219 protein-coding genes and 1 tRNA gene (1 of these 220 cut by a window edge) are annotated in these 223,034 nt (G+C 68.0%); 112 read left to right on the top strand and 108 right to left on the bottom strand.

The window, feature by feature from the left end; all coding sequences use genetic code 11:
• Positions 1-293 precede the first annotated feature (293 nt).
• A complete protein-coding gene (locus tag RSD66_RS00510) occupies positions 294-1,934 on the top strand; it encodes a leucyl aminopeptidase family protein (protein ID WP_415288615.1) in 1,641 nt (546 codons plus the stop codon).
• 14 nt (positions 1,935-1,948) lie between these two features.
• Here RSD66_RS00510 and greA read toward each other — a convergent pair whose 3' ends face one another.
• Positions 1,949-2,431, bottom strand: coding sequence for a transcription elongation factor GreA (gene greA / locus RSD66_RS00515; RefSeq protein ID WP_415288616.1), 483 nt, complete (start codon positions 2,429-2,431; stop codon positions 1,949-1,951).
• A 47-nt stretch (positions 2,432-2,478) separates the two neighbouring features.
• On the opposite strand from greA, the gene RSD66_RS00520 reads away from it, so the two are divergent.
• The 3 genes from RSD66_RS00520 (at position 2,479) to RSD66_RS00530 (ending at position 6,610) form a co-directional block, all read left to right on the top strand.
• Positions 2,479-3,693, top strand: coding sequence for a TIGR03862 family flavoprotein (locus RSD66_RS00520; protein ID WP_415288617.1), 1,215 nt, complete (start codon positions 2,479-2,481; stop codon positions 3,691-3,693).
• 73 nt (positions 3,694-3,766) lie between these two features.
• Positions 3,767-5,419: a M28 family metallopeptidase gene (locus tag RSD66_RS00525; RefSeq protein WP_415288618.1), complete on the top strand. Its 1,653-nt coding sequence runs from the start codon at positions 3,767-3,769 to the stop codon at positions 5,417-5,419.
• Between the two features lie 45 nt (positions 5,420-5,464).
• The gene (locus RSD66_RS00530; RefSeq protein WP_415288619.1) at positions 5,465-6,610 is read left to right on the top strand and encodes a serine hydrolase domain-containing protein; all 1,146 of its coding nucleotides are present in this window, start codon (positions 5,465-5,467) and stop codon (positions 6,608-6,610) included.
• Here the strand turns inward: RSD66_RS00530 and RSD66_RS00535 are convergent.
• From RSD66_RS00535 to RSD66_RS00545, 3 genes are all read right to left on the bottom strand, one after another.
• On the bottom strand, positions 6,607-7,191 hold the full coding sequence (locus tag RSD66_RS00535) for a YybH family protein (RefSeq protein WP_415288620.1): 585 nt from the start codon (positions 7,189-7,191) through the stop codon (positions 6,607-6,609). The two genes, RSD66_RS00530 and RSD66_RS00535, sit on opposite strands and share 4 nt — an antisense overlap.
• A 33-nt stretch (positions 7,192-7,224) precedes the next feature.
• Complete coding sequence (rarD, locus tag RSD66_RS00540; protein WP_415288621.1) at positions 7,225-8,238, bottom strand: EamA family transporter RarD; 1,014 nt, start codon at positions 8,236-8,238, stop codon at positions 7,225-7,227.
• A gap of 113 nt (positions 8,239-8,351) precedes the next feature.
• Entirely contained in the window at positions 8,352-9,398 is a 1,047-nt protein-coding gene (locus RSD66_RS00545) for an aspartate-semialdehyde dehydrogenase (protein WP_119413120.1), read from the bottom strand.
• A gap of 149 nt (positions 9,399-9,547) precedes the next feature.
• On the opposite strand from RSD66_RS00545, the gene zapE reads away from it, so the two are divergent.
• On the top strand, positions 9,548-10,660 hold the full coding sequence (gene zapE / locus RSD66_RS00550) for a cell division protein ZapE (protein ID WP_134582001.1): 1,113 nt from the start codon (positions 9,548-9,550) through the stop codon (positions 10,658-10,660).
• Positions 10,661-10,785: 125 nt separating this feature from the next.
• Here zapE and mdh read toward each other — a convergent pair whose 3' ends face one another.
• Positions 10,786-11,748 (bottom strand): malate dehydrogenase, encoded by a 963-nt coding sequence (gene mdh, locus RSD66_RS00555; RefSeq protein WP_415288622.1) that lies wholly within the window; start codon positions 11,746-11,748, stop codon positions 10,786-10,788.
• Between the two features lie 141 nt (positions 11,749-11,889).
• On the opposite strand from mdh, the gene RSD66_RS00560 reads away from it, so the two are divergent.
• The 7 genes from RSD66_RS00560 to RSD66_RS00590 all read left to right on the top strand — a co-directional run bounded on the left by RSD66_RS00560 (position 11,890) and on the right by RSD66_RS00590 (position 17,139).
• On the top strand, positions 11,890-12,327 hold the full coding sequence (locus RSD66_RS00560) for an HIT domain-containing protein (RefSeq protein WP_415288623.1): 438 nt from the start codon (positions 11,890-11,892) through the stop codon (positions 12,325-12,327).
• A 128-nt stretch (positions 12,328-12,455) separates the two neighbouring features.
• Positions 12,456-12,917 carry a succinate dehydrogenase, cytochrome b556 subunit gene (gene sdhC / locus RSD66_RS00565; protein ID WP_346525242.1) on the top strand — a complete coding sequence of 154 codons (462 nt, stop codon included), beginning with the start codon at positions 12,456-12,458 and terminating at the stop codon, positions 12,915-12,917.
• Complete coding sequence (locus tag RSD66_RS00570; protein ID WP_415288624.1) at positions 12,914-13,309, top strand: succinate dehydrogenase, hydrophobic membrane anchor protein; 396 nt, start codon at positions 12,914-12,916, stop codon at positions 13,307-13,309. The genes sdhC and RSD66_RS00570 overlap by 4 nt, the downstream gene beginning before the upstream one ends.
• A 7-nt stretch (positions 13,310-13,316) precedes the next feature.
• A complete protein-coding gene (gene sdhA / locus RSD66_RS00575; protein WP_024354434.1) occupies positions 13,317-15,101 on the top strand; it encodes a succinate dehydrogenase flavoprotein subunit in 1,785 nt (594 codons plus the stop codon).
• Between the two features lie 12 nt (positions 15,102-15,113).
• Positions 15,114-15,911: a succinate dehydrogenase iron-sulfur subunit gene (locus RSD66_RS00580; RefSeq protein ID WP_024354433.1), complete on the top strand. Its 798-nt coding sequence runs from the start codon at positions 15,114-15,116 to the stop codon at positions 15,909-15,911.
• A gap of 114 nt (positions 15,912-16,025) precedes the next feature.
• Positions 16,026-16,346 (top strand): 2Fe-2S iron-sulfur cluster-binding protein, encoded by a 321-nt coding sequence (locus tag RSD66_RS00585; protein ID WP_119413124.1) that lies wholly within the window; start codon positions 16,026-16,028, stop codon positions 16,344-16,346.
• Position 16,347: 1 nt separating this feature from the next.
• Positions 16,348-17,139, top strand: coding sequence for a kinase (locus tag RSD66_RS00590; RefSeq protein WP_415288625.1), 792 nt, complete (start codon positions 16,348-16,350; stop codon positions 17,137-17,139).
• A gap of 17 nt (positions 17,140-17,156) precedes the next feature.
• Here the strand turns inward: RSD66_RS00590 and RSD66_RS00595 are convergent, their stop codons facing one another.
• A complete protein-coding gene (locus tag RSD66_RS00595; RefSeq protein WP_415288626.1) occupies positions 17,157-18,011 on the bottom strand; it encodes an HAD family hydrolase in 855 nt (284 codons plus the stop codon).
• Between the two features lie 53 nt (positions 18,012-18,064).
• Positions 18,065-20,389: an ATP-binding protein gene (locus RSD66_RS00600; RefSeq protein ID WP_415288627.1), complete on the bottom strand. Its 2,325-nt coding sequence runs from the start codon at positions 20,387-20,389 to the stop codon at positions 18,065-18,067.
• 145 nt (positions 20,390-20,534) lie between these two features.
• On the opposite strand from RSD66_RS00600, the gene RSD66_RS00605 reads away from it, so the two are divergent.
• Positions 20,535-20,945 carry a metallopeptidase family protein gene (locus RSD66_RS00605; protein WP_119413128.1) on the top strand — a complete coding sequence of 137 codons (411 nt, stop codon included), beginning with the start codon at positions 20,535-20,537 and terminating at the stop codon, positions 20,943-20,945.
• Positions 20,938-21,726, top strand: a complete 789-nt coding sequence (locus tag RSD66_RS00610) for an ABC transporter ATP-binding protein (protein WP_415288628.1) — start codon at positions 20,938-20,940, stop codon at positions 21,724-21,726. The genes RSD66_RS00605 and RSD66_RS00610 overlap by 8 nt, the downstream gene beginning before the upstream one ends.
• A gap of 10 nt (positions 21,727-21,736) precedes the next feature.
• On the opposite strand, the gene RSD66_RS00615 is transcribed toward RSD66_RS00610, so the two are convergent.
• The 7 genes from RSD66_RS00615 to RSD66_RS00645 form a co-directional block, all read right to left on the bottom strand.
• On the bottom strand, positions 21,737-22,492 hold the full coding sequence (locus RSD66_RS00615) for a class I SAM-dependent methyltransferase (protein WP_415288629.1): 756 nt from the start codon (positions 22,490-22,492) through the stop codon (positions 21,737-21,739).
• 18 nt (positions 22,493-22,510) lie between these two features.
• On the bottom strand, positions 22,511-23,908 hold the full coding sequence (locus RSD66_RS00620) for an RsmB/NOP family class I SAM-dependent RNA methyltransferase (protein ID WP_415288630.1): 1,398 nt from the start codon (positions 23,906-23,908) through the stop codon (positions 22,511-22,513).
• The gene (locus RSD66_RS00625; protein WP_346525253.1) at positions 23,905-25,869 is read right to left on the bottom strand and encodes a potassium transporter Kup; all 1,965 of its coding nucleotides are present in this window, start codon (positions 25,867-25,869) and stop codon (positions 23,905-23,907) included. Before RSD66_RS00625 ends, RSD66_RS00620 begins: the two co-directional genes overlap by 4 nt.
• Before the next feature lie 75 nt (positions 25,870-25,944).
• Positions 25,945-26,700 carry a DUF1223 domain-containing protein gene (locus RSD66_RS00630; RefSeq protein ID WP_415288631.1) on the bottom strand — a complete coding sequence of 252 codons (756 nt, stop codon included), beginning with the start codon at positions 26,698-26,700 and terminating at the stop codon, positions 25,945-25,947.
• A 122-nt stretch (positions 26,701-26,822) separates the two neighbouring features.
• The gene (locus RSD66_RS00635) at positions 26,823-29,024 is read right to left on the bottom strand and encodes a prolyl oligopeptidase family serine peptidase (RefSeq protein WP_415288632.1); all 2,202 of its coding nucleotides are present in this window, start codon (positions 29,022-29,024) and stop codon (positions 26,823-26,825) included.
• Between the two features lie 144 nt (positions 29,025-29,168).
• A complete protein-coding gene (locus RSD66_RS00640) occupies positions 29,169-31,352 on the bottom strand; it encodes a prolyl oligopeptidase family serine peptidase (RefSeq protein WP_415288633.1) in 2,184 nt (727 codons plus the stop codon).
• A 110-nt stretch (positions 31,353-31,462) separates the two neighbouring features.
• Positions 31,463-32,266, bottom strand: coding sequence for a potassium channel family protein (locus RSD66_RS00645; RefSeq protein ID WP_024354421.1), 804 nt, complete (start codon positions 32,264-32,266; stop codon positions 31,463-31,465).
• A 49-nt stretch (positions 32,267-32,315) separates the two neighbouring features.
• Between RSD66_RS00645 and dapF the strand changes: the two genes are divergently transcribed.
• On the top strand, positions 32,316-33,206 hold the full coding sequence (gene dapF, locus RSD66_RS00650; RefSeq protein ID WP_415288634.1) for a diaminopimelate epimerase: 891 nt from the start codon (positions 32,316-32,318) through the stop codon (positions 33,204-33,206).
• Between the two features lie 87 nt (positions 33,207-33,293).
• Entirely contained in the window at positions 33,294-35,573 is a 2,280-nt protein-coding gene (locus RSD66_RS00655; protein ID WP_024354419.1) for an NADP-dependent malic enzyme, read from the top strand.
• A gap of 53 nt (positions 35,574-35,626) precedes the next feature.
• Here RSD66_RS00655 and RSD66_RS00660 read toward each other — a convergent pair whose 3' ends face one another.
• From RSD66_RS00660 to rdgB, 10 genes are all read right to left on the bottom strand, one after another.
• On the bottom strand, positions 35,627-37,366 hold the full coding sequence (locus RSD66_RS00660; protein WP_415288635.1) for an AmpG family muropeptide MFS transporter: 1,740 nt from the start codon (positions 37,364-37,366) through the stop codon (positions 35,627-35,629).
• 53 nt (positions 37,367-37,419) lie between these two features.
• Positions 37,420-38,952, bottom strand: a complete 1,533-nt coding sequence (locus RSD66_RS00665) for a response regulator (protein WP_415288636.1) — start codon at positions 38,950-38,952, stop codon at positions 37,420-37,422.
• A gap of 72 nt (positions 38,953-39,024) precedes the next feature.
• The gene (locus RSD66_RS00670) at positions 39,025-40,635 is read right to left on the bottom strand and encodes a YifB family Mg chelatase-like AAA ATPase (protein WP_415288637.1); all 1,611 of its coding nucleotides are present in this window, start codon (positions 40,633-40,635) and stop codon (positions 39,025-39,027) included.
• A gap of 66 nt (positions 40,636-40,701) precedes the next feature.
• Positions 40,702-41,394 (bottom strand): hypothetical protein, encoded by a 693-nt coding sequence (locus RSD66_RS00675; protein ID WP_119413139.1) that lies wholly within the window; start codon positions 41,392-41,394, stop codon positions 40,702-40,704.
• Positions 41,395-41,423: 29 nt separating this feature from the next.
• The gene (gene gshB / locus RSD66_RS00680; protein WP_024354414.1) at positions 41,424-42,374 is read right to left on the bottom strand and encodes a glutathione synthase; all 951 of its coding nucleotides are present in this window, start codon (positions 42,372-42,374) and stop codon (positions 41,424-41,426) included.
• Between the two features lie 164 nt (positions 42,375-42,538).
• Positions 42,539-43,351, bottom strand: a complete 813-nt coding sequence (locus tag RSD66_RS00685; protein WP_415288638.1) for a SirB1 family protein — start codon at positions 43,349-43,351, stop codon at positions 42,539-42,541.
• Positions 43,348-43,776, bottom strand: a complete 429-nt coding sequence (locus RSD66_RS00690) for a YraN family protein (protein ID WP_415288639.1) — start codon at positions 43,774-43,776, stop codon at positions 43,348-43,350. The genes RSD66_RS00685 and RSD66_RS00690 overlap by 4 nt, the downstream gene beginning before the upstream one ends.
• The gene (gene rsmI / locus RSD66_RS00695; RefSeq protein WP_415288640.1) at positions 43,773-44,645 is read right to left on the bottom strand and encodes a 16S rRNA (cytidine(1402)-2'-O)-methyltransferase; all 873 of its coding nucleotides are present in this window, start codon (positions 44,643-44,645) and stop codon (positions 43,773-43,775) included. The genes RSD66_RS00690 and rsmI overlap by 4 nt, the downstream gene beginning before the upstream one ends.
• A 33-nt stretch (positions 44,646-44,678) precedes the next feature.
• Positions 44,679-45,797 (bottom strand): radical SAM family heme chaperone HemW, encoded by a 1,119-nt coding sequence (hemW, locus tag RSD66_RS00700; RefSeq protein WP_415288641.1) that lies wholly within the window; start codon positions 45,795-45,797, stop codon positions 44,679-44,681.
• Between the two features lie 170 nt (positions 45,798-45,967).
• Positions 45,968-46,570, bottom strand: coding sequence for an RdgB/HAM1 family non-canonical purine NTP pyrophosphatase (gene rdgB / locus RSD66_RS00705; RefSeq protein ID WP_119413142.1), 603 nt, complete (start codon positions 46,568-46,570; stop codon positions 45,968-45,970).
• A gap of 440 nt (positions 46,571-47,010) precedes the next feature.
• On the opposite strand from rdgB, the gene RSD66_RS00710 reads away from it, so the two are divergent.
• Genes RSD66_RS00710 through RSD66_RS00720 form a run of 3 tightly spaced genes read left to right on the top strand, consistent with a single transcriptional unit; the run spans position 47,011 to position 48,536 of the window.
• Positions 47,011-47,622 (top strand): DUF2975 domain-containing protein, encoded by a 612-nt coding sequence (locus RSD66_RS00710; RefSeq protein ID WP_024354408.1) that lies wholly within the window; start codon positions 47,011-47,013, stop codon positions 47,620-47,622.
• Positions 47,623-47,646: 24 nt separating this feature from the next.
• Positions 47,647-47,880 (top strand): helix-turn-helix domain-containing protein, encoded by a 234-nt coding sequence (locus tag RSD66_RS00715; RefSeq protein ID WP_024354407.1) that lies wholly within the window; start codon positions 47,647-47,649, stop codon positions 47,878-47,880.
• A 2-nt stretch (positions 47,881-47,882) separates the two neighbouring features.
• Complete coding sequence (locus tag RSD66_RS00720; protein ID WP_415288642.1) at positions 47,883-48,536, top strand: Smr/MutS family protein; 654 nt, start codon at positions 47,883-47,885, stop codon at positions 48,534-48,536.
• Here the strand turns inward: RSD66_RS00720 and ccmB are convergent.
• Both ccmB and ccmA read right to left on the bottom strand, forming a co-directional pair.
• On the bottom strand, positions 48,533-49,198 hold the full coding sequence (ccmB, locus tag RSD66_RS00725; RefSeq protein WP_346507714.1) for a heme exporter protein CcmB: 666 nt from the start codon (positions 49,196-49,198) through the stop codon (positions 48,533-48,535). The genes RSD66_RS00720 and ccmB overlap by 4 nt on opposite strands.
• Positions 49,195-49,815, bottom strand: coding sequence for a heme ABC exporter ATP-binding protein CcmA (gene ccmA, locus RSD66_RS00730; RefSeq protein ID WP_415288643.1), 621 nt, complete (start codon positions 49,813-49,815; stop codon positions 49,195-49,197). Before ccmA ends, ccmB begins: the two co-directional genes overlap by 4 nt.
• Positions 49,816-50,001: 186 nt before the next feature.
• Here ccmA and acnA point away from each other — a divergent pair, with 186 nt between their 5' ends.
• Positions 50,002-52,707: an aconitate hydratase AcnA gene (gene acnA / locus RSD66_RS00735; protein ID WP_415288644.1), complete on the top strand. Its 2,706-nt coding sequence runs from the start codon at positions 50,002-50,004 to the stop codon at positions 52,705-52,707.
• Between the two features lie 152 nt (positions 52,708-52,859).
• On the opposite strand, the gene RSD66_RS00740 is transcribed toward acnA, so the two are convergent.
• Positions 52,860-53,753: a hydrogen peroxide-inducible genes activator gene (locus RSD66_RS00740; protein WP_415288645.1), complete on the bottom strand. Its 894-nt coding sequence runs from the start codon at positions 53,751-53,753 to the stop codon at positions 52,860-52,862.
• A 128-nt stretch (positions 53,754-53,881) separates the two neighbouring features.
• On the opposite strand from RSD66_RS00740, the gene RSD66_RS00745 reads away from it, so the two are divergent.
• The 3 genes from RSD66_RS00745 (at position 53,882) to RSD66_RS00755 (ending at position 56,930) form a co-directional block, all read left to right on the top strand.
• Entirely contained in the window at positions 53,882-55,429 is a 1,548-nt protein-coding gene (locus tag RSD66_RS00745) for a catalase (RefSeq protein ID WP_415288646.1), read from the top strand.
• A gap of 162 nt (positions 55,430-55,591) precedes the next feature.
• Positions 55,592-56,146 carry a peroxiredoxin gene (locus tag RSD66_RS00750; RefSeq protein WP_024354400.1) on the top strand — a complete coding sequence of 185 codons (555 nt, stop codon included), beginning with the start codon at positions 55,592-55,594 and terminating at the stop codon, positions 56,144-56,146.
• A 250-nt stretch (positions 56,147-56,396) separates the two neighbouring features.
• Positions 56,397-56,930: a carboxymuconolactone decarboxylase family protein gene (locus tag RSD66_RS00755; protein ID WP_024354399.1), complete on the top strand. Its 534-nt coding sequence runs from the start codon at positions 56,397-56,399 to the stop codon at positions 56,928-56,930.
• A 79-nt stretch (positions 56,931-57,009) separates the two neighbouring features.
• Here RSD66_RS00755 and RSD66_RS00760 read toward each other — a convergent pair whose 3' ends face one another.
• From RSD66_RS00760 to RSD66_RS00810, 11 genes are all read right to left on the bottom strand, one after another.
• A complete protein-coding gene (locus tag RSD66_RS00760) occupies positions 57,010-57,426 on the bottom strand; it encodes a helix-turn-helix domain-containing protein (protein ID WP_024354398.1) in 417 nt (138 codons plus the stop codon).
• A 108-nt stretch (positions 57,427-57,534) separates the two neighbouring features.
• Entirely contained in the window at positions 57,535-59,124 is a 1,590-nt protein-coding gene (lnt, locus tag RSD66_RS00765; protein WP_415288647.1) for an apolipoprotein N-acyltransferase, read from the bottom strand.
• The gene (ybeY, locus tag RSD66_RS00770; RefSeq protein WP_415288648.1) at positions 59,121-59,591 is read right to left on the bottom strand and encodes an rRNA maturation RNase YbeY; all 471 of its coding nucleotides are present in this window, start codon (positions 59,589-59,591) and stop codon (positions 59,121-59,123) included. Before ybeY ends, lnt begins: the two co-directional genes overlap by 4 nt.
• A complete protein-coding gene (locus RSD66_RS00775) occupies positions 59,591-60,598 on the bottom strand; it encodes a PhoH family protein (RefSeq protein WP_024354395.1) in 1,008 nt (335 codons plus the stop codon). The genes ybeY and RSD66_RS00775 overlap by 1 nt, the downstream gene beginning before the upstream one ends.
• A gap of 110 nt (positions 60,599-60,708) precedes the next feature.
• Positions 60,709-62,112, bottom strand: a complete 1,404-nt coding sequence (miaB, locus tag RSD66_RS00780; protein WP_415288649.1) for a tRNA (N6-isopentenyl adenosine(37)-C2)-methylthiotransferase MiaB — start codon at positions 62,110-62,112, stop codon at positions 60,709-60,711.
• A 64-nt stretch (positions 62,113-62,176) separates the two neighbouring features.
• Positions 62,177-62,647: a Fur family transcriptional regulator gene (locus RSD66_RS00785; protein ID WP_003167517.1), complete on the bottom strand. Its 471-nt coding sequence runs from the start codon at positions 62,645-62,647 to the stop codon at positions 62,177-62,179.
• A 36-nt stretch (positions 62,648-62,683) separates the two neighbouring features.
• Positions 62,684-63,121, bottom strand: a complete 438-nt coding sequence (gene rimI, locus RSD66_RS00790) for a ribosomal protein S18-alanine N-acetyltransferase (RefSeq protein WP_346524457.1) — start codon at positions 63,119-63,121, stop codon at positions 62,684-62,686.
• A complete protein-coding gene (gene tsaB / locus RSD66_RS00795) occupies positions 63,118-63,831 on the bottom strand; it encodes a tRNA (adenosine(37)-N6)-threonylcarbamoyltransferase complex dimerization subunit type 1 TsaB (protein ID WP_415288650.1) in 714 nt (237 codons plus the stop codon). Before tsaB ends, rimI begins: the two co-directional genes overlap by 4 nt.
• Positions 63,832-63,888: 57 nt before the next feature.
• Positions 63,889-64,257: a helix-turn-helix domain-containing protein gene (locus RSD66_RS00800; RefSeq protein ID WP_024354391.1), complete on the bottom strand. Its 369-nt coding sequence runs from the start codon at positions 64,255-64,257 to the stop codon at positions 63,889-63,891.
• 60 nt (positions 64,258-64,317) lie between these two features.
• Positions 64,318-64,950 carry a helix-turn-helix domain-containing protein gene (locus RSD66_RS00805; RefSeq protein ID WP_415288651.1) on the bottom strand — a complete coding sequence of 211 codons (633 nt, stop codon included), beginning with the start codon at positions 64,948-64,950 and terminating at the stop codon, positions 64,318-64,320.
• Between the two features lie 66 nt (positions 64,951-65,016).
• A complete protein-coding gene (locus RSD66_RS00810; RefSeq protein WP_415288652.1) occupies positions 65,017-65,577 on the bottom strand; it encodes a NifU family protein in 561 nt (186 codons plus the stop codon).
• A gap of 208 nt (positions 65,578-65,785) precedes the next feature.
• Here RSD66_RS00810 and RSD66_RS00815 point away from each other — a divergent pair, with 208 nt between their 5' ends.
• From RSD66_RS00815 to RSD66_RS00830, 4 genes are all read left to right on the top strand, one after another.
• The gene (locus RSD66_RS00815) at positions 65,786-66,253 is read left to right on the top strand and encodes a hypothetical protein (protein WP_024354388.1); all 468 of its coding nucleotides are present in this window, start codon (positions 65,786-65,788) and stop codon (positions 66,251-66,253) included.
• A 104-nt stretch (positions 66,254-66,357) separates the two neighbouring features.
• Complete coding sequence (locus RSD66_RS00820; RefSeq protein WP_024354387.1) at positions 66,358-66,915, top strand: hypothetical protein; 558 nt, start codon at positions 66,358-66,360, stop codon at positions 66,913-66,915.
• A gap of 52 nt (positions 66,916-66,967) precedes the next feature.
• Complete coding sequence (locus tag RSD66_RS00825) at positions 66,968-67,600, top strand: LysE family translocator (protein ID WP_024354386.1); 633 nt, start codon at positions 66,968-66,970, stop codon at positions 67,598-67,600.
• Positions 67,601-67,677: 77 nt separating this feature from the next.
• The gene (locus RSD66_RS00830) at positions 67,678-68,232 is read left to right on the top strand and encodes a CC0125/CC1285 family lipoprotein (protein ID WP_119413155.1); all 555 of its coding nucleotides are present in this window, start codon (positions 67,678-67,680) and stop codon (positions 68,230-68,232) included.
• A gap of 155 nt (positions 68,233-68,387) precedes the next feature.
• Here the strand turns inward: RSD66_RS00830 and RSD66_RS00835 are convergent, their stop codons facing one another.
• Positions 68,388-69,128: a DUF6065 family protein gene (locus tag RSD66_RS00835; protein ID WP_119413156.1), complete on the bottom strand. Its 741-nt coding sequence runs from the start codon at positions 69,126-69,128 to the stop codon at positions 68,388-68,390.
• A gap of 179 nt (positions 69,129-69,307) precedes the next feature.
• Between RSD66_RS00835 and RSD66_RS00840 the strand changes: the two genes are divergently transcribed.
• From RSD66_RS00840 to RSD66_RS00870, 7 genes are all read left to right on the top strand, one after another.
• Entirely contained in the window at positions 69,308-69,775 is a 468-nt protein-coding gene (locus RSD66_RS00840) for a prolyl-tRNA synthetase associated domain-containing protein (protein ID WP_415289613.1), read from the top strand.
• Positions 69,776-69,827: 52 nt separating this feature from the next.
• Positions 69,828-70,046 (top strand): ParD-like family protein, encoded by a 219-nt coding sequence (locus RSD66_RS00845; RefSeq protein WP_415288653.1) that lies wholly within the window; start codon positions 69,828-69,830, stop codon positions 70,044-70,046.
• A complete protein-coding gene (gene map / locus RSD66_RS00850) occupies positions 70,043-70,813 on the top strand; it encodes a type I methionyl aminopeptidase (protein ID WP_415288654.1) in 771 nt (256 codons plus the stop codon). Before RSD66_RS00845 ends, map (RSD66_RS00850) begins: the two co-directional genes overlap by 4 nt.
• Positions 70,814-70,942: 129 nt before the next feature.
• Positions 70,943-72,709 (top strand): tetratricopeptide repeat protein, encoded by a 1,767-nt coding sequence (locus RSD66_RS00855; protein ID WP_415288655.1) that lies wholly within the window; start codon positions 70,943-70,945, stop codon positions 72,707-72,709.
• A 234-nt stretch (positions 72,710-72,943) separates the two neighbouring features.
• Positions 72,944-73,843 carry a thioredoxin gene (trxA, locus tag RSD66_RS00860; RefSeq protein ID WP_415288656.1) on the top strand — a complete coding sequence of 300 codons (900 nt, stop codon included), beginning with the start codon at positions 72,944-72,946 and terminating at the stop codon, positions 73,841-73,843.
• Between the two features lie 10 nt (positions 73,844-73,853).
• Entirely contained in the window at positions 73,854-74,513 is a 660-nt protein-coding gene (locus RSD66_RS00865) for an LON peptidase substrate-binding domain-containing protein (protein WP_024354378.1), read from the top strand.
• A 100-nt stretch (positions 74,514-74,613) separates the two neighbouring features.
• The gene (locus tag RSD66_RS00870; RefSeq protein ID WP_003166576.1) at positions 74,614-74,808 is read left to right on the top strand and encodes a Trm112 family protein; all 195 of its coding nucleotides are present in this window, start codon (positions 74,614-74,616) and stop codon (positions 74,806-74,808) included.
• Between the two features lie 77 nt (positions 74,809-74,885).
• On the opposite strand, the gene RSD66_RS00875 is transcribed toward RSD66_RS00870, so the two are convergent.
• A complete protein-coding gene (locus tag RSD66_RS00875) occupies positions 74,886-76,139 on the bottom strand; it encodes a UbiH/UbiF/VisC/COQ6 family ubiquinone biosynthesis hydroxylase (RefSeq protein ID WP_415288657.1) in 1,254 nt (417 codons plus the stop codon).
• A 174-nt stretch (positions 76,140-76,313) separates the two neighbouring features.
• Here RSD66_RS00875 and RSD66_RS00880 point away from each other — a divergent pair, with 174 nt between their 5' ends.
• The 3 genes from RSD66_RS00880 (at position 76,314) to xth (ending at position 80,780) form a co-directional block, all read left to right on the top strand.
• Positions 76,314-78,791, top strand: a complete 2,478-nt coding sequence (locus RSD66_RS00880) for a DNA translocase FtsK 4TM domain-containing protein (RefSeq protein WP_415288658.1) — start codon at positions 76,314-76,316, stop codon at positions 78,789-78,791.
• A gap of 297 nt (positions 78,792-79,088) precedes the next feature.
• Positions 79,089-79,730, top strand: a complete 642-nt coding sequence (locus RSD66_RS00885) for a LolA family protein (protein ID WP_415288659.1) — start codon at positions 79,089-79,091, stop codon at positions 79,728-79,730.
• A 252-nt stretch (positions 79,731-79,982) separates the two neighbouring features.
• Entirely contained in the window at positions 79,983-80,780 is a 798-nt protein-coding gene (xth, locus tag RSD66_RS00890; RefSeq protein ID WP_119413164.1) for an exodeoxyribonuclease III, read from the top strand.
• A 7-nt stretch (positions 80,781-80,787) separates the two neighbouring features.
• Here xth and RSD66_RS00895 read toward each other — a convergent pair whose 3' ends face one another.
• On the bottom strand, positions 80,788-82,179 hold the full coding sequence (locus RSD66_RS00895; protein ID WP_119413165.1) for an SLC13 family permease: 1,392 nt from the start codon (positions 82,177-82,179) through the stop codon (positions 80,788-80,790).
• 86 nt (positions 82,180-82,265) lie between these two features.
• On the opposite strand from RSD66_RS00895, the gene RSD66_RS00900 reads away from it, so the two are divergent.
• Positions 82,266-83,159, top strand: a complete 894-nt coding sequence (locus RSD66_RS00900; protein ID WP_415288660.1) for a hypothetical protein — start codon at positions 82,266-82,268, stop codon at positions 83,157-83,159.
• A 7-nt stretch (positions 83,160-83,166) separates the two neighbouring features.
• Here the strand turns inward: RSD66_RS00900 and RSD66_RS00905 are convergent, their stop codons facing one another.
• The 4 genes from RSD66_RS00905 to RSD66_RS00920 form a co-directional block, all read right to left on the bottom strand.
• Complete coding sequence (locus RSD66_RS00905; RefSeq protein ID WP_003168275.1) at positions 83,167-83,289, bottom strand: hypothetical protein; 123 nt, start codon at positions 83,287-83,289, stop codon at positions 83,167-83,169.
• Positions 83,290-83,384: 95 nt separating this feature from the next.
• Positions 83,385-84,326: a transcriptional regulator GcvA gene (gene gcvA / locus RSD66_RS00910; protein ID WP_415288661.1), complete on the bottom strand. Its 942-nt coding sequence runs from the start codon at positions 84,324-84,326 to the stop codon at positions 83,385-83,387.
• A 7-nt stretch (positions 84,327-84,333) separates the two neighbouring features.
• On the bottom strand, positions 84,334-85,020 hold the full coding sequence (locus tag RSD66_RS00915; RefSeq protein WP_003168277.1) for a response regulator transcription factor: 687 nt from the start codon (positions 85,018-85,020) through the stop codon (positions 84,334-84,336).
• 62 nt (positions 85,021-85,082) lie between these two features.
• Positions 85,083-85,793 (bottom strand): YggS family pyridoxal phosphate-dependent enzyme, encoded by a 711-nt coding sequence (locus RSD66_RS00920; protein WP_415288662.1) that lies wholly within the window; start codon positions 85,791-85,793, stop codon positions 85,083-85,085.
• Here RSD66_RS00920 and RSD66_RS00925 point away from each other — a divergent pair.
• Positions 85,792-86,439 carry a thiamine phosphate synthase gene (locus RSD66_RS00925; protein ID WP_415288663.1) on the top strand — a complete coding sequence of 216 codons (648 nt, stop codon included), beginning with the start codon at positions 85,792-85,794 and terminating at the stop codon, positions 86,437-86,439. The two genes, RSD66_RS00920 and RSD66_RS00925, sit on opposite strands and share 2 nt — an antisense overlap.
• A gap of 2 nt (positions 86,440-86,441) precedes the next feature.
• On the opposite strand, the gene RSD66_RS00930 is transcribed toward RSD66_RS00925, so the two are convergent.
• Positions 86,442-86,846: an NtrZ family periplasmic regulatory protein gene (locus RSD66_RS00930; protein ID WP_415288664.1), complete on the bottom strand. Its 405-nt coding sequence runs from the start codon at positions 86,844-86,846 to the stop codon at positions 86,442-86,444.
• A gap of 353 nt (positions 86,847-87,199) precedes the next feature.
• On the opposite strand from RSD66_RS00930, the gene RSD66_RS00935 reads away from it, so the two are divergent.
• From RSD66_RS00935 to holA, 4 genes are all read left to right on the top strand, one after another.
• Positions 87,200-87,655: a DUF3576 domain-containing protein gene (locus RSD66_RS00935; protein ID WP_024354367.1), complete on the top strand. Its 456-nt coding sequence runs from the start codon at positions 87,200-87,202 to the stop codon at positions 87,653-87,655.
• A gap of 87 nt (positions 87,656-87,742) precedes the next feature.
• Positions 87,743-90,322 (top strand): leucine--tRNA ligase, encoded by a 2,580-nt coding sequence (gene leuS / locus RSD66_RS00940; protein ID WP_415288665.1) that lies wholly within the window; start codon positions 87,743-87,745, stop codon positions 90,320-90,322.
• Positions 90,319-90,807 (top strand): LPS assembly lipoprotein LptE, encoded by a 489-nt coding sequence (gene lptE, locus RSD66_RS00945; RefSeq protein WP_415288666.1) that lies wholly within the window; start codon positions 90,319-90,321, stop codon positions 90,805-90,807. The genes leuS and lptE overlap by 4 nt, the downstream gene beginning before the upstream one ends.
• Before the next feature lie 10 nt (positions 90,808-90,817).
• Entirely contained in the window at positions 90,818-91,870 is a 1,053-nt protein-coding gene (gene holA / locus RSD66_RS00950; protein WP_415288667.1) for a DNA polymerase III subunit delta, read from the top strand.
• Positions 91,871-92,163: 293 nt separating this feature from the next.
• Here holA and RSD66_RS00955 read toward each other — a convergent pair whose 3' ends face one another.
• From RSD66_RS00955 to hemE, 10 genes are all read right to left on the bottom strand, one after another.
• Positions 92,164-93,051, bottom strand: a complete 888-nt coding sequence (locus RSD66_RS00955) for a ParB/RepB/Spo0J family partition protein (protein WP_415288668.1) — start codon at positions 93,049-93,051, stop codon at positions 92,164-92,166.
• Positions 93,052-93,081: 30 nt separating this feature from the next.
• Entirely contained in the window at positions 93,082-93,918 is an 837-nt protein-coding gene (locus tag RSD66_RS00960; RefSeq protein ID WP_119413173.1) for a ParA family protein, read from the bottom strand.
• On the bottom strand, positions 93,908-94,528 hold the full coding sequence (gene rsmG, locus RSD66_RS00965) for a 16S rRNA (guanine(527)-N(7))-methyltransferase RsmG (protein ID WP_119413174.1): 621 nt from the start codon (positions 94,526-94,528) through the stop codon (positions 93,908-93,910). Before rsmG ends, RSD66_RS00960 begins: the two co-directional genes overlap by 11 nt.
• Positions 94,528-96,441 (bottom strand): tRNA uridine-5-carboxymethylaminomethyl(34) synthesis enzyme MnmG, encoded by a 1,914-nt coding sequence (mnmG, locus tag RSD66_RS00970; RefSeq protein ID WP_415289614.1) that lies wholly within the window; start codon positions 96,439-96,441, stop codon positions 94,528-94,530. Before mnmG ends, rsmG begins: the two co-directional genes overlap by 1 nt.
• Positions 96,442-96,504: 63 nt before the next feature.
• The gene (mnmE, locus tag RSD66_RS00975; protein WP_415288669.1) at positions 96,505-97,818 is read right to left on the bottom strand and encodes a tRNA uridine-5-carboxymethylaminomethyl(34) synthesis GTPase MnmE; all 1,314 of its coding nucleotides are present in this window, start codon (positions 97,816-97,818) and stop codon (positions 96,505-96,507) included.
• Positions 97,819-97,842: 24 nt separating this feature from the next.
• Positions 97,843-98,082, bottom strand: coding sequence for a DUF6489 family protein (locus tag RSD66_RS00980; RefSeq protein ID WP_003166554.1), 240 nt, complete (start codon positions 98,080-98,082; stop codon positions 97,843-97,845).
• A 74-nt stretch (positions 98,083-98,156) separates the two neighbouring features.
• A complete protein-coding gene (gene rho / locus RSD66_RS00985) occupies positions 98,157-99,653 on the bottom strand; it encodes a transcription termination factor Rho (protein WP_346524493.1) in 1,497 nt (498 codons plus the stop codon).
• 274 nt (positions 99,654-99,927) lie between these two features.
• The gene (locus RSD66_RS00990; RefSeq protein WP_415288670.1) at positions 99,928-100,395 is read right to left on the bottom strand and encodes a CopD family protein; all 468 of its coding nucleotides are present in this window, start codon (positions 100,393-100,395) and stop codon (positions 99,928-99,930) included.
• Between the two features lie 10 nt (positions 100,396-100,405).
• Positions 100,406-101,485, bottom strand: coding sequence for a ferrochelatase (hemH, locus tag RSD66_RS00995; RefSeq protein ID WP_415288671.1), 1,080 nt, complete (start codon positions 101,483-101,485; stop codon positions 100,406-100,408).
• Entirely contained in the window at positions 101,482-102,516 is a 1,035-nt protein-coding gene (hemE, locus tag RSD66_RS01000; RefSeq protein ID WP_415288672.1) for a uroporphyrinogen decarboxylase, read from the bottom strand. Before hemE ends, hemH begins: the two co-directional genes overlap by 4 nt.
• Before the next feature lie 484 nt (positions 102,517-103,000).
• On the opposite strand from hemE, the gene RSD66_RS01005 reads away from it, so the two are divergent.
• The 5 genes from RSD66_RS01005 to dnaQ are packed head-to-tail and all read left to right on the top strand — an operon-like array spanning position 103,001 to position 106,704.
• Positions 103,001-103,870, top strand: coding sequence for a pyruvate, water dikinase regulatory protein (locus tag RSD66_RS01005; protein ID WP_024354353.1), 870 nt, complete (start codon positions 103,001-103,003; stop codon positions 103,868-103,870).
• On the top strand, positions 103,867-104,466 hold the full coding sequence (locus tag RSD66_RS01010; RefSeq protein WP_415288673.1) for a Maf family protein: 600 nt from the start codon (positions 103,867-103,869) through the stop codon (positions 104,464-104,466). Before RSD66_RS01005 ends, RSD66_RS01010 begins: the two co-directional genes overlap by 4 nt.
• Complete coding sequence (gene aroE / locus RSD66_RS01015; protein WP_415288674.1) at positions 104,463-105,335, top strand: shikimate dehydrogenase; 873 nt, start codon at positions 104,463-104,465, stop codon at positions 105,333-105,335. Before RSD66_RS01010 ends, aroE begins: the two co-directional genes overlap by 4 nt.
• The gene (gene coaE / locus RSD66_RS01020) at positions 105,332-105,973 is read left to right on the top strand and encodes a dephospho-CoA kinase (protein ID WP_415288675.1); all 642 of its coding nucleotides are present in this window, start codon (positions 105,332-105,334) and stop codon (positions 105,971-105,973) included. The genes aroE and coaE overlap by 4 nt, the downstream gene beginning before the upstream one ends.
• Positions 105,974-105,978: 5 nt before the next feature.
• Positions 105,979-106,704, top strand: a complete 726-nt coding sequence (gene dnaQ, locus RSD66_RS01025; protein WP_119413184.1) for a DNA polymerase III subunit epsilon — start codon at positions 105,979-105,981, stop codon at positions 106,702-106,704.
• Here the strand turns inward: dnaQ and RSD66_RS01030 are convergent.
• Positions 106,662-107,003 (bottom strand): putative quinol monooxygenase, encoded by a 342-nt coding sequence (locus RSD66_RS01030; protein ID WP_119413185.1) that lies wholly within the window; start codon positions 107,001-107,003, stop codon positions 106,662-106,664. The genes dnaQ and RSD66_RS01030 overlap by 43 nt on opposite strands.
• A gap of 105 nt (positions 107,004-107,108) precedes the next feature.
• Positions 107,109-107,636: a protein-export chaperone SecB gene (secB, locus tag RSD66_RS01035; RefSeq protein ID WP_119413186.1), complete on the bottom strand. Its 528-nt coding sequence runs from the start codon at positions 107,634-107,636 to the stop codon at positions 107,109-107,111.
• 254 nt (positions 107,637-107,890) lie between these two features.
• Between secB and timA the strand changes: the two genes are divergently transcribed.
• A complete protein-coding gene (gene timA, locus RSD66_RS01040; protein ID WP_415288676.1) occupies positions 107,891-108,508 on the top strand; it encodes a TIM44-related membrane protein TimA in 618 nt (205 codons plus the stop codon).
• The gene (locus tag RSD66_RS01045; protein WP_415288677.1) at positions 108,508-109,644 is read left to right on the top strand and encodes an MltA domain-containing protein; all 1,137 of its coding nucleotides are present in this window, start codon (positions 108,508-108,510) and stop codon (positions 109,642-109,644) included. The genes timA and RSD66_RS01045 overlap by 1 nt, the downstream gene beginning before the upstream one ends.
• A gap of 6 nt (positions 109,645-109,650) precedes the next feature.
• Here RSD66_RS01045 and RSD66_RS01050 read toward each other — a convergent pair whose 3' ends face one another.
• Complete coding sequence (locus tag RSD66_RS01050; protein WP_415288678.1) at positions 109,651-111,165, bottom strand: helicase HerA-like domain-containing protein; 1,515 nt, start codon at positions 111,163-111,165, stop codon at positions 109,651-109,653.
• 116 nt (positions 111,166-111,281) lie between these two features.
• Between RSD66_RS01050 and RSD66_RS01055 the strand changes: the two genes are divergently transcribed.
• The 4 genes from RSD66_RS01055 to RSD66_RS01070 all read left to right on the top strand — a co-directional run bounded on the left by RSD66_RS01055 (position 111,282) and on the right by RSD66_RS01070 (position 119,757).
• Positions 111,282-112,439 (top strand): AI-2E family transporter, encoded by a 1,158-nt coding sequence (locus RSD66_RS01055; RefSeq protein ID WP_024354343.1) that lies wholly within the window; start codon positions 111,282-111,284, stop codon positions 112,437-112,439.
• Positions 112,440-112,864: 425 nt separating this feature from the next.
• The gene (locus RSD66_RS01060) at positions 112,865-117,727 is read left to right on the top strand and encodes an NAD-glutamate dehydrogenase (protein ID WP_415288679.1); all 4,863 of its coding nucleotides are present in this window, start codon (positions 112,865-112,867) and stop codon (positions 117,725-117,727) included.
• Positions 117,728-117,982: 255 nt separating this feature from the next.
• Positions 117,983-118,450 (top strand): universal stress protein, encoded by a 468-nt coding sequence (locus RSD66_RS01065; RefSeq protein ID WP_024354341.1) that lies wholly within the window; start codon positions 117,983-117,985, stop codon positions 118,448-118,450.
• Positions 118,451-118,455: 5 nt separating this feature from the next.
• Complete coding sequence (locus RSD66_RS01070; protein ID WP_415288680.1) at positions 118,456-119,757, top strand: PQQ-dependent sugar dehydrogenase; 1,302 nt, start codon at positions 118,456-118,458, stop codon at positions 119,755-119,757.
• 22 nt (positions 119,758-119,779) lie between these two features.
• Here RSD66_RS01070 and RSD66_RS01075 read toward each other — a convergent pair whose 3' ends face one another.
• Positions 119,780-121,009, bottom strand: a complete 1,230-nt coding sequence (locus tag RSD66_RS01075; protein ID WP_415288681.1) for an argininosuccinate synthase — start codon at positions 121,007-121,009, stop codon at positions 119,780-119,782.
• A gap of 187 nt (positions 121,010-121,196) precedes the next feature.
• Positions 121,197-122,396 (bottom strand): methionine adenosyltransferase, encoded by a 1,200-nt coding sequence (gene metK, locus RSD66_RS01080; protein ID WP_415288682.1) that lies wholly within the window; start codon positions 122,394-122,396, stop codon positions 121,197-121,199.
• Positions 122,397-122,668: 272 nt separating this feature from the next.
• Here metK and RSD66_RS01085 point away from each other — a divergent pair, with 272 nt between their 5' ends.
• Together RSD66_RS01085 and RSD66_RS01090 are read left to right on the top strand one after the other, a co-directional pair.
• The gene (locus tag RSD66_RS01085) at positions 122,669-123,901 is read left to right on the top strand and encodes a Glu/Leu/Phe/Val family dehydrogenase (protein ID WP_415288683.1); all 1,233 of its coding nucleotides are present in this window, start codon (positions 122,669-122,671) and stop codon (positions 123,899-123,901) included.
• A gap of 105 nt (positions 123,902-124,006) precedes the next feature.
• Complete coding sequence (locus RSD66_RS01090) at positions 124,007-124,231, top strand: hypothetical protein (RefSeq protein WP_024354336.1); 225 nt, start codon at positions 124,007-124,009, stop codon at positions 124,229-124,231.
• A gap of 423 nt (positions 124,232-124,654) precedes the next feature.
• On the opposite strand, the gene RSD66_RS01095 is transcribed toward RSD66_RS01090, so the two are convergent.
• The 6 genes from RSD66_RS01095 to hemC form a co-directional block, all read right to left on the bottom strand.
• Positions 124,655-125,389 (bottom strand): NYN domain-containing protein, encoded by a 735-nt coding sequence (locus RSD66_RS01095; protein WP_119413195.1) that lies wholly within the window; start codon positions 125,387-125,389, stop codon positions 124,655-124,657.
• Positions 125,379-125,777 carry a hypothetical protein gene (locus tag RSD66_RS01100; protein WP_415288684.1) on the bottom strand — a complete coding sequence of 133 codons (399 nt, stop codon included), beginning with the start codon at positions 125,775-125,777 and terminating at the stop codon, positions 125,379-125,381. Before RSD66_RS01100 ends, RSD66_RS01095 begins: the two co-directional genes overlap by 11 nt.
• Before the next feature lie 514 nt (positions 125,778-126,291).
• Positions 126,292-126,504 carry a cold-shock protein gene (locus tag RSD66_RS01105; protein ID WP_024354331.1) on the bottom strand — a complete coding sequence of 71 codons (213 nt, stop codon included), beginning with the start codon at positions 126,502-126,504 and terminating at the stop codon, positions 126,292-126,294.
• A 584-nt stretch (positions 126,505-127,088) separates the two neighbouring features.
• Positions 127,089-127,164: transfer RNA gene (locus RSD66_RS01110), tRNA-Thr, on the bottom strand.
• A gap of 47 nt (positions 127,165-127,211) precedes the next feature.
• Entirely contained in the window at positions 127,212-127,919 is a 708-nt protein-coding gene (locus RSD66_RS01115) for a uroporphyrinogen-III synthase (protein WP_415288685.1), read from the bottom strand.
• A gap of 4 nt (positions 127,920-127,923) precedes the next feature.
• Entirely contained in the window at positions 127,924-128,868 is a 945-nt protein-coding gene (gene hemC, locus RSD66_RS01120) for a hydroxymethylbilane synthase (protein ID WP_415288686.1), read from the bottom strand.
• Positions 128,869-128,921: 53 nt separating this feature from the next.
• Here hemC and tsaD point away from each other — a divergent pair, with 53 nt between their 5' ends.
• From tsaD to RSD66_RS01135, 3 genes are read left to right on the top strand one after another with little or no spacing between them, the layout of a single operon-like run.
• Entirely contained in the window at positions 128,922-130,052 is a 1,131-nt protein-coding gene (tsaD, locus tag RSD66_RS01125) for a tRNA (adenosine(37)-N6)-threonylcarbamoyltransferase complex transferase subunit TsaD (protein ID WP_415288687.1), read from the top strand.
• 42 nt (positions 130,053-130,094) lie between these two features.
• On the top strand, positions 130,095-131,093 hold the full coding sequence (locus RSD66_RS01130; protein ID WP_415288688.1) for an NAD(P)H-dependent glycerol-3-phosphate dehydrogenase: 999 nt from the start codon (positions 130,095-130,097) through the stop codon (positions 131,091-131,093).
• Entirely contained in the window at positions 131,093-131,482 is a 390-nt protein-coding gene (locus tag RSD66_RS01135) for a Rieske (2Fe-2S) protein (RefSeq protein ID WP_415288689.1), read from the top strand. The genes RSD66_RS01130 and RSD66_RS01135 overlap by 1 nt, the downstream gene beginning before the upstream one ends.
• Before the next feature lie 7 nt (positions 131,483-131,489).
• On the opposite strand, the gene RSD66_RS01140 is transcribed toward RSD66_RS01135, so the two are convergent.
• The 7 genes from RSD66_RS01140 to RSD66_RS01170 all read right to left on the bottom strand — a co-directional run bounded on the left by RSD66_RS01140 (position 131,490) and on the right by RSD66_RS01170 (position 137,817).
• Positions 131,490-131,648, bottom strand: coding sequence for a hypothetical protein (locus RSD66_RS01140; protein ID WP_233552034.1), 159 nt, complete (start codon positions 131,646-131,648; stop codon positions 131,490-131,492).
• 82 nt (positions 131,649-131,730) lie between these two features.
• On the bottom strand, positions 131,731-132,195 hold the full coding sequence (locus tag RSD66_RS01145; protein WP_024354325.1) for a phasin family protein: 465 nt from the start codon (positions 132,193-132,195) through the stop codon (positions 131,731-131,733).
• Between the two features lie 29 nt (positions 132,196-132,224).
• Positions 132,225-133,004 (bottom strand): creatininase family protein, encoded by a 780-nt coding sequence (locus RSD66_RS01150; RefSeq protein ID WP_415288690.1) that lies wholly within the window; start codon positions 133,002-133,004, stop codon positions 132,225-132,227.
• Positions 133,005-133,089: 85 nt separating this feature from the next.
• The gene (locus tag RSD66_RS01155; protein WP_415288691.1) at positions 133,090-133,689 is read right to left on the bottom strand and encodes a TetR/AcrR family transcriptional regulator; all 600 of its coding nucleotides are present in this window, start codon (positions 133,687-133,689) and stop codon (positions 133,090-133,092) included.
• Positions 133,689-135,290, bottom strand: coding sequence for a DHA2 family efflux MFS transporter permease subunit (locus RSD66_RS01160; protein ID WP_024354322.1), 1,602 nt, complete (start codon positions 135,288-135,290; stop codon positions 133,689-133,691). The genes RSD66_RS01155 and RSD66_RS01160 overlap by 1 nt, the downstream gene beginning before the upstream one ends.
• Entirely contained in the window at positions 135,287-136,378 is a 1,092-nt protein-coding gene (locus RSD66_RS01165; protein ID WP_415288692.1) for an HlyD family secretion protein, read from the bottom strand. Before RSD66_RS01165 ends, RSD66_RS01160 begins: the two co-directional genes overlap by 4 nt.
• Before the next feature lie 95 nt (positions 136,379-136,473).
• On the bottom strand, positions 136,474-137,817 hold the full coding sequence (locus RSD66_RS01170; RefSeq protein WP_415288693.1) for an amidohydrolase family protein: 1,344 nt from the start codon (positions 137,815-137,817) through the stop codon (positions 136,474-136,476).
• A gap of 106 nt (positions 137,818-137,923) precedes the next feature.
• Between RSD66_RS01170 and nth the strand changes: the two genes are divergently transcribed.
• Positions 137,924-138,709 carry an endonuclease III gene (gene nth, locus RSD66_RS01175; protein WP_415288694.1) on the top strand — a complete coding sequence of 262 codons (786 nt, stop codon included), beginning with the start codon at positions 137,924-137,926 and terminating at the stop codon, positions 138,707-138,709.
• A gap of 178 nt (positions 138,710-138,887) precedes the next feature.
• Here the strand turns inward: nth and RSD66_RS01180 are convergent, their stop codons facing one another.
• On the bottom strand, positions 138,888-139,778 hold the full coding sequence (locus RSD66_RS01180) for an ATP-grasp domain-containing protein (RefSeq protein WP_415288695.1): 891 nt from the start codon (positions 139,776-139,778) through the stop codon (positions 138,888-138,890).
• Between the two features lie 124 nt (positions 139,779-139,902).
• Between RSD66_RS01180 and RSD66_RS01185 the strand changes: the two genes are divergently transcribed.
• From RSD66_RS01185 to RSD66_RS01205, 5 genes are all read left to right on the top strand, one after another.
• Entirely contained in the window at positions 139,903-140,937 is a 1,035-nt protein-coding gene (locus RSD66_RS01185; protein WP_415288696.1) for an adenosine kinase, read from the top strand.
• A 68-nt stretch (positions 140,938-141,005) separates the two neighbouring features.
• Positions 141,006-141,725, top strand: coding sequence for a heme ABC transporter permease CcmC (gene ccmC, locus RSD66_RS01190; protein ID WP_415288697.1), 720 nt, complete (start codon positions 141,006-141,008; stop codon positions 141,723-141,725).
• Between the two features lie 10 nt (positions 141,726-141,735).
• Positions 141,736-141,888 carry a heme exporter protein CcmD gene (gene ccmD / locus RSD66_RS01195; protein ID WP_346524539.1) on the top strand — a complete coding sequence of 51 codons (153 nt, stop codon included), beginning with the start codon at positions 141,736-141,738 and terminating at the stop codon, positions 141,886-141,888.
• Positions 141,885-142,448, top strand: coding sequence for a DsbE family thiol:disulfide interchange protein (locus tag RSD66_RS01200; RefSeq protein WP_415288698.1), 564 nt, complete (start codon positions 141,885-141,887; stop codon positions 142,446-142,448). Before ccmD ends, RSD66_RS01200 begins: the two co-directional genes overlap by 4 nt.
• Positions 142,449-142,517: 69 nt before the next feature.
• Positions 142,518-142,751, top strand: coding sequence for a hypothetical protein (locus RSD66_RS01205; protein WP_415288699.1), 234 nt, complete (start codon positions 142,518-142,520; stop codon positions 142,749-142,751).
• 154 nt (positions 142,752-142,905) lie between these two features.
• Here the strand turns inward: RSD66_RS01205 and RSD66_RS01210 are convergent, their stop codons facing one another.
• The 3 genes from RSD66_RS01210 to ftsY form a co-directional block, all read right to left on the bottom strand.
• Positions 142,906-143,568: a MarR family winged helix-turn-helix transcriptional regulator gene (locus RSD66_RS01210; protein WP_415289615.1), complete on the bottom strand. Its 663-nt coding sequence runs from the start codon at positions 143,566-143,568 to the stop codon at positions 142,906-142,908.
• 221 nt (positions 143,569-143,789) lie between these two features.
• Positions 143,790-144,434 (bottom strand): inner membrane-spanning protein YciB, encoded by a 645-nt coding sequence (locus RSD66_RS01215; RefSeq protein WP_415288700.1) that lies wholly within the window; start codon positions 144,432-144,434, stop codon positions 143,790-143,792.
• 3 nt (positions 144,435-144,437) lie between these two features.
• A complete protein-coding gene (gene ftsY, locus RSD66_RS01220) occupies positions 144,438-145,373 on the bottom strand; it encodes a signal recognition particle-docking protein FtsY (protein ID WP_119413217.1) in 936 nt (311 codons plus the stop codon).
• 154 nt (positions 145,374-145,527) lie between these two features.
• Here ftsY and RSD66_RS01225 point away from each other — a divergent pair, with 154 nt between their 5' ends.
• From RSD66_RS01225 to RSD66_RS01235, 3 genes are all read left to right on the top strand, one after another.
• The gene (locus tag RSD66_RS01225) at positions 145,528-147,579 is read left to right on the top strand and encodes an NAD(+) synthase (protein ID WP_415288701.1); all 2,052 of its coding nucleotides are present in this window, start codon (positions 145,528-145,530) and stop codon (positions 147,577-147,579) included.
• Positions 147,580-147,736: 157 nt separating this feature from the next.
• Positions 147,737-148,342 carry a DUF4168 domain-containing protein gene (locus tag RSD66_RS01230; RefSeq protein WP_415288702.1) on the top strand — a complete coding sequence of 202 codons (606 nt, stop codon included), beginning with the start codon at positions 147,737-147,739 and terminating at the stop codon, positions 148,340-148,342.
• Positions 148,343-148,404: 62 nt separating this feature from the next.
• Positions 148,405-148,629 (top strand): alkylphosphonate utilization protein, encoded by a 225-nt coding sequence (locus RSD66_RS01235; RefSeq protein WP_024354307.1) that lies wholly within the window; start codon positions 148,405-148,407, stop codon positions 148,627-148,629.
• A 179-nt stretch (positions 148,630-148,808) separates the two neighbouring features.
• Here RSD66_RS01235 and RSD66_RS01240 read toward each other — a convergent pair whose 3' ends face one another.
• From RSD66_RS01240 to RSD66_RS01250, 3 genes are all read right to left on the bottom strand, one after another.
• Complete coding sequence (locus RSD66_RS01240; protein ID WP_415288703.1) at positions 148,809-149,702, bottom strand: alpha/beta fold hydrolase; 894 nt, start codon at positions 149,700-149,702, stop codon at positions 148,809-148,811.
• 63 nt (positions 149,703-149,765) lie between these two features.
• Positions 149,766-150,272, bottom strand: coding sequence for a D-glycero-alpha-D-manno-heptose-1,7-bisphosphate 7-phosphatase (locus RSD66_RS01245; protein WP_415288704.1), 507 nt, complete (start codon positions 150,270-150,272; stop codon positions 149,766-149,768).
• Positions 150,273-150,280: 8 nt separating this feature from the next.
• The gene (locus RSD66_RS01250; RefSeq protein WP_415288705.1) at positions 150,281-151,390 is read right to left on the bottom strand and encodes an AGE family epimerase/isomerase; all 1,110 of its coding nucleotides are present in this window, start codon (positions 151,388-151,390) and stop codon (positions 150,281-150,283) included.
• Between the two features lie 200 nt (positions 151,391-151,590).
• On the opposite strand from RSD66_RS01250, the gene RSD66_RS01255 reads away from it, so the two are divergent.
• Positions 151,591-152,751: a DegT/DnrJ/EryC1/StrS family aminotransferase gene (locus RSD66_RS01255; RefSeq protein WP_415288706.1), complete on the top strand. Its 1,161-nt coding sequence runs from the start codon at positions 151,591-151,593 to the stop codon at positions 152,749-152,751.
• Positions 152,752-152,756: 5 nt separating this feature from the next.
• Positions 152,757-153,686 (top strand): Gfo/Idh/MocA family oxidoreductase, encoded by a 930-nt coding sequence (locus RSD66_RS01260; protein WP_415288707.1) that lies wholly within the window; start codon positions 152,757-152,759, stop codon positions 153,684-153,686.
• A gap of 114 nt (positions 153,687-153,800) precedes the next feature.
• Here the strand turns inward: RSD66_RS01260 and RSD66_RS01265 are convergent, their stop codons facing one another.
• Entirely contained in the window at positions 153,801-154,256 is a 456-nt protein-coding gene (locus RSD66_RS01265) for a MaoC family dehydratase (protein ID WP_415288708.1), read from the bottom strand.
• 66 nt (positions 154,257-154,322) lie between these two features.
• Entirely contained in the window at positions 154,323-155,297 is a 975-nt protein-coding gene (locus RSD66_RS01270; RefSeq protein ID WP_415288709.1) for a threonine ammonia-lyase, read from the bottom strand.
• Between the two features lie 57 nt (positions 155,298-155,354).
• Here RSD66_RS01270 and glpK point away from each other — a divergent pair, with 57 nt between their 5' ends.
• The 3 genes from glpK to RSD66_RS01285 all read left to right on the top strand — a co-directional run bounded on the left by glpK (position 155,355) and on the right by RSD66_RS01285 (position 158,234).
• Positions 155,355-156,866: a glycerol kinase GlpK gene (gene glpK / locus RSD66_RS01275; RefSeq protein WP_415288710.1), complete on the top strand. Its 1,512-nt coding sequence runs from the start codon at positions 155,355-155,357 to the stop codon at positions 156,864-156,866.
• Between the two features lie 74 nt (positions 156,867-156,940).
• The gene (locus tag RSD66_RS01280; protein ID WP_024354298.1) at positions 156,941-157,417 is read left to right on the top strand and encodes an Rrf2 family transcriptional regulator; all 477 of its coding nucleotides are present in this window, start codon (positions 156,941-156,943) and stop codon (positions 157,415-157,417) included.
• Positions 157,418-157,427: 10 nt separating this feature from the next.
• The gene (locus RSD66_RS01285; RefSeq protein WP_415288711.1) at positions 157,428-158,234 is read left to right on the top strand and encodes an SDR family NAD(P)-dependent oxidoreductase; all 807 of its coding nucleotides are present in this window, start codon (positions 157,428-157,430) and stop codon (positions 158,232-158,234) included.
• A gap of 3 nt (positions 158,235-158,237) precedes the next feature.
• On the opposite strand, the gene RSD66_RS01290 is transcribed toward RSD66_RS01285, so the two are convergent.
• Positions 158,238-158,936, bottom strand: coding sequence for a MarC family protein (locus RSD66_RS01290; protein ID WP_003167964.1), 699 nt, complete (start codon positions 158,934-158,936; stop codon positions 158,238-158,240).
• A gap of 97 nt (positions 158,937-159,033) precedes the next feature.
• Between RSD66_RS01290 and pyrF the strand changes: the two genes are divergently transcribed.
• Positions 159,034-159,765 carry an orotidine-5'-phosphate decarboxylase gene (gene pyrF / locus RSD66_RS01295; RefSeq protein ID WP_415288712.1) on the top strand — a complete coding sequence of 244 codons (732 nt, stop codon included), beginning with the start codon at positions 159,034-159,036 and terminating at the stop codon, positions 159,763-159,765.
• A gap of 84 nt (positions 159,766-159,849) precedes the next feature.
• Here the strand turns inward: pyrF and RSD66_RS01300 are convergent, their stop codons facing one another.
• Together RSD66_RS01300 and RSD66_RS01305 are read right to left on the bottom strand one after the other, a co-directional pair.
• Complete coding sequence (locus RSD66_RS01300; protein ID WP_415288713.1) at positions 159,850-160,680, bottom strand: hypothetical protein; 831 nt, start codon at positions 160,678-160,680, stop codon at positions 159,850-159,852.
• A gap of 118 nt (positions 160,681-160,798) precedes the next feature.
• A complete protein-coding gene (locus RSD66_RS01305; protein ID WP_119413230.1) occupies positions 160,799-161,041 on the bottom strand; it encodes a DUF1674 domain-containing protein in 243 nt (80 codons plus the stop codon).
• A 100-nt stretch (positions 161,042-161,141) separates the two neighbouring features.
• On the opposite strand from RSD66_RS01305, the gene htpX reads away from it, so the two are divergent.
• From htpX to infB, 6 genes are all read left to right on the top strand, one after another.
• Complete coding sequence (gene htpX / locus RSD66_RS01310) at positions 161,142-162,110, top strand: zinc metalloprotease HtpX (RefSeq protein ID WP_415288714.1); 969 nt, start codon at positions 161,142-161,144, stop codon at positions 162,108-162,110.
• A gap of 172 nt (positions 162,111-162,282) precedes the next feature.
• Positions 162,283-163,014 (top strand): tRNA (guanosine(46)-N7)-methyltransferase TrmB, encoded by a 732-nt coding sequence (gene trmB, locus RSD66_RS01315; RefSeq protein ID WP_415288715.1) that lies wholly within the window; start codon positions 162,283-162,285, stop codon positions 163,012-163,014.
• A gap of 150 nt (positions 163,015-163,164) precedes the next feature.
• Positions 163,165-163,779 (top strand): ribosome maturation factor RimP, encoded by a 615-nt coding sequence (rimP, locus tag RSD66_RS01320; protein WP_415288716.1) that lies wholly within the window; start codon positions 163,165-163,167, stop codon positions 163,777-163,779.
• Positions 163,779-165,527: a transcription termination factor NusA gene (nusA, locus tag RSD66_RS01325; RefSeq protein ID WP_024354290.1), complete on the top strand. Its 1,749-nt coding sequence runs from the start codon at positions 163,779-163,781 to the stop codon at positions 165,525-165,527. Before rimP ends, nusA begins: the two co-directional genes overlap by 1 nt.
• An 18-nt stretch (positions 165,528-165,545) precedes the next feature.
• The gene (locus RSD66_RS01330; protein ID WP_415288717.1) at positions 165,546-166,220 is read left to right on the top strand and encodes an RNA-binding protein; all 675 of its coding nucleotides are present in this window, start codon (positions 165,546-165,548) and stop codon (positions 166,218-166,220) included.
• A 112-nt stretch (positions 166,221-166,332) separates the two neighbouring features.
• A complete protein-coding gene (infB, locus tag RSD66_RS01335) occupies positions 166,333-169,314 on the top strand; it encodes a translation initiation factor IF-2 (protein ID WP_119413235.1) in 2,982 nt (993 codons plus the stop codon).
• A 142-nt stretch (positions 169,315-169,456) separates the two neighbouring features.
• Here infB and RSD66_RS01340 read toward each other — a convergent pair whose 3' ends face one another.
• Positions 169,457-170,200: a class I SAM-dependent methyltransferase gene (locus RSD66_RS01340; protein WP_415288718.1), complete on the bottom strand. Its 744-nt coding sequence runs from the start codon at positions 170,198-170,200 to the stop codon at positions 169,457-169,459.
• A gap of 188 nt (positions 170,201-170,388) precedes the next feature.
• Here RSD66_RS01340 and RSD66_RS01345 point away from each other — a divergent pair, with 188 nt between their 5' ends.
• From RSD66_RS01345 to pnp, 6 genes are all read left to right on the top strand, one after another.
• A complete protein-coding gene (locus RSD66_RS01345) occupies positions 170,389-170,919 on the top strand; it encodes a hypothetical protein (RefSeq protein ID WP_024354286.1) in 531 nt (176 codons plus the stop codon).
• Between the two features lie 13 nt (positions 170,920-170,932).
• On the top strand, positions 170,933-171,637 hold the full coding sequence (locus RSD66_RS01350; RefSeq protein WP_415288719.1) for a DUF2459 domain-containing protein: 705 nt from the start codon (positions 170,933-170,935) through the stop codon (positions 171,635-171,637).
• A gap of 65 nt (positions 171,638-171,702) precedes the next feature.
• The gene (gene rbfA / locus RSD66_RS01355) at positions 171,703-172,155 is read left to right on the top strand and encodes a 30S ribosome-binding factor RbfA (RefSeq protein WP_415288720.1); all 453 of its coding nucleotides are present in this window, start codon (positions 171,703-171,705) and stop codon (positions 172,153-172,155) included.
• Between the two features lie 4 nt (positions 172,156-172,159).
• Positions 172,160-173,092, top strand: a complete 933-nt coding sequence (gene truB / locus RSD66_RS01360; protein WP_119413237.1) for a tRNA pseudouridine(55) synthase TruB — start codon at positions 172,160-172,162, stop codon at positions 173,090-173,092.
• Positions 173,093-173,181: 89 nt separating this feature from the next.
• On the top strand, positions 173,182-173,451 hold the full coding sequence (gene rpsO, locus RSD66_RS01365) for a 30S ribosomal protein S15 (RefSeq protein WP_024354282.1): 270 nt from the start codon (positions 173,182-173,184) through the stop codon (positions 173,449-173,451).
• A 259-nt stretch (positions 173,452-173,710) separates the two neighbouring features.
• Positions 173,711-175,939, top strand: a complete 2,229-nt coding sequence (gene pnp, locus RSD66_RS01370) for a polyribonucleotide nucleotidyltransferase (RefSeq protein ID WP_415288721.1) — start codon at positions 173,711-173,713, stop codon at positions 175,937-175,939.
• Between the two features lie 258 nt (positions 175,940-176,197).
• On the opposite strand, the gene RSD66_RS01375 is transcribed toward pnp, so the two are convergent.
• Positions 176,198-176,587, bottom strand: coding sequence for a hypothetical protein (locus tag RSD66_RS01375; RefSeq protein WP_415288722.1), 390 nt, complete (start codon positions 176,585-176,587; stop codon positions 176,198-176,200).
• A gap of 66 nt (positions 176,588-176,653) precedes the next feature.
• The gene (gene rph / locus RSD66_RS01380; protein WP_087139716.1) at positions 176,654-177,379 is read right to left on the bottom strand and encodes a ribonuclease PH; all 726 of its coding nucleotides are present in this window, start codon (positions 177,377-177,379) and stop codon (positions 176,654-176,656) included.
• A gap of 115 nt (positions 177,380-177,494) precedes the next feature.
• On the opposite strand from rph, the gene hrcA reads away from it, so the two are divergent.
• Together hrcA and grpE are read left to right on the top strand one after the other, a co-directional pair.
• Entirely contained in the window at positions 177,495-178,589 is a 1,095-nt protein-coding gene (hrcA, locus tag RSD66_RS01385) for a heat-inducible transcriptional repressor HrcA (RefSeq protein ID WP_024354278.1), read from the top strand.
• Positions 178,586-179,200: a nucleotide exchange factor GrpE gene (gene grpE, locus RSD66_RS01390; RefSeq protein WP_119413240.1), complete on the top strand. Its 615-nt coding sequence runs from the start codon at positions 178,586-178,588 to the stop codon at positions 179,198-179,200. The genes hrcA and grpE overlap by 4 nt, the downstream gene beginning before the upstream one ends.
• 114 nt (positions 179,201-179,314) lie before the next feature.
• On the opposite strand, the gene RSD66_RS01395 is transcribed toward grpE, so the two are convergent.
• Positions 179,315-180,220, bottom strand: coding sequence for a dienelactone hydrolase family protein (locus RSD66_RS01395; protein WP_415288723.1), 906 nt, complete (start codon positions 180,218-180,220; stop codon positions 179,315-179,317).
• A 74-nt stretch (positions 180,221-180,294) separates the two neighbouring features.
• Positions 180,295-180,945, bottom strand: coding sequence for an alpha-ketoglutarate-dependent dioxygenase AlkB (locus RSD66_RS01400; RefSeq protein WP_415288724.1), 651 nt, complete (start codon positions 180,943-180,945; stop codon positions 180,295-180,297).
• 288 nt (positions 180,946-181,233) lie between these two features.
• On the opposite strand from RSD66_RS01400, the gene dnaK reads away from it, so the two are divergent.
• The 3 genes from dnaK (at position 181,234) to dapB (ending at position 185,266) form a co-directional block, all read left to right on the top strand.
• Positions 181,234-183,141 (top strand): molecular chaperone DnaK, encoded by a 1,908-nt coding sequence (gene dnaK / locus RSD66_RS01405; RefSeq protein ID WP_415288725.1) that lies wholly within the window; start codon positions 181,234-181,236, stop codon positions 183,139-183,141.
• Between the two features lie 182 nt (positions 183,142-183,323).
• The gene (gene dnaJ, locus RSD66_RS01410; RefSeq protein WP_415288726.1) at positions 183,324-184,520 is read left to right on the top strand and encodes a molecular chaperone DnaJ; all 1,197 of its coding nucleotides are present in this window, start codon (positions 183,324-183,326) and stop codon (positions 184,518-184,520) included.
• Positions 184,517-185,266: a 4-hydroxy-tetrahydrodipicolinate reductase gene (gene dapB / locus RSD66_RS01415; protein WP_024354272.1), complete on the top strand. Its 750-nt coding sequence runs from the start codon at positions 184,517-184,519 to the stop codon at positions 185,264-185,266. Before dnaJ ends, dapB begins: the two co-directional genes overlap by 4 nt.
• Before the next feature lie 140 nt (positions 185,267-185,406).
• Here dapB and RSD66_RS01420 read toward each other — a convergent pair whose 3' ends face one another.
• The 3 genes from RSD66_RS01420 to coaBC are packed head-to-tail and all read right to left on the bottom strand — an operon-like array spanning position 185,407 to position 187,557.
• Entirely contained in the window at positions 185,407-185,808 is a 402-nt protein-coding gene (locus RSD66_RS01420; RefSeq protein WP_415288727.1) for a BLUF domain-containing protein, read from the bottom strand.
• Between the two features lie 48 nt (positions 185,809-185,856).
• Positions 185,857-186,306, bottom strand: coding sequence for a dUTP diphosphatase (gene dut / locus RSD66_RS01425; RefSeq protein ID WP_024354270.1), 450 nt, complete (start codon positions 186,304-186,306; stop codon positions 185,857-185,859).
• 15 nt (positions 186,307-186,321) lie between these two features.
• Entirely contained in the window at positions 186,322-187,557 is a 1,236-nt protein-coding gene (gene coaBC / locus RSD66_RS01430; RefSeq protein ID WP_415288728.1) for a bifunctional phosphopantothenoylcysteine decarboxylase/phosphopantothenate--cysteine ligase CoaBC, read from the bottom strand.
• Between the two features lie 137 nt (positions 187,558-187,694).
• Between coaBC and RSD66_RS01435 the strand changes: the two genes are divergently transcribed.
• Positions 187,695-188,207 (top strand): S-type pyocin family protein, encoded by a 513-nt coding sequence (locus RSD66_RS01435; protein WP_415288729.1) that lies wholly within the window; start codon positions 187,695-187,697, stop codon positions 188,205-188,207.
• Between the two features lie 12 nt (positions 188,208-188,219).
• Here the strand turns inward: RSD66_RS01435 and RSD66_RS01440 are convergent, their stop codons facing one another.
• A complete protein-coding gene (locus RSD66_RS01440; protein WP_415288730.1) occupies positions 188,220-189,083 on the bottom strand; it encodes a glutamate racemase in 864 nt (287 codons plus the stop codon).
• A 121-nt stretch (positions 189,084-189,204) separates the two neighbouring features.
• Between RSD66_RS01440 and RSD66_RS01445 the strand changes: the two genes are divergently transcribed.
• A complete protein-coding gene (locus RSD66_RS01445; protein ID WP_415288731.1) occupies positions 189,205-191,388 on the top strand; it encodes a M3 family metallopeptidase in 2,184 nt (727 codons plus the stop codon).
• Positions 191,389-191,576: 188 nt separating this feature from the next.
• A complete protein-coding gene (locus RSD66_RS01450) occupies positions 191,577-192,542 on the top strand; it encodes a magnesium and cobalt transport protein CorA (protein ID WP_415288732.1) in 966 nt (321 codons plus the stop codon).
• Here the strand turns inward: RSD66_RS01450 and ppc are convergent, their stop codons facing one another.
• Positions 192,543-195,248, bottom strand: a complete 2,706-nt coding sequence (gene ppc / locus RSD66_RS01455) for a phosphoenolpyruvate carboxylase (RefSeq protein WP_415288733.1) — start codon at positions 195,246-195,248, stop codon at positions 192,543-192,545.
• 314 nt (positions 195,249-195,562) lie between these two features.
• Between ppc and ffh the strand changes: the two genes are divergently transcribed.
• The 4 genes from ffh to RSD66_RS01475 all read left to right on the top strand — a co-directional run bounded on the left by ffh (position 195,563) and on the right by RSD66_RS01475 (position 199,059).
• Positions 195,563-197,086 carry a signal recognition particle protein gene (gene ffh, locus RSD66_RS01460; protein WP_415288734.1) on the top strand — a complete coding sequence of 508 codons (1,524 nt, stop codon included), beginning with the start codon at positions 195,563-195,565 and terminating at the stop codon, positions 197,084-197,086.
• Between the two features lie 24 nt (positions 197,087-197,110).
• Positions 197,111-197,635 carry a 30S ribosomal protein S16 gene (gene rpsP / locus RSD66_RS01465; protein ID WP_415288735.1) on the top strand — a complete coding sequence of 175 codons (525 nt, stop codon included), beginning with the start codon at positions 197,111-197,113 and terminating at the stop codon, positions 197,633-197,635.
• A gap of 108 nt (positions 197,636-197,743) precedes the next feature.
• Positions 197,744-198,271: a ribosome maturation factor RimM gene (rimM, locus tag RSD66_RS01470; RefSeq protein ID WP_415288736.1), complete on the top strand. Its 528-nt coding sequence runs from the start codon at positions 197,744-197,746 to the stop codon at positions 198,269-198,271.
• Positions 198,272-198,354: 83 nt separating this feature from the next.
• Positions 198,355-199,059 (top strand): glutathione S-transferase N-terminal domain-containing protein, encoded by a 705-nt coding sequence (locus tag RSD66_RS01475; protein WP_415288737.1) that lies wholly within the window; start codon positions 198,355-198,357, stop codon positions 199,057-199,059.
• Between the two features lie 44 nt (positions 199,060-199,103).
• Here the strand turns inward: RSD66_RS01475 and RSD66_RS01480 are convergent, their stop codons facing one another.
• From RSD66_RS01480 to RSD66_RS01490, 3 genes are all read right to left on the bottom strand, one after another.
• Positions 199,104-199,277: a YegP family protein gene (locus RSD66_RS01480; protein WP_119413254.1), complete on the bottom strand. Its 174-nt coding sequence runs from the start codon at positions 199,275-199,277 to the stop codon at positions 199,104-199,106.
• Between the two features lie 100 nt (positions 199,278-199,377).
• Positions 199,378-200,550 (bottom strand): benzoate/H(+) symporter BenE family transporter, encoded by a 1,173-nt coding sequence (locus RSD66_RS01485; RefSeq protein ID WP_415288738.1) that lies wholly within the window; start codon positions 200,548-200,550, stop codon positions 199,378-199,380.
• A 153-nt stretch (positions 200,551-200,703) separates the two neighbouring features.
• Entirely contained in the window at positions 200,704-201,501 is a 798-nt protein-coding gene (locus RSD66_RS01490) for an enoyl-ACP reductase (protein ID WP_415289616.1), read from the bottom strand.
• Positions 201,502-201,633: 132 nt separating this feature from the next.
• Between RSD66_RS01490 and RSD66_RS01495 the strand changes: the two genes are divergently transcribed.
• Entirely contained in the window at positions 201,634-201,975 is a 342-nt protein-coding gene (locus RSD66_RS01495) for a DUF2794 domain-containing protein (protein WP_415288739.1), read from the top strand.
• Positions 201,976-202,108: 133 nt separating this feature from the next.
• Here the strand turns inward: RSD66_RS01495 and RSD66_RS01500 are convergent, their stop codons facing one another.
• The gene (locus RSD66_RS01500) at positions 202,109-202,858 is read right to left on the bottom strand and encodes a Bax inhibitor-1/YccA family protein (RefSeq protein ID WP_003168359.1); all 750 of its coding nucleotides are present in this window, start codon (positions 202,856-202,858) and stop codon (positions 202,109-202,111) included.
• Positions 202,859-202,984: 126 nt separating this feature from the next.
• On the opposite strand from RSD66_RS01500, the gene thpR reads away from it, so the two are divergent.
• From thpR to mmcB, 3 genes are read left to right on the top strand one after another with little or no spacing between them, the layout of a single operon-like run.
• Positions 202,985-203,524 (top strand): RNA 2',3'-cyclic phosphodiesterase, encoded by a 540-nt coding sequence (gene thpR / locus RSD66_RS01505; RefSeq protein ID WP_346524610.1) that lies wholly within the window; start codon positions 202,985-202,987, stop codon positions 203,522-203,524.
• Positions 203,521-204,087, top strand: a complete 567-nt coding sequence (locus RSD66_RS01510) for a GNAT family N-acetyltransferase (protein WP_415288740.1) — start codon at positions 203,521-203,523, stop codon at positions 204,085-204,087. Before thpR ends, RSD66_RS01510 begins: the two co-directional genes overlap by 4 nt.
• Before the next feature lie 25 nt (positions 204,088-204,112).
• Positions 204,113-204,559, top strand: coding sequence for a DNA repair putative endonuclease MmcB (gene mmcB / locus RSD66_RS01515; RefSeq protein ID WP_119413259.1), 447 nt, complete (start codon positions 204,113-204,115; stop codon positions 204,557-204,559).
• A 4-nt stretch (positions 204,560-204,563) separates the two neighbouring features.
• Here mmcB and RSD66_RS01520 read toward each other — a convergent pair whose 3' ends face one another.
• The 3 genes from RSD66_RS01520 to RSD66_RS01530 form a co-directional block, all read right to left on the bottom strand.
• Positions 204,564-205,277: a M48 family metallopeptidase gene (locus RSD66_RS01520; RefSeq protein ID WP_415288741.1), complete on the bottom strand. Its 714-nt coding sequence runs from the start codon at positions 205,275-205,277 to the stop codon at positions 204,564-204,566.
• Positions 205,243-206,523 carry a polyhydroxyalkanoate depolymerase gene (locus RSD66_RS01525; protein WP_415288742.1) on the bottom strand — a complete coding sequence of 427 codons (1,281 nt, stop codon included), beginning with the start codon at positions 206,521-206,523 and terminating at the stop codon, positions 205,243-205,245. Before RSD66_RS01525 ends, RSD66_RS01520 begins: the two co-directional genes overlap by 35 nt.
• 97 nt (positions 206,524-206,620) lie before the next feature.
• Positions 206,621-207,241 carry an SCO family protein gene (locus tag RSD66_RS01530; protein WP_415288743.1) on the bottom strand — a complete coding sequence of 207 codons (621 nt, stop codon included), beginning with the start codon at positions 207,239-207,241 and terminating at the stop codon, positions 206,621-206,623.
• A gap of 103 nt (positions 207,242-207,344) precedes the next feature.
• Here RSD66_RS01530 and RSD66_RS01535 point away from each other — a divergent pair, with 103 nt between their 5' ends.
• Positions 207,345-208,844 (top strand): ActS/PrrB/RegB family redox-sensitive histidine kinase, encoded by a 1,500-nt coding sequence (locus RSD66_RS01535; protein ID WP_119413263.1) that lies wholly within the window; start codon positions 207,345-207,347, stop codon positions 208,842-208,844.
• Between the two features lie 69 nt (positions 208,845-208,913).
• The gene (locus tag RSD66_RS01540) at positions 208,914-209,468 is read left to right on the top strand and encodes an ActR/PrrA/RegA family redox response regulator transcription factor (protein WP_119413264.1); all 555 of its coding nucleotides are present in this window, start codon (positions 208,914-208,916) and stop codon (positions 209,466-209,468) included.
• 98 nt (positions 209,469-209,566) lie between these two features.
• On the opposite strand, the gene RSD66_RS01545 is transcribed toward RSD66_RS01540, so the two are convergent.
• Both RSD66_RS01545 and RSD66_RS01550 read right to left on the bottom strand, forming a co-directional pair.
• On the bottom strand, positions 209,567-211,639 hold the full coding sequence (locus RSD66_RS01545; RefSeq protein ID WP_415288744.1) for a transglycosylase domain-containing protein: 2,073 nt from the start codon (positions 211,637-211,639) through the stop codon (positions 209,567-209,569).
• A gap of 104 nt (positions 211,640-211,743) precedes the next feature.
• Positions 211,744-212,691, bottom strand: coding sequence for an alpha/beta fold hydrolase (locus tag RSD66_RS01550; protein WP_415288745.1), 948 nt, complete (start codon positions 212,689-212,691; stop codon positions 211,744-211,746).
• Positions 212,692-212,790: 99 nt separating this feature from the next.
• Between RSD66_RS01550 and RSD66_RS01555 the strand changes: the two genes are divergently transcribed.
• From RSD66_RS01555 to RSD66_RS01565, 3 genes are all read left to right on the top strand, one after another.
• Positions 212,791-213,906 (top strand): Rieske 2Fe-2S domain-containing protein, encoded by a 1,116-nt coding sequence (locus tag RSD66_RS01555; protein WP_415288746.1) that lies wholly within the window; start codon positions 212,791-212,793, stop codon positions 213,904-213,906.
• A 61-nt stretch (positions 213,907-213,967) separates the two neighbouring features.
• Positions 213,968-214,630 carry a DUF1345 domain-containing protein gene (locus RSD66_RS01560; RefSeq protein WP_415288747.1) on the top strand — a complete coding sequence of 221 codons (663 nt, stop codon included), beginning with the start codon at positions 213,968-213,970 and terminating at the stop codon, positions 214,628-214,630.
• A gap of 268 nt (positions 214,631-214,898) precedes the next feature.
• Entirely contained in the window at positions 214,899-216,404 is a 1,506-nt protein-coding gene (locus tag RSD66_RS01565; RefSeq protein ID WP_029673485.1) for a DEAD/DEAH box helicase, read from the top strand.
• Between the two features lie 80 nt (positions 216,405-216,484).
• Here the strand turns inward: RSD66_RS01565 and RSD66_RS01570 are convergent, their stop codons facing one another.
• Complete coding sequence (locus RSD66_RS01570; protein WP_415288748.1) at positions 216,485-217,786, bottom strand: OmpP1/FadL family transporter; 1,302 nt, start codon at positions 217,784-217,786, stop codon at positions 216,485-216,487.
• Positions 217,787-217,970: 184 nt separating this feature from the next.
• On the bottom strand, positions 217,971-218,741 hold the full coding sequence (locus tag RSD66_RS01575) for a competence/damage-inducible protein A (protein WP_415288749.1): 771 nt from the start codon (positions 218,739-218,741) through the stop codon (positions 217,971-217,973).
• Positions 218,742-218,892: 151 nt separating this feature from the next.
• On the opposite strand from RSD66_RS01575, the gene map (RSD66_RS01580) reads away from it, so the two are divergent.
• From map (RSD66_RS01580) to RSD66_RS01600, 5 genes are read left to right on the top strand one after another with little or no spacing between them, the layout of a single operon-like run.
• Positions 218,893-219,714 (top strand): type I methionyl aminopeptidase, encoded by an 822-nt coding sequence (map, locus tag RSD66_RS01580; RefSeq protein WP_024354241.1) that lies wholly within the window; start codon positions 218,893-218,895, stop codon positions 219,712-219,714.
• Between the two features lie 26 nt (positions 219,715-219,740).
• Positions 219,741-220,484, top strand: coding sequence for a RadC family protein (gene radC, locus RSD66_RS01585; protein WP_415288750.1), 744 nt, complete (start codon positions 219,741-219,743; stop codon positions 220,482-220,484).
• Positions 220,481-221,047 (top strand): GNAT family N-acetyltransferase, encoded by a 567-nt coding sequence (locus tag RSD66_RS01590; protein WP_415288751.1) that lies wholly within the window; start codon positions 220,481-220,483, stop codon positions 221,045-221,047. Before radC ends, RSD66_RS01590 begins: the two co-directional genes overlap by 4 nt.
• Positions 221,048-221,102: 55 nt before the next feature.
• Positions 221,103-221,345: a BolA family protein gene (locus RSD66_RS01595; protein WP_024354238.1), complete on the top strand. Its 243-nt coding sequence runs from the start codon at positions 221,103-221,105 to the stop codon at positions 221,343-221,345.
• Positions 221,346-221,348: 3 nt separating this feature from the next.
• The gene (locus tag RSD66_RS01600) at positions 221,349-222,236 is read left to right on the top strand and encodes an aldo/keto reductase (protein WP_346524631.1); all 888 of its coding nucleotides are present in this window, start codon (positions 221,349-221,351) and stop codon (positions 222,234-222,236) included.
• Between the two features lie 6 nt (positions 222,237-222,242).
• Here RSD66_RS01600 and cysQ read toward each other — a convergent pair whose 3' ends face one another.
• A protein-coding gene (cysQ, locus tag RSD66_RS01605; protein WP_024354236.1) for a 3'(2'),5'-bisphosphate nucleotidase CysQ crosses the window boundary here: on the bottom strand, positions 222,243-223,034 show its 3' portion. 18 nt of this gene lie beyond the right edge of the window; the window shows 792 of its 810 coding nt (coding positions 19-810); its start codon lies off the right edge, out of view; the stop codon is at positions 222,243-222,245.

Raw genomic sequence — 223,034 nt, forward strand, 5'->3', positions numbered from 1 at the left:
CTCATAAGGAACCCGCGTGGGGATGGATCGGCGCCCTGTTCAGCGCACGCCCCCTTTCGCCTCCCCCGGCGACCGCCAAGTCAGGCGATGCCCGCATCAGGGCCCGACCCTGCCCGACGCCCCCGCGCCGGGCGGCCTGCTGACGGTCATTGCTGCGCCGGGCGCGACCCTAAACGCCCGCCGGGCGCGACAAGGCGTCGCGCCCGGCGGGCTTCCGTCAGCGGAGCAGTTGCCCCCGCGCAGGGCCCCCGCCCATAAAGGCGCCTTCATCGTCGCAGAGGGGGCCCTGATCGATGCGCCGCACCACCCGTATTCCGTCCTTCGCCGCAGCCGCGTTGATCGCCGCCGCCGGTCTGACCGTCGCCGTTCCGGCCGAGGCGCAATCGCGCCGCGCCGCGCCCGCGGCCGAGCGTTCGGATTGGCCCGCCCGCGCCGCCCCGGCCCAGGCCCGCGCCGTGATCTTCGCCGCCGCTGCTGCGCCGTCCGGCTCTCTGGTCCTGCCGCTGGGGTCGGAGGCTGAGCTCGACACGCGCGGCGCATCGCTGGACGCCGCCACGCGTCAGGCGATCGCTTCGGCCGTCACCGCCGCCCGTTTCGACTATAAGCCGCGCCAGACCCTGAACCTGCACGGCGTCGGCGGCTGGGACCGCATCCTGATCGTGGGTCTGGGCGAGGCGCCCAAGGCCGCCGACATCCAGACCGCCGGCATCGTCGCCGGCCGCGCCCTGAACAGCCAGCCGGGCGCCCTGACGGCCCTGACGTCCGGCCTGTCCGCCGACATGGCTTCGGAACTGGCGACGGGACTGGGTATCGGCCACTACCGCTCGGACCTCTATGTCACCACCGGCCGCGACCGTGCGGCGCCGGGCGCCCTGACCGTCGTGGCCGACGACGCCGCGAGCGCTCAGGCGCACTATCGTCGCGGCGCGGCCCTGGTTGAGGCGATGGCCTGGACTCGCGACGTGTCCAATGAACCGGCCAACGTCATCTATCCGGAGACCTTCGTCGAGCGCGCCCGCGCCGCCTTCGCCGGCGTGCCGGGGGTCGAGATCACCGTGCTGGACGTGCCGGCGATGGAGCGGCTGGGCATGGGCGCCATCCTCGGCTCGGGTCAGGGCTCGGCCCGTCCGCCGCGTATGCTGGCCGTGCATTATCGCGGTCAGGGCGCGCCCTCGGCGGGGCCGGTGGCCCTGCTGGGCAAGGGCATCACCTTTGATTCCGGCGGCATTTCGCTGAAGCCCGGCTCGAACATGGGCAATATGAAGATGGACATGTCCGGCGCCGCCAGCGTCGTCGGCGCCGTCCTGGCCCTGGCCAAGGGCGGGGCGCCGGTGGACGTGGTCGCCGTCGCCGCCCTGTCGGAAAACATGCCGGGCGGGAACGCCATCCGCCCCGCCGATGTCCTGACCGCCATGAACGGCAAGACCATCGAGATCGTCTCGACCGACGCCGAGGGTCGTCTGGTGCTGGCCGACGCCGTGGTCTGGGCCGACACGACGATGAACCCGGCCGCCATCGTCGATGTGGCCACCCTGACCGGCTCGGTCGGCGGGGCCCTGGGCGGCGACTATGCGGGCCTGTTCAGCCGTCACGACGCCCTGGCCGATCAGCTGAAGACGGCGGGCGACGCCACCGGCGAGACCCTGTGGCGCCTGCCGCTGCACCCCTCCTATGTGCGGGCCACCGCCTCGACCATCGCCGACATCAAGAACTCGGGCGACGGCGGGGCGGGCGCGGGCACCGGCGCCCACTTCATCGGCTATTTCGCGCGGCCCGAGACGCCCTGGGCGCATCTGGACATCGCCAACATGGCCTTCGGCGGCGCCAACGATGTGAAACCGGCGGGCTCGGCGGGCTACAGCGTGCGCCTGCTGGAGCGGTTCGTGCGCGACTTCCAGCCTGTGCCCAAGGAGAAAGGAACGGGCGGCTACTGAAGCCGCCTTCAGCCTCAGCCTTCCTTGATGGCGACGATCTCGACCGACTGGCCCGCGACCGTCGCCTCATCCCCCTCGCGCCTGCCCAGCAGGGCGCGGGCCAGGGGCGAGACGTGGCTGACGCTGCCCTGGGTCGGATCGGCCTCGTCCTCGCCGACGATGCGCCAGGTCTGGGTGCGGCCGTCCTCGCGCTCAATCGTCACCGTGTCGCCGAAGCGCACCTTGCCGTCCGGCGGCGCTTCGACCAGCTGGGCCGTGCTACGCCGCGCCGACCAGTAACGCAGGTCGCGCGTCGCCCGCGCCATGGCGGTGCGGTCGGCCTCGATGGAGCCCGCCGCCTGAGCCGCCGTATAGGCCGCCCGTGCGGCCGCCAGTTCGGCGTCGATCTGGGCCAGCCCCTGCGGCGTGACGAGGTTCGGATGGGGCGAGATCGGCCGGTCCGGCAGGTCCGCCGCCGTGGCTTCCAGATCTTCTTCTCGGGTAAAGGCGACGCTCATGACCATCAACATAGGCCCCGGCGCCCATTCCCGCTAGGAAGGCGGCGATGACGCCCTCCCCTTCCACAGTCGCCGTGATCGGCGCCGGTCCCGCCGGGCTGATGGCCGCCGAACGTCTGGCGCAGGCGGGCCTGCGCGTCGTGGTGCATGAGCGGATGCCCTCGGTCGCGCGCAAATTCCTGATGGCCGGGCGCGGCGGGCTGAACCTGACGCATTCGGAGCCGCCCGAGCCGTTCCTGAACCGCTATGACGCCGCCTCTCAGGCGCGCATCAAGGACTGGCTGGACACCTTTTCTCCCGCCGATCTGATTAAATGGGTCGAGGGGCTGGGCCAGCCGACCTTCGTCGGTTCGTCCGGCCGGGTGTTCCCGAAGGCGATGAAGGCCTCGCCCCTGCTGCGGGCCTGGTTGGCGCGGCTGGAAGGGCTGGGCGTCGAGGTCCGCACCCGCTCGCGCTGGACCGGCTGGCAGGGCGAAGCCCTGACCTTCGACACGCCCGAGGGCGAACGCATCGAGCGGCCGGACGCCGTGATCCTCGCGCTCGGCGGCGCCAGCTGGGCCAAGCTGGGGTCGGACGCCGCCTGGGTTCCGGCGCTGGAACAGGCAGGCGCCGAGGTGGCAGATTTCCGGCCCGCCAATGTCGGCTTTGACGTCGCGTGGTCGCCCCTGTTCCGCAACCGCTTCGCCGGAACGCCGCTGAAAGGCGTCGCCCTGACGGATGGCGGGCGCACCGTGCGCGGCGAGGCCATGATCGCCGCCTATGGGATCGAGGGCGGCGGGATCTACGCCTTGTCGGCTGCATTGCGCGAAGCGGTGGAGCGCGACGGATCGACCACGCTGACGCTCGACCTGCGGCCCGATCTGAGCATCGAGGCGCTGACGCAACGCCTGTCGAAACCGCGCGGTAAGGACAGCCTGTCGAACTGGCTGCGCAAGGCCGCCCGGCTGGACGCCACGGCCGTCGCCCTGTTGCGCGAAGGCGGCTCCTTGCCCGCCGACCCGGCCGAACTGGCCGCCCGGATCAAGGGCGTCGCCCTGACCCTGACCGGGGTGCAGGGCCTGGCCCGCGCCATCTCCTCGGCCGGGGGAGTCGCGCTGGACGCCGTGGACGAACGGCTGATGCTGAAGGCGCGGCCTGGAGTCTTTGTCGCCGGCGAGATGCTGGATTGGGAGGCGCCGACCGGCGGCTATCTGCTGCAGGCCTCCTTCGCCTCGGGCGTTGTTGCGACGGAGGGCGTGCGCGTCTGGCTGGACGGGCGCTGAAGCCTTTCGGGGGTCGACAGAGGCGGCCTCAGGGGGCAGCGTGGCGCAAATCGTTCAAGAGCCGAGCCTGCCCATGACCTTCGCCCGTTCCGCCGCCGTCGGCCTGATCGCCGCCTTGATGTGTTCGACCTCCGCGCTCGCCCAAACCGGGGCCCAGACCGGCCGCATCGACCCGGCCCGGCTGAACGAGGCGACCCGCGTTCTGGCCTCCGATGAGTTCGAAGGCCGCGCGCCGGTCACGCCCGGCGAGGACCGCACCATCGCCTGGCTGTCGCAGCAGTTTCAGGCGCTGGGTCTCGAACCCGGCGGCCCGAACGGCTCGTGGGTGCAGGTCGCCCAGGTCAGCCGCACCAGTCAGGATGGCCCCGCCGCCATCAGCGTCTCTTCCAAGGGCCGCACCACCGAACTGCAACGGGCCAAGGACGTCATCGTCTCGTCCGACCGGCCGGTGGAGCGCATCAGCCTGACCGATGCGCCTCTGGTCTTCGTCGGCTATGGCGTGGACGCGCCCGAACGCGGCTGGGACGACTACAAGGGCGTCGATCTGACCGGCAAGATCATGCTGGTGCTGGTCAACGATCCCGATTTCGGCGCGCCCGAAGGCCATCCGGTCAACGGCAGGTTCGACGGTCAGGCCATGACCTTCTATGGCCGCTGGACCTATAAGTTCCAGGTCGCCGCCGAACATGGAGCGGCGGGCGTTCTGGTCATTCACGACACGCCGGGCGCGGGCTATCCGTGGTCGACGCTGGAGAATTCCTCGACCGCGCCCAAGTTCGACATCGTCCGCGCCGATCCCAACAAGGAACGTGTGGCGGCGCAGGGCTGGATTCAGGGCGCGATCGCTGAACAGCTGTTCCGGGACGCCGGGCTGGACTTCGCCGCCCTGAAGGATCAGGCGCGCACGCCCGACTTCCGCCCCGTGGCGCTGGACGGCGTGACCATGTCCATCGATTTCGGCCAGAAAGCCGACCGGGTCGAGACGCGCAACGTCATCGGCCGCCTGCCCGGAACGAAATACCCGGACGAGACGGTCATGTTCGGCGCCCACTGGGACGCCTACGGCCGCGCCACGCCCAAGAACGGCGACGACATCTATAACGGCGCCGTCGACAATGCGACCGGCGTCGCGGGCGTCATGGAAATCGCCCGCCTGTTCGCCGAGGGGCCGCGCCCCGAACGCTCGACCGTCTTCATCAGCTGGGCGGCGGAAGAGACCGGTCTGCTGGGCGCCGAATACTATGCCGCCAATCCCGTCTGGCCGCTGGAGACGACGGTCGCCAACATCAATATGGACAGCCTGCTGCCGGGCACCGAGATCGACCCGAACATCGTCGTCATCGGCGCGGGCAAGAACGATCTGGACGACCGGCTGGCGGTACTGGCCGCGCGCGAGGGGCGTCGCCTGATCCCCGACCCGGCGCCGCACGCGGGGGCCTTCTATCGCTCGGACCACTTCCCGCTGGCGAGGAAGGGCGTGCCCGCCCTGTTCGCCGCCGCGGGCTTCACCGGCCACAACGAAGCCAGCCGCGATTACGTCGCCAACCGCTATCATCAGCCGACGGACGAATGGACGCCGGAGTGGAAGATGGACGCCGCCGCCGCCGATGTTCAGCTGCTGTATGAAGTCGGCCGCGACCTGGCCAATTCGCGCGACTGGCCCGCGTGGAAGCCGGGCGACGAGTTCGAAGGCGCCCGCAACGCCTCGGCGTCGGCGCGCCAGTAATCGGCCGCAAGTGACGTAAAGCCGCCAAGGCGCTAGACCGCACCCATGACCAGCCTCCCCGACCTCCACGGCGTCTGCCCGCCGCGCTTCAATGCGGTGAAGGACGCCTTCGCCGCCAACTTCACTGACGCGCCCGAAGGGCTGAACGAACTGGCCGCGCGCTTCAGCGTGACCATCGACGGCGAGGCGGTGGTGGACCTGTGGGCAGGGTCGGCCGATCTGGCGGGGACCAAGCCGTTCGCCGAGGACACGCTGGTCCCCGTCTTCTCGACCGGCAAGGCAGTGATGGCCCTGATGATCGCGCGCTGCGTGGACAAGGGGCTGCTGTCCTATGAGGACCGGGTCGCCGACCACTGGCCCGCCTTCGGCGCGGCGGGCAAGGACCAGCTGACCGTCGGCCAGCTGATGAGCCACCAGTCCGGTCTGCCCGGCTTCGATGGCGGCGCCGAGCCGGCCATCTGGTTCGACCGTCAGGCGGTGCTGGACAAGCTGGCGGCCCAGACGCCGATGTGGGCGCCGGGCACGGCGTCCGGCTATCACCCGATCACGATCGGTTATCTGGCGGGCGAGTTGTTCCGCATTGTCGACGGGCGGACCATGGGGACGGCTCTGCGCGAAGATTTCGCCCAGCCGTTCGATCTGGACCTGTGGATCGGCCTGCCCGAGGCCGAGCACGGCCGCGTCGCGCAACTTCGCAAGCCCGCCGCCGCGCCGGACCTCGGCCCCATCGACGCGATCAAGAAAGCCGCCTTCCTGGATCGCGGCTCGGCGCCGGGCGGACGCGGCTCGACCGAGTGGCGCATGGCGGAGATTCCGTCGGCCAACCTGCACGCCACGGCGCGCGATCTGGCGCGCATGATGTCCGTCGTCGCCACCGGCGGCGCGCTGGATCATCTGACCGTGCTGTCGGAGGAAACCCTGGTCCAGGCCACGCGCGAGCGCATCCACGGGCCCGACAAGGTGCTGCCCTTCGACATGAGCTGGGCGGCGGGCTTCACCCGCAATCAGGGCCTGAATATCTTCGGCCCCAACCCCGAAGCGGTCGGCCATTGCGGCTGGGGCGGCTCGATGGCGTTTGCAGATCAGGCGGCGGGCGTCTCGGCCGCCTATGTCATGACGCGCCAGTCGCCGCATCTGATCGGCGATCCGCGCGCGCTGAGGCTGATCGAAGCTCTTTACGCGGCCGTCTAGGCCTCCGGCCCCCAGGCCAGCTGGTCGTGAACGATCAGCCAGCCGTCGGCGGTGCGGCGCAGGATGCGGGTGAACAGGCCGCGATGAGTCTTGCCGCCCCGCGTCATCACCGCCCGGCCAGAGACCACCGCCGTATTGACGTCGAACTGCAGGGTCTCGAACCACTCATAGGACAGGGCGCCCAGCCCGCCGGGCTCGGCCGCACGGGCGTCCAGGGCCGCGCGCACGCTGTCAGGCCCCTTCAGCGGCGTGTCGCCCAGGAAAACCAGCAGAGGCTCGTCGTGGACATAGGTGGCCATGACCGCATCCACCTGGCCCGAGGTCCAGGCGGCGGCGGCGGCGTCCAGGGCGTCGCTGACGGCGTCGAAGGTCTCGGCCGTGGTCGGCGGCGCGGCGACGGCCGCCGGGGCGCCGGGCGCGATGGACGGCGCCGCCTCACGGCTGACCCCCACGCGGGCCGTGCGGATCACGTCGTCGGTCTGTCCACCTCCCTCAAGCGCGCCGTGGGCGCAGGCCGAGGTCCCCCCGGCGAGCAGGATGGACGCGGCGAGGGCGGAGAGCAGGCGGGAGGGGATCATCATCACCCCTTCTTTAGGACGGGACGGCGCCCGACCTCAACGCGCAGCAGGCGGATTCTCGCCGATGGCGTCCATCCGGTCCTCGGCCGGGTCGTCCAGCAGGCCCGGTTCAGGGGCGACGATGGTCTCGGCCGTGGCGGAGGCGCGGCGCACCTTCAGCACGGCGCCGACCGCGAAGACGGCCACGGCGATCCAGATGAAAACGAAGGAGGCGATGCGCAGCGGCCCCAGGGCCTCGCCCTGAAGCGCGCCGATGATGAAGACGATGGTCGGCGCCAGAAACTGCAGGAAGCCCATGCTGGACAGGGGCATCCGCCGCGCGGCCCAGGCGAACAGGGCCAGAGGAATGACCGTCGCCGGTCCGGCGAACAACAGCCAGAAGACTGAACCGGCGGACTGGGTGAAGTGGCCTGCGCCGCTGGTTTCGATATGGATCAGCCAGATCAGCCCCGGCAGGGCCAGCAGCAGGCATTCCAGGAACAGGCCCGTCTGGGCGTCGACCGAGACGCGTTTACGGATGATGCCATAGGCCGCGAACGTCAGCGCCAGGATGAGCGAAACCCACGGAGCATGACCCAGGGCGATGGTCTGCAACAGCACGCCTACAGCCGCCAGGGCCATGGCGATCTTTCCCGCCCAGTCGATCTTCTCGCGGAACAGCCAGGCGCCCGCCGCCATGTTCAGCAGTGGATTCAGATAATAGCCCAGCGAGGCGTCCAGCGTCCGCCCATCGTTCACGGCGACGATATAGGTGGTCCAGTTGCCGGCGATCAGGATGGCCGAAAGGGCCAGCCAGCCCAGCACCTTGGGCTGGCGCAGAACGGCCATGACCTGCGTCCACTGACGCGACAGCACCACCAGAAGAGCCGCCCACACCAGCCCCCAGACCGCGCGGTGCCCCATGATCTCCCAGGCGTCCGCCCCCTGCTGGCCCATCTGCTGGAAGACCAGAGGCACGAAACCCCAGATCAGATAGCAGATGATCCCCGCCGCCAGGGCGGTGCGGGCTTCGGGCGCCGAGGCGGCGGATGGAGCAGGAGACGCGCTCACGCTGGAACCTTTCGATCCCCGCCGCATCGCGCTGGCGACGCGGCGGGATCATGGAGTGCTCAACAGCCCCTAAAGCAGCCCCACACCGCGTGCGGGGCGTCAGGGGCCTCTTCTTAGACCGTCAAAGTACGATAACCGCTCTTGGGCGAGATCACGCCGGTCTCGTCCAGCAGCTGGGCGATCTGCACGGCGTTCAGGGCCGCGCCCTTACGCAGGTTGTCGGACACCACCCAGAAGCTCAGGCCATGCTCGACGGTCGGGTCCTTGCGGATACGCGACACATAGACCGCGTGTTCGCCCGCAGCGTCGACCGGGGTGATGTAGCCGTCGTGTTCCTGTTTATCGATGACCTGAACGCCCGGCGCCTCGCGCAGGATTTCGCGAGCTTCGTCCGGCGCGATCGGGCGGTCGAATTCCACCGTCACCGCTTCGGAGTGGCCGACAAAGACCGGCACGCGCACGCAGGTCACGGTCAACTTGATCGCGGGATCGAGCATCTTGTGCGTCTCCTCCCACATCTTGGCCTCTTCGTCGGTATAGCCGTCGTCGCGGAACGAGCCGATGTAGGGGATGACGTTGAAGGCGATCTGCTTGGGGAACTTCTTCGGCGTGGCGTCGCCCAGACCGTAGATGGCCTTGGTCTGGTTCCACAGCTCGTCCATGCCTTCCTTCCCGGCGCCCGAGACGGACTGATAGGTCGAGACGACGACGCGCTTGATCTTGGCCGCGTCATGCAGCGGCTTCAACGCCACCACCAGTTGGGCGGTCGAGCAGTTGGGGTTGGCGACGATGTTCTTCTTGCGCGCCAGCCTGGCGTCGTCCGGGTTCACTTCCGGCACGATCAAGGGCACGTCCGGGTCCTGGCGGAAGGCCGAGGAGTTGTCGATGACGATGGGACCGGCCTTGCCGATCTTTTCCGACCATTCGCGCGACACCCCGCCGCCGGCGCTCATCAGCACCAGGTCGACGCTCGAGAAGTCGAACTGCTCGATGTCCTCGCACTTGATGGTGCGGTCGCCGAAGGAGACCTCGACGCCTTTGGATTTTCGGGAGGCGATCGCGTGCATTTTCTCGACGGGGAAGTTCACTTCCTCGAGGATGGCCAGGATTTCCCGGCCGACATTGCCTGTGGCGCCTACGACGGCGACGCGATAGCCCATGATGAAATCATCCTTTGTTCGGGGGCGTTTGGGAGAAACGCTTCTGCATTTGGGTCCTTCGCAGCCGCGAAGCAACCAGAATCCTCCAATTCGGCGCCGGAATCCGCGAACGCCTTCCCCCGGCCTCATCGGGGAGCTATCTGCTGGCCATGACCTCCCGCATCCGCAACGCCTACGACATCCGCGTGGAAGAAGGCGTGATCACGCCCGAACCGGCCCAGGCCGCCCTGATCGGCGCGCTTGAACGACTCGAGATCGATCTGTCGAAAAAGGGCCTGTTCGGCGCCCAGCCCGTCGTGCGCGGCATCTACATCTGGGGTCCGCCCGGACGCGGCAAGTCCATGCTGATGGACCTGTTCTATTCCTCGACGCCCGAGCAGAAGAAGGTCCGCGCCCACTTCCACGCCTTCATGGCGCGCATCCACGATCTGGTGAAACAGTGGCGCGAAGGCACGTCGCGCAGCCGCAAGGAGGTCTTCGGCACGCACAAGGGCGACGACCCCATCCCGCCGATCGCCGCCCTGATCGCCTCTGAGGCGCGGCTGCTGTGCTTCGATGAGCTTCAGGTCACCGACATTGCCGACGCCATGATCCTGGGCCGCCTGTTCGAAGCCCTGTTCGAGAAGAAGGTGGTGCTGGCCGTCACCTCGAACCGCGCGCCCGAAGACCTCTACAAGAACGGCATCAACCGCCAGCTCTTCCTGCCCTTCATCGATATTCTGCGCCAACGCTGCGACGTGGTCGAAACGTCGGGCGCCCGCGACTTCCGTCTGGACCGCATGAGCGGGGCCAAGGTGTGGTTCTCGCCGCTGGACGCCGAGGCGCGGCAGGGATTCGAGACCCTGTGGGCCGACCTGAAGGGCGGCGAGCCGGAAAGCCCCATCGTCCTGCCCGTGCTGGGCCGCGAGGTGAAGCTGGAGCGCACGGTCGGCGGCATGGCGCGCGCGACCTTTGACGAACTGTGCGGCCGCCCGCTGGGACCGCAGGACTATCTGGCCATCGCCCGGCGCTTCCACACCCTGTTCCTGGCCGATGTGCCGCTGCTCAGCCCGGCCAATCACCACGAAGCGCGCCGCCTGGTGACGCTGGTGGACGCCCTCTATGAAGCCAAGACCCGTCTGGTTGTCCTGGCCGAAGCCGCGCCGGAGGCCCTCTACACCGAGGGCGTCGGCGCCTTCGAGTTCGAGCGGACGGTGTCGCGCTTCAACGAGATGCAGAGCGAGGACTGGCTGGAGCAGCGCGAGGTAGCCGAGGCGGCGTAAACTCCTTTCCGCTCATCCTACGTATGGCGCACGAAAAAGGGCCGCGCCTTCCAGCACGACCCCTTTCCAACTCGGACGCCTAGGCGCTCAAGCAGCGAGCCGCCGCGCGGCTCGCGTTAGCGCCCTTAAGCCAAGAAAGGCTCAATATCCTTACAGGCCTGGATCAGGCCCTGGACCGAGGCGACCGACTTGGCGAACATCGCCTTTTCGTCATCGTTGGTGGTGAACTCGATGACCTTCTCGACGCCGTTCGCGCCGATCAGGGCCGGGACGCCGACGTAGAGGTCCGACAGGCCGTATTCGCCCGACAGCCACACGGCGCACGGCAGGACGCGCTTCTGGTCCAGCAGGTAGGACTTGGCCATGGCGATGGCCGATTCAGCCGGTGCGTAGAAGGCCGAGCCGGTCTTCAGCAGGGCCACGATCTCGCCGCCGCCCTTGCGGGTACGCTCGACGATGGCGTCCAGGTCGGCCTGCGACAGGAAACCTGCAGCGACCGCGTCCGGCAGCGGCAGACCGCCGACCGTCGAGTGGCGCACCATCGGCACCATGTCGTCGCCGTGACCGCCCAGGGTCCAGGCGTGGATGTCCTGCACCGACACGCCGGTCTTTTCAGCCAGGAAGTAGGCGAAGCGCGCCGAGTCCAGCACGCCGGCCATGCCGATGACCTTCTCCTTGGGGAGCCCCGAGAATTTCTGCAGCGCCCAGACCATGGCGTCGAGCGGGTTGGTGATGCAGATGACGAAGGCGTTGGGGGCGTGGGCCTTGATGCCTTCGCCGACGGCCTTCATGACTTTGAGATTGATGCCGATCAGGTCGTCGCGGCTCATGCCCGGCTTGCGCGGCACGCCGGCGGTGACGATGCAGACGTCGGCGCCCGCGATGTCGGCATAGTCGTTGGCGCCCTTCAGGGCCACGTCCTGACCGAAGACGGCCGAGGCTTCGGCGATGTCCAGAGCCTTGCCCTGGGGGGTGCCTTCGGCGATGTCGAACAGGATGACGTCGCCCAGCGCTTCGCGCGCGGCCACGTGGGCCAGGGTTCCGCCGATCATTCCGGCGCCGATGAGGGCGATCTTCGCGCGAGCCATTCAAGTCTCTCCAGTCGATATTGCGTGTGCGAAACGGTAGTCGCTGGAACGGCGGTCTAGACCTGTCGGCGGGTCGCGGCAAGCGTTCCGCGATACGGCTTTCGTCGTTGCGCCCCCCGCTGGCGGCTGTCACGGTTCGCCATGACCTCGCACCCGGACCTACAGGCTGACTTCCGCGCCGATCCCGCCTTTGAGGCGGCCTCCGTCTTCGCCGCCGACTGGCCCCTGTGCCAGATCCGCTTTCAGGACGACGCCCGTTTCCCTTGGCTGATCCTGCTGCCCCGCGTGGCCGGGGCGGTCGAACTGGAGGACCTGTCGCCCGCCCAGCGCGCCCTGCTCACCGAAGAAATCGTGCGGGCCGGGGCCTTGGTGCGCGAACTGGGCGCTCTGCGCGATCAACCGGCGGACAAGCTGAACGTCGCCGCTCTGGGCAATGTCACCGCCCAGCTTCACATTCATGTGGTCGGGCGTCGGCGCGACGATCCGCTGTGGCCTGACCCGGTCTGGGGGCGGCCGGGGGCGGTTCCGTGCACGACGACGACGCGCCAAACGGCGCTGTCGCATATCGCAGCCTTTTGATTGGCGTTCGCAGGTAGAACTTGACGCGAATCGGCCCGCTTCGTTGACACCCCCCCGTCTGCGTCACTAAAGCCTGTTGCACTGCAATCCGGCCCTGAAATTCCTCGGGTTTTTTGAGAATCATTCGCATGTCGAACACTCCCCCGGCTGCGGGCGAAACTGGCGACCGGACGGGCCGCTACGTCCGTCACCCCAACGGGCACGTCGCTCCGATGTCGCCCTTCACCGATATCTGGCGCTGGCACATGACCATGGTCGCGTCGATCCTGTTCCGCGTCACCATCGGCGCGGCCAGCGTGGGCGCCGTCCTGCTGCTGGGCTGGGTCGCGATCGTCGCCTGCGGTCCGGACGCCTTCGCCTCGGTCGCCGCCTTCTCGGGCTCGCCGTTCGGCCTGTTCATCTGGTTCGGCCTGACCTGGGTGCTGCTCTCCTTCCTGCTGAACGGCGCGCGCCACCTGATCAACGACGCCGGCAAGGGGCTGGACCTGAAGTCCGCCAACCTGATGGCCCAGATCGCCGTCTGGGGCCCGATCGTCCTGGCCGTCCTGTTTTGGGTCGTGCTGTTCGCTGCTGGAAAGGTTTCGCTGTGAGCGCCGCGCCCAAGTTCAAGAACAATGTGAAAATTTCCGAGCGTCACGGCGCCGGAGAGTGGAAACTCGAAAAGCTGGCGCTGCTGGCCCTGATGCCGCTGGGCCTGTGGGTCCTGTCGACCGGCTTCACCCTGGCCGGCGCCGACTACGGCGCGGTCGTCGCCTGGTTCGGCGGCACGCTGAACGCCGGCCTGCTGGCCGTGACGGCGGTGGTCTTCTGCCTGTTCGCCAGCCTGGCCTGGAAGGTGATCATCGAGGACTACGTCCCCGCCTCGTCCCGCTCTGGCCTGGTCCTGGTGTCGAACCTGGTCTTCCTCGTGCTGGCGGCCGCCAGCGTCTTCTTCATCGTACGTCTGGCGCTGGGTTCGGCCCCGCTGCCGGCCGGAGTCTGATCCCGCCATGGCTGCATACGAGCTTATCGATCACGAATACGACGTCGTCGTCGTCGGCGCCGGCGGTTCGGGCCTGCGCGCCGCCCTCGGCGCCGCCCAGCAGGGCCTGAAGGTCGCCTGCGTCACCAAGGTCTTCCCGACCCGCTCGCACACCGTGGCGGCGCAAGGCGGCATCTCCGCTTCGCTGGGCAACATGGGCGAAGACTCCTGGCAGTGGCACATGTACGACACCGTCAAGGGGTCGGACTGGCTGGGCGACCAGGACGCCATCGAATACCTGGTCCGCAACGCGCCCCAGGCCGTCTATGAGCTGGAGCACTGGGGCGTGCCCTTCAGCCGCACCGACGAAGGCAAGATCTACCAGCGCGCCTTCGGCGGCATGACCCGCAATTTCGGCGAAGGCCCGGTGCAGCGCACCTGCGCCGCCGCCGACCGCACCGGTCACGCCATCCTGCACACCCTGTACGGCCAGTCGGTCCGTCGCGAGGTGAAGTTCTTCGTCGAATATTTCGCGCTCGACCTGATCATGCAGGACGGCGCCTGCACGGGCGTCACCGCGCTTCAGCTCGACACCGGCCAACTGCACCAGTTCCGCGCCAAGATGGTGGTGCTGGCCACCGGCGGTTACGGCCGCGCCTATTTCTCGGCCACCTCGGCCCACACCTGCACCGGCGACGGCAACGCCATGGTGCTGCGCGCCGGCCTGCCGCTGCAGGACATGGAGTTCGTGCAGTTCCACCCGACCGGCATCTACGGCGCCGGCTGCCTGATCACCGAGGGCGCACGCGGTGAAGGCGGCTACCTGACCAACTCGGAGGGCGAGCGCTTCATGGAGCGCTATGCGCCGACCGTGAAGGACCTGGCCCCGCGCGACATGGTTTCGCGCTCCATGACCATCGAAATCCGCGAAGGCCGCGGCGTGGGCCCGAACAAGGACCACATCTTCCTGCACCTGGATCACCTTGATCCGGCCGTGCTGCACGCGCGCCTGCCGGGCATCTCGGAATCGGCCAAGATCTTCGCCGGCGTGGATGTGACCAAGGAGCCGATCCCGGTCATTCCGACCGTCCACTACAACATGGGCGGCATCCCGACGAACTATCACGGCGAGGTGCTGACGCTGCGCGACGGAAACCCCGACAGCGTGGTGCCGGGCCTGATGGCCGTGGGCGAGGCGGGCTGCGTCTCGGTGCACGGAGCCAACCGTCTGGGCTCCAACTCCCTGACCGACCTGGTGGTGTTCGGCCGCGCCGTCGGCCTGCGCTGCGGCGAGGTCGTGGACAAGAACTCGGCCGTGCCGTCGGCCTCCAAGGCCCAGACCGACCAGCACATCGCGCGCTTGGACCGCTTCCGCAACGCCTCGGGCTCGACCCCGACGTCGCACCTGCGTCTGGACATGCAGCGCGCCATGCAGGCCGACGCAGCCGTGTTCCGCACCGGCAAGACCCTTGAAGAAGGCGTGGCCAAGCTGCGTTCGATCGAGGCCGCCGGCGCCGACATCAAGACCACGGATCGCGGTCTGATCTGGAATACCGACCTGGTCGAGACGCTGGAATACGACAACCTGATCTCGCAGGCCCTGGTGACCATCGAAGGCGCGCTGAACCGCACGGAATCGCGCGGCGCCCACGCCCGCGAAGACTTCCCCGACCGCGACGACGAAAACTGGATGAAGCACACCCTGGCGTGGAAGCGTCCGGGCGAAGGCGTCCAGATCGACTACCGCCCGGTGCACAAATACACGATGACCGACGAGGTCTCCTACATCGAGCCCCGGGCTCGGGTGTACTAAGGAGGATTGCAGATGGTTCAGCTCAACCTCCCGCGGGGCTCCAAGCCCACGACCGGCAAGGTCCACAAGGCCCCGGCCGGCGCGAAGAACGTCAAGACCTACAAGGTCTATCGCTACGACCCGGAAACGGACGCCGATCCGCGCTGGGACGTCTATGAGGTCTCGGCCGACGATCACGGCCCCATGCTTCTGGACGCCCTGATCCACATCAAGAACGAGATCGACCCGACGCTGTCATTCCGCCGCTCGTGCCGCGAAGGCATCTGCGGCTCGTGCTCGATGAACGTCGACGGCCGCAACGCCCTGGCCTGCACCAAGGGCTGGGCCGAGTGCTCGTCGCACAACATCACCATCGCCCCCCTGCCCCACCAGCCGGTGGTGAAGGACCTGGTGACGGACCTGTCGCTCTTCTACGCCCAGTACGACTCCATCCAGCCCTACCTCCAGTCCGACCTGCCGGACCCGGAGAAGGAACGCCTGCAATCGCCGGAAGACCGGGAGAAGCTGGACGGCCTTTACGAGTGCATCCTGTGCGCCTGCTGCTCGACCTCGTGCCCGAGCTACTGGTGGAACCAGGAAGAGTACCTCGGCCCGGCGGCCCTGCTGCAGTCCTATCGCTGGATCGCCGACAGTCGCGACGACGCCACCCAGAAGCGCCTCGACGACCTCGAGGACCCCTTCAAGCTGTATCGCTGCCACACGATCATGAACTGCGCCCAGGTCTGCCCCAAGGGGCTGAACCCGGCCAAGGCGATCGCCGAGACCAAGAAGCTGATGGTCTCGCCGTCGCGCAAGAAGACCGCCGCCTGACCCAGCCGATCCGGCCGCAACTGAAAGCCCCCGGCGCCGCTGACGCCGGGGGTTTTTGCTGACCGCCTCGTCCCGAGGCTTGCCAAGCCCATTTGCAGGGTTAAGACCGCTTCCATGCCCAAGATCACCTACATTGAACACGACGGGACCGAGCATACGGTCGAGGTCAAGAAGGGCCTGTCCGTCATGGAAGGCGCGATCCGCAACAATGTGCCGGGCATCGACGCCGACTGCGGCGGCGCCTGCGCCTGCGCCACCTGCCACGTCTATGTCGACCCCGACTTCGCCGCCGAGACGGGGCGCGCCTCGGCGATGGAGGAGTCCATGCTCGACTTCGCCGAGAACGTGGAACCGAACAGCCGCCTGTCCTGCCAGATCCGCGTCACCGACGATCTGGACGGCCTGATCGTCCGCCTGCCGCAAAGCCAGCACTGAGATGATCGACGCCCGGCTGCTGGACGCGGTCGGGTCTCTGGTCGCGGCCCATGCGCGGCCGGACCACATCCCCCTCCTCGGGATCGCCGGGGCGCAGGGCTCCGGCAAGACCACCTTGGCGCGCGCTGCGGCGGAACGCTTCAGCGCAGCGCATCTGTCGCTGGACGACGTCTATCTTACCAAGCGCCAACGCCAGAGCCTCGCTCGCGAGGTCCATCCCCTGTTCGCCGTGCGCGGCCCGCCAGGAACGCACGATCTGGCCTTGCTGGAAGCCACGGTCTCCGCCCTGCGCGCCGCCGGGCCTGACAGCCGCACACCCCTGCCCGCCTTCGACAAGCTGACGGACGACCGGGCGCCGGAAGCATCGTGGCCTGTGTTTGCGGGCCGCCCGTCGGCGGTGCTGATCGACGGCTGGTGTCTGGGCGCAACGCCGCAGGCTGAGGCGGAGCTGGGCCTGCCGATCAACGCTCTGGAAATCGAACGCGATGGCGACGGGACATGGCGGCGCGACGTCAACGCCGCTCTGACCGGCCCCTACGCCGAAACCTTCGCCCGCTTCGACGCCATCCTGTTCCTGAAGGCGCCGTCGTTCGACGCGGTGCTGGACTGGCGCTGCGAACAGGAGGCCGGTCTGATGGGTCTGTCTCCGGCCGACCTGCCCTCCGCCAGACGCGCCGAACTGGCCGTCTTCATTCAGCATTTCGAGCGCATCACCCGCCACATGCTGACAGGCGGAGTGCGGACGGATGTGACGGTGGCGCTGGATAAGCAACGTCGTCCCTTCTCCTCTTGAGAGAGAGAAGGAAAGAGTCAGTCCGCCGGCATGCGGCCGTAGTTGACCGCCATGCGGCCGATCAGACCCTTGACGATCAGGTCAACCGGCGAGCCTTCGCGATAGTCGCCCGCCGCGACGAAATTGACCCGATCCTCCGAGATCAGACGATGGATTTTGTCGTGGTCGCGCGGGGTGCTGTCGGGGTCGTAGACGGCGATGGAGAAGCCGCCCTTGGTGTGCATCATCTTCATGGTCGGCACATCGGTGTCGCCGTCGCCCAGGAAGATCATCCGGTCGAAGGGGATGGGGCGCTCCTCGTCCGGGATGAAGCGGTTGATGCGCTCGTCCTCCCAGTGGTTGTGCACCCCCTTGTTGATGCGGAACAGATACTGGGTCTTGGTGGTGTAGTTGACGCCCACGGCGGGCCACACCGCCACATCGTCCGCGTCATAGGCGTATTTCGAAGCGAAGACGTGGGTGAAGGCGCCGGCGATGGGGCAGCCCTCGATCATCTCGGTGAGCCCCGCCGAGATGATGTAGTGCTCGATCTCCAGACCATATTGGGCGCCGAAATCGTTCATGCGATCGAACCAGCTGCCGTCGCGCAGGCCCTCAAACAGGGCCACGTCGCGGCCGTGGTCGCGCAGCGTCTGGCGCGTCACCGGCGTGCCCTGCTCGCGCGCGGCCAGCAGCATCATCTGCATATACATCAGGATGCCGTCGCCATCGGCGGCGATGGTCCGGGGACGGACGGTCTCGTTCCAGAACTGGGCCGGCGTCATTCCGATCGAGGGGATGAAGCTGACCTCCTGCATGTTTCCCCGGGCCAGCGTCCCGTCGAAATCATAGATGATGGCGGTCTTGAGCAGGGGGCGGGGCGTGTCGGCCATGAAAGCGTCCTGGAAGGCTTGGACACGCCCTCTAGCACGGCTGAGCGGCCATATCAGCCCAGCAGCAGCTCCGGCGGCGCCGTCGGCGCCTCGGCCTCAATCGGCAGGTGCAGGATGAAGGCCGCGCCCTTGCCCGGTTCGGACTGGACCTCGGCCCAGCCGCCGTGCAGTTCGATCAAGGCTTTCACCAGAGCCAGGGCCACGCCCGGCCCGCCGCGCTCGCGCCGCACGAAGCGGTCGAAGACGTGGGCCTGCAGGTGATAGGGGATGCCCCGGCCGGTGTCCTCGACGCGGATGCGGATTTCATTCGGCCCGGCCTCGGCGCTCAGGCTGACGGCGCCGCCTTCGGACACCGCCCGGCAGGCGTGCTCCAGCAGGTGATCGACCGCCTGGGCAATGCGGCGGGCGTCGGCGCGGATCGGCTGCAGCCCTGCCGGGCAGGCCAGATTCAGCGTCGCCCCGCGTCCCTCCACCTTGGGCCTGATCCGCTCGGCTGCCTCGTCCAGCAGGTCGCAGACGCGCACATCGCCCAGCGTCAGCTCCATCTCGCCCGCATCGATCTGGGCCATGTCCAGCACGTCGTCGATGGACCGGGCCAGATGGCTGGCCGCTACGCGGATGGCCCCGGCGTGCTGGCGGCTACGCTCGGGCAGGTCGCCCATCGCCTCCAGCAGTTCGGAATAGCCGACGATGGTCGTCAGCGGGGTGCGCAGCTCATAGGAGACGCTACCCACGAACTCGCGCTTCAGCGCCTGGCTCTCGGCCAAAGCGGCTTCCTTGGCCGCCAGCGCCTGCTCCAGCCCGCGGCGGGCCGTCACGTCCGAGAAGGCGACCAGGGTGGCCCCGTCCGGCAGGGGACGGGTCTGCCAGGCGGCGCTGCGGCCGTCCTCCGTGCGCCCCTCGCCGGCGATCGGCACCCGGCTTTCCGGGTCGGGGTCGGCCACCCGCGCCTTCAGCCCCAGCCACAGGGCTGCGTCGGGCAGGACCGGGCGGCACAGGGCGGCCACGGCGTCGAAGTCGCCCGCCTCGTTCAGCCGTTCGCCCGCCACGCCCCAGAAGGTCTCAAACGCTTCGTTGTGCAGCCGCAGCCGCCCGTCCGAGCCGAACACGGCCACGGCGTCGTTCAGCTTGTCCAGCGTCGCGCGCTGGACCTGAATCTGGGCGTTGTAGCGGCTGCGCAGCTGCAGTTCGCCGGTGATGTCCGAAAAGATCAGCAGGATGCCGCCTAGCGGGTGCGGCTGGCGCACCACCCGCAGCGTCCGCCCGTCGGGCAGGGACCAGCTGTCGTCCGGCGAGGCCTGGGCGGCGCCGTAGAAATCCAGTTCATCCGCCTTCCAACGGGCGTAGTCGACGACCTCGGGCAGCAGTCGTTTCTGGCGCAGCCGGTCCAGCAGTTCGGCGTGTGTCGGGCGCTCGTCCAGCCAGGCCGGATCGACCCCGAACAGCGACTGGAAGGCGGTGTTGTGGAAGGCCAGCCGCTTGGACGGGCCGAAGATGGCGACAGCGTCGGCCAGGTGATTCAGCGTCTCGTCATGGGCCTCGACGTGGCGGCGCAGGGTGTCGCGCGTCTCCTCGGCCTCGGTCATCTCGATGGCGAAGGCGATCACGGCGCCGCGTCCGCCCGCCAGCGGTTCGGCCAGGATCTTCCACGCCCGGCGCCGTCCGCCCGCCGTGGTCCAGCGGAAGCCGTCCTGGCGCGCGTTCAGGCGCAGCGCCTCCGCCACCACCCCGTCGGCGCCGCGATCGAAACTGAGCCCCCGTTCGCGCGCCTCGGCCAGGGTTTCGGCCCCCGTCTCGACCAGCCAGGCGCTATTGGCCCAGACCAGCCGCCCGGCTCCGTCCACGACCCAGGTCGGCGCCGGAGACTGTTCGGCCAGAACCCCCGCGCCCGCGCCGCCGTCCAGTCCGCCCTCACCGCCGACCCCGGCCAGACGCGACAGCCGCAGCCAGGCCGATCCCCCATGCGGCCGCCCCTCGACCGCCCAGGCGCCCTGCGGCGTCTCCATCAGGGTCTCGAAGGCCTCCCCGGCCTGAACCAGCGCCTCCATGCGTCCGGTGTGCAGACCGGTCAGCACCGCGACCACGCCTTGCGCCGCCGCCAGCCCCTCGAGCCCGGGCGCCAGCGCCGACAGGGCCTCGGCCGAGCCGAACGCCGCCTGCGCCTCGCCCTGCGGGCTCAGAGCCACCCGCACGTCGTCGAACGCCGTCAGGGCGCCCTCGCTGGCGGCCGCCGAGGCCTGGGCGCCGGCCAGCCAGCGCTCGATCTCGACCTCGCGCGCACCCAGCCGCGCGCGTAGCCGCCAGGTCCAGGCGCTGATCGCCAGCGCCAGACCGGCCGCCCCTGCGGTGGCTGCATAAGCGATGTCGGCCTCGGCCATAGGTCCCCGGATGATGCGTCGCTGCGGCGGCCGTCGAGCGTCAGCCCGCCGACCGATTCGCGTTTACCATAACCTGATTGCGCGATTTGCGATGCGGCGTCGCCGCCGATTGCGGGACCGGCCGCGCCGGGCGATATCCTTAGCCATGAGCCAGACCTGGACCGATCAGACCGCCCCCTCCCTCGACGACTTCGCTCGCCTGGCCGAAGAGGCCTTCGCCGCCCTGCCCGATCTGTTCCGTCAGGCGGCTGGGGACGTCGTCATCCGCATCGACGACTTCGCCGACGAAGAAATCCTGCGCGACCTTGAGATCGAGGATCCGTTCGAGCTGACCGGCCTGTATTCCGGCGTCCACATCGGCGAGCGAGACGCCATGGGTCCGGCGCCGGAGCCTTCGCGCGTCTTCCTGTATCGCCGCCCGATCCTCGATGAATGGTGCGAGCGCGGCGACGTCGGCCTGTCCGAGATCATCGCCCATGTGCTGATCCACGAGATCGGCCACCACCTGGGCCTCGACGATGATCAGATCCACGCCATCGAAGACGATGATGACTGAGCCGCTGCTGCGCATCGAAAACGCCAGCGTGGTGCGCGGCGAGCGACGCATTCTGGATGATGTCAGCCTGACCATTGCGGCGGGCGACCACACGGCGATCCTGGGGCGCAACGGCTCGGGCAAGTCGACGCTCGTCAAGCTGATCCTGCACCAGCTCTATCCCTTGCACGGCGCGCGGGTCGAGGTGTTCGGCCAGAGTCCGTGGGACGTCTTCTCCCTGCGCCGCCGTCTCGGCTTCGTCTCGCCCGCCGCGAAGTCGGACCTGACCGGCGAGGATGCGCTGGAGGTGATGGACGCCGTCGTCTCGGGCTTCTTCGCCTCGCGCGGGGTCTGGCGGCGCGAAACGATCACGCCCGCCATGCGCGACGCCGCCGTCGAGGCCCTGCACCGCATGGGGGTCGAGCATCTGATCGGCCGTTCAATGGCCACCCTGTCCTCCGGCGAGGCGCGGCGGGTGCTGATCGCCCGCGCCCTGGCTCATCGGCCCGACGCCATCCTGCTGGACGAGCCATGCGGCGGGCTGGACCCGGCGACGCGCCGCCTGTTCCTCGACAGCCTCAGGCCGCTGGCGCAGGGCGGCGCCACCCTGATCCTGGTGACCCACCACATCGAGGAAATCCTGCCCGAGATCGGCCGCGTCATCATGATGAAGGACGGCCGCGTCGCCCGCGACGGCGCCAAGCGCGACATGCTGACCGACGCCGCCCTGACCGATCTGTTCGGCCTGCCCATCCGCGTGGACGTGGGGCGCGACGGCTGGCGCAGCGCGCGGCTGGATTAGAGACGCCGGATCAGGGCCGCGTGGCCTCAAAGGTGATGACCTCGTCATCGCGGCGCGGCGGGCGTCCATGTTCGTAACCGCCCGAGACGATGATGTCGGTAAAGCCCGCCGCCGACAGGGCCAGCCGCATCTCCTCGGCGCCCCACCAGCGCAGGGCGAACAGCTCCAGCTCTGACCCCGTCAGGCGACCGTCCGTCCACAGGTCATAGCGCAGATGCGAGACGACGCTCTGGTTCAGCAGGTCGGAATCGACCCGTTCCTCAGTCAGGGTCAGCACTTCGCCAGCGGCGTCGACCCAGCGGCGCGTCGGCCCGGGCGGCGCGAGAACGGCGCTGACCGGATCAAGGTCGAGGATCAGGCGGCCGCCCGGCGCCAGATGGTCGTGAAAACGCTTCAAAGCGTTCAGCCCTTCTTGCGCAGTGGCGATCAGCTGAAACGATCCGGCGGGCAGGATGACGGCGGCGAACCGGGTCGGGCAGTCGAAATCGTCGAAGCGGGCGACGGACAAGTCCGCCGTCAGGCCCCGCGCTGCACACGCCCTGCGGCACAGCTCCAGCATGGCCGGTGAGGCGTCGAAGCCGACGACCTCAAGCCCGGCCTCCAGCACGGGAACCATCACGCGCCCGGACCCGACCGCCGGTTCCAGCACGGGGCCGCCACAGTCCTTCAGACGAGCGACGTAGAACTCCACATCGCCGAAAGAGCGGCCAATCGGCTTGTCCAGTTCATAGACCCGCGCGGCCAGACCAGCGTAGCGATTGCTCAAGGCGTCCGTCATCGGCCTTCAGTCCGCAATCCGCTCCAGCTTCGCCGCGAAGAAGCCGTCCAGACCGCCCTTTTCCGCCCATTGCGACGGCAGGATGCGCAGCCAGCCTTCGGGAGTCAGGGCGTCTTCCGGCGCGCCGACGTCAGCGGGAACGGCGGCGATGGTGCGGAAGGCCGGGTTGCGGCGCAGGAAGGCGATCACCTGCGTCTCGCCCTCTTCGCGCTCCAGCGAGCAGACGCAATAGACCAGACGGCCGCCCGGTTTCACCTTCTCGGCGGCGGCGTCCAGCAGGCGGTGCTGCACATCGGCCAGCTTGGCGACATCGGCGGGGCGGGTGGCGCGCAGAACCTCCGGGTTGCGGCGATAGGTGCCGGTCGCCGTGCACGGCGCGTCCAGCAGGACGGCGTCGAAGGTGCGGTCGTCGTCCCAGTCCTCGGCCGGGACGGCGACCACCTCAGCCCTGAGGTTCATGCGCTCGAAGTTCTGGCGCAGGCGTTTCAGGCGCGCCTCGGACCGGTCCAGGGCTGTCACCTCGGCCCCGGCGGCGGCCAGCTGCAGCGTCTTGCCGCCCGGCGCGGCGCACAGGTCCAGCGCCGTCTCGCCCGCCTTGACCGCCAGCAGGCGCGCCGGGACGGCGGCGGCGGCGTCCTGCACCCACCAGTCGCCGGCCTCAAAGCCGGGCCACGAGGCGACATCGCCGCGCTTGCCGGTGCGGACCGTGCCGCCGGGCAAGGCCTCGCCGTCGACTGAGGCCGCCAATTCGGCGGGATCGACGCCCGGTTTGGCCGTGAGGTCGGTGGCGGGTTCCTCGCGCGTCGCCAGGGCCAGACCGATCAGGGCCGCCTCGCCATAGGTGGCCTTCCAGCGCTGGGCCAGCCAGTCGGGCAGGTTGGCTTCCGCCGTCGTCAGGCCGGGACCGTCGCGGCCGACGCCGCGCAGCACCGCGTTGACCAGATTCTTGTAAGGCCGCGTCTTGGGGTCGCGCTCGGCCAGCTTCACCGCCGTCGACACCGCGGCGAAGGCGGGCGTCTCCAGCACCAGGGTCTGGGCCAGGGCGATCCGCAATATGGTCATCACCGCCAGCGGCGGCGCCTTCTGCAGGCGACGCTCGAGGATCTGGTCGATCTCGCCCAGACGGCGCAGGGCCGCCATCGCCACGGCGCGGGCGAAGGCTCGATCCTGTGGCGGCAGATCACGCGCGGGCGACTGCGACAGGGCCTCGTCCAGGCCGGTGCGCTTTTCCAGCGCCGCGTTCAGCAGCAGGCCGGCGACCAGGCGCGCCTCGACGCCGATGTCGGCGTGGGGGTCGTCGGCGACCGGACGCGGCGCGGGTTCACGACGCGGACCGCGCGCCTTTTCGGCGATGCGGCGACCGCGCGCGGCGGAGCTTTTGCCCTTGGGCGTCCCCCCGCTCACACCGACACCTGGGTGCCAAGCTCGACCACGCGGCCGGGCGGAATGCGGAAGAAGTCGGTCGGATTGGCGGCGTTACGCATCAGGAAGATAAACAGCTTGTCCTGCCAAAGAGGCATGCCCTGCCGGGCGGTGGGAACGACGGAGCGGCGCCCCAGGAAGAAGCTGGTCGACATGATGTCGAACTTCAGCCCCTGCTTGCGACACAGGCCAAGCGCGCGCGGCACGTTCGGCGTCTCCATATAACCGAAGGTCAGCGTCAGGCGCTTGAAATCGTCGCTGATCGGCTCGACCGCCACCCGCTGGAGGTCCGGTACGCGCGGCCGGTCGGACGTATGCACCGTCAGGATGATGTTCTTCTCGTGCAGCACCTTGTTGTGCTTGAGGTTGTGCATCAGGGCCACCGGCGCGACATCGGCGTCCGAGGTCAGGAAGATGGCCGTGCCCGGCGCGCGGTGCGGCGGACGGGCGCGCAACATCTCGATCAGATCGGTCAGCGGCAGGCTGTCCTTGCGCGTCTTGTCGGTCAGGATCTGGGTGCCGCGCACCCAGGTCCACATCAGCATGACCAGACCGCCGCCCAGCACCAGCGGCATCCACGCCCCTGCCGGGATCTTGAGCAGGTTGGAGGTCAGGAAGACCGCGTCGATGAATCCGAACGGCACCAGGGTCAGCAGCACCGCCCACATCGGCCACTTCCACTTGTGCCGCACGACGGTGAAGGACATCAGGGTGTTGACCATCATGGTGCCGGTCACGGCCACCCCATAGGCCGCCGTCAGATTGTGCGACGACTGGAAGGTCACCAGCACGAACAGCACCCCGACCATCAGCAGGCTGTTGATCGCAGGCACATAGATCTGGCCCGCCTGCGTCTCGGAGGTGTTGCGGATATCCAGTCGCGGCAGCAGGCCCAGCTGGACCGCCTGTTGGGTCACCGAGAAGGCGCCGGTGATGACCGCCTGGCTGGCGATCACCGTGGCCGCCGTCGCCAGCAGCAGCATGGGCCAGTAGACCAGCTGCGGCACCATGTTCCAGAAGGGATTGTTGGCCGCGCCGGGGTGCGACAGCAGGAAGGCGCCCTGCCCCAGATAGTTCAGCGTCAGGCAGGGCAGGACGATGAACAGCCAGCCCCGACGGATCGGCGACTTGCCGAAATGGCCCATGTCCGCATACAGCGCCTCGGCTCCGGTGACCGCCAGAAAGACGCTGCCCAGGATGACGAAGCCCAGGAAGCCGTCGGCGATCAGCAGCTTGATCCCGTAATAGGGCGACAGGGCCTTCAGGATCGAAAGGTCGTCGAAGATGTGCGCCACGCCCATCACGCCCAGCGACAGGAACCAGACCAGGGTGATGGGGCCAAAGAATTTGGCCAGTCCGGCCGTGCCTCGGGACTGGACCATGAACAGCGCGATCAGTATGCCCGCCGCCAACGGCACGATGAAGGGATCGAGGCGGCCGTTCAGGCCCGGCGCCTCCTGCAGACCCTCGATGGCCGACAGGACGGAAATGGCCGGGGTGATGACGCCGTCGCTGTAGAACAGGGCTGCGCCGCAGACCCCCAGAATGAACAGCCAGGCGCTGCGTCGACCGATGGCGTGCTGGGCCAGGGCCATCAGCGACAGGGTGCCGCCCTCGCCCTTGTTGTCAGCCCGCATCAGGAACATGACGTATTTGAACGTCACCACCACCATAAGCGCCCAGAAGGCCAGCGACACCACGCCGATGACGGCCAGGTCGCCTTCGACGCCCTTCTGGGCGTGGCCGATGGCCTCGCGCAGGGCGTAGATGGGGCTGGTGCCGATGTCGCCGAAAACCACGCCGATGGCGCCTAGGATCAGGGCGCGGCGGCCGGTCTTGCCGCCAGTCCCCGGCGAGCCCCCCGAGGCGGGAGGCTGGGCGTTGGCGGCGGAAGAGGCGTTGGCGGTTGGCGCGGCGTCGCCGCGGGGCGTGTCCCCGACCATGCAATGTTCTCCGGGTCGCGCGAGGAGGCGTGCCCATCAAGAGCCGCGGGCCTTTAGACCTTTTCCGTCAGCGGTTCAATCGCGCCCCGGTTCCGGCCGCGCGGCCGATGACAGGATGCTGCGGTCGTCCTTGGCCTGAAGCAGGATCACCACGCCTTCATCAGCGCCCGCCTCGACAGGCAGGGGAAACAGCACCGGTCGTCCATTCCAGTCGCCCAGCCGCCGCACCTCGCGCACGACATTGACGTGGGTCACCGCGCGGCCCCGGTTGTCGCCGCCCTTGACCTCGACCGTCTGCTGACCGGGCCGATAGACCACGGCGACGACCTCCGCCCCGCCCTGCGGCGCCCGGCCCGAGCCGACGCCGACGCGGTCGCCGGTCTCGCGGAACTCGATCTCGGGCGGCCAGCCGCGACCCCGCGCCTCGGCCTCGACGGCGGCCTTCAGCTCAGGCGAACGGGCGCCCGAGACATGACGGCGCCCGTCGATCACCACCTGCGGCGTCGAGACGTTCCGCAGCCTCAAAGCTTGGCGATAGGCGCGCTGGCGCTCGGCGAACTCGGGCCGGGCGAAGGTGTCGGGCCAGCCCAGATAGTCCCAATAGTCGACGCCGTAGGTCAGGACGATCACGCCCGGCTCAGTCGCCACGGTCTCGACCGTGCGGTTGGCGTCGGGACAGCCCGAGCAGCCCTGGGCGGTGAACAGTTCGACCACCACCGGCTGGACCGGAGCGTCACGCTCGCGCGACGGCGCAGCGGCGACGGCCAGCAGGCCTGCGCCCGCGATCGCCGTCGCCGCTATCCCGTATCTGAACAGGCCCCGTGCCATCATGGCGGCGATCCTATCCCTTCGCCGCAAAGGCGTCGCTCATAAATGCGTGAGCGGCGTCACACGCCTTCGACCCGCCTTCGCGCTCAAGCAGGCCGAAGGCCGTTAGCGCACTAAAAAGCCCTTTAATCCATCAGCTGTTGGGCCAGATAGACATAGTGGCGCGCCCAGCGGCGAGCGTTGGCGACCGGATCGGCGTCGTTGGAGTGTCCGCCCGCCGTATCCTCGAAATAGAGGTGGTCGTGGCCCTGATCGCCCAGACGCGCCGCGAACTTGCGGGCGTGGCCGGGGTGGACCCGGTCGTCGCGCGTGTTGGTCGTGATGTAGACGCGCGGGTATTTCACCTCGGGCCGCAGCTGCTGATAGGCCGAATAGCGGGCGATGAATTCGGCGTCGCCCGGAATGCGCGGATCGCCGTACTCGCCCATCCACGACGCGCCCGCCGGCAGCTCCTGATAGCGCAGCATGTCGATCAACGGGCTTTCGATCACCGCCGCATTGAACAGCTCCGGGTGCTGGGTGATGGACACGCTGGTCAGCACCCCGCCGTTGGACCGCCCATAGATGCCCAGGTGGCGCGGACTGGTGATCTTGCGCTGTTCCAGATCGCGAGCCACGGCGGCGAAGTCGTCAAAGGCGCGCTGGCGGTTTTCGCGCAGGGCCGCCTGGTGCCAGGCCGGTCCGAACTCGCCGCCGCCGCGGATGTTGGCCTGAACGAAGACGCCGCCGTTCTCCAGCCACAGCTTGCCCATCTCGGGCTTGTAGGCGGGCGGGAAGCTGGCCTGGAAACCGCCGTAACCGAACAGGATGGTCGGGCCGGTTCCGTCCATCGCCAGTGTCTTCGGCCGGGTGACGAAATAGGGAATCTTGACGCCATCGGTCGAGGTCGCCTCGAACTGCTCGACCACATGGGTTGAGGCGTCGAACTTGGCCGGCGCCGACTTGAGCTCAGTCAGGGCGCCGGTCGAGACGTCGGCCAGGCTGAGCGTCGGCGGCGTCAGGAAGCCCTGCGTCGAGACGAAGACCTGACCCTTGGCCTTGGAGCTGTCGCCCAGACCCACGGCGCTGTTGGCGGGCACCGTCATCTCAGCAGACCTATAGGGTCGTTCCCCATGGGGCCTTAGGGTGAGCAAGCGGCCGCGTACGTTGTCATTCAACACAACCACCAGGCGATCATCGAGAACCGCCACATCTGCGACGGATTGGCGCTCATCCGGCTCGAACACCTCCACCTGCATGTTGCCGAAAACGAGATGCGGGTTCTCCGTGTCCAGACCCTCAAGCGGCGGCGCGACCAGCGTTCCCGCCTTGAAAGATTGAATGGACCCGTTCCAGTCCTCGTCCAGCCCGAAAACCAGAGTTCCCGCGAGCATCCCATGGAGGTTTACACGGCTGGGAATTTGCAGACGAACCGGACGTCCGTCTTTCAGCCACCAGGTTTCCGAGCGGAAAGTGTCCAGCGGCCGGCTGAACAGCACCGCCTCGACCGCGCCCGTCTTGTCGCGGAAGACACGGGGGCTGACGCCATAGCCGCCGTCCCCCTGCTGGCCGCGATAGACCTCGGTCGCGTGTTCCAGCAGATGACCGCGCTTCAGCGACTTGATGATGAAGGGATAGCCCGACTCCGTCAGGCTGCCGGGGCCGAAGTCGGTGGCGATCAGCAGGGTGTCGCGGTCCAGCCAGCTGATGCGGTGCTTGCCTTCGGGGATGACGAAGCCGCCGTCCACGAAGGTCTTGGTCGTCAGGTCGAACTCGCGCACCGTCACGGCGTCCATGCCGCCGTTCGACAGATTGACCAGGCAGCGGGTCTCGTCCGGCGCCAGGCAGTTGGCGCCCTTGAACACCCAATCCTTGCCTTCCGCCTTGGCCAGGGCGTCGATGTCCAGCAGGGTCTCCCACTGCGGCTGGGCGGTGCGATAGGAGTCCAGCGTCGTGCGGCGCCAGACGCCCTTGGGATTGGCCGCGTCCTGCCAGAAATTGCCGAGGCCCTCGCCCAGGAAGCTGACGCCGGGGATGCGGTCGGTGGCGGTCAGAATGGCCTCGGCCTGCTGGCGGAAAGGCTCATAGCGACGGTCGCCGGTCAGGGCGGCCAGCGACTTTTCATTCTCGGCGGCGACAAAGGCGCGGGCCTCGGCCCCGTCCACCTCTTCCAGCGCCAGATGGTCGTCGGCGGCCTTAACCCCCTCGGGCGACAGGTCGCGCGGGAAATGCGGCGGCGGGGTCGCAGCCGAGGCGGCCGTCGGATCGACAGGGGCGCCCTGCGCCAGGGCGGGTGCGGCGGCGAGAATGAGAGCTGGCAGGGCCGCTGACAGGAACAGGGTTTTCACAATCTTCTCCGTTCATCCCCGCGGAGGCGGGGACCCAGTGCTTTGGCTCAATCAGCCGCCTTCAGAATTATCGCTCATATTTTCAGGTCGAGCGCGAGGCTCAAACCTGGGTCCCCGCCTCCGCGGGAATGAGCGGGCATGGTTTTACCGCTGCGCCGGCTGATCCATCAGCCTGCGGGTCAGATAGGTGTATTCCAGCGCGATGCGGCGGGCCGTCTCGCGCAGATTGGCGCCCGCCGCGTGGCCGCCGTCGGTGTTTTCATAGAAGAGCACCGGATAGCCCAGCTCTTCCATCCGCGCCGCCGCCTTGCGGGCGTGGCCGGGGTGGACGCGGTCGTCCTTGGTCGAGGTGTGGATGAAGACTTCCGGATAGGGCTGACCCGCCGCCAGCTTCTGATAGGGTGAGTACCGTTCGATCCAGGCGCGCTGCTCGGGGATGTCCGGGTCGCCGTATTCGCCGATCCAGGAGGCGCCCGCCAGCAGCTTGTGGAAACGCAGCATGTCGAACAGAGGCACCTGGATGACCGCCGCATTGATCAGGTCCGGGCGCTGGGTCAGCATGGCGCCCATGAACAGCCCGCCCTGCGAGCCGCCCATGACGCCCAGGTGCGGCTGGCTGGTGATCCCCCGCGTGATCAGGTCCTGAGCCACCGCCTGGAAGTCCTCATGCGCGCGCTGGCGATTTTCCTGCTGGGCCGCCTGGTGCCATTTGGGACCGAACTCGCCGCCGCCGCGCGTATTGGCGATGACGTAGACGCCGCCCCGCTCCAGCCACAGCTTGCCCACCGTCGGCGAATAGCCGGGCAGCAGCGACGACTGGAAACCGCCATAGCCGTACAGCAGCGTCGGGTTCGACCCGTCCATCGCCATCGCATCCCTATGGACGACGAAATAGGGGATCATCGTCCCGTCGGTCGAACGGGCCTCGAACTGATCCACGCGCATGCCGCTGGCGTCGAACTTGTCCGGCAGGGCCTTGGTCAGATCGACGGCCCCGGTCGCCGCGTCGGCCAGATAAAGGCTGGACGGGTTCAGATAGCCGGTGACGCTGACGAAGATCTTGTCGTCCTGCTCCGAAGCCGAGCCGACCCCGACCGAGACGTTCTGCGGCAGGTCCAGACGGGTGCGGCTCCAGTCGGCCGGGTCGTAGACATAGACCGAGCCGCGCACGTTTTCATAAAGGGCCACGACCAGCTTGTTGCGGGTGGCGTTGATCCCCTCGACCGCCTCGCGCTCGCCGGGGCGGATGACGAGACGGGCGGGCGCCTTCGGATCGGCCAGCCACGCCTGCAGGTCCCAGGCGATGACGTCGCCGGTCTTGAACGACTGGCCCGACGGCGCGGTCCAGTCCTGGTCCGTCGTCACCACCAGCTGGCCTGCGACCAGGGCGTTGATGTTGGACTTGAGCGGCAGCTCCAGCTTGGTGGTCGAACCGTCGGCGTTCAGGCGCCAGGTCTCGCTCTCATAAAAGTTGATGCCCCGGTTCAACAGCACCGCCTGCACCACGCCGTCGGCGTCGCGCAGGGTGTAGCCGGACACCGAGACGTCGGTCTTCTGACCGGCGAAGACCTCGACCGCCTGGTCGATCGTCTGGCCGCGCTTCAGCAGCCGCACGGTGCGCGGATAGCCCGAGTCCGTCAGCGAGCCTTCGCCGAAGTCGCGCGCGATCAGCAGGGTGTCCTTGTCGATCCAGCTGGCGCCGCCCTTGGATTCCGGCAGGCTGAAGCCGCCCCCCTCGCCTGGAGCGACGAAGGTGCGGGTCACGCTGTCGAACTCGCGCAGGGTGACCGCATCCTTGCCGCCGTTGGACAGGTTTATCAGGCAGTAGCGTTCCTCGGGGGCCAGGCAGGTCGCGCCCTTATAGACCCAGTTGGCGCCCTCGGCCGCCGACAGGGCGTCGAAGTCCAGGATGGTCTCCCACTGCGGCGTGTCGGAGCGATAGCTGTCCAGCGTCGTGCGGCGCCAGACGCCGCGCACATGCTCAGCGTCCTGCCAGAAGTTGTCGATGTGGCCATCGTGGGTGAAGCCGGGCGAAGGGATGCGGTCGCGCGACTGCACCAGCTCCAGCGCCTGCTGATGCAGCGCTTCATAGCGCGGATCGCCCTGCAGCACGCCCAGCGAGGTCTCATTGTGCGCCTTGACCCAATCCATGGCGCGCTCGCCCTCGACCTCCTCCAGCCACAGATAGGGATCGGTCGCGTCGCTGGTCGCGAAGCCCGGCGCGGCAGAGGCGACGCTGGTGGAAACGGAAGCTTGGGCCATGGCGACGGGTGCGGCTCCGGCAGCAAGGGAAAGGACGGCGACGGACGCCAGGGTGCGGATGATCATGGGTGTCCCCCAACGGACGAATGTTTCGACCGGCACCTTGGCGACGGCGGCGACGGGGAGCAAGCGTCAGTCGTCCTATCGACCCGTAATCTTTGGCCGCAGGGCCGAACTCAGTCGCCGTCGTCCGGGATGCACAGGATCTGGCCGCAGGCCTTGCAGTGGACGGCGTCCGGATCATGCTTCTGCAGGCCGCAGGTCGGACAGGGAAACTTCACCTTGTGCGGCCGCAGCAGGGTCTGGGCCAGGCGGATGAACAGGGTGATGCCCACCAGCATGACGACGATGGAGATGACCCGGCCCCAGTTGCCCGGCAGGGTGATGTCGCCGAACCCCGTCGTCGTCAGGGTGGCGACGGTGAAATAAAGCGCGTCCAGATAGCCGTTGATGTGCTCGGCCTTGCCGCGGAAATAGGCATAGACGAAGCCGGTCACGACAAAGACGAAGGTGATCAGGGCGGCCAGGGCGCGGGTGATTTCCTCGACGCGGGTGTCGTCGAACCGGCGGCCGATGGTGCGCCAGAACAGGTCGCTGTTCAGCAGACTCCAGAACCGCAGCAGGCGCAGGAAGCCGAAGTTGGCGAGCCAGGCCGGAAACAGCAGGGTCGCCAGCACGAACAGATCGACCCAGACGATCGGCTTCTTCAGCCAGTCGCGGATATCGGAATAGGCATAGGCGCGCGCCGCCAGGTCCAGTCCCAGGATGGCGGCGATGAAATAGTCGGCGACATAGAAGACCCAGCCCGCCTCCTTCAGGATCGGCGCGGCCAGAAAGAAGCCGATGATGATCAGATCGACCAGAATGACCATCAGGCGGAACTTCACCGCCGCCGGCTGGGCGCCGTGATAGAGGTAACGCAGGCGCGCCCTCAGCCTCAGGCCGTCGGGTCTGGCGGTTTGGCTCTGATCGGAAGTCATCGCCGTCAGCGATACATGAACCGGCGCAAAATCCTATATGAAGAGCATCATGAGTGAACCCGCCCGCCCCTACATCCGCATGAACGGCGCCGGAAACGCCTTCATTGTCGTTCAGGCCTTCGAGCAACCCTTCCACCCGACGGCGGATCAGGTGCGCGCCCTGGCCTATCCGGCGGCGGGCCTGGGCGGCTTCGACCAACTGATCGGCATCGAACCGTCCGAGACGGCCGACGCCTTCATGCGGGTGTGGAACGCCGACGGCTCGATGGTCGAAACCTGCGGCAACGCCCTGCGCTGCGTCGGCTGGCTGATGCTGGAGGCGACCGACAAGGAAGAGGTGGTCATCGACACCCTGAGCGGGCCGACCACCGCCCGTCGCGCGCCAGGCCGCGTCGGGTCGGGAGATCCCGCAGGGTCGACGACCGCGGCCCAGCATCAAGTCGCGGTGGATATGGGCGCCCCCCGTCTGGATTGGGATCAGGTGCCCCTGTCCGAAGAGATGGACACGCGCGGGATCGAGCTTCAGGTCGGACCGATCGACGCACCCGTGCTGCACACGCCCGGCGCCGTTTCAATGGGCAATCCCCACGTCGTCTTCTTCACCGATCGTCAGGACGACGCCTTCGTGCGCAGCTCGGGCTCGCTGGTCGAGCGCCACCCATTGTTCCCTGAAGGAGTCAATGTCGGCTTCGCCCATGTCCTGTCGCCCGATCACATTAGGTTGCGGGTCTGGGAGCGCGGCGCGGGCCTGACCCTGGCCTGCGGCACCGGCGCCTGCGCCGCCCTGGTGGCGGCCGCGCGTCGCGGCCTGACCGGGCGAAAGGCCGCCGTGACGGTCGATGGCGGCGAACTGACCATCGCCTGGGACGAGGCGACGAACCACGTCTTCATGACCGGCCCGGTGCAGATCGAAGGCACGGGAACCTTCCCGGCGGCCTGACCAGGGCCGCCTGACCCAGCGTCAACGGTTGTCGGCGAAGGTTCCAGGTTCTAGGAACGAAATGCGCCTGCCCTTCCCGAGATAGAAATGCCCGAATTGACCGACAAACAGACCTTCTCTGACGACGACGCTCTGGAGTTCCACAGCGATCCGATCCCGGGCAAGATCTCCATGGCCCCGACCAAGCCGATGGCGACCCAGCGCGACCTGTCGCTGGCCTATTCGCCGGGCGTCGCCGTGCCGGTCCTGGCCATCGCCGAGGATGCGGACAAGGCTTACGACTACACCGCCAAGGGCAATCTGGTCGCCGTCATCTCGAACGGCACCGCCATCCTGGGCCTGGGCAATCTGGGCCATATGGCCTCCAAGCCGGTGATGGAAGGCAAGTCGGTCCTGTTCAAACGCTTCGCTGATGTCGACAGCTTCGACGTCGAGGTGAAGACCACCGACCCGGACGAGTTCGTCACCGTGGTCAAGAACATCGGCGACACCTGGGGCGGCATCAATCTGGAGGACATCAAGTCCCCCGAATGCTTCGAGATCGAAGCCCAGCTGCAGGACCTGCTGGACATCCCCGTCTTCCACGACGACCAGCACGGCACCGCCATCATCTCGACCGCCGGCCTGATCAACGCCTGCCACATCGTCGGCAAGAAGCTGGAGGACATCAAGGTCGTCCTGTCCGGCGCCGGGGCCGCGGGCCTGTCGTCGATCGCCCTGATGAAGGCCGCCGGCGTAAAGGCCGAGAACACCACCATCTGCGACCGTCAGGGCGTCATCTACAAGGGCCGCGACAACGTCTCCCAATGGCAGGCGGCGCACGCCACCGACACCCCGCACCGCACCCTGGCCGACGCCATGGTCGGCGCCGACGTCGTGCTGGGCCTGTCGGCCAAGGGCGCGATCACCAAGGAGATGGTCGCCTCCATGGCGCCAAATCCGATCATCTTCGCCATGGCCAATCCGGACCCCGAAATCACGCCCGAAGACGTCAAATCCGTGCGTTCGGACGCCATCATGGCGACGGGCCGTTCGGACTACGTCAACCAGATCAACAACGTCCTGGCCTTCCCCTATCTGTTCCGGGGCGCGCTGGACGTGCGTGCGCGCCAGATCAACCACGAGATGAAGATCGCCTGCGCTCACGCCCTGGCGGCGCTGGCGCGCGAGGACGTGCCGGACGAGGTCGCCGCCGCCTATCGCGGCCGCAAGCTGAAGTTCGGCCCGGAATACATCATCCCGACGCCATTCGATCCGCGCCTGATCTGGTACATCCCGCCCTTCATCGCCCAGACGGCGATGGACTCCGGCGTGGCGCGCAAGCCGATCAAGGACATGGACGCCTATCGCATCAGCCTGCGCCAGCGCGTCGATCCGTCCGCCGCCCTGATGCAGAAGATCCAGGCCAGCGTGCGCTCAGGTCCGAAGCAGCGCGTCGTCTTCGCCGAGGGCGAGGAGCAGTCGGTCATCCGCGCCGCCTGGGCCTTCAAACAGGCCGAACTGGGCACGCCCATCCTGGTCGGCCGCGAAGAGCTGATCCGTCAGAACGCCGCCGAGGCCGGTCTGAGCTTCGATGAACTGGGCATTCAGATCATGAACGCCCGGATTTCCGAGCGGAACACCGACTACGTCGACTGGCTCTACGCGCGCCTGCAACGTCGCGGCTATCTGCGTCGCGACGTTCAGCGCATGATCAATCAGGACCGCAACTACTTCGCCGCCGCCATGGTCGCGCGCGGCGAGGCGGACTGCATGGTCACCGGCGTGACCCGCAACTTCAACATGGCCCTGAAGGAGGTCCGCCGCGTCCTGGACGTCAAGGACCGGATGATCGGCCTGTCGATCCTTCTGGCCAAGGGGCGCACCCTGTTCGTGGCCGACACCTCGATCCACGAACTGCCTGACGCGGCCGAACTGGCCGAGATCGCGGTCAAGGCCGCCGCCACGGTCAAGACCCTCGGCCGCAAGCCGCGCGTCGCCTTCCTCAGCTACTCCACCTTCGGCGATCCGCCGGGCAACCGCGGCGAGAAGGTGCGCGAGGCCATCCGCATCCTGGACGGCATGGATGTCGATTTCGAATATGAAGGCGAAATGCCGCCGGCCCTGGCGCTGAACTCCGAGGCGCGGGCCAACTATCCCTTCATGCGCCTGACCGGCGACGCCAACGTCCTGGTCATGCCGGCCATCCACTCGGCCGCCATCTCGACCCGCCTGGTTCAGGCGCTGGGCGGCGCCACGGTGATCGGCCCGCTGCTGGTCGGTCTGGAGAAGTCGGTGCAGATCGTGCCCCTGGGCGCCTCGGTCGGCGAGATCATGACCGCCGCCACCTTCGCCGCCTACGCCGAAGGGGTGGAAATCGAGGACTGACCCCTCGCCATCGCGACGTCATTCAGAGGCGGCCTTCGGGCCGCCTCTTTGCGTTAGGCGCCTGAAGGCTCGTCTTGCGACGCCGCCTTCTTCTGTTCAGCGATCAGGCGCGCATGGCGCGGCGCGACGTAGAAGGCCAGTACGATGGCGAACACGCCGATGACCGTCGAATACAGGAAGAAGGTGACATAGCCTGCCCCCAGGCCAGCCGGGGACACTCCGCTCTTGGCCGCGCCTGCGACGAGGGATTCCGGCGGCAGGGCGTGAAACAGACCCTTCAGCGCCCCCAGCGGCCCCCCGGCGTCGGCCGCCCGCGCCGAGGCCTCGACGATCTTGCCGGATTGGGACGCGATCAGCTTGCCCGGCAGTGCGTACAGCGAGCTGAACAGGGCGTACTGGGTCGCGGTGAAGCCGATCGACGTGAGGCTGGACATGTAGGCGATCAGCGCCGTCCCGGCGTAGCCGGTAGCTAGATTGTCCACGCCGATAGAGACGAACAGGGCGGTCAGGTCATGCCCCTGGGTCGCCAGCCAGGCGAAGACCAGATTCGACACCGGGCTCATGAAGGCGCCGACCACCATGGTCCGGATCAAGCCGAAACGAGCGACGGACCAGCCGCCGATGAAGACGCCCAGCGACATTGCGACGACGCCGAACAGCTTCCGCACTTCGCCGATCTCGATCAGGCTGAACCCCAGGTCGATGTAGAAGGGGTTCATGATATTCAGCACGAAGTCCGCCAGGCGATAGAGGCAGATCAGCGCCAGGATAGGCCCGGCCAGCTTGCCGAACCGGACGAAGAAATCCTTCAGCGGCGCGCCGAACGACCCCGCCAGATAGGCGCCTGGACGACTACGCCATCCCGGCACCGGGGCGCAGGCGAGGAACAGCAGGCCGAAGCCCAGCACGATCCATGCGAACTGGATCAATACGCCGCCTCCCCCGCTTTCGGCCAAACCTGCGCTCAAGGCGCCAAGCGCGGCTTCCGGCAGGACCGCGCCGAAGGCCCAGGCGAAGGCGTCGATCTTGTCGGTCAGGCCCGTGCCGATCAGCACCGCGGCTACGAAGATCAGGCCGATACGCAGCACCCATTCAATCTTCTCCGCCACAGGGCGCGAGGGGATATCGGACACGGGAATGGCGCGCACGACGTGTTGCTTCTCGCGCGGGGCCAGCAGGACGCCCATCACCCCCACCCCCATCAGGGCGGCCATGATCGCGTAGGACAGGTTCCAGTTGTAGAACTGCGCCAGGGCCAGGGGCACGAAGCCGGCGACGATCTGGGCCACGCGATAGCCCAGCTGATAGGCGGCCGCCATTGCGCCCTGACGGCTGTCATCCACCGCCTCGATACGCCAGGCGTCGATGGCGATGTCCTGGGTCGCGCCAAAGAAGCCCACCATGACAGCAAAGGCCGCTACGGCGCCCAAGGACGTCTGCGGATTGGAGCCGGAGATCAGCCACAGCCCGGCGATGATCACCATCTGCGTCGCCAGCATCCAGGACCGCCGATGCCCCAGCCAGCGCGTCAGGCCGGGAATGTTGGTGCGATCCAGCAGCGGCGCCCAGACGAATTTCAAGGCATAGGTCAGGGTGGCAAGAGCGAAGAAGCCGATCATCTCCAGCGTCACGCCCGCGTCGCGCAGCCAGGCCGACAGGGTGTCATAGATCAGCAGGTTCGGCAGTCCCGCCGCGAACCCCAGCAGCAGCATCGCCATCGGCCGCCGCTCGCCATAGACAGCCAGCCCCCCGAAACGTCGGGAAGGAGCAGCGGGCGTCTGGGAATCGGTCATGCGTGGCTCCGGCGGGCGCCGCCGGGCGATACGGACGACGGACTACTGGCAGATCAGAAAGCCGCGACCTTGGCGCGGTTGGCGGCGTTCGTCCAGCGGGCCAGGGCGACACGCAGGGCGTCCGCCTCCAGCGGCTTGGACAGGTGGTCGTCCATGCCCGCCGCCAGGCAGGCGACGCGATCTTCGGCGAAGGCGTTGGCGGTCAGGGCGATGATCGGCGTCTGATCCCCTCGCGCGCGTAGAACGCGCGCAGCGCCGGGCCCATCCAGGCGCGGCATCCGCATGTCCATAAAGACCAGGTCGAAGCGCGCCGCCTTCATCGCCTCCAGCGCTTCCTGGCCGTCGGCGGCCGTCTGGACCACGCAACCCTCGCGGCGCAACAGGGTCTTGGCCAACAGGGCGCCCACCGGATTGTCCTCGACCAGCAAGACCCGCACCCCCTTGAAAGCGACATGGGCCACGCGATCGTCATCCCCGGATCGAACGGGCGGAGCCGTGACGCCCCGGCGCGGCGCAAGCGCTCCCAGCACCTGCTCGGCGAGAGAAGTCCGGCGCAACGGCTTGATCAGATAGCCGCAGAAACCCGCCGTGCGATAACGGCTGATCAGATCGCGCTCGCTCGGACGCAGCAGGATGATGGACTGGCCCTGAGCAGATCTGGTCGCCAGCGCGCCGTCGTCGGCGCCCGCATGATCGACCAGAGTCACCGCGGCCTGACGCGCCACCCGACCGCCGGAGGCCTCGATCTGATCGGCTGCGGCGCGGCGCACGAAGGGATCCGGCGTGCGGATGGCCACCGCCAGCCGGTCCAGCGGACGAGCGCACGGCGAAACGTCAGGCGCGATGGGGAAGGCGGCCTCAAAACGGAAACGGGCCCCGGCGCCTTCTGGCCGGTCCTCGACCACGACGGTTCCTTCCATGGCGCAGGCCAGGCGCCGCACCACCGCCAGGCCCAGACCGGCGCCGTCGAAGCGCGCGGCGTCAGAGGCGTCGGCGTGGCCGAACTCGTCGAAGATGCGGCTGCGCGCCGCTTCGGGCACGCCCGGCCCGGTGTCGTCGACGATGAAGGCCAGACGCACAGGCGCGCCGTCCCGCTGTTCTCCTACCGCCTCGACCGCCAGACGCACCCCGCCCCGATCGGTGAACTTCACGGCGTTTCCAGCCAGGTTGAACAGGATCTGGCGCAGGCGCCCCTCGTCGGCGACGATGTCGGCAGCGTCGGCGGCCACCGACCAGACGATCTCCAGTCCCTTGTCGTGGGCGCGCGGGCTGAGCAGTTCGGCCACGCCCCGAACCAGGCCTTCCAGATCGACGGGCGCCGGATCGAACTCCAGCGCTTCGGCCTCAAGCCGGGCGTAATCCAACAGGTCGTTGACAAGGCCCAACAGATGTTCGGCCGACTTCTGCGCCGCCTCGGCATAGGCGCGCTGCGCCCCATCCAGACGCGTGCGCGACAACAGGCCCAGCATGCCGATCACCCCGTTCAGGGGCGTGCGCATCTCATGGCTCATCAGCCGCAGGAACTGCTGCTCGGGCGAAGCGCCGTCGGCAGGCGCCCCGGATGACGGTTCGGGTCCGCCGGACATGGCGGGAAGAAGCGCGTTCTGCGACGGTTTGCGGCGGGTTTGTCCCATAAGGCCACGCTAGGCCTCCTGGGGTTAATTCAACACGAACGGCCGCGGCCCGTCTGCGCCTTCCTTCACGGGAAACAGGCCGCGTCGGCTGACCTGACGGTCGAAATCCTCATGAGCGCCGACGGTGCTGCGTCGGTACATCAGGGCCTCGGCCACATGGCGGCGCAGCACCCCGTCCGCGCCGTCCAGATCGGCGATGGTGCGGGCCAGACGCAGGGTGCGGGTCCAGCCTCGCGCCGTCAGCCCGCCAGCCTCCCCCGCCTTCATCAGCAGGGCGCGACCGGCCTGATCCGGCGCAGCGAAACGCTCCAGAGCCTCGCCCGACGCCCGGGCGTTGAGCGCTTGCATCCCCGTCAGCCCGACCTCGGCCTGGCGGGCCTCCTGCATCTGCATGGCGGCGAAGACCCGGGCGGCGGCTTCGGCCGTACCCTCGGCCGGAGGCGGCAGGATCATATCGGCGGCCGTGACCGGCGGCGTCTCGACCGTCAGGTCGATGCGGTCGAACATCGGTCCGGAGATGCGGTTCTGATAGTCCCTTTGACAGCGCGGAGCCTTGCCGCAGGCGCCTCTGCCCGGTCCGCCCACGCCGCAGCGGCAAGGGTTCATCGCCGCCACCAGCTGAAAGCGCGCCGGATAGCGCACATGGGCGTTGGCCCGCGCCACCACGATTTCGCCGGTCTCCAGCGGCTGACGCAGGCTGTCGAGCGCCTGGGCCGAATATTCCGGCAGTTCGTCAAGGAACAGGACGCCGTTGTGCGCCAGCGACGCCTCGCCCGGCTTGGCCTTATGGCCGCCCCCCGTCAGGGCGGCCATCGACGCCGAATGATGCGGCGCCCGGAACGGCCGCTCGCGCGTCAGGGCGCCGCGCTCGATCAGCCCCGCCACCGACCAGACCATCGAGGTCTCCAGCCGCTCCAGCGGCGTCAGCGGCGGCAACAGGCCCGGCAGGCGCGCCGCCATCATCGACTTGCCCGAACCCGGCGGGCCGACGAACAGCAGATTGTGGCCCCCGGCGGCGGCGATCTCCAGCGCCCGCTTGGCGCCCTCCTGTCCCTTGACCTCGCGCAGGTCGGGCACGACGCCCCCCTCCACCACAGGCCCCGGCTGGGGCGGGCGCAGCACCTGAGTCCCGCGAAAATGATTGATCAGGCCGATGAGGGAACGCGGCGCCAGCAGCCGCACCTCCCCCGCCCAGGCCGCCTCCGGCCCGTTCGCCTCGGGACAGATCAGACCCAGCCCCATGGCGTTCACCGCCATCGCGGCGGGCAGGGTTCCGCCGACGCCTGCGATCCGACCATCCAGACCTAATTCTCCGACCGCCGCCCAGCCGTCCAGCGCGTCCGGCCCGATCACCCCCATCGAAGCCAGCACGGCCAGGGCGATGGGCAGGTCGAAATGGCTGCCCTCCTTGGGCAGGTCGGCAGGAGCCAGATTGGCGATCACCTTCTTGGCGGGCAGAGCCAGGCCGATGCCGGCGAAAGCGCCGCGCACCCGTTCGCGGCTTTCGGCCACCGCCTTGTCCGGCAGGCCGACGATGGCGAAAGCCCCGGCGGGCGAGCCGACCTGCTGCACCTCGACATCGACCCGGCGCGCCTCGACGCCGTCGAACGCCACCGTCACCACCCGCGCGACCATCGTGTTCTCTCCCTCAGCAAAGAGAACAAATCACGAACCCATGAAGACTGCAAGAGCGTCGTTCGATCAGGGTTGCAGGTCGGCCTCGGGCGCCAGTGTATGGATGACCTGGCCCTGGGCGTTCAGGAACTGGATGGCGCCGAAGCCCTCTTCGGTCACCGTCAGGCGCAGGCGCGGCTGATCGTTCCGGTCCGACAACTCCACCGCCGGCGCGCCGTCGGCGGCCAGCGACAGACGCATCCGCGTAGGCGTCTCAACGCCGGGAACCAGCGCCCCGCCCAGTCCTGGCTCGCGCACCAGCGGCGGCGCCTGGTTGAAGACGAAGCTGATCGAGCCGTCCGGCGACACCCGCCAGCCGACCGCATCCATCGCCGGATGATCCAGCGCCAGAACGGCCATGCCCCCCTCGATGTCGGCGGTGCCGAAGCCGCCGCGCTCGCTGCCCTTGTCGTCGTAAAGGATCAGACCCGCGACATTGAAGGCGCGCTTGTACTGGACGCCGTCGATGATCGGCGGCGGGGTCTCCCCCGACAGGGTCATGCGGATGGTCCCGTCGGCGTCGACGATGTCGATGCGCCGTGCGGTGATGCGGTCGTGATCGGGCGTTTCGACCCGCGTCTGCGGCGTGCGGGTCTCGATGATCCGCTCCAGCACCTCCAGCGACGGACGTTTCGGCGCGGCGATTTCCTGCGCCGTCGCCGGGCCGGCGATCACCAGCGCCAAGGCGGCGAAGCCGACAGTCTTGATGAGTGCGGTCATAGGCTCTCCTCCCCTAAGGCTCAGCAGCGTCAGGCGGCCGCCGCCTTCCTCTGCTCGATAACCGCCCACATCCGCTCGGTGGCGTCGATCCCGGCGAAGTTGAGCAGTTGCTGGGCGCCGGTGGGCGAGGTCACGTTGATCTCGGTCAGATAGTCGCCGATCACGTCGATGCCGACGAAGATCAGACCCCGCTCCTTCAGATAGGGGCCGATGGCGGCGCAGATCTCCAGGTCGCGCGGCGTCAGTTCGACCGGCGCCGCTGTGCCGCCGACACGCAGATTGGAGCGCACCTGATCCTTGGCCGGAATGCGGTTGATGGCGCCGACGGGCTCGCCGTCGACCAGGATGATGCGCTTGTCGCCCGCCGAGACGGCCGGGATGAATTTCTGGATCACCAGCGGATCGCGCGACCCGGCGGCGTGGATTTCGATCAGGGCTTCAAGGTTGGGGTCATCCGCCTTCAGCCGCACCACGCCCGAGCCGGCCGCGCCATGCAGGGGCTTCAGCACCACATCGCCATGACGGCGGTGGAAGTCGACCAGAGCCTCGGGATCGGACGACACCAGGGTCGGCGGCTGCAGGCCGGGAAACAGGGTGGCGATCAACTTCTCGGGCGCCGAGCGCACCTCGGCCGGATCATTGACCACCAGGGTCCTGGGATGAACCCGCTCCAGCAGATAGGTGGCGGTGACATAGGCCATGTCGAAAGGCGGGTCCTGGCGCATCAGGATGACATCCACGTCCTCAGCCAGATCCAGCCGCTGCTCGGGGCCGAAATCGGCATGATCGCCCTGCTTGCGCTGCACCGTCACCGGACGTGCGCGGCAGAACAGGCGGCCGTCCTCCAAGGCCAGGGTGCGGAAGTCATAGACCCACAGCTTGTGGCCGCGCGCCTGCCCGGTCAGGGCCATCAGGAAGGTGGTGTCCGACTCGACATTGACCGCCTCGAGCGGGTCCATCTGGATGGCGACCTTGAGCATGGGGAGTCCTTCTTGGTGGGCGCTACCGCTCGCGCCGCGGGCGCTCGCTGCTTGAGCTGATTTTAGTGGCGCTAACGTTCGCCCCGCAGGCGCGCACTGCTTGAGCGCCGAAGCGCCGTCAGTGCCTACTTGAGGCGCGAAGCTGCGCGCCGCAAGGCCGCGCTTCAGTTCAGTTGCAACCGCATCCGGTCCAGCCGGACGTCGCAGGCGGCGAGAGGCTCGCCAAGGATGCGGGCGCGGGACAGGGCGTGCATGGCGCCGGTCAGGGCGCCCTGTTTCTCGCGGGCGGCGGCGACGTCCAGCCAGGGGCGGTGATCCTCCGGGTCCAGCAGGGCGCGGCGCAGTGCGGAGCGCTCGGCGCCTTCGTAATCTCGGGCCTGAAGCGCGCGGTTGAAAAGGATATTCTGCAGCCGGATCAGGGCCTGACGCTCGCCGACCGGCGCCATCAGCAGGTCCAGTCGATCGGCCACATGGGGCGTCAGCCCCGCCAGAAGGGCGCGTCGCGTCAGCTCCGACGGCAGCACCAGCCGTCCCTGGCTGAACGGGTCCAGCGCTACCGGCCCCTCGGGCGTCTCGACCCGTAACAGGACGTGGCCGGGAAAGTCGACCGGCGCCGCGCTCAGTCCGGCCCGGCGCGCGGCGTCCAGATAGAAGATGACCAGCACCGCCGACAGGCCGCGCCGCCGCTCGGCCACGTCGATCACGTCCGTATTGGCCGGATGGTCGTAGTTCAAAAGGTCGCCGTTCAGCCGCAGGTCGCCGGCCAAGGCCTCGGTCAGGGCCTCATCGGGGCTTTCATTGGCCGCCCGCTCCTTCAGCCGCTGGGCGGCGTGGTCGGCCAGGATGCGCACCCCGTCGGCGTCGCGGAACGGATAGTCATGAATGGCGCAGGCGATGGCGCAATCCAGCAGGGGAAAGGCCTCGTCCGGCCCCTCGCCCGCCTGCGCCAGCACCGCCTCTGCTTCCTCGCGCGTCAAGGCCGATCCGCTCCCCTGGAGATCACGCCGCGAAGATGACGCGGAAAGCGTCCGGGGGCCAGCGTCACCATGTCGATTCTCAGGTCCAGCCCCGCCAGAGCCGGCCGCCCGCGCGCCGCCGCCTCGGCCGCGCGGATCAGACGCTGGTGCTGATCCGGCCCCAGAGCCAAGGCCGCCGCCTCCAGCGTGGCGCGGCGCTTGACCTCGACAGCGGCCAGAACCCGCCCGCGCCGGGCCAGGATGTCGATCTCTCCGCCCCGGCCCTTCAGCCGGAAAGCCAGCACCTGATAGCCCTTGAGCATCAGCCACAGGGCGGCGATCCATTCGGCGTCATGCCCCTGACGATGCGACCGTCCGCCGAGCGCCCTGCGCCAGCCCGCCTTGGGCTTCTTCGGCGGCGAAGGCGACCGCAGGGCCGGGCTCACCGCGCCTTCAGCTCCAGCGCCCGCTTGTAGAGCGGCTTGCGCGGCAGGTTCAGGGCCTTGGACACCTCGGCCGCCGCCTCGCCGGGCGGCAGGCGGGTCAGGGCCTCGACCAGAGCGGCGTCGGCGTCGGCGGCGCTGGCGACCTCGGCCTCGCCGGGGCCGACCACCACCACGATCTCGCCCTTGGGCGCGTCCAGACGCGGATCGGCGGCCAGTTCGACCAGATCGCCGCGCACGCATTCCTCATAAAGCTTGGTCAGTTCGCGGGCCACGGCGGCGGGGCGCGGCCCCAGCACCTGCGCCATATCGGTCAGGCTGTCCCTCAGACGCGGCCCGCTTTCAAAGAAGACCAGCGTCTGACGACCCGTCCGCAGTTCCTCCAGCGCCGTGCGGCGCGCGCCCGACTTGGGCGGCAGGAAGCCCGCGAACAGGATCCGGTCGGCAGGCAGGCCGGCGATGCACAGGGCCGCCAGCAGGCTGGACGGTCCCGGCACGGGATGCACCGGCAGGCCCTCGGCCACCGCCGCCCGCGCCACAACATAGCCGGGGTCCGACACCAGAGGCGTGCCTGCGTCCGACACCAGAGCCACCACCTCGCCCGCCTTCAACCGCTCGACGGCGATCTCGGCGGCGCGGGCCGAGGCGTGGTCGTCGCAGCGCTCCAGCTTCGCCTTCAGCCCATAGGCGGTCAGCAGCTTGGCCGTCACCCGCGTGTCCTCGGCCAGCACCAGATCGGCCGCCGCCAGCACGTCCAGCGCCCTCAACGTCATGTCGCGCAGGTTGCCGATCGGCGTCGCCACCAGATAAAGGCCCGGCGAAACGGGGCGCGCGGGCGGGGCGGTCGGCGGGAAAAGCGGGGCGTCGGACATCGGCCGGACCCTGCCAGTCCGGCGCGGCGCGGTCTAGGTCAGCAACGCCTTCAGCACGGCGTCGAGCAGCGGCCGTCCTGTCGCCGTGGCGGCGACGCGCCCGTCCCTCAGAGCGACAAAGCCGTCGGCCAACAGGTCGGCTAGCCTGCCCTCGTCCACCGATAGGCCCAGCCGCTGCAGCAGGGACAAGGGCACGCCCTCGACCGTGCGCAGGCCCAGCAACACCCGTTCCTCGTCGGCGTCGCAAGGGTCCAGCACCTCGCGCTCGGCCCAGGGGTCTGCGTCGGCGACGCCCTGCACATAGTCGCCGATGCGCCGGTGCCCGACGGTGGCGACCCGGCCCTCCGCCAGCGTCATCCGCCCATGCGCGCCCGGCCCCAGGCCCAGATAGTCCCCGCCGCGCCAGACATGCAGGTTATGGCTGGAACGGGCGGCGACGTCGCGGGCGTGGTTGGACACCTCATAGGCCTCGAACCCCGCCGCTTCGAGCGTCGCTTGCGTGGCCTCATAGAGTTCGGCGGCCAGATCCTCGTCCGGCGGCGCCCAGGCCCCGCGCGCAACGGCCCGCCCGAACGCCGTCGTCCCCTCGATGGTCAGTTGATAAGGCGAGACGTGCTCGAACCCCAGATCGAGCGCGGTGGACAGTTCCGCTTTCCAGTCGGCGACGCTCTGTCCCGGCCGGGCGTAGATGAGGTCGATCGACAGGCGCGAGAACGCCCGCCCCGCCAGACCGATCGCCCGGCGCGCCTCCTCGGCCGAATGATCGCGGCCCAGAAACTTCAGCGCCGCGTCGTCAAACGACTGCACTCCCATCGATAGCCGGTTGACGCCTGCCTGCGCCAGGGCGGCGTAACGCCCGGCCTCGGCGTCGGTCGGATTGGCCTCAAGGCTGACCTCTATGGCGTCGGTCGGCGGGAACAGGGCCTGGGCGCGCTCAACCACCGCCGCCACCGCGTCCGGCGGCATCAGCGACGGCGTGCCTCCGCCGAAGAAGATCGAGGCCAACGCGCGCGGGCCGACCCGCGTCGCCTGCGCCTCCAGGTCGTCAAGAATGGCCTGCGCGAGCCCCGCCTGCTCCTCGGTCCGCCCCCGGTCGCGCACGACGTTGAAGTCGCAATAGGGGCAGATGCGCGCGCAATAGGGCCAATGCACATAAATCGCGATGGAACCCTTCTCCCCTCGGGGGAGAAGGTGGGCGGCGGAGCCGCTCGGATGAGGGGGCGGGTTGAGCATGACAGGCTTTCGTAGTGTCAGGAGCCGACGGCCCCTCATCCGTCGTGCTGCGCACGCCACCTTCTCCCCCTGGGGGAGAAGGATCACGGTCAATCAATCAGCGCCGCCTTGAGTTTGTCGAAGGCCCGGCCGCGATGGCTGACGGCGTCCTTTTCGGCGGCGTCCATCTCGGCGAAGGTCTTGTCCGAGCCTTCCGGCTGGAACACGGGGTCGTAGCCGTGGCCGCCGTCGCCGCGCGGCGGGAAGACCAGCTGGCCGTCGACCCGGCCCTCGACCACGACGCAGGGCCCGTCCGGCCAGGCCACCGCCAGGGCCGAGGTGAACCAGGCCGAGCGATCGCGCGAACCTGTCTCCTCCAGCCGCTGCTCGACCTTTTGCATGGCGAGGGCGAAGTCCTTGTCCGGTCCGGCCCAGCGCGCCGAATAGATGCCCGGCGCCCCGTCCAGCGCCGCGACCGACAGGCCGGAATCATCGGCCAGGGCGACCTCGCCCGAGGCCTGGGCCGCATGGCGCGCCTTCAGCATGGCGTTGCCGGCGAAGGTGCTCTCCGTCTCGTCCGGCTCGGGCAGATTCAGCTCTCCCGCCGTGACGATCCGGTAATGTCCGTCCAGCAGCGCTTCGATCTCGCGCGCCTTGCCGGGATTGTGGGTGGCGGCGACGAGCCGCATCCCCTTGATGAGCTTGAGGTTCATGGCCCGACCTTACTCCCGTCGAATCCATTGCGAAATGGTAACATCGTTAAACGATATGTAAGTTGGCTTTCGTCAGGGCATGGCCTATCTTCATTATCAAGAACGAAGGCCGCGCCGTTCAAATGCGAGAAACAAATCGCAACAATAATCCAGCGGCACAACATAAACGCACAAAAAATGTGCTTTGACGGAGAGACCGATATGCAAGCCATGCGAAAAACCAACATGATGGACCGTCTGGCCCACAGCCTGGGCAACGCCTTCCTGCTGGCCGCCCTGCCGGCCGCAGCGATCGCCCTGATCGTTCAGAGCTTCTGATCGCGCTGAACGGGAGGGGACTTTGACGATCGTGATGAACGCCGCGAAGAATAACGCCGCGCGCGGGTCGGCCGGACCCGCCGCGGCGACCGCGCCTCGTCCCCCGGCCTGAGACGCCGCCCATGCGCTTCCCGAATCTGAATCCCGCCGGGAAGTCCAAGCCGCGCCATCGGCGCAACCCCAATCTGCTCACGCCCAATCTTCGGACCTTAGGCCCCGGTTCGGTCGCCAGCGTGCTGAAGATCGCCCTGGACGTCGCCTATGTGGTGATGATCCTCGTCACCGGCCTGCTGCTGCTGCTTTGGGTCGCCTCCATCTTCATTCCGCTCGACAATCTCAACGTGACGGTTTCGGACGGAGCCGACGGCCGCGAGATGCCGCTGTCGCGCCCGCTGCTGTTGTTCGGCCTGGGCGCCCTGACCGCCTATTTCAGCGGCTTCCTGCTGATCCTGCGTTATCTGCGCAAGATTTTCCGCACCCTGACCCTTGGCGATCCGTTCCAGCCGGACAATGTCCGCCGCCTGCGCCAGATCGGCCTGATCCTGGCCGTCGTCACCGGCGGCGTCTGGATCGTGCAGGGCCTGGTCGCCGCGCGTCTGGCGCCCGGCGTGATGGAGCCGCAGGGGATCAGCGACCTGCTCACCCCCGTCTTCTCAGTCCTGGTCGTCTTCGTCCTGGCCGAGGTGTTCCGCGAGGGCGCGCGCCTTCGTCGCGAATCCGAACTGACGATCTGACCGGGACAGGCTAAAGCTCACCTCATGGCCATTCGCGTCCAACTTGACCGCATCCTCGCCCAGCGCCGCATGTCGCTGACCGAGCTCGCCGACCGCGTCGGCGTGACCGTCGCCAACCTGTCCATCCTCAAGACGGGCAAGGCGCGCGCCGTGCGCTTCACCACCCTGGACGCCCTGTGTCGCGAGCTGGACTGCCAGCCCGGCGACCTGCTGGCCCATGAGCCCGGTCCGCCGGACGCCGTCGACGACGAGGACTGAGCGTGGCCCGCCCCCCTTCGGGCAAGGGAGCGCCTAAAGCAGGCTCCGCGACCAGCGAAGACGACAAGCGCATCTGGGGCCGGGTGACCGCCACGGTGACACAGCCCGCCCAGCGCAAGGCCGCTCGCGTGACGCCCGGCGCAGTCCTGCCCAGCGCCGTCCTGCCCGCCGCCGAGACTGAGCCGGTCGCGCCTCCCCTGGCGCGCGGCGTCGCGGGCAAGAAGCGCACCGCCGCCCTGACCCCTGCCTCCGCCGGGCGCTCGACGACCCCGGCGTCGTTGCCGCGCGCGCCCGAGGCCGCGCGGCCGCCCATCGCCCCGCGCGCCCAACCCGCGCCGGAAGAGCTTGAGCCCGGCCGCAAACGCCGCCTGACCCGCGAGCGCGATCCGATCGAGGCGCGCATCGACCTGCACGGCTTCGGTCGCTTCGAAGCCGAAGACCAGCTGCGGGGCTTCCTGATCGGCTGCCAGATGCGCGGCCTGCGCTCGGTTCTGGTGATCACCGGGCAGGGCCGGCGCGGCGGCGGGATCATCCGCGCCTCGGTCCACGAGTGGCTGACCGGACCGCACCTGCGCGGCGTCGTCTCCGGCTTCGCCCCCGCCCACCGCCGCCACGGCGGCGACGGGGCGCTGTATGTGACGCTGAAGGGGCGCTAACCCTGCGCGTTCCGAACCGCCGCCGCCCCTGCGACGGGCGCGATCACAAGGGCGAACAGGACATAGGCGCCCAGCAGGGCCAGCGCCGAGGCCGGGCTCTGGCCACTGGCGGCGCGGGTCAGGGCGCCCGCCCCGAAAACCACCGGCGGAATGAACAGCGGCAGCACCACCACGGCGATCAGCAGGCCGCCGCGCCGCGCGCCCAGCGCCAGCGCCGCGCCTAACGCGCCGGTAAAGGCGAAGCCCAGCCCGCCCAGCGCCGCCGAGGCTCCTGTCAGACCGATCAATTCAGGCGGCTGGCCCAGCGCCAGAGCCGCCACCGGCGCCGCGACCGCCAGCGGCAGACCCGTGGCCAGCCACTGCGCCAGCGCCTTGATCCCGACCACCGCCTCCAGCGGCAGAGGGCCGGTCGCCAGGAGGTCCAGCGCCCCGTCTTCCAGATCGCGCTCGAACATCCGCTCCAGCGACAGCAACGACGCCAGCGCCAGCGCCATCCAGCTGGCCCCCGAGGCGGCGGGCGCCAGAACACGCGGATCACCCCCCGCCGCCAGCGGCAGGATGGCGGTCAGGCACAACAGGAAGCCGCAGGCCAGCAACGGTCCGCCGCCGCCGCCCCAGGCCAGCGACAGCTCGCGCGCGAACAGGGCGCGGGCGGCCTTCATCGCACGCTCCCCAAATCCAAGGACCGCGCCGCAACCGGCAGCGGATCATGCACGGCGGCCAGGACCATGCCCCCGCCCGCCAGATGCTCGGCCATCAGCTCGGCGGCCACGCTGCGCCAGACCTCGTCCAGCGGCGCCAAGGGCTCGTCCAGCAGCCATAGGGCGCGCGGGGCGGCGATCAGACGGGCCAGCGACAGCCGCCGCCTCTGCCCCGCCGACAGCTTGCGCGTCTCCAGATCCAGCAGGGGCGCAAGTTTCAATCGAGCGACGGCCGCGTCCATCGCTTCGGCCGACCCGCCCAGCCATTCAACCTGAAAGCCCAGCTCCTGCCGCGCCGTGCGCTGAGGCTTCAGGCCCTCGTGGTGGCCCAGCAGATGCAGCGCCGAACGCCGCGCCGTCTCTGCCTCCATCACGCCCTCGGGCCCATGAAAAACGATCGTCCCCGCATCGGGCCGGATGAAGCCCGCCACCGCGCGCAACAGGCTGGTTTTGCCTGCCCCATTGGCCCCCGTCAGAGCCGCCGCCTCGCCCGCCGACAGGCAAAAGCTCAGGCCGTTGAACAGCCGCCGCTCGCCGCGCGACAGGCTCAGGGCCTTGATGTCGAGCCGGGTCAGCACTTGCGAGTCTCTCTCAATGTCCACGTCAGGGGTGTGGATACATGGACGACCCACGCGCGCGGGACTATATGCGCAAGCGCCGCAGCAGGCCTTCGCCGCGCGCGCCGGGGACCTGTGCGCCCCGACGTCCAGCGCGCGAAGGCGCAACCGAATTGTCGGGCGGCGTTTGTCAGAGGACTCATCTCCATGCCGTCGATCGACAGCCTCAAAACCCGCCAGGACCTCGCGGTCGGGCGCAAGAAATACGCCTATTACAGCCTTCCCGCCGCCGAGGAAGCCGGTCTAGCCGGGATTTCCCGCCTGCCGCGCTCGATGAAGGTGCTGCTGGAGAACCTGCTGCGCAACGAAGATGGCGTCTCCGTCACCGAGGACGACCTGAAGGCCGTCGCCGCCTGGATCGAGAACAAGGGCGCCGTCGAGCACGAGATCGCCTTCCGTCCGGCCCGCGTGCTGATGCAGGACTTCACAGGGGTTCCGGCCGTCGTCGACCTGGCCGCCATGCGCGACGCGATGGACAAACTCGGCGCCGACGCCAAGAAGATCAACCCGCTGGTCCCGGTCGATCTGGTCATCGACCACTCGGTCATGGTCGACCACTTCGGCGACTCCAAGGCTTTCGGCCAGAACGTCGAGCGCGAGTATGAGCGCAACATCGAGCGCTACAACTTCCTGCGCTGGGGCTCGTCGGCCTTCAACAACTTCCGCGTCGTGCCGCCCGGCACCGGCATCTGCCACCAGGTCAACCTTGAGCACCTGGCCCAGACCGTCTGGACCGCCGAGGAAGGCCGCAAGACCGTCGCCTATCCCGACACCGTGGTCGGCACCGACAGCCACACCACCATGATCAACGGACTGGCCGTCCTGGGCTGGGGCGTCGGCGGCATCGAGGCCGAGGCCGCCATGCTGGGCCAGCCGATCCCGATGCTGATCCCCGAAGTCGTCGGCTTCAAGCTGACCGGCAAGCTGCCGGAAGGCGCGACGGCCACCGACCTGGTGCTGACCGTCACCCAGATGCTGCGCAAGAAGGGCGTGGTCGGCAAGTTCGTGGAATTCTTCGGTCCCGCCATCGCCGGCATGACCATCGAAGACCAGGCCACCATCGCCAACATGGCCCCGGAGTACGGCGCCACCTGCGGCTTCTTCCCCGTGTCGCAGGCCACCATCGACTATCTGACGGCCACCGGCCGCGAGAAGGCGCGCGTCGCCCTGGTCGAAGCCTACGCCAAGGCTCAAGGGTTGTGGATCGACGAGACCTCGGAAGACCCGATCTTCACCGACGTGCTGGAGCTGGACATCTCGACGGTCGTGCCGTCGCTGGCCGGTCCCAAGCGTCCGCAGGACCGCGTCGAGCTGACCACCGCCGCCCCGGCCTTCGAGACCGCCCTGGGCGAGGTCTTCTCGCGCCCGACCGACGCCAGCCGCGTCGCCGTCGAGGGTGAAAAGTTCGACCTGGGCGACGGCGACGTCGTCATCGCCGCCATCACCTCCTGCACCAACACCTCCAACCCGTCGGTGCTGATCGCCGCCGGTCTGGTGGCGCGCAAGGCCCACGCCCTGGGCCTGAAGGCCAAGCCGTGGGTCAAGACCTCGCTGGCCCCCGGTTCGCAGGTCGTCACCGACTATCTGACCGACGCCGGTCTGCAGAAGGATCTGGACGCCCTGGGCTTCAACCTGGTCGGCTACGGCTGCACCACCTGCATCGGCAACTCGGGCCCGCTGGACCCGGCCGTGTCCAAGGCGATCAACGACAACGCCCTGGTCGCCACCTCGGTGCTGTCGGGCAACCGCAACTTCGAAGGCCGCGTGAACCCGGACGTTCAGGCCAACTACCTGGCCTCGCCGCCGCTGGTCGTGGCCTACGCCATCGCCGGCTCGATGCGCATCGACATCACCAAGGAGCCGATCGGTCAGGACAAGAAGGGCAATGACGTCTTCCTGAAGGACGTGTGGCCGACCGCGCAGGAAGTCGCCGACATCCAGCGCAAGTCCGTCACGCCCAAGATGTTCGCCAAGCGCTACGCCGACGTCTTCAAGGGCGACGAGCACTGGCAGGCCATCCAGGTCACCGGCGGCCAGACCTATGAGTGGCAGGACACCTCAACCTACGTCCAGAACCCGCCCTACTTCGAAGGTCTGACCATGGAGCCCGCTCCGGTCACGGACATCGTCGAGGCGCGCATCCTGGGCATCTTCGGCGACTCCATCACCACCGACCACATCTCTCCGGCCGGTTCGATCAAGAAGGCCTCGCCCGCCGGTCAGTACCTGACCAACCACGGCGTCGACGCCCTGGACTTCAACAGCTACGGCGCCCGCCGCGGCAACCACGAAGTCATGATGCGCGGCACCTTCGCCAACATCCGCATCCGTAACCGCATCACCCCCGACATCGAGGGCGGCGTCACCAAGCACTTCCCCTCGGAAGACACGATGTCGATCTACGACGCGGCCATGCGCTATCAGTCGGAAGGTCGTCCGCTGGTCGTCTTCGCCGGCAAGGAATACGGCACCGGCTCGTCGCGCGACTGGGCGGCCAAGGGCACCCGCCTGCTGGGCGTCCGCGCCGTCATCGCCGAAAGCTATGAGCGCATCCACCGCTCGAACCTGGTCGGCATGGGCGTCGTCCCGCTGCAGTTCAAGGAAGACGGCTGGCAGAAGCTGGGCCTGACGGGCGAAGAGATCGTCACCATCCGCGGCCTGACCGATGCCAACGTCGGCAAGCTGAAGCCGCGTCAGGACCTGTGGGTCGAGCTGTTCCGCCCGTCGGACGGCAAGATGGCCCGCTTCCCGGTGCGCTGCCGCATCGATAACCAGACCGAGCTGGACTACTTCAAGGCCGGCGGCGTCATGCCCTACGTCCTGCGCAACCTGGCGCGCGGCGAAGAGAAGTAAGGTCTCAAGCAGCGCGTAAGCGCGTTAGACCACTAAAAATGAAGGCCGGCGGATCGCTCCGCCGGCCTTTTTCTTTGCCTCCGCACCCTACCTGCCCGGCGAGGGAGAAGCAGCGCAGAGAAAGGCTTGGCGGCCCAAGGGGCCGCGGCGCCTCAATCCAGCTTGAGCGCCTCGGCCAGCAGACGCGCCTCGGCTGCGCGGCTGGAGCCTGCGCGCCAGGCGACCACGATCTCGCGGCGCGGAGCGTCTTCGGAGATCGGGCGCACCACCACGCCCGGACTGTCGGCCAGCCCCGCCTTCACCGCCATCTGCGGCAGGAAGCTGACGCCCAGTCCCGAGGACACCATCTGCACCAGCGTGTGCAGGGAGGTGGCGGCGAAGACGTCCTCGCCGCGTGGAGCCTCGATATTAACCGCCGCCAGGGCCTGATCGCGCAGGCAGTGTCCGTCTTCCAGCAGGATCAGGTCGTCGGCCTTCAGCATCCCCTCAGGGATCGGGCCCAGACCGTCCAGCGGGTGGCCAACCGGGGCCGCGGCCAGAATCTCGTCGTCGGCGATATGGGCGTGGTCGATCCCCGGCGCGTCGTAAGGCAGGGCGATGACGGCGGCGTCCAGTTGGCCCGCCTTCAGCCCGGCGATCAGGCGCGGCGTCAGGTCTTCGCGGATGAACAGGCGCAGGCCCGGATACAGGGCCTTCAGCCCCGGCAGGGTGCGCGGCAGCAGGAAGGGCGCCACTGTCGGGATGATCCCCAGCCGGAAACGGCCCGACAGGGGCTTGCCGGCGTTCTGGGCGGCCTCGACCAGATCCTCGGTGCGGGCCAGCACGTCCTCGGCCCGGCGCACGGCCTCGGCGCCGACGGCGGTCAGGATCACGGCCCCGCGCGTACGCTCGACCACGGGGGCGCCCAGCACGCGCTCCAGCTCCTGCACCCCCGAAGACAGGGCGGGCTGGCTGACGTGGGCGGCCTCGGCCGCGCGACTGAACGAACCGTGCTCGGCCAGGAGTTTCAGATACTGTAGCTGACGCAGCGTAGGCAGGACGGACATGGGCGCCGTTGGAAAGCGGGAAGACAGCCCTATATATAGAACACTTTTATGAACTCGCCAAAAACAATCGATTGGCTTTATATCAAAGCGTCGAGCCTAATCCTGTCGAACGCTACGGAGGAGAGCCCATGACCACGGATCCCAAGTCCCCTGCCCTGACCCCGACTCAGGCCCCGACCCTCACCACGACGGCCGGTGCCCCGATCGCCGACAACCAGAACAGCCTGACGGCGGGCCCGCGCGGCCCTGTCCTGATGCAGGACTATCAGCTGATCGAAAAACTGGCGCACCAGAACCGCGAGCGCATTCCCGAGCGCGCCGTTCACGCCAAGGGCTGGGGCGCCTTCGGGACCCTGACCATCACCGGCGACATCTCGAAATACACCCGCGCCAGGGCGCTGCGGCCGGGCGCCGTAACGCCGATGCTGGCCCGCTTCTCGACCGTGGCGGGCGAGGCCGGGGCCGCCGACCATGAACGCGACGTGCGCGGCTTCTCGCTGAAATTCTATACCGAGGAAGGCAATTGGGACCTGGTCGGCAACAACACCCCGGTCTTCTTCGTGCGCGACCCGCTGAAGTTCCCTGACTTCATCCACACACAGAAACGCCACCCGCGCACCAATCTGCGCAGCCCCACGGCCATGTGGGACTTCTGGTCGCAGAGCCCGGAGAGTCTGCACCAGGTCACCACCCTGTTCTCGGATCGCGGTCTGCCGATCACGCCGATGCACATGAACGGCTATGGCTCGCACACCTATTCCCTGTGGAACGAGGCGGGCGAACGGTTCTGGGTGAAATTCCACTTCAAGACCCAGCAGGGCCACGCCCACTACACCAACGCCCAGGCCGAGACCGTCGTGGGCCAGAGCCGCGAAGGCTATCAGGAGGCCCTGTTCGGCACGATCGAGAACGGCCGATTCCCGCGCTGGACCGTCCAGGTCCAGATCATGCCCGAGCTGGACGCCGAGAAGACGCCCTACAACCCCTTCGACCTGACCAAGGTCTGGCCGCACGGCGACTATCCGCCGATCGAGATCGGGGTGATGGAGCTGAACCGCAACGCCGACAACTATTTCAACGAGATCGAACAGGCCGCCTTCAGCCCGTCCAACATCGTGCCCGGCATCGGCTTCTCGCCCGACAAGATGCTGCAGGCGCGGGTCTTCTCCTACGCCGACGCCCATCGCCACCGTCTGGGCACCCACTATGAAAGCCTGCCGGTGAACCGGCCGCGCAGTCCGGTGCACACCTACCACAAGGACGGGGCCATGCATTTCATGCCCAATAACCCCAACCCGGACGCCTATTACGAGCCCAACTCCTTCTCGGGCCCCAAGGAGGCGCCGCAGTACCGGGAGCCGCCGCTGCGCATCTCGGGCGACGCCGACCGCTGGGATCACCGCGAGGGCAACGACGACTACAGCCAGCCGCGCGCCCTGTTCGAACTGTTCGACGCCGATCAAAAGGCCCGGCTGTTCGCCAACCTGGCCGCCGCCATGCAGGGCGTGCCGGACTTCATCCTGGAGCGTCAGTTCGCCCACTTCGATCGCGTCCACCCGGACTATGGCGCGGGCGTCCGCGCTGCGGTCGAAAAGGATCGCCGTCAGGCGGGCGAAGAACCCTCCGCCCTGCCCATGCACCTGAAGGTCGCCGCTCGTCTGCAGGGGGCCGACTGAGCCCCCGCGGGCTTCGACCACTGACATAAATCAAATCTATTCAACTTAGCAAAATGATCGATTTGACTTTACGTCTGGCAGAGCCCATCTGAGACCTACGGCGGGTCGCTCACCCCGATCCGCCGACCCCTTTCTTGAACCAAGCCTTTTAGGAGAAGCGCGATGCTCGGCGTCGGTCAAAAACTGCCTGATTTCAAAATTATCGGTGTGAAGCCGGGCTTCAACAGCCACGAAGAAAACGGCGCCTCGGCCTTCGAGCCGATCACCCAGGACAGCTTCGAGGGCAAGTGGAAGGTCATCTTCTTCTACCCGAAGGACTTCACCTTCGTCTGCCCGACGGAAATCGCCGCCTTCGCCAAGCTGGGCAAGGACTTCGAGGACCGCGACACCGTGGTTCTGGGCGGTTCGACCGACAATGAGTTCACCAAGCTGGCCTGGCGCCGCGACCATGCCGACCTGAACAAGCTGCCGATCTGGCAGTTCGCCGACAACGGCGGCAAGCTGGCTCGCGCCCTGGGCGTGCTGGACGAAGAAGAAGGCGTGGCCCTGCGCGCGACCTTCGTCGTCGACCCGCACAACATCGTCCAGCACGTCTACGTCACCAACCTGAACGTCGGCCGTTCGCCGGAAGACACCCTGCGTGTCGTCGACGCCCTGCAGACCGACGAACTGTGCGCCTGCAACCGTCCGGTCGGCGGCGACACCCTGGCCGCCTAAAGACTGGCCCAAAGGTCGAAAACGACCAGGCCCGGACCGCGTGAGTAGGGTCCGGGCCGCCCCTCGACAGAGGCGGCGGCGGGCGACTGTCGCCGCCTTTGTTAGTTTTTGGGCGCTATCGTCCTTCGGACTGCTTGAGCGCATTTGGAGCGCTATCGTCCGGACTGCTTGAGCGCCCTTCACGCCATTGCGGCTCAAGCAGCAAGCGACCGCGTCGCGCGCGATAGCCGCTTCCTGAAAGGAACCAAAAATGTCCATCGACGCCCTTCGCGATCTGATCCCGGCCTATGGCAAGGACATCTCGCTGAACCTGTCCTCGCTCGCCAATGAGACGGTGTTGAACGACCAGCAGAAGTGGGGCTGCTTCCTGGCCTCGGCTCACGCCATCGGCGTCGGCCCCGTGGTCAAGCTGATCGAGGCCCAGGCCGAGACGGTCCTGTCGCCCGAAGCGATGAACGCCGCCAAGGCCGCCGCCGCCATCATGGGCATGAACAACATCTACTACCGCTCGCTGCACCTGATGAAGAATCAGGAATACACCACCCTGCCGGCCAAGCTGCGGATGAACGTCATCGGCAATCCCGGCGTCGACAAGCTGGACTTCGAGCTATGGTCCACCGCCGTGTCGGCCATCAACGGCTGCGGCGCCTGCATGGACGCCCACGAAGGCGAACTGCGCAAGCACGCCGTGCCGAACGTCCAGATTCAGGCCGCCCTGCGCATCGGCGCCGTGGTCCACGCCGCCAGCCGGATCGTCGCCTCGGAGACGGCCCTGCGCGCCTGATCGCCAGTCCCCACCCCGATAAGGAAAAGGCGCGGATCGCTTCCCGCGCCTTTTTTCTTGTCCGCCTCCCGCGAAACGCTCAGTCGGCCTCGGAGCCCTCTTCGACCAGCTCGCGCATCAGATCCACCACCAGCTTCTGCTGACGCGACGACAGGCGCGGCGCCAGACGCCCGATCTCGATCGTCTGACGCGTAGCGGGAAAGTCATGCACGAAGGGCTCGGCCTCGCCCTCGGCCATGCCCGGCTGGGCCGAGGCGGTCAGCCCTTCGAAGAAATAACCGATGTCCACGCGGAAGAAGCGGGCGATGTCCCACAGCTTGGACGCCGAGATGCGGTTGGCGCCCTTTTCATACTTCTGCACCTGCTGGAAGGTGACGCCCAGCGCCTGGCCCAGATCGGTCTGATTATAGCCCAGGGCGATGCGCTTCTCGCACACGCGCCGCCCGACATGCCGGTCCACCAGATGAGGACCTTCCGTCCCCGAACCCCTGATCATCTCCAGCCCCTTCCCGGTTGCACTGGTATCCACATGCCGCGCGCCCCCTCCCCTGTCATGCGTTTTCGCGTCACAGGGGCGCCGTCGGGATCGCGCATCTTATCATGCTTAACGATCCGCTCCCGTATTTCCGGCGCGGCGACGGCCCGCCGTCAGCATGATCACCATCAGGATCGCAAACCCCAGATCGCCCCAGCGACCATAGAGGGTGGGCGGCGCGGGCTGCGGCAGACGCACGTCGATGATCCCCGCCTGACCAGGATCCAGCCGCCTGCCCTCGACGATCCGCCCCCACGGATCGATCATGGCCGACACGCCCGTCGGCGTCGCCCGCGCCACCGGCAGGCCTGTCTCCAGCGCCCGATAGGAGGCCAGGTTCAGGTGCTGGCGCGGACCCGAAGTCTTACCGAACCAGGCGTCGTTGGAGACGTTGACGATCCACGCCGGGCGCGTCGCCGCCGTCGCCGGGGTGAAGCCGGGATAGAGGGCCTCGTAACAGATCAACGGCTGCACGCTCGGCGCGTTGGCCAGGCTGATCGGCGCGGGCGCCGGCCCGGCGCTGAAGTCGGCCGGCACATGCACCAGGCTGCGCACGCCGATCCGACCCATCAGGTCGCCCAGCGGCAGGTATTCGCCGAACGGCACCAGTCGGTGCTTGTCGTAGATCGGGCCGATGCGCAGGCTCGCCGCCCCTTCGTCATGCAGGGCGAACAGGCTGTTGTAATAGCGGGCGCCGGTTTCAGCGCTCGGGTCCGGCTCGCCCCGGCTCAGCCCCGCCAGCAGGGTCTGGCCCGTCTGAAGCGCCGCCGCCACCGCCTGGGCATCGGGCGAAGAGAATAGGTCGTTGGCCGTGGTCGGCAGGGCGCCCTCGGGCCAGATCACCACGTCCGGCAGAGCCTCGCCGGGGCGCGACGTCAGTTCCAGATAACGCCCCAGAATGGCCTGATAGGCCTCCGGGCTCCACTTATAGTCCTGCGGAATATCGGCCTGAACCAGCCGCACCAGGGTCGGCGTCTCGACCGCCTGCGCCGAGGACAGGCGCACGGCCCCGAAGGCGAACAGACCGCCCAGCGTCAGCACGCCCAGCCCCGCCGCGATCAGTCGCGGACGACGCGGACCGGCCTCGGCCAAGGGCGCAAAAGCGCTGACCGCCGCCACTGTGATCAGACCCAGCCCATAAACCCCGGCGACCGAGGCGAACTGCGACATGGCCGACCCAGCCGCCCAGCCCGCGCCCGCCGGGTTCCACGGAAAGCCGGTCAGCACATGACCGCGCGTCCACTCCAGTAGGGCGAACAGGGCGGCGAACAGCAGGACGCGCCGCGCCCCGGCCGGACGGAGCCAGCGATAGGCCAGCGTCGCCAGCCCCCAGAACAACCCCATGCCCGCCGGCAGCAGACTGGCCGCAAACGGCGCCATCCACGCCTGAGCCGGATTGACCAGAAAGGCCTCGGCTACCCACCAGCAGCCGATGAAGAAATAGGCGAAACCCGCCAGCCAGCCGACCCAGAAGCCGCCCTTCATCCCGCTGGCCCGATCCGCCAGCAGCAACAGCAGCGGATAACCCAGCAGCCCCGGCAGGAAACCGAACGGCGGATGGACCAGGGCGGCGCCCGCCCCGGCCAGAAGCGCCAGACCGATCCGGCCCCAGCGGTTGTTCAGCAGGCCCGAGAACCGGGCGGCCAGCGCCCCGCTCACGCGGTGCCCTCATGCTCGGCCGCGCCATTCTCCGCAGCATAGGGGTCGGCGACGCCCAGTTCGGCCAGAATCTCGCGTTCCTCGGCCTCCATCTCCTCGGCCTCGGCGTCGTCCTCGTGGTCGCGGCCCAGCAGATGCAGCACGCCGTGGACGACCAGATGGCTCAGATGATCCGACAGGGATTTGCCCTGCGCCGTCGCCTCCGCCGCGCAATAGGCGTAGCCCAGCACCACGTCGCCCAGATGCGGAAAGGCGCTCTCGGCGGCCGGAAAGGACAGCACGTTCGTCGGCCGGTCCTTGTCGCGGAAACGCGCGTTCAGATCCTGCACCGCCGCGTCGTCGGCCAGCAGCACCACGACATCGCCCTCGACCGTTCCGAGGGCCGCCGCTGCGGCGCTTTCCACGATCGCCGCCGCCTCGGGCAAAGCCTGCGTCCAGCCCTCGCTGTCGATCTCGACCTCGATCATCAGGCGTCGTCCTCAAGGTCGGGGAAGGGACGGCTGCGTGCGGCGTCGCTGTCATAGGCGCGCACGATGCGCTCGACCATGGCGTGGCGGACCACGTCCTCGGACTTGAACTGCTGGACGCCCACGCCCTCCACGTCCTTCAGGATGCGCAGGGCGTGGGCCAGGCCGGAATCGCGCGGGTTCAGCAGGTCGACCTGCGACGGGTCGCCCGTCACCACCATGCGCGCGCCCTCGCCCAGACGGGTCAGCACCATCTTCATCTGCATGCGCGAGGTGTTCTGCGCCTCATCGACGATGATGAAGGCGTGGCTGAGAGTCCGGCCGCGCATGAAGGCGATGGGGGCGGCCTCGATCTCGCCCTTCTCACGGCGGCGGCGCACGTCGTCGACGCCCAGGATATCGTTCAGCGACTCCCAGATCGGCGCCAGATAGGGATCGACCTTCTCGTTCAGGTCGCCAGGCAGGAAGCCCAGCTTCTCGCCCGCCTCGACCGCCGGGCGGGTGATGACCAGCCGATCCACCTGCCCCCGCTTGAGCAGGGAGGCGCCGTAGGCCGCCGCCAGAAAGGTCTTGCCCGTGCCCGCCGGGCCGACCCCGAAGGTCAGTTCGCACCGGCCCAGCATCTCAAGATAACGCGCCTGAGACGCTGTCTTGGGCGCGATGGCGCCGCGCCGCCCCACCGGCAGGGCGGCGCCTTCCGGCACGCTGCGCCCGACACTGCGGCTGGCCGGTTCGGCGCGCGGCTGGGTGACGGCGGCGCCGAGCGCGGTGCGCACGTCCGCCTCGGTGATCTCGGCCCCCGCTTCGGCCCGGTTGGACAGGGCCTCGATCACCCGGCGCGCCTGCGCCCGGTCCCGCGTAGAGCCGTTGATCGACACCCCGCCGCCCGGCGTCTCGACCAGAACCTTGAAGGCGTCCTCGATCAGGGCCAGGTGGCGGCTCTGCGGCCCGATGACGGCGCGCAACGCCGCATCGCTGAGGGACAGGAACTCGGACTCTCGCGCCATGAGGTCTCCTTGTTGGGTCCCCTATCGCCTCGCACGCGTTGCGAGGCTGCTTGAGGGGAATGGTGAGCATCCCTAACGCCGCTCGCGCCGCATGCGTTGAGAGATATCCGTCAGTTCGTCTGGATCAGGCGGCCGGTCAGGCTGTTCTGCTGGCCGCTGATGATCTCGACCGGAACGCTCCGGCCGATCAGGTGATCCGCATCCTCGACGTGGACCGATTGCAGATAGGGCGAGCGGCCGATGGCCTGGGCGCCGTGACGGCCCTTCTTCTCGAACAGCACCGGCAGGACGCGCCCGGCCAGCGACTGGTTGAAGGCCACCTGCTGCTCGGTCAGCAGGGCCTGAAGGGCGTGCAGACGCGTTTTGGCGACGTCGTCGGGCACCTGGACCGCCATCGTCGCGGCGGGGGTGCCGGGGCGCGGCGAATACATGAAGGAGAAGGCGCTGGCGTAGTTCACCCGCCGCACCAGATCCATGGTGTCCTCGAAGTCGCGGTCTGTCTCGCCGGGGAAGCCGGCGATGAAGTCGCCCGACAGCGCCATGTCCGGCCGGGCCTCGCGAATGCGGTCGATCAGGTCGAAGTACTTCTGACGCCCGTGCTTGCGGTTCATCAGACGCAGGATGCGATCCGAGCCCGACTGCACCGGCAGGTGCAGATAGGGCATCAGGGCGTCCAGATCGCCATGCGCCGCGATCAGATCGTCCGACATGTCGTTAGGATGGCTGGTGGTATAGCGGATGCGCTCGATGCCGGGGATGTCGGCCAGGGCGTAGGCCAGCTTCGCCAGCGTAAAGGGCTTCCCGTCCGGCCCCTCGCCGTCATAGGCGTTGACGTTCTGGCCCAGCAGGGTGACTTCGCGCACGCCCCGGTCGGCCAGGGCGCGGGCCTCGTCCAGCACCGCCGCGACCGGCCGCGACCATTCGGCGCCGCGCGTATAGGGCACCACGCAGAAGGTGCAGAACTTGTCGCAGCCCTCCTGCACCGTCAGGAAGGCCGTCACCCCCTCGGTTCCGCGCGTCGCCGGAAGGGCGTCGAACTTCTCATTAGGGGCGAAGTCGGCGCCGATGCGCTCGCCGCGCGCCCGCGCCGTGCGGGTCAGCAGCTCCGGCAACTGGTGATAGGCCTGCGGCCCGACGACCAGATCGACCGCCGGCTGGCGCTTCATGATCTCCTCGCCCTCGGCCTGGGCGACGCAGCCGGCCACGGCGATGGTCATGCCGCCCTGCCCCGCCGCCGCCTTCTCATCCTTCATCTGTCGCAGCTTGCCGAGTTCGGAATAGACCTTCTCGGCCGCCTTCTCGCGGATGTGGCAGGTGTTCAGGATGACGAAGTCGGCGCCTTCCGGCGTGTCTGTCGGCGCATAGCCCAGCGGCCGCAGGACATCGGCCATGCGTTCAGAGTCATAGACGTTCATCTGGCACCCGTAGGTCTTGATGAACAGGCGCTTGGGCGCGGCCCCGCCTTCCGGCGCGCCGCCATCCTCCAGGACGGGCGTTTCGAGCGTATCGGTCATGCTCGGCTTATGATCGCCGAAACCGGCGACGGCAAGCGGGGACCCCGGTCAGGATCAGGCGGGATCAGTCTTCGACCTCGTCGCGCGGGCGGCGCTTGTAGATCAGGCCCTCGCGCTCGACCGGTTCGGCGCCGGGGATGACGTGACCGTACAGCTCCAGCTTGTGACCGACCAGCTCATAGCCCAGCTTGCGCGCGATCTCGGTCTTCAGGCGCTCGATCTCGGCGTCGAAGAATTCGATGACCTCGCCCGTCTTGGTGTCGATCAGGTGGTCGTGGTGATCCTCGCCGGCCTCTTCATAACGGCTGCGGCCGTCGCCGAAGTCGTGCTTCTCGACCACGCCCGCCTCTTCGAACAGGCGCACGGTGCGATAGACGGTGGCGATGGAGATGTGCGGGTCGATCGCCGAAGCTCGGCGATACAGTTCTTCCACATCGGGGTGGTCTTCGGCGTTCGACAGGACGCGGGCGATCACCCGACGTTGCTCAGTCATGCGCATGCCGCGCTCGGCGCAGAGTTTTTCGATCCGGTCCATGCGGCGAAGATAGGATGGACCGTCGCCTTATGGAAGCTACCCAGAGAAGTTCAGGACAAGCGTCAGGGCGTCCTCGCGACGGCCGTCCGTATGCGAATAATAGCCGCGCCTGCGGCCCATCTCGACGAAACCGCTTCGGGCGTACAGGGCGCGGGCGGCGACGTTGCCTTCAGCCACCTCCAGGAACATGCGCTCAGCCCCCAGAGCAGCGGCGCGCACCACCGCCGCCTCGACCAGACGCGCCCCCAGTCCGGCCCGCCGCGCCGTCGGGCGAACCGCTAGGGTCAGGATCTCCGCCTCATCGACCACGACGCGGACGAGGATGAAACCTTCGGCCTCAGCCACTGCAAAAACGCCCGGCGAGGCCAGAAGCTCGGCCAGCGCCGCAGAGTCCCACGGCGTCTCAAACGCCTCAGCGTGGATGATCGCCAGATGGACGGGATCGACCGGCGGAAAAATCGGAGCCTCGCTCACGCGGCGGGTTGGCGTGGCTGGCCCGGCAAGCGGCTGGGCGGCGTAGCGTCGGGCGCGCGCAGATACAGGGGCGCCGGCAGTGAGGTCGCCGGATCGGCGGCCATCGTCAGGCGCGCCAGCGCTTCGGGATTTGGCGCGGCCAGCGGTTCAAGCCCGGCGTCCGCCAGCTCGGGAAAGGTCTCGGCCAGAAGCGTCGCCCCGCTGCCGACCAAAAGGACGCCGCCCAGAACGGCGCTCCCCTGACCGGCCTCGGCCAGAATGCGGTCGCGCGCCGTCTCCAGCGGCCAGGCTTCAGCCTCGCCCAGAGCCGCCCCGTCGCGGAACAGCCGCCCATAGACCTGGCCCCGGCGGGCGTCGATCACGGCGGCGACCAGGCCCGGCGCCGCAACCGAAGCGGCCAGGCCGTCCAGCGTCGAGATCCCGACCACCGGCCGACCCAGCGCCGCGCCCAACCCGAGGGCGAAAGCCAGTCCGACCCTCAGGCCCGTGAAGGAGCCCGGCCCCACCGTCACGCCGATCCGGTCCACGCCGTCGAAACCGCCCGCCTCGGCCGCCGCATCGCGCGCCAATCCGCCCAGCCGCTCCTGATGGCCCTTGGTCATCAGCTCCCGGCGCAGGCCCAGACCGCGCACCGCGCCGCTCGCTGCATCGTCCGCGAACACCCCGGCGACGCAGGCGCCCAGCGCCGTATCAATGACCATGACCTTCATGATCCTGTCCCTAACGCCAAACCGGCGCCGATGCGACCGCTCAGCGTCTTGCGTCCGTCAGGCCGCCGCCATCGCCTGGGCTACACGGGTCAAGGCCCGTCGCGCGGCGACATCGGGAATACGGGCGAAAGCCTCGGCCAGGCCTCGCCCCTCTGCGCTGATCAGCACCGGATGCAGCACGGCGCCCTCCCCCTCGACGCTCGAACGCGCGGGAAAGAAATCGGCCACCGAACACCCCATGGCGACGGCCGCCTGATGCAGGCGGGAAGCGGAGACGCGATTGGCCCCGGTTTCATATTTCTGGACCTGTTGGAAACTGACGCCCAGTTCCCGCCCGAGAACCGATTGCGACCAGCCCAGGGCCGACCGGCGCGCGGCGATCCGCAGGCCGACGGCCTGGTCGATATGATGACTGCGACGCGACATGACCCCTCCGATTTCAACCAGAGAGTTTCACGATCAAGCCCTCATTACAACTATTTTGTTTCATTCATCATCAAGACGGCTGGTGACCGCGGACATTGACTGGATGCGCGAGCGCGCGATCCGTTCCGACTGATCCAGCGCGCCAGCGCCGAGGACTACCACCTCCGCATCATCGGCCCGGTCATAGAGGCGAACCTTCCGCACCCCGTCTTCCATCTGGATGACGCAGCCCTGCCCCCGACGCGGCCAGCGCCCCAGCACATATTCCAACACCGTGCCTGCCGAGGCCCAGGGCGTCAGTTCATCGGTCTCAAGCCGCAAGCGCCGGGCCTGAGCGGGTGCGTCCTCGAAGGCGCGGCCGCGCGCCGAAAGCCCTTGCGGCGCGGCGACTTCAGGAGAGGATTCTGGGCGGCGCGGCTGCCTGGACACGGCTGGATCGTCCTGCGATTGCAGCACCAGCGCCTCGGGCGTCGCGTCCAGGGCGCCGGTCAGACGTCGCTGAACATCGGGACGAAACAGACCGGGACGCTTGCCCGCCTCATAGAGGCCCCAGCCCTGGCCGGTCATGCCGATCCGGGCGCCGGCTTCGGCCTGGCTCAGCCCGCAGTCGCGCCGCAGCGCCGCCAGCGCCTCGCCCAGAATCCGCGCCTCGCCCAGAGCCCGCGCCTCGGATGTCTCGCCTGAACCTGCCATCGCGCCATCATGCCCCGCCGACCCGCCGGGCGCGAGCGTTTCATGTGAAACAGATCGGCGAAGGCGTCAGATGACCTGTTCGACGCTGGTCACTTCGGGAACATAGTGGCGCATCATCTGCTCGACCCCGGCCTTCAGCGTCGCCGAGGAGGACGGGCAGCCGGCGCAGGCGCCGCGCATCCGCAGGCGCAACACCCCGGTCTCTTCGTCAAAGTGGTCGAACAGGATGTCGCCGCCGTCCTGGGCCACGGCCGGGCGGATGCGGGTATCCAGCAACCCCTTGATCTCGGCCACGATCTCGCTGTCGGGCGCTCCATTTTCCGGCGCCGCTTCCGCCCCCGCCCGCATCAGCGGCGCGCCCGAGACGAAGTGATCCATCACCACCGACAGGATCGGCGCCTTCATCGCCGTCCAATCCGGCCCGTCCGCCGCGCGCGTGACCGAAACATAGTCGGCGCCGAAGAAGACGCCCTCGACGCCTTCCAGCTCGAACAAAGCCTCGGCCAGGGGCGAGGCCGCCGCCTCGTCGATGCTGCGGTATTCCAGCGTCTGTTCGCCCGCGACATCGCGGCCGGGCAGAAACTTCAGGGCGTTCGGATTAGGGGTGGCTTCGGTCTGGATGAACATGACCCGCAGATGCGCCCTGTCGCGCACGGGTTCAAGAGGCCCGCCGGGCCGTGCTCGTGCACTTTCATGCCCAAATGCGCTTTCATACAAGGTCACGCTTGCGCTTCGTCGACGGCGCCCTCACCGTGGCGGCCATCTCCGGTCGCTCCCGGCCGGCGAGTTCTTAGTCTGACGGGCGCCGCGCCCGTCGCCTGCCGGAGCCCCCGACATGTCCCGCCTGACCCTCGCCGCCGCCGCTGCGGCCCTGGCCGTCTGCGCCGCCCCCGCCGTCGTCGCTGCGCAGGACGCCGCTCCCGCCGCGCCCGCCGCCCAGCCCGCCCCCTCGCCCGAGGAAGCCGCCTTCGAGGCCAAGGGCGAAGCTTTCAACGCTGAGGCTGAGCGCATGAAGGCCGAACTGGACGCCGTGATCGAAGACCCGGCTCTGGATCCCGCCGCCAAGCAGACGCGCGCCGACGCCATCATCACGCGCTATGAGCCGACCTTCAACGCCTTCGCCGACGAACTGGCCGCCTTCTTCCGCACCTTCGCCGAGAAGCCCGAGAACGCCGAGAACAAGGACCAGATCCTGGCCGCCGCCGAGGCCGCCCCGGCCCAGATCCGCGCCGTTCCGGCCCAGATCCGTCAGGCCGTGGCCCAGGCCGTGACCGCCCCGGCCGCCCCCGACGCCCAGGACTGATCAAACGGGAGAGAGGGCGCCCTTCCCGGCGCCTTACCGCGATTTCACTTGAGAGTGCGCGCCCTTCGGCGGACCCTGCCGACATCCGCTGAAGGAGCCTCGTCATGGTCCGCGCCCTCTCTCTTGTTCCCCTGTCTCTGGCCCCCCTGTCCTTGGCCGCCGCCCTGGCCCTGCTGCCGGTCTCGACCGCCGTGGCCGAGACGCAGAAGACCTCCGCCGAACTGCGCCTTGAATCCGCCGCCGCCGTCTTCGAACAGAAGATGGAGGAGTTCGGCGCAAGGGCGGAACGCATCCAGGCCGACGACAGCCTGAGCGAAACCCAGAAGGGCCTGCGCATCGCCGCCCTCTGGTCGGACTATCAGCCGCACGTGGCCGACTTCACCGCCGAGACGACGCGCCAGGCCGGACAGATCGCCCAGGCCGCCCTGGCCGAAATCGACATCGAAGCCATCGTACGCGAGGCGACCGCCGGGATCGCGCCGATGGTCGAGAGCGTGTCGACCAACGGCGCCTGGGCTCAGGCCGACCCCGACCACATGGTCACCTATGGTCTGATCGCCCAGTACGGCATGGACCAGGCCCTGGATGCGATGGACGAGGTCGAAGCCGCCCTGGCTGTCCCGCCCTCGCCGCCCGTCCCGCCGATTCCCTCTGAAACCTGATCCGATGACCGCGACGGCTTGACGCAGCGCCCGGCACGCTCGAAAGGGCCTCATGGCCGCGCTTCCTGTCGATCCGCATCTGTATCTGGCTTTTGTCGGCGTCATGGCCGTGATGGCGGTGACGCCCGGCCCCGCCAACATCTTCGCCGTCGCCACGGGCATGGAGAAGGGCAAGGCCGCCGCCCTGACCGCTGTCGTGGGCATGAACTCGGCCACCCTGGTCTGGTTCGGCGCCGCCGCCCTGGGCCTGGGCGCCTTGGTGATGGCCTTCCCCCAGGTCTTCCGCGTCATCGCCGTCCTGGGCGCCCTCTATGTCGCCTGGCTGGGCGTAAAGGCCCTGCGCGGCGCCTTCGCCACCGCCGCCGAGCCTTCGCACATCGAGGTCAAGCGCGGGCGTAGCGCCCTGATCGACGGCTTCATGGTTCAGATCGCCAATCCCAAGGCCATCCTCTTCTTCACCGCTGTGCTGCCGCCCTTCCTGGACATCAACCGCCCGCTGGCGCCCCAGTTGGCCCTGTTCGCCGTCACCACCATCGGCATGGACGGCCTGTCGATGTGCGGCTACGGCCTGGGCGGGGCGGCGCTGGCGCGACAGATGACCGCGCCGCGTTTCCGCAAAGGCTTCGGCATAGTCGTCGGATGTCTTCTGCTGCTGGCCGCCGTCCTGATCGTCTCACGTCTGTGAAGCGCGATTTGGAACTTGGCCGTTCACCCGTCGTTCAGACCGAAGAGCGTTCACTGAACGCTCAAGGAGAGTTTTCCATGATCAAGCTTCGCAAGACCCCGGTGCTGATCGCCCTGGCGGGCGCGCTCGCCCTCAGCGCATGCGCCACGGCCACCCCTTATCAGCCCGCCGGCGTGAACGGCCAGCGCGGCGGCTACGCCGAGCAGCGCCTGGAGGCCAACCGCTACGCCGTCAGCTTCTCGGGCAATTCCGTCACCTCGCGTGATCAGGTCGAGATGTCCCTACTGCTGCGCTCGGCCGAACTAACGGTTGAAAACGGCTATGACTGGTTCGCCACCGTCACCCGCGCTACCGACCGCGACACGCGCTTCTACACGACGCCGGACCCCTTCTACTACGACCGCTACGGCCCCTACTGGGGTCCGTCCTGGCGCTTCTACCAGCGCGGCTACTGGAGCACCTGGGACCCCTACTGGGGCCGGGACCGCGACATCCGCCAGGTCGACCGCTATGAGGCCACGGCCGAAATCGTCATGGGGCGTGGTCCCAAGCCCGCCGGCGACATGAACGCCTTCGACGCCCGCGAGGTCATCAACAACCTCGGCCCGCGCGTGATGCGGCCTGGGTCTTAAGGGGGCGCCGCTAACGCTCGCGACGCGGTCGCTCGCTGCTTGAGCGACATGAAAGACAGCTAGCAGCGGCTCGCTGCTTGAGCGGCGAGAGGCCCTGAAACGACAACGCCCGCTTCCGGCGACGGAGGCGGGCGTTTCTGCGCCAGGCGCTGGCGTCAGCCGACGCGGGGGTTTTTCAAACGGCGCTTGTTCGAGTGGGTGGCGGGCGCTGTACCCAGGGCCTCCGGTACCTCGCCCTTGAAGTAGAAGCGCTGCCACGCCTCCTTGGCCGCGTCGGGATCGCCCGAAGCCAGACGAGTGTTGAAATCCGTCCGCGACCGGTTCCAGGCGTCGAACTGCCCCTTCATGCCAGGGTTGGACTCCAGCGAGCGGATCACCGGCTCGAACTGCTCCACCTTGCGGTGTTCGACCGGCAGGATGAAGCAGAAGGGCTCGCCCTTCTCGAACTTCACCCGTCCCGGCCGCGTGAAGATCCAGTTCATGGTGAAGGGAAACGGCAGCCAGTCCGTCTCGATCAGGCCGCTCAGCGGCTGGATGCCGTCCTTGACGTGGTTGGGGGACCCTTGCGCGATCAGGCCCCAGCCCGGCGGCGTGCGGAACAGATACTGCGGGTGCATCGTCAGCACCCCGCGCGAAAAGTGCGAGCTGACGAAGTGGTCCATCTCCGGCTGATGCCGGTCGGGCGTGATGGTGATGTCGTTCTGCGACGGCCCGCCGTTCCACTCGGCGGTGAAGCCGAACGGGCACAGGATCTCCCAACCCGTGGTGTTGGCCATCGTCAGCGGCAGACAGCGATAGGGGTGTCGACTGGCGAAGGCGTCCATCCAGTTGCGCGACTGGCGGCCCGGCACCAGGTCGCACGGACGCGCATTCATCGGATAGCATTCCAGTTCCAAGACGCGGCTCCCCAAGCTTGACGAATGAAGTGACGACCCTGAGGGTCGCCCCACTCCCCTATCGCCCTCGCCGCCCGCCCGACAAGACCGAGATGACCGCCAACACCGACCTCGCCGCGCAAACCCCGACTTCGCCCGCCCCCGAACCCACCTACGATCGCGCCCGCCTGCTGGCCTGGATGGCCGAGCACGGGATCGCGCAGACCACCCACGACCACCCCGCCGTCTTCCGCGTCGAGGAAGGACTGGAGCTGAAGGCCGCCCTGCCCGGCGTCCACACCAAGAACCTGTTCCTCAAGGACAAAAAGGGCCGCCTGTGGCTGATCTCGGCCGCTCAGGACACGGTCATCGACCTGAAGCGGGCGCACCGCGCGATGGGCTCGGACCGCCTGTCTTTCGGCAATGAGACCCTGTTGTGGGAGACGCTGGGCGTGCGCCCCGGGTCGGTCACGGCGCTGGGTCTGATCAACGACCTGGACCGCCGCGTGACCTTCGTGCTGGACCAGCGCCTGTGGGAGGCCGACGTGGTCAACTTCCACCCCCTGGCCAACACCGCCACCACCGCCCTGAGCCAGAACGACTTCCGCAAGGTGCTGGCGCTGCTGGAGCGGCAGCCGATTGTCGTGGACTTCGACACACTGGACTGAAACCAGCGTCTTCTATATGAACCATATACATATCGTATATGGAGAAGCCCCCATGGGCATCGTCAACATCGAGGACGAACTGCACGAACAGCTGCGCCGCGCCAGCCGCATCTCGTGCCGCTCGATCAACGCCCAGGCCGCCTTCTGGATCAGGATCGGCATGTTGGGCGAACTGAACCCCGGCCTGTCCTTTCAGGAACTGGCCGCGCGCGAGCTGAAGGCGGCGGGCGTCGCCGCCCCCGACCAGACGACGGATCAGGCCGCCGCATGACCAAGACCCCGGCCGAGATCGAACTGATGGCCGAGTCCGGGCGCCTGCTGGCCTCGGTCTTCACCTGGCTGGACGGCCTGCCGCTGGCGGGCATGAACACGCTGGAGATCAATGACCGGGTCGAGGCCTTCATCACCCACGACCTGGCCGCCCGTCCCGCCAGCAAGGGTCAGTACGGCTATGGCTTCGTGCTGAATGTCTCGCCCAATCAGGTCGTCTGCCACGGCGTGCCGTCGCGCGACGACGTGCTGAAGGACGGCGACATCGTCAATCTGGACATCACCCTGGAAAAGAACGGCTTCATCGCCGACTCCAGCAAGACCTATCTGATCGGTCAGGTCGCCGGTCCCGCCCGACGTCTGGTCGAGACGACCTATCAGGCCATGTGGAAGGGCATCCGCGCCGTGCGTCCCGGCGCCACCCTGGGCGACGTCGGCCACGCCATCGAGCGCCACGCGACGCGGCGCGGCTATTCCATCGTGCGCGACTTCTGCGGCCACGGCATCGGCCGCGAGATGCACGAGGCGCCTCAGGTGCTGCACTTCGGCCGCCCCGGCGCCGGCCTGACCCTGCGCGAAGGCATGGTCTTCACCATAGAGCCCATGCTGAACCAGGGGCGCCGCACCATCCGCACCGAGGATGACGGCTGGACCGTGGTCACAGCCGACGGCAAGCTGTCGGCCCAGTTCGAGCACACCGTCGCCGTCACCCGCGACGGCGTCCGCGTCCTGACTCTTCGCCCCGACGAGCGACGTCTGAACGCCTAGCCAGCGCTCGACACGGAAAGCTCTGTTTCCGCACTATTTCTCGGGAGCGGCGAAGCGTAAGATCAACGTTCGATCACACGCCGCATGCAAGGCGGTTCCATCGCGTCAGGCCCTGGAAGGGGACGGTGCATGAGACTGTTCTGGAAAGCCTTCGCCGTGGGCGGCGCCGGTCTGGTGTTGGCCGGGCCGATGACCGCCCTTCCATCGTCGGACGCCGCAATGATGCTACGCCCCAAAGGCCTTTTCGGCGGCGTCTGCGGGGCAGGCCGGGGCGGCGGCGGTCTGACCCGCAGCCTGCTGGTCGCCTCGGCCGTAGCGGCGCCCGCCAGCCAGATGCAGCCCATCCCCCTTTATCCCGACCTGACCGCCTCGCCGTTCAGGGCGACCACCGACGACGCCGAGGCGCAACGCTATTTCAGCCAGGGGCTGACCCTGGCCTACGGCTTCAATCACGCCGGGGCCGTGCGCTCCTTCCGCGAGGCGCAAGGCCGCGATCCCGACTGCGCGGTCTGCTGGTGGGGCGAGGCCATGGCGCTAGGTCCCAATATCAACGCCCCGATGGATGAGCGCGACCGAGCGGCGGCGCTCAGGGCCTTGAACCGCGCCCTGGTCCTGCGCGACCGGGCCTCGCCGCGCGAACAGGCGCTGATCGAGGCGCTGGCGCTGCGCTATTCGAACGATCCGGCGGCCGATCGCGCCTCGCTCGACGCCGCATACGCGGACGCCATGCTGGCGGTCGCCGCCCGCTTCGCCGCCGATGACGACATCGCCGTCCTGGCCGCCGAGGCGGCGATGGACACCACGCCGTGGAATTATTGGGCGGCGGACCAGCGCACCCCCGTCGGCCGCATCGGCGAGGCGATCCGCCTGATCGAGACGGTGCTGGCGCGCGCCCCCGATCACCCGCAGGCGGCCCACCTCTACATCCACCTGATGGAGGCGGCCGATCCCGCGCGCGCCGAGGCGGCGGCCGACCGCATGGCCGTTTCCCGCCCCGCCAGCGCCGGTCACCTGGTGCATATGCCGGGCCACATCTACGTCCGGCGCGGCCGTTACGCCGACTCCATCCGCCTGAACGTCGCGGCGGCGCGGGCGGACGAGGCCTTCATCCGCGATACGGGCGACGAGAGCCTGGTCCGCTACGGCTATTATCCGCACAACATCCACTTCATCGTCGCCTCGGCCCAGATGGCCGGCGACATGGACACGGCCCTGAGCGAGGCGCGGCGCCTGCGCACCGTGCTGGACCCTGACACTTCGGCCCGCATCGCCTGGGTGCAGTTGATCGACGCCGCCCCCTATCAGGCCCTGGCCCAGTTCGCCGAACCGCGCGCCATCCTGGCCGCGCCTGAAGCCGACGCCCGCCTGCCCTACGCCGTCGCCATGCGCCACTATGCCCGCGCCGTCGCCTATGCCCGGCTAAGGGACCAGCGTGGCTTCGACCGCGAACTGTCGCAGTTGGCCGCCCTGCGATCCTCCGACGCCTTCGCCGACATGGTGGAACAGGGCGTCCCGGCGCCCGAACTGCTGACCCTGGCCGAGGCCGTGGCGCGAGGCCGCATGGCGATGGCGCGCGGCCGTCCGGCCGAGGCGGCCGGCCACTATCGCCGCGCCGCCGATCTGGAAGCCGCCCTGCCCTATACAGAACCGGCCTACTGGTATTATCCGGTGCTTCAGTCGCTGGGCGCCGCCCTGTATCAGGCCGGTCGTCCGGATCAGGCCGCCGAGGCCTTCCGCCTCGCCCTGGCCCAGACCCCGAACAACGGCTGGGCCCTCTACGGCCTGGCCCGCGCCGAAGCCGCCCAGGGCCGCGCCGCCGAAGCCGCCGCCGCCGATCAGGCGCTGAAGACCGCCTGGCTGGGCGACGCCCGCTGGCTGCGAATGGATCGGCTATAGATCCTCTTCCTTCTCCCCTTGTGGGAGAAGGATGCGTGATCAGCCATCCCCCCTGCGCCCCTGTGCTAGACTGTCTCTCTCACAGAAAGATTTCAGACGATTCAGACGAATTGGACTCTCTTTTTCCGCTTCCGGCGCCTTCCCATGCGGCAAGGCGCGCTTGCGGCTTGATGCGCACGCATCCCGACGCCATCTGATCCGTTATCTCCCTTCGACCCCTATGCGGACCCGACCATGACCTTCGCCGACCCGTCCCTGACCACCCCGCCCGACCTGATCAAGGACGGCACGGACGCCTCCTTCATGCAGGACGTGGTCGAGGCCTCCAAACATCAGCCGGTCATCGTCGATTTCTGGGCCACGTGGTGCGGCCCGTGCCGCACGCTGGGCCCCGCGCTGGAGAAGGCCGTGCGCGCCGCCAAGGGGGCGGTGAAGATGGTCAAGATCGACGTCGACGCCAACCCGGCCTATGCGGGCCAGCTGCGCGTGCAGTCGATCCCCACCGTCTACGCCTTCGTCAACGGCCAGCCGGTCGACGGCTTTCAGGGCGCCGTGCCCGACAGCCAGATCAAGGCCTTCATCGACAAGCTGACCGGCGGCGAAGGCGTCAACACCGACGTCGAGCAACTGCTGTCGCTGGGCGAGGAGTCGCTGACCCTCAATGATCTGGGCGGCGCCGCCCAGGCCTTCGCCCACGTGCTGACGATGGAGCCGGACAATCAGAAGGCCATCGCCGGCATGGCCCGCGTCTATCTGGCCGAGGGCGACGCCGAACAGGCGGCCCAGACCATCGCCATGGCCCCGGCCGACTCGACCGAGCCGACGGTTCAGGCCGTGCGCGCCCAGCTGTCGCTCGCCTCGGCCGCTCCGTCCGGCGCGAGCGCCGAGCTCGAAGCTCGGCTGGCCGCCGACAAGAACGACCATGAGGCCCGCTTCGACCTGGCCCAGGCCCTGGCCTCGTCGGGCGACCTGAAGGGGGCGATGGATCACCTGCTGACCATCGTCCAGGCCGACCGCGACTGGAACGAACAGGCCGCCCGCAAGCAGTTGCTGACCGTGTTCGAGGCCGCCGGCCCCAACAGCGAAGTCGCCCGCGACGGACGACGGCGCCTATCCTCCATCCTGTTCTCGTAACGGCGCGATCATGGCTCAGGGCTACGTCAAGGCCAGCGAACTTCCGCAGGTGATCCCGGTCTTTCCCTTGCCGGGGTCCATCCTTCTGGCGCGAGGCCAGCTGCCGCTGAACGTGTTCGAGCCGCGCTATCTGAACATGGTGGATGATGCGATGGCGGGCGACCGGATGATCGGCCTGATCCAGCCGGTCGGCCCCGCCGGGGTCAATCCGCCCCTGACCCGCGTCGGCTGCGCCGGGCGGATCACCAGCTTCGCCGAGACCTCGGACGGGCGCTATCTGATCACCCTGACCGGGGTGTGCCGTTTCGTCGTGGCGACCGAGATGCAGGTACGCACCCCTTATCGGCAGGTGCGCGCCGACTTCCTGCCTTATGAAGCCGACCTGCGCGCGCCCGATCCCGACGAGGCCTTCGACCGCGAGCCCTTCCTGTCGGCCCTGGCGCCCTATCTGTCCGGGCGCGGTCTGGACATCGACTGGGACACCGCCCGCGCCGCGCCGCAGGAGGCGCTGGTCAACAGCCTGGCGATGGGCCTGCCCTTCGAAGCGCCCGAGAAACAGGCCCTGCTGGAGGCCCTGACCCTGATCGACCGCGAAGCCGCCCTGACCGCCCTTCTCCGCATCGAAGCCATCGCCCCCGACGACGACGAACCCGGACCGGCGATGCAGTAGCGTCCAACCGCATCCAAAGATAAAAGCGCAACCCAGACACGGGCGCACGGCGCCCTCAAGCAGCAAGCGCCCGTGGCGCGAGCGATAGGGCACCTAAATCATGAGCGACGCCTTCAACACCCCCGTCTCGGTCGATCCCCGCCTGCTGGAGGTGCTGGTCTGCCCGGTCACGCGCGGCCGCCTGACCTATGACCGCGAGCGCAACGAGCTGGTCTCGGCGGGCGCCAAACTGGCCTTCCCCATCCGCGACGGCGTGCCGATCATGCTGGCCGAAGACGCCCGCCCGCTGGACTGACACGCTCTACGCGCGGGCAAAAGAACGTCAGCGGCCCTCAAGCAGCGAGCCGCCGCGCGGCGAGCGATCGGGCCTCTTTAAAGCGCTTCTCCTCGGAGAAGCCGAGGCAGATCCCCCGTCGCTCCGCCCGCCTCGTGCATGAAGGCGCGGCGCAGGGGGGCGATGCGGTTGACCGCCGCCATGCCCAGATCGCGGGCCAGCCGCACCGGGGCCACGTCGTTGGAGAACAGGCGCACGAAGCCGTCGAAGCCCGCCGCCAGCGCCGCCGTGTCGAACCGGCGCCAGCGGGCGTAACGCTCCAGCACCAGTTCCGAGCCGATGTCCTCGCCGATGCGGGCGGCCTCGGCCAGTACCTCGGACAGGGCGGCGACGTCCTTCAGCCCCATATTCAGCCCCTGCCCCGCCACCGGGTGCACCCCGTGGGCGGCGTCGCCGATGATGGCCATGCGCGGCGCCGTCAGGCGCTCGGCCAGCTGCAGGGACAGGGGATAGACGAAGCGCGGCCCCTCGATCGTCAGCCCGCCCAGAAAGTCGCCGAACCGGCGCGTCAAATGGGCGTGGAAGGCCTCGTCCGAGGCCGAGCGCAGCGCCTCCCCCCGGCGAGTGCTCTCGGTCCAGACCAGATTGGCCCGGTTCTCCGTCAGCGGCAGGATGGCGAAGGGGCCGTCCGGGAGGAAATACTCATGGGCGACGTTGCCGTGCGGCTTCTCCATGCGGACGGTGCAGACTACGCCGCTCTGCTGATAGGTCCAGCCGAAGACGTCGATGCCCGCCGCGCGGCGCACGGTCGAGTTGCGGCCCTCGGCCCCTATCACCAGCGGCGCCGACAGGGTCGAACCGTCCTTCAGCGTCACCGTCGCCCGACCGGGCCCGACGGCCACATCGGCCACGGCGGCGGGAGCGCGGACCTCCAGCCCCTGAGCGTTCACCAACTCGGCCAGGGCGGCGCGCAGGCGGCGGTTCTCGACCATATAGCCCAGCGGCTCTCCGCCATTGCGGTCGCCGATCTCGTCCGCATCGAAACGGATATAGGCGGCCGAAGGCTTGCGACTGGCGGCGCCGGGGCGGCGGCCGTCCGTCACCAGAATGCGGTCCATGCGGCAGGCGTGCGGCTCCAGCGCCTCGCCCAGACCCAGAGCCTTCAGCATGCGGAAGTTCGCGTAGGAGATGGCCGTCGCCCGCCCGTCGAAGGTCGGCGCCATCTGGGCGTCAAAGGGCTGAGGGTCCACCATGACGGGGCGCAGCCCCCCCTGCGCCGCCGCCAGCGCAAAGGTCGCCCCGACCAGCCCGGCGCCGGCGATGATGATGTCGTAGTCGTCCGATCCGCTCATGCTCTCGTTCTAGGCCCCTATCGCGCGTCACGCCACCTCAAGCCCGCCCGCCGAATGGGACATAAGGGCTCATCCCGCCCGCAAAGACCGGGCTGGTAAATGCCGCTTTAACCTTATGCGAGGCATTAGGGATCGGAGTCCCGCTGTCAGTCCCATTTCTGGGGGTCCGCCTTCATGTCCGCCGCCCTCGCGCTCGGTCAACGTGTCTGGAGCACCGCCCGCATCGTCTGGGCGGCGCCTTTCGCCGTGCGGTTCAGGGGAGTGCTGCAGGCCATGCTGGCCGCCCTGCTGCTGGTGGCCCTGATCTCGTGGAACCCGGCCGACCCCAGCTGGAACGCCGCATCCGCCCAGGCGCCGACCAACTGGCTGGGCGGCGCGGGCGCGACCTTCGCCGATCTGATCATGCAGTCGCTGGGACTGGCCGCATGGCCCGCCGTCCTGCTGCTGATCGCCTTCGGGCTGGCGGTGGCGATCGGCGACGCCCTGCAGCACCGGCTGCAGCCGACGCCGTTCAAGATTTTCTGCGCCGTCGCGGGCGTGCTGCTGCTGTCGGCCGCCCTGTCGGCCCCGGCGGCGCCCGCGAAATGGCCGCTGGCGGCGGGTATGGGCGGGCTGTGGGGCGACGCCGTCACCGGCCTGGCCGCCAACGGTCTGGGCGCGCTGAAGGTACCGGCCGCGCGCATTATTCTGGGCCTGCTGTTCCTGGCGCTGGCGCTGTGGAGCCTGGCCTATACCGTGGGCCTGCGCCTGCGCGACTTCACCGACACCGCAGGCTGGGCCGCCCAGAAGGGCGCCGAGGCCCGCGCCGCCCGTCCTGCCAAGGCCGCCAAACCGGGCAAGACCCCGCGCGCTGCCGCCGAGGCCGCCGCCCCGGCCCGCAAGCCGCGCCATCGCCTGCCGGACGCCGACGAGATGGAAGCCGACGGTCCTCTGTCTGCACCCGCCCCGGCTGCTTCGCCTTCGGTTGCAGCCGCCTATGATGAGACCGACGAAGCCGACGCCTATACTCCGCCGTGGGAGGACGCGGCGCCCGCCCCCATCGCCCCGCCCTCGGCCCGCGCGAACCGACCGGCCGAACCCAAGGTGGCGGCGGTCAAGGCGCCCAAGCCCGTCCGCAGCGACGCGGACCAGCAGGCCTTCGACTTCGCCAATGAGGGCGGCTTCGAACTGCCGCCGCTGGGCATTCTGGCCAAGCCCGGCCAGCGCGGCGGCGCCGTCGACGAGGAATCGCTGAAGGCCAACGCCAAGATGCTGGAGGGCGTGCTTCAGGAGTTCGGCGTGCGCGGCCAGATCGACCAGATCCGCCCCGGCCCCGTCGTCACCCTGTATGAACTGGTGCCTGCGCCCGGCGTGAAGCACGGCCGCGTCGTGGCCCTGGCGGACGACATCGCCCGCTCCATGTCCGCCCGCGCCTGCCGCATCAGCGTGGTTCAAGGCCGCAACGCCATCGGCATCGAACTGCCCAACGCCAAGCGGGAGACCGTCTTCCTGCGCGACCTGCTGGCGTCGGGCGAATACGACAAGAAGAGTCATCTGCTGCCGCTGGCGCTGGGCGAGACCATCGGCGGCGAGCCCTATGTGGCGGATCTGGCGCGAATGCCCCACCTGCTGATCGCGGGCACCACCGGCTCGGGCAAGTCGGTCGGGGTCAACGCCATGATCCTGTCGATCCTGTATCGCCACTCGCCCGCCGAGTGCCGCTTCATCATGATCGACCCCAAGATGCTGGAGCTGTCGGTCTATGACGGCATCCCGCACCTGCTGGCGCCGGTCGTGACCGATCCCAAGAAGGCGGTCGTGGCCCTGAAGTGGACCGTGCGCGAGATGGAGGACCGCTATCGCCGCATGTCCAAGCTCGGCGTCCGCAACGTCGCCAGCTACAACGACCGCGCCCGCGAGGCGCAGGAAAAGGGCGAGCATTTCGAGCGCACCGTCCAGACCGGCTTCGACGAACAGGGCCGCCCGGTCTATGAATCCGAGAAGATCCGCCCCGAGCCCATGCCCTATCTGGTCGTGGTCATGGACGAGATGGCCGACCTGATGCTGGTCGCGGGCAAGGATGTGGAAGGCGCCGTCCAGCGTCTGGCCCAGATGGCGCGCGCTGCGGGCATCCACCTGATCATGGCGACGCAGCGCCCGTCGGTGGACGTCATCACCGGCACCATCAAGGCCAACTTCCCGACCCGGATTTCTTTCCAGGTCACCTCCAAGATCGACAGCCGCACCATCCTAGGCGAACAGGGCGGCGAGCAGCTGCTGGGTCAGGGCGATATGCTCTATATGGCGGGCGGCGGACGCATCACCCGCCTGCACGGCCCCTTCGTCGGCGACCAGGAGGTCGAGGACGTCTGCAAACACCTGAAGGCTCAGGCCGAGCCGGAATACCTCGACCTGATCACCGACGAACCGGACGGCGACGGCGACGGCGCCATGGGCGATGAAGGCGGCGGCACCGGGGACGACCTGTATGACCGCGCCGTGGCTGTGGTCACGCGCGACCGCAAGGCCTCAACTTCTTACGTCCAGCGCCGCCTTCAGATCGGCTACAACCGCGCCGCCACCCTGATCGAACGCATGGAGCAGGAAGGCGTCGTCAGCCCGGCCAACCACGCCGGCAAGCGCGAGGTGCTGGCCGGGCCGCCTCCTATGTAGCCTCGGCTACGCCGAGGGCGCAGCTGCGCTGCCGGGCGCTATCGCTCGCGACGCGGTCACTCGCTGCTTCAGCGCCCAGTCGCGCACGCAAGCCGGGAACTCCGCGCTCCACTCGACGCTTAAACGCCTCACGTCCTCAAGCAGCGAGCGACCGCGTCGCGAGCGCTAGGACACTAAATCCATGAACGCCGCTTCATCCCAGCGCCGGAATATGGTCAGGCTGGCGTCATCAGCCTGCCGGATGAAGTCCTCATCCTCATTGGGTCGAAAACCGTTCAGAACGGGAGAAGAAAAGACATGAGCATTTCCCGCCGCGCCTTCGGCCTCGGCTCCGCCGCCCTGGTCGCGCTCGCCGCCGCCCCCGCCGCCGTCCTGGCTCAGGCCGGGCTGTCGGCCGACGATCAGGCCGTGCTGCGTCAGGCCCAGACCTATCTGACCAGCATGACGACGGCGCAGGGAACCTTCGTCGAAACCGGGCCGAACAATCAGCGCCGCACCGGCCGCTATTATCTGCAACGCCCCGGCAAGATGCGGTTCGAGTACACCGACCCAGAGGGCCTGCTGGTCGTGGCCGACGGCAACAACGTCAGCCGCTGGGACCCGCGCCTGAATGTCTTCCGTCAGGCGCCGCTGGGCCAGACGCCGCTGTCGACCTTCCTGGCGCGCGAGGTCCGGCTGGATCAGGGCGTGACCATCGACCGGGTGACACGCATGGATTCGGGCGCCTTCGCCATTACCGCCCGCGACGCCAAACGGCCGAACGAGGGCTCTGTGATCCTGGCCTTCGCCGGGTCGCCTGTCCGCCTTCAGGAGTGGACCATCACCGATGCCCAAGGCTCGCGCACGCGGGTGCAGCTGACCACGCTGGAGCCTGCGCCCGGCCTAGCCGCCAGCCTGTTCCAGCTGCGCGATCCGACCCGTCGCAACCGCCGCAACTGACGTCACAAACGTGACGTGATCGGCACACATAAATTACAACGATGACAGTTTGACCTTTTTTATTGCCCGTGACACTTTGGGCACAGGACGGCGGCGGCCGTCCCGCCCGCCACGGATTCATCCCCGCCTGGCGGCGAGAGAGACGAACTTCAAGCGCCCGGAGCCTTGCTCCGGGCGTCTTTTTAATCCGACGACGGCCCCGCCCCGTCGTCGGCTTAGACCCTGCTCCGCCAAGCTGCTAAGGCCCGTGGCATGAGCCTTCGCATCGTCACCTGGAACATCAACTCGGTCCGCCTGCGCATCGATCAGGTCGCCCGTTTCGTCGCCGAGAACGCCCCGGACGTCCTGTGCCTGCAGGAGATCAAATGCACCGAGGATCAGTTCCCGCGTCAGGCCTTCATCGACATGGGCCTGCCCTACCTGCGGATCGGCGGCCAGAAGGGGTGGCACGGAGTAGCCATCGCCAGCCGTCTGCCCATCCTTGACAGCCCTAGGCTGGACGTCTGCCGCGAGGGTCACGCCCGCTGCGTCTCGGCCGTGGTCGAAGGCGTGGAGGTGCAGAACTTCTACATTCCAGCGGGCGGGGATCTGCCGGATCGGGCGCTGAACCCCAAGTTCGATCACAAGATGGACTTCTATGAACGGCTGACCGCCGAGATGAAGACCCGCGACCGCCAGCGGCCTCTGGTCCTGGCTGGCGACTTCAACATCGCGCCCGGCGAGAACGACGTCTGGAACCACCGCTTCATGTCCAAGGTGGTCAGCCACACCCCCGGCGAGGTCGAGACCCTCTACCGGCTTCAGGACGCCGGAGGCTTCGCCGATGTGGTGCGCGACCAGATTCCCGATCCGGTCAAACTGGCCAGTTGGTGGAGCTATCGCGCCAAGGATTTCCGCAAGTCGAACCGGGGCCTGCGCCTCGATCACCTGTGGACCTCGCCCGGCCTGACCCCCGCCGTGGTAAAGGGCAGCGCCCGCATCCTCGACACGGTGCGCGAATGGGAGCGGCCCAGCGACCACGCCCCGGTCGTGATGGATCTGGACGTCTGAACCCGCCTCAGAACGGGAAGAAGATCGGGATCGCCGCCATGCCGGTGGCCCAGGTGATCAGGTTCAGCGGCAGGCCGACCTTCACGAAGTCCATGTAGCTGTAATTGCCCATCTGATAGACGAGCACGTTCGTCTGATAGCTGAAGGGCGTGGCGAAGGCGGCCGACGCCGCCATCATCACCGCCACCAGAAACGGTCGCGCATCCACCCCCAGCGCCGCCGCTATGGCCACGGCTATCGGCGAAAACAGCACCGCCACCGTGGCGTTCGACAGGATGTCCGTCGCGAACAACGTCACGCCGTAAAACACGAACAGCGCCGCCCACGGCCCATAGGGGCGGATCACGTCGATCAGGGCGTCGGCGCCGGCCTGCGCCAGCCCCGTCACCTCCAGCGACGAGCCGATGACCACCATGCCCGCCACCAGCAGCAGGATTTCAGGCCTCAGCCCGGCGTAGGCTTCCTCGGCGGTGATCACCCGCATCAATATAAGAGCCACCGCCCCGGCGAAGGCCGAGGCCGCAATGGGCGCCAGGCCGAAGGCCGAAGCGACGACCACGGCGACGAAAACGGCCAGAGACGCCAGGGCGCGTTTCAGCTCCAGCGGCCGCTCGGCGCCTTTTTCATACAGATCGACATTGCCCAGCACCGCATCGCCCGACCCGCCAGGGCTGGCGCGCTGTTCCATCAGCCACGGCAGGCGGAAGGACGACAGCAGGCTGCGCTTGCCCTTACCGGCCTCCTCGGCTTCCCGGCGCGCCGCCATTTCGGCTTCATCGCGCGCGGCGGTCTTCTCCAGCACCCGCGAGCCGATGAAATACAGATAAAGGCCGCCGACCGTGGCGATGCACAGACCCACGCCCGTGATTTCAAACAGAGAGAAGACCGGCTGACCCGTATTGCGGGCCATGTCGCTGACCAGCAGATTGGTCGAGGTGCCTATCAGGGTCAGCAGACCGCCCATGATGACCGCATAGCTGAGCGGCATCAGGAACCGCTTGGGCGACAGGCCCAGGGACAGGGCCATGTCGCGGACCACCGGCGCCGCCAGCACCACCACCGGCGTGTTGTTCAGAAAGCCGCCGACCGCGCCGCACAGGCCGATCACGATCCACACGGCGTGTCGCCCGAACACCCGAGTCATGCCCTTGGCCTTGCGGATCAACCAGGCCAGCAGGCCCGACAGCTCCATCGCGTAGGCGATGACGAACAGCCCCGCCAGGGCCATGATGGCCGGGCTGGCGAAGGCGCCCTGAACCTCCACCGGGCGCACCACGCCGAACAGCAGCAGGGCCGCCGCGCCGCTGAGCGCCACCACATCGGACCGCAGACGTCCATGGATCATCACCCCGACCACGACGATCAGGACGACGAGAGCGATAATCTGGTCCAGCGTCACCCGCGCAAGAGCCCCTGTTCCGCCAGACGCCGGACCCGTTCACGGGCCGGGGCGCCAATCCGTCATTCCCGTGTTAGGCTGCTTCCATGTCGATCACAACGACCCGTCTCGCCGCGCCGATCGCCCTGGCGGCCGTCCTGCCCCTTCTGGCGTCGTGCCAGAAGCCGTCCGAGCCCGCCGCGCCCGAGGCTCCGGCGCCCGCCCCGCCGACGGTCGTGCTGGACTCCACCCTGAACCGCGCCGCCCTGCTGGCCGCCCTGACCGAAGCGAGAACCGCCACGGCCGACGGCCGCCCGCGCGACGCGGCTCTGAGCGGACGGACCGTATCGGTGCGTCTGCCTTTCGGTTGCGAAGGCGCAGGATCAACCGAGCAGGCGCAGCCGGGCCTGCCGACGCTGGCGCGCGGCGACGACGGCAGCCTGATGCTGAGAGTTCTGCCTGAAGATCTCGCCGCGTCCGGCCTCGTGATCACGGCGGGCGCTGACGACGCCGCGACTTCCAGTCCCTGGGAGGCGGTCGAAGGATTCTGGATCGCCCGTCCCTGGAGCGGGCTGGAAACCTGTCGCCCAAGCGAGGCCGCGCAGACGGCTCTCCAGCCAGCGCAAGAAGCTGAAGTAGAAAGCAAATCCGAGGCCGAGGGTGTCGTTTCGCCTGCGCCTCAGCCGTCCGTTCAGACGGAGCGCACCTCAGGACTGGCGGCCGTGTTCGAGACGGGCGGCTCGCGCCTGGGCCGCCGTCAGGGCCAGGCCTATGTCCATGTCATTCGAGGAGACAGGGGCGTCGATCCGACGCCGGCGCCGGGAGGCTATGCGCTGCGTCTGGAGGGGCGGTTGACCGCCTTTGCGGACGGAAAAGCCGTCCACTGCGTCCAGAAGGACGCCGAAAGCCGTCCGGTCTGCGTCGCCGCCCTGCGGCTGGACCGGCTGGCCTTCGAGGATGGAGCCACGGGCGCCCTTCTCAGCGAATGGCGCCCGCGTTGAGCTGATGTCAGGCAGCGCCCAGCAGGGCGGCGCCGGCCAGGACGCCCAGCAGGATCAGGGTGACGCTGCCGGTGAAGACGACGACGCCTTCGAACGAGAAGCCCGAAGCGCGGGGATGCACGAGTTTCATGATTGAGTTCCTTTCGGCGAGGGAGTTCCGAACAGCCTCAAGATAGGAAGCGCGACCGTGAAGGACAAACCACGGTTCGGCCGCATCAAGTGAGCTTAAGTCACCTGATCCGTTTCTGCGTCCCGATCCGGCCGCGATTCCGCCACGATCCAGTTGAGGAAGCGGCGCAGCTTGGGTTCGTCCGCCCGTTCGGGCAGGACCACGGCCCAATAGGCCAGATCATTGGTCAGGGCGTGGTCGACCGGCTGGATCAGCCGCCCCTCGCGAAGCTCCTCCGCCGCCAGGGGCGCCGAGGTCAGGGCCACGCCCCGCCCCGACAAGGCGGCTTCCAGCGCCAGATGGCTGTGGCTGAAGTGAGGGCCGCGCAGATGGTTCACGCGCGGATCCTCGACTCCGGCGCTTTCGAACCAGGCCTTCCAGCCCAGTCGGTTCGCATAGGGCATGTCATGCCAGGTCTCGTGGATCAGCACCACGTCCAGCAGATCGGAAGGCTGGTTCAACCGCCGCGCAGCGGCGAAGGACGGGGCGCAGACCGGGATCAGCCGCTCAGTGACCAGCCGCCGCGCCACCTGGCCCGGATAAGGGCCTTCGCCATAGCGCAGCGCCACGTCCGCCTCGCCGTTCGACAGGTCGGCGATGCGGTCCTCGGCGAAGACGATCAGGTCGAGGTCGGGATTGTCCTCGCTGAACCGATGCAGACGCGGGGACAGCCATTTGCTGGCCAGGGACGGCAGGGCGCTGATCCGCAACTGACGCGAGCGGCCGGGCCGCACGGCGTCCAGAGCGCTTTCCAGCCGCTCAAAGGCGTCGGCGACGCCCTGGGCCAGGCGGACGCCATCGGCGGTCAGCCGCACCGAGCGGTTGAAGCGGTCGAATAGGCGCAGGCCCAGCCGCATCTCCAGCGCCTTCACATGGCGACTGACGGCGCCGGGGGTGACGCCCAGTTCCTCGGCCGCCTCGCGGAAGCTGCCGTGGCGGGCCGCCGCGTCGAACGCCCGAAGAGCCACCAGCGGCGGGGTCGGGCGGCGTTCGCTCATCGGCAGATCAAGGCTGGAGGCGGTAGCCGCCGGCATCGGTCAGCAGCAGCCGCGCCTGACCCGGCTCGGCCTCGATCTTCTGACGCAGGCGGTAGATGTGGGTTTCCAGCGTGTGGGTGGTGACCCCGGCGTTGTAGCCCCACACCTCGGTCAGCAGCTCTTCGCGCGACACCGGCTTGGCCCCGGCGCGATAGAGATACTTCAGGATGTTGGTTTCCTTTTCCGTCAGCCGGACCTTCTTGCCCTTGTCGTCGACCATCAGCTTGGAGGCCGGGCGGAACTCATAGGGGCCGACCTGGAAGACGGCGTCCTCGGACTGTTCATGGCTGCGCAGGTGGGCGCGGATGCGCGCCAGCAGGACGGCGAACCGGAACGGCTTGGTGACATAGTCATTGGCCCCGGAGTCGAGGCCCAGAATGGCGTCGGAGTCCGACGACTGCGCCGTCAGCATGATGACCGGGGTCGAAATCCCGGCCTTGCGGATCAGGCGACAGGCCTCGCGGCCGTCCATATCTGGAAGGTCGACGTCCAGCAGGATGAGGTCGGCGCGCGCCTCCTTGGCCTGACGCACTCCATCGGTCGCCGTCGCAGCCTGAGCCGGGCGGAATTCCTCGTGAAGCGCCAGCTGCTCGGCCAGGGCCTCGCGCAGGTCGTCGTCGTCGTCGATGATCAGAATGGTCTTGGGCGTGCGCATGGTCTCTTTAGAATGGCGAGGCTTGGGCCGAACGCCAAGGGCGCCGGACAGGATATTGCGTCCTAAGAGGTCGCAGGCGCCGTATTTCGTTCCCCGAACAGGGCCGAACCGACCCGAACATGGGTCGCCCCCGCCGCAATCGCCGTCTGATAATCCCCACTCATGCCCATCGACAGCACGCCCAGGCCGTTACGCGCGGCGATGGCGGCCAGCAGGGCGAAATGCGGCGCCGGGTCTTCATCGGCGGGCGGAATGCACATCAGGCCCTCGACCTTCAGGCCGTATCGGTCGCGGGCGGCGGCGATCAGGGCGTCGGCGTCGCCGGGCCGGACCCCCGCCTTCTGCGGCTCGGCGCCGGTGTTGACCTGAACCAGCACGCTGGGGCGCCGTCCCGCCCGCGTCATGGCGGCCGCCAGAGCGGCGGCGAGCCGTTCACGGTCCAGCGTCTCGATGACGTCGAACAGTTCGACCGCTTCCAGCGCCTTATTGGTCTGCAAAGGGCCAATCAAGCGCAGTTCCAGATTCGACAGGGCGGCGCGACGGGCCGCCCAGTGGCCTTGCGCCTCCTGCACCCGGTTCTCGCCGAACACGCGCTGGCCGGCGTCCAGCGCCGCCTGCAGCGCCTGTGCCCCTTGCGTCTTGGACACGGCGGTCAGCACCACTGAGGCCGGGTCGCGGCCCGCCGCCTTTGTCGCCTCGGCGATGCGGCCCCGCACCTGGGCGAAGCGGTCAGCGATGGACGAAACGGCGGCGGCGGGATTAGGGACGGTCATGATGCCCCTGTCTGACACCCTGTCCGAAGAAGCGCAAAGTCTGTGGGACGCCGCCCGCGCCCTGGCGCTCACGGCGCTGCATGGCGGTCGCACCCTGCCTCCCCTGCTTTTCTTCACCGACCCGGCGCGTACGCCCCGACCGTGGGAGACGGCCGCCCGACTGCCTGCCGGAGCAGGCGTGGTCTTCCGTCACTTCGGCGCCGCGGATCGAGTGGAGACCGGACAGCGCCTGCGCGAGGCGACGCACAGGGCCGGGGTTCGGCTGCTGGTGGGGCTGGACGCCGAATTGGCCGAGCGGATCGGGGCGGACGGCGTGCACCTGCCCGAACGGGCGCTGTCGGCCGCCTATGCCTTGTCAGGACGACGGCCGGACTGGCTGCTGACCGGGGCGGCCCATTCCCCGGAAGCAGTGCGGACGGCGCGGGATCTGCACGCCCTTGTGCTGTCGCCGGTCTTCCCGGCGGGCGGCGCTTCTGCGGTCAAGCCAGCGTTGGGGGTAGAAGGATTTTCGGCTCTGGCGGCCCTGGCCCCCTGCCCGGTCTACGCTCTAGGCGGGATCACGGCGGTCAATGCGTCGCTGCTGGCGGTGTCGAGCGCGTGCGGTCTTGCGGGTGTGGAGGCGATCCAGACGGCCTTCGCCGGCTAGGCTCAGAACTTGAAGATGGTCTCGAGCCGGACGCGCGGGGCGGCGCGGCGGTCGGCGGCGCTTTCGGGCGCGCGGGCCGGGTCGACTTCAGGCGAGGCCAAGTTGGCGGCGGCGCCGACGCGCAGGCGCGGGCTGAGGCGGTAATAGGCCCCGGCCTCGACATCGCCCCAGTCGGCTTCGCGGCCGACCGGCTGGTTCAGGTTGAAGTTCAGACCCCAGCGGCCGTTCTCGTTCCAGCGCAGGCCGCGACGCTGGGTCGGGGTTGCAGGCGTGGTCGAGGACTGGGCGGCGATATCGCTGAGATTGACGGAGGGGGTGCGGGCGCGCGTCTGAGCCGAGGCGTCGTTCGTCATCCCGGCCAAGGCCAGGGCGCCCACGCATCCAGCGATGACGGCGACGAAACGCATTCCACCTACCCAAAAGACCGACTTGAGCCGCCGATCCGTTATTGACGAGCCGGAACCATCCGACCTGGGGATAAGATATGGACTCGAGCCTCGCGGTCAACGCATGGAAGCCAAGCGATCACGGTTAGAGGCGACTCCGGCGGCCCCTGTGGCGCCTGCGTCACGCCGTTCCGACCTTTTGCCGTCGATATTGGCGGCGAGGAACGCCGGTTCGCCTTGTCATAGCCCCTTTTCAGCGTGTTATAGAGCGTCGCTGCGGCGCGTGCGCGCGCGGTCTCTTTCGATGATCGCCCCTCGGGGGGCCCTCGGAAGCGCCCGGCGTACGTCGTCCACCCCTTTACGGAGACTATGGAATGGCTCTTGTTCGCGGCGCTGCGGTCGCCCTGATCGCCTCGGGACTGCTGCTCGGCGGCTGCTCCAGCCTGCCCTTCGTCGGCGGCGGCTCCAAGGCCAAGGCGCCCAGCATGGAAGCCCAGCTGGGCATCGGCGTGAACGCCTATCTGTGGCGCGCCACCCTGGACACCCTGTCCTTCATGCCTCTGGCCAGCGCCGACCCCTGGGGCGGCGTGGTGAACTATGACTGGTACGTCAATCCGCAGACGCCGAACGAGCGTTTCAAGGCGACCGTCTTCATCCTGGATCGCCGCCTGCGCGCCGACGCCCTCAACGTCGCCGTGACCAAGGAAGTCAAGGACGCCTCGGGCGCCTGGGTCTCGGCTCCGGTCGCGGCCCAGACCGAAACCGATCTGGAGAACGCCATCCTGACCAAGGCGCGCCAGCTCAACCTCGCCAACGCGGCCCGTCGCTAAGGACCGGCCGCGCCTCACCTTTCGTCTCAAATGCGTCCTCAGGCCCGCCTCAAGCTTTGCGCCTGAGGCGCCGCCTCAGGATACACCGTGGCCCGTTACGAGCCTAAGACCGCCGAACCCCGCCAACAGGCCCGATGGGCCGAGGCCGACGCCTTTTCGGTGTCCAACGCCGACACCGGCCGCCCGAAATACTACGTCCTGGAGATGTTCCCCTATCCGTCGGGCAACATCCACATGGGCCACGCCCGCAACTATGTGATGGGCGATGTGGTGGCGCGCTGGAAGCGGGCCAGCGGCTATGACGTGCTGCACCCGATGGGCTGGGACGCCTTCGGCATGCCGGCCGAGAACGCGGCGATGGAGCGCGGCGTCCACCCCGGCGACTGGACCTGGTCCAACATCGCGACGATGCGCGACCAGCTGAAGCTGCTGGGCCTGTCGCTGGACTGGAGCCGCGAGTTCGCTACCTGCGACCCCGAATACTATGGCAAGCAGCAGGAATGGTTCCTGGAGCTGTTCAAGCGGGGCCTGGTCTATCGCAAGGACGGCGTGGTCAACTGGGACCCGGTCGACAACACCGTCCTGGCCAATGAGCAGGTCATCGACGGGCGCGGCTGGCGCTCGGGCGCCGTGGTCGAGAAACGCAAGCTGAACCAGTGGTTCCTGCGCATTACTCAGTATGCGGACGATCTGATCGACGGCCTGGCCGAGCTTGAAGGCCGCTGGCCCGAGAAGGTCCGCCTGATGCAGGAAAACTGGATCGGCCGGTCCAAGGGCCTGCAGATGAAATGGGCCTGGGCGGGCGCCGCCCCGGCTGGTTTCGATGACGGACTGGAGATCTACACCACCCGCCCGGACACATTGTTCGGCGCCAGCTTCATGGGTCTGGCCCCCGATCATCCGATCTCGAAGCAACTGGCCGAGGCCGACCCCAAGGTCGCCGTCTTCGTCGCCGAATGCCGCAAGGGCGGCGCCAGCCAGGCCGACATCGAACAGGCCGAGAAGATCGGCTGGGATACGGGGCTGAAGGTCATCCACCCCTTCACCGGCGCCGAGGTTTCGGTCTGGATCGCCAACTTCATTCTGTCCGACTACGGAACAGGCGCCATCTTCGCCTGCCCGGCGCATGACCAGCGCGATCTGGACTTCGCCCGCAAATACGATCTGCCGGTGATCCCGGTCGTCCGCCCCGAAGGCGCGGGCGACGACTTCGCCGTGGCCGACGAGGCCTATACCGGCCCCGGCTCCATCTTCCATTCCGACTTCCTGAACGGTCTGGACATCGAGACCGCCAAGGCCGAGGCCATCCGCCGCATCGAGGCCGCCGGAACGGGCCAGGGCGCGACCATCTATCGCCTGCGCGACTGGGGCGTCAGCCGCCAGCGCTACTGGGGCTGCCCCATCCCGATCATCCACTGCGAGGCCTGCGGCGTCGTGCCGGTTCCGGCCGACCAGTTGCCGGTCGAACTGCCCAAGGACGTCACCTTCGACGTACCGGGCAACCCGCTGGACCGTCACCCGACGTGGAAACACGTCAACTGTCCGTCGTGCGGCGGCGGCGCCCGACGCGAGACGGACACGCTCGACACCTTCGTCGATTCCAGCTGGTATTTCGCCCGCTTCGCCGATCCCAAGGCGGCCGAGCCGATCAACAAGGCCGCCGCCGCCAAATGGCTGCCCGTCGATCAGTACATCGGCGGCGTCGAGCACGCCGTCCTGCACCTGCTCTACGCCCGCTTCATCACCCGCGCCCTGTCGGACGCCGGCCTGATGGACGTGAAGGAGCCGTTCGCTGGCCTCTTCACCCAAGGGATGGTGGTCCACGAGACCTATTTCGACGGCCATGAAGACAGCGGCAAGCCGCGCTGGGTCGAGCCGTCGGACGTGCGCATCGAAACCGTGGACGGCAAACGCGTCGCCACCCGCCTGTCCACCGGCGCCGCAGTTTCCATCGGCGACATCGAAAAGATGTCCAAGTCCAAGAAGAACGTGGTCGCGCCGCAGGACATCATCGCCGCCTATGGCGTCGACGCCGGCCGCCTGTTCATCCTGTCGGACAGCCCGCCCGAGCGTGATATCCAATGGTCGACGGGGGGCGTCGAGGGCGCCGCCCGCTTCGTCCAGCGCGTCTGGGGCGAATACGCCTCGTTCGACGCCGCCGCGCCCGCCAACGCCGATGTGGACGCCGCCCTGATCCGCGAGACGCACAAGGCCATCAAGGCCGTCAGCGAAGGCGTCGAACACTTCCGCTTCAACTCGGCCGTGGCCAAGCTCTACGCCTTCCTGGCGATCGTCCGACAACACGACAAGGCGGGCGCCGAGGCGAAGAAGACCGCCCTGTCCGCCCTGGCGCGGCTGATGGCCCCCTTCACCCCGCACCTAGCCGAGGAATGCTGGACCCAACTGGGCGAGGCCGGAATGGTTCTGGACGCGCCCTGGCCCGTCTATGACCCGGCCCTGGCCGCGGACGATCAAGTCACCCTGCCCGTCCAGATCGGCGGCAAGCGTCGCGGCGAGGTCGTCCTGCCGCGCGGTTCGGATAATGCGACGGTCGAGGCCGCCGCTCTCGCCAATCCGACGGTTCAGGCCTACCTTGCCGCCAACAACCTCAGCATCCGCAAGGTGGTCGTCGTGCCCGATCGTATCGTCAATCTGGTGGCCGGATGATGCCCGGCGGGCGTCGTCTCCTGCTGGCGCTGGTTGGCGCGGCTCTGCTATCCGGCTGCGGCTTCACGCCCCTGTATGGCGATGCAGGGGTCAGCAGCGCCCTGTCGCGCATCGCCGTAACGACGCCCGACGACCGGCTGGGCTATCGTCTGCGCGAACAACTGGAGGACGCCTTCGGGCGCGACGGCGCCCAGGCGCCGCTGTACCGTCTGGCGACCGAGGTCGAGCACAAACGCCGCCCGCTGGGCCGCCGCATCGACGACACGGCCAGCCGCTATGAACTGACGGTCAGGGCCGCCTGGTCCCTGACCCCCGTGGCGGGCGGCGAAACCCTCAAGGGCGTGCAGACCACCACCATCACCTACGCCGCCGCCGACCAGCCTTACGCCGCCATCGCCGCCCAGCAGGACGGCGAGGACCGCGCCGCCGCCGATCTGGCGCGCCTGATCCGCCTGGACATGATGCGCGTCCTGGCGGGGCGTTGAAGGCCGCCGCATGATCCTGTCCCGGCGGCCCGACGTCGACCGCTTCCTCAAGGCCCCGGACGCCGGCGTCCGCGCCGCCGTCATCCACGGCAAGGACCGCTCGGGCGTGACCGAACGCGCCCTGACGCTGTGCAGGACGATCACGCCGGATCTGAACGACCCCTTCAACGTCACCCTGCTGACCGAAGCCGACATCGACAGCGATCCTGTCCGGCTGGAAGAGGCCCTGACGGCGCTGAGCATGATCGGCGGGCGGCGTCTGGTGCGGGTGCGCATGGGCGACGCCAAGGGCGGCGTCGACAAGGCCGTGGCCGCCGCCCTGAGCGCCCACGCCGAGGGCGCCTACAACCCCGACGCCATGCTGGTGATCGAGGCCGGGGCGCTGGGTCGCGAATCCGCCCTGCGCAAGGCCGCCGAAAAGGCCCAGGGCGCGGTGGCCATCGCCTGTTATGAGGATGAGGTCGGCGACGTCGCCCGCATGACGCGCGAGGCCCTCGGCGCCGATAAGGTGGGCCTGACCTCGGACGCCCTGGACCGCTTCGTCGCCCGCCTGCCTCGCGAGCGCGGCCTGATGCGCCAGGAGATCGAACGGCTGATCCTCTACATCGGCCCCGGCTCGGGCCGAACCATCGACGTGGAGGAGCTGGACGCCCACCTCGGGGTCGAACCCGACGCCTCCCTGTCCGACGCCGCCTTACAGGCCTTCGGCGGCCGTCCCGCCCCCGCCCAGGCGGGACTACGCCGCGCCCTGGCCGAGGGCGAAAGCGCCGTCATGGCTGTGCGCATGACCTCGCTTCATCTCGGAAAGCTGCGCCGGATCAATATTCTGCAGGCCAACGGCGCCGGCGCCAAGGAAGCCGCCAAGGCCGCAGGCGTCTTCTGGAAACAGGAGGCGGAAATGCTGCGCCAGGCGCGCGGCTGGCGGCTCGAACTGCTCGACGAGGTGCAGGGCAGCGTCAACACCGCCGACGTCATGACCAAGACCACAGGCATGCCCGAGGCCCTGATCGCCGAACGCCTGCTGCTGGAGATCGCCGCCCGCGCCAAACGCATGGGGCTGTAACGCGCTCGCTCTCTCACATTTATGGGTCATGAGCGTCCCCCTATCATGAGGCCAGAAAGAGGCCTCAGTCCATGCATCAGCCGGTCCTCCCTAGGGCCCTTAGGGGCTACCGATCACGTCAGACACGCAGTATTGACAGAAACGTATATAAGCGTTTCCTATAGGGAGGATCGGTCCTCGATCATTGATCGGATCATCCGGCGCGCTCCCACCTGCTGGCGTGTCGGCCCCGCTCTCATCCCCGACTTGCCCGTCCCGGCTCAGCCCTGGACGGGCTTTTTTCGCTCAGTTGCTCAACCGCGCATCAGACGCCGGCACAGGTCGTCGAGTTGCTCCAGAGTGCCGTATTTGACGGTGATCTCGCCCTTGCCGTCCTTGTCGGCCAGCGACACCTTCAGACCCAGAGCGTCAGACAGATCCTGCTCCAGGGCGGCGATGTCGGCCGCGCCCTCCCCGTTCGGCATGGGCCGGGCCTTGGGCGTTTTCGGTCCCTCAGCCGAACGACGGGCCAGCGCCTCGGTCTGGCGAACGTTCAGGCCCTTGGCGATGACCTCAGCCGCCAGTTGTTCGGCGTTCGGCGCCGTGATCAGGGCACGCGCGTGGCCCGCCGACAACTCGCCGCGCACCACATGGTCGCGCACCGCCTCGGGCAGTTGCAGCAGGCGCAGGGTGTTGGCCACGTGGCTGCGACTCTTGCCCACGACCCCAGCCAAGGCGTCCTGGGTACGGCCGAAACGCTCCATCAGGACGGCGTAGGCGTTGGCCTCTTCCATCGGGTTCAGATCGGCGCGCTGGACGTTCTCGATGACGCCGACTTCCAGCACCTCGATGTCGTCCATCTCGCGCACGACGATCGGCACCTGAGTAAGGCGGGCGGCCTGGGCGGCGCGCCAGCGGCGTTCTCCGGCGATGATCTGCCACACGCCCGCTTCCCCCGGCTGCGACCGCACGAGGATGGGTTGCAGGACGCCCTTGTCGCGGATCGACGCCGTCAGCTCGTCCAGATCGGTCTTGGCGAAGATCTTGCGCGGTTGATCCGGGTTGGGTTTCAGCGCCTCGATCGGGGCGCGTTGCACGCCCGCGGGGGCCGGACCGGCCGCATCGACGGCGACCGCTTCCTGCGCGTTTTCACCCAAAAGCGCCGAGAGACCCCGGCCCAGACCACGCTGACGTTCGGACAAGATGCTGTTTCCGTTTACTTATCAGGTTAATCAGGCCGCGACAGCCTGACGACGTTGGCGCTCGCGCGCCACCAGTTCGCGCGCCAGCTTCAGATAGGCCTGACTGCCTGCGCACTTCAGATCATAGATCAGAGCCGGCTTGCCGAACGACGGCGCCTCGGACACCCGCACATTCCGGGGAATGACGCTGTCATAGACCTTGTCGCCGAAGTGGGCGCGTACATCGGCCGCCACCTGGCCCGACAGGGCGTTGCGGCGGTCATACATGGTCAGGACCAGACCCTGAATCTCCAACGCCGGGTTCAGGCTCTGACGCACCATGTCGATGGTCCGCATCAGCTGAGTCAGGCCTTCCAAAGCGAAGAATTCGCACTGCAGCGGCACCAGAACGGCGTCTGCCGCCGCCATGGCGTTCAACGTCAACAAGTTCAGCGACGGCGGGCAGTCGATCAGGACATAGTCATACCGGGAATGACCATTGCCCCCCTGCTTCGCCAGGGCGTCGCGCAGACGATAGGAGCGCCGATCCGCCTGGCTCAACTCGATTTCGACCCCCGACATGTCCGGGTCAGCGGCGACGATAAACAGCCCCGGCACGGCGGTCTCGATCGCCGCCTCATCGACCGGCCGTCCGTCGACGATGACGTCGTAGATGGTCACCCGTCGTGTTTCACGTGGAACACCCAGTCCGGTGGAGGCATTGCCCTGTGGGTCCATGTCCACGATCAGCACTTTCTCACCGATCGCAGCCAGAGCCGTGCCGAGGTTGATGGCGGTCGTGGTCTTGCCCACTCCGCCCTTCTGGTTTGAGACCGCCAGAACTCGGGTGTCACGAGAAGCAGACGACTTTACGGACTCAACGGACACGGCGAAGGCCCCCCAGTGAAACGATGCGGCCGCGCGGATCGCTGCGCGAGACGGTAAGCTCAGCTTCAAACTGCCAGACCCGACGGGCCTCTTTCAACTCAGCCTCGGCCTTCTCTCCCTTGAGGAACAGGCCTTTTGCACCGCGCTGGAAGTAGGGCTGTGCATAACCCAGTAGTTTCTCCATCGCCGCCACCGCTCGTGCTGTGACGACGTCGACCGTGATCGACTGTTCCTCCGCCCGCCCGTTGACCACGGTCGCGGGCAGGTCGAGCGCATCGACAATCGTCTGAAGGAAGCGGCAGCGCTTGCCAAGGCTGTCCACCAGCCAAACATGGGCCCCGGGCCGTCCCTTCAAAAGGATGGCCAGAACAACGCCGGGAAAACCGGCCCCCGCGCCCAGGTCGGCCCAGGTCTTCGCCTCCGGCGCCAGGTCCAGAAGCTGGGCGCTGTCCCAGGCGTGGCGGTTCCAGAAATCGGGAATGGTGTCCGGCCCGACTAGGTTCATCACCTCATTGGCCTCGGTCAGCATGGCCAGAAAGGTCGTCAGGTCGGCGATGTTGGCGTCACTGGCCCCAGTCTGGGCGCGAAAGGCGTCGATGGCGTCCGACATCAGGCGACGACCGCCGCGAGATCTGCTTCCACGCCCTTCACCTTCTTCACATGAGCCAAAAGCGCGGTCAGGGCGCCCGGCGTCATGCCTTCAATACGGCCAGCCTGCCCCAGCGTCAGGGGACGGATCATGGACAGCTTCTCGCGCACTTCGTTCGACAGAGCCCCGATGGCCGCGTAGTCGAGGTCAGCGGGCAAGGTCAGCCCCTCCTCCCGTCGCAACGCCTCGGCGTCCTGGGCCTGACGGTCCAGATAGCCGGCGTAGACGGCGTCGATCTCGACCTGTTCGCTCACCGCAGCGGACCAGTCTGCGATTTCGGGGCGGATCGCAATGAACTGATCCAGCGTCACGTTCGGGAAGGCCAGCAGGTCGCGGATCGAGCGACGCTGACCATCGGCGTTGACCGTGATGCCCAGCGCCCCCGCCTCCTTGGGCGTGAACAGCGTTTCACGTGAAACACGATTGGCTGCGTCCAGAAGATCCGCCTTCTCCAGCCAGACCTTCGCCCGCTCTGCGCCGACGATACCCGCTTCAATTCCGATCGGCGTCAGCCGCTGATCAGCGTTGTCGGCGCGCAGGGTCAGACGATACTCGGCACGGCTGGTGAACATGCGATAGGGTTCGGTAACGCCGCGCGTCACCAGGTCGTCGATCATCACGCCGATATAGGCCTGATCGCGGCCGAGGATCAGCGGATCAGAACCGGCGGCTGTGCGGGCGGCGTTCAGGCCGGCGATCAGCCCTTGCGCGCCCGCCTCCTCATAGCCGGTCGTACCGTTGATCTGGCCCGCCAGATACAGGCCGGGTCGCTTCTTGACCTCCAGCGCCGGTGTCAGCTCACGCGGATCGACATAGTCGTATTCGATGGCGTAGCCGAAACGGAAAACCTCGACCTTCTCCAGACCCGGCATGGTGTGAAGGAAGGCCAGCTGCGTCACATCGGACACCGAGGTCGAAATCCCGTTCGGATAGACGCTGGGATCATCCAGACCTTCCGGCTCCAGGAAGACCTGATGGCTGGTCTTGTCGGCGAACCGCACAACCTTGTCCTCGATCGAGGGGCAGTAGCGCGGGCCACGACCCGAAAGCCGCCCGCCATATACGGCGCTTTCGCCGAGGTTGTCGGCGATGATGCGATGCGTCTCTTCGGTCGTATGGGTGACGCCGCAGGCGATCTGCGGCACCTCGATACGGTCCGTCATGAAGCTGAAGGGCACGGGCTGGTCGTCTGCCGCCTGCATCTCCAGTCGGTCCCAGGCGATGGTGCGACCGTCCAGGCGCGCGGGCGTGCCGGTTTTCAGCCGACCCATCATTAGCTCCGCGGCATGCAGGTCGCCGGCCAGGCCCGTCGATGGATCCTCTCCATAGCGCCCGGCCGGGATGCGCAGATCGCCACGATGGATGACGCCGTTGAGGAAGGTGCCGGTCGTCAACACGACTGCCCCGGCACGGATCGCTTCCCCTGCCCCGGTCTTCACGCCGACGACGCGATCGCCGTTCAGTATCAGGCCCTCAGCCGTGCCCGCCATCAGGGTCAGGTTTGAATAGTCCGCCAATTCGGTCTGCATGGCCTCGCGATACAGACGGCGGTCAATCTGGCTGCGCGGGCCGCGCACTGCGGCGCCCTTGGAGCGGTTCAGCATGCGGAACTGGATGCCCGAGACATCGGCCAGACGGCCCATGACGCCGTCCAGGGCGTCGATCTCGCGCACCAGATGGCCTTTGCCTAGGCCGCCGATGGCCGGGTTGCAGCTCATCTCGCCGATGGTCTCCAGCTTCTGGGTCAGAAGCAGGGTGCGGGCGCCCGCGCGCGCGGCGGCCGTCGCGGCCTCGCAACCGGCGTGGCCGCCGCCGATGACGACGACATCAAAGGTATGATCGGGGATCGAACTCATGGCGTCCACATAGTCCATCCGGGCCGGAATCGCCACCGGCTCGAGAACGGTTGTTTCACGTGAAACAGGTGAAAGCCCGGCCTATTTGCCGATGCAGAAGGAGGAAAAGACCTCGCCCAGGATATCCTCGACACCGATGGCGCCGGTGACACGAGCCAGGGAGTCGGCGGCTCGGCGTAGATCATCGCCCGCCATCTCCGGCGCCAGATCTAGCGCACGGCGACCGGCCTCGACGGCGGCCAAGGCCTCGGCCAGACGGCGACGGTGGCGCTCACGTGTCACTGCCGGGAAGTCGGCGCCGGACAGGTCTCGCGCCAGGCGAGCGGCGATCCAGTCATGCAGTTCAGACAGCCCCTGCCCCGTCATCGTGCTGACGCTCAAGGCTTCGAGATCCGGCGCCGACTCCACCGCGCCCCGGTCAGCCTTGTTCAGCACCTGAAGATCGGCCGGACGCACGAAGGCTGCGGCGGGGTCCTCGGCCCCGTCGATGGAGGGCGAGCGGACCCACAGACGTAGGTCGGCGCCCTCGGCGCGGACACGGGCGCGGCGGATGCCCTCGGCCTCGACCGGATCCTCGCTGTCGCGCAAACCGGCCGTGTCTGACAGGGTGACGGCGTAACCGCCGATCATGATGTCTGCATCCAGCACGTCGCGCGTCGTTCCAGCGATCGGCGTGACGATGGCCGCCTCGCGCGCGACAAGAGCGTTGAACAGCGACGACTTGCCGGCGTTTGTCTCGCCGATCAGGACGATGCGATAGCCCTCGCGCACCCGCCGCCCGCGATCAGAATCGGCCAGCGCCGCGCAAAGATCGGCTGCCAAGGCGTCCAGCACCGGCCCCGCGGTGCGCGCCAGATTGTCAGGCACTTCCTCGTCGGGAAAGTCGATCTCGGCCTCGACCAGGGACAGGGCCTTCAACAGGTCGCGGCGAAATCCGGCGTAGGCCGCGGACAGGGCGCCGTCGAGTTGGCCCAGGGCCTGAGATTTCTGGGCTTCGGTTTCAGCGTCGATGAGGTCGGCGACGGCCTCGGCCTGGGCCAGGTCCATGCGCCCGTTCTGGAAGGCTCGGCGGGTAAATTCGCCCGGGTCCGCCGGACGCAAGCCGAGGGCGATCAGGGCGGTGCTGGCCGCCTCGACCACGGCGCGGCCGCCGTGCAGGTGCAGTTCGGCCGAGTCCTCGCCCGTGTAGGAACGCGGGGCGATGAAGCGCAACACCAGGGCTTCGTCAATCAAGCGGCCGTCGTGGCGCAGGCTGCGCACCGAGGCCAGACGCGGGGCAAGCCCCCCTGCCCCCAGCGCCGTCAAAGCCGTCTCCGTGGCCGGTCCTGACAGTCGAAGCACCGCGATGGCGCCCCGCCCCGGCGGGGTGGCTAGGGCAAAAATAGTGTCGCTCACGTCGTCAGGCCCACGTCGTCAGAGTCAGGGCTTGGCCGCGCCCGTGACGGCGGCTTCCATCAGGCGGCGGAACTGGTCCTGGGCCTGAACGCCGAAGCTGGTCCAGGTCTTCATCAGTTCGTCGGGCTGCATGGCGGCCATGTTGGCGTCCATGCGCTTCTGCATCTCGGCCACCAGATGATCGTTGAGCGGCGTCACGTCCGGCAGACCCAGAAAGGCGCGGGCCTCCGCCGGGGTGCAGTCGATTTCGATGTTCAGCTTCATAACGCCCTCACTTGTTTCACGTGAAACACGCCCTCAAGCAGCCGCCCGCCGCGCGGGCGGCGCTAGGGCAGGAATTATGTGTTCATCGACTGGAAGAAGTCGCCGTTGTTCTTGGACTGGCGCAGTTTGTCGAGCAGGAACTCGATCGCGTCCTGCGGGCCCATCGGGTTGAGGATGCGGCGCAGGACATAGGTCTTGGCCAGCTGGTCCTTCGGCGTGATGAGGTCTTCCTTGCGGGTGCCGGACTTGAGCACGTCGATGGCCGGGAAGATGCGCTTGTCGGCAACCTTGCGGTCCAGGACGATTTCCGAGTTGCCGGTACCCTTGAACTCTTCGAAGATCACCTCGTCCATGCGGCTGCCCGTGTCGATCAGGGCCGTGGCGATGATGGTTAGCGAGCCGCCCTGCTCCACGTTGCGCGCGGCGCCGAAGAAGCGCTTGGGCCGCTGCAGGGCGTTGGCGTCGACGCCGCCGGTCAGCACCTTGCCCGACGACGGGACCGTGGCGTTGTAGGCGCGGCCCAGACGGGTGATGGAGTCCAGCAGGATCACCACATCCTTCTTGTGCTCGACCAGGCGTTTGGCCTTTTCGATCACCATTTCGGCCACGGCGACGTGGCGCGAGGCGGGCTCGTCGAAGGTCGATGCGACGACCTCGCCCTTCACCGTGCGTTGCATGTCGGTGACTTCTTCGGGGCGTTCGTCGATCAGCAGGACGATCAGGAAGACTTCCGGGTGATTGCGCTCGATCGACTTGGCGATGTTCTGCAGCATCACCGTCTTGCCGACGCGCGGCGGGGCGACGATCAGGCAGCGCTGGCCCTTGCCGAGCGGGGCGACGATGTCGATGACCCGGCCCGAGCGGTCTTTCAGCGTCGGGTCCTGGATTTCCATATGCAGGCGCTCTTCGGGATAGAGCGGCGTCAGGTTGTCGAACAGGACCTTGGTCTTGACCATCTCCGGATCTTCGAAGTTGATCGTGTCGACCTTCAGCAGGGCGAAGTAGCGCTCGCCCTCGCGCGGGCCGCGCACCGCGCCGTGCACCGTGTCGCCCGAACGCAGGCCGAAGCGGCGAATCTGCGACGGCGAGACATAGACGTCGTCCGGACCCGGCAAGTAGTTGGCGTCGGGGCTACGCAGGAAGCCGAAGCCGTCTGGCAGGATCTCCAGCACGCCCGAGGCGATGATCTCGACCTCTTCGTCGGCCAGGGTCTTCAGGATGGCGAACAGCAGGTCCTGCTTGCGCAGATTGCCGGCGTTCTCAATGTCCAGACCCTCGGCGAAGGCGACCAGATCTTCCGGCGTCTTCTCGTTCAGTTCCTGAAGCGTGATGCGGCCGTTGGGAACGATGGGCTCGCCGTCGTCGTCCTCATCGTCATCTTCCGCCGTGGTGTCGACGCCGTGATCGTCATCGTCGGAGGCGGGGTGAACGGCGACTTCAGGCTCGGCCTCCTCGACCGGCGCCGCCGTGCGGCTGCCGCCCAGGCTCAGAGTGCGACGCGGCCGCTCAACAGGCGTTTCCACTGCGTTTTCAGCGACTTCGGTTTCCGGCGTGTCAGGCGTATCGGTCATGATGGCGTGCTCGTTCGCGCGCCCGGACGCGGCAAGGCGGCCAGGGGCAGAAAGGTCGTAATGGCTTCAGCCGCAGGGGCTGGGAGGGAGGGCGACGGGCTCCCGCAGGTTCAAACCGGCAGGCATCGCAAAAAGAGAGGGACCGCGCTGCACGGATCGGCCGCACGGTTCACCGAAGCGGAACCACGAAAGACCCGCACGGGTCAAGCGAAAGAAGAAGGCGCCCCCTATCGCCCTCAAACAGCGAGCGACCGCGTCGCTCGCGTTAGGGCCTCTAGAACGTCCACTCCATCGTCACCGACAGCACCATGATGATGGCCAGAACGAAAGGAATCTCATTGGTCATGCGCCAGAAACGACCGGAGTATTTCGACGTGCCCGCCGCGATCTTCTTGCGCTGCCCCGCCAGAAAGCCGTGCCAACCGGCCAGCAGGAAGACGCCGATCAGCTTGGTCATCATCCACGGCTGATGGGCGAAGGACCAGTCGGCGCCGTCGCCGCTGCGCAGCCACAGCAGCCAGCCGCCGAAAACGAAGGCCAGGATCATGGCCGGGTTGATGATGATGCGCAGCAGCCGCGTTTGCCAAACGCGCAACAGCGCCTGCATCTCGCTGCGCAGGGGTTCAGGCTTGGCGTTCTGCTCGGCGTCATAGGCGAACAGACGCGGCAGGAAGAGCATTCCGGCCATCCAGGCGATCACCGCGAGAATGTGAAGCCCGCGGGCCAGGTTATAATAGTCCATGTCGATCCCCTCAGGCCGCCCTGGAGCCCTTTGAACAGCCGGACGGGCAGGCTTTCAAGTGGGCGCATGGTCCATCTAGAGAAGCGCCCTGCGGCGCCGTCCCCGACGTCTCCAGCGCCCGCCCGACCGCATCGGCCAGGGCGGTGATGAAAACCGGGTCGGCGCTGACCGTCGGCGCGCGCAGATAAGGGGCGCAACCGACCTTATGGGCCAGTTCGCCGTATTCCATGTCCAGTTCGACCAGGGTCTCGATGTGTTCTGAGACGAAGGCGATCGGCACCACCAGCGCGCCCACGCCATCTCTGGCCGCCTGTTCGATGGCGTCAGGGGTGGCGGGGCCCAGCCATTTCAGCGGACCGACCCGGCTCTGGTAGCAGATGGCCCAATCGGTCAGGCCCATGCGCTCGACCACGGCGGCCACGGTCGCCTCGACCTGGGCCTGATAGGGATCGCCGGCCGCGACCAGTTTCTCGGGGATGCCGTGGGCCGAAAACAGCACCCGAACCGGCTTGCCTTGCGCCTTGTCCAACGTCTGCTGGATCAGGCGGACCTGGGCCTCGATCAGTCCCTTCGCGTCGGGATAGCAGCAGACGACATGGGTTTCGCCGGGGCCGTCGTAGCACTCGGTCCACTTTTTCAGCGACGAGGCCGTCGTAGTGGTCGAGAACTGCGGATAGAGGGGCAGAAGGATGATCTGGTCGGGCTGGAAGGCCTTGACCGCCGCCGCCGTCTCTTCCGTCAGGGGATGCCAGTATCGCATGGCGATGAAGACCCGGCTGTCGTCGCCCGGCGAAGCGTTCGCCAGGGCGCGCGACAGGGCCTCGGCCTGTTTCTGCGTCTCGGGCAACAAGGGCGAGCCGCCGCCCATCAGGGCGTAGTTGGCCTGGGCTGAAGTCTCGCGACGGCTGGAGATCAGCTTGGCCAGCGGCGTGCGGAAAATCCCCGGCAGGCCGATGATGGCCGGATCGTTGAAGAGGTTGAACAGGAAGGGTTTGACCGCTTCCGGACGATCAGGACCGCCCAGATTTGTCAGGACGACCGCCACGCGCCGGTTGGGTCGTCCCTCGTCGTTCGTGGCGGTCCCGGTCATTGGGCGCCGATCCGCTTCAGAACCTGCTCGACATGGGCGATCGGCACGTCCGGCAGGATGCCGTGGCCCAGGTTGAAGATCCACGGCCCCTGGCCCCAGGCCTCCATCAGCTGATCGACGCGGCGGTCCAGCGCCTCGCCGCCTGCGCGCAGCAGCAGAGGGTCCAGCGCGCCCTGGATGGGTTTGATCTTCTGCACGCGCTGGCCGACTTCCAGCGGACAGGCGGTGTCCAGCGCCACGCCCTGCACCTCGCATTCGCGCGCATAGCGTTCAGCCAGGGCCGCCGAGCCTCTCGGGAAGCCGATCAGGGGCACGGTGACGCCCAGTTCGCGGGCGCGGGCCACCAGCTTCTGATGCGGCTTCAGCACCAGACTTTCGAACAGATCGTCGGGAAGGCCCTCGGCCCAGCTCTCGAAGATCTTCAGCACCTGGGCGCCGGCGTCCTGCTGCATCTTCAGATAGTGGGCGGTGGCTTCCACCAGCACGTCCAGCAGGCCATACACGATCTCGGGCTGGGTATAAGCGTAGGTCCGCGCCAGACCGCGCTCGCCCTTGCCCATCGTCCGGTGCTCGCCGTCCAGCATATAGGTGGCCACGGTCCACGGCGCGCCCGCAAAGCCGATCAGGGCGCGTTCAGGCTCCAGTTCCACACGCACCAGGCTGAGCGTCTGGCCGACGGCCTTGAGGGCTTCACCAGCCTGCTGAGCCTTGTCGGCCATCGACTGCACCGACGGCAGGGCGCCCAGACGCGGCCCCTCCCCCGCTTCGAACCACACCTTCTGTCCCAGGGCGCCGGGGATCAGCAGGATGTCGGCGAAGACGATGGCGGCGTCGAAGCCGAACCGGCGCATCGGCTGCAGGGTCGCCTCGGCCGCCATCTCAGGGTTCAGGCAGAAGGCGATGAAGTTCGGCGCCTGGGCCCGCAAGGCCCGGTACTCCGGCAGGTAGCGCCCAGCTTGACGCATGAACCACACGGGCGGGCGGGAAAGGGTTTGGCCCTGGAGAGCCTGGATCAGAAGGGGCGTGCTCATGTCTTGGGCTTTAGGATGCACACCCCCAAGCCTCAATCCCTATTCAGATTTAAGAATTGAAAGAATTAGAGGTTGGAAGCAGGGCCGGGGAGCGCGGGGATAACCCTGGCCCGTCCCGGTCGGACTCCCTCTTGTCCCCGTTTCGCGGCGAACGAATCCGCGCACTCGCCAGCGGGGGTGTGAGTCATGGGGATAAGCCGTGAAACACCCGCGGGACTCGGGTTTGCCTCTGGGCGCCGTTGTGGGTGAATCCACGGGCGCCGAATTTGGACAGGCGCTCCTGCCCACAGCATGGGATGAAACCTCGGCGCCCAGGCGGACGACTCCGGCGCCGATCATGGCAACGGCGCCCGCGATCCCCGCTCGCGACCGACGACGGGGCTTGCTACAGGATTCGGCGCCCGGTCTTTCACGAACGGCGCCCCGGCTTTTCAACAGGGCGCGGGGATGATCCGACCGTCGCCCAGAAGGAGACGCCGTCCTCATGAGCCCTGCCCGTCCTCCCGGCGCTTCGCGTCTGGCCACCTATTTTCATGTTCATCTCGTCTCGGATTCGACAGGCGAGACCTTGAACGCGATGGCCAAGGCTGTGATCGCCCGGTTCGACGGCGTCATTCCCATCGAGCACATCTACGCCCTGGTGCGGTCCAACAAGCAGATGGAGCGGGTGCTGGAAGAAATTGCCGCGGCGCCTGGCGTGGTTCTGCATACGCTGGTCGATCGGGAGCTGCGCGAGCAACTGGAGGAAGGCTGCCGTCAGCTGCAGATGCCGCAGATTGGGGCGCTGGACCCGCTGGTCGGCGCCCTATCGCGCTATCTGGGGGCGGATGTTTCGGCGCGGGTGGGCGCCCAGCACGCCCTGGATACCGGCTATTTCAACCGGATGAGTGCGCTGGACTACGCCATCGCCCACGATGACGGGCAAGGAACGCTGGAGCAGCTGGAACAGGCCGATGTCGTCCTGTGCGGCGTCAGCCGGACGTCCAAGACGCCGACCTGCATCTATCTGGCTCACCGGGGCATCAGGGCGGCCAATGTGCCGCTGGTTCCGGGTCAGGAAGACGGCGAGCGGCTGACGGCGCTGAAGAATCCTCTGGTGGTCGGCCTGACCGTCTCGCCGGACCGTCTCGTGCAGATCCGCCGCAATCGCCTGGATGGGCTGAACGCAGGCCACGCCTCGGCCTATGTCGACCATGACTCCGTTCGCGAAGAGACCATCAAGGCGCGTCGCGCCTTCGAACGGCGCGGCTGGCCGACCATCGACGTGACCCGTCGCTCGGTTGAGGAGACGGCCGCCGCCATCATCAACCTGTTGAGCGAGCGGCGCAGCCGCAGGCTGGGAGCGCCGATGTGACCGAGGCCCCTAACGAACGGTTGATCCTGGCCTCCAAGAGCGCCGCCCGACGCGCCATGCTGGAAAACGCTGGCGTGCCCTTCGTCGTCCAGGTCGCTGATGTGGACGAAGACGCGCTGAAGACGCCGGGCGTCGATCCGGCTGAGCTGGCGGTGGAACTGGCCCGGGCCAAGGCGCTGGCGGTGTCGCGTCATGATCCTGAGGCCTGGGTGCTGGGGGCGGACCAGACTTTGGCTTTTGACGGCGGGCTGGTGTCCAAGGCGCCGACCTTGGGTGCGGCGCGCGCGCGCCTGGCGGCCATGCGGGGCCGCTCGCATCAGTTGCATTCAGGCGCGGCGCTCGCGCACAAGGGCCAGGTGGTGTGGAGCGGGCTGGATACAGCCGAAATGAAGGTCCGCGCCTTCTCCGACGCCTTTCTGGACGCCTATCTGGTGGTGGAAGGCGAAGGCCTGCTGGCCTGCGTCGGCTCCTACCGGCTTGAGGGGATGGGGGCGCAACTTTTCGACGCCGTGCACGGCGACTATTTCACTGTTCTCGGATTGCCGTTATGGCCCGTCCTCACAGAGTTGAGGCGTGCGGGGGTTATTGCGTCATGAAGATAGAAACGGAACCGGCGATCTGTCAGGCGCGCATCACGGGGCGGGTCCGTCTGGGCGGGGTCGCCGGCAATCCGATCGGCCATTCTCTGAGCCCGATCCTGCATAACGCCTGGCTTGAGGCGGGGGCGGTCGACGGCTCCTATGTCGCTTTTCAGCCGAAGGACCCCAATGGTTTCCGCACCCTGGTCGCCGCTGGGCGGGCGGGCCTGATCCACGGACTCAACGTCACGGCGCCGTTCAAGGAGCAGGCCTTCGCCCTGGCTGACGACATCGCCCCGGCGGCCAAGGCGACCGGTTCAGCCAATATCCTGGTGTTTGATAACGGCCGGGTCCGGGCCGACAGCGCCGATGGGGCCGGCGTGCTTTACGCCCTGGCGGAACAGGCGCCGTCGTTTGATCTGAAGGGGGCCCATGTCGTCATGCTGGGCGCGGGCGGCGCCGCCCGCGCGGTCGCGGGCGCCCTGGTCGAGGCCGGGGCGAGCCTGTCGATCCTGAATCGCACGCGCAGCCGCGCCGAGGCTCTGGCCGCCGACCTGGGCGCCGGGGTGGCTGTGGCTGAGGACGAGGGCGCGCTGGCCGACGCCGATCTGGTCATCAACGCCCTGAGCGCGCCGCCGAGCATAGACCTCGGTGTCTTGAAGGCCGACGCGGTCGTCATGGATATGACCTATAAGCCGGTGCTCACGCCCTTTTTGGCTGCGGCTCAGGCGCGAGGGCTGATCGCCGTCGATGGCCTGGCCATGCTGATCGGTCAGGCGGGACCGTCGTTTGAGGCTATTTTCGGCGTCCCGCCCCCGCCGCTGGATCTGCGCGCCGTGGCTATGGCCCATTTGGCGAGCGCGACGGACATGGACGCCGCCGCATGATCATTCTGGGGCTGACCGGCTCCATAGGCATGGGAAAGTCCACGACGGCGAAGATGTTCGCCGAGGAAGGCGCGGTGGTCTGGGACGCCGACGCCGCCGTTCATCGGCTCTATGGAACGGGCGGAGCAGCCGTGGCGCCGCTGGAACAGAGCTTTCCCGGCGTGATCGTGGACGGCGTCGTAGATCGAGGTCGCCTGGCTGAGGTTCTGGGGCGCGACGAGACCGCTTTTCAGCGACTGGAAGCCATCGTCCATCCCCTGGTCGCGATGGATCGCGCACAGGCGCTGAAGGCGGCGGAGGCTCAGGGCTCGTCGTTTGCGGTCGTGGACATTCCCTTGCTGTTCGAGACGGGCGGCGACGCCGCTGTCGACGCCGTGGTGGTGGTCACCGCCGAACCCGAGGTGCAGGCCCGGCGCGTCCTGGCCCGCCCCGGCATGACGCGCGAGCGCTTCGACGGCATTCTGTCGCGCCAGACGCCGGACGCCGAAAAACGCGCGCGCGCCGACTTTCTCATCGACACGGGGCAAGGGCTGGAAGCGGCGCGCGATCAGGTGCGCCGGATCGTGGGGACAGTGCTGTCGCCGTCGTGGACGCCGCCGCGCGGCGCTCTTTCGTTCAGGAGCGAACCCCGGCATTAAGGGACATGGCCCGCGAAATCGTCCTTGATACTGAAACCACCGGCTTTGATCCCAAGACCGGCGACCGGCTGATCGAGGTGGGCTGTATCGAGATCGAGGATCTGCTGCCGACGGGCCGGACCTTTCACCGCTTCATCAACCCCGAACGGTTGATCCCGCCGGACGCCATCAAGGTGCACGGCATCACCGACGACAAGGTGAAGGACGCGCCCAAATTTCATGAGGTCGTCGATGACCTGATGGAGTTCCTGGGCGATGCGCCCCTGATCGCGCACAACGCCAACTTCGACCGCAACTTCATCGACTTCGAGATCGGCCGCATCGGCCGCAAGCCGCCGCCGCAGGACCGTTGGATCGACACCCTGGCCCTGGCCCAGAAGCGGTTCCCGGGCATGGCCAACTCGCTGGACGCCCTGTGCAAGCGCTACAAGATCAGCCTAGTCGAGCGCACCCTGCACGGCGCCCTGATCGACGCCCGCCTGCTGGCCGAGGTCTATCTGGAGCTGCGCGGCGGCAAGGAGCGGGCGCTGGACCTGACCTCGACGCGCGGCGGTCCTGCGGAGACCGCGGTGCGCGCCGCCTATGGCGCCCGGCCGCGCCCCCTGCCCTCCTTCGTCACGGCCGAGGAAGAGGCGGCCCACCTGGCCTTCCTCAAGTCGACGATCAAGGATTTCAGCCTGTGGGCGGCCTATGGCGTGACGGTCGAGGCTGAGGCTGAAGAAGCCGCTTGATCAGCGGATTCCGCCAGGACGGGCTTCATCAGAATATAGGTTCCGGGCCTGGTCCGGCGGGCGTCGATCTGGGGAACCAGGCGGCGGAAATGTTCGCTGGCGCAATGGGCGTCGAGCGCGGCCTGATCGGGCCATTCCTCGATGAAGATGAAGTGTCCCGGCTGGTTGTGATCCTCGAACAGATCATAGGCCAGGCACAGCGGCTCCCGCCGCGTCAGCCGCACCAGCTCGGCGTAGAGAGGCCGCACCGTCTCGATAAGTTCAGGCTTGATGAAATCCTCGGCGATGACCTTGAGCATCAACCCATCCCTGAAAAGAAAGGGGCGCCCCTTAGGACGCCCCTTCCACATAAAATGTCGCTCAAGCAGCAAGACGCCGTGCGTCCTGCGTTAGCGACCCAAGCGTCAAGCCTGGCCGGTTTCGGCCGGGGCGCCGGCGATCTGTTGCTGGCGGGCGATGTAGATGGCGGCGAAGTCGATCGGGTCGACCATGAAGGGCGGGTAGAAGCCCCCGTCGGCCGTCGCCTGAGCGATGATCTGGCGCGCGAAGGGGAAGAGGTAGCGCGGGCATTCGATCAGCAGCAGGGGCTCGATGTCCTGGGGCTGGACGCCCTGCAGGGCGAACAGGCCGCCATAGAGCAGTTCCACGTGAAACACCGGCGACTTGTCGTCGGCCGTGGCCTTGATCGACAGCTTCAGGTCGACTTCGAACAGGCCGTCGGGGCGGCCCTGGGCGTTCATCTCGACGCCCATGTCGATGGCGGGCTTGCCGTCGATGCGCAGGCTGTCCGGCGCCTTGGGGTTCTCGAACGACAGGTCGCGGACGTACTGGGCCAGGATGCGGAAGCCGGGGCCTTGCGGCTGGCCGTCCTGCGGCTGGGCTTGGTCGGGCGTCTGGCCGTTGGCGTCGGCGGGCGGCGTGGCGTCGGTCATGGGTATGGAAACCGTCTTGCAGAAATGAGGCGTCCCGCTCGTTCGTCGAGCAGGCATGAGGGGCGGCGGTAGCATGGCGAGACCCTGTGTCGCAACGTCGAGACCGGCGTTCGCCCCCTGCTTCGCCTTGCGCCCGCCCGGATCGACCCCTAATCACATTGTACGCCCAGCCTTTTCGCTTGGGGGAGAGCCCGCCGGGCGTCTTCTGACGTGCGACAGGCGGCCTGACTAAAATCGAGGAACCCACCGTGCCGGTGACCTTTCAGATCGTGATTTTCGCCGTTATCGCGGCGGTTCTGTTGTTCCAGCTCTATAATGTGCTGGGCAAGAAGGTCGGCCGTCAGCCCGAGGACAATCCGAAACCGATTGCGGTTCCGGCGGCGCTGGGCGGCGCGGCCGAGGCGCCCAAGGGGCCTGTCGCCGATCCGGCTTTGACGGCGGCGATCGCGGGGCTGAAGGCGCGTGATCCGAACTTCGACCCCCACCGCTTTCTGGAGGGCGCGCGTCAGGCCTATGAGACCATTGTAGGCGCCTACGCCAAGGGCGACCGCGAGGCTCTGCGTCCCCTGTTGACCGACAAGGTCATGGGCTCGTTCGAGGCGGGCATCGCTGCTCGTGAGGCGCGCGGCGAAGCCGAGAGCGCCGAACTGGTCCACGCCCCGCGCGCCGATCTGGAGCTGGCCACGGCCGAGGGCGACCGCGCCCTGGCCAAGGTGCGCTTCCTGGCCGAGGTGCGCGGCTCCCTGACCCCGTCTGGCGGCGAGACCGTGACTGAAGAGCGCCGCACCGCCGAAATCTGGACCTTTGAGCGGCGACTGGGAACGTCCGACCCCAACTGGGCCCTGGCTCGCGTCGAGCCGGCGACCGCCTGATGATCGCCCGGTCCGCGTCCCTCGATCAGACGGGCGCGGCCCGTCTCCTTACGGCTCCGCTTTCCTGGATGGGCGTCGCAGCTCTGACCCTGCTGGCGGCGGCCTGCGCCTCCACGCCCCGTCCGATCCCGACCCCCGGCCCTACGCCCCCCGGCCCTACGCCGCCCGTCGACAGGCCGACGCCCCCGCCGGTTGCGGGCGAGCTCAACCTGGCGGCCCTGCCCGGCTGGGCCGAGGAAGACCATCTGGCGGCCCTGCGCGCCTATGCCGCCGGTTGCGGTCCGTCGCGCATCGCGATCCAGACCTGTCGCGACGCCAACGCCCTTGTCTCGCGCGCCAATCCCAGCGACGCCCGCGCCTTCCTGGAAAGCCGTTTCGCCGCGACAGAGGTCCAGACCGATGATGGCGATCGGGGGTTGCTGACGGCCTATTTCGCGCCTGAATATCCGGCTCGCCGCACGCCCGACGCCGAGTTCGACGCGCCTGTGCTCAGCCGCCCGGCCAATCTGTCCAGCGTCGGCGATCGCGCCGCCATCGAGGCCGGATCCGCTCAGTCGTCGGTTCTGGCCTGGATGAAGGCGGAAGATCTGTTCTTCCTGCAGATTCAGGGCTCGGGAACCCTGACCTTCCCCGACGGCGCCCGCCTGCGCGCCGCCTACGCCGCCGACAACGGGGCGAAGTTCGTGGGCATCGCCCGCCCCATGGCCGACGAAGGCCTGCTGCCGCGCGACGGCACGTCGGGCGAGGCCATCCGCGCCTGGCTGGCCGCGCATCGCGGGGCCGAGGCGCGCCGCGTGATGGCGCTGAACCCGCGCTATATCTTCTTCACCACCAGGCCCGATGACGGCGATGAGGCGACGGGCGCCGCGGGCGTGCCCCTGCCTGCCCGACGCTCGGTCGCGGTGGACCCCTCGCGCTGGACCTATGGCGAGGCGGCCTGGATCGAGGCGGACGGCGGCAATCTGCGCGGCGCCCGCGCCAGCTATCGCGGCCTGGTCATGACGCTGGACACCGGCTCGGCCATTCGCGGCCCGGTGCGCGCGGACCTCTATATCGGGCGGGGCGACGCGGCGGGGCATGAGGCGGGCGCGGTGCGCCACCCCTTGCGGATGTGGCGCCTTATCCCGCGCGGCTGAGGACGCCTATCGCTTCTTCAGACTGCCCAGTACGCCGCGCAGCAGTTCGCGGGTGATGGTCGATCCGGCGGTGCGCAGCACGGACTTGGTGAGGGCTTCGACCGGGGTCTGCCGGTTGGACGGCGCGCGGGGGCGGGGCGTGGCCGGAGCGCGCGGAGCCGGCGCCGAACGCGCGGCCTTTTCGGCCGCCTTGGCCTCTGCCGCGGCGGTGGCCGTTTCGGCTTCGAGGCGGTCGGCCTGGGCGCGGCGCGCCTTCAGCACCTCTTCGGCGGACTCGCGGTTGACGGCGGTGTCATAGACCCCGCGCACCGGGCTGGCGGCCATGGTCGCGGCGCGCTCGGCTTCGGTCGCCGGGCCGAGGCGCGAGTCGGGCGGACGGATCTTGGTCTGGGCCACCACGGTGGGGGCGCCCTTCTCATCCAGAGTTGAAACGAGCGCTTCGCCCACGCCCAGCGCCTGAATGGCCTCAGCCGTGTCGAAGGCGGGATTGGCGCGGAAACTCTGGGCGGCGGCGCGCAGACCCTTCTGTTCGGCGGGGGTATAGGCGCGCAGGGCGTGCTGCACCCGGTTGCCCAGCTGGGCCAGGACGCTGTCGGGAATGTCGGCCGGGTTCTGGGTGACGAAATAGACGCCGACGCCCTTGGAGCGGATCAGGCGGACGACCTGCTCGACCTTCTCCAGCAGGCCCTTGGGCGCGTCGTTGAACAACAGGTGCGCCTCGTCGAAGAAGAAGACCAGGCGCGGCTTCTCCGGGTCGCCGATCTCGGGCAGCTGCTCGAACAGCTCGCTCAGCAGCCACAGCAGGAAGGCGGCGTACAGGCGCGGGCTGTTCATCAGCCGCGTGGCGTCCAGCACGTTCACCTGGCCCCGGCCGTCCAGGGCGGTGCGCATCATGTCCTCAAGCCGCAGGGCCGGTTCGCCGAAGAAGGCCTTGCCTCCCTGCTGCTCAAGCTGAAGCAGGGCCCGCTGGATGGCGGCGATGGAGGTTGGCGAGACGTTGCCGACCTCACGGCCGATGGTCTGGGCGTTCTCGCCGACATAGGCCAGCAGGGCGCGCAGGTCCTCCAGGTCCAGCAGCAGCAGACCTTCCTTGTCGGCGACGTGGAAGGCGACAGTCAGCACCCCCTCCTGCACGTCGTTCAGCTCCAGCATCCGGGCCAGCAGGGTCGGGCCGACGTCGGAAATGGTGGCGCGGATCGGGTGGCCCTTCTGGCCGTACAGGTCCCAGAAGACGACGGGCGCCGCCTTGCCGTTCAGCGTCAGCCCCATCTTGCCGGCCCGTTCGGCGAACTTCTCAAGCCCGCCGTCCTGGCTGATGCCGGACAGGTCGCCCTTCACATCGGCGCAGAAGACCGGCACGCCCGCCTCGGAAAAGCCCTGGGCCATGATCTGCAGGGTTACGGTCTTGCCGGTGCCGGTGGCGCCCGCCACGACGCCGTGGCGATTGGCCCGGTTCAGCAGCAGCCGTTCAGGCGCGCCTTCAAAGGACTGGCCGAGAAACAGGGCGGGGGCGTCGGTCATGAAGCGGGTCTCCTGCGTGACAAGCCATGCTTAATCGACCGCGCCGCGGCTGCAAGGCGGAACCTCGGCGGTTTACAGCGATTGACGCGAGTTCAAGCCACGACGACAGTCCCGACATGAAGCTTCCGATCACCGTCAATCATTCTTCGCCAGCCTCCAATGCGGTGGTGTTGATCGCTGTCGTGGCGGCAGGAGCGGCCCTTTATTGGCTCAGGGACATCCTGACCCCCCTGGCCATGGCCATGTTCCTGATGATCATGATCGACGGGGTGAAGCGGGCCATCGAGCGCCGCACGCCTATCCCGCCGCGTTTCGCCGGCGCCGCGGCCCTGATCGTCGTGGTGCTGGGCTTCCTGCTGTCGATCTGGATCATCGTCGACGGGGCGGCGGGCTTCTTCACCGACGCCTCGGGCGTGGCGGGCAGCATCGGCCCGCGCATCGACCAGATCAGCCGCGACGTGTCGGGTCTGGTCGGGGTCAGCGATCCGCCGACCTTTCACGACATGATCGCCGGCATCGACGTGCGCGGCTGGCTGACCAGCGCCGCCTTCCAGGTGCAGGGAGCGGCGACCGGCGCCTTCTTCGTCATGATCTACCTGGGCTTCCTGCTGGCGTCTCAGGCGGGCTTCCGCAAGAAGATGGTCGGCATGTTCCCCGAGCGCGGCCCGCGTCAGGAGGCGCTGGAGGTGTTTGAGCGCGTGCGCGGCGGGGTCGAGGGCTATCTGTGGGTCCAGGCTGTGACCGGGGCGATGATCTGCGCCGTAGCCTGGGTGCTGATGCGGGCTGTGGGGCTCCAGAACGCCGAGTTCTGGACCTTCGTCATCTTCATCGTCGGCTTTATTCCGGTGCTCGGCGGGGCGGTCGCAGGCTGCGCCCCGCCCCTGTTCGCCCTGGTGCAGTTCGAGAGCTACTGGCCGGCGGCGGTCCTGTTCGTCGGGCTTCAGGTGCTGCTGTTCCTGGTCGGCAATCTGGTGCAGCCGCGGATGCAGGGCGATAATCAGAACATCGACCCCATCGTCGTGCTGCTGGCCCTGGCCTTCTGGGGCAAGCTGTGGGGCGTGGCGGGGATGTTCCTGTCGACGCCTCTGGCCGTGATGGCCATGGCGATCCTGGCCGAGTTCAAGGGCTCGCGGTGGATCGCCGTCCTGCTGTCGGGCGATGGCGAGCCCTATGCCCGCAAGCCGGACAAGGCGCCGAAACCAAAGGGCGGTTCTTCCTGGCTCGGACGGATTTTGGGCCGCGACGTCCCGCCGCAGGATGGAAGCCTGAAATAATCCTTCAATTGTCCTTGAAAGGCCGCAATCGACGCCTATCTCATCCTCACACGACGCGGCCCTCCCCTCCCCCTCCCGGGCCGCGGCGTCTGAGGCCGGCGCTTCCCCTCCCCCCTCCTGAGCGCCGGACCGAGCAGGCCGTCGGACATCGTTCGACGGCCTTGTTCGTTTTTGGGGCCAGTCTGACAGTTTGTCGCCGGACCGGTTTCTGTCAGAAGGCGGCGGAAATGGGGCTTTTGCTGCTGCGATGCACGGGGCTGACGCGGAAAACCGTCCACAACTGGGCCTCTAGCGCCACATGGTGCGCTGCACACTGAAAATCCATGCATTTCGGCGCTCAAGCGGCCTAGCCGTTCTCGCCGGGCGCGCTAAGGTGCCGCAGTTTTCCCCAGCGGTTTTCCACCGCGCCGTTTGAGACTGTCGTCATGTCCGCTGCTTCGCGCATCGTTCCCGCCGTTCCCGCTGACCTGGGAGCGCTGGAAGCGGCCTATGCGCGGATTGCAGCGCCGCCGGGAGCGCCCGAAAAGGCGCTGCTGGCCCAGGCCTTCGACGACTACGCCGCCGATGAGACGCCTGAACTGGGCGGCGACGATCTGGCGATCCTGCTGGCCGGCGCCTGGCGCGGCGCCCAGGCCCGCAAGGCGGGCGAGCCTGCCCGCATCACCGTCGGTCCTCTGGTCGACGAGCACGGCGTCAACACGGGCTATGATCAGGTCCTGATCCTGCAGGACGACGGTCCCTTCCTGGTCGACAGCGTGCTGGGCGAACTGGCTGAGGCGGGCGTCACCGTGCGCGCCCTGTTCCACCCGATCGTCGAGGTCGAGGCCGGACGCCGCGACTCCTTGATCATCGCCGTCATCGACCCCCTGCCGCAGGAGCGCCGCGACGCCCTGGGCGAAGGGCTGGCGGCCGCCCTGGCTGATGTCCGCGTCGCCGTGCGCGACCACGCCTCCATGCTGGAGGCGATGGGCGCCGAGATCGCTCGCCTGGAAGCCCATCCGCCGGTCGGCGTGGCGAGCGAGGTCCTGGCCGAAAACCTGGCCTTCCTGCGCTGGGTCAAGGACGATCATTTCGTCTTCCTGGGCGCGCGTCAGTACGACTATCCGCGCCGCGCCGACGGCGCCTATGAGGCCGAGGCGCCTCTGAGCCAGTCGACCGACGGCCTGGGCGTCCTCAGCGACCCCGAACGCCGCGTCCTGCGCCGCGCCAATGAGCCGGCCGTGCTGACCCCCGCCATGCAGGCCCAGTTGAACGAGAGCGAGCCGGTCACGGTGGCCAAGGGCAATATGCGCTCTCGCGTGCACCGCCGCGCCTATATGGACTACATCGGCGTCAAGCGTTTCGACGATCAGGGCCGGGCCGTGGGCGAGACCCGCTTCGTCGGCCTGTTCACCCATGAAGCCTATGACGTCATGGCGCATGAGGTGCCGCTGCTGCGCCGTAAGGTCGAGAACGCCCTGGCGCGCGCCGACAAGGCGCCGGGCAGCCACAACCACAAGCGCCTGCGCACCATCCTGGAAAACTATCCGCGCGACGAGCTGTTCCAGATCGGCGAGGACGAGCTGCTGGATACGGCGCTGGGCATCCTGCACCTGTATGACCGCCCGCGCATCCGCCTGTTCACGCGCCGTGATCCGTTCGACCGGTTCGTCTCGGTGCTGTGCTTCGTGCCGCGCGAACGCTACGACGCCGGTCTGCGCCAGCGTATCGGCGCCATTCTGGCCCAGGCCTGGGGCGGCCGGGTGTCGGCCGCCTATCCGCAGATGTCGGACCAGCCGCTGACCCGCGTCCACTACATCATCGGCGTGACGCCGGGCGAGCATCCGGTTCCCGACCTCAAGGCGTTGGAGGCCGAGGTGGCCGAGGCCGGCCGCAGCTGGATCGACCGCTTCGAGCGCGCCCTGCGCCAGGCCGGGGTGGACGAAGCCGCCGTCGGCCCGACCAGCGCCCGCTGGGCCGAGGGCTTCGGCGTCGCCTTCCGCGACCGCTATGACGCGGCCGAGGCCGTGGCCGATCTGGAGCAGTTCGACCGTCTGAACGACGGCTCGGCGGCCGATGGCGTCCATGCCGAGCCGGTGGCGGTGCGCGCCTTCCGCACGGCGGACGAGACCAAGCTGCAGTTCCGTTTCAAACTGTATCGTCGCGGCTCGGCCGTGCCGCTGTCGGACGTCCTGCCGATCCTGGCCGACATGGGCCTGAAGACGCTGGAGGAATCCGACCACGTGGTGCGCGCGATCGGCCAGGAGCCGATCTATATCCACGACTTCCTGCTGGAAGACCCGCACGGCGCCGACCTGGTCTTCGCCGATCTCAAGACCCCGTTCGAAGAGGCCTTTAAGGCTGTGTGGAACGGCCGCACCGAGAGCGACGGCTTCAACCGTCTGGTGCTGGAACTGGGCGTCGACTGGCGCGAGGCGGCCCTGATCCGCACCCTGGCCCGCTATCGTCAGCAGACCGGTCTGGACCCGTCGCAGGCGGTGCAGGAAGCGGCCCTGCGCGAATATCCCGACGTGGCGCGCGCCATCCTGTCGCTGTTCAAGGCCAAGTTCGATCCGGCCCACGGCGGCTCGGTCGCCGAGCGTGAAGCGGCCGTGGCCGAGCTGGACGCCAAGATCGAGACCCTGCTTCAGGAAGTGAAGAGCCTGGATCACGACCGCGCCCTGCGCCGGATCGCCGGGCTGATCGACGGGATCAAGCGCACCAACTTCTATCAGGTCGACGCCGAGGGTCACCCGAAGGCGCACATCTCGATCAAGATCGCCGGTCAGGAACTGGCCGACCTGCCCCTGCCCAAGCCGTTCCGCGAAATCTTCGTCTGGGCGCCGCACATCGAGGGTTCGCACCTGCGCTTCGGCCCGGTGGCGCGCGGCGGCCTGCGCTGGTCGGATCGTCGCGACGATTTCCGCACCGAGGTCCTGGGTCTGGTGAAGGCCCAGCAGGTCAAGAATTCGGTCATCGTGCCGGTCGGCTCCAAGGGCGGCTTCTATCCCAAGCAGCTGCCGGTCGGCGGCACGCGCGAGGAAATGCAGGCCGAGGCCATTCGCGCCTATAAGACCTTCCTGTCGGGCATGCTGGATATCACCGACAACATCGTCGGCGACGCCGCCCCGGTGCGCCCGGCTGACGTCGTGGCCTGGGAAGGCGACGACCCCTATCTGGTCGTGGCCGCCGACAAGGGCACGGCGACCTTCTCGGACATCGCCAACAGCGTGAGCCAGTCCTATGGCTTCTGGCTGGACGACGCCTTCGCCTCGGGCGGCTCGGCCGGTTACGACCACAAGGAGATGGGCATCACGGCGCGCGGCGCCTGGGAGGCGGTCAAGCGCCACTTCCGCGAAGTCGGCAAGGACATCCAGACCGAGCCCTTCACGGTGGTCGGCGTCGGCGACATGTCCGGCGACGTCTTCGGCAACGGCATGCTGCTGTCCAAGGCGACCAAGGTCGTGGCGGCTTTCGATCACCGCGACATCTTCATCGACCCGAACCCGGATCCGGCCAGGTCGTGGGAAGAGCGCATGCGTCTGTTCGAGACCCCGCGCACCAGCTGGCAGGACTATGACAAGAGCCTGATCTCGGAGGGCGGCGGCGTCTTCTCGCGCTCGGCCAAGTCGATCACCCTGACCCCGCAGATCAAGGACCTGCTGGACATCGAGGCCGACACGGTGGACCCGGTCACCCTGATGCAGGCCATCCTCAAGGCCCGCGCCGAGCTGCTCTACTTCGGCGGCATCGGCACCTACATCAAGGGTTCGGGCGAGACCAACCTGCAGGTCGGCGACAAGGCCAATGACGCCATCCGCGTCAACGGCGGCGATATCCGCGCCCAGATCATCGGCGAAGGCGCCAACCTGGGCATGACCCAACTGGGCCGCATCGAGGCGGCGCGCGCAGGCGTGCGGCTGAACACCGACGCCATCGACAACTCGGCCGGCGTGGACTCCTCCGACCAGGAGGTGAACATCAAGATCCTGTTGGGCGGCGCCATCGCCTCGGGCCACTTGAAGGCCGAAGACCGCAACGCCCTGCTGAAGTCGATGACCGACGAGGTGGCGCACAACGTCCTGCGCCACAACTACGACCAGACCCTGGCCCTGACCCTGCAACAGGCCGAAGGCGCCGCAGCGCTGGACGCCCAGCAGGCCTTCATGCAGCACCTGGTTTCGATCGGTAAGCTGAACCGGGCGGTGGAATACCTGCCCGACGACGCCCGCATGGCCGAGATGAAGCTGCAGGGCCAGGCCCTGTCGCGGCCGGAGCTGGCGGTCCTGACCGCCTATTCCAAGCTGGAGCTGTTCGATGAGATCGTCGGCTCGGCGGCGCCGGACGACGCCTTCTTCGAGCGGATGCTGGTCGACTACTTCCCCACCCCGCTGGCCCAGTTCGAAGAGGACATGAAGGGCCACCGCCTGCGTCGCGACATCATCGCCACCGTGCTGTCGAACGAGATCGTCAACATGGCCGGGCCGACCTTCCCCGACCGCCTGCGCGCGGCGGCGGAATGCGACACCGCCGCCATGGTCACGGCCTTCGAGACCGCGCGCCACGTCTTCCGCCTCGATGAGGCCTGGAAGGCGGTCGAGGCCCTGGACCTGAAGATCCCGGCGGAGGCCCAGACGGCTCTGTATCAGGAGATCGCCCTGGTCCTGCGTCGCCAGACCTTCTGGCTGGCGCGCCGCGCGGCCCGCACCGAGACGACGGTGGGCGGCATGATCGCCGCCTATCAGCCCGCCGCCGACGCCCTGCGCGCCGCCGGTCCGGACGTGCTGTCGCGCTATGAGCACGCCCGCTACGAGAGCCGGGTCCAGACCTTCATCGGCCTGGGCGCGCCCGAAGAGCTGGCCCGCGACATCGCCATGCTGCGTCCGATGGTGGCCACGGCCGACATCGGCGACCTGGCCGGCGAACTGGGTTGGGACGCTCCGGCGATGGCCCGCGTCTACCACCAGGTCGGCGCCGCCTTCGACTTCGACCGCCTGCGCGTGGCGGCCGGGTCCGTGCCGTCGGGCGATCACTTCGATCGCCTGGCCGTGCGTCGCCTGATCCAGGACCTGATGACCGAGCAGCAGCAGCTGGCCCGCGCCGTGGCCACCGCCTCGGCCCAGGCAGCCGGCGCCGGCGAGGACAGCGCGGAACAGGCGGTCGACGCCTGGATCGGCGCTCGCATGGATCAGGTGGAGGCCCTGCGCGGCTCGGTCGACGAGATCGAGACCTCGGGCTCCGGCTGGACCTTCGCCAAGCTGACCATCGCCAACGGGGCCATCCGCGAAGTGCTGGCTTCGGCTTCTTAAGCAAGGTGACGCCGGGCGAGAGCCCGGCGTCACGCGCTACGCTCGCGACGCGGTCGCTCGCTGCTTGAGCGCTTTTTGAGGCGCTATCGCTCGCCGCGCGGCGGCTTGCTGCTTGAGCGCTTCTTGGAGTGCTATTGGCGGCTTCGGTAAAATCAGGGCCCGTCCGTTTCGTCGTCTGGCGAGGCGGGCGGGCCTTGGCGTTTGGGGCGGGGTCGGTTTAGGTGGCGCCTTGCTGTTCAGTGAACCGGAGGGCCCATGCCCAGGAAGTTCCTCGTCGTCGTAGACGACAGTCCCGAGCTGGGCGCCGCCCTGGCCTACGCCTCGCGGCGGGCGCGCTCGACCGGGGGCCATGTGGTGCTGCTGCGCGCCCTGCCCGGCGGATCGGACGAGCACTGGTCCGGCGTCCGTGATGAAATCCGCCGTCAGCAGCGCGAAGAGGCGGAAAGCCTGCTGACCCGGCTTGGCGAGAAGGTGGCCGAAACCTCGGGCGCCCCGCCCGTCTATCTGATCGAGGAGGGCGATCCCCAGGCCGCCATCCGCAAGGCCGTCGGCGACGACCCCGACATCAAGATTCTGATCCTGGCGGCCGGGGCCAACGGTCGCGGTCCCGGCCCGCTGATCTCGGCGGTGCTGAAACAGGGCGCGGCCTTCACCGGCCGCAAACTGCCCGTCACCATCGTGCCCGGCGAACTGACCGACGAAGAGATTCAGGACCTGGCCTGACCGTCATGAAAATCCGTCTGATCGCCGCCGCCGTCCTGTTGTCACTGGCGGCGTTCGCGCCCGACGCCCGGGCGCAGTCGGGGGCGCGAAGCTATGCGGTCCAGGGCGACTGCGACGGCCGCCCGGCGACGCAGGTGCGCATGGCGCCGGGCTATTGTCTCGGATTGGTATGGCAGGGGGGCGGGCAGGACGGCCCGCGTATGCCGCGCGGCCTGATGCCTCTGGACGGCGGCGACTGGCTGGTCACCGATCTGGGCGCGTGGGAGGCGGGCAAGGGGGCGGTGTGGCGCCTGTCGTTTGCGGCTGACGGCGCGGCGCGCTGGCGACGACTGGCGGGCGGGCTGTCCATGCCGCACACGGCCAAGCGCGGGCCGGACGGACGCATCTATGTGTCCGAGATGAACCGTATCCTGACGCTGGACCCTGACGCGGCCGATGCAGCGGCCAGCGTCCGCACCGTCATCGGCGACCTGCCGGACAACCGGCTGCACGACAATCGCCACCCCCTGTCCAGCTTCGTCTTCGACGGGAACGGCGACCTGTTGGTCAATGTCGGGGCGCCCAGTGACCGCTGTCTGGACGCGGCGGGCAAGCCGAAGGTCGATGCGCGCGGGGCCTGCGTCGAGGACGCCGCGACAGCGCAGGTGCGGCGTCACGCCTATCTGGGGAACGGTCGCTGGGCCGAAGACAGCACCGTCTTCGCCTCAGGCTTGAGGAACTCCATCGCCCTGGTGAGGCACCCGTCGGGGACGGTGCTTCAGGCCGAGAACTCGGTCGATCTGGAGACGCCGGATCATCCCTATGACGAGATCAACGTCCTGACGCAGGGGCGCCATTACGGCTGGCCCTATTGCGTCGATCTGGTCACGCCCCTGCCGGGCTGGCCTGCGCGTCAGGCGCGCTGCAATGAGCGCGAGAAGCCGATCGCCCTGTTGCCCCCGCACGCGGCGCCGCTGGACCTGATCTACTATGAGGGGGCGATGTTCCCCGAACTTCAGGGGCGGCTGCTGATGACCTGGCACGGTTTTCGCCGGACAGCGGGCCGTATCGTGGCGGTCGAGACGGACGAGGCGGGACGGCCCCTGACCGATATCGGCGGACGGTACGCCATCTATCCGCGCGGCGCCCTGCCCTACCCCGCTGGCGCGCCCAGCGTGAACGGCAAGGTGCTGACGCCGGGCTGGGACAGGATCGCCGGCCGCCACCCGCGCGGCTCTCCCGTGACGATGGCGACGGCGCCGGACGGCTCCATCTGGGTCACGGATGACAGAAGCCGGGCGATCCTGAGAATCGCCCGGCCCCGGTAGGCTTGGGTTTTAAGAGGGCGGCTTAGCCCTTCTGGCCGTCCCGCTTGGCCAGGACGCGCAGGCGCAGGGCGTTCAGCTTGATGAAGCCTTCCGCGTCCTTGTGGTCATAGGCCTGGACGCCTTCTTCGAAGGTCACCAGATCCTGATCGTACAGGCTGTTGGGGCTCTCGCGGCCGATGATGGTGACGTTGCCCTTGTAGAGCTTGACGCGAACCGTGCCCGAGACCTTCTGCTGGCTGTGGTCGATGGCGGCCTGCAGCATCTCGCGCTCCGGGCTGAACCAGAAGCCGTTGTAAATGAGCGAGGCGTATTTCGGCATCAGCTCGTCCTTCAGGTGCATGGCGCCGCGATCCAGCGTGATCGATTCCATGCCGCGGTGGGCGGCCAGCATGATCGTGCCGCCGGGGGTCTCATAGACGCCGCGCGACTTCATGCCGATGAAGCGGTTCTCGACCATGTCCAGACGGCCGACGCCGTTGTCGTGGCCCAGCTGGTTCAGCTTCGTCAGCAGGGCGGCGGGCGACAGGGCCTCGCCGTCGATGGCGACCGGATCGCCCTTTTCATAGGCGATGGTGATGATGGTCGGGGCATCCGGCGCGTCTTCCGGCGCGATGGTGCGCTGGTGCACGAACTCGGGCGCCTCGACGGCCGGGTCTTCCAGCACCTTGCCCTCGGACGAGGAGTGCAGAAGGTTGGCGTCCACCGAGAAGGGGGCCTCGCCGCGCTTGTCCTTGGAGATCGGGATCTGGTGCTTCTCGGCGAAGTCCAGCAGGGCCTCGCGGGACTTGAAGTCCCATTCGCGCCACGGGGCGACGACGCGGATGTCGGGCTCCAGCGCATAATAGCCCAGCTCGAAGCGGACCTGATCGTTGCCCTTGCCGGTGGCCCCGTGACAGACGGCGTCGGCGCCGACCATGCGGGCGATCTCGATCTGGCGCTTGGAGATCAGCGGGCGGGCGATCGAGGTGCCCAGCAGATACTGGCCTTCATAGACGGTGTTGGCGCGGAACATCGGGAAGACGAAGTCGCGCACGAACTCTTCGCGCAGGTCGTCGATGAAGATGTTCTCGGGCTTGATGCCCAGCTTCAGCGCCTTTTCCTTGGCGGGGGCGAGCTCCTCGCCCTGCCCCAGATCGGCGGTAAAGGTCACCACCTCGGCATTATATTCCGTCTGCAGCCACTTCAGGATGATCGACGTGTCCAGCCCGCCCGAATAGGCGAGGACGACTTTCTTGGGGGCGGGCTTGCTCATCGGTCGGGAATTCCTTTCAACAGGATGCGTATCGGCGCATTCGGCGCGCTTAAAGGACCAGACGCGCCGCGATGCAAGGGCATGATTGCGGCGCCGCGCCTCGAACCGCCGCTCTAAGCAGAAAGGGCGCCGCGAGCCAGCCCGCAACGCCCTTATTTCAGGCTGTTTTTTCAGCCGTTTAGCAAGTTCAGGCGGCCAGGGCTTTGAGCGCGTCCACCAGGTCGGTCTTTTCCCACGAGAAGCCGCCGTCGGCGTCCGGCGTCCGGCCAAAGTGGCCATAGGCGGCGCTGCGGCGATAGATGGGCTTGTTTAGACTCAGATGCTCGCGGATGGCGCGCGGCGAGGCGCCGCCGATCAGCTTGGGCAGTTCGCGCTCCAGCACCGCCTCGTCGATCCTGCCCGTGCCGTGCAGGTCGACGTGGACCGACAGGGGCTTGGACACGCCGATGGCGTAGCTGATCTGGATGGTGCAGCGGTCGGCCAGACCCGCCGCGACGACGTTCTTGGCCAGGTAGCGGCAGGCATAGGCGGCCGAGCGGTCCACCTTGGTCGGGTCCTTGCCGGAGAAGGCGCCGCCGCCGTGCGGGGCCGCCCCGCCGTAGGTGTCGACGATGATCTTGCGCCCGGTCAGGCCCGCGTCGCCGTCCGGCCCGCCGATGACGAAGGTGCCGGTCGGGTTGATGTGCCATTCGGTCTCGGCGGTGATGAAGCCTTGCGGCAACACCTGTTCGACATAGGGCTTCACGATGGCCGCGATCTGGGCCTGGCTCAGGTTCGCCTTGTGCTGGGTCGAGACGACGATGGAGGTCGCGCGCACGGGACGGCCGTCTTCATAATGCAGGGTCACCTGGCTTTTGGCGTCGGGCTCCAGGCCCGGCTCCTTGCCCGAGTGGCGGGCTTCGGCCAGGGCTTTCAGGATGCTGTGGCTGTAGGCCAGGGTGGCCGGCATCAGTTCAGGCGTCTCGTTCGAGGCGTAGCCGAACATGATGCCCTGATCGCCTGCGCCCTCGTCCTTGTCTTCGCCGGCGTCGACGCCCTGGGCGATGTGGGCCGATTGCGGGTGCAGGTGGTTCTGGAATTCTAGCGTCCGCCAGTGGAAGCCGTCCTGCTCATAGCCGATGTCGCGCACGACGCCGCGCACCGTATCTTCGATTTCCTGTTCGACGCCGGGGGCCCAATTGCCCTCCGTGTCCATGATGCCTTCGCCGCGGATCTCGCCGGCCAGCACCACCAGATTGGTCGTCGTCAGGGTTTCACAGGCCACCCGCGCCTCGGGGTCCTTGGACAGAAACAGGTCGACGATGGCGTCCGAAATCTGATCGGCGACCTTGTCAGGGTGGCCTTCCGAAACGCTCTCGGAGGTGAAGAGGAACGACGAACGGGCCAAGGCAGGCTCCTGGGGTGAGGGCAGGTCCGCTAGACATATAAAGATATGCTTATACCTGCAAGGCGACTTTAGCCTGTCGGATCGGCCTGTTCCAATCATCCTGAGGCTGATCTGGGATTTCGCAAGCGCACGCTTGCTATTGCGCTGCAGCATTTCATGTGGCAGCAAAATCCGCTCTTCCTTAAGAAGTAGACCTGTTCCGCCTTTGTGGTCGGGTTTATGCCTATACATTTGGAATAATCATGCCGAATCCAAACATCCTAGACGCGGCCTTGACCCGTCTCGACGAGGCCGCCCGCCACGTGCAGATCGATAGCGATGTGCTGGAGAAGCTGAAATATCCGCGCGAGACCATGAAGGTCCGATTGCTGATCCGTATGGACGACGGGTCGCGCAAATCCTTCCTGGCGTGGCGTTGCCGCTATGACGACACGCGCGGTCCGACCAAGGGCGGCATTCGTTTTCATCCCGACTCAACGGTTGAGGAGGTCGAGACCCTGGCCTTCTGGATGACGGTGAAGTGCGCCGTGACCAATCTGCCCTACGGCGGCGGCAAGGGGGCGGTGCAGGTCGACCCCAAGAGTCTGTCCAAGGCCGAGCTGGAACGGCTGTCGCGCGCCTATGTCCAGGCTTTCGCGGGCATCATCGGCCCGGATCGCGATATTCCGGCCCCCGACGTCTACACCAACGCCATGATCATGGGCTGGATGGCCGATGAGTACGCCTCCATCCAAGGGCAGGCGGCGCCCGCCGTCATCACGGGCAAGCCGATCGCCCTGGGCGGCTCGGTCGGACGTGAGGACGCCACGGCGCGCGGCGGCTTTTACCTGACCTGTCATCTGACCGAGCGGCTGGGCCTGCCGACCGAAGGCCTGCGCGTGGCGGTTCAGGGCTTCGGCAATGCGGGCCAGCACGTGGCGCGCCTGTTCCGCAGCATCGGCGCCAAGATCGTCGCCGTGTCTGACTCGGGCGGCGCCGTTCATGCGGCCTCCGGCCTCGACGTGGACGCCCTGCTGGCGGCCAAGGCGGCTGGTCATTCGGTGGTTCAGGCTGAACACGGCGGCAAGGTCATTTCGCCGGATGAACTGATCGCTGTCGAATGCGATGTCCTGGCGCCCTCGGCGATGGAGGACATGGTCCACGACGGCAACGCGGGCTCGGTCCGGGCCAAGGTCGTGCTGGAACTGGCCAACGGCCCGATCACGCCCGAGGGCGACCGCATTCTGGCCGAAAAGGGCGTGATCGTCCTGCCGGACATCCTGGCTAACGCCGGCGGCGTGACGGTGTCCTATTTCGAATGGGTTCAGAACCGCCAGGGCTATTACTGGACGCTGGACGAGGTGCAGTCGCGGCTCAAGTCCATCATCGAGACTGAGGGCGATGCGGTATGGTCCATCGCGGAGGACAAGGGCGTCACCTTGCGAACAGCGGCCTATATCCACGCGCTTGGCCGTCTGGCGGGCGCGATTGAGGCGCACGGCACCCAGCAGTTCTTCACCAGCTAGATAGTATCGTCGACCCTTAGACTTCGCCAAAGCGTCGCATTTCCAACGGCTTCTCCGTCATCTTCCTTCGGCAAGAGGGCGGCGAGCCATGGTTGGGGCCACGCGATGGATGTCTTCTACTGCCTGATCCACACGCCGGAGGCGATCACGCCCGAGCTGTGCGTGCTGCCCGGCGCCACCGAGGTCGAGGCCGTGCGCGGCCTGACCGAGGTTGCGCGCGACTGGCCCCGCCTCGAACGCATCGACCTCTATCGCGGCAATCACGAGGTTCGCAGCTTCGCGCCCAGCGACCTCGCCCCGGCCTGCCTCGTCCGCACCCTCGCAGCGTGATGTGCAGGCATGCGCCTGCGCTGTTCATCTAGCGTACGTTTCGACCTGAAACGCCGCCAGCAGCGTCGTTCACGTCTTTCTAGAATGGATGAACGGTCCAGGCGGCGCCTGCGAAGCAAGACACGCTCAGAAAGATGAGGAAGATCTCAAAGGGCGACAGCCTCCAGATAGAGGGCGCGTGACGGGCTTTTGCGGACATGGCGGCCTCATGGTTTCCAGAATAATCCTGAGTCCCGCCCCGGTTGAGCCCCTGACGGATAGCGGTTGGCCCTAGAGGCCGCCCAAAGCGCATCTCGCAGCTGGTCTTCTGTTCCTAAGGGCTCCATCCGCGACGCTTGTACGGATGTCGGCCCCAGTCCCAGCCCCCCTCAACCGGCGCGCGGACATTGATCGGAACCTGTCGCCGCGTCTCCGTCGCTCCGATCAGGCCAGATCGCGTATGCGCATGACGCCGCTGCTGCTGGTCTGGACCTCAAACCGTCCGGTTCCGCGAATGAGATCGGACAGTTTGGGGTATCCGTATGTTCGCTGGTCGAAATCCGGGTAGGCGTTGCGGAGACGGTTGCCGAGACCGCCCACGGCGACCCACCCGTCTCCATCCTCGTCCATATCGGCGATCACGGTCGCGATCAGCCGCGCAGCTTCCGCCGGCCTCCGCTTGCTGTCGCTGGAGCGGCGCACGGTTTTCGATGGATCGACATCCCCGTCGCCGGGAAGGCTCAGATTTTCAGTATAGATGAAGCGAGTGCAGGCCTGACGGAAGCTCTCGGGAGTCTTCTGCTCTCCGAATCCATAGACGTCGACGCCCTCTTCGCGAATGCGCGATGCAAGGCGGGTGAAATCAGCGTCCGACGAGACCAGGCAAAAACCGTCGAACCGGCCGGAATGCAGGAGATCCATGGCGTCGATGACCAGCGCGATGTCGCCCGAGTTCTTGCCCTTGGTGTTGGCGAAATTCTGCTGGGGCTGGATGGCGAACCGCGCGAGCACCTTCGTCCAGCCAGCAATCTGAGGACTGGCGAAATCGCCGTAGATGCGTCGCGCCGATGCTTCGCCTAAAGCGGCGATCTCGGTGAATAAGGCTTCGGCGATTTTCGGAGAGGCGTTTTCAGCGTCGATCAGCACAGCCAGCCGGGGAGCCCGGCCTTCAATCGCCATGGGGGGTATCCGCCTTCGCCTTGGAGCGCGGCTTCGCGTCGTCTGCCGCCCGTCGGGCGGAGAGGCGATCTGGCGAACGCGACGGCGGAGGCGCGTTCAAAGCCTCGGCGACGCCTGAGAGGAAACGGAGCCGCCGTTGGGCCGCCAGCGCTGGATCGTCCCCATAACGCATCGCGCGGCCGTCGACACGGCCCGCCTCGTCTCGAACCCGACGGACCAGGGCGGCGAGATGCCCCTTGCTTTTGCGGTCATCCATGACGACTGCATGGATCCGGGCCTCGGTCAGTCGTCGTTGCAAAGCAGCGTCAACATCCTGGCCCAGACCCGATCTCACGGCCATCTGGACAAAGTCCTGCGCGTACAGGCGCACGAAACTCTCTTCGATCATCCAGGGTCTTTCGAAAACGACGGCAAGGCCGTCTGGTGTCCTGACACAGGCGAGGTCGCCTTTCTTCTGGGCGCGCGGGCTGTCTTCACCGCAGCCGGTTTGGGACCAGCGGCGCGCCTGGCGGCCTCGGCGTCAATAAGCGGAAGAATGTCGGATGCAGCCGCGATCTGAGGCGGCAGACCATGCAGAACCAACCGTTGCGCATTGACGCGCAGAGCCGACAGATCCGCATCGCTCATTAAGGGAAGTTTCTCAGCCAGAGGCGACACAGGCGCCTCCTTCCGCCAGAGGCTCGGGGCGACGCGTCAAGCGCCACCCCTTCAACTGGTTGAAGCCGATCTCGACTCTGACTTCATCCCCCAGGACACTGGTCTTTAGCGGTCGATTAAGGCTGGGAAGAACGGTGATGGTATGGCCGTTTTCCAACCGGACCCGACGCGCTCCCAGCGGAAGCAGGCCAGTCACGACCCCGTCGAAGGCGATCCGGCCATCACGAAAAGTGACGATGTCGCCTCTAGGCCGCCACCACAAGGCGGGCTGCGGATTCCTTACCGCTGCGGGAGTCCAGTTCGACCTCGAAGTCGAGCTTCTGCCCCTCATTGAGAGAGGAAAACTCGGAGGCTTCTACCGCGGAAGCGTGCACGAAGACGTCCTTGCCTCCATCGTCAGGCGCGATAAAGCCGTAACCCTTGGTTGAATTATACCATTTTACTGTGCCGGTAGCCATTTTCAGACCTCCTATAGCGTTGGCGGCAGAGAAAGCCTCTGAAGCCTGTCGGGTCTGGATGGGATCGGCTTTTGAACCTCTATGCGTCGTGCAGAAAAGGGCAGCAGCGTTACGCAAGAAGATCGACATGTTTGATGTGGGGACGGATCACCATCAACGCAAGGTCGGGACGATAATAATCGAAACAGGCTCACGATGAGGGCCCGCCGTTGACCAGCGGGCCTCGAATTATTTCGACTGCTTTGATCCGACGGCTGCCTTGTCGACCAAGTTCTTCACGCTTGGATTGGAAACATTGGTCTTAGGTTTGACCTTCTTCGGCTTTCCTTTGGATTCTTTCATCGTTCTTGGCCTCTCATGTGCCCGGAGACCCTAACAGGCCAAGCCCCGGCAAATGAGGCCGCAACCCGCTATCCGCGGAATATGACCGTCCTGCCCTAGACGCGCTCCAGATACCGAAACGACCACAGGACAGCAGCATCGACGCCTGCATGATGGCGTGAGGATATCCACGCAGCTCCCAAGCGGAAGCGCCTTCCGGCTTATCCTGGCCGGGCGTCAAAGCTAGCGGTGCTCTGGAAAGGTGGTGCCGCTTAGGTGACTCGAACACCTGACCCCCTCATTACGAATGAGGTGCTCTACCAGCTGAGCTAAAGCGGCCCCGGCGTCGTCCGCGTATGGAGGCGCGGGCGAGCGAGGAGGGCTCTTTATACGGGAGCGGCAGGCTTGCCAAGAGCCGATAGCATCGCCGGCTCATCCGGGGCGGCGGCGATGCGGATTTCCGTGAAATTGAAGGCGCGCAGGGGCGTGGCGGCGGCTTCGGAAATGCAGATGGCGACGCGGCCGGAAGAGGCGGCGCGCGGCAGATTGGCCGCCAGGATTGTAGCAAGCGCGCGGGCGGCGCGGGGGGAGTGGAGCATCACAGCGTCGAAGGTTGCGGGCGCCGGGGCGTGGGTCTCGAAGGCGGCGTAGACGGGCAGGCGCTGGACCGGGCGGTCGGGCAGCAGGGTGGGCAGGTCGCCCGCTGGTTCGCGCGCGCCGGGGGCCAGCAGGGGACCGGGCGGGGCTTCGGCCGCGATCAGGCGGGCGAGGGCGTGGATATCGCCGGAGGCTGAGCGGACGTCGGCGAAGCCTGCGGCGCGGGCCGCTTCGGCGGTGGCGTCGCCGACCGCGAAGACGGGATGGCGGCTAAAGCGCGGGGCCAACGGGGCGAAGGCCTCGACGCCGTTGGGGCTGGTCAGGGCGAGAACGGCGACGGCGGCCGGGTCAGGCGCGGCGTCGAGGGCGCCGGGCAGGGGCGCCAAGGTCAGCAGGGGGACGACGAGCGGGGTGAAGCCGAGGGCTGTCAGACGGTCCGCTGTGCGGGCGGCGCCCGGTTCGGCGCGCGTGACCCAGACGCGACGGATCGGCGTCATCGCTCTAAAGCGCGATCTTCTGGTCGCCGGCGACGGCCTGAATCTGGCCGCCGAGGTCGAGGCCGAAGGCGCGGGCGGCGGCGTGATCGGCGTCGGCGGCGATGTCGCCCGAGCGGGTCCAGCGGCCCGCGCCGTTGGGGCTGAGCATTTCGGTGCTGAGGTGCAGGCGGTCGTCCGCGATGTGGGCGTAGGCGCCGATGGCGGTGCGGCACGAGCCTTCCAGCGCGGCCATGGCGCCGCGCTCGGCGGCGACAGCGAGGGCGGTGGGGGAGTGGTTGAGGGCGCGGGTCCAGGCGGCGTTCACGTCGCCCTCGCGCGTCTGCAGGGCCAGGGCGCCCTGACCCGGCGCGGGCAGGAAGGCGTCCAGCGGCAGGCGCTGGCGGATGACGTCGTCGAGGCCCAGGCGGTTGAGGCCCGAACAGGCCAGCAGGATGGCGTCGAAGTCGCCGTCGCGCAGGCGCTTCAGCCGGGTGTCGACGTTGCCGCGCAGCATCTCGATGTTCAGGTCGGGGCGCAGGGCCAGGGCCTGCGCCTGACGACGCAGTGAAGCGGTGCCGAAACGGGCGCCCTGCGGCAGGTCGGCGAAGGTCGCGTAATGGTCGCTGATGAAGGCGTCGCGGGGGTCTTCGCGCTCTGGCACGGCGGCGATGGCCAGACCGGGAGGCTGTTCGGCAGGGACATCCTTCATCGAGTGGACGGCGACGTCGACGCGGCCGTCCAGCAGGGCCTCTTCGATCTCCTTGGTGAACAGGGCCTTGCCGCCGACTTCCAGCAGGCGGCGATCCTGGATGCGGTCGCCGGTGGTGACGATCTCGACCAGGGGAACCAGGGTTTCGATCTCGGCTTCGGGCACGCCCAGGGCGCGGCCAATGGCGCGCTGCATCATGCCCGACTGGGCCAGAGCCAGGCGCGAACGTCGGGTGCCGATGCGCAGGAGAGGTTGAGTCACGTCGAGACGCCGTTGCGAAAGGGGGGGCGGGTCGCTAACTCCGCCCGATGACAATGGACGCGGACTATAGCAGGGCGGCGGACGGGGCAACCGAACGCGGGTCGGACGGTTTGACCGTGCTGGGCCTTGAGACCAGTTGCGACGAGACCGCCGCCTCGGTGGTGCGACTGTCGGCGGCGGGCGCCGAGGTGCTGTCCAGCGTCATCCACAGCCAGATCGACGACCACGCGGCCTATGGCGGGGTGGTGCCGGAAATCGCCGCCCGCAGCCATGTGGAGATGATCGACGGCGTGACGCGCCGGGCCATGGCCGAGGCCGGGCTGGACTGGAGCGCGCTGGACGGCGTGGCGGCGACGGCGGGGCCGGGCCTGGTCGGCGGGGTCATGGTCGGCCTGTCCTACGGCAAGGCGGCGGCGCTGGCGCGGGGGTTGCCGCTGATCGCAGTCAACCATCTGGAGGGCCATGCGGTGTCGGCGCGGCTGGGGGCGGAGACGACCTATCCCTTCCTGCTGCTGCTGGTGTCGGGCGGGCACTGCCAGCTGCTGGAGGTGCGCGGCATCGGCGACATGAGCCGGCTGGGCACGACGATCGACGACGCGGCGGGCGAGGCCTTCGACAAGATCGCCAAGGCCATGGGGCTGGGCTATCCGGGCGGGCCGGCGCTGGAGAAGCTGGCGGCGTCAGGCGACGGGGCGCGGTTCGAGCTGCCGAGGGCGCTGCTGGGGCGCAAGGACTGCGACTTCTCTTTCTCGGGGCTGAAGACGGCGGCGTCGCGTCTGGCCCAGACCTGCGAGACGGAGCAGGATCGGGCCGATCTGGCCGATGCGGTGCAGAAGGCGATCGCGCGCCAGCTGGCCGAACGGTCCGAGCGGGCGATGAAGGATTACGCCGAGGCGCATGAGCATCGCCTCTTTGTGGTGGCTGGAGGCGTGGCGGCCAACAAGACGATCCGGCGGACGCTGGAGGATCTGGCGACCAAGCAAGGCTTCGCCTTCCTGGCGCCGCCGATGGCCTATTGCACCGACAATGCGGCGATGATCGCCCTGGCGGGGGCCGAACGGCTGGAAAAAGGCCTGACCTCCGACATCGATGTCGCCGCCCGGCCGCGATGGCCTCTGGACGAGACGCGCGCCAGCGTTGATCCTGTGCACAAGAAAACGGGCCGCAAGGGCGCCAAGGCTTAAAGCGGCCTGGCTCTCGGCGGGGGTCGGGGGACCGGAGAAGACATGGAATTTCATACGGCAGGCGTAATTGGCGGCGGCGCCTGGGGCACGGCCCTGGCGCAGAGCGCGGCGGCGGCGGGGCTGGCCGTGGTGTTGCAGGCGCGCGAGCCCGAGGTGATCGAGAGTATCCGCACGCGCCGGGTCAACGAGGCCTTCCTGCCGGGGGTCGAACTGGATTCGGCCATCAACGTGACTTCCGATCTGGGGGATCTGGCCGACTGCGACCTGATTCTGGCCGTGCCGCCCGCCCAGCATATGCGGGCGACGTTGCAGGCCTTCGCGCCTTATGCCCGGCCGGGGCTGCCCATCATCCTGTGCTCCAAGGGCATTGAGCGCGGCTCGCTGAAGCTGATGACGGATGTGCTGGCCGAGACGATCCCGTCAGCCACGGCCGCTGTGCTGTCGGGGCCGAGCTTCGCTGCCGAGGTGGCGCGCGGCCTGCCCAGCGCCGTGACCTTGGCCTGCGCCGATGCGGCGATGGCCGAGGCCCTGGCGGGCGCCCTGTCGGGTCCGGTCTTCCGCCCCTATTACGCTGATGACCTGATCGGGGCCGAGACGGGCGGGGCGCTGAAGAATGTGCTGGCCATCGCCTGCGGCATCGTCGAGGGCCGCGAACTGGGCCGAAGCGCTCATGCCGCCGTCATTACCCGCGGCTATGCCGAGATCGTGCGCGTGGCGACGGCGCTGGGCGGGAAGGCCGAGACGGTGGCGGGGCTATGTGGCGTCGGCGATCTGGTGCTGACCTGCTCCAGCCCCCAGTCGCGCAACATGAGTCTGGGCCTGGCGCTGGGGCAGGGTTTGAGCGTTGAGCAGGCGCTGGCCGGTAAACGCTCGGTAGCCGAGGGTTATGAGAGCGCGCCCGCCGTGCGCGAGCTGACCCGCAAGCTGGGCGTCGACACGCCCATTTGCGAGGCGACGGCGGCGGTGCTGGCGGGAGAGCTGACGGTGGATCAGGCGATCGAGAGCCTGCTGACCCGCCCGCTGAAGCCCGAGCGCGAATAGTGACCGAAGAGGTTCCGGCGCCGGAGACGCAGGAGCGCAAGCGGGTCTGGAAGACGCCGCCGAACGTGGCCCTGTGTCTGGAGGCGGACATCGCCGATCCCGGCTCGCGCGGCTTCGTGCTACAGATCGGCGAGGCCTTCTTCCACGGCTTCGTGGTGAGGAAGGACGGTCGGGTCGCGGGCTGGGTGGATCGCTGCCCGCACGCAGGCTTTCCCATCGCGGTGGAGCTGGATCGTTATCTGACGCCGGACGGGTCGCTGATCCTGTGCGGCTGGCACGGGGCGGCGTTCGAGCCGCTGTCGGGCGCCTGCGTCGCCGGACCCTGCGCGGGCGGCAAGCTGACGCCCTGGCCGGTCGAGGCCCGGGATGGGGTTATTCGGACCGCGTAAGCGCGGCCTATTCCTTCGGCACCAGCTTGGGATCCTTGGTGAAGGCGTCGTCCACCTCGTCCTCGGTGATCCGCTTGGACGGATCGCCCGGCTGGTTGAGGTTCTGTTCCTCGGTGCCGTCGCCCATCATGCCGGGGTGAGGGTCCTTGGGGTCTTTCTCGGCCATCGTGATCTCCTTTGCATGGCTGCAAAAGCAATCCGAGGATGGAGCAGGACGTTCCATCACGCCCGCGCGAGCTAGGAGATGCCTAGCGTTTCAGGCGCCGCGCGTTAGCCGTGGCCTTGGCGTGGACCGGCGCCAAGGCCTGTCCCTGCGCTTTAAGCGCCGCGCCGTAGAAGGCCCAGCCGTCGCTCATCGCCCGGCTCCACGCGCCCATCGCCCAGTCGGTCTGGGCGGCGGCGAAGGCGAAGGGGGTGTCGGCGCGCGCCAGTTTGGCCATGCAGTCGGCGGCCTCCGCCCCCTCGCGTGCGGCCACGCGGCCCGCCCGTTCGGCCAGATCCATCGCTCCGGCATAGGCGGCCCCGGCCGAGGCCGCCATGGCCTCGACCTTCTCGGTTCCCATGCGGCCCAGTTCGGCGTGGTCGGCGCGCAGCGGATTGGCCATCGCCTCGCCCATGATGCCCAGCCGCCGCGTGATCACGGCGGCCGAGGCCTCGGCCAGTTCCTGACCCGCCTGGGCGTTGCGCAGGGCGTTGCGGGCGGTCTTCTGCATGGGGCTCATGCAGAGACCCTGAGCCTGTTTCAGGCGACCGGCAAGACTTCCTGTGCGAAGTCGGTCAGATCGCGGATCAGGGCCGGGACGGCGGCGTCGATGATGCGCTGGCCTTTTTCCGGGGTCGCCTGCGCCGGGTCCGAGCCGATGCGGCCGTCGGGGAAGCGGGCGCGATAGTCGTTGGCGTCGCGGATCGGGCCGAACGGGGCGATCTTCGGCTCATAGGCGGCGGTCTTGATCCGGTCGGGATAGCCCGCCTGGGTCACGGCGATCTCGGACGGCGTGGCGTGGCTGCCGTGGCCCGTCGGGAAGATGTCCTCGCACAGCTTCTGCACGCCCGGCAGGTCCCACCAGTTGCGCAGCTTCAGCACGAAGGGCGGGCGCTCGGCCCAGGGCTCGGGCGTGAAGGACCATTCGGCGTAGATTTCGGCGAAGGCGGCCTCGATGGTGGCGACGTTGCCGCCATGGCCGTTCAGGAAATAGATGCGCTCGAAGCCGTGGCGCGTCAGCGACGACACCCAGTCGGCGATCGCCGCCATGAAGGTCGATGGGCGCAGGGTGATGGTGCCGGGAAAGGCCAGGTGGTGCTGGGCCATGCCGATGTTGAAGGTGGGCGTGACGACCAGTCTGTCGTCGCCCTTCTCGGCCGCGTGGGCGATGATCTCGGGGCACAGCCAGTCGGTGCCGAGAAGGCCCGTTGGGCCGTGCTGCTCATTGGAGCCGATCGGCACGATCACCGTCTTGGACAGCAGGGCGCCGGACTTCAGGCGCTCGTCGATCTCGGGCCAGGACGACAGGTGGATCAGCATGGGAAACGGCTCCGGCGGGCGCAAGGGAAAGGATTGAGGGCGGCTTTACGCTGATCCGCCTTCAGGGCCAATCAGGCGCGGCCGTCTATTCCGGCGCGAAGGCGCGGACGAAACGGCGCGCGACCTCGCGCGCCCTGGCGGGCAGGTCGGCGATGTCGGGATGGGGCAGGCCCAGCACCGAGCGCAGATGGCCGTGGCCCAGCGCCATGCCGGTGAACATTTCGGCGGCGGCCAGGGCGTCGGGGACCGCCAGCCGCCCCGCCTCGTCCTGCGCCTTCAGCCAGGCGGCGATGCGCCGGACGCTCTCGCCCGGACCGGCGTCATAGATGGCGCGCGCCAGCTCCGGCGCTTCGGGCGAGACCAGGGCCACGCCGCGCAGGGAGGCGCCCTTGCCGCCCGTGCAGATCTTGCCGATCAGGGTCTCGGCGATGGCGGCCAGCACCGCTTCGGGCTCGGCGCCTGAGGTCAGGGGGGCGGTGATGGCGTCCGAGCGCTGGGCCGCCAGCGCCCGACCGATCTCGGTCTTGGTCGCAAAGCGATTGTAGAGGGTCTGTTTCGAGACGCCCGCGCGCCGGGCGATCTCGCTCATCGAGGCCTTGGCGCCTTTTTCGACAAACAGGCCTGAAGCCGCCTCCAGTATGGCCTGGCTCTTCTGTTCGTCGATCTGGCCGCGGGCGCGGGGCATCAGTGAACGTCCGAGGAAGCGGCGGCGGGATTGGGCTTGGCCGGTTTGGACAGCAGCGTCAGGAATCCTGCGCAGGCGCAACCGACGGCCAGCAGGGCGAAGGCGTCGCCAAAAGCCAGGGTCGTCGCCTGTTTCTGCAACATCCCATAGATCGCCTTCATCGCCGAGGCCTGCGGGTCGATGGAGCCCGAGAAACGCACGGCCATGCCGGCGATCATGTCGCGGACTCCCTGATGGGTCTGGTCGATGGCGCTGGTCAGCTCGGCCATGTGCAGGGCGGTGTTCTGGGTCAGGGAGGTGTTGAGGATGGCCAGGCCGAAGGCGCCGCCGACGTTGCGCGCCAGGTTCACCAGGCCCGAGGCGTTCTTGACCATATGCGGGGGCAGGGTGGCCATCGTCACCTGCTGCGAGGCGATCATGGCCAGCATGACGCCGGCACCGCGCATGGCCTGGACCCCGGCGAACTCCCAGAAGCCCCACTGGTCCGTGACGATGCGGGCGTCCCACATGCCCCAGGCGGCCAGCATGAAACCGACAAACATCAGGATGCGCGCGTCGACCTTGCGCACCAGCCGCCCGGCGAAGGGGGCGGTGGCGAACATGGCCAGACCAGACACGATCATGGTGGTGCCGACCTCGGCCGCCGAATACTCGCGCACCCGACCCAGAAACAGCGGCAACAGGAAGGTGCCGCCGAACAGGGCCGCGCCGACGATGAAGGTCATCAGCACCCCCACCACGAAGTTGCGGTTGCCGAAGGCGCGCAGCTCGACGATCGGATTGCGGTAGGTCAGCGAGCGCCAGATGAAGGCCGGGCCGCAGATTCCTGCGATAATGCTGAGCAGCAGGATGTTGTCGTCCGCGAACCAGTCCTCCTTGGCGCCTTCCTCCAGCACGAACTGCAGGCTCATCAGGAAGGCGGCCATCAGGCCCAGGCCCCACCAGTCGAACCCCTTGGCCAGGCTGGGGTCTCCCTTGTCGAAATGGGCGTAGCGCCCAACCAGAAACAGGACGATCACGCCGGGGAAGACGTTGATGAAGAACAGCCAGTGCCAGCTCAACTGCTCGGTCAGATGGCCGCCCAGGGTCGGGCCGACGGTCGGGGCCAGGGTGACGATCAGCCCCATGATGACGCTGGCGGTCACGCGACGTTCGGGCGGGAAGGCGGTGAAGGCCACGGCGAAGACGGTGGGGATCATGGCCCCGCCGACAAACCCCTGAAGGGCGCGGAACAGGATCATCATCTCGATGGACGACGACAGGCCGACCATGACGCTCATGATCAGGAAGCCGGTGCAGGAGGCCAGGAAGACGATCCGCGTGCCCCATAGCCGCGACAGATAGCCCGACAGGGGGATCATCACGACCTCGGGGATCAGATAGGCGGTCTGGATCCAGCTGATCTCATCGGCCGAGGCGCCGACCCCCGCCTGGATCTGCGGCAGGGAGGCGGCGACGATCTGAATGTCGAGAATGGCCATGAACTGGCCGATGACCATGCCCGCGAAGCCGAGCAGCAGGGCCGTCCAGTTGATCTCGGGCTGGGCGCCCGGTGCGGTCGTTGACGGCGCCGGGGCCGATGACGCGGCCGCGTCGGTCACGGGGCGGGACTCGTATTGGCGGCTTCGGCGAAGGCGGCGCCGCCCTGGCTCTTCAGATCGACCTTGACCTCGACCGACAGGCCGGGGCGCAGGATGATCGGCTGGCCCCTGTCGTCGCGCTCGACCGCGATGCGGACCGGCACGCGCTGGGTGATCTTGGTGAAGTTGCCGGTGGCGTTCTCGACCGGGATCAGGGCGAACTCAGAGCCGGTGGCCGGGGCGAAGCTGTCGATACGCCCTTGCAGCGACCGGCCGGGGAAGGCGTCGGCCTTGATCTCGACCGATTGGCCCAGCCGCATCCGTCCGACCTGCGTCTCCTTGAAGTTGGCGACCACATAGGCATCCGTCAGCGGCACCAGGGACATCAGCTGGCCGCCCGCCTGAACGACCTGACCCACGCGCACGCCGCGCGCGCCGACGACGCCCGCCACCGGGGCGCGGATCACCGTGCGCTCCAGCGTCAGCTGCGCCTGCTCGACCAGGGCGCGCGCCTGCTCCACGGCGGCCACGCTCTGCTGGCGCGACGAGCCCAGGACGGCGGCGGTGCGCTGCTGGGCGGTCAGGGCGGCCTGGGCCTGGGCGACCGAGGCGCTGGCGGTCTCGGCCGAGGCGCGCTGGGTCTCGATGCGCTGCTGCGACACCCAGCCCTGATCGGCCAGCTTGCCGTAGCGGTCGACCTCGGCGCGGGCGAGATTGGACTGGGCCTGGGCCTGGGTCACGGCGGCGGCGCGGGCGGCGATGTTGGCCTGTTCCTGTTCGGCGCGGGCGTCGACATTGGCTACGGCGGCGTCCAGAGCCGCCAGATTGGCCTGGGCCTGAGCCAGGGCGGCGCGGGCGTCCGCATCATCCAGCCGGACCAGAATCTGACCGGCCTCGACGCGCTGGTTGTCCTTGACCAGGACCTCGACCACCTCGCCGCCGATGCGCGGACTGACAGCCACGGTGTCGGCCTGGACGAAGGCGTTGTCGGTGCCTTCCCAGCGCTGCTTGCCCTGCCACCAGACGACGCCTCCGACGATGAGGCCAAGGCCGACGACGGCGGCGACGATCAGGGGCAGGCGCTTCTTGAGCGGGGCGGGGAGGGCCATGGGGGAGACAGCTCGCTTGGAATTTCGCGCGTAAAATGGACGGCGGCGTCCAGAATACAAGGGCGAACTGCGTAAAAATGTCGCAGAGGACGCGTTCAGTCCCGCGCCGGCGCGAAATCGGCGCGCTCGAACCGCTGTCCCCGTTTCACGGTGAAGACCAGACGGCGCAGATTGGCCACGTCGGCCGACGGATCGCCCGCCACGAAGATCATGTTCGCCAGTTTGCCCGCCGCCAGCGTCCCCATATCGGCTTCCTGATTCAGGGCGCGGGCGGCGGTGGCTGTGGCGGCGACGATGACGTCGCCCGGCGTCATGCCGACAGCGTTCTGCAGCAGCTCCATCTCTTCCAGCAGGGCGGGCCAGGGATCGGCCTCCGGCGTCTCTCCGTCGGTGCCGGCGGCGATGGCGACCCCGGTGCGATAGGCCTGACGGGTCAGGGCGAAGACCATCGGCCCCGAACAGATCGGCTGGCGGGCGCCCGGCCGGTCGGAGACGGCGCGTTCCTGATCGGCGTAGACCCAGACGGTGGCGTCCAGGACGATCCCCTTGTCGCGCATCTGGTTCAGCAGGCCCTGCACCACCCGATTGTCGCCATTGAGGAAGGGGGCGCGGTCGATCGGCGTGCGGCTGGCGTAGCTCTGGGGGCGATCGGCGGGCGCCTGGGCCTGGTGGGCCAGGATGCAGGCGTGGGACATGACGTCGGGACCGGCGTCGATCACCTCCTGCGGCGTCGCCGGATAGACCATGGCGTGGGTCCAGACCGGAAGGCCCTGGCGATGGGCCTCGGCCGTGATCGCGCCGATCCGCTCCGCCGGCAGGTCGGCGTAGATCTTGATTCCGGAGGCGGAGGTTCCGCGCGCCATGGCGACGGCCAGGGGCAGGTCCGTCTCGGTGGTGATCGCCTGCATCCAGGGCGTTCGGCCCGGAATCTCGCCCGCCGTCACAGCCCTGGTGCGCGGGTCGTTGAAGAAGCCTTCACCCGCCATGAGAGCAGCGTAATAGATGTCGGGCGACGGAACCTCTCCCACCCGCGCCTGGCGCGCCAGTTCGCCGACGGAGCGCAGGTCGTCGGCCATGCCGCGAACGGCGGTGACGCCCGAGTAGAGCCAGCGCCGCATGTGGACATGCGCCCTGTCGGCGTTCGGCGGCGTGGCGATATGCACATGGCTGTCGATCAGACCGGGCAGGACATGAAGGCCGGAGACATCGACCCGTTCGGCGCTTGACGGCATGGCGTCGGCGTCAGGCTGGATCGCCAGGATGCGTTCGCCCTGAACAAGGATTGTGGTTCCGCGGCGCGGCGCGGCGCCTGTGCCGTCGATCAGGACCGCGCCGTGATAGGCGATGACGGGCGTGTCGGCGGCGGGGGTCTGGGCGGACGCCGACACGGCCAACGCAAAAAAGGCCGCTGCCGTCAGCGCGCGCGATAAATGGATCATGACCGTCTTTTCCCCTTGTCCCTGTTGCGGCTTGGGGGAAGGCGCTGCGGGCGTCAAGCGGCCCACCCCCGTTGACGAGGCGTCCGTGGAAGGCGAAGCCAGACGCATGACTGGCCGAAAATCGACCCTATCTGCGCCCGCCGCCCGCCCGCGCGCCGCTTCCCGCACCGCCAAGGCCGCCCTGACCCCGCCGCCGGGCAAGCGCTCGCGTCAGCCGAAAAAGGCGCCGGTCGGCGCGATCATCAGCTGGCCGCCGGACGAGGATCGGGTGGAGGAGATCTTTGTCCGCCTGTCGGGCGTCATGCCGGACCCGAAGACCGAGCTGGATTTCGTCAATCCCTATACGCTGGTCGTGGCCGTGGCTCTGTCCGCCCAGGCGACGGACGTGGGGGTGAACAAGGCGACCAAGGCCCTGTTCGCCGTCGCCGACACGCCGCAGAAGATGCTGGCCCTGGGCGAGGAGGGATTGATCCCGCTGATCGCCTCGATCGGCCTTTACCGGACCAAGGCGAAGAACGTCATCGCCGCCGCGCGGATGCTGCTCGAGAAACACGGCGGCGAGGTGCCGCTGAACCGCGCCGACCTGCAGGCCCTGCCCGGCGTGGGGCGCAAGACGGCCAGCGTGGTGCTGAACGAACTGGGGATCGAGCCGGCCATTGCGGTGGACACCCACGTCTTCCGTGTCTCGCACCGGCTGGGGCTGGCCAACGCCGCGACGCCGGACAAGGTGGAGGCGCAACTGCACCAGGTGGTGCCCGAGGCCTGGCTGCCCAAGGCGCATCACTGGTTGATCCTGCACGGCCGCTACACCTGCCTGGCGCAGAGGCCGAAATGCGAAGGCTGTGTGATCTCCGACCTGTGCCCGTCGCGGGCCAGCTTCATGGGGGTGTAATCGTTTCTCTTCCGTCATCCTCCGGCGAGCGGAGCGAGACCGGGGGACCCAGCGGCGCCGAAGGCGATCTTCCCGTCAGCGCCGCCTCTGCCTTCTTCGCGCTCACGCGCGCCGCTGGGTCCCCCGGTCTGCGCCGCTGCGCGGCTTGCCGGAGGATGACGGAAGTGGAGTGCTAGCGTCAGCGCTCCAGCCGGGCCCGCACCGCTTGGCCGAAGCGGGCTCCGGCTTGCGGCGCGGCGGCCAGGTAGAAGTCCGGCTCGATCAGCTCCGCCTCCATCAGCACCCAGTCGCCGTCGTCGTTCAGGGTCATGTCGATGCGGGCGTAGAGCAGGTCCTCGTCGATGGCGGCCAGGGTGCGCTCGGCTAGGTCCAGCGCGCCCTGCGGCGCGACGTCCAGCGCCTGATACTGACCGCCATATTGGGTCTGGATGCGGAACTCGCCCGCCGCGCCGGGGCGCTTGTTGACGACATGGCTCAACTCTCCGCCGAAATAGAGCAGGGAGGTCTCGCCCTCGGTCTCGATGGCCTTGAGATAGGGCTGGATCATCGTGCCGCCGACGGGGGCGTTGGCCAGGGCCATGTCCAGGGGCTCGCCCGCCGTCACCCGCAGGGTGCGCCAGGCGCCGCCCGAGACGGTCGGTTTGACGATCAGGGTCTCGGCGCCGATCGCGGCGAAGGCGGCTTCCAGAACCGTAGCGTCCACATGGTCGGCGAAGATCGTCCGCGGGACGGCGACGCCCTTTTCCGACAGGCGGGCCAGATAGCGTTTGTCGGCGTTCCAGCGCAGGGTTTGGGCGGGATTGGCCAAAGGCGCGCCCGCCTCGGACCAGGTCGTGCAGGCCTGGAGCCAGCGGTCGTGATCCTGATGATAGCCCCAGACAAGCAGCGGCAGGACCAGGGGAAAGTCCATCAGGGCGCGGGCGTTCTCGACATGGTCGGTCCACGGCGTCGGCCGCGCCGTGATCCCCGCCGTCGCCAACGCCTCGCCCAGCCGGTCCAGCACGCCGGGCCACAGGGTCGAATAGGTGGGATCGGCCGGATCGGGGGTCAGGACGGCGACGTCGGTCATGGCGCGGCTCCGCAAGCCCCGGCGAGGGGCGTCTGCAACAGGTCCGACGGCTTTAGGCCGGTTTTCGCTCGCGGCGAAGGTCTGAAGTCTGGTGCGCGGCCGTCTGCCCCGCTATGGGGCGCGGATGACCCAAGCCCTGCCCGCCTTCGCCCAAAACACCCGCTTCGACGTCTGCGCCCTTGGCAACGCCATCGTCGACGTCCTGGCGCCGTGCGAACCGGCCTTCCTGGAAGCCAAGGGCCTGGTCCCCGGCTCGATGCAACTGGTCGACGAGGAACAGAGCGCGACCCTGTATGACGCCATGGCGGCGGGGGTCGAGGCGTCCGGCGGTTCGGCGGGCAACACCGTCGCGGGCGTCGGCTCGTTCGGCGGGCGCGCCGCCTATATCGGCAAGGTGGCGAAAGACACCCTGGGCGAGGTCTTCAGCCACGACATCCGCGCCGTCGGCGTCCACTTCGATACCCCCGCGCTGGAAGACGGCGCCGGAAACGGCTTCGGCACGGGCCGCTGCCTGATCAACGTCACGCCGGACGGCCAGCGCACCATGTGCACCTTCCTGGGCGCCGCCAACCAGCTGACCACGGCGGACGTGGACGCCGCTGTGATCGGCGACAGCGCCATCGTCTATCTGGAGGGCTATCTGTTCGACCCGGCCCCGGCCCGCGCCGCCTTTGAGGCCGCCGCCGCCTCCGCCCATGCGGCGGGCCGCAAGGTCGCCATCACCCTGTCCGACAGCTTCGTCGTGCATCGCTGGCGCGCCGAGCTGCTGGAGTTCATCGAGACCTCGGCCGACATCGTCCTGGCCAATGAGGCCGAGTTGCACGCCCTGTTCGAGACCGAGGACTTCGACCATGCCGCCGCCCACCTGGGCCGCATCGTCGAGGTGGCGGCCGTGACGCGCGGGGCCGCCGGTTCGGTGCTGTTCCGTGGCGACGAACGGGTCGAGGTCGAAGCCTATCCGGTCGAGAAGGTCGTCGACACCACCGGCGCCGGCGATCAGTACGCGGCGGGCGTGCTGCTGGGCCTGTCGCGCGGCCTGTCTCTGGCGCAGGCCGGAGCGCTGGGCTCGCTGGCGGCGTCGGAGGTCATCGGCCACTGGGGGCCGCGTCCGATGGTCGGGCTGAAGGATCTGGCCGCCCGGCACGGCCTGAGCCTTTAAGGCAGCGACAAAGGGCAGGATGCCGCGCCCGCTTGCCGTGGGGCGCGGGGCCGCGTAATCGGCTGCCCATGTTCGGCCTCGCCAATCCCGACCGTTTCATGCGCTTCACCGGCCCCCTGGTCCCGGTGCTGTGGATCTGCGCGCTCGGCCTGCTGCTGCTCGGGACCTGGTTCAGCTTCACCGCGCCCGCCGATTATCAGCAGGGCGACACCGTCCGCATCATGTTCATCCACGTCCCGGCGGCCAGTCTGGGCCTGATGGCCTACGGGGCGCTGGGCGTGTCCAGCTTCTTCGCCCTGGTGTTCCGCCATCCGCTGGCCGATGCGGCGGCGCGGGCGGCCGCCGTGCCGGGCGCGGCCTTCACGGCTCTGGCCCTCGTCACCGGCTCCCTGTGGGGCCAGCCGATGTGGGGGACGTGGTGGGTGTGGGACGCGCGCCTGACCAGCGTGCTGGTGCTGTTCCTCTTCTACCTCGGCTACATGGCCCTGCGCGCCTCGATCGACGACGAGGCCAAGGCGGCGCGCGCGGCGGCGGTGCTGGGCCTAGTGGGCCTGATCAACCTGCCGATCGTGAAGTTCTCGGTCGACTGGTGGAACACCCTGCACCAGCCCGCGTCGCTGCTGCGGTCGGGCGGTACCAGCGTGGACCCGGTCTTCCTGCCTGCCCTGCTGACGATGATGGCGGCCTACGCCGTGCTGTTCGGCGCGATCTGGCTGACGTCCATCAGGACGGAGGTCCGGCGCCGTCGTGTTCTGACCCTTCGCGCCCGCGCGGCGCTGGAAGCCTGAGGAGTTCGCCATGCCTGATCTGGACATGAGCCCCTACGGCGCCTTCGTCTGGCCGGCCTGGGGCATCAGCGCCGTGGTGCTGGCCGCCCTGTCGGCTCGCGCCCTGATCGCCGCCCGCCGCTGGAAGCGCGAACTGGCCCGTCTGGAGGCCGAGCGCAAATGAAGCGCTGGCTGGCCCTGCTGCCCATCGTCGTTCTGGTCGCGCTGGGCGTCTTCCTGATGACGCAGATGGACCGAATGGCGGGCGACCCCGCCGCCGGGCCGACCTATCGTCCCGACGCCCTCGTCGGTCAGCCGATCCCCGAGGCGACGGTTCTGCCAATCCTGTCGGAGGGCAAGGCGAGCGATGACCTTCTGGATATGAAGACGGCGGGCGTGGGCAAGCCGATGATCGTCAACGTCTTCGCCAGCTGGTGCGCGCCGTGCCGTCTGGAGCATCCGCAGCTGATGACGCTGAAGGACCAGGGGATCGCCGTGGTCGGCGTGGCCTATAAGGACGATCCCGTCGCCACCGACGCCTTCCTGCAGGAACTGGGCGATCCCTATCGTCTGGTGCTGGTTGATCGTGAGGGCCGGGCCGGGCTGGATCTGGGCGTGTCGGGCGTGCCGGAAAGCTTCGCCGTCGACGCCTATGGGACCATCGTCGCCAAGTCCTCGGGGCCGGTGCTGACGGACGCCGATCTCAAGAAGCTCACCGACGCCCTGAACGCGCCCGCGCGTTGAGCGGATCACCCGAAACAGGGTGAATCGAGCGTTAACCGTATTTAGACGAAGGGCGGGCATCCTCGTCCCATGTCCGCGATTTCGTCCGAGCGGCCGGCCTTTCCGCCTCAGGCGGGCGGCGCGGCCCATGCCCTGAGAACGGCCCAGTCGGCCTTCTTCCGTCAGGCCATGGGGCTGGCGGCGCCGATTGCGGCTGAGACAGAGACGGCGCGTCACGTGGCGGCGGCTTCTACGCCGGTCGAACAGGCGGCGCCGAGCGCGCGCCTGCAGCGCCCCGGCTCCCTGCTCGACATTCGGGTTTAGAGCGCAGTCAGAATCTCCGCTCATCCCGGCGGACGCCGGGACCCAGCGCTTTGGCTGCAAAGCACTTCGCTGGCCGGTTAGGCGATTTTTCCCTGTAAAGCGCGTGGCTCTTACTGAGTCACGCCTCCGCGGGGATAAGCGGGATAGGAAGACCTCAGCCTTCAGCCGCATCCTTGAGCGGGACCACGACGGCGTCAGCGACGTCATCAGCCTGCGGTTGATCTGCGATTACCTCGCCCTTTTTCTTCTTCTTGCCGCGACCATCGCTCTTGCCGTCGCCCTTGCGCGCGGCCTTTTCCGCCTTCTTGGCTTCCTTGGCGGCTTTCTTCGCGGCCTTGATCTCGGCGCGAGCCTGTTCGGGAACGGCGTCGGCGGCGTCGGACAGACTGCACAGCAGGTCCAGGAAGCTGTCGCGTTTGGATTTGGGCAACAGGGCCATGATCCGCTTGTCGGCGGCCTCGACGCGCGGGCGGGCGGCCAGCAGGGCGGCCTCGCCCTCGGGCGACAGGCGCACCGCCTTGGCGCGGGCGTCCAGCGTCGAACGCTCGCGCTCCAGCAGGCCCTTGGTCGTCATGCGCGCCACCAGGTCGGCCAGGGTCGAGCGGTCGATGCCGGTGGCCTTGACCAGATCCGTCTGCGTCAGGCCCGAACGGGCGGCCACGGCCTCCAGCACGGCGAACTGGCGCTGGGTCAGGCCGTCCGGCCCGGCTTCCTCGGCGTAGATGTCCAACGCCAGCTGCAGCGCCCGGTGCATCAGGTGGCTGGGGGATTCCGCCAGCCCGCCCTTGATCTTCGCCTGCTTGCCCGACTTGATCATCGTCTTCATTCCCGAACAGCCTGATACCGGCCGTGGCCGGATGATGCTGCAACAGCTAACAGCCGCCCTTAACGCTTTAACGACGCAAACGCTGACGGTTTGAAGACATTTAAGTGGGCCTACCGCGCGTTCGCGCTACTTGAGGCCGTTATTGGCGGGCTACCGGGCTTCGTCCTACTTGAGGCCCCGGAAATGGATGACGGTGGGAGGCGGGGCGGCTGTCAGAGCCCCGTGTCGGGCGAGATGGGGCCGGGCTCTTCGTCCTTGATCATGTTCTTCATGATCAGCGGCACCTGCGACAGGCCGAAGACCGAGGCGGCGATCCACAGTACGCCGCGGAAGGCGGTCCAGACACCGTTCGGATCGGGCGTGCCAAGGTTCAGGGCCGACCAGATGGCGGTGACGGCGGTCGGGCTGCGGAACACCTCATTGGCGATGGCGACGGCCAGGAAGTAGAGGCCGTAACGGAAGGTCAGCTTGCGCCAGGCTTCATCCGTCACCTTGAGGGCCGAGCCCAGCAGGGCCTTGAACGGAGACTTCTTCAACGGGATCGAGCCGAGCAGGACAGCCGCCAGCAGGCCGTTCTGCACCGTCAGCTTCAGCTTCACGAACAGATCGTCGTCGGTGACGATGGTCAGCACGCCGAACACCAGGGCGAAGCCGCCGGTGATCAGGGGCATGGGCGCCAGGCGGCGCTCCAGGAAGAAGCCGACGGCCAGGGCGATCATCGAGGCGATGACCAGCACCCAGGTCGCCTTGATCATGTCGCGGGTGATGAAATAGGCGGCCATGAAGGCGACCAGGGCGCCGAAATCGACGGCCTGACGGATCCATTGCGGACGTTTGCTCTGGGTCGTTTCACTCATGGATCAGTCCTCAAGCCCGACCAGAGATCGGGAAAACGCGCGGGCGTCGAAAGGTTGCAGATCCTCGACCCCTTCGCCGACGCCGATCAGCTTGATCGGGGCGTCCGAAGCCTGGGCCACCGGCACCAGGACGCCGCCGCGCGCCGTGCCGTCCAGCTTGGTCATCACTACGCCCGAGACATAGGCGGTGCGGCCGAAGATCTTTTCCTGCTCCAGCGCATTGCGGCCGACGGTGGCGTCCAGCACCAGCAGGGTCTCGTGCGGGGCGTCGGGGTCGACCTTCTTCAGCACGCGCACGATCTTCAGCAGTTCGTCCATCAGGGTGGACTTGTTCTGCAGCCGCCCGGCCGTGTCGATCAGCACGACGTCGAAGCCTTCTTCCTTCGCCTTGGTGAAGGCGTCGAAGGCCAGTCCTGCGGCGTCGGCGCCGTCGCGACGGCTCTCGAAATGAGCGCCGGCGCGGTCGGCCCAGACCTTGAGTTGCTCACGGGCGGCGGCGCGGAAGGTGTCGCCGGCGACGATCATCACCTTGGCGCCCTTGGCTGTCAGGTCCGAGGCGATCTTGCCCAGCGTCGTGGTTTTGCCCGAGCCGTTGACGCCGACAAACAGGACCACATAGGGCTTGGGCCCGCTGAGAGGATCGAACGTCGCTTGGCGCGGCGTCAGTTCGGCGGCCACGGCCTCGGCCAGCGCCTCCTTGACCTCGCGCTCGTCGGAGGTCTTGCCGAAACGCAGGGCCCGGAAGCGCTCGACGATGCGGGCCGAGGCGGCGGGGCCGAGGTCGCTCTCGATCAGATGCTCCTCCAGCCGCTCCAGCGCCTCCTCCGAGAGGGGCTCCTTCGCGAAGGTCGAGACGACCTGATCGGTCATCTGCTTGGAGGATCGGGACAGACCCGCGCTCAGCCGCTGAAACCAGCCTTTTTTGGGCGTATCGCTCATGCGCAGAGCCTTAGCCGAGAGCGGTTCTCAGGTCACTATAAACCGCAGTCCTTGGGCTTCACCGCGCAACCCTATATTGATCGCGCAGGCTGTAGGGTCTGTGCCTGTGGCTCTCACTGGGTCCCGGCGTCCGCCGGGATGAGCGGAAAGATTGATGGCGAAGTCCGAGACGCATCCCTTCCACGCCCCGAGCAGCCACGGCTTCGTGCGCGTCGCCGCGGCGACGCCTGTGGTTCATATCGCCGACCCGGCCGCCAACGCTGAAGAACACGAACGGCTGATCCGTCAGGCGGGGGCGCAGAGCGTGGACCTGCTGATCTTCCCCGAACTTTCGCTGAGCGCCTACGCCATCGACGACCTGCACATGCAGGCGGCCCTGCTGGAAGAGGTCGAGCGCCAGATCGCCCGTCTGGCCGGGGTCGCGGACGAAGCGGGCGTCATCGCCGTCATCGGCGCACCGATCCGCAACGGGGACGCCCTGTTCAACTGCGCCGTGGTGCTGGGCGGGGGCGAGGTGCTGGGCGTGGTTCCCAAGACCTATCTGCCCAACTATCGCGAATATTATGAGAAGCGCTGGTTCGCGCCCGCCGCCAGCCGCAGCGAGGACGCTGTCCTGTTGAACGGTACGAGCGTCGACTTCGCGCCGGGCTTGATCTTCGAGGCGAACAATCGGCCGGGTTTCGTCTTCGCGGTCGAGATCTGCGAGGACTTCTGGGCGCCGCTGCCGCCCTCGACGCGGGCGGCGTTGGCCGGGGCGCGCATCCTGTGCAACCTGTCGGCCTCCAACATCGTCATCGGCAAGGCCGACGAGCGCGCCCTGCTGTGCGCCAGCCAGTCGGCGCGGACCCTGTCGGCCTATGTCTTCGCCGCCTCGGGCTGGGGCGAGAGCACCACCGACCTGGCCTGGGACGGTCAGGCGACGATTCATGAACTGGGCGCCAGGCTGGCCGAGGGCGAGCGGTTCGCCCTGCACAGCCATCTGACCATCGCCGACGTGGACGTGGACCGGATTGGTCTGGACCGCCTGCGCAACGGCACCTTCGCCGACTGCGCCCGGATCGAGGGCGAGGCCGCGACGGTGGTTCCGTTCGAGGCGGGGGAGGGGCCGACCGACGCCTTGATCCGTCCGCTGGACCGCTTCCCCTTCGTTCCAGACGATGCGGCGCGTCTGGATCAGGACTGTTTCGAAGCCTTCAATATTCAGGTTCAGGGCCTGATGCGGCGGATGACGGCGACAGGGTCGAAGGCGCTGGTGATCGGCGTCTCGGGGGGGCTGGATTCGACGCAGGCGCTGCTTGTCGCCTGTCGCGCCTTTGATCGGCTGGAGCTGCCGCGCACCGGCATTCTGGCCTTCACCATGCCGGGTTTCGCTACTTCGGACGGCACCAAGTCTAACGCATGGGCGCTGATGAAGGCGCTGGGCGTCACCGGCGCCGAGATCGACATCCGTCCCGCTGCCGAACAGATGTTGCGCGACATCGGCCACCCCTTCGCCGATGGCCAACCGGTCCACGACATCACCTTCGAGAATGTGCAGGCGGGTCTTCGGACCGACTATCTGTTCCGTCTGGCCAATCAGAACAACGGCTTCGTTCTGGGCACCGGCGACCTGTCGGAACTGGCGCTGGGGTGGTGCACCTATGGCGTCGGCGACCACATGAGCCACTACAACGTCAACGGCGGAGTGGCGAAGACCCTGATCCAGCACCTGATCCGCTGGGTGGCCGAGCGCGGCCTGGTGGGCGAGGCGGCGGTTCCGACCCTGCACGCCATTCTGGCCACGGAGATTTCGCCGGAGCTGGTTCCTGCGGGCGCCGACGGGGCGATCCAGTCGACGCAGTCAATTGTCGGCCCCTATGCGCTGAACGACTTCTTCCTGTTCTACATCAGCCGTTTCGGCCTGAAGCCGTCGAAGGTCGCCTATCTGGCGCATCAGGCGTGGGGCGACGTCGGGCGCGGAGACTGGCCGCAGGGCCTGCCGGAGGCGGAGCGGGTCGCTTACGACCTGGCGACCATCAAGGGGTGGTTGAGGAAGTTCCTGATCCGCTTCTTCCAGACCAGCCAGTTCAAGCGCTCTGCCGTGCCGAACGGGCCCAAGGTGGTCACGGGCGGGTCGCTGTCGCCGCGCGGAGACTGGCGCGCGCCGTCGGATTCCTCGGCGCGGGTGTGGCTGGACGAATTGGACGCCAATACCCCTGAAGGTTGAAAGCGCCGTTTCGGGGTTTACCCGCCTGCATGACGCGGGTTAGCGTTTTGACCTCCCCGCCCTCTGTGAGACTGACATAGCCCGGTCGTGCGGGAGAGCCCGGACCTGTCCGGGTCAGCCTTGGGGCTGAGCGTTCGGGACTGAAGAAGGATACGCCATGCGTTTTGCAACGGCCGCCGCCCCGACCGCCATTCTGGCCGCTCTATTTCTGACCGCCGCGCCCGCTCTGGCGCAGGACGCCGCTGAACCGGCGCCCGCCGCCGCGCCCGCCCCGACCGGCGAACCCACCGACGCCGAACTGGCTCAGTTCGCCGCAGCCATGAAGACGGTCCAGAGCGTGGCCGCCTCCGTCCAGAACGGAACGCCCACAGAGGAGCAGCAGGCCCAGATGGCCGGCGCCGTGCAGAACTCGGGCCTGGCCGTCGAGCGCTTCAACGCCATTTCCGCCGCCGTTTCCAGCGATCCCGTCCTGCAGGCGCGCGCCGCCGTGGCCGGCGCCGCCCCGTCTGCGCCGGGCTCGGTCGGCGCGGGCGTCACCGATGCGGAAGCCGGTCAGTTCGCCGTCGCAATGGCCGAGATTTCCGGCATCGCCCGCGCCTTGAACGGCGCCCAGCCGAATGAGGAGCAGCAGGCCCAGATGGCCGCCGCCATCCAGAACTCGGGCCTCGACATCGAGCGTTTCAACGCCATTTCCGCCGCCACGGCCCAGGACGAGCACCTTCAGGCGCGCATCGCCCTTGCCCAGGCGCGTCAGGCCGAATAGGCCCATAGGGGACGGGCCGTCGCGATGCGGCGGCCCTCTCTCTATTTCAGGCAGGACCGATCATGAGCGACGACGTCACCAAGGACACCAACGGCAACATCCTGTCGGACGGCGACAGCGTGACCCTGATCAAGGACCTGAAGGTCAAGGGCTCGGGCGGGGTGACGCTGAAGCGCGGCACAATGGTCAAGAACATCCGCCTGACCGGCGATCCCGAAGAAATCGAAGCCAACGTCGAAAAGGTGCGCGGCCTGGTCCTGCGCACGGAGTTCGTCAAGAAGGCGTAATTTAAGGGGCCTATCGCGCTTCGCGCTACTTGAGGCCCGTGACTTGGTGACCCGGTCATCCCGGAAGCCCGCAGGGCTATCCGGGACCGCCGGGAGCGCGGCGTTTCAACGGCTGGCGGCGGGGCCTCGGGCGGTCCCGGCTCTCAGCTCCGCTGCGGCCGGGATGACGGAAGGCCGGCTCAGCCCACGCCCGTCAGGAATTCGAAGATGGCCGCCCGCGCTTCGGGCTCGTCCAGCATGGGCGCGTGCCCGACGCCGGGGACCTCGGCATAGACCATGGCGGGCGCCGCCTTCCTCATCTTGTCGGCGATGGCGGGGCTGAGCAGGTCGGACGTTCCGCCGCGCACCAGCAGGGTCGGCTTCTTGCGCGCCAGCGCCCGGAACGCGGGCCACAGATTGGGGACCAGAGCCTTCGATCCGGCCGCCTTGATCGGCGCCGAGATGTCGGGGTCGTAATCCAGCACCGGCGACCCTTCCGTCCCCTCGCGGAAGATGCGGCGGGCGAAGGCGGCCCAGTCGGCCTCCGTATAGTCAGGGAAGGCCGCCTCATTGATGCGCCGGGCATAGGCGGTCGCGTCGTCCCAGCTCTCGATCACGACCGGCTGGCCGGTATAGGCGGCGATGCGGGCCAGACCCTCCACCGCGACCTCGGGACCGACGTCGTTCAGGATGGCGGCGGCGATGGCCTTGGGCTTGATGGCTGTCAGCGCCAGGGTGATCAGCCCGCCCATGGAGGTGCCGAGGAAGACCGCCTTCTCGATCCCTGACTGCTCCATCAGCGCGACCACGTCCTTGGCATAGACGTCGGGCGTATAGGTCATGGGATCGGGCGCCCGGTCCGACTGGCCGCGCCCGCGCACGTCGACGGCCAGCACGCGGCGACCGCTGTGGGCGATCAATCCGGCGATCACGCCGAAATCGGCGCTGTTGCGCGTCAGGCCGTGGATGGCGATGACCGGCAGGCGGGCCGGCCCCTCGGCAGGGGCGTAGTCGCGGGCGTAGAGGTTGAGGCCGTCCGGCGAGATCCAGCGCCGCTCGACAAAGCGGTCGGCCAGCGGGGTGGTCATCGGCATGGGGCGTCTCCCAATAGTCAGTCTACTGCGGACGACGTTAATTCATCGGATGCAGAATAGCGATCAGTCGGGCAGCAGATCGCGCATGAATTGATCCAGGTCGCCCTCGGTGAAGCGGTGACCCGCCACGCCTGCACGCCGCGCCGCCTCCATGTCCGACGGCTGGTCGCCGATCATCAGCGAGCGGGACAGGTCCAGATCATGTTCGGCCGCGGCCCTCAACAACATGCCGGGGTTGGGCTTGCGGTCGGGATGGTCCGGGTGGCGATAGCGCTCATCCGCCGCCTCGGCGTGGAAGGGACAGGCGTAGACGGCGTCGATGCGCCCCCCGCCCTCGGACAGCCGCTGGACCAGCTGGCGGTTGAAATCGTGCATGGTCTCTTCGCTGAACATGCCGCGCGCCACGCCCGACTGGTTGGTGACGATGACGGTGACATAGCCCGCTTCGTTCAGCCGCTTCACCGCCTCGGCGGCGCCGGGGATCAGCACCAGCTGGTCAGGCCGGTGCGGATAGCCGCTGTCGACGATCAGCACGCCGTCGCGGTCGAGGAAGGCCCCTGGACGTTTCACGGGTCGGCTCATGATGGCTCCGTCAGCAGGGCCGAAAAGGCTGTCATCAGATGGTAGAAGGTCGAAGCGGGAACGGCCGCATCCTGTGGCCGGCCTCCGGCGTCGAAGGCGTCGAACCACAGGCCCGGAGTATCGGTGGCCAGATGTGTCGCGAACAGGCGGTCCACCAGTCGGACCGCCCGATCCTGATCGCCACGCAGATGCAGGGCCCGCAGCAGTTCCGTCTGGGCCCACAGACGCACGCCGCCGTCGCGGACCTGTCCGATGCGGCTGATCTCGCGCACAGCCAGACCATCGGCGCGAACCCCGCAGGTCAGGGCGCTGGTATAAAGCGCGCGCGCCGCTGCGCCGTGATCCGGCAGGCCGAGGCGCGCCGCCCTGTCCAGCAGCCAGACCCATTCCATGTGGTGGCCGGGCTCGATGCACTGGCCTTCGGCGCCGGGACGCACGGTCCAATCGCGCCCATAGAACTCGCCCAGCATCAGGTGTTCGCGGTCGAAGAAGCGTCGGTTGAACAGGTCCAGCACAGACCGCGCCGCCGCCTCGAACGCGGGATCAGGCGCCGTCGCCTGCCAGGCCAGCAGGGCCTCCAGCATGTGCATGTGCGGGTTCTGGCGGCGAGGCAGGACGGGCGGCAGGGCCTCCTGCCAGCCGCCGTGTTCACGGTCGGCCATCTGGGCCTCGATGGCGGCCAGGGTCTCCAGCGCCAGAGGCCGCGCCCGCCCGTCCTTCAGCACCCGATGCGCCCCGGCCAGGGCGAACAGCACGAAGGCCAGGTCATACAGGTCCGGCGTGGCGTCGATGACGGCGCCTGCGTCGTCGGTGGCGCGCACCCACAGGCCATCGTCGCGGCGGGCGCCGTCGATCAGGGCGTCCAGTCCCGCGCGGGCGATCGCCCCGCCTTCGGTCCAGCCCATCGCCGAGGCTTCGGTAAAGACATGGATCTGGCGCGCCTGAACCCTTGTGCGACGCGGGGTGCCTGTGACGGCCCGCCCGTCGAAATCCAGCTTCTCAAAAAAGCGCCCGTCAGCGCCGATCCCGGCCTTCGCCCACAGCGGCAGGGCCTGGCCGAACAGCCAGTCGCGAACCTGTTCCTTGGCGGCGGGATCGAAGCGCATGACCCCGGCTTAGGCGGCGCCCATGTCTTTGCCAAGCCGCCCTTTCGTTGCATCGCGCAACGCGAAGTGACCCCGGGGGGTTTGTTCAGCACCCCGCCGCTTTGGTAGGACGCAGACTGACACAGACGACCCGCCTTCGCGTCCGCGCCCCGGAAGACGATCCCCCGCCGCGCCGGCCCTATCGAGAGAGCGATATCGCAATGACCATTCCCTTTATCGACCTTCAGGCCCAGCGCCTTCGCCTCGGCGGCAAGATCGAGGCCGCCGTTCAGGAGGCCGTCGTCGGCGGCGCTTGGGTCATGGGCCCGCAGGTGCGCCAGTTCGAGGCCGACCTGGCCGCCTACGGCCGGGCCAAGCACGCCCTGGGCTGCGCCAACGGCACCGACGCCCTGGCCCTGCCGCTGATGGCCTGGGGGATCGGGCGCGGCGACGCCGTCTTCGTCCCCAGCTTCACCTTCGCCGCCACCGCCGAGGTCGTGCCCTGGTTCGACGCCGAGCCGGTCTTCGTCGACGTGGACGCTGACACCTACAACATGGATCCGGCTGCGCTGGAGCGCGCCATCGAAGGGATCAAGGCCGAGGGCCGCCTCACCTCGCGCGCGGTCATCGCCGTCGACCTGTTCGGTCAGCCCGCCGACTATCCGGCCATCAAGGCTATCTGCGACAAATATGAGCTGAAGCTGATCTCGGACTCGGCCCAGGGCTTCGGCTGCACCATCGACGGCGAACACCCGCTGAAATGGGCTGACGTGACCACCACCAGCTTCTTCCCGGCCAAGCCGCTGGGCTGCTACGGCGACGGCGGGGCGGTGCTGACCAACGACGACGAACTGGCCCAACTGATGGATTCCATCCGCGTCCACGGCAAGGCGGTCGGGGTTGACCTGAAGGATCGCACGTTCGACCACGACCCGAAATATCTGAACATGCGCATCGGCCTGAACAGCCGTCTGGACACCATTCAGGCCGCCGTTCTGATTGAGAAGCTGAAGGTCTTCGCGCAGGAGATCGAGTGGCGCAACGCCGCCGCCGCCCGCTACAATGAGGGCCTGCGTCCCCACGTCGCCAAGGTTCCGGACGTCCCGGCGGGCAACGTCTCCAACTGGGCGCAATATACGGTCGAGCATTCGGACCGCGACGCTCTGGCCGCCCATCTGAAGGAACAGGGCGTGCCGACGGCGGTCTACTATCCGATCCCGCTGCACCTGCAGCCCGCCTATGAACATTACCCGCGCGGCGCGGGCGGCCTGCCCGTCACCGAACGGCTGAAGGATGTGGTGATCAGCCTGCCGATGCACTCTGATCTGGATGCGGACACCCAGGACCGCATCATCGCCGCCGTCGCCAGCTTCAAGGCCTGACCTTCATGATCCAGCAGACCCCTCTCAAGATCGGCGTCGCGGGCGCCGGCGTCATGGGCCGAAACCACGCCCGCGTTCTGGCTGAGCTGCGCGACGTCGAGCTGACGACCGTCTTCGATCCCGACGCCGTGACGGCCGAGGGCGTGGCCGCCGCCTATGGCGCGACCGCCGTGACGACCGCCGAGGCCTTCGTCGCCGCCGGACTGGACGCCGCCGTCATCGCCACGCCGAACCGCTATCACGCCGAACTGGGCGTCGCCCTGCTGAACGCGGGCGTCCATGTGCTGGTGGAGAAGCCGATCGCGGCCACGGTGGCCGATGCTCAGGCCATGATCGATGCGGCCAAGGCGAACAACCGCGTGCTGATGGTCGGCCATGTCGAGCGCTTCAACCCGGCGGTCGAGACGGTCAAGCGCGCCATCGACGGCGACGAGATCATCTCCATCCAGATCACCCGTGTGGGCCCCTTCCCGCCGCGCATGGGTGAGGTCGGGGTGGTCATCGATCTGGCGGTGCACGACATCGACATCATCCGCCATCTGACGGGGTCGGAGATGACCGAGGTCCAGTCCCTGCTGGGCCACACCCACGCCTCACGCGAGGATTCGGCCCTGCTGCAGTTCCGCATGGACAATGGGGTGATCGCCCACATCACCACCAACTGGGTCACGCCGTACAAGACCCGCGTGCTGCAGGTGGCGACCAAGAGCCGCTTTATCGTCGCCGATCTGATCACCCGTCAGGTGACCGAATTCTTCGGCCAGCAGCCGGACGGCTCCTATTCGACGCGGATGTTGAACGCCTGGCCCGCCGAGCCGCTCAAGAAGGAGCACGAGGCCTTCATCCACGCCATCCGCAACGGCGAGACGGCGGCGGTCAGCGGCGAAGACGGCCTGCGCAATCTGGAAGTGGCGCTGAGGTGTCTGGGGGAGTGAACGTCCCTACATTTCCGCTCACCCCCGCGGACGCCGGGGTCCAGTGAGAGCTGCAAGCGCGGCGCTTGAGGCCAAAGGACTGGATCGCGGCGTCCGCCGGGATGAGCGGGACGTTTAAGCCTTCACCACCTGCATCGTGAGCCATTCGGCGATCAGGGCGGGCTTGTCGCCGCCTTCGATCTCGACGGTCAGTTCGTGCTTCAGCAGCCACCGGCCGCTGCCCTTGTCCTCGGCCGACAGCAGTTTGAAGCGGCCGCGCACGCGCGATCCCGACGGGGCCGGGGCGAGGAAGCGCAGGCGGTCGAAGCCGTAGTTCACCCCCATGACCAGATCGTCCAACTGCGCGACTGCATCCATGCTCATCGCGGAGGCGAGGCTGAGGGTCAGGAAGCCGTGCGCAATCGTCCCGCCGAAGGGCGTCGCCTTGGCGCGCTCGGGGTCGACGTGGATGAACTGCTCGTCCTCGGTCAGGCCGGCGAAGGCGTCGATGCGCGCCTGATCCAGCGCGAACCAGCGGCTGACGCCGACTTCCTGATCGATCAGAGATTGAAGTTCGCTGGCCTTCGTCATGGATGACGCTCCCCTTACAGACGAGCGTCAGCTTAGCCGCTATCCCCTCGCTCGCGCCAGCGAGGTTTAGCCCTCGAATCGCCCCTCGATGATGGCGCTGAACAGGCCGGGGTCGACATTGCCGCCGGACAGGACGACGCCCGTGGTCAGGCCTTTCGCCTCGACCTTGCCCGACAGCAGCGCCGCCAGAGACACAGCGCCGCCTGGCTCGATGACCAGCTTCAGCCAGCGGAAGGCGAAGCGCATGGCCTCGGCGACCTCGGCGTCGGTCACGGTGGCGGCGCCCGCCAGGCGTTGGTTGATCGGCCAGGTCAGCTCGCCCGGCATGGGCGCCATCAGGGCGTCGCAGATGGAGGGCGCGCCTTCGGGATGGCCGACGCGGATTCCGGCCGCCAGCGAGCGGCGGGTGTCGTCGAAAGCGTCGGGTTCGACCACGATGACGCGGGTGTCGGGGCTCTGTTCGGCCATGACCAGATTGATCCCGGCGATCAGCCCGCCGCCCGAGGCGCCGCACAGCAGTTGATCCAATGGAACGCCGGCCTGTTCGAGCATCTCCAGCCCGACCGTGCCCTGACCCTCGATGATAAAGGGATCGTCGAATGGCGGGACCAGCACGGAGCCCCGCTCGGTCGCGATCTCAGCGCCGATGGCCTCGCGGTTCTCGGTCCAGCGGTCGTAGAAGCGCACCTCGCCGCCGAAGGCGCGCACGCCCTCGACCTTCACCGCCGGGCTGTCGGACGGCATGACGATCAGGGCGGGCGTTCCGACGGCTTGGGCGGCGGCCGCGACCCCCTGCGCGTGGTTGCCCGAAGAATAGGCGACCACGCCGCGCGTCTTCTCTTCGTCCGTCAGGCGGCTGATGCGGTTATAGGCGCCGCGGAACTTGAAGGCGCCCGCGACCTGAAACGTCTCGGCCTTCATCAGGACGCGACCGCCGACAGCCTCGTTCAGGGCTGGATGCTCGATCAACGGCGTGCGGACGGCGGCGGGGGCGATCTGGCGGGCGGCGTCGACGACGCCTTGGAAGCTGGGCGTATGCATTGATTTCCTCTTACGGAGAGACGCAGCCTCTGCATAACTGCCAGAATGCACACAAATATGATCCTCGCCATCGACCAGGGCACGACCTCGACGCGAGCGATTGCGTTCGAAGTCTCGCCCGAAGGGGCGTTCAGCGCTGTCGCCGTCAGCCAGATTGAGCTGGCGCAGCATTTCCCGCACTCGGGCTGGGTCGAGCACGACGCGACCGAAATCTGGCGGGCGACTTTGCAGACTTGTCGCGAGGTGGTGAGGAAGGCGGGCGGCGTCGGCCGTTTCGCCGCCATCGGCATCACCAACCAGCGCGAAACTTCGGTGATCTGGGACGCGGCGTCCGGCGAGCCCCTGCATCGCGCCATCGTCTGGCAGGACCGGCGTACGGCCGAGGCGACGGGCAGGCTGGCGGCGGCGGGGCATGAGACCATGGTTCAGGCGGCGACGGGCCTGATCCTCGACCCCTATTTCTCGGCCTCGAAATACGCCTGGCTGCTGGACGCCGTGCCCGGCGCGCGCGAACGGGCGGCGCGGGGCGAGGTCAAGCTGGGCACCATCGACGCCTGGCTGATCTGGAAGCTGACCGGCGGAAACAGCCACGTCACCGACGCCACCAACGCCAGCCGCACCAGTCTGATGGACCTGACGACACGCGCCTGGCGCCCCGACCTGTGCGACCTGTTCGGCGTGCCGATCGAGGCCCTGCCGGAGATCCGCGACTGCGACGCCCTGCTGGGGAATGCGGACCCGGCGCTGTTCGGGCGCGCCCTGCCCATTCACGGTTCGGCGGGCGATCAGCAGGCGGCCCTGGTCGGCCACGGGGCGCTGAAGCCGGGCGACGCCAAGATCACCTATGGCACCGGCGCCTTCCTGGTCGCCAATGTCGGCGCGGCGCCTGTGGCCGCGACCTCGCGGCTGCTGGGGACGCTGGGCTATGCGGCGGGAGGTGAAGCCGCCTATGCGCTGGAGGGGTCCATCTTCTCGGCCGGGTCAGCGATCCAGTGGCTGCGCGACGGGCTGAAGGTGCTGTCGGATTCGCGCCAGTCCGAGGCTGTGGCCCAGTCGCTGACGGATAACGGCGGGGTCTATCTGGTCCCCGGCTTCACTGGTCTGGGCGCGCCGTGGTGGGAGCCGGAGGCGCGTGGCACGGTCGTCGGTCTGACGCGCGATAGCGGCCCGGCGCATATGGTCCGCGCGGCGCTGGAGAGTCTGGCCTACCAGACCCGCGACCTGCTGGACGCCTTGAAGAAAGACGGCGCGCCGCAGCTGAAACGGCTCAAGGTCGATGGCGGGGTCACCGCCAACGCGTTCGCCATGCAGTTCGTCGCCGATATCTGCGAGGTCGAGGTCGAGCGCCCGGCCTTCCAGGAAATGACGGCTATGGGAGCGGCGCGCCTGGCGGCCTATGGCGTGGGCCTGACGTCCGCGCTGTGGACCGCGCCTGCTGAGTCGCCTGCTGTCTGGACGCCGGACATGGACGAGACGGAGAGGGCGCGGCTGCTGAAGGGGTGGCGCGGCGCGGTGCGGGCGGCCGTGGCCGCGGCGCGCGCTGAGGATACGGACCCGGCCACAATCTAGAACAGTTATTATTGCAGATTGATTTGTGAAACAGGCGTGGAAGGCCTACCTATCGGTCTGGAGCATGAACACTGATGTCTGACAGCCAACGTTTTCCCGTCGCCGCCCACGCCCTGGCCTATCTGGCCCACAAGGGCGCCTATGCGGCGACCGAGGCCGAGCCGAGCGCCGTCCTGGCCGCCTCGGTGCCGACCAATCCGGTGGTGATCCGTCGGGTGACCGCCCTGCTGGCCAAGGCGGGACTGATCGCGACGCGTCCGGGCGCCTCGGGCGGGTCGTGGCTGCTGCGGCGGCCTGAGACCATCTGTCTGGACGAGGTGCTGCGGGCGGTGAACGGTTGCGCCCATCTGGGCTCTCCGCCTGCGGGGGCCAAGGGCTGCCCGATCGGCGAACATATTCCGCGTCAGGTGGCCAAGGCCCTGACGGCGGCGGACCAGGCGGCGGGCGCGGCCCTGTCGAAGATCACTATCGCCGACCTGCTGGAAGAAGACCCTGAGGTGCTGCGCGCCTTCGCCCCGCATCCGTCCTGTCCCAACGCCGACGCAGCCTGACGAGCCGTCCGTGGGGGAGGGGCGCCGCACCATTCTGATCACCGGCGCCTCGGCGGGCATAGGGGCGGCGCTGGCCCGAGTCTGCGCCGAGCGTGGCTACGACCTGATCCTGACCGCCCGTCGCGAAGGGCCGCTGCAGAGCCTGGCCGAGGAACTGAGCGCTGCGTACGGCGTCGCGGTCGCCGTCATTCCCGCTGATCTGGCTGACCCTGACGCGCCCGTCCGTCTGGTCGAGGCGATCACCGTGCGGGGCCTGGCCGTCGACGGCCTGATCAACAATGCAGGCTTTAGCCGCACCACAGGCTTTCTGACCACGGACCCGGCCGACCACGCCGCCATGGTCCGCGTCATGCTGAGCGCGCCGGTCGAGCTGTCGCGTCTGCTGCTGCCGGGCATGGTCGCACGCGGATGGGGCCGGGTGCTGAACGTCGCCTCCCTGGCCGGACAGATGCCCGCGACCGGCGGCGACACCCTTTACGGTCCGATCAAGAGCTTTCTGATCAAGGCGTCGCAGGGGTTGTGGCTGGAGATGCGGGGGACCGGCGTGCATGTCACCGCCCTGTGCCCCGGCTACACCTACACCGAGTTCCACGACGTCAACGGCTCGCGCGAGCAGGTCTCGGCCGCCTATCCCCGTTGGATGTGGATGGACGCCGATCGCGTCGCGCGCATCGGCTGGGGCGCGGTCGAGGCTAACCGTCCGCGCGTGACGCCGGGCGTTATGAACAATGTGCTGGCGGCGCTGGGCGGAATTCTGCCCGACACGATGGCGCTGAAAATAGTCGGCGGTCACGCCAGGCGTCTGGACCGGCTTTAGCGATTACTGGCCGCCCGCCGGATAGGGGGCGGTGACTCCGGCGCTGAACATGCCCGGCAGGGCCTCGCCCAGACCCATCAGGATGAACTGGATCGCCAGGGCGCACAGGATCAGGCCCAGCACCCGCACGACGATGGCCATGCCCACGTCGCCGAGGATGCGGCTGATCGGCCCAGTGGCCGAGAAGCACAGGAAGGTGACGACGCAGGCGGCGATCATGGCGACCAGGGAGGCCAAGGTCCCGGTGAGGCCCAGCTTGGCCGCCTCTCCGGCGTTGATGATCACGGCCGAGATGGCGCCCGGCCCGATCATCAGGGGAATGGCGAAGGGCACGATCAGCCGCTTGAAGCGGCGCTTGGCGTAGCCGCGCACGTCCTGGGCGTCCGTTACGGCATCGGCGTCGGCGAAGATCTTCAGGAAGTCCTCGCGCGCCATATCCAGACCCAGCAGCAGCAGCAGGATGCCGCCCGCGATGCGGAAGGCGGCCAGCGAAATGCCGAAGAACTGCAGCAGGCCCAGGCCGGTGAAGAAGAAGAAGCCGAGGAAGACCACGGCGAACAGGCAGATCATGGCCGAGACGCTGATCCGCTGACGCAGGGAAGCGCCCGCCGTGGCCGCCGCGAAGATCGGCACATTGCCGATGGGGTCCAGCAGGGCGAACAGCGCCACGAACAGGTTGACCCCCAGATCGACCGCGTTCATTGCTGCACCTTGCCCTGAAAACCCGCCGCGCGACCGCGACTCCTCGCCCCACCTATCGGGGCATCCGCGCGCGCCTGCAAGCCGCCGAGAGCTGGAAATGTCCGCAGACCGACCCAATCGTCCCTTCGATCCGCGCGTTATCTGCGCCCTGGACGTGCCGACGACGGATGAGGCGCGGGCTCTGGTCGAGCGGATCGGCGATGCGGTCGGCTTCTACAAGGTGGGTCTTCAGCTGTTCGCTTCGGACGGCATGGCGCTGGCGCGCGAGCTGAAGGCGTCGGGCGCCCAGGTGTTTCTGGACTGGAAGCTGCACGACATCGGCGCGACGGTGGAGAAGGCGGCGGCGGTGCTGGCGAACGCGGGCTGCGATCTGCTGACAGTCCACGCCCGACCGCAGGTGATGGCGGCGGCGGCGCGCGGGGCGGCGGGCTCGGACCTGAAGATTCTGGGCGTAACCGTCCTGACCAGCCTGACCGACGATGATCTGAGGGCGGATGATCACAGTTTGTCGGCCGCCGAACTGGTGGAGCTGCGGGTGCGTCAGGCGCTGGAGGCGGGCGTCCACGGCGTCGTCTCCAGCCCGCATGAGGCGGGGCGGGCGCGGCAGATCGCGGTCGAGGCCGGCAGAGAGGGCTTCCTGATCGTCACGCCGGGCGTGCGGCCTGCCGGGGCGGCGATGGACGATCAGGCCCGCGCGGCGACCCCGGCCAGCGCTTTGGAAGCCGGCGCCACCCATTTGGTCATCGGCCGTCCGATCACGGCGGCGTCCGACCCCCGCGCAGCGGCTCAGGCGATCACTCAGGAGATCGCATTGGTCGCAGGCGTTTGATCGCCTGAAGAGATTGATCGCTAAAGGGATCGTGCTTCACGTGAAACAGAAAGGGCGGCGTCCGCAGACGCCGCCCTTGTCGTATCAGCCGCGTTCGCCGCGTTCCTGGCGGTAGGGCCGCTCGGTCGGCGACGGCGGAGGCGGCGGGGCCGGCGGCACGGCGTAGTAGCCCTGATCGAAGTTCACGACCGGCGGGGCCGTCTCGACGCGTGGCGGTTCGACATAGACGTCGGGCCGGGCCACTTCGACCTGGGCCGGGGCGACGCGCACGTCGGCGGCGGCCACATGCACCGGCGGCGGGGCGACGTGGACGCGGGCCGGTTCGACGTAAACCGGGGCCGGCTGCACATAGATCGGCGGCGACTCCACATAGACGGGCGGCTGCGAGACATAGACCGGCGGCTGGCTGACGTAGATCGGCTCGGAGCGGTAATGAACGGGTTGAGGCGGCGGGCCGCATCGCCCGCAGTCCTGGCTGTAACCGCCCTGATAATACCCCTGTTGTTGATAGCCGCCGCTGTACTGACTGCCGCTGTATTGGCCGCCGTAGCCGCCATAGCCGTAGCGCGCCCACGGATAGCGGCCGTAGCCGTCGACTGGATAGCCGAAGGGCATGGAGCGGGTGACGCCGGAATAGCCGTAGCCGCCCTGCTGGATCGGCGGTTGCGACGGAGCGACCACGACGGGCGGCCGCACCCCGGCGCCGCCGTAGCCGTATCCATAGCCGTAGCTCTCGACAGGGCCGTAGCCGCCCTGCCAGCCGGTGTCGCTGTACCAGGTCTGGGCGCGGCTCTGGACCACGGGACTGCGGGCGTAGCCTGCGGCGGCGTTATAGCGGGCGCCGGCCTGGTGGGCCTCGGCCGCTCCGGCGATGAGGATCGCCGCGCCGGCGGCGGCGTAGAATAGAGCCTTCATGGCTGCGCTCCTTGTTTCGGCCGCAAAGGTTAATGCGCATTTCGCCGGAGCGTTCATTATTCTCCCAGCAAGGGAACCGATGCGGGATGAGCGCCGCCGCGCGGCGAGCGGTAGCGCCTTAAAAGTCGACCGCCAGACCTTTTTTCTCCCAGTCGCCGAAGCGCGTCGGTTCGGGCCCTTTGCGGCCGCCGACTTCATTGGGCAGGGCGGCGGCGTCTTCGGCGGCGCGGCGTTCAGCCGCCTCCAGCAGGGCGCGGCGTGCGGCCTCGCTCAGCGGGCGCTCCGGCGTGGCGTGGGGCACGTCGGCGTTGAAGACGGCCTCGGGGGAGGTTTCGATCGGGGGGGTGGGCTGTTCGGTCACAGGTCGCCTGCCTTGAGAGCGGGGATGCTGGGCCTCAAATAGACGTTCCGGCCGAACACGCCACCCCTGACGCTCGAAACCTTCGTCCGAAGCCTCTCGCATGAACCATCTGAAGACATTCGCCCTGCTGGCCGTGATGACCGCCCTGTTCATGGGGATCGGCTATCTGATCGGCGGCGTCAGCGGCATGGCCATCGCCCTCGTCGTGGCGGCGGGCATGAATGTCTTCAGCTATTGGAACGCGGACAAGATCGTCCTGAAGATGTATCGCGCCCAGCCGGTGGACGAGACCCATCCCAACGCCGTGGTGCGCGCCTATGTCGCCGATGTGAAGCAGATGGCGCAGGATGCGGGCCTTCCCCTGCCCAACATCACCATCATCCCGAACGACCAGCCCAACGCCTTCGCCACGGGGCGCAACCCTCAGAACGCGGCGGTGGCGGCGACGACGGGGCTGCTGGACATGCTGACCCGCGAAGAAATCCGCGGCGTGATGGCGCACGAACTGGCCCATGTGAAGAACCGCGACACCCTGACCATGACGGTCACGGCGACGGTGGCCGGCGCCATCGCCATGCTGGCCAATTTCGCCCTGTTTTTCGGCGGCAACGACCGTGAAAGGCCGGGCGGCATGATCGGGACCATCGCCCTGATGCTGCTGGCGCCGATGGCGGCGGGTCTGGTGCAGATGGCCATCAGCCGCGCGCGCGAATACGAAGCGGACCGCGTCGGGGCCGAGATCGCCAACGATCCGCAGGCCCTGGCCTCGGCCCTGCAGAAGATCGAGGCCTATGCGCGAGGCGCGGTCAACGCGCCGGCCGAGCGCAATCCGGCGACGGCCCATATGTTCATCATCAATCCGCTGAACGGGAAGGGGGCGGACAATCTGTTCTCGACCCACCCGGCCACCGGCAACCGCGTGCGCGCCCTGATGGAGCTTGGCGCGAAGATGGGCATGGGCGGGCGTCCGACGGCGGCCTTTGTCGCGCCTGCGCCTTCCGCATCGTCGGTCCGGGGAACCAGCGTGCCGACAACCGACGATGCGCCGCCGCGCGGGCCGTGGGGCTGACTTTCCGCAAGGATGGGGCTTTGCGTGTGCGGGCTTAAGCCGCTAGAGCGAAATCGGTTCAGTTGGACGAGTGTCCAACTGAACGCAGATATTCGCTCCAAGCATGATTTTGGACCATTGTTCTGGGTTCAGTCGATTTCGACTGAACCGAAAATGGTCTAGAGCGCGCGCCATGACCGACGAGACCGATTCCAAGCCGTCCGACGCCGACCGCCCCGAATGGGCCAAGGCGCATGGCCCGCTGCGCTCCTTCGGGCGCATCAAGTCGCGGCCGATCAAGGCGAAGCAGGCGGCCCTGTTCGACACCCTGATGCCGAGCATCGCCGTGCCGGACCCGACCAAGGGACCGATCGACCCGCTGGCCCTGATGCCGGAAGCGAAAGCGGCGTGGCTGGAGATCGGCTTCGGCGGCGGCGAGCATCTGGCGGCGCAGGCGGCGCGACATCCTGAGGCGGTGATGATCGGCTGCGAGCCCTTTTTGAACGGCGTGGCCTCGGCCCTGCGTCACGTCGAGGAGGGCGGGCTTCAGAATGTGCGCCTGCACGCCGACGACGCCCGCGCGGTGATGGCGGCCCTGCCGGACGCCTCTCTGGATCGGGTGATGATCCTCTTCCCCGATCCCTGGCACAAGGCGCGCCACAACAAGCGTCGCTTCCTGCAGGACGAAACGGCGGTCGAGATCGCCCGCCTGCTCAAGCCGGGCGGCAAGGTTCGCTTCGTCACCGACTGGCTGGACTACGCCGACTGGGCGCTGGAGCGGCTGGCGCGCACGCCGGGCCTGACGCGCATCGAGACGGGCGCCGACTGGTTCGCCGCGCCTGAAGACCACGTCGTCACCCGCTATGAGGAAAAGAAGCTGGGCGACACTGATCCGATTTTCCTGGAGTTCGTGAAGCGGACCTGACGGCGGGTCTTCGCGCAATAAGACGGCGGGGGCTGACACGGCCCCCGCTTTGGCCTATATGACCGCTCACATCGTTAGACCGACGTCCAACGGCGTCGTTTCAAGCGGCGGCCCGGATGGTCCGTCGCTTTTGTTTTCTGGAGTATCCGCTTGCGGGCCAAGACCGCCGAAGACCGTGCTCTGCTTGAGCTGATCGACCCCGTGGCCGAGAGCCTGGGGCTGGCGGTCGTGCGCGTGCGCCTGATGGGCGGGACGCTGCGCCGTCGTCTGCAGATCATGGCCGAGCGCCAAGCCGACCACGACATCTCGGTCGAGGAATGCGCGCGCCTGTCGCGCGCCGTGTCCGAGGTGCTGGACGCCGCTGATCCGATCGCGGGCGAATATCTGCTGGAAGTTTCGTCGCCCGGCATCGACCGGCCGCTGACGCGCCTGATCGACTTCGACCTGTTCGAAGGGCTGGAAGCTCGCCTCGAAACCGACCGCATGGTCGAGGGCCGCAAGCGCTTCAAGGGCATTGTCACCGGCGCCGAGGGTGAGAATGTCGCCATCGACCTGGACGGCGAGGACGAGACCGCCCTGATCCCCTTCGCCTGGCTGGCCGACGCCAAGCTGGTGCTGACCGACGAATTGCTGAAGCGCGGCGCCGCCCTGCGCGCGGCGCGCGGCGAACCTGAAGACGACGGCCTGCCCCAAGATACGTCTGGGGGCGCGCCGGACGCTGACAACTCCGACTCCACTCAAGACTCCACCAAGGACGACGCCTGATGGCCGTGACCGGAATCTCCGCCAACCGCCTGGAACTGCTCTCCATCGCCGACGCCGTCGCGCGCGAGAAGAGCATCGACCGGGAAATCGTCATCGACGCGATCGAGGAGGCGATCCAGAAGGGCGCCAAGTCGCGTTATGGCGCGCACCACGACATCCGCGCCAAGATCGACCACAAGACCGGCGAGCTCACCCTGACGCGTCACGTCACCATCGTCGCCGACGACTGGCAGCCGGAAGACGAGCTGGAAGAGTTCAACGACAGCGCCATGGTGCGTCTGCGCGACGCCCTGAAGCGCGACGCCGAGGCCGAGGTCGGCAAGGAATACGTCGAGGTCCTGCCGCCGTTCGAGTTCGGCCGCGTCCAGACGCAGATGGCCCGCCAGGTCGTGACTGGAAAGGTCCGCGAGGCTGAGCGCGCAAACCAGTACGAAGAGTTCAAGGATCGCGTCGGCGAGATCGTCAACGGCACGGTCAAGCGCGTCGAATACGGCAACACCATCGTCGACCTGGGCCGTGGCGAAGGCATCATGCGCCGCGACCAGTCGATCCCGCGCGAAGTGTTCAACATCGGCGACCGCGTCCGCACCTACATCTACGACGTGCGGCCGGAGGCCAAGGGCCCGCAGGTCATGCTGTCGCGCGCCCATCCGGGCTTCATGGCCAAGCTGTTCGCCCAGGAAGTGCCCGAAGTCTATGACGGCGTGATCGAGATCCGCGCCGCCGCCCGCGACGCCGGTTCGCGCGCCAAGATGGCCGTGCTGTCGAACGACAGCTCCATCGATCCGGTCGGCGCCTGCGTCGGCATGCGCGGTTCGCGCGTGCAGGCGGTGGTCGCCGAACTGCAGGGCGAGAAGATCGACATCATTCCGTGGGTCGACGACGAGCCGACCTTCATCGTCAACGCCCTGGCCCCGGCCGAAGTGGCCAAGGTGGTGCTGGACGAAGAAGCCGACCGCGTCGAAGTCGTAGTGCCGGACGAACAACTGTCGCTGGCCATCGGTCGCCGCGGCCAGAACGTCCGCCTCGCCTCGCAGCTGACCGGCTGGCAGATCGACATCATCACGGAGTCTCAGGACTCCGAGCGTCGCCAGAAGGAATTCAGCGAGCGCACCGCCCTGTTCCAGGAAGCCCTGGATGTGGACGAGACGATCGCCCAGCTGCTGGTCACCGAAGGCTTCGCCACGGTCGAGGACCTGGCCTTCGTCGAACCCTATGAAATCTCGGAGATCGAGGGCTTCGACGAAGACACCGCCGAAGAACTGCAGACCCGCGCCCGCGAGCACCTGGATCGTCTGGCGGCCGAACTGGACGCCAAGCGCGTGGCTCTGGGCGTCGAAGACGGCGTGCTTGAGGTTCCGGGCGTGACCGCCGCCATCGCTGTCGCCCTGGGCGAAGGCGGGGTGAAGACGGTCGAGGATCTGGCTGACCTGGCCACCGACGAAATCCGCGGCGGCTACGAAGTGCGCGGCGGCGAGCGGGTCAAGGTCGCCGGCGTGCTGGAAAGCTTCAACCTGAGCCAGGAAGACGCCGAAATGCTGATCCTGCAGGCGCGCGTGGCCGCCGGCTGGATCGACGCTTCGGAACTGCCCCAGCCTGAATACGTCGAAGAAGAGACGTTTGAGGGCGAGTTCGATGGTGACTTCGACGGCGAGGGCGAAGACGCCCCGGCCGCCGATGCGAGCGACGACAGCGAGGCGCAGGCCGCCCCCGCTGACGACCTCGACGACCAGTCCCGCGACATGTGATGGGAGCCGTAGCCGTCCATGAGGTCGTCCGAGACGTTGATCGATAGGGATCGTCAGGACCTGGCGTCACGCCAGGCCCTCGATGAATCTCGCCTGATCCGTTTCGTGGCCGGCCCGGACGGCGCGGTGGTCCCCGATCTGGGGCGCAAGCTTCCGGGTCGCGGCCTTTGGGTCGCGGCCGACCGCGCCTCTCTGGAGGCGGCGATCAAGAAGAATATGTTCGCGCGCGCCGCCAAGGCGCCGCTGAAATCCGCCGCCGACCTGCCCGACCTGGTCGAAAATCTGCTGGTCCGGCGTTGTCTGGACCAACTGGGTCTTGCCCGGCGCGAAGGCGTGCTTATCTCTGGCTTCGAGAAATGCGCTGCGGCGATCCGCAGCGGCCGCGCCGCATGGCTGATCGAAGCCGCCGACGGTTCGGCCGATGGGCGCGGCAAGCTTCTGGCCCTCTCCAGACACGCCTCGCCCGCCCCCGAAATCTGCGGGGCTTTCAGCGCGGACGATTTGAGTTTGGCCCTTGGGCTGGAAAATGCGATACACGCCGTCCTGCTGCAAGGCGGGCGGGCTGATCGCTGGACCCTGGAGGTTCAGCGGCTGGCGGGATTTCGACCTCTCTGTCCCCAGAGCTGGAACCGGGCGGGGCCCGAACACGGCGCAGAGGACGACCGGGGCGACGCCCCGGATGGAGAGCCTTAGGGTTTAAGCGGCTGCGGGCCTGTTTCCGAAACAACGGAGGCGGGGCCGCATTCTGCTATGGGTGATTGAGACAGGCGAAGGCGGAATTCTCCGCCCTGAGTAAAGCGACCGGATGAGCGACGAAAACAACAATTCCAACGACGGCAAGACTCCTGCCAACGCGCCTTCGCAGACGGGGCCGCGCGCCCCGCTGAGCCTGAAGCCGCGCGCGACGGGTTCGGTCTCGACCGGCACGGTGAAACAGAGCTTCAGCCACGGCCGTTCCAAGACCGTCGTCGTCGAGACCAAGCGCCGGGCCGGCGCCCAGGGCGGGCATCAGCGTCCGCAGGGCTTCGATGTCGCGCGTCCGCGTTCCGAAGGCGGCGCGCCGCGTTCTGCCGCGCCGCGTCAACCGATGGGCGGAGGTCTGTCGGCCGAGGAGCAGGAAGCGCGTCGTCGCGCCATCGCCCTGGCGACCCAGCAGGCGGCCGAAAAGGAACGCCAGGCCGTAGCCGCCAAGGCCGCCGCCGAGGCTGCCGAGCGCCAGCAGGCGGCCGCCGCTGAAGCCGCCGCCGCCAAGGCCGTCGCCGAAGCCGCCGCCGCCAAGGCTGCTGCTGAAGCGGCGCGGGTCGAGGCCGCCAAGCTGGGCGCCGCCGCCCCGGCGCCGGCCAAGCCTGCTGCGCCCAAGGTCGAGACCCCCAAGGCGGAAGCGCCGAAGGTCGAGGCCCAGAAGGTGGAGGCCAAGCCTGAGCCGGTCAAACCGGCCGCGCCCAAGCGCCCGGCCGTCAACTTTGGCCAGCGCGCGCCCAAGATTCCGCAAGGCCGCGCGCCGCTGGAACGTCCCGCCTTCGGGGGCCGCTCGGCTCGCGAACAGGCGATGGGCGGCGAGCGGCCGCAGGCCAGCGAACAGGCGCCGCGTGAAGGCGGTCGCGAGGGCGGCGAGCGTCCCGCCCGTCCGGCTCAGACGGTCCGCTATTCGGCCCTGAACCCGCGTCCGGCCCCCGGCGCCCGCACCGGCGCGCCCGGCGCGGCCCGTCCTGGCGGCCGCCCGGCCCCGAACCAGCCACCGGCCCAGCCCGAGGTGGCGCGTCCCAGCCGCGCTGGCGGCGGCTTCGCCCGTCCGGCCGGTCGTGAGGACGACCGCGACAAGCGTTTCGCCGACAATGCGCCGGGCAAGGCCGTCAGCCGCACGCGCGGCGAGCCCAAGCGCCGCGAAGGCCGCCTGACCATCCACTCGGTGGCGGGGGGCGACGAGGACGCCGTCGAGCGGATGCGCTCGCTGGCCTCGGTGCGCCGCGCTCGCGAACGCGAGAAGGAAAAGCGCCGCGGCGGCTCGACCGAAACGCCGAACCGTCCGCGTGAAGTGATCATTCCCGACACCATCACCGTTGGCGAACTGGCCAACCGGATGGCGGTGCGCGGCGTCGACATCATCAAATTCCTGATGCGTCAGGGCCTGATGATGAAGATCAACGACGTGATCGATTCCGACACCGCCGAACTGGTGGCCGAGGAATACGGCATGGCCGTCAAGCGCGTGTCGGAATCCGACATTGAAGAAGGCTTCATCGCCGAGGCCGACGAGGCCGACACCGGCGACCTGCGCGCTCCGGTCGTGGCCATCATGGGCCACGTCGACCACGGCAAGACCTCGCTGCTGGACGCCCTGCGCACCACGGATGTGGCGGCGGGCGAAGCCGGCGGCATCACCCAGCACATCGGCGCCTATCAGGTGCGTCTGGCCGATGGTCAGCGCATCACCTTCCTGGATACGCCGGGCCACGCGGCCTTCTCGGCGATGCGGGCGCGCGGCGCCAACGTCACCGACATCGTCGTTCTGGTGGTGGCCGCCGACGACGGCGTCATGCCGCAGACGGTCGAGGCCATCCAGCACGCCAAGGCGGCCGGTTCGCCGATCATCGTGGCGGTCAACAAGGTCGATAAGCCCGACGCCAACCCGCAGAAGATCGTCAACGAGCTGCTGCAGTATGAGGTGATTGCTGAATCCCTGGGCGGCGACACTCAGATCATCGAGCTGTCGGCCAAGGAGAAGATCAACCTGAACGGCCTGACCGACGCCATCCTGCTGCAGGCGGAAGTCATGGACCTGCGCGCCAACGCCGAGCGTTCGGCCGAGGGCGTGGTGATCGAGGCCCAGCTGGACAAGGGCCGCGGGCCGGTCGCGACCGTCCTGGTCAAGCGCGGCACGCTGAAGCGCGGCGACATCGTCGTGGCCGGCTCCGCCTGGGGTAAGGCGCGCGCCCTGCTGGACGAACGCAACGCCCAGCTGACCGAAGCCGGTCCCTCGGTTCCGGTCGAGATCCTGGGTCTGTCGGAAGCCCCCACGCCGGGCGACGTCTTCGCTGTGGTCGAGAACGAGGCCCGCGCCCGCGAACTGACCGAATACCGTCAGCGCGTGAAGCGTGAAAAGGGTCAGGTCTCCGGCGGCAGCCTGTCGCTGGCCGACATGATGGCCAAGCTCGGGTCCAAGAAGATCAGCGAGCTGCCGGTCCTCATCAAGTCGGACGTGCAGGGCACGGCCGAAGCCATCACCACCTCGCTGGAGAAGATGGGCAACGACGAAGTGCGGGCCCGCGTGGTCATGCACGGCGCCGGCGGCATCACCGAGAGCGACGTCAATCTGGCCAAATCGGCCGGGGCGCCGATCCTGGGCTTCAACGTCCGTGCGTCGAAACAGGCGCGCGAACTGGCTGAGCGTGAAGGCGTCGAGATCCGTTACTACTCGATCATTTACGACCTGCTGGACGACATTAAGGGCGTGCTCTCGGGCATGCTGGCGCCGCTCCAGCGCGAAACCTTCCTGGGCAACGCCAAGGTGCTGCAGACCTTCGACATCACCAAGGTCGGCCGGGTCGCGGGCTGCCGCGTCACCGAGGGCGTGGTCCGCAAGGGCGCGCGCGTCCGCATCATCCGCGACGACGTGGTGGTGCTGGAGCTGGGCGTGCTCAACACGCTCAAGCGCTTCAAGGACGAGGTCAACGAAGTGCCTTCGGGTCAGGAGTGCGGCATGCAGTTCGCCGGCTTCCAGGACATCAAGGAAGGCGACTACATCGAGTGCTTCACCGTCGAAGAGATCAAGCGCACCCTGGACTAGGGTGCCTAGATCTGGACGTTTGAGCCTCACGGCCTGAAAGATGAAGGGCGCGGTTTCGAAAGAAGCCGCGCCCTTCATCTTTGGCGTTGTGGCCAATTTCCGCTCATCCCGGCATCCGAAGGGATAAGCGGGTGGGGTAGGGTCAGTCCTCGACGACAGACTTCAGCGCGCCGTCCGAGAAGGTCAGGATGAAGCGCTGGATCGGCGCCGCATCGTCGGCCTGAAGCTCGATCTCCAGCCGTTCGCCGGTCAGTTCGGCGGTCATGGAAACCTCGGTCTCGCCCAGCCAGGCCCGGCCCGTCACCTGCTGATACGTCTGCTCCAGTTCCAGGCGGCAGGTTGTTCCGTCTTCGCGGGCCCAGTCCCAGCGCCCGGCGACCGAGGCGGGAACAGTCCATTTGTAGATGTAGCCGTCGGCGACCTTGATGCGCTCATCCGCCGCCCAGTCGCCCATGTCGAAGGCGTGGGAGACGATGCGGGCGCCGGGCTTCAGCTGGCTGAGCAGGCGCGGGCGCAGTTCGATATTGATCGATTGCAGCAGGTAGAGGCTGACTACAGTGGCTTCGCGGACATCGACGCTGAACAGGTCTTCCTCGATGAAGTCGACCATGTGTTCAACCCCGGCCCAGCCGGCGTACTCCATGGCGTCGGCGATGCGGGTCGGGTCGATGTCGAAACCGATGGCGTGGGCGTCGCGGTCGCGGGCGGCGGCGATGACGATGCGGCCGTCGCCGCACCCCAGATCATAGAGGCGATCCTTCGGCCCTACCCCCGCCAGCGCCAGCATGGCGGCCACAGTGTCCTCCTCCGTCGGGACGAAGGGCACGGCCAGGTAGCGGTCCGGGTCCTGGGCGTAGTTGTCGATGTCGAAGGGGTCTTTGAACACGGCGGCTCGGATCATGAAGGGGAGGAACGGGCGTAGGAGGCCTCGGCAGAAGGCCATACGCCCGGACGCCCATCATGCCGGATGGACGCCCGCCTCGCCAGCGGCCGAGCATCGAAGGCTTCATCTGACGTTCGGTTGGCTTTAGGGTTCGGCCATCGCGTCGGGGGGCGCAGAAGAATAGGCCGCCAATGTCACGCCCTGGACTGTCTCTGCTCTTGATCGCCTTCGTGGCCGCCAGCGTGGCGACGCCCGCGCTGGCCGACACGCGGTTCCTGTCGTTCGACGCCAGGGATCGCGCCACCCAGGCTCTGACGCGCGGCGTGACGCTGGAGGTGGAGCGCGGCTGGTTCGGCGCCACCTCGGTGAAGAACCTCTTCTCCTCGACCTCGCGCGGGTCGGCCCGGTTCGAGCGCGGCGGGCCCGATCAGGTCCGGCGCGTCCTGCCTCAGGGCGCGGCTGACGGCGGAGTCTACAGCATCACGGCCGACGGCGACGGCCGCGCCCTGTCACGCGCCCTGTGCCCCGGCGCGGATGAGGCCTTCATCGTCGTGGGCCGGGTGCGCGCCGGCCATCCGCTGACGATCGAGACGGTCGGCCGCTGGGCCGACGGCCAATTCCGTCATTGCGTCAGCCTGAACTATAGCTATCGGGGCGAGTGGGCGACAATGCAGGGCTCTTCGCCCGCGCGGGACGTTCCGGCCGCATTCGGCAACAACTAAAGGCGGGGCGGGCGTGCTCATCCGCTGGAGCTTCGCCGTTCTTCTGGGTCTGCTGGCGGGTCTGTGGACGGCGCAGCGGCCGGGCGATCCGGCGCTGTTTCCACCCGAGGGAGAACAGGCGGCGATCGTCGTCCATCTGCTCGATAACGGCTTTCACACCGACCTCGCGGCCCCGCGCGCGGCGTTGGCGGCCGGAGACGATGCGCTGGCGCGAGCCGTGCGAGCCCTGCCGCCCGGCGACTGGGTGCGGATCGGCTGGGGCGACGCCGTCTTCTATGTCGAACAGGGCCCGATCAGCGGGCGGCTTCCCGACGGCGCGCGGGCCTTCTTCAGGCCGGGCGGCAATCCGTCCGTCGTGATGCTGGACCCCGATCCGGTCGATCCGGCCCTTCTGCCAGAGAAGACGCGGGCGACCCTGAGCCTGTCGCCCGACGGTTTTGCAGCCTTGCGCGCGCGCGTGGCGTCCTCGCTGCAGCTGGATGCAGAGGGGCGGGCGGTCATCGCGGCCAGCAGGCCGGGCGACGACGCCGTCTTCTACGCCAGCCATGAGACCTTCTGGGTCGGCCATCTGTGCAATCACTGGACGGCCGAGGTGCTGAACGCGGGCGGCCTGCCCATGCCGATGGTCCGCAGTCTGACCTCGGGCGCGGTGATGCGGGCGGCGAGAACCGCCGAACAGGGCGCGGCGGAACTGGACTTGAGCGACGCAGGCGACTAGACCCCGCCCCTTCGCGTTTCAGAGCCGGCGTCCGATCCCCGGCGGCGCGAGCAGGAGGAGCCCCGATGGCCCGCAAGCAACACACCCGCAACGCCAGCGGTCCCCTGGGACCGTCGCAGCGCCAGCTGCGCGCCGGCGAGCTGATCCGTCACGCCCTTGTCGATGTCATGCGCGAGCATGAGATTCATGACGAGGCGCTGCTCGGCGTCTCCGTCACCGTGACCGAGGTGCGGATGAGCCCGGATCTGCGCCACGCCACCTGTTTCGTCGAGCCGCTGGGCGCGGGCGTCGAGGCGGCCGAGACGGCCGGGCAGGAGAGCGCCATCATCAAGGCGCTGAACGAACACGCCAAATTCCTGCGCGGTCAGCTGGGCCGCCGTATCGACATGAAGTTCACGCCGGACCTCAAGTTCCGCCACGACGAGAGCTTCGGTACGGCCAGCCACATGGACCGTCTGTTCAATGATCCGCGCGTGCGCGCCGACATCGAACAGGCTGACGACCAGGGCGAAGACTGATCCTATGGCGCGACGCAAGAAGGGCGATCTCGTCAACGGCTGGGTGTGTCTGGACAAGCCCTATGAGATGGGCTCGACCGAGGCGGTGACGAAGGTCCGTCGCCTGTTCAACGCCCAAAAGGCGGGCCATGCCGGGACGCTGGACCCGCTGGCCTCGGGCATTCTGCCCATTGCGCTGGGCGAGGCGACCAAGACCGTGCCCTTCATGATGGAGGCGCAGAAGGTCTATCGCTTCACCATCCACTGGGGCATTTCGACCGACAGCATCGACCGCGAGGGCGAGATCATCGCCCGCTCCGATGTGCGGCCTTCGGTGGAGGCAGTGACCGCGGCCCTGCCTTCGTTTGTCGGCGAGATCGACCAGACGCCGCCTGCGTTTTCCGCCGTGCGCGTCAACGGCGAGCGCGCCTATGATCTGGCGCGGGCGGGGGTCGAGGTCGAGCTTCAGTCGCGCCGCGTGACCATTCACGAGGCGGCGGTGACGGCCGCGCCGGACGCCGATCACGTCGAGATCACGATGCGGACGGGCAAGGGCGTCTATGTCCGTTCGCTGGCGCGCGACCTGGCGATCATGCTGGGCGCCGAAGGCCATGTCTCGGACCTGCGACGCGAGCGGGTGGGGCCGTTCTCGGTCGACAACGCCGTAACGCTGGATTTTCTTGAGGAGTTGGCGCATAAGGGCGCCGCCTTTGAGGGCTTGCTGCCCGTTTCGACCGCTCTGGACGACATCCCGGAGTTGGCCGTGACGGATCAGGACGCCCTCTCTTTGAGGCAGGGACGGCCGATCGTTCTGCTCCCCCGACAGATTGAAACGCTCAAGGCCCGGCTCACCGCCGGTTCGCGGCTGGTTTCGGTCTTCGAGGGCGGAACCCTGGTCGCGCTCGGCAATCTCAGGGCCGGTCGGCTTGAACCCGACCGTGTTTTCAACCTCCCTTGAAGCAGGCCTACCCGCTTGCCGACAGGAACTCCAACGCCCTCAAGACGCGAGCCTCCGCGAGGCGAGCATAGGGCCAGAAAGGACCTCCGATGTCGATTACAGCTGAACGTAAAGCTGAAGTCATCGCCGACAACGCTCGCTCGACGGGCGACACCGGTTCGGCCGAAGTGCAGGTCGCGATCCTGACGGAACGCATCGCCAACCTGACCGAGCACTTCAAGACCCACAAGAAGGACAACCACTCGCGTCGTGGCCTGCTGAAGCAGGTTTCGCAGCGTCGTCGCCTTCTGGACCACCTGAACAAGACCGACAGCGCCCGCTATCAGGCGCTGATCGCCAAGCTGGGCCTGCGTCGTTAAGGCGCCCCGGTTGCGGATCGGATAATCTCCACGAGGCGCGGGCGGACACGTCCGCGCCTCGTTCCGCTATTAGTAGCAAGCTTCCCGCGCGCCGCGGGTCTGACCGGCGCAACCGACGCGAGGGCCTTGAATCCGGTCCTCAATCACCCGCCCGGCCGCGACATTGCGGTCAGGTCACCGGGGACCGTTAAGGACTGAACGGCCTGACGCTCCGCACACCCCCGACGGGAATACGCCCGCGGGAGACGAAAGACGAAACATGTTCGATATCAAACGCAAGACGATCGAGTGGGCCGGACGCCCGCTGACCCTGGAGACGGGCCGCATCGCCCGTCAGGCCGACGGCGCCGTGCTGGCGACCTACGGCGAGACCGTGGTCCTGGCCACCGTCGTCTACGGCCGCCAGCCCAAGCCGGGCCTGGATTTCTTCCCCCTGACCGTCAACTATCAAGAGAAGACGTTCGCCGCCGGCAAGATCCCGGGCGGCTACTTCAAGCGTGAAGGCCGCCCGACCGAGAAGGAGACCTTGGTCTCCCGCCTGATCGACCGCCCGATCCGCCCCCTGTTCGTCAAGGGCTTCAAGAACGAGACCCAGGTCATCGTCACCGTGCTGCAGCACGACCTTGAGAACGATCCCGACATCCTGGGCATGGTCGCTGCCTCGGCCGCCCTGACCATCTCGGGCGTGCCCTTCATGGGCCCGATCGGCGCCGCGCGCGTCGGCATGATCGACGGCGAACTGGTGCTGAACCCGGCCATCGACACCCTGGGCGAGAGCGCCCTGGATCTGGTCGTCGCGGGCACGCAAGACGCCCTGATGATGGTCGAATCCGAAGCCAAGGAGCTGTCGGAAGAGAAGATGCTCGAGGCCCTGATGTTCGCGCACGCGGGCATGCAGCCGGTCATCGACGCCATCATCGACCTGGCCGAGCACGCCGCCAAGGAACCGTTCGACTTCCAGGCCGAGGACCACTCGGACGTGGTCGCCTCGATCAAGTCGCTGGTCGGCGAGGACATCAAGGCCGCTTACGCCCACCCGGGCAAGTATGAGCGCCGCTCGGGCGTCGACGTCGCCAAGAAGAAGGCCGCCGAGGCCCTGGTGAAGACCGACGAGAAGCCGGACGGCGTCGATTCGTCGAAGTTCTCGGCCGCGTTCAAGGAATGCGAAGCCGACGTCCTGCGTCGTGACATCATCGAGAACAGCCACCGCGTCGACGGCCGCGCCCTGGACAAGGTCCGCGCCATCGTCTCGGAAGTCGGCGTCCTGCCGCGCACCCACGGTTCGTCGCTGTTCACGCGCGGCGAAACGCAAGCTCTGGTCGTCGCCACGCTCGGCACCGGCGAGGACGAGCAGTACATCGACAGCCTGACGGGCACGTACAAAGAGTCCTTCCTGCTGCACTACAACTTCCCGCCCTATTCGGTTGGTGAAGCGGGCCGTATGGGCTCGCCGGGCCGTCGCGAAATCGGTCACGGCAAGCTGGCCTGGCGCGCCATCCGCCCGATGCTGCCGTCGCGCGAGGACTTCCCCTACACCATCCGTCTGGTGTCGGAGATCACCGAGTCGAACGGCTCGTCCTCGATGGCCACGGTCTGCGGTTCGTCGCTGGCCCTGATGGACGCCGGCGTGCCGCTGGTCCGTCCGGTCTCGGGCATCGCCATGGGCCTGATCCTGGAGCCGTCGGGCGAGTTCGCCATCCTGTCGGACATCCTGGGTGACGAAGATCACCTGGGCGACATGGACTTCAAGGTCGCCGGCACCTCGGAAGGCATCACCAGCCTTCAGATGGACATCAAGGTCGCCGGCATCACCAAGGAGATCATGCAGCAGGCCCTGACGCAGGCTTCGGCCGGTCGTCTGCACATCCTCGACGAAATGTCGAAGGCGATGGAGGCTCCGCGCGCCGAGCTGGGCGAGTTCGCTCCCAAGATCGAATCCATCAAGATCGCGGTCGACAAGATCCGTGAAGTGATCGGTTCGGGCGGCAAGGTCATCCGCGAAATCGTCGAGAAGACCGGCGCCAAGGTCGACATCGGCGACGACGGCACCATCAAGATCGCCGCCAACGAGCAGGAAAAGATCGAAGCCGCCAAGGCCTGGATCCAATCGATCGCCTCGGAGCCGGAAGTCGGCACGATCTACACCGGCAAGGTCGTGAAGGTCGTCGACTTCGGCGCCTTCGTGAACTTCTTCGGCGCCAAGGACGGTCTGGTCCACGTGTCCCAGATCGCTCTGGAGCGCGTCGCCAACCCGGCCGACGTCCTGTCGGAAGGCCAGGAGGTCAAGGTCAAATTCCTGGGCTTCGACGATCGCGGCAAGACCAAGCTGTCGATGAAGGTCGTCGATCAGGAAACCGGCGAGGACATCACTGACAAGATCAACGCCGAGCGCGCTGAACGCGGTGAAGCTCCGCTGTCGGAAGACACCGGCGGCCGTCCCAAGGGCGACCGCAACGGCGGCGACCGCGGCCGTCGCCGTCGCGACTAAGCCTCGGCGTCATCGCTGAACTGAGAAGGCCCCGGCGGAGCGATCCGCCGGGGTTTTTCTTGGGCGCTATCGCTCGCGAAGGCGTCATCCCTCTCCCGGCGCGAAAGGGTGAGGGGCTTGTCCTCGCCGTCGGCGCAAGCCGTCGCGCATCGAAGAGCTACGGCCTTCGGCCGACTTCACCCGCGAACCCTCACCCTTTCGCCTTGGCCAATCGCTTCGCTCTTGGAGGCTCAAGCCCTCTCCCATTGGGAGAGGGAGTCAGCTCTGACACTCTTTCGGCGGGGTTTCGCCGTCGCGGGTCCACATCGCGCAGGAACGATTGATCTCGCCCTGGATCAGGTCGCAGGGATTGGCGCTGTTGCAGGGCGGGCGCGTGGCCGGGCTGACGGCGATGCAGCGCTGGACCAGGCGGGCGGAGGCGGCTTCGCCCAGGGTCTCAAGGCAGGGGCGGTCGTCGAGGGGAACCGGCCGGGGCGTCATGTCCGGGCCTTCGGGCAGGCGGGCTTCGGGCAGGCGGGCTTCGGGCTCGGGGGCCGAGGCGGGCGCTGGCGTCGGGACCGGCGCGGGGGCCGCTGGCTCAGGACGCGGCTGACAGGCGACGAGCAGGCCGCCGAGGAACAGGCAGGCCGGAAGGGGCGGTCGGGTCATGCGGGGCTCCGGATCGGGGTTCGCCTATGCAACGACGATGGTCCCGATCCGGCTCCAGCAAAAGCCTTATCGGCGGGCGGCTTCGACGGCGGCGCGCTGCAGGGCGAACAGTTCGGTGCAGCCGATTTCCGCCAGTTCGAACAGACGGTCGAACTCGGCCCGGCTGAAGCCGCGCTTCTCGCCGGTGGCCTGGATCTCGACGATCTGGCCTGCGCCGGTCAGGACGAAGTTGGAATCGGCTTCGGCGGTGGAGTCTTCCTCATAGTCGAGGTCCAGCACCGGCAGATCCTTGAACACGCCGCACGACACGGCCGCCACCTGATCCAGAATGGGGTCGGTCGTCAGCACGCCCTCGTCCTTGAGGTAGTTGAGGGCGCTGGCCATGGCCACCCAGGCGCCGGTGATGGAGGCGGTGCGGGTGCCGCCGTCAGCCTGGATCACGTCGCAGTCGATCAGGACCTGACGCTCGCCCAGCGCCTTCAGGTCGACCACGGCGCGCAAGGAGCGGCCGATCAGGCGCTGGATTTCCTGGGTGCGGCCCGACTGCTTGCCGGCGGCGGCTTCGCGGCGGCCGCGGGTGTGGGTGGCGCGGGGCAGCATGCCGTATTCGGCCGTGACCCAGCCCTGGCCGGTGTTGCGCATCCAGCCCGGCACCTTTTCCTCGATCGAGGCCGTCACCAGCACCTTGGTATGGCCGAAGGACACCAGGCACGAGCCCTCGGCGTAGCGGTTGACGCCGGTTTCCAGCGTGACGGTGCGGAGTTGTTCGGGGGTGCGTTCGGACGGGCGCATGGGAATTCCTTGGAAGCGGGATGGCGCGTGCTTATCCTGAAACCATGAGCCTGTCCCGCCCTGACCCGTTTGCGGTGAGTCTCCGTTCCGTTTTGACGAGGCGGAGGGCGGCGCCATGAGCCTGCTTTACCCCTCGCCGGGCCTGGCGACGCTGGATGCGCGGGCGCGCGACATCTTCCGCCGGGTGGTCGAGACCTATCTGGAGACGGGCGAGCCGGTGGGGTCGCACACCCTGTCGCGCGCCGGGCTGGACCTGTCGCCCGCCTCGATCCGCAACACCATGCAGGCGCTGACGCAGGCCGGGCTGCTGGCCTCGCCGCACACGTCAGCCGGGCGGGCGCCGACCCATGCGGGGCTGCGGCTGTTCGTGGACGGCCTCCTGGAGGTCGGCGACATCGGTCAGGAGGAGCGGCGCGAGATCGACGCCCGGCTGGCGGTGATGGGCGCCAAGGGCGGCGGCCGCAATGTCGAGGAGGCGCTGGATGCGGCCTCCTCCCTGCTGTCGGGTCTGGCGGGCGGGGCGGGCATCGTCGCCAGCCCAGTGCGCGAGGCGGGGGTGCGCCATGTGGAGTTCGTGGCTCTGGGCGGCGGACAGGCGCTGGCGGTGCTGGTCGCCGACGACGGGGTGGTCGAGAACCGGCTGATGAATCTGGCGCCGGGCGTGACGCCCTCGACCCTGCAGGAGGCGTCGAACTTTCTCAGCGCGCGGCTGAAGGGGCGCCCGCTGGCCGAGGCCCGGCACGAGATGAAGGCCGAGATGGAGGCCGCCCGGCGCGATCTGGACGCCGCCGCCGCCCGGCTGGTCGAGGACGGACTGGCGGCCTGGAGCGGCGGCGCAGGCGGCGGAGGCCACGACCGCAACCTGATCGTGCGCGGGCGCGGCAATCTGTTGCAGGACGCCCGCGCGGCCGAGGATCTGGAGCGGGTGCGCGTGCTTTTCGACGATCTGGAGCAGAAGGAACAGCTGATCGGCCTGCTGGACGACGTCGGCGCGGCCCAGGGCGTGCGCATCTATATCGGCGCCGAAACGCGACTCTTTTCGCTTTCGGGTTCCGCCGTGATCGCGGCGCCCTATATGTCGGGCCGGCAGCGGGTGCTGGGCGCCATCGGCGTCATCGGGCCCGCGCGGTTGAACTACGCCCGTGTCATACCGTTGGTGGACTATACCGCCCGGGTGCTGGGCCGGATTCTGGACGGACAAGAGACGTGAACGACATCAACGACGAGACCCGGGACCAACTCGAGCAGGACATCCACGAGGCCGATCTCGCGCCTGAGGGCGATGAGAACGCCGTGGTCGACGCCCTGATCGCCGAGCGCGATCAGTGGAAGGACCGCGCCCTGCGCGCCGTGGCCGATGCCGAGAACACCAAGCGCCGCGCCGAGACGCAGCAGAACGACGCGCGCGCCTACGCCATCCAGCGCTTCGCCAAGGATTTGCTGGGCGTGGCCGATACGCTGGAGCGCGGTCTGGCGACGGCGCCCAAGGACGCGGACGGCCCCACGGCGGCCATGGTCACGGGGCTGGAGCTGACGCAGAAGTCCCTGCTGTCGGCCTTTGAGGCCAACGGCCTGACCCGCGTCGACCCGGCGCCGGGCGACGCTTTCGATCCGCACCTGCATCAGGCGATGATGGAGCAGCCCTCGGACACCGTGCCGGGCGGCGCCGTCATCCAGACGCTGCAACCGGGCTACGCCCTGTTCGGCCGCACCGTGCGCGCGGCCATGGTGGTGGTCGCGGCCAAGGGCTCGGGCCCGGCGACGGGCGGCGCCTATGCTGATCCGAACACGACCGGCGGGAATTTCGACGCCAAGGCCTGAGGCTTTCGCGCGTTGACATGACGACGGCCCGGCGCAGACGCGTCGGGCCGTTTTCATGCGCCTGCAAAATAAACCGCTCATCCCGGCGGACGCCGGGATGAGCGGTTGGAGAGGTCAGCCCTTCAATCTCGAATCGAACAGTTCCAACAACCGCTTCCAGCCATCCTTCGCGTCCGCCTCTCGGTAGGAGGCGCGGTAGTCGGCGTGGAAGCCGTGCGGGGCGTCGTCATAGAGGATGATCTGGCTGTCGGTCCGGCCCGCAACCTTCAGCGCGTCGTTCATCGCCCTGACCGTGTCGTTGGGAATGCCGCTGTCCTGGCCGCCGTAAAGACCCAGCACTGGCGCCTTCAGTTCGCCCGCCAGGTCGATGGGCCAGGGGCGGCCCGTCGCCTTCTGGTCGTCGGTCGCATTGGCGGCGGGCGACAGGCGGCCGTACCAGGCGACCCCGGAGTCCAGCGCCGGGAAGCGAGCCATCGCCTGCCACACCACCTTGCCGCCCCAGCAGAAGCCGGTGATCCCGACCTTGTCCGCCTTCGCCCAGGATTGGGCGCCGACCCAGTCCAGCGTAGCGGCAATGTCGCCCATGACCTGTTCATAGCTCGCCGCGCCGACGATGCGCTGGATCGCCTGCATGTCGCTGAGCGGGGCCGGGTCCTGGACGCGGACGAAGAAGGCGGGCGCCACGGCCGCATAACCCGCCTTGGCCAGGCGGCGGCAGACGTCGCGGATGTATTCGTGCACGCCGAAAATCTCGGACACGACGATCACGACCGGGAAGGGGCCGGCGCCTTCGGGGCGGGCGATATAGGCGGGCAGGTCAAAGCCGTCTGGCGCCGGATAGGCTGCGTCTTGCGTGACCAGCCCCGCCGCGTCGGTGGCGATCGGCTGGGCGGACTGGCTGAGGGCGGCGGGGGCGTAGGCGGCGAAGAACAGTCCGCCCGCCGTCGCCACGCCCAGACTGCGGCGGCTGGGGGCGATCTGGTCGGGGCTCAGGCCCTCGGGCCGGGTGATCAGGGTCATCTCGGGTCTCCGGTCGGCGCTGTGGAAGCGGCGACAGTGCCTTGGCTTTCCCTCCGCCGTCGAGTCTTTCCGGCCTAGGCGGCGACCCGCAGCGTCAGATTGACCCGCCCGCCGCCGGGCAGCAGGCGCGACGAGCCCGCCAGCAGCCGGTCGATCCCGTGGCGCGCCAGCCGCGCCGGGCCGGTCAGGGCGCAGACGTCGCCGGAGGCCAGGCGCACCGTGCTGGTGGCGCCGCCCTTTCCGGTTTCGTCGGGGGCCGGACCGATGCGGAACACCGCCGTATCGCCCAGAGACACCGACAGCACCGGCGCCGTCAGGTCGCGTTCGTCCTTGTCCTGATGCAAGCCCATCTTCGCCTCGCCCTGATAGAGGTTGACCAGGCAGGCGTCGGGCGAGCTCGGCCAGCCGGTCAGGGCGTCCCACAGGCTCAGCAAGCGGGCCGGGATGGCGGGCCAGGGCGCTCCGGTCGCCGGGTGTGTCGGCTGATACCGATAGCCCTGACGGTCCGACACCCAGCCCAGGGCGCCGAAATTGCTCATCCGCACCGAGAAGGGCCGCCCGCCGGGCGTTGTCGGCCGATAGAGGGGCGCCGCCTCCAGCCCTGCCCGCACCTCGGCCAGCAGTTCCGCCTGCGCCGCCGTGTCCAGCAGACCGGGCCACAGCCGAAATCCGGGCAGGGCGGTCGGAGTTTCCGGGGGCGCAGGCAGTGGGATTTGCGAGGTCATCGGCTGAATTTAGCGGCGCGATGCACACTTGTCCGCCATAAGGCGCGGAATCTGGCCGGAAGCGGGCGGAAGGCCTTGCAGCCCCTGCGGTCTTTCCCATATCCGAGCCAATCCGGCGATAACCCCCTTTTCGTTAGGGGCTTGTCCGCCGACCTCATCCACCGCCGTACCGGGCCTCGCGTTCGGCGCGGCATGATTTCAGAAGCCCATCAGGGGGCGGTCACGCGCGGCGCTTGATTTTGCGAGGCCGCCGCATCGCCCGCCGCAAGGAGTGAAAAAGACAAGCCCATGGCCAAGATCATCGGCATCGACCTCGGCACGACCAACTCGTGCGTCGCCGTCATGGACGGCAAGAACCCCAAGGTCATCGAAAACGCCGAAGGCGCCCGCACCACCCCGTCGGTGGTCGCCATTCAGGACGGCGGCGAGATTCTCGTCGGCCAACCCGCGCGCCGTCAGGCGGTGACTAACCCCGCCAACACCTTCTTCGCCATCAAGCGCCTGATCGGCCGCAATTTCGATGACCCGGTGGTGGCCAAGGACAAGGGCATGGTGCCCTTCGAGATCGTCAAGGGCCCGACCGGCGACGCCTGGGTCCAGGCCCACGGCAAGGACTATTCGCCCCAGCAGGTTTCGGCCTTCACCCTGGGCAAGATGAAGGAGGCCGCCGAGGCCTATCTGGGCGAGAAGGTCACCCAGGCCGTCATCACCGTTCCCGCCTATTTCAACGACGCCCAGCGTCAGGCGACCAAGGACGCCGGCAAGATCGCCGGTCTGGAAGTCCTGCGCATCATCAACGAGCCGACGGCGGCGGCCCTGGCCTATGGCCTAGAGAAGAACGACGGTCAGAAAATCGCCGTATACGACCTGGGCGGCGGCACCTTCGACGTCTCGATCCTTGAGATCGGCGACGGCGTGTTTGAGGTGAAGTCGACCAACGGCGACACCTTCCTGGGCGGTGAAGACTTCGACATGCGTCTGGTCGACTACCTGGCCGACGAGTTCAAGAAAGAGCAGGGCGTCGACCTGCGCTCGGACAAGCTGGCCCTGCAGCGCCTGAAGGAAGAGGCCGAAAAGGCCAAGAAGGAGCTGTCCTCGACGACCCAGTACGAGGTCAACCTGCCGTTCATCACCATGAACGCCTCGGGCCCGCTGCACCTGAACATCAAGCTGTCGCGCGCCAAGCTGGAAGCCCTGGTCGATGACCTGGTCCAGCGCACCATCGAGCCGTGCAAGAAGGCCCTGGCCGACGCCGGGCTGAAGGCTTCGGACATCGACGAAGTGGTTCTGGTCGGCGGCATGACCCGCATGCCCAAGGTGCAGGAAGCCGTGAAGGCCTTCTTCGGCAAGGAGCCGCACAAGGGCGTGAACCCGGACGAGGTCGTGGCTCTGGGCGCCGCCGTTCAGGCGGGCGTGCTGCAGGGCGACGTCAAGGACGTGCTGCTGCTGGACGTGACCCCGCTGACGCTGGGCATCGAGACGCTGGGCGGCGTGTTCACCCCGCTGATCGAGCGCAACACCACCATCCCGACCAAGAAGGCCCAGGTCTTCTCGACCGCCGACGACAACCAGTCGGCCGTGACGATCCGCGTCTTCCAGGGCGAGCGCCCGATGGCCGCAGACAACAAGGTCCTGGGTCAGTTCGACCTGATGGGGATCCCGCCGGCGCCGCGCGGCATGCCGCAGATCGAGGTCGCCTTCGACATCGACGCCAACGGCATCGTCCACGTGACGGCCAAGGACAAGGCGACCAACAAGGAACAGTCGATCCGCATTCAGGCCAACGGCGGCCTGTCGGACGCGGACATCGACCAGATGGTCAAGGAAGCCGAGGCCAACGCCGCGGCCGACAAGGCCCGCAAGGAGCTGGTCGAGGCCCAGAACGGCGCCGACAGCCTGGTCCACTCGACCGAGAAGGCTCTGTCCGAGCACGGCGACAAGATCGACGAGGCGACCAAGGCGACCATCCAGTCGGCCCTGGACGATCTGAAGTCGGCCAAGGACGGCACGGACCCCGAGGCCATCCGCGAGAAGACCAATACGCTGGCTCAGGCTTCGATGAAGCTGGGCGAGGCCATGTACGCCGCCCAGCAGGGCGGGGCTGAAGGCGACGCTGAAGGCCAGCCCGCCGACGACGGCGTGGTCGACGCCGAGTTCGAGGAAGTCTCGGACACGGACGAGAAGAAGGACGCCTGAACCGGCGCCTGACTGATGTTCGGCCCCGCTTGTCAGACGGCAGGCGGGGCCGTTTCATAGAACTTGCATCATTCGACCGGGCGCCCATGTCATCAGGCAGGCCGTCGGTCATCCGCGAACGGAACGCCTCCGTGTTGAAGAGAGGCTCGAAAGCGGCGGGAAGGTAAGAGGACGAACGCCTGATGGCGCAACGTGACTATTACGAGATTCTGGGGGTCGAGCGGACGGTCGATGCGGCCGTGCTCAAGAGCGCCTATCGCAAGCTGGCGATGGAGCACCACCCTGACCGCAACGGCGGCTCTGAAGAGTCCGTGGCCCGCTTCAAGGAAATCTCCGAGGCCTACACCGTCCTGTCTGACGAGCAGAAGCGCGCGGCCTATGATCGTTTCGGCCATGCGGGCGCGGGCGGGGGCAATCCCTTCGGCCAGGGCGGCGGCCAGGGTTTCCACGACATCAACGACATCTTCTCCCAGGTCTTCGGCGACGCCTTTGGAGACGCCTTCGGCGGCCGGGGCGGCGGCGGACGCCAGAGCCACGGGCCGCGTCGCGGCTCGGACCTGCGCTACGATCTCGAGATCACGCTGGAGCAGGCTTACAAGGGGGCCGAGGTCGAGATCGCCATCCCGACCCTGATGGCCTGCGAGGTCTGCGACGGCTCAGGCGCCAAGGCGGGCACCAAGCCGACCATCTGCTCCACCTGCGGCGGCGCCGGGCGCGTGCGTCAGGCCAACGGCTTCTTCCAGGTCGAGCGCACCTGCCCCCGCTGCGGCGGTTCGGGCGAGATGATCGCCGACCCCTGCACCACCTGCCGGGGCCACGGTCAGGTCCGCAAGACCCGTAAGCTCAGCCTCAAGGTTCCGGCGGGCGTCGACGACGGCTCGCGTATCCGCCTGTCGGGCGAGGGCGAGGCGGGCCAGCGCGGCGGGCCGCGCGGCGACCTCTACGTCTTCCTGTCGGTGCAGCCGCACGAACTGTTCGAGCGCGACAATCTGGACCTTCTGGTCACGGTGCCGGTGCCGATGACGGTGGCGGCCCTGGGCGGCGTCGTGGACGCCCCCTGCCTGATCTCGGACGCCTGCGACGGCAAGTGCAAGGCCCCGGTCGAGGTGCCTGCGGGCGCCCAGACCGGCAAGACCGTCCGCATCAAGGGCAAGGGCATGCCGCACCTGAACGGACGCGGACGCGGCGACCTGGTGGTTGAACTGTTCGTCGAGACGCCGACCGATCTGAACGCACGCCAGAAGGAGCTGTTGGCCGAATTGGCGGCGTCGCTGGGCGAGAGCCAGACCCCGCGCAACACCAGCTTCGCCGGCAAGGCCAAGCGCTTCTGGGCCGACATTCTGGGCGGCGACGCCGATAATCCGAAAGAAACCGCGTGAGCGACATCTTCCACGCCGGCATCTCCGGCGCCCGGGGCCGCATGGGCCGCGCCGTTTCTCAGGTTCTGGACGCCCGTGAGGACGTGGTGGTCGCCGCCCGCTTCGATCGCGGCGAGACCGTCGACCTGAAGCTGTGCGACGTCATCATCGACTTCTCGACGCCCGAGGCCTCCGTGGCTCTGGCGCGCGCCTGCGCCGAGGCGGGCGGACCGGCCCTGGTCATCGGCTCCACCGGCCTGACGCCGGAGCAGGAGACCGAGATCGAGGTCGCCGCCGAGAAGATCGCCATCGTCATGAGCGGCAACTTCTCGCTGGGCGTGAACATATTGATCGGCTTGGTCGAGCACGCCGCCCTGCGGCTGGACGCGCGCGACTGGGACATCGAAGTGCTGGAGACTCATCACCGGCGCAAGGTCGACGCGCCTTCGGGCACGGCCCTGATGCTGGGCGAGGCGGCCGCCAACGGCCGGGGTCGCGATCTGGCGGAACTGCAAAGCGCCCCCTACGACGGCATCACCGGCCCGCGCGAGCCGGGCAAGATCGGCTTCGCCTCCCTGCGCGCCGGCGGCGTGATCGGCGAACATACCGTGATGTTCGCCTCGGAGGACGAGATGCTGACGCTGTCGCATTCGGCCATCGATCGCAGCCTGTTCGCCAAGGGCGCCGTGGCCGCCGCCGCCTGGGTGCGCAACCGCCGCCCCGGTCTCTACGACATGCAGGACGTGCTGGGCTTTCGTCAGGCTTGATGCCTGGGGGCGCTGACGCGCCCCGCGCTATCGCTCGCCGCGCGGCGGCTCGCTGCTTGAGCGCGATTTACGCGCGACTTCTCCCTCCCCGGGACGGGGAGGATGAGACGTTTCGCCTTGTTTCTCAGGCCGCTTGTCTTTCAGGCCGCCTGGACGAGGAGTTCGGTCATGGCGTCGCGCCAAGCCAGCAGATCCGGCGAGCGCGCGACGATCAACTGTCCCAGCGCCTCGGATTGGCCGAGAGACGGCGCGGTCATTCCCCAGGCAGCGAAGTCGCGGCGCTCGATATGCTCTCTGGCGACGACCTCAATGTCTTCATGCCGTTCATCGAAATGCAGATGCAGCATGAGGATATCGAGCGCGCTGGGCGAGCCTTCCAGAAATTGCACGAACGTGCCGTTCTGAAGGGTCAGGGCGCCGCTGATGCCGTTTCGGGCGTTCAGATAAGCCGCGACATGGACGATATCGGCAAGCGCCGCCGCCTCTTCGTCCGGCGAAAGTCGTGACCGGCTGCAGTAGACCAGCTGTTCCAGCGTGTTCATGGCGGCCACGCTAGACCAGTATCTAAGGATGTGAAAGTAGAGTCTTCATCAACGCCCGGTTGAACCGAATCCTCCGGCGCCCCGCTCGGTTTCGTCCAGGGTTTCGACCTCGACCATCTGCGCCTGCTCATAGCGGGCGATCACCATCTGGGCGATGCGGTCGCCGCGCTTGATCTCGAACGGCAGCTCGCCGTGGTTGATCAGGATGACCCCGACTTCGCCGCGATAATCGCTGTCGATGGTGCCGGGCGAATTGGGCGCCGAGACGCCGTGTTTCAGCGCCAGGCCCGAGCGGGGACGCACCTGGGCCTCAAAGCCGGGCTCAAGGGCGATCTTCAGCCCTGTGGGAACCAGCTTGCGTTGGCCGGGCTCCAGCACCAGGGTCTCGCCCTCTGCGAGGGCGGCGCGCAGGTCCATTCCGGCCGAACCGGCGGTCTCATAGGCGGGCAGGGCCAGACCCTCGGCGTGGGGCAGGCGTTCGACGCGGACGGTGGTCATGTCGGGAGGTCTCTTCTAGGCCTTGAAGTGATCGGCGATGCGCTGGGCCAGCTTCCTGGCGACTTCGGTCTTGGATTGGCGGGGCCAGGGCTCGTCGCCATCCTGGGTGAACAGGGTCACGGCGTTTCCGTCCGAGCCGAACACCTCGTCCGAGACGTCGTTGCCGACGATCCAGTCACAACCCTTGCGTGAGAGCTTGGCGCGGGCGTTGGCCTCAAGGTCGCTGGTCTCGGCGGCGAAACCGACCACCAGTTTCGGGCGGCGCGGACCGGGCGCAGAGACGCCCGCCAGGATGTCGGGGTTTTCGATCAGGGCCAGCGAAGGCGGTCCGCCCGGCGCCTTCTTGATCTTGCCCGAGGCCACGCCGTCCACGCGCCAGTCGGCGACGGCGGCGCTCATCACGGCGATGTCGGCGGGAAGAGCGGCCTCGACGGCGGCCTTCATTTCGGTGGCGGCCTCGACCCAGACGCGGGTCACGCCGACAGGGGCGTCCAGCGCCACCGGGCCGGAGATCAGCGTCACCTGCGCCCCCAGATCGGCCAGGGCAGCGGCGACGGCGTAGCCCTGTTTGCCGCTGGAACGGTTGGTCAGGCCGCGCACCGGGTCGATCGGCTCGAAGGTCGGCCCGGCCGTCACGACAGCGGTCCGGCCGGTCAGCGGGCGCCCGTCCGGCCCGGCCAGCAGGCGGGCGATGGCGTCCAGAATGACCGGCGGCTCGGCCATGCGACCCGGCCCGAACTCGCCGCACGCCATGATGCCGTCGTCCGGTCCGACCACGGCCATGCCGTGAAAGCCGTCGAAGCCCTTCAGCCGCTCGACATTGGCCTGGACGGCGGGATGCAGCCACATCCGCACGTTCATCGCCGGGGCCAGCAGCACCTTCTTGTCGGTAGCCAGAAGCGTGGTCGAGGCCAGGTCGTCGGCCATCCCGTTGGCCGCCTTGGCGATCAGCCCGGCCGTGGCGGGCGCTGCGACCACCAGATCGGCCCAGCGCGACAGCTCGATATGGCCCATGGCGGTTTCGTCTTCCGGCATGAACAGGTCTTGTCGGACCGGATGGCCTGTCAGGGCCGCCAGCGACATGGGGGTGACGAACTGGGCCCCGGCCTTGGTCAGGACGGTCATCGTCTCCGCCCCGGCCTTGCTAAGCAGGCGGATCAGTTCCAGCGCCTTATAGGCGGCGATGCCGCCGCCGATGATCAGCAGGACCTTGCGGCCGGCCAGGACGCTGGAAAGCGAGGGTGCGGTCATGAACCAAGGTCTAGCGGCGTCGCGTGACGGCGTCGAGACAAAGCCACCGCGCTTACGCTTATGTCAGCAGCAGCGTTGAAGGGGCGAAAAATCTATGTCTATCTGCGTTCGTCGAAATTTCAGGGAAGGGGCGGCTGATGGCTGTGCGGAGGTTGGCGGCGCTGGCGGCGTCGCTGTTATTTCTGGCCGGATGCGACAGCGGCGGCTCGGCGGTGGAGACCAGGGACCGCAGCACCGCTGAACCGGTCGGATTGAGCGCGGCGGCGGAAACCGACATGGCGGGCGCCGCAGGTCCTGTCGAGGCGGCCAAACCTGCCGTCACCGCCAACCGGCGCGAGACCGCCGACGCCAAGGTGCAGCGGCTGTACGAGCGCAACGGCGCCGACTTCGGCGCGCGCTCTGCGGACGACTATCTGCAGAAGGTCCGGACCTTCACCGAGGCGACGCCGAAAGGAACCGAGACGGTTAAGCGAGCCAACGGCGACACCCTATTCTATCAGGCTGCGACCAACACCTTCGCCGTGGTGGACCGCAACGGCGTGCCGCGCACCATGTTCAAGCCGGACGACGGCCCGACCTATTGGGCGCAGCAGAAGGAGCGGGCGCCGACCTTCGGCCAGCGTCGTAACGCGACACGTTCGGCGGAATAGCGGCGGGGCGTCTCAGGCCGCCTCGAACGTCAGGGGCGCGCCCCAGAACTGGGCGACGAGGTCCGATTGCGGGCCGGGCGTTCCGGTGGTCAGGAAGTCGCGGCGGGCCGAGGAGCCCAGCTCATATTCCGGGTGACGCTGGAAATAGCGCTCCAGGGAATCGGCGACGGCGGCGGGCTGGCTGATGACCTCGACGCCGGGCGGAAGGGCCTGGGCGAACAGATCGGCCACGATCTCATAGTGGGTGCAGCCCAGGACGGCCTTGTCCGGGTGACGGCCGATGCGGCGGCGCAGGGCGTCGACGTGGTCGTCGATGACCACCTTCAACTCCTCGGCCGGGGCGCCCAGTTCGATCAGTCCGGCCAGGCCGGGGCAGGCCTCGGTGAAGACCGCCAGATCGTCGCGGCGCTTGTCGATCTCGATCTCATAGACGCGGCTCATGGCCGTGGCGGCGGTGCAGAAGACGCCGGTGACGTCGATGGCCTGTTTCTTCTCGCCTTCCAGCCGTCCGTTGCGTTCGGCCTCATAGGACCAGGGCAGGCCGGTGGCCGCCTCGATGGTCGGGACGATGATGCCCAGCACATTGACCGGACGGCCTAGCTTTTCGCGTATGTGCGGAATCCAGGTCTGCTGCAGGCGGCGCAGTGCAATGGCTGAGGCCGTGTTGCAGGCCAGCACGACCACGGAGGCGCCCGCATCGAACAGGCGCTCGCATCCTGCGCGGGTCAGTTCGACGATGTCCTCGCCGCCGCGCCCGCCATAGGGGGCGTGGGCCTGATCGCCCAGATAGATGAAGTCCCGCGTCGGAAAGCGGGTCGTGAGTTCGCGGTGGACCGTCAGGCCCCCCACGCCGGAGTCGAAAACGCCTATCGCCATGCAGCGGCCTTTAGACCTGCGGGGTTTCGCCGTCCAATACTTAGGACTAAACCGGATTTATGGGACGCTGTCGGCCCCTGCGCCGAAGGATGTCCAAAACAGCTATGGTTGGGAGACCTGGATGCACAGACGCCATCTTCTCATCGGAGGCGCGAGCCTCTTCGCCCTGTCGGGCTGCGCTTCGGCCGGGGCCGTGGAGAACGCGGTGAGCGGCGCCGTCGCCGCCCTGACGACCGCCGATGAGGCCCGGATCGCCCGCGCCGTCCTGCCGGCGACCTCGCCGCGCACCGAACTGCTGCAGCCCTGGACCGGTCCGTATGAAGGCGTGCCGCCGTGGGACACGGTGACGGCGCCCAAGATGCGCGAAGCCATCCTGGAAGGCATCGAACTGCAACGCGCCGACATCGCCGCCATCGCGAACAACCCTGAGGCGCCGACCTTCGCCAACACCATGGCGGCGATGGAGATGGCGGGCGAGCCGCTGGACCGCGCCATGAACGTGTTCAGCGTCATGACGTCCAACATCGGCGGCGAGCAGTGGGACGTGCTGGAGACCGAGCTGTCGCCGATCCTGTCGGCCGCGTCGGACGAGATCACCTTCAACGAAAAACTGTTCGCCCGCATCAAGGCTGTGGCCGACGGCGCGGACGCCGCAGGCCTGAACGCCCAGCAGAAGCGTCTGGCCGAGCGCAGCCGCGACGCCTTCGTGCGCAACGGCGCCGCCCTGGACGCCGCGGGCAAGGCCGAGCTGGGCCGCATCAACACCGATCTGTCGAACGCCTTCACCAGCTTCGGCCAGAAGGTCGTGGCCGACGAGAACACCTGGACCGTCATCACTGATGAGGCCGGGCTGAAGGGCCTGCCGGACTCCAACAAGGCCGCCGCCGCCGCCGCCGCGCGTTCGCGCAACGTCCAGGGCTGGGCCATCGTCAACACCCGCTCTAGCGTCGATCCCTTCCTGACCTTCGCCGACGACCGCGCGCTGCGCCAGCAGGTCTGGACCAAGTTCGTCAAGCGCGGCGACAACGGCGACGCCAACGACACCAAGTCGACCATCGCCCGTATCGTCGCCCTGCGTCAGCAGCGCGCCAAGCTGCTGGGCTTCGGCAACCACGCCGAATGGCGCATGCAAGACACGATGGCCAAGACCCCGGCCGCGGCGATGGACCTGATGCAGCGCGTCTGGGCCCCGGCCAAGGCCCGCGTCGCCGAGGAAGTCGCCGACATGAAGGCGATCGCCGGTCACGACATCGAGCCGTGGGACTATCTCTACTACGCCGAGAAGGTGCGGAAGGCGAAGTACGACCTCGATCAGAACGAGCTGAAGCCCTACTTCGAACTGCACGCCGTGCGCGCGGCCTCCTTCTACATGGCCGAACGCCTGTACGGCTTCGTCTTCAAGCCGCTGGCCAAGGGGACCGTCTCGACCTTCGAGCCGGACGTGACCACCTATGAGGTCACGGACAAGGCCACCGGCAAGCTGATCGGCCTGTTCTACGCCGACGACTTCGCCCGTCCGGGCAAGCGTTCGGGCGCCTGGATGACCACCTATCGGTCGTTCTCGCAGCTGACCGGCTCCAAGCCGATCCTGGCCTCGAACAACAACAACTTCGTCAAGGCGCCGGAGGGCCAGCCCCTGCTGATCTCGCTGGACGACGCCGAGACCCTGTTCCACGAGTTCGGCCACGCCCTGCACTACTTCTCGTCGGTGGTGACCTATCCGTCGTTCGGCAACACGCCGCGCGACTTCGTGGAATATCCGTCGCAGGTGCATGAGCACTGGGTGCTGACCCGGCCCATCCTCGACGGCTATATGAAGCACGTGGAGACGGGCCAGCCGATGCCGCAGACGCTGGTGGACAAGATCGAGGCCTCCTCGACCTTCAACCAGGGCTACGCCACGGTCAGCTATCTGTCCTCGGCCCTGGTCGACATGGACCTGCACACCCAGGCGACGCCGCCGACCGATATCGACGGCTTCGAAAAGGCCTCGCTGGCGCGTCTGGGCATGCCCAGGGAGATCGTGATGCGGCACCGCCTGCCGCAGTTCAATCACCTGTTCACCTCGGACGCCTATTCGGCCGGCTACTACTCCTACCTGTGGTCGGAGACGATGGACGCCGACACCTGGGCCTACTTCGAGGAGTCGGGCGACGTCTTCAATCCGGACATCGCTGGCCGCTTCAAGTCGATCATGCTGGCGCCGGGCAACACCACCGACCGGGGCGACGCCTATCGCCAGTTCCGCGGCCGCAACCCGGACGTGGCGGCCCTGCTGAAGGTGCGCGGTTTCCCGACTTCTTAAGTGGGCCTATCGGCCTTAGGCCTGCTTGAGGCCGTTGGGCGCCTAGGGCCGCGTCGGGTCGAGAAGGCGAAAGCCTTCTGACCGCGGCCCAACCAAAGAGAGGGCCCGGTGGAGCAATCCGCCGGGCCTTTTCTATTTTCCGTTGAGGTAGCGTAAGCCTTGCCCGTGGTTCTGCTGGAGAAGTCTGCATGAGCGTCGTCGCCTCCTACGTCTACAAGGACGGCAAGCGGGTGCGCGAAGCGCCGCTGACGGATCAGGGGCTCGCTCTGGCCGAGGGCGAATACCTGTGGATCGGCCTGCATGAGCCGTCGGACGAGGAGTTCGACGTTCTGGTCCGCCGTTTCCATCTGCATCCCCTGGCGGTCGAGGACGCCCTGACGGCGCATCAGATCCCCAAGCTGGAAGTCTATGGCTCCGAGTTGTTCATCGTCGCCCGCACGGCTCAGGCCAAGGGCGACCGCATCCTGTACGGCGAGACCCACGTCTTCGTTGGACCCAACTACGTCATCACCATCCGCCACGGATCGGCGCGCGCCCACACCCAGCTGCGCGCTCAGCTGGAGGCCTCGCCGCATCAGCTGAAGCACGGGCCGGACTTCGTCCTGCACGGGGTGCTGGACTTCATCGTCGACGGCTACATTCCCATCATCGACGCCATCGAGGACAAGGTGCTGGAGATGGAGCAGGTCGCGCTGGACAGTTTCCTGGCGCGCGACGACATCACCCGTCTGTTCCAGCTGCGCCGCGAACTGGTGAAGTTTAGCCGTGTGCTGGGGCCGATGGAGGAGGTCTGCGTCAAGCTGCAGTCGCTGGACCTGCCCTGCATCGACCGCGAGGTGCGGCCCTATTTCCGCGACGTGGCCGACCATGTGCGGCGGGTGTCCAGCCGGGCGGCGGGTCTGCGCGACATCCTGGCCTCGGTGTTCGAGGTGTCCAACCTGCTGGAGCAGCAGCGGCAGGGCGTCATCACCCGCAAGCTGGCGGCCTGGGCCGCCATCTTGGCCACGCCGACGGCGGTGGCGGGCATATACGGTATGAATTTCGAGCATATGCCCGAACTGCGCTGGACCTATGGCTATCCGGCGGTTCTGGCCTTGATCGTCGCCATCTGCATCGGCCTGTACATCACCTTCAAGCGGTCGAAGTGGCTGTGATCAGCCGCTGTTCCTGAGGCCCGCCGCCACGCCGTTGATGGCCAGAAGGATGCCGTTGCGCACGCGCGGGTCGTCGTCGCCTGCTCGGCGACGGCGGATCAGCTCGATCTGCACATGGTTCAGCGGCTCGACATAGGGCATCCGCTGACGGATCAGCCGATCCAGTTCGGGCTGGCCCCCCAACAGGCTCTGCTGGCCGGTGATCGACAGGACGGCGGCGACGGTGCGGTTCCATTCGGCGCGGATAGCGGCGTAGATTCGCTCGGCCAGGACGGCGTCGGGGACCAGCCCGGCGTAGCGGCGGGCGATGGCCATGTCGGCCTTGGCCATCACCATCTCCATGTTCTGGACCACGGTGCGGAAGAAGGGCCAGGTCTCGGTCATGGCGCGCAGTTCGGCGGGATCTTCGCCCTGGACCGCCGAGCCGAAGCCGAACCAGCCGGGCAGCATGACCCGCGACTGCGACCAGCTGAACACCCAGGGAATGGCGCGCAGGTCCTCGATGGCGGGCGAGGCGGTGCGGCTGGCCGGGCGCGAGCCGATCTTCAGGTCGGCGATCTCGGCGATGGGGGTGGCGGCGCGGAAATAGTCGACGAAGCCGGGCGTGTCATAGACGAGGGCGCGATAGGCCTTCATGGAGGCCGCGGACAGGCGCGCGGCCGTCTCGCCGTGGCGGGCGCTGTAGCCCGCGTCGGACTGCGGCCCCAGCGAGGCCAGCAGGGCGCCGCAGGTCAGGGCGTCCAGGTTGCGCTGGGCCACCTCCGGCTCGCCGTATTTGTTGGCGATGACCTCGCCCTGTTCGGTGACGCGGATGCGGCCCGCGACGGTGCCGGCGGGCTGGCCCAGCACGGCCGAGAAGGCGGAGCCGCCGCCGCGCCCCACGGCGCCGCCCCGGCCGTGGAACAATTGCAGCCGCACCCCCGCCGCGCGCGTGACCTCCAGCAGGGCGCGCGAGGCCTCATGCAGTTCCCACCCCGAGGTCAGGTAGGAGCCGTCTTTATTCGAGTCCGAATAGCCGATCATCACCTCCTGCACCCCGCGCGCCTCGGCCACGGCGCGGGCGGAAGGCTCGGCGAGGACGCGCTCCAGCGTGGCGTGGGCGGCGCGCAGGTCGTCGATGGTCTCGAACAGGGGCGCGGCCTGAATAGGGCAGGCGCCGGGAGCGGCCGGGTCGTAGAGGCCGACCTCCTTCAGCAGCAGATAGACCTCCAGCATGTCCGAAGCGGCGTCGGTCTTGGACACGATATGGGTGCGGATCGCCTGCGGGCCGAAGGTCGAAAGGGCCTCGGCGGCGGCCTGAAGGATGGCGTGCTCCTTCAGCGTCTCGGTCGCATAGTCGGCATAGGGCGAGAACAGGGGGCGGGGGCCGGCCAGTTCGCGCGCCAGCACGGCCAGCCGATCGGCCTCGTCCAGGCCGGCGTAGTCGGGACAGACGCCCGCGACCTTCAGCAGGTCAGCGACGACCCGTTCGTGCACGTCCGAGTTCTGGCGCAGGTCCAACGTCGCCATGTGGAAGCCGAACACGTCCGCCGCCGTGATCAGCCGGGCCAGCCGGTCGTCGGCGAAGACGGCACCGTGGGTCCGCACCAGACTGTCATGCAGGATGTTCAGATCGACGCGGAAGGCGTCGGGACTCTCGTAGGGCGGGGCGTTGAAACGGGCCGGGCGCGGCGTCGGCTCGCCGGTCAGGGCCGGATAGGCCGCCGACAGACGGGCGTAGATCTGGCTGAGCGCCCGGCGATAGGGTTCGTCCGCGCGCTGGATGGAGGCGTCGCCTGATCCTTGCGCCAATGCGGCCAGTTCGGAGGTGACGCGGGTCAGGTCGATGGACAGGCTGAGCTCGGCGCCCAGGGCGTGCACCTCGTCCAGATAGAAGCCCAGCGCGGCGCGGGCCTGGCTGCGGAAGGCGGCGCGTAGGGTGTCGGCGTCGACATTGGGATTGCCGTCTCGGTCGCCGCCGACCCATGAGCCGATGCGCACGAAGGGCGCCAGGTCCGGCGCCTCCAGCAGGCGGCGCCATTCGGCCAGCTGGGCCGGGGCGACGTGCAGGAAGATGCGCTGCAGCCAGTCGACCACGGTGTCGATCTCGTCCTGCACCACCAGAGCCGAGGCGCGGGTCAGCCGCGTGGTCCACAGGATGACGATCTGGCGGCGCAGCGCTTCCTTCAGGGTTTTGGCGTCGCAGGCGATCCCGTCGCGGTCGCATCCGTCCAGCAGCTCGCCGACCGCGGTGGTGCGGTCGATGACGCTCTTGCGCCGGACCTCGGACGGGTGGGCGGTCAGCACCGGCGAGATCAGGGCCTGGGCCAGCAGGTCGCGCACCGCGCCCCTGTCGACGCCTGCCTCGGCCAGTCGTTTAAGCACGCCCTCGGGCGTATCGGCCCGTTCGCCCGCTTCGGCCTGGGCCTGGGCGCGGCGCTTGCCCGCCCGGTCCTCGGCGACATTGGCCAGCAGGGAGAAGGCGGCGAAACCATGCGTCAGGCCGACGGCCTGATCCAGCGACAGCTCGCCGAGCAGTCGCTCCAACTCCGAGGCGTCGTCCGAGGCCGGGTCGCGGTGATAGGCCACCGAGGCGCGCCGCACCGCCTCGATGCGGTCATAGAGGACCTGTCCGCCTTCGTCGCGGATCACCTCGCCCAGCAGGGCGCCCAGCAGCCGAACCTCTTCGCGCAGGCGGTCGTGGGGGAACTCGGGGGTCTGGGTCATGGGATCGTCTCTCAGCGGGGAGGCCGGAAGCGGAACCGTATCAGCGGAATCCGAACGCGCCAGTCCATGTTGCAACGCGCAAACCCTTTTTGTGGTCGCCTTACTCCTTCAGAAACGGAGTCGACATCGCCTTGCTTTTCCGCCATAAGCCGCGACTTCCGGCGCAATTGAACCTGCGCCTCCACCCGCACGACCCCTGATTTTCTTCAGGACGAGGCGGGAGAGGGCCTCTGTCGACGTGATCGTTCGCAGAGGTCGCCCGCCTATGGGCGTTGCTCACGGAGGCCAAGGCCCAGGCGCATGAAAGGGTTTGAATGTTCGAGGCTCTGAACGAGCGGCTGACAGGCGTATTCGACCGGATCACCGGCCGCGGCGCCCTGTCCGAAAAGGATGTCGAGGAGGCCCTGCGCGAGGTCCGCGTCGCCCTGCTCGAGGCCGACGTCGCCCTGCCGGTGGTCAAGGACTTCATCGCCCGCGCCAAGACGGCCGCGACCGGCGAAGACGTCATCCGCGCGGTCAAGCCCGCCGATCAGGTCATCAAGATCGTCTATGACGGCCTGGTCGATATGCTGGGCGGCGAAGAGCCGGTTCCGCTGAACACCAATGCGACCCCGCCCGCCGTCGTGCTGATGGCCGGTCTGCAGGGGTCGGGCAAGACGACGACCTCGGCCAAGCTGGCCCTGCGCCTGTCGAAGTTCGACAAGAAGAAGGTCATGATGGCCTCGCTGGACACGCGTCGTCCGGCGGCCATGGAGCAGTTGGCTACCCTGGGTCAGCAGATCGAGGTCGCGACCCTGCCCATCGTGGCGGGCGAGAGCGCGGTCCAGATCACCCGCCGCGCGCTTCAGTCGGCCAAGCTGCAGGGCTTCGACGTCCTGATCCTCGACACCGCCGGCCGCATCACCCTGGACGAAGGGTTGATGAATGAGGTGGCCGAGGTCGCTGAGATCGCCAAGCCGGTCGAGACGCTGCTGGTCGCCGACAGCCTGACCGGTCAGGACGCGGTGCGCACCGCCGCCGCCTTCCATGAGCGTCTGCCGCTGACGGGTCTGGTGCTGACCCGCGCCGACGGCGACGGGCGCGGCGGCGCCATGCTGTCGATGCGGGCCGTCACCGGCCTGCCGATCAAATATCTGGGCGCGGGCGAAAAGGTCGATGCGCTGGACGTGTTTGACGCCCGCCGCGTGGCCGGCCGCATCCTGGGTCAGGGGGACATCGTCGCCCTGGTCGAGAAGGCCGCGGGCGAGCTGGACCAGGCCAAGGCCGAGAAGATGGCCCGCAAGCTGGCCAAGGGTCAGTTCGATCTGGACGATCTGGCGGGCCAGCTGAACCAGATGAAGAAGATGGGCGGTCTTCAGGGCATCATGGGCCTGCTGCCCGGCGTGGCCAAGCTGAAGAACCAGATGGCCGAGAACAACGTCTCGGACAAGATGATCGACCGCCAGCTGGCCGTCATCAACTCCATGACCAAGGCCGAGCGCAAGAAGCCGGATCTGCTGAACGCCAGCCGCAAGAAGCGCGTGGCCAAGGGCGCCGGCGTCGAGGTTCAGGACATCAACCGCCTGCTGAAACAGCACCGGCAGATGGCCGACATGGTCAAGTCGCTGTCCAAGGGCGGCGGCAAGAACCTGCAGAAGATGGCGGCCATGATGGGCGGCCTGCCCGGCATGGGGGGCGGCGGCCCGGACATGAACCGTCTGAAGGCCCTGGGAGGCGGCAAGATGCCGGAACCCAGCGCCGATGAAATGAAAGCCATTCAGGACCGCCTGGCGGGTCTGGGCGGCGGACAACTGCCGGGGGGCCTTCCGGGGCTGCCGGGCCTTCCCAAAAAGAAATAACGACTTTCTAGAAAGAGACTGAAAATGCTGAAGATTCGTCTGTCCCGCGGCGGCGCCAAGAAGCGTCCCTACTACCACATCGTCATCGCCGACTCGCACGCTCCGCGCGACGGCAAGTTCATCGAGCGCGTCGGCAGCTACAACCCGATGCTGCCGAAGGACAGCGCCACCCCGCGCATCGTCCTGAAGGCCGAGCGCATCGCCGAATGGCTTGCCAAGGGCGCCCAGCCGACCGACCGCGTCGCCCGCTTCATCAGCGAGAGCCAGGACGAAGCGCTGGCCGGCAAGGTCCAGTGGGTCCAGGGCAACAACCCGAAGAAGGCCGAGCCGGGCAAGAAGGCCCAGGAACGCGCCGCCGAGCGCGCCCAGCGCGAAGCCGATCGCCTGGAAGCCGAAGCCGCCGCCAAGGCCGAGGCCGCTGAAGCCGCCGCCGCCGCTGCCGCCGCCCCGGCCGTGGAAGAAGCTCCGGCTGAAGAAGCCCCTGCGGCTGAAGTTGCGGCTGAAGCGCCTGCCGAAGCTGCTGCTGAAGCGACCGAAGAGCAGGCCTGAGCCATCTCTTCATCCGGCCACGGCCGGTTGAAACGGGAAAGCAGCGTCCTTTCGGGGCGCTGCTTTTCTGCTATCTGGACCCCATCGCATCGGTAAACGGAGCCCGGTATGAGCAGCGAAGACAGACTGATCCTGGTGGGCCAGATCGGCGGCGCCTTCGGCGTGAAGGGCGAGGTGCGGATCAGCGCCTATACCGCCGAGCCGATGGCTCTGATGGGCTATTCGCCGCTGCTGGGCGCTGACGGCAAACCGGTGCTGACCCTGATCTCGGCCCGGCCGGACAAGGCGGGCGTGGTGGCGCGCGTCAAGGAGATCGCCACCAAGGAAGAGGCCGACGCCCGGCGAGGCCAGAAGCTGTTCGTCACCCGCGAGGCCCTGCCCCAGCCGGAGGAGGACGAGTTCTACCTGACCGACCTGATCGGCCTGGAGGGTCGCGATCCGTCCGACGTGGTTCTGGGCACGGTGAAGTCGGTCCAGAACTTCGGCGCCGACGACATGCTGGAGATCGCCCCGGCCGAAGGCGGCCCGACCTGGTACCTGCCCTTCACCCGCGAGGCGGCGCCGGAACTGCATATCAACGACGGCTGGCTGCGTATCGTCCGCCCGACCGAAGTCAGCGACCGCGACGAAGGCTGACGCGCGGACATTCGCCGCATGGGCGGTTGCGGATCATCTCACGGCTCACGACATGAACCGGATCACACCAGCCGGAGCGTTCCATGGCCGACCTGTCCGCCTTTCCCGTCACCCGCCAGTTTCCGCCGCAGCACCCTGATCGCTTGCAGCTCTACTCCCTGCCGACGCCCAATGGGGTGAAGGTCTCAATCATGCTGGAGGAGCTGGGCCTGCCTTATGAGGTCCACCGGGTCGACATCAGTAAGGATGAAACCTGGACGCCTGAGTTCCTGTCGCTGAACCCCAACGGCAAGATCCCGGCGATCATCGACCCCGACGGTCCGGGCGGAAAGCCGCTGCCTCTGTTCGAATCCGGCGCCATCCTGGTCTATCTGGCTGAAAAGGCGGGGCGCTTCCTGCCGACCGATCCGGCGACGCGCTATGAGACCCTGCAGTGGGTCTTTTTCCAGATGGCGGCCATAGGCCCGATGTTCGGCCAGGTCGGCTTCTTCCACAAATATGCGGGCAGCGCCTTTGAGGACAAGCGGCCGCGCGACCGCTACGTCGCGGAATCGCGGCGTCTGCTGGGCGTGCTGGAAGGTCGGCTGAAGGATCGCCAGTGGATCATGGGTGACGACTACACCATCGCCGACATCGCCACTCTGGGCTGGGTGCGCAATCTGGTCGAACACTATGGCGCGGGCGATCTGGTCGGCTATGCGGACTTTCCGCATGTCGCCGCCTGGCTGGAACGCGGCGTAGCGCGTCCGGCCGTGCAGCGGGGGCTGAACATCCCGCCTCTTTCCTGAAGAAGGCGAGGGCGGACGCTTGAGCCGCCCCCGCAATCTACGGCTCAGATTTCTTCGGTCGGGGCGTCAGGAACGTATTTCTTGATCGACTCGATGGCGCGCTTGGCGCCCGACTTGTCGGAATAGCCTTCGGTCGAGAAGATGATCTCGGAGTTGTACTTGAACCGCACGCGGTACTCGCCAGCCTTGTCCTTATAGACTTCGAACTTGTGCGCCATGATCGCCTCGCTCTGACGGCCGCCAGTCGGCCGAGGCAGAAGGCTGCCACGGTCCAGCTTCGGGCGTAAAGAGTGCGAAATGTAAAACGCCGTCATCGCTTCAGGAGCGGGCGGGGATCCATCGTCGCGCCGCCAGCGCCAGAAATCCGACGGCCAGTCCCCAGAAGGCCGAGCCTACGCCGAACAGGGCGACGCCCGACGCCGTGGCGGCGAAGGTCAGGACTGCGGCCTCACGATCCTTGACCTCGCCCATCATGGCGCTCAGCGACCCGGTCAGGGGCGCGATCAGGGCCAGTCCTGTGATGGCGGCAAGCGCGCCGGTCGGCATGGCGATGAACAGGCCCGCCAGCGGCGCCGCGAACAGGGCGACGACCAGATAGAACAGGCCGTAGATCACCCCCACGGTCCAGCGTCTGGCGGGGTCGGGGTGGGCGTCCGGCTCGGTGCAGATGGCGGCGGTGATGGCGGCCAGATTGACGCCGTGCGCGCCGAAAGGGGCCAGAAGCGTGCTGGTCAGCCCGCCCCAGAAGATCAGCTTTCCGGCGGGCGGGGCGTAGCCTGCGGCCCTCAGCACCACCAGACCGGGCAGGTTCTGCGAGGCCAGCGTCACCAGATACAGCGGCAGGGCCAGACTGACCGCCGCCTTCCAGTCGAAGGCTGGCATGACCGGCGATAGGGCGCCGAACAGGCCGGTTCCCTCGGGCAGGGCGACCTGACCGCGCACGGTCAGAACCGCGAAGGCGACGACCAGAACGGCGGGCAGGGACCAGGCGGGCGCCAGCCGACGCATGACCAGAAAGACCAGCAGCAGCCCCGCCGCCAGCATCAGGTCGGTCGGGAACACGAGAAACAGCTTGAGGCAGAAAGGCAGCAGCACCCCCGCCAGCATGGCCGAGGCGACGGCGGCGGGAATGCGCTCGGCCAGTCGACCCAGCGCCGGGACCAGCCCGGTCAGCACCATCATCAGTCCGGCGATGACGAAGGCGCCCACGGCCGTCGACCAGCCGAGGCCCAGCGTCGAGGCCGCCAGCAGGGCCGCGCCCGGCGTCGACCAGGCCAGCACGACCGGCATCTTCAGTCGCCAGCTCAACACCGCGCCGGGCAGGCCGATGCCCAGGCACAGGGCCGTGACCATGGAGATGATCTGGCCGGGCGACGCGTCCATCGCCTGTCCCGCCTGAACGATCAGGGCGACCGTGCCGCCGAAGCCGACGACGGTGGCTACGGCGGCGGCGGAAAAGCTGGCGGGAGGAGGCAGGCGCGCGGAACTCATGCGCCCAAGCTAGGCCGGGCGGCGGCGTGTCGAAAGCGGAAACCTATCTTCCGCTCATCTCGGCGTCCGCCGGGATGAGCGGGTAGTGGAGGAGATGCAAAAAAGGCCGCCGGTTCGCCCGGCGGCCCTCTGTGTTCGCATGAAGTCGGGGGCTCAGCCTTCGATATCGTCCGGCAGGCCGACGGCGTGGAAACCGGCGTCGACGTGGACGACCTCGCCCGTGGTTGAACGGCCCAGATCCGAGCACAGCCACAGGGCGGCGCCGGCGACGCCTTCCATCGAGGTCTCTTCCTTGATCAGCGAGAACTGGGCCGACTTGGAGTGCAGGCCGCGCCCGCCCGAGATGCCCGCCAGCGACAGGGTGCGCATGGCGCCCGCCGAGATGGCGTTGACGCGGATGCCCTTCGGCCCCAGGTCGCGCGCGATATAGCGGGTGGCGGCTTCCAGCGCGGCCTTGGCCACGCCCATGGTGTTGTAGTTGGGGATGACCCGCTCGGACCCGAGGTAGGTCAGGGTGATCATCGAGCCGCCGTTCGGCATAAGTTTCGCCGAACGCTTGGCCACGTCGACGAAGCTGAAGGCCGAGATGTTCATGGCCAGCAGGAAGCTGTCGCGCGTGGTGTTGTCGACGAAGGAGCCCTTCAGCTCGTCCTTGTTGGCGAAGGCCACCGAGTGGACGACGAAGTCGATCGTGCCGAATTCCTTTTCCAGCTCGGCGAAGGCGGCGTCCATGGAGGCGTCGTCGGTGACGTCGGCCTGGATCAGCAGCTTGGCGCCGACGCTTTCGGCCAGCGGGCGCACGCGGCGCTCAAGCCCCTCGCCCAGATAGGTGAAGGCCAGTTCGGCGCCCTGCGCCGCCAGCTGAGAGGCGATCCCCCAGGCGATGGAGTTGGAGTTGGCCACCCCCATGATCAGGCCCTTCTTGCCCTTCATGAGTTCGCCGGTGGGCATGTCCCAGCCTTCGCTCGTCGCCATGGTTCGTCTCCGTATCTAGAACTTGATCCGCCTTTTGGACGGGCGCGCGGCGGGTGACAAGTGAGTGCTGACGCTGGCGTTTATCCGCCAGCGGCCTAAGTTGGCGTCATGAGCTTCGACGCCGACAGTTCGAATGCACAGCCGCAAGCCGGGCCTGTCTTCTTCGACCGCCGCGAACTGGACCAGATGCTGCGGGTCTATGGGCGGATGGTGGCGGCCGGCGAATGGCGCGACTATGCGATGGCGGGAGCTAAGGAGCACGCCGAGTTCGCCGTCTTTCGCCGCCATGGCGACGCGCCGCTCTATCGAATCGAGAAGCGCCCGGCGCTGCGCCTGAAACAGGGCCAGTGGGCCGTGATCGGCGAGGGCGGCCATGTGCTGAAGCGCGGCCGCGATCTGGCCCAGGTGCTGCGCGTGTTCGACAGCCGGAAGTTCACGGTGGTGGAGTAGGGCGGCGAGCTACGCGACATAAGAAAAAGGCTCCGACAGCGATGCCGGAGCCTCATTCTTCTTGGACCTGCTGAGGCGTTCGCGCTCAAGTCGGCCGTGACCCCGTCACGGCCATAGCGCACTCAAAAAGCTCCTATTCGCGGCCGCCCATGAAGGCGAGCAGGAACTGGAACAGGTTGATGAAGTTGATGAACAGGCTCAGGGCGCCGAAGCCCGTGGCCACGCCCATGGCGTTCTTGTCGCCGCCGAGGGCGTAGTAGGTCATCTTCAGACGCTGGGTGTCATAGGCGATCAGGCCCGAGAAGATCAGAACGCCCAGACCCGAGATCACCAGGCCGAACATGCCCGACTTCACCAGGAAGGCGTTGACCAGCATGGCCAGGATCAGGCCGATCAGGGCCATGATCAGGAAGGTGCCCATGCCGCTGAGGTCCTTCTTGGTCGTGTAGCCGACCAGGCTCAGACCCGCGAAGGCGGCGGCGGTGACGAAGAAGGTCGAGGCCAGCGAACCGCCCGTATAGCGCAGGAACAGCACGCCCAGACCGGCGCCGATGGTGGCGACCACGGCCCAGTAGAGCATGTTCACGCCCTTGGCCGTCGGATTCTTCATGAAGAACATGGAGCCGAACAGCATGACCAGCGGCGAGAACTGGATGATCATGCCCAGCATGGTCAGGCCGATGCGGCCGTCCGGCATGCGGGCGAACAGCAACTGCTGCACCGCCGGGACGTTGCCGGTGACGTAGGCCAGGACGCCGGCCACGACCAGACCGATCGCCAGCTTGTTGTAGACGCCCAGCATGAAGGCGCGCAGACCGGCGTCGACGGACATGTCCGCCGACTGCGGAAGCGGGCGCGCATAGCCGTTGTTGAAGTCGCTCATCGCGAAAGAAGTCTCCCATTCGGCCGGGAAGGTCCCGACCTTTGGCTCAAATATCGGGACGCGGGGGCGTCCATGCAAGAAAAACCGGACTTCCGGCCGCCGGTTCCGCCCGCTACCAAGGGTCGCATGTTACGTCTGTTCACCGCCATCGCCATTCCCGACGACGTCGCCGAGACCCTGGCGCGGCGTCAGTCCGGCCTGCCCGGCGCCCGCTGGCGGCCGCTGGACGCCCTGCACGTGACCCTGGCCTTCTATGGCGAGGCGTCAGAGCGCACGGCTGACGACCTCGCCTCCGAACTGACCCGCGCCGAGGGCGGAGGGGCGTTCGAGATCACCCTGAGCGGCGTCGGCGCCTTCGGCGACGCCCACCGCAGCCACACCCTGTGGGCCGGGCTGGAACGGTCCGAGCCGCTGAACGTCCTGGCCGGACGGTGCCGCGCGGCGGGCGAGCGCGCGGGCGTCCCGCCGGAGAAGCGCGAATACCGGCCGCACGTCACCCTGGCCTATCTGAAACCTCAGGCGAACCCCGACCGTATCGGCGCCTGGATCGCCGGGCACAATCTGCTGAAGTCGCCGCCGATCCGCGTGGATCGCTTCGGCCTCTATTCCAGCGTCCTGACCGGCGACGGCAGCGTCTACACCCTGGAACGCGAGTATCTGCTGTGACCGACCGACCGACATCCCCTCTCGGCCCCGCGCTGGAAACGGAGCGCCTGTTCCTGCGCCCGCCGACGCTGGAGGACTTCCCCCGCTGGGCCGACTTCATGAGCGACCCTGAGACGACCCGCTTCATCGGCGGGGTGCAGTCGAAGCACGAGGTCTGGCGCGCCATGGCCTCGGTGGCGGGCATGTGGGCGCTGCAGGGCGAGGGCATGTTTTCGGTGATCGAGAAGGAGACCGGCCTGTGGATGGGACGGATCGGACCGCTGCACCCCTATGACTGGCCGGGCCGGGAAGTCGGCTGGAGCCTGCATCGCGACGCCACGGGCAAGGGCTATGCGCTCGAGGCGGCTGCCGCGACCATGGACTACGCCTTCGACGTGCTGGAGTGGCCCGACGTCATCCACTGCATCGACCCGGACAACCGCGCCTCGGAGAAGCTGGCCGAGCGGCTGGGTTCGACCAATCGCGGGCCGGGCGTGATCCCGCCGCCGTTTCACGAGCACAAGGTCAATCTGTGGGGCCAGACGCGCGATCAGTGGCGGGTGAACCGGCAGCGCTTGCGGTAGGAACGCAAGGAGAACATAAAGGCGTATGGCCGCCGCCGCGCTTCATCTCGAACTGGTTTTCAGCCGCCCTGAAACGACTCTGTCCGTCACGCGGGGAGCGGCGCGGCTGCTGGTCGACATGGGCTATGCGCCCCTGCTGGAGGTCTGCCTGCCCAATGGGCGGCGCGCCGACGTCATGGCCCTGGGGCCCAAGGGGGACATCGTCATCTGCGAGGTGAAGTCGGGCATCGACGACTATCGCGTCGACCGCAAATGGCAGGAGTACGGCCCCTTCTGCGACGCCTTCTACTTCGCCGTGGCGCCGGAGTTTCCAGACGGTGTCCTGCCGGGCGAACCGGGTCTGATCGTCGCTGACGGCTTTGGCGGGGCGGTGGTGCGCGACGCGCCCTCCACGCCCCTGGCGCCCGCACGCCGCAAGGCCCTGACCCTGGCCTTCGCCCGTCTGGGCGCGCTGAGGGCGATGCGCGAGTAAACGCCTATCCGCCGATCGCGTGCAGGGATGCGCCATGCTCGCGCAGCCAGCGGCGGTGCGGGCGGTGGTCGCCGATCAGTCGGGTGACGACGGACCAGTAGGCGGGGCTGTGGTCGGCGTGGACCAGGTGGGCCACTTCGTGCGCGGTCAGGTAGTCGGCCACCGCGGGCGGGGCCATGACGACGCGCCAGGAATAGCGGATCGAGCGGTTGTGCGGGCTGCAGGAGCCCCAGCGCGAGCGCGTATCGACGATCGACACCTTCACCGGCGCTTGCCCGAGGGCCTTCAGGTGGACCTGCGTGCGCTCGGTCAGGAAGTCGCGCGCGGCGCGGCGAAACCAGTTCTCGATGCGGCGGGAAAAGGCCTCGCCTTCGCCGCCTGAACGCAGCACCGGCCCTTCGTCCGTCTCGATCAGGCGCGCCGCGCCCGCGCCGCCCGTCGCCTCCAGCCGCAGCGGGCGGCCTAGCCAGGTCACGACGGCGCCCGGCTCGAACGGCTGGGCATCAAGGCGGGCGGCCAGCCGTTCGGCGATCCATCCGGCCTTGGTGCGGGCGAAGGCCACGACCTCGCCAAGGCGCCGCTCGCTGGGGGCCACGGCCACGGCCTCGCCGGCGCGGGCGTCGATGCGGATCGACAGCCGCCGCGCGCGCGGATTGACCGACAGTCGCAGGGCGCCGCCGCCCTCAAGCGGCAGACGCTGACCGTTCCGGTACGACACTGATCGCTTCGTTCTGGGCGATGAAACCGCGCACGCGGGGATAGATCTCCTCGCGGAAACGGCGGCCGTTGAACACGCCGTAGTGGCCGACCTTAGGCTGGACGTAGAGCAGGCGCCGGTCGTCGGGGATGTTCGGCGTCAGGCCGTGTGCGGCCTGGGTCTGGCCGACGCCGGAGATGTCGTCCATCTCGCCCTCGATGGTGGCCAGGCCGATGTCGGTGATGGCCGTCAGATCCACCGTCTGGCCGCGATGCTCAAGCAGGCCGCGCGGCAGCAGATGCTGCTGGAAGACGATGTCGATGGTCTGGAGATAGAACTCTTCGGTCAGGTCCAGCACCGACAGATACTCGTCGTAGAACTGCTCGTGCTTTTCCACGCCGTCGCCATCGCCCGCCACCAGATCCTCGAAATAGCGGCGATGGGCGTCGACGTGCTTGTCTTCATTCATCGACATGAAGCTGTAGAGCTGGACGAAGCCCGGATAGACCCGCCGCCCGACGCCCGGGTAGGGCAGGGGCACGGTGTGGATCATGTTCGACTTGAACCAGGTGAAGGGCTTTTCCTCGGCCAGCTGGTTCGTCACCGTCGGCGACAGGCGGGCGTCGATGGGCGAGCCCATGAAGGTCATGGAGGCGGGGCGGTTCGGGTCGTCCTCGGCGGCCATCACGGCGCAGGCGGCCAGCACAGGCGGCCCCGGCTGGCAGACGCCGACGACATGGGCGCGCGGCCCGACGGCGGCCAGCATGTCGCGCACATGGTCGATGTAGTCGCTGAAGTCGAAGCGGCCTTCCAGCATCGGCACCTGACGGGCGTTGGCCCAGTCGGTGACATAGACGTCGTGGTCCTGAAGAAAGGTCTCGACCGTGCCGCGCAGCAGGGTGGCGTAGTGGCCCGACAGCGGCGCCACGATCACCACGGCGGGCGCGGCGGCGGGTCGCCCCGCGCGTTTCAGGTCGCCGATGTTGCGGGCGAAGCGCACCAGCCGGCACCAGGGCGAGGACCACACCACCTGTTCGGTGGTGCGGACGGGCTTGCCGTCGATCTCGATCGTCTCAAGGCCCCAGTCAGGCTTGCCGTAGCGGCGCGTCAGGCTCTCGAACACCTCGGCGGCGGCATAGGCGGTGCGGCCGATCGCCGTGTCCGACGCCGGATTGAGCGGAGAGGTCCAGAACTGGCGGGCCATCTGGGCCCCGATCCGGAACGGAGCCGCCGAATGATAGGCGAGCTCGTGAAAAGCGTAGAGCATGAAACCCCGACTGCGGCCCCCGCCGATGCGGAACGGCGATCATACAGGATGATGCGCTGCAAAAAAGACCGGCCGCGCCGCGTTCAGGCAAAGGTGATCAGCCCTTCTCCATCGCGTTTTCGATCAGGGTCACGGTGCGGCTGGGCCCGAGATCATGGGCGACGGCGCTGCGGAACTTGCCGTCCGGACCCATCAGATAGACGGTCAGGCCATGGTTCATGGTGTAGCCCTCGCCCTCGCCGACCTTCTGATAGAAGGCGCGGTATTCCTTGGCGACCTGGGCCACCTGTTCCGGCGTGCCGGTCAGGCCGATGACGCCGTCGGGGAAGCCGTCCGACGACAGATAGTCCTTCAGCATCTGCGGGGTGTCGCGCTCGGGGTCGATGCTGATGAAGACGATCTGCAGGTCCTTGGCCTTGTCGCCCATCCGTTCCTGCACGGCGTTCAGCACGCCCAGCGTGGTCGGGCAGTAGTCAGGGCAATAGGTGAAGCCGAAGAAGACCAGGCTCCATTTGCCTTCAAGAATCTTTTCCGTGACCGCCTGCCCGTCCTGATCGGTCAGGGTGAAGGGGCCGCCGACCAGAGGCTGGCCGGTGGCCGCATCCGTCGTCTGGGCCGCTTGTTGACGACCGCCGACCACCACCATGGTGATCAGGCCCAGCGCCAGGGCGATGACCGCACAGGCGGCGGCGAACAGGATGACGGGACGGCGGGGCATGGCCTCTCCTTGAGGGGAACGAAGCGGATCATCGGGCGGGCGCGACACATGGCGCGACACAGGGCGCCGTGCAGCCGCCCTTCGCCCGGTCTATAGAAGAGGGGTGAGCCCGACAGAAGCCCCCATACCGCCGCACGCCCCCCCGCACCTCCTGGCCCAGGCGGGCGGCGAGCTGGCCGGTCTGCCCGAACTGCCCCGGCGAGGGCGCGGTCTGTCGCTGCGCACCCTGATCGTGCTGCGCTGGCTGGCGGTGATCGGCCAGACCTGCGCCATCCTGACCGCCTATTTCGCCCTGCACTTCCCCTTGCCGTTATGGGAGTGCCTGACGGTGATCGGCGCGGGCGTGGCGATGAACCTGGCCACCATGGCACGGGCGCGGCGTATCGACGGCAGCCTGCCGGACGGGCCGCGAACCGCCGCCCAACTGGGCTTCGACATCCTGCAACTGGCGACCCTGCTGGCCCTGACGGGAGGATTGGCCAACCCCTTCTGCCTGCTGCTGGTCGCGCCGGTGACCATCGCGGCGGCGGCCCTGCCCGCGCGGCAGGCGGTCATTCTGGGCGTGATGGCGCTGATCGCCGTGGGCTTCCTGTTCTCCTGGTCCCTGCCCCTGCCGTGGCGCCTGCATGAGCATCTGGAACTGCCGGGCCTCTATCGTCTGGGGCTGGGGCTGGCGCTGGTGACGGGGGTGCTGTTCACCGCCGGCTACGCCTGGAAGGTGGCCGCCGACGCCGACAAACTGGAACTGGCCCTGGCGACGACGCAGGACGTGCTGCAACGCGAGCAGAGGCTGGCGGCCCTGGGCGGTCTGGCCGCCGCCGCCGCTCATGAGCTGGGCACGCCGCTGGCCACCATACAGGTCGTCGCCAAGGAGATGTTGCGCGAGGCCGCTCCCGACAGCCCCGCCGCCGAGGACGCGGGCCTGATCCTGCAACAGGCCGAGCGCTGCCGCGCCATCCTGAAGCAGCTGTCGGCCCAGCCCGAGGAAGGCGACGCCCTGTTCGCCGATATCGATCTGAAGACCCTGCTGGAAGAGGTGGCCCAGCCGCATCGCGGCTTTGATCTGGATTTCGACATCAGCCTGAAGGTCCCGCCGGGACAGGCCGCGCCGCGCGTACGTCGGCTGCCTGAGATCGTCCACGGCCTGTCCACCCTGGTCGAGAACGCCGCCGACTTCGCCACGGCGCGAGTGCAGTTGACCGCCGTGGTCGACGCCGGATGGATCGAGATCGACATCGTCGACGACGGCCCCGGCTTCGCCTCTGAAATCCTGCCGCGTCTGGGCGAGCCCTATGTGACCAGCCGCCCGCAGGCCAAGGCCCGCCGCGCCTTGGCGGCCCAGATCGCCTCGGCGTCCAGCCCGGCGCGGCGGGGGCGACGCGCGCCGCCGCCCCCGGTCACCGCCCCCATCGCTCCCAGCCAGGGCGGCATGGGGTTGGGCTTCTTCATCGCCCGCACCCTGCTGGAACGGACGGGCGCCAAGGTCTCGGTCGGCGCGGGCTCGCCCGCCAAGGGCCAGCCGGGCGGCGCCCTCGTTTCCGTACGCTGGGCGCGTCAGGCGCTGGAAGTCACCGCCTCGGCGATGGATGGGGGCGGAACCTGATGTCGCAGTTGCGAGCTTGGCTCTTGACCCTGCGTCGCTGACGCACGACCTGAACCGCAGGAGAATTTCATGTCCGAACTCGAGACCCAGATCGCCGCCCTCAACGACAAGTCCCTGCTGCTGCTGGACGACGATCAGGCGTTGCGCACCCGCCTTGGCCGGGCGCTGGAAACGCGCGGGTTCGCCGTCACCGTCGCCGGTTCCGTAGCCGAGGCCAACGAGGCCCTGCGCCAGTCGGTCCCGGCCTTCGCGGTCCTCGACATGCGGCTGGAAGACGGCAACGGCCTGAAGGTGGTCGAAATGATCCGGGATCGGCGCGAGGACGCCCGCATCGTCATGCTGACCGGCTACGGCGCCATCGCCACGGCCGTGGCTGCGGTCAAGGCGGGCGCGGTCGACTATCTGCAGAAGCCGGCCGACGCCGACGACGTGGTCAAGGCGCTGCTGTCCGCCGGCGAGGCGCCCGAGCCTCCGGAAAACCCGATGTCGGCCGATCGGGTGCGCTGGGAGCATATCCAGCGCGTCTATGAGCTGTGCGACCACAACGTGTCCGAGACGGCGCGCCGTCTGGGCATGCACCGCCGCACCCTGCAACGCATTCTGGCCAAGCGCGCCCCGCGATAGGCTGCTTTTTGCGCGCTATGCTCGCGACGCGGTCGCTCGCGGCTTGAGCGCGCCGCCTTTCCTTCTCCCCACAAGGGGAGAAGGTGGCCGACACCCATTCAGAAGAATAACGAGTCCGGGCGCCGTTCCTGCTGCGGCGCAGGGGACGTCTGCGGCGGAGCGGGGCGCGTCGCCGGGGGCTGTTGCGGCTGGGCCGGTTGCGGGGCCTGGCCGTCGATGATCACGGGCGGCGCCGCGTCATAGGGCGTGGCCGTGGCGTAGGGGTCTTCGACCTGGCCCATCAGGTCGCCGACGGGATCGGGCGCAGTCCAGCCTTCCGGCAGAGGGGGGCCGTTGGGGATGGGCTGGACGGCCAGACGCGGCAGGGCCGCCTCCATGAAACCGCGCCAGATGGCGGCCGGGGACGAGCCCCCGGTGATGCGGGCCATCGGCTTGTTGTCGTCCTTGCCGACCCAGACGGCGGCGACGAAGCCGCCCGTATAGCCGACGAACCAGGCGTCCTTGTAATCCGAGGTGGTGCCGGTCTTGCCGGCGATGTCGCGCCCGCCGATCGCCGCCGAACGGCCGCTGCCCGAGGTGACGACGCCGCGCAGCATCTGGTTCATGTAGTAGAGCGGCGGATTGTTGATGGCCTGGCCGCCTTTCGACGGGCCGTGGGTGTAGATGACGCGGCCGGACGGGGTGCGGATGCGGCTGATGCCATAGGCGTCCACGCGGCGGCCGCCGTTGGCGAAGGCGTCGTAGGCCTGGGCCATCTCCAGCGGGCTGACCTCGACGGCGCCCAGCGCCATGGAGGGCTGCAGGCCGATCTCGCTGGTGATCCCTAGGCGCTTGGCGGCGCGGGCCACGCTGTCGCGTCCAACCTGATCGGCCACATAGGCGGCCACCGTATTGGTTGACTGGGCCACAGCCTGAGCCAGGGTCATCTGGCCGGAGAAGCGGCCTGAATAGTTGCGCGGCGACCAGCCGCCGATGGTCACGGGCTGATCGATCACCGGCGTCTCGGGCGTATAGCCCGCCTCGACTGCGGCCAGATAGACGAAGGGCTTCCAGGCCGAGCCGGACTGGCGCCGCGCATCCACCGCGCGGTTGAACTGGCTGTCGCCGTATGAGGCGCCGCCGATCATGGCGCGCACCCGGCCGTCGCCGTCCAGGGCGACAAGCGCGGCCTGTTCGACGCCCTTGCCCTTGTCGCGATCCAGAATACGGCGGACGGCGCGCTCGGCGTCGGTCTGAAGGGTCAGGTCCAGCGTCGTCTCGACGACCATGTCCTCGGTCGGTTCGCCGACCAGGCCGCGGATCTGCTTGTCCAGCCAGTCGATGAAGTATTGGGCGTGCTGGCTGGCCAGGGTTTTGGACACCCGCACCGGCTCGGCCACGGCGGCCTCGCGCTGGGCCGGAGTGATGGCGCCGACCTCGACCATTTCGTTCAGCACGACGTTGGCGCGGGCAGCAGCGCGCTCGCTCTCGGAAACCGGCGAATAGCGTGAAGGCGCCTTCAGAAGGCCCGCCAGCAGGGCGGCCTCGCCCACAGTCAACTTGTCGGCGCTCTTGTCGAAATAGCGTTGCGAGGCGGATTCGATGCCATAGGCGCCCGCGCCGAAATAGACGCGGTTCAGATAGAGGGCGAGGATTTCCTTTTTGGAGAATTTCATCTCAAGCCACACGGCCAGGATCAGCTCCTGCACCTTGCGCTTCATGTTCTGATCGGGCGTCAGGAACAGGTTCTTGGCCAGCTGCTGGGTGATGGTCGAGCCGCCCTGGACCACGCGCCCGGCCCTCAGGTTCGAGGCCATGGCCCGGCTCATGCCGATCGGATCGAAGCCGGGGTGGTGGTAGAATCGCCGGTCCTCGATGGCCACGAAGGCGGCGGGGACGTAGTCGGGCAGGGCGTCCAGATCGACCGGCGGCGCCATCTGGGTGCCGCGCACCGCGATCAGGGCGCCGGAGCGGTCCAGATAGGTGATCGAGGGCTGGCGATCGACTTCATACAGGCTGGAGGTGTCCGGCAGGTCGCGCGCGAAGACGGCCAGGAAGACCACGGCGAAGATCAGGCCCCAGACGGCCAGCACCGCGCCCCAGTAGAACAGGCGGCCCATGACGGTTCGACGCGGCTTTGCGCCGCCCTGCTCGTTCCGGTCGGGTCCGCGATCGTTGCGCGCCATGAACATCCCTTTATGCCAGCGAAGCAAACCCTAGCCGTTCCTGCCGCTGGCGAAAACGCCCCCGTTTTCGATCACGGCAGCCTGTGCGTCCTTTTCGCCGAAAGAATGGCTCAGCGCGCCAGGAAGGCGTCCAGTTCGCCGTAGAAGGCTTCCGGCTGGTCGAACATGATGAAGTGGGCGCTGTCGTCGATGCGCTTCAGCCTGGCGCCGGGCAGGGTCGCGAACGACGCCTGATAGATGGCGTCAGTGATCGCGTCGGTCATGCGGGCGTCGTTGAACTTGACGTAGAGCACCTCGGTCGGGGCGGTGATCTTGGCCAGTTCGGGCCGCAGGTCGGTCGTGACCAGTTCGCGGAAGGCGGCGGCCGAGACCTTCTGGTCGCTGTTGCGCATGTCTTCCAGCGCCTCTTCGCGGCGGCTTTCGGTGTTGATCATGCCGTTGATGGCGGGGGTGGCCTGGGCGATGTAGGCTTCCCGCGGGCTGGTCGACTGAGCGGTCCAGATCTGATCGGCGACGGGGGTCACGCTCTCGGCCGTCGCACCGGGCGCGCCGAACATGGCGCCCATGAAGGGGATCATGTCGACGACCATCAGCCGGCCGACCAGATCGGGGTGACGGGCGGCCAGCATCATGCCCATGGTCCCGCCCATGGAGTGGCCGACGACGGCCGGCCTGTTCAGATGCTGCTCGCGGATGTAGCGGGCGATTTCCTCGGCCACGGGGGCGCCGACCGGCTGAGGCGCGTCGCCCTGGGCGTTGGCCTGAGCCGCAGCGCCGGCGAAACCGGCGACGTGGATGCGGTGGACGCGATAGCGCCCGTTCAGGTGATCGACCGTTCCCTGCCAGACGGCGGGCGAGGACGACAGGCCGGGGATCAGGATCAGGTCGGGCGCGCCCTCGGGCCCGTCGACCACCACGTTGAGGCGGTCGGAGGCGAAGGCGGCGTGCTGCGCGCTGTGGGCTGCGTGGTTGACGTGGCCGTCCTGAGCCAGGGCGGGGGCGGCGGCCAGCAACAGGGCGGCGGCGGTGAAAAAAACGGTGGAGGCGGTGCGGATCAAGGCGTCTCTCCCAAAGAGAATTTGAGACAGATTAATTCATCGGCTGAGGAAGGGAATGGCCTTTGGACGCCTGACCGTCCCTGCTGCTACAAGGCGGCCATGACCGCAGACGCCGCGCCCGCACCCTCTACTGCCCCCGAAGCGAAAGCTCCGCCCACCGCTTTCGGCAAGGGCTTCATCACCGACGCCTGGTATTTCGTCGCCCTGGCGCGCGACGTGCCGGTCGCCAGCCTGAAGCGCTATGAGATCATGGGCGAGCCGGTCCTGATCGGCCGAACCCGCGCGGGCGAGGTCTATGGGATGCGCGACATCTGCCCTCACCGCGCCGCGCCCCTGTCGGCCGGGCGGCTGGTCGAGAAGCCGGGCGAGGGCGAGACGATCGAATGCCCCTATCACGGCTGGCGCTTCCGGCCCGATGGGGTGTGCGCGGCCATCCCGTCGCTGGTCGAGGATCAGGCGTTCGAGGCTGAGCGCATCAAGGTGCGATCCTATCCGGTGCGTGAGAGCCAGGGCATGGTCTTCGTCTGGATGGCGGCCGACCCCCGCAATCCGTCCGAGCCGGATCAGGAGCCGCCGCAGTTTCCCGGCGCCGTCGGCCAGCCGCGTCTGGTCGAGTGGATGGATTTCGACAGCCATATCGACCATGCGGTCGTCGGCCTGATGGACCCCGCGCACGGGCCTTATGTCCATCAGCAGTGGTGGTGGCGGTCCGAGCATTCGATGCACGAGAAGGCCAAGACCTTCGCACCCGTAGACTTCGGCTGGGCGATGGTGCGCCATGCGCCGTCCTCGAACAGCCGCCTGTACAAGGTGCTGGGCGGGGCGCCTGCGACCGAAATCACCTTCCGCCTGCCGGGCTACCGCTGGGAGCATATCCAGGTCGGCGCCAAACAGGTGCTGGCCCTGACCTGCCTGACGCCGGTGAGCGAGACCAAGACCCGCATCACCCAGATCTTCTGGTCCGACCACTGGGTGTTCGGCATCGCCAAGCCCTTCCTGCGCATGGGGGTCGTCGCCTTCCTGAAGCAGGACGGCGGCATGGTGAACCTGCAGAACGAGGGGCTGAAATACGACCCGGCCCTGATCTGGATCGACGACGCCGACAAACAGGCCAAATGGTATCAGCAGCTGAAGCGCGAATGGCTGAAGAGCCGCGCCGAGGGCCGCGCCTTCGTCAATCCGATCAAGGAGACGGTGCTGCGCTGGAAGAGCTGACGGCTGAAGTCCGGCGGCGCAGCTCTGGCCGTTCCGTGCGGAACGGCGCAATCATGCCGTCATGAAATCGGTCGCGCGCCTCTTTCGTCTGCATTTCGCCCTATGGCTGGGGTTGGGGTTGGGGTTGGCGGTAATGGCGGCCGCGAGCGCCGTTTCGCCCGTAGCCTGGGGCTGGCCGGTGCGGCTGGCGGTCGCCTGGGACGCGGGCGTGGCGGCCTTCCTGCTGCTGACCTTCGTGCGGCTGAGCCGAACCCGATCGGTGGCGGAGATTCGCGCGCGGGCGGCGGAGCTGGATCAGGCGGGCGGGGCGGTGCTGCCGCTCAGCCTGTTGGCGGCGGGGGCCAGCGTCTTCGTCATCGTCTTCATGGCGGCGTCGGGCGGCAAGCCGACGGCGACGGCGGCGGTTCTGACCGTGGCCACCATCGCCCTGAGCTGGCTGTTCGTGCAGACCATTTTCACCCTGCATTACGCGCATGAATTCTATGCGCCCGCCGAAGCCGACGATGGCGACCGACAGGGCCTGATGTTTCCGGGAGAGGAAGACGCCGACTATTGGGACTTCCTGCACTTCGCCCTGATCATCGGCGTGGCGAACCAGACGGCCGACGTGCAGATCTCCAGCCAGCGCCTGCGCCGCATCGCCACCGTCCACAGCATCGTGGCCTGGCTGTTCAACACGGTGATCCTGGCTCTGGCCGTCAATCTGGCGGTCAATCTGTTGTAGCTTTCGCCGGGTTCGCCTTGACTTGGCCGCTATTGAGGCCCATCTGCGCCGCATCGCACAATGCGATGACCGGCGCGTTCCAGCGCGTGTTTGGGCTTCCCTGACCGGAAGGCCTGTCTGTCGAGCGGCCGGATCATTCGATTTCATACGTCGTCCATACACGCGGGGCGGCGCCCGTTCCCCGCCCGATTTCGGGCAGGCGACGTGCGCCCTTTTGTGAAGGTCTGGTTCGTCCAGACGCGCGCGCCGCCGTTCGTGAAAGACAGACGTGAGCGACACTCTTACTTTTGAATCCATGGGCCTGAACAAGGCTCTTCTGACCGCCCTGGCCGCGACCGGCTATGAAAAGCCGACGCCGATCCAGGCCAAGTCCATCCCCGACGTGATGAAGGGCAAGGACCTGCTGGGCATCGCCCAGACCGGCACCGGCAAGACTGCGGCCTTCGCCCTGCCCATCCTGCACCGCCTGGCCGAAAACCGGGTGGCGCCCAAGCCGCGCACCACCCGCGCCCTGATCCTGAGCCCGACGCGCGAACTGGCCACCCAGATCGCCGACAGCTTCAAGCAATACGGCGCCCACCTGGGCTTCCGCGTGGCCGTCATCTTCGGCGGCGTGAAATACGGCCCGCAGGAACGCGCCCTGCAACAGGGTCTGGATGTCCTGGTCGCCGCGCCGGGCCGCCTTCTGGACCACATCCAGCAGAAGACGCTGGACCTGTCGCAGACGGAAATCTTCGTCCTGGACGAGGCCGACCAGATGCTGGACCTGGGCTTCATCAAGCCGATCCGCCAGATCGTCAGCCGCATTCCGGCCAAGCGCCAGAACCTGTTCTTCTCGGCCACCATGCCGTCGGAGATCGGCAAGCTGGCGGGCGAGCTGCTGAAGGACCCGGTCAAGGTCCAGGTCACGCCGCAGGCCACCACGGTCGAGCGCATCAAACAGTCAGTGATCTGGGTCGAACAGGGCAAGAAGCGCGCCCTGCTGACCGAGCTGTTCTCTGATCCCGCCTATACGCGCTGCCTGGTCTTCACCAAGACCAAGCACGGCGCCGACAAGGTCGCAGCCTATCTGGAGGCCGGCGGCGTCGAGGCCGGGGCCATCCACGGCAACAAGAGCCAGCCGCAACGCGAGCGCGCGCTTGAAGCCTTCAAGAACGGCAAGCTGCGCGTTCTGGTCGCCACCGACATCGCCGCACGCGGCATCGACGTGGACAAGGTCACCCACGTGGTGAACTTCGAGCTGCCCTATGTGCCGGAAGCCTATGTCCACCGCATCGGCCGCACGGCCCGCGCGGGCAAGGACGGCACCGCCATCAGCTTCGTCGCCGGCGACGAGATGAAGCTGCTGAAGGATATCGAGAAGGTTACGCGCCAGAAGATTCCCGCGATCGACCGCCGCAACGATAAGGCCCTGGCCCAGCTGGACGCCTCCATCATGTCGGCGGGCGTGGCCAAGAAGGCGACCTTGCCCGAACGTGAAGGCCGCTCGGACGGCGAGGGCCGGGGCGGACGTGGCCGCGGCGGGCGCAACCCGCATCGCGAAGGCGTCAAGCAGGAGGGCGGCGGTCAGCCGCACCGCCAGCGTCGTGGCCGCAACGGCGCGCCTGCGGCCGAACGCCCGGCGGTCGCCTATGATCCGATGGCGGGCGACCGCGCCCGGTCGTCGGTGCGCGCCGCCCCTGCGGCCGAGCCCAAGCCGGTCGGCGAACTGCAGCGTCGTCCGCGCCGTCGCCGCCCGTCCAACGGCGGCAAGGGCCATAGCGCCCAGGCTTGATCGCTACGATCAATGCAGAATGAAAAAACGGCGGCTCCTTTGCGGGAGCCGCCGTTTCCGTATCCGCCGTCAGGCGCGGATCAGAAGGCCCAGCGGGCGCCGATCGAGGCCACCAGGGCCGAGCCTTCGGCCTCGCCGCGCAGGTGCGAGGTCACGGCCGCCGGGGTGCCGGCGTAGAAGGCGCGGTCGTCGTGGATCGTCGAGTCGCTGAAGGCGATGTAGGTCAGGCCCGCGTCGAAGGTGACGCCCTCGGTCACCTCGGTCGAGCCGCCGACCGAGAACAGCCAGCGGTCGGCGTCGGGGATGCGGGCCGTGCGCAGGCTGTCGCGGGTCGGGGTCGGGTCGTAGCCGACGCCGGCGCGCAGGGTGGTCTTGTCGCTGATGGCGTAGTCCAGGCCGATGGCGCCGGTGGTGACGTCCTTGTAGTTCTGATGGATGACGTCGCCGCCGTTCGGATATTCGACGGTGATGGCCTGGAACTCGGACCAGCCGATGCGGTTGACCTGAGCGTTCAGCGTCAGCTTGTCGTTGACGGCGTAACGCACCGAGGCCGAGGCGAACCACGGGGTGTTGAAGCTGGCCGTACCGCTGGTCGTGACGCTGTTGGGCGCCAGCGGGCCGGTCAGGACGATGGCCACGTCGCCGTCCAGTTCGTGCTCGATCTTGGAGCGGTAGGACAGGCCGAAGTCCCAGGGGCCCTTGTGGACCTGGGCCCCGACGTTCCAGCCGAAGTCCCAGCCATCGCCTTCCAGCGAGGAGGAGCCGTCCGGCAGCAGGGGCGAGACCGACGGCATGGCCGAGGTCAGCTTGGCCTTGACGTATTGCGCGTTCAGCCCGGCGCCGACGTCCAGCCAGTCGTTGACCTGATAGGCCAGGGTCAGGCTGGCGTCGCCCGAGCGCAGCTCCGACGTCAGGGCGTCATAGCGGGCGAAGGAGCCTTGCTCGTACTTGGTGGTGAAGTTGTAGGGGGCGGCCACCGAGACGCCGACGGCGAAACGCTCGCCGATCGGGGTGGCGAAGGCGAAGTTGGGAACCAGGCCGCTTTCGATCGGGTCGACCTCGGTATTGCGCGGGTTGACCACCGGCACGTCCACGCCGCCCGGATAGGTGACGTAGGAGCCGGTGTTGCGCACCTCGGAATCGATCTTGATGGCGTGCAGGCCGAGGGAGAGTTCGCGACCGCTGCGGGCGATCGAGGCGGGGTTCCACCACAGCGAGCCGACGCCGCGATCGGCGGCCTCGCCGGAGAAGGCGCGTCCGGCGCCGCGCACGGACTGTTCCTGCAGATAGAAGGAGCCTGCGAAGGCCGGGGCCGCCACGCCCGTCATCAGGACGGTGGTCAGAGCCAGGCCGCCGAGGCGGGCCATGTTCCTGGGGGTCATTTACGCTTCACCTATGTCGTGGGCCGACCATTGAAAAAAGGCGGACGGCCTTGGTTCGGGGAGAGCCGCCACGCTGTTCACCACAGCGTCCGTGTCATGAAAGCGTTGCGTCCAAGGCTGGTGTCGGACGGCTTCCCGGCAAAAGCGTGGCGCAAAAGGCGCGCAATTTCACACCTTGGTGAGGTTACGTAGCGGCAATTATGATGCCCGAAGAACGCAGTTCGGCAGATAAATCATGTTCCGCTGCGTCAACTTCAGCTTGATCTCGACCTCGGATCACCAGCTGGGTTCCGACCTCGTCGGCGGTATGTCCGCTGCTGAAGCCGAAGGGATAGGAGCCGAAGGACAGGTGGGGGCGCGCCTCGGCGGCGGCGCGCAGGATGTCGGCCACGGCGCCCTCGCCCACGCCTGTGACGCGAAGTGCGCGGCTGTGCACCGGGGCGCCGGTCTTCAGGCGCGGGGCCACGTCGTCCAGCATGGCCTCCATGATCTTGGGCACGCCCGCCATGACGAAGACGTTCTCAACCTGAAAGCCCGGCGCGTCGCTGACAGGATTGGCGATCAGGACGCCGCCTTCGGGCACGCGGGCCATGCGGCGCCGGGCGGCGTTGAACTCTCCGGGCGCATAGCGGCGCTCGAGGATGGCGAGCGCCTCAGGGTATTCCTTCACCGGCACGCCGAAGGCGGCGCCGACCGCATCGGCGGTGATGTCGTCATGGGTCGGGCCGATGCCGCCGGTGGTGAAGACATAGTCGTGAGTGGCGCGAAGGGCGTTCAGGGCCGCGACGATCTGGTCCTGACGGTCGCCGACCACCCGCGCCTCCATAATGTCGACGCCTAGCGGCGCCAGGAAACGCGCTAGGGTGTTCAGATTGCTGTCGCGGGTGCGGCCCGACAGGATCTCGTCGCCGATGATCAGGACGGCGGCGGTGGGAGAGGGCTGGGGCTGGGACATGGCGCCTAGATAGGAAACGAAGGCCCTTGCGTCAGCGGCGAACCCTGACGGGCTTGAGGTTTTGTGCTAGTCTGACCATCTGAAGTTCTGAAAGTCGTTTCTTCGCCCGGTCCGCCTGATTGCGGAGCGCGCGCCTCCCCGAAAGCCGAGCATGTACGAGACCCCTGACCTGGAAACCGACGTCTTCGTCCGCAGCCACGAGATCCGCATCTATGACGCGGAAGGGTTCGAGGGCATGCGCAAGGCCGGCCGTCTGGTCGCCGAGGCGCTGGACATGATCGGCGAGCATGTGAAGCCGGGCGTGACAACGGGCGAGCTGGACGATCTGGTGCGCGAGTTCACCCTGGACAACGGCGGCACGCCCGCCTGCCTGGGCTACAAGGGCTATACCAAGACGGTCTGCACCTCGATCAACCACGTCGTCTGCCACGGCATTCCGGGCGACAAGGTCCTGAAGGAAGGCGACATCGTCAACATCGACCACACGGTCATCGTCGACGGCTGGCATGGCGATTCGAGCCGCATGTATCCGGTCGGCGAGATCAACGCCCGCGCCAAACGGTTGATCGACGTCACCTATGAATCGCTGGACCTGGGTCTGGCCCAGATCAAGCCGGGGAACACCTTCGGCGACATCGGCTACGCCATCCAGAAGTTCGTCGAGGCCCAGCGCATGAGCGTGGTGCGCGACTTCTGCGGCCACGGCATCGGCCGGGTCTTCCACGACAGCCCCAACGTCCTGCACTACGGCCGTCGCGGCGAGGGCGCGGTGCTGAAGCCGGGCATGTTCTTCACGGTCGAGCCGATGGTGAACCTGGGCAAGCCCGCGGTGAAGGTGCTGTCGGACGGCTGGACCGCCGTGACCCGCGATAAATCGCTGTCGTCGCAGTGCGAACACTCGATCGGCGTGACCGAGGACGGGCTGGAAATCTTCACCGCCTCGCCCAAGGGCCTGTTCCGCCCGAAATTCTGAGCTAGTCTCCCCCTCGGGGGAGGCTGATGCTCGATCAACCGCCAGAAAAATCGCCGGAACAACCGAAGGCCAGGCCGCACCACGCCGGGCATCGCGAGCGGCTGCGCGAGCGCGCGCGCACGGCGGGCATTCATCATCTGCCGGACTATGAGCTGCTGGAGCTGTTCCTGTTCCGCAGTCAGCCGCAGGGCGACGTCAAGCCGGTGGCCAAGGCCCTGCTGACCCGGTTCGGGTCGCTGGCGGCGGTGCTGGCGGCCTCGGTTGAGGATCTGATGACGGTCAAGGCCGAGGACTCGCGCGGTCGGGCCAGGGGGGTGGGCGCCGAGACGGCGCTGGACCTGGCCGCCCTGCATGAAGTGTCTCGTCGGGTGGCCAAGGAGGAGGCGAACCGGCGCACCGTCATCTCGTCATGGACGGCGTTGCTGGCCTATGTGCGGCTGTCGCTGCAGCACGAACCGCGCGAGCAGTTCCGCGTCCTCTATCTCGACAAGAAGAACCAGCTGATCCTCGACGAGATCCAGAACCGCGGCACGGTCGATCACGCCCCTGTCTATCCGCGCGAGGTGGTGCGTCGGGCGCTGGAGCTGTCGGCCAGCGCCATGATCATCGTCCACAACCACCCCTCGGGCGACCCGACGCCCAGCCGGGCGGACATCGACATGACCAAACAGGTGATCGAGGCGGCCCGCGCTCTCAGCCTTACCGTCCATGACCATCTGATCGTCGGCCGCGAAGGCGTGGCCAGCTTCAAGCAACTGGGACTGATGTGACTGTTCTTTCGACCGAGCGTTTGACGCTGACGCCCGTCGCCGTGGGCGACATGGATGACCTGACCGCCCTGTGGGCCGACGCCGACTTCACCCGCCACATCATGGGGCGCGGCCTGTCGGAGGAGGAGGTCTGGTTCCGCCTGCTGCGCGATGTCGGCCACTGGCAGGTCAAGGGCTACGGCAACTGGTCGATCCGCGAGACGGCGACGGGAGCCTATGTCGGCAGCGTCGGCGTGCTGGACTATCGTCGCGACATGGCGCCGCCGTTCGACGCGCCGGAGCTGGGCTGGGGCGTGGCGCCGGTCTTTCAGGGGCGCAGTATGGCGCGCGAGGCCCTGCAGGCGGCGCTGGGCTGGACCGACCAGCACAGATCGGAGCCGCGCACCGTCTGCATGATCTCCCCCGACAACGCCGCCTCCATCCGACTGGCCGAACGGGTCGGCTACCGCCCCTATGGCCATGCCGACTACAAGGGCTCGGTCGTCACCCTGTTCGAGCGGCCCAAAGGCGGGCTGGTCGAGGCGGTCGGAGGGGCGGCTGACAGGACCGGCGGGGCCGGGTAAGCTTTACATTCTCGGGCCGGTTCGCCGGTCCGTCGCCTTCCGGAGTGCTTTCATCATGCCCATGTCCGCCGACGATCTTCGCGCCCATCTGACCGAGGCTTTCCCCGACGCGGACATCGCCATCGAGGATCTGGCCGGCGACGGCGACCACTATCGCGCCCGCATCGTGTCAGAGGCGTTTCGCGGTTTGAACCGGGTGCGCCAGCATCAGCTGGTCTACGCCGCGCTGAAGGGCAAGATGGGCGGCGAACTGCACGCCCTGGCGCTGGAGACCTCCGCCCCGGCCGAGGCGGGCTGATCGATGCGCTATCGCCCCTTCGGAACCTCGGGGGCGGCCGTCTCCAACCTGACCTTATGCCTGGGGGCGGATGCGACGGCGCGCGGCGCGGCGCATGTGCGTCAGATGATCTTCGCGGGCCTGGAGGCGGGCATCAACGCCTACCATTTCGACAGCGTCGACCCGGCGCTGTTGCAGGCGGCGGGCGAGGCCCTGGGCCATGTCGAGCGGCGTCTGATCATCGCCAGCGTGAGTCTGGGCGCCGGGCGCGATTTTTCGCCGATCAGCCTGGGACGAGAGATCGAGCAGGGGCTGCACGCCTCGGGGTTGGGTTGGTTCGATCTGGCTGTGCTGGACCGGCCGGGCGAGAATGAACTGCCGCAGGCCGCGCTGACGGCGCTGAAAACGATCCGCAAGGCGGGCCATGTGCGGATGCTGGGCGTGGCGGGCGACGAAGAGGTGACCGACCTCTATGTCTCGACCGGGGCGTTCGACGCCCTGTTCACCCCCTTCCACGCCAATATCGAATGGCGGGTGCGCGCCCGGATGCGGGCCGCGCTAGAGCGGCAGATGAACCTGTTCGTCTACGGTTATTTTCCCGACAGCCTGTCGACCGAACGCAAGGCGGCGGAAGCCGGGGCGCCTAGAAAGCGCGGCCTGTTCGGCCTGGGCGGGAGGGGACCGGCGGAAGAAGCGCAGCGCGGCTCCTTCGCCTTCCTGCATCAGACGCGGGGCTGGACCGCTGAGGCTATCTGCCTGGCCTACGCCCTGACCGATCCGGGCGTGTCCAGCGCCCTGATCCGCCCGCGTGACCGCGCGGAGCTGGAGGCGCTGGCGGCGACGCCGGAGCGCGACCTGCCCGCAGGTCTGTCGGCTCAGATCGAGATGGCCCGCGTAGACGCCCAGGTCTGAGGCGCTTCAGGCGCCGATGGCCGAGAAGGGGCCGTTCAGGAAGCCGGGCTTGCCATAGGCCAGGGGGCGGCCGTCCTCGGCCAGGACGCGGCCGCCGGCCGCCTCCAGCACCGCCTGACCCGCAGCGGTATCCCATTCGCAGGTCGGGCCGGTGCGGGGATAGGCGTCGTAGCGGCCCTCGGCGATCAGGCAGAACTTCAATGAGGAATCCATGCCCTGCCACAGACGGCAGCCGTTGCGTCCGGCAAGGCGCTCGGCGTCCTCGTCGCTGATGCTATGGCTGACCAGGGCGGTTGCGTCCTGCGGGCGTTCGCGCACCCGCGCCGGTTTCCAGGCTTCTCCAAAGGCGCGGCGCTGGGCCCCTTCGCCCCGCGCGACCGAGCGCCAGGTCAGGGCCAGGGCGGGCGCCGTCACCACGCCCGCGACCGGGGCGTCGGCTCGCACCAGAGCGATGTTGACGGTGTAGCTCTCGCGGCCCTGGATGAAGCCCTTGGTGCCGTCCAGCGGATCGATCAGCCAGAACCACTCGCCGACCGAGGGGGGCAGGCCGTCGGCGGCGGCGGCCTCTTCGGCGACAGCCTGAACCTGGGGCCAACGGGCGGTCAGACGTTCAAGGATCAGCGCCTCGGCGGCGCGGTCGGCGGCGGTGACGGGGCTGTCGTCGGCCTTGATCTCGGCCGTCGTCCCGGCGCGCCAGTAAGGCAGGATCAGCTGGGCCGCCTCTTCGGCGATGTCGGCCAGGGCTTCGGTCAGCCGTCCCGAGACGAGGTCGTCTTCAAGTTCGGCGAAGGCGGAGGG

The sequence above is a fragment of the Brevundimonas sp. S1H14 genome, from assembly GCF_047716865.1.
GTDB lineage: Bacteria > Pseudomonadota > Alphaproteobacteria > Caulobacterales > Caulobacteraceae > Brevundimonas > Brevundimonas naejangsanensis.

Bases quoted from the DNA above. Each gene is read 5' to 3' on its own strand.
- RSD66_RS00510 (WP_415288615.1), top strand. From the start codon at position 294: ATGCGCCGCACCACCCGTATTCCGTCCTTCGCCGCAGCCGCGTTGATC.
- greA (WP_415288616.1), bottom strand. From the start codon at position 2,431: ATGAGCGTCGCCTTTACCCGAGAAGAAGATCTGGAAGCCACGGCGGCG.
- RSD66_RS00520 (WP_415288617.1), top strand. From the start codon at position 2,479: ATGACGCCCTCCCCTTCCACAGTCGCCGTGATCGGCGCCGGTCCCGCC.
- RSD66_RS00525 (WP_415288618.1), top strand. From the start codon at position 3,767: ATGACCTTCGCCCGTTCCGCCGCCGTCGGCCTGATCGCCGCCTTGATG.
- RSD66_RS00530 (WP_415288619.1), top strand. From the start codon at position 5,465: ATGACCAGCCTCCCCGACCTCCACGGCGTCTGCCCGCCGCGCTTCAAT.
- RSD66_RS00535 (WP_415288620.1), bottom strand. From the start codon at position 7,191: ATGATGATCCCCTCCCGCCTGCTCTCCGCCCTCGCCGCGTCCATCCTG.
- RSD66_RS00545 (WP_119413120.1), bottom strand. From the start codon at position 9,398: ATGGGCTATCGCGTCGCCGTCGTAGGCGCCACAGGCAATGTCGGCCGG.
- zapE (WP_134582001.1), top strand. From the start codon at position 9,548: ATGACCTCCCGCATCCGCAACGCCTACGACATCCGCGTGGAAGAAGGC.
- mdh (WP_415288622.1), bottom strand. From the start codon at position 11,748: ATGGCTCGCGCGAAGATCGCCCTCATCGGCGCCGGAATGATCGGCGGA.
- RSD66_RS00560 (WP_415288623.1), top strand. From the start codon at position 11,890: ATGACCTCGCACCCGGACCTACAGGCTGACTTCCGCGCCGATCCCGCC.
- sdhC (WP_346525242.1), top strand. From the start codon at position 12,456: ATGTCGAACACTCCCCCGGCTGCGGGCGAAACTGGCGACCGGACGGGC.
- sdhA (WP_024354434.1), top strand. From the start codon at position 13,317: ATGGCTGCATACGAGCTTATCGATCACGAATACGACGTCGTCGTCGTC.
- RSD66_RS00580 (WP_024354433.1), top strand. From the start codon at position 15,114: ATGGTTCAGCTCAACCTCCCGCGGGGCTCCAAGCCCACGACCGGCAAG.
- RSD66_RS00585 (WP_119413124.1), top strand. From the start codon at position 16,026: ATGCCCAAGATCACCTACATTGAACACGACGGGACCGAGCATACGGTC.
- RSD66_RS00590 (WP_415288625.1), top strand. From the start codon at position 16,348: ATGATCGACGCCCGGCTGCTGGACGCGGTCGGGTCTCTGGTCGCGGCC.
- RSD66_RS00595 (WP_415288626.1), bottom strand. From the start codon at position 18,011: ATGGCCGACACGCCCCGCCCCCTGCTCAAGACCGCCATCATCTATGAT.
- RSD66_RS00600 (WP_415288627.1), bottom strand. From the start codon at position 20,389: ATGGCCGAGGCCGACATCGCTTATGCAGCCACCGCAGGGGCGGCCGGT.
- RSD66_RS00605 (WP_119413128.1), top strand. From the start codon at position 20,535: ATGAGCCAGACCTGGACCGATCAGACCGCCCCCTCCCTCGACGACTTC.
- RSD66_RS00610 (WP_415288628.1), top strand. From the start codon at position 20,938: ATGACTGAGCCGCTGCTGCGCATCGAAAACGCCAGCGTGGTGCGCGGC.
- RSD66_RS00625 (WP_346525253.1), bottom strand. From the start codon at position 25,869: ATGGTCGGGGACACGCCCCGCGGCGACGCCGCGCCAACCGCCAACGCC.
- RSD66_RS00630 (WP_415288631.1), bottom strand. From the start codon at position 26,700: ATGATGGCACGGGGCCTGTTCAGATACGGGATAGCGGCGACGGCGATC.
- RSD66_RS00640 (WP_415288633.1), bottom strand. From the start codon at position 31,352: ATGATCATCCGCACCCTGGCGTCCGTCGCCGTCCTTTCCCTTGCTGCC.
- RSD66_RS00645 (WP_024354421.1), bottom strand. From the start codon at position 32,266: ATGACTTCCGATCAGAGCCAAACCGCCAGACCCGACGGCCTGAGGCTG.
- dapF (WP_415288634.1), top strand. From the start codon at position 32,316: ATGAGTGAACCCGCCCGCCCCTACATCCGCATGAACGGCGCCGGAAAC.
- RSD66_RS00655 (WP_024354419.1), top strand. From the start codon at position 33,294: ATGCCCGAATTGACCGACAAACAGACCTTCTCTGACGACGACGCTCTG.
- RSD66_RS00660 (WP_415288635.1), bottom strand. From the start codon at position 37,366: ATGACCGATTCCCAGACGCCCGCTGCTCCTTCCCGACGTTTCGGGGGG.
- RSD66_RS00665 (WP_415288636.1), bottom strand. From the start codon at position 38,952: ATGTCCGGCGGACCCGAACCGTCATCCGGGGCGCCTGCCGACGGCGCT.
- RSD66_RS00670 (WP_415288637.1), bottom strand. From the start codon at position 40,635: ATGGTCGCGCGGGTGGTGACGGTGGCGTTCGACGGCGTCGAGGCGCGC.
- RSD66_RS00675 (WP_119413139.1), bottom strand. From the start codon at position 41,394: ATGACCGCACTCATCAAGACTGTCGGCTTCGCCGCCTTGGCGCTGGTG.
- gshB (WP_024354414.1), bottom strand. From the start codon at position 42,374: ATGCTCAAGGTCGCCATCCAGATGGACCCGCTCGAGGCGGTCAATGTC.
- rsmI (WP_415288640.1), bottom strand. From the start codon at position 44,645: ATGTCCGACGCCCCGCTTTTCCCGCCGACCGCCCCGCCCGCGCGCCCC.
- rdgB (WP_119413142.1), bottom strand. From the start codon at position 46,570: ATGAACCTCAAGCTCATCAAGGGGATGCGGCTCGTCGCCGCCACCCAC.
- RSD66_RS00710 (WP_024354408.1), top strand. From the start codon at position 47,011: ATGCGCTTCCCGAATCTGAATCCCGCCGGGAAGTCCAAGCCGCGCCAT.
- RSD66_RS00715 (WP_024354407.1), top strand. From the start codon at position 47,647: ATGGCCATTCGCGTCCAACTTGACCGCATCCTCGCCCAGCGCCGCATG.
- ccmB (WP_346507714.1), bottom strand. From the start codon at position 49,198: ATGAAGGCCGCCCGCGCCCTGTTCGCGCGCGAGCTGTCGCTGGCCTGG.
- acnA (WP_415288644.1), top strand. From the start codon at position 50,002: ATGCCGTCGATCGACAGCCTCAAAACCCGCCAGGACCTCGCGGTCGGG.
- RSD66_RS00740 (WP_415288645.1), bottom strand. From the start codon at position 53,753: ATGTCCGTCCTGCCTACGCTGCGTCAGCTACAGTATCTGAAACTCCTG.
- RSD66_RS00745 (WP_415288646.1), top strand. From the start codon at position 53,882: ATGACCACGGATCCCAAGTCCCCTGCCCTGACCCCGACTCAGGCCCCG.
- RSD66_RS00750 (WP_024354400.1), top strand. From the start codon at position 55,592: ATGCTCGGCGTCGGTCAAAAACTGCCTGATTTCAAAATTATCGGTGTG.
- RSD66_RS00755 (WP_024354399.1), top strand. From the start codon at position 56,397: ATGTCCATCGACGCCCTTCGCGATCTGATCCCGGCCTATGGCAAGGAC.
- RSD66_RS00760 (WP_024354398.1), bottom strand. From the start codon at position 57,426: ATGATCAGGGGTTCGGGGACGGAAGGTCCTCATCTGGTGGACCGGCAT.
- ybeY (WP_415288648.1), bottom strand. From the start codon at position 59,591: ATGATCGAGGTCGAGATCGACAGCGAGGGCTGGACGCAGGCTTTGCCC.
- RSD66_RS00775 (WP_024354395.1), bottom strand. From the start codon at position 60,598: ATGGCGCGAGAGTCCGAGTTCCTGTCCCTCAGCGATGCGGCGTTGCGC.
- miaB (WP_415288649.1), bottom strand. From the start codon at position 62,112: ATGACCGATACGCTCGAAACGCCCGTCCTGGAGGATGGCGGCGCGCCG.
- RSD66_RS00785 (WP_003167517.1), bottom strand. From the start codon at position 62,647: ATGGACCGGATCGAAAAACTCTGCGCCGAGCGCGGCATGCGCATGACT.
- tsaB (WP_415288650.1), bottom strand. From the start codon at position 63,831: ATGAAGGTCATGGTCATTGATACGGCGCTGGGCGCCTGCGTCGCCGGG.
- RSD66_RS00800 (WP_024354391.1), bottom strand. From the start codon at position 64,257: ATGTCGCGTCGCAGTCATCATATCGACCAGGCCGTCGGCCTGCGGATC.
- RSD66_RS00805 (WP_415288651.1), bottom strand. From the start codon at position 64,950: ATGGCAGGTTCAGGCGAGACATCCGAGGCGCGGGCTCTGGGCGAGGCG.
- RSD66_RS00810 (WP_415288652.1), bottom strand. From the start codon at position 65,577: ATGTTCATCCAGACCGAAGCCACCCCTAATCCGAACGCCCTGAAGTTT.
- RSD66_RS00815 (WP_024354388.1), top strand. From the start codon at position 65,786: ATGTCCCGCCTGACCCTCGCCGCCGCCGCTGCGGCCCTGGCCGTCTGC.
- RSD66_RS00820 (WP_024354387.1), top strand. From the start codon at position 66,358: ATGGTCCGCGCCCTCTCTCTTGTTCCCCTGTCTCTGGCCCCCCTGTCC.
- RSD66_RS00825 (WP_024354386.1), top strand. From the start codon at position 66,968: ATGGCCGCGCTTCCTGTCGATCCGCATCTGTATCTGGCTTTTGTCGGC.
- RSD66_RS00830 (WP_119413155.1), top strand. From the start codon at position 67,678: ATGATCAAGCTTCGCAAGACCCCGGTGCTGATCGCCCTGGCGGGCGCG.
- RSD66_RS00840 (WP_415289613.1), top strand. From the start codon at position 69,308: ATGGCCGAGCACGGGATCGCGCAGACCACCCACGACCACCCCGCCGTC.
- RSD66_RS00845 (WP_415288653.1), top strand. From the start codon at position 69,828: ATGGGCATCGTCAACATCGAGGACGAACTGCACGAACAGCTGCGCCGC.
- map (WP_415288654.1), top strand. From the start codon at position 70,043: ATGACCAAGACCCCGGCCGAGATCGAACTGATGGCCGAGTCCGGGCGC.
- RSD66_RS00855 (WP_415288655.1), top strand. From the start codon at position 70,943: ATGAGACTGTTCTGGAAAGCCTTCGCCGTGGGCGGCGCCGGTCTGGTG.
- trxA (WP_415288656.1), top strand. From the start codon at position 72,944: ATGACCTTCGCCGACCCGTCCCTGACCACCCCGCCCGACCTGATCAAG.
- RSD66_RS00865 (WP_024354378.1), top strand. From the start codon at position 73,854: ATGGCTCAGGGCTACGTCAAGGCCAGCGAACTTCCGCAGGTGATCCCG.
- RSD66_RS00870 (WP_003166576.1), top strand. From the start codon at position 74,614: ATGAGCGACGCCTTCAACACCCCCGTCTCGGTCGATCCCCGCCTGCTG.
- RSD66_RS00875 (WP_415288657.1), bottom strand. From the start codon at position 76,139: ATGAGCGGATCGGACGACTACGACATCATCATCGCCGGCGCCGGGCTG.
- RSD66_RS00880 (WP_415288658.1), top strand. From the start codon at position 76,314: ATGTCCGCCGCCCTCGCGCTCGGTCAACGTGTCTGGAGCACCGCCCGC.
- RSD66_RS00885 (WP_415288659.1), top strand. From the start codon at position 79,089: ATGAGCATTTCCCGCCGCGCCTTCGGCCTCGGCTCCGCCGCCCTGGTC.
- xth (WP_119413164.1), top strand. From the start codon at position 79,983: ATGAGCCTTCGCATCGTCACCTGGAACATCAACTCGGTCCGCCTGCGC.
- RSD66_RS00900 (WP_415288660.1), top strand. From the start codon at position 82,266: ATGTCGATCACAACGACCCGTCTCGCCGCGCCGATCGCCCTGGCGGCC.
- RSD66_RS00905 (WP_003168275.1), bottom strand. From the start codon at position 83,289: ATGAAACTCGTGCATCCCCGCGCTTCGGGCTTCTCGTTCGAAGGCGTC.
- gcvA (WP_415288661.1), bottom strand. From the start codon at position 84,326: ATGAGCGAACGCCGCCCGACCCCGCCGCTGGTGGCTCTTCGGGCGTTC.
- RSD66_RS00915 (WP_003168277.1), bottom strand. From the start codon at position 85,020: ATGCGCACGCCCAAGACCATTCTGATCATCGACGACGACGACGACCTG.
- RSD66_RS00925 (WP_415288663.1), top strand. From the start codon at position 85,792: ATGATGCCCCTGTCTGACACCCTGTCCGAAGAAGCGCAAAGTCTGTGG.
- RSD66_RS00920 (WP_415288662.1), bottom strand. From the start codon at position 85,793: ATGACCGTCCCTAATCCCGCCGCCGCCGTTTCGTCCATCGCTGACCGC.
- RSD66_RS00930 (WP_415288664.1), bottom strand. From the start codon at position 86,846: ATGCGTTTCGTCGCCGTCATCGCTGGATGCGTGGGCGCCCTGGCCTTG.
- RSD66_RS00935 (WP_024354367.1), top strand. From the start codon at position 87,200: ATGGCTCTTGTTCGCGGCGCTGCGGTCGCCCTGATCGCCTCGGGACTG.
- lptE (WP_415288666.1), top strand. From the start codon at position 90,319: ATGATGCCCGGCGGGCGTCGTCTCCTGCTGGCGCTGGTTGGCGCGGCT.
- holA (WP_415288667.1), top strand. From the start codon at position 90,818: ATGATCCTGTCCCGGCGGCCCGACGTCGACCGCTTCCTCAAGGCCCCG.
- rsmG (WP_119413174.1), bottom strand. From the start codon at position 94,528: ATGTCGGACGCCATCGACGCCTTTCGCGCCCAGACTGGGGCCAGTGAC.
- mnmG (WP_415289614.1), bottom strand. From the start codon at position 96,441: ATGGACTATGTGGACGCCATGAGTTCGATCCCCGATCATACCTTTGAT.
- RSD66_RS00980 (WP_003166554.1), bottom strand. From the start codon at position 98,082: ATGAAGCTGAACATCGAAATCGACTGCACCCCGGCGGAGGCCCGCGCC.
- rho (WP_346524493.1), bottom strand. From the start codon at position 99,653: ATGACCGATACGCCTGACACGCCGGAAACCGAAGTCGCTGAAAACGCA.
- RSD66_RS00990 (WP_415288670.1), bottom strand. From the start codon at position 100,395: ATGGACTATTATAACCTGGCCCGCGGGCTTCACATTCTCGCGGTGATC.
- hemH (WP_415288671.1), bottom strand. From the start codon at position 101,485: ATGACCGGGACCGCCACGAACGACGAGGGACGACCCAACCGGCGCGTG.
- hemE (WP_415288672.1), bottom strand. From the start codon at position 102,516: ATGAGCACGCCCCTTCTGATCCAGGCTCTCCAGGGCCAAACCCTTTCC.
- RSD66_RS01005 (WP_024354353.1), top strand. From the start codon at position 103,001: ATGAGCCCTGCCCGTCCTCCCGGCGCTTCGCGTCTGGCCACCTATTTT.
- aroE (WP_415288674.1), top strand. From the start codon at position 104,463: ATGAAGATAGAAACGGAACCGGCGATCTGTCAGGCGCGCATCACGGGG.
- coaE (WP_415288675.1), top strand. From the start codon at position 105,332: ATGATCATTCTGGGGCTGACCGGCTCCATAGGCATGGGAAAGTCCACG.
- dnaQ (WP_119413184.1), top strand. From the start codon at position 105,979: ATGGCCCGCGAAATCGTCCTTGATACTGAAACCACCGGCTTTGATCCC.
- RSD66_RS01030 (WP_119413185.1), bottom strand. From the start codon at position 107,003: ATGCTCAAGGTCATCGCCGAGGATTTCATCAAGCCTGAACTTATCGAG.
- secB (WP_119413186.1), bottom strand. From the start codon at position 107,636: ATGACCGACGCCACGCCGCCCGCCGACGCCAACGGCCAGACGCCCGAC.
- RSD66_RS01045 (WP_415288677.1), top strand. From the start codon at position 108,508: ATGATCGCCCGGTCCGCGTCCCTCGATCAGACGGGCGCGGCCCGTCTC.
- RSD66_RS01050 (WP_415288678.1), bottom strand. From the start codon at position 111,165: ATGACCGACGCCCCCGCCCTGTTTCTCGGCCAGTCCTTTGAAGGCGCG.
- RSD66_RS01055 (WP_024354343.1), top strand. From the start codon at position 111,282: ATGAAGCTTCCGATCACCGTCAATCATTCTTCGCCAGCCTCCAATGCG.
- RSD66_RS01060 (WP_415288679.1), top strand. From the start codon at position 112,865: ATGTCCGCTGCTTCGCGCATCGTTCCCGCCGTTCCCGCTGACCTGGGA.
- RSD66_RS01065 (WP_024354341.1), top strand. From the start codon at position 117,983: ATGCCCAGGAAGTTCCTCGTCGTCGTAGACGACAGTCCCGAGCTGGGC.
- RSD66_RS01070 (WP_415288680.1), top strand. From the start codon at position 118,456: ATGAAAATCCGTCTGATCGCCGCCGCCGTCCTGTTGTCACTGGCGGCG.
- RSD66_RS01075 (WP_415288681.1), bottom strand. From the start codon at position 121,009: ATGAGCAAGCCCGCCCCCAAGAAAGTCGTCCTCGCCTATTCGGGCGGG.
- RSD66_RS01090 (WP_024354336.1), top strand. From the start codon at position 124,007: ATGGATGTCTTCTACTGCCTGATCCACACGCCGGAGGCGATCACGCCC.
- RSD66_RS01095 (WP_119413195.1), bottom strand. From the start codon at position 125,389: ATGGCGATTGAAGGCCGGGCTCCCCGGCTGGCTGTGCTGATCGACGCT.
- RSD66_RS01100 (WP_415288684.1), bottom strand. From the start codon at position 125,777: ATGATCGAAGAGAGTTTCGTGCGCCTGTACGCGCAGGACTTTGTCCAG.
- RSD66_RS01105 (WP_024354331.1), bottom strand. From the start codon at position 126,504: ATGGCTACCGGCACAGTAAAATGGTATAATTCAACCAAGGGTTACGGC.
- RSD66_RS01115 (WP_415288685.1), bottom strand. From the start codon at position 127,919: ATGACGCCGATCCGTCGCGTCTGGGTCACGCGCGCCGAACCGGGCGCC.
- tsaD (WP_415288687.1), top strand. From the start codon at position 128,922: ATGGACGCGGACTATAGCAGGGCGGCGGACGGGGCAACCGAACGCGGG.
- RSD66_RS01130 (WP_415288688.1), top strand. From the start codon at position 130,095: ATGGAATTTCATACGGCAGGCGTAATTGGCGGCGGCGCCTGGGGCACG.
- RSD66_RS01140 (WP_233552034.1), bottom strand. From the start codon at position 131,648: ATGGCCGAGAAAGACCCCAAGGACCCTCACCCCGGCATGATGGGCGAC.
- RSD66_RS01145 (WP_024354325.1), bottom strand. From the start codon at position 132,195: ATGCAGAAGACCGCCCGCAACGCCCTGCGCAACGCCCAGGCGGGTCAG.
- RSD66_RS01150 (WP_415288690.1), bottom strand. From the start codon at position 133,004: ATGCTGATCCACCTGTCGTCCTGGCCCGAGATCGACGAGCGCCTGAAG.
- RSD66_RS01155 (WP_415288691.1), bottom strand. From the start codon at position 133,689: ATGCCCCGCGCCCGCGGCCAGATCGACGAACAGAAGAGCCAGGCCATA.
- RSD66_RS01165 (WP_415288692.1), bottom strand. From the start codon at position 136,378: ATGGCCCTCCCCGCCCCGCTCAAGAAGCGCCTGCCCCTGATCGTCGCC.
- RSD66_RS01170 (WP_415288693.1), bottom strand. From the start codon at position 137,817: ATGATCCATTTATCGCGCGCGCTGACGGCAGCGGCCTTTTTTGCGTTG.
- nth (WP_415288694.1), top strand. From the start codon at position 137,924: ATGACTGGCCGAAAATCGACCCTATCTGCGCCCGCCGCCCGCCCGCGC.
- RSD66_RS01180 (WP_415288695.1), bottom strand. From the start codon at position 139,778: ATGACCGACGTCGCCGTCCTGACCCCCGATCCGGCCGATCCCACCTAT.
- RSD66_RS01185 (WP_415288696.1), top strand. From the start codon at position 139,903: ATGACCCAAGCCCTGCCCGCCTTCGCCCAAAACACCCGCTTCGACGTC.
- ccmC (WP_415288697.1), top strand. From the start codon at position 141,006: ATGTTCGGCCTCGCCAATCCCGACCGTTTCATGCGCTTCACCGGCCCC.
- ccmD (WP_346524539.1), top strand. From the start codon at position 141,736: ATGCCTGATCTGGACATGAGCCCCTACGGCGCCTTCGTCTGGCCGGCC.
- RSD66_RS01200 (WP_415288698.1), top strand. From the start codon at position 141,885: ATGAAGCGCTGGCTGGCCCTGCTGCCCATCGTCGTTCTGGTCGCGCTG.
- RSD66_RS01205 (WP_415288699.1), top strand. From the start codon at position 142,518: ATGTCCGCGATTTCGTCCGAGCGGCCGGCCTTTCCGCCTCAGGCGGGC.
- RSD66_RS01210 (WP_415289615.1), bottom strand. From the start codon at position 143,568: ATGATCAAGTCGGGCAAGCAGGCGAAGATCAAGGGCGGGCTGGCGGAA.
- RSD66_RS01215 (WP_415288700.1), bottom strand. From the start codon at position 144,434: ATGAGTGAAACGACCCAGAGCAAACGTCCGCAATGGATCCGTCAGGCC.
- ftsY (WP_119413217.1), bottom strand. From the start codon at position 145,373: ATGAGCGATACGCCCAAAAAAGGCTGGTTTCAGCGGCTGAGCGCGGGT.
- RSD66_RS01225 (WP_415288701.1), top strand. From the start codon at position 145,528: ATGGCGAAGTCCGAGACGCATCCCTTCCACGCCCCGAGCAGCCACGGC.
- RSD66_RS01230 (WP_415288702.1), top strand. From the start codon at position 147,737: ATGCGTTTTGCAACGGCCGCCGCCCCGACCGCCATTCTGGCCGCTCTA.
- RSD66_RS01235 (WP_024354307.1), top strand. From the start codon at position 148,405: ATGAGCGACGACGTCACCAAGGACACCAACGGCAACATCCTGTCGGAC.
- RSD66_RS01240 (WP_415288703.1), bottom strand. From the start codon at position 149,702: ATGCCGATGACCACCCCGCTGGCCGACCGCTTTGTCGAGCGGCGCTGG.
- RSD66_RS01250 (WP_415288705.1), bottom strand. From the start codon at position 151,390: ATGCGCTTCGATCCCGCCGCCAAGGAACAGGTTCGCGACTGGCTGTTC.
- RSD66_RS01255 (WP_415288706.1), top strand. From the start codon at position 151,591: ATGACCATTCCCTTTATCGACCTTCAGGCCCAGCGCCTTCGCCTCGGC.
- RSD66_RS01260 (WP_415288707.1), top strand. From the start codon at position 152,757: ATGATCCAGCAGACCCCTCTCAAGATCGGCGTCGCGGGCGCCGGCGTC.
- RSD66_RS01265 (WP_415288708.1), bottom strand. From the start codon at position 154,256: ATGACGAAGGCCAGCGAACTTCAATCTCTGATCGATCAGGAAGTCGGC.
- RSD66_RS01270 (WP_415288709.1), bottom strand. From the start codon at position 155,297: ATGCATACGCCCAGCTTCCAAGGCGTCGTCGACGCCGCCCGCCAGATC.
- glpK (WP_415288710.1), top strand. From the start codon at position 155,355: ATGATCCTCGCCATCGACCAGGGCACGACCTCGACGCGAGCGATTGCG.
- RSD66_RS01280 (WP_024354298.1), top strand. From the start codon at position 156,941: ATGTCTGACAGCCAACGTTTTCCCGTCGCCGCCCACGCCCTGGCCTAT.
- RSD66_RS01290 (WP_003167964.1), bottom strand. From the start codon at position 158,936: ATGAACGCGGTCGATCTGGGGGTCAACCTGTTCGTGGCGCTGTTCGCC.
- pyrF (WP_415288712.1), top strand. From the start codon at position 159,034: ATGTCCGCAGACCGACCCAATCGTCCCTTCGATCCGCGCGTTATCTGC.
- RSD66_RS01300 (WP_415288713.1), bottom strand. From the start codon at position 160,680: ATGAAGGCTCTATTCTACGCCGCCGCCGGCGCGGCGATCCTCATCGCC.
- htpX (WP_415288714.1), top strand. From the start codon at position 161,142: ATGAACCATCTGAAGACATTCGCCCTGCTGGCCGTGATGACCGCCCTG.
- trmB (WP_415288715.1), top strand. From the start codon at position 162,283: ATGACCGACGAGACCGATTCCAAGCCGTCCGACGCCGACCGCCCCGAA.
- nusA (WP_024354290.1), top strand. From the start codon at position 163,779: ATGGCCGTGACCGGAATCTCCGCCAACCGCCTGGAACTGCTCTCCATC.
- RSD66_RS01330 (WP_415288717.1), top strand. From the start codon at position 165,546: ATGAGGTCGTCCGAGACGTTGATCGATAGGGATCGTCAGGACCTGGCG.
- infB (WP_119413235.1), top strand. From the start codon at position 166,333: ATGAGCGACGAAAACAACAATTCCAACGACGGCAAGACTCCTGCCAAC.
- RSD66_RS01345 (WP_024354286.1), top strand. From the start codon at position 170,389: ATGTCACGCCCTGGACTGTCTCTGCTCTTGATCGCCTTCGTGGCCGCC.
- rbfA (WP_415288720.1), top strand. From the start codon at position 171,703: ATGGCCCGCAAGCAACACACCCGCAACGCCAGCGGTCCCCTGGGACCG.
- truB (WP_119413237.1), top strand. From the start codon at position 172,160: ATGGCGCGACGCAAGAAGGGCGATCTCGTCAACGGCTGGGTGTGTCTG.
- rpsO (WP_024354282.1), top strand. From the start codon at position 173,182: ATGTCGATTACAGCTGAACGTAAAGCTGAAGTCATCGCCGACAACGCT.
- pnp (WP_415288721.1), top strand. From the start codon at position 173,711: ATGTTCGATATCAAACGCAAGACGATCGAGTGGGCCGGACGCCCGCTG.
- RSD66_RS01375 (WP_415288722.1), bottom strand. From the start codon at position 176,587: ATGACCCGACCGCCCCTTCCGGCCTGCCTGTTCCTCGGCGGCCTGCTC.
- rph (WP_087139716.1), bottom strand. From the start codon at position 177,379: ATGCGCCCGTCCGAACGCACCCCCGAACAACTCCGCACCGTCACGCTG.
- hrcA (WP_024354278.1), top strand. From the start codon at position 177,495: ATGAGCCTGCTTTACCCCTCGCCGGGCCTGGCGACGCTGGATGCGCGG.
- RSD66_RS01395 (WP_415288723.1), bottom strand. From the start codon at position 180,220: ATGACCCTGATCACCCGGCCCGAGGGCCTGAGCCCCGACCAGATCGCC.
- RSD66_RS01400 (WP_415288724.1), bottom strand. From the start codon at position 180,945: ATGACCTCGCAAATCCCACTGCCTGCGCCCCCGGAAACTCCGACCGCC.
- dnaK (WP_415288725.1), top strand. From the start codon at position 181,234: ATGGCCAAGATCATCGGCATCGACCTCGGCACGACCAACTCGTGCGTC.
- dnaJ (WP_415288726.1), top strand. From the start codon at position 183,324: ATGGCGCAACGTGACTATTACGAGATTCTGGGGGTCGAGCGGACGGTC.
- RSD66_RS01420 (WP_415288727.1), bottom strand. From the start codon at position 185,808: ATGAACACGCTGGAACAGCTGGTCTACTGCAGCCGGTCACGACTTTCG.
- dut (WP_024354270.1), bottom strand. From the start codon at position 186,306: ATGACCACCGTCCGCGTCGAACGCCTGCCCCACGCCGAGGGTCTGGCC.
- coaBC (WP_415288728.1), bottom strand. From the start codon at position 187,557: ATGACCGCACCCTCGCTTTCCAGCGTCCTGGCCGGCCGCAAGGTCCTG.
- RSD66_RS01435 (WP_415288729.1), top strand. From the start codon at position 187,695: ATGGCTGTGCGGAGGTTGGCGGCGCTGGCGGCGTCGCTGTTATTTCTG.
- RSD66_RS01440 (WP_415288730.1), bottom strand. From the start codon at position 189,083: ATGGCGATAGGCGTTTTCGACTCCGGCGTGGGGGGCCTGACGGTCCAC.
- RSD66_RS01445 (WP_415288731.1), top strand. From the start codon at position 189,205: ATGCACAGACGCCATCTTCTCATCGGAGGCGCGAGCCTCTTCGCCCTG.
- RSD66_RS01450 (WP_415288732.1), top strand. From the start codon at position 191,577: ATGAGCGTCGTCGCCTCCTACGTCTACAAGGACGGCAAGCGGGTGCGC.
- ppc (WP_415288733.1), bottom strand. From the start codon at position 195,248: ATGACCCAGACCCCCGAGTTCCCCCACGACCGCCTGCGCGAAGAGGTT.
- ffh (WP_415288734.1), top strand. From the start codon at position 195,563: ATGTTCGAGGCTCTGAACGAGCGGCTGACAGGCGTATTCGACCGGATC.
- rpsP (WP_415288735.1), top strand. From the start codon at position 197,111: ATGCTGAAGATTCGTCTGTCCCGCGGCGGCGCCAAGAAGCGTCCCTAC.
- rimM (WP_415288736.1), top strand. From the start codon at position 197,744: ATGAGCAGCGAAGACAGACTGATCCTGGTGGGCCAGATCGGCGGCGCC.
- RSD66_RS01475 (WP_415288737.1), top strand. From the start codon at position 198,355: ATGGCCGACCTGTCCGCCTTTCCCGTCACCCGCCAGTTTCCGCCGCAG.
- RSD66_RS01480 (WP_119413254.1), bottom strand. From the start codon at position 199,277: ATGGCGCACAAGTTCGAAGTCTATAAGGACAAGGCTGGCGAGTACCGC.
- RSD66_RS01485 (WP_415288738.1), bottom strand. From the start codon at position 200,550: ATGAGTTCCGCGCGCCTGCCTCCTCCCGCCAGCTTTTCCGCCGCCGCC.
- RSD66_RS01490 (WP_415289616.1), bottom strand. From the start codon at position 201,501: ATGCCCACCGGCGAACTCATGAAGGGCAAGAAGGGCCTGATCATGGGG.
- RSD66_RS01495 (WP_415288739.1), top strand. From the start codon at position 201,634: ATGAGCTTCGACGCCGACAGTTCGAATGCACAGCCGCAAGCCGGGCCT.
- RSD66_RS01500 (WP_003168359.1), bottom strand. From the start codon at position 202,858: ATGAGCGACTTCAACAACGGCTATGCGCGCCCGCTTCCGCAGTCGGCG.
- thpR (WP_346524610.1), top strand. From the start codon at position 202,985: ATGTTACGTCTGTTCACCGCCATCGCCATTCCCGACGACGTCGCCGAG.
- mmcB (WP_119413259.1), top strand. From the start codon at position 204,113: ATGGCCGCCGCCGCGCTTCATCTCGAACTGGTTTTCAGCCGCCCTGAA.
- RSD66_RS01525 (WP_415288742.1), bottom strand. From the start codon at position 206,523: ATGCTCTACGCTTTTCACGAGCTCGCCTATCATTCGGCGGCTCCGTTC.
- RSD66_RS01530 (WP_415288743.1), bottom strand. From the start codon at position 207,241: ATGCCCCGCCGTCCCGTCATCCTGTTCGCCGCCGCCTGTGCGGTCATC.
- RSD66_RS01540 (WP_119413264.1), top strand. From the start codon at position 208,914: ATGTCCGAACTCGAGACCCAGATCGCCGCCCTCAACGACAAGTCCCTG.
- RSD66_RS01545 (WP_415288744.1), bottom strand. From the start codon at position 211,639: ATGTTCATGGCGCGCAACGATCGCGGACCCGACCGGAACGAGCAGGGC.
- RSD66_RS01555 (WP_415288746.1), top strand. From the start codon at position 212,791: ATGACCGCAGACGCCGCGCCCGCACCCTCTACTGCCCCCGAAGCGAAA.
- RSD66_RS01560 (WP_415288747.1), top strand. From the start codon at position 213,968: ATGAAATCGGTCGCGCGCCTCTTTCGTCTGCATTTCGCCCTATGGCTG.
- RSD66_RS01570 (WP_415288748.1), bottom strand. From the start codon at position 217,786: ATGACCCCCAGGAACATGGCCCGCCTCGGCGGCCTGGCTCTGACCACC.
- RSD66_RS01575 (WP_415288749.1), bottom strand. From the start codon at position 218,741: ATGTCCCAGCCCCAGCCCTCTCCCACCGCCGCCGTCCTGATCATCGGC.
- map (WP_024354241.1), top strand. From the start codon at position 218,893: ATGTACGAGACCCCTGACCTGGAAACCGACGTCTTCGTCCGCAGCCAC.
- radC (WP_415288750.1), top strand. From the start codon at position 219,741: ATGCTCGATCAACCGCCAGAAAAATCGCCGGAACAACCGAAGGCCAGG.
- RSD66_RS01595 (WP_024354238.1), top strand. From the start codon at position 221,103: ATGCCCATGTCCGCCGACGATCTTCGCGCCCATCTGACCGAGGCTTTC.
- RSD66_RS01600 (WP_346524631.1), top strand. From the start codon at position 221,349: ATGCGCTATCGCCCCTTCGGAACCTCGGGGGCGGCCGTCTCCAACCTG.